The sequence below is a fragment of the Microbacterium sp. EB106-03-03-XG65 genome (assembly GCF_058791955.1).
Genome location: NZ_JBYTEB010000001.1, coordinates 1,159,632 through 1,385,863 on the forward strand (window position 1 = coordinate 1,159,632; position 226,232 = coordinate 1,385,863).

At 67.3% G+C, this 226,232-nt stretch carries 219 protein-coding genes, 4 tRNA genes and 1 pseudogene (2 of these 224 cut by a window edge); 147 read left to right on the forward strand and 77 right to left on the reverse strand.

The window, feature by feature from the left end; translation table 11 throughout:
* The 4 genes from AC3WS6_RS05420 to AC3WS6_RS05435 all read left to right on the forward strand — a co-directional run.
* A protein-coding gene (locus tag AC3WS6_RS05420) for a carbohydrate ABC transporter permease (RefSeq protein WP_492500042.1) crosses the window boundary here: on the forward strand, positions 1-883 show its 3' portion. Its footprint begins 44 nt before the window's first position; only the last 883 of its 927 coding nucleotides appear in the window; the start codon falls outside the window, past its left edge; its stop codon occupies positions 881-883.
* A 110-nt stretch (positions 884-993) separates the two neighbouring features.
* Complete coding sequence (locus AC3WS6_RS05425) at positions 994-2,034, forward strand: aldo/keto reductase (protein WP_492500043.1); 1,041 nt, start codon at positions 994-996, stop codon at positions 2,032-2,034.
* Positions 2,035-2,132: 98 nt separating this feature from the next.
* The gene (locus AC3WS6_RS05430) at positions 2,133-2,786 is read left to right on the forward strand and encodes a GntR family transcriptional regulator (RefSeq protein WP_492500044.1); all 654 of its coding nucleotides are present in this window, start codon (positions 2,133-2,135) and stop codon (positions 2,784-2,786) included.
* A gap of 82 nt (positions 2,787-2,868) precedes the next feature.
* A complete protein-coding gene (locus tag AC3WS6_RS05435; protein ID WP_492500045.1) occupies positions 2,869-3,843 on the forward strand; it encodes an NAD-dependent epimerase/dehydratase family protein in 975 nt (324 codons plus the stop codon).
* 244 nt (positions 3,844-4,087) lie between these two features.
* On the opposite strand, the gene AC3WS6_RS05440 is transcribed toward AC3WS6_RS05435, so the two are convergent.
* From AC3WS6_RS05440 to AC3WS6_RS05450, 3 genes are read right to left on the reverse strand one after another with little or no spacing between them, the layout of a single operon-like run.
* Positions 4,088-4,483, reverse strand: coding sequence for a VOC family protein (locus tag AC3WS6_RS05440; protein WP_492500046.1), 396 nt, complete (start codon positions 4,481-4,483; stop codon positions 4,088-4,090).
* A gap of 39 nt (positions 4,484-4,522) precedes the next feature.
* Positions 4,523-5,458, reverse strand: a complete 936-nt coding sequence (locus AC3WS6_RS05445) for an NAD(P)-dependent oxidoreductase (RefSeq protein ID WP_492500047.1) — start codon at positions 5,456-5,458, stop codon at positions 4,523-4,525.
* Positions 5,459-5,480: 22 nt separating this feature from the next.
* Complete coding sequence (locus AC3WS6_RS05450; protein ID WP_492500048.1) at positions 5,481-6,461, reverse strand: LacI family DNA-binding transcriptional regulator; 981 nt, start codon at positions 6,459-6,461, stop codon at positions 5,481-5,483.
* Between the two features lie 100 nt (positions 6,462-6,561).
* On the opposite strand from AC3WS6_RS05450, the gene AC3WS6_RS05455 reads away from it, so the two are divergent.
* The 3 genes from AC3WS6_RS05455 to AC3WS6_RS05465 are packed head-to-tail and all read left to right on the forward strand — an operon-like array spanning position 6,562 to position 9,475.
* Positions 6,562-7,692 carry a Gfo/Idh/MocA family protein gene (locus tag AC3WS6_RS05455; protein ID WP_492500049.1) on the forward strand — a complete coding sequence of 377 codons (1,131 nt, stop codon included), beginning with the start codon at positions 6,562-6,564 and terminating at the stop codon, positions 7,690-7,692.
* Positions 7,689-8,417, forward strand: coding sequence for a cupin domain-containing protein (locus AC3WS6_RS05460; RefSeq protein WP_492500050.1), 729 nt, complete (start codon positions 7,689-7,691; stop codon positions 8,415-8,417). The genes AC3WS6_RS05455 and AC3WS6_RS05460 overlap by 4 nt, the downstream gene beginning before the upstream one ends.
* On the forward strand, positions 8,414-9,475 hold the full coding sequence (locus tag AC3WS6_RS05465; protein WP_492500051.1) for a Gfo/Idh/MocA family protein: 1,062 nt from the start codon (positions 8,414-8,416) through the stop codon (positions 9,473-9,475). Before AC3WS6_RS05460 ends, AC3WS6_RS05465 begins: the two co-directional genes overlap by 4 nt.
* 172 nt (positions 9,476-9,647) lie before the next feature.
* Here AC3WS6_RS05465 and xylB read toward each other — a convergent pair whose 3' ends face one another.
* Positions 9,648-10,934, reverse strand: coding sequence for a xylulokinase (gene xylB, locus AC3WS6_RS05470; RefSeq protein ID WP_492500052.1), 1,287 nt, complete (start codon positions 10,932-10,934; stop codon positions 9,648-9,650).
* Positions 10,935-10,939: 5 nt separating this feature from the next.
* Positions 10,940-12,127: a xylose isomerase gene (gene xylA, locus AC3WS6_RS05475; RefSeq protein WP_492500053.1), complete on the reverse strand. Its 1,188-nt coding sequence runs from the start codon at positions 12,125-12,127 to the stop codon at positions 10,940-10,942.
* An 86-nt stretch (positions 12,128-12,213) separates the two neighbouring features.
* On the opposite strand from xylA, the gene AC3WS6_RS05480 reads away from it, so the two are divergent.
* The 4 genes from AC3WS6_RS05480 (at position 12,214) to AC3WS6_RS05495 (ending at position 15,905) form a co-directional block, all read left to right on the forward strand.
* A complete protein-coding gene (locus tag AC3WS6_RS05480; protein WP_492500054.1) occupies positions 12,214-13,401 on the forward strand; it encodes an ROK family transcriptional regulator in 1,188 nt (395 codons plus the stop codon).
* A gap of 70 nt (positions 13,402-13,471) precedes the next feature.
* Positions 13,472-14,332, forward strand: a complete 861-nt coding sequence (locus AC3WS6_RS05485; protein WP_492500055.1) for an AraC family transcriptional regulator — start codon at positions 13,472-13,474, stop codon at positions 14,330-14,332.
* A gap of 79 nt (positions 14,333-14,411) precedes the next feature.
* A complete protein-coding gene (locus tag AC3WS6_RS05490; protein ID WP_492500056.1) occupies positions 14,412-15,044 on the forward strand; it encodes a GyrI-like domain-containing protein in 633 nt (210 codons plus the stop codon).
* A gap of 60 nt (positions 15,045-15,104) precedes the next feature.
* Positions 15,105-15,905 carry a DUF1206 domain-containing protein gene (locus AC3WS6_RS05495; RefSeq protein ID WP_492500057.1) on the forward strand — a complete coding sequence of 267 codons (801 nt, stop codon included), beginning with the start codon at positions 15,105-15,107 and terminating at the stop codon, positions 15,903-15,905.
* A gap of 9 nt (positions 15,906-15,914) precedes the next feature.
* On the opposite strand, the gene AC3WS6_RS05500 is transcribed toward AC3WS6_RS05495, so the two are convergent.
* A complete protein-coding gene (locus AC3WS6_RS05500; RefSeq protein ID WP_492500058.1) occupies positions 15,915-16,562 on the reverse strand; it encodes a LysE family translocator in 648 nt (215 codons plus the stop codon).
* 205 nt (positions 16,563-16,767) lie between these two features.
* Between AC3WS6_RS05500 and AC3WS6_RS05505 the strand changes: the two genes are divergently transcribed.
* The 5 genes from AC3WS6_RS05505 to AC3WS6_RS05525 all read left to right on the forward strand — a co-directional run bounded on the left by AC3WS6_RS05505 (position 16,768) and on the right by AC3WS6_RS05525 (position 23,227).
* Positions 16,768-19,281, forward strand: coding sequence for a prealbumin-like fold domain-containing protein (locus AC3WS6_RS05505; RefSeq protein ID WP_492500059.1), 2,514 nt, complete (start codon positions 16,768-16,770; stop codon positions 19,279-19,281).
* Positions 19,282-19,345: 64 nt separating this feature from the next.
* Entirely contained in the window at positions 19,346-20,827 is a 1,482-nt protein-coding gene (locus tag AC3WS6_RS05510) for a SpaH/EbpB family LPXTG-anchored major pilin (protein WP_492500060.1), read from the forward strand.
* A gap of 129 nt (positions 20,828-20,956) precedes the next feature.
* Complete coding sequence (locus AC3WS6_RS05515; protein ID WP_492500061.1) at positions 20,957-21,916, forward strand: class C sortase; 960 nt, start codon at positions 20,957-20,959, stop codon at positions 21,914-21,916.
* Entirely contained in the window at positions 21,913-22,536 is a 624-nt protein-coding gene (locus AC3WS6_RS05520) for a hypothetical protein (protein WP_492500062.1), read from the forward strand. The genes AC3WS6_RS05515 and AC3WS6_RS05520 overlap by 4 nt, the downstream gene beginning before the upstream one ends.
* Positions 22,537-22,606: 70 nt before the next feature.
* The gene (locus tag AC3WS6_RS05525; RefSeq protein WP_492500063.1) at positions 22,607-23,227 is read left to right on the forward strand and encodes an RNA polymerase sigma factor; all 621 of its coding nucleotides are present in this window, start codon (positions 22,607-22,609) and stop codon (positions 23,225-23,227) included.
* A gap of 30 nt (positions 23,228-23,257) precedes the next feature.
* On the opposite strand, the gene AC3WS6_RS05530 is transcribed toward AC3WS6_RS05525, so the two are convergent.
* On the reverse strand, positions 23,258-24,853 hold the full coding sequence (locus AC3WS6_RS05530) for a PucR family transcriptional regulator (protein ID WP_492500064.1): 1,596 nt from the start codon (positions 24,851-24,853) through the stop codon (positions 23,258-23,260).
* Positions 24,854-25,028: 175 nt separating this feature from the next.
* On the opposite strand from AC3WS6_RS05530, the gene AC3WS6_RS05535 reads away from it, so the two are divergent.
* The 14 genes from AC3WS6_RS05535 (at position 25,029) to AC3WS6_RS05600 (ending at position 37,031) form a co-directional block, all read left to right on the forward strand.
* Positions 25,029-25,961, forward strand: coding sequence for a transporter substrate-binding domain-containing protein (locus tag AC3WS6_RS05535; RefSeq protein ID WP_492500065.1), 933 nt, complete (start codon positions 25,029-25,031; stop codon positions 25,959-25,961).
* Between the two features lie 5 nt (positions 25,962-25,966).
* Positions 25,967-26,890, forward strand: coding sequence for an amino acid ABC transporter permease (locus AC3WS6_RS05540; protein ID WP_492500066.1), 924 nt, complete (start codon positions 25,967-25,969; stop codon positions 26,888-26,890).
* Positions 26,887-27,654 carry an amino acid ABC transporter ATP-binding protein gene (locus tag AC3WS6_RS05545; RefSeq protein WP_492500067.1) on the forward strand — a complete coding sequence of 256 codons (768 nt, stop codon included), beginning with the start codon at positions 26,887-26,889 and terminating at the stop codon, positions 27,652-27,654. Before AC3WS6_RS05540 ends, AC3WS6_RS05545 begins: the two co-directional genes overlap by 4 nt.
* Before the next feature lie 29 nt (positions 27,655-27,683).
* Complete coding sequence (locus tag AC3WS6_RS05550; protein ID WP_492500068.1) at positions 27,684-28,850, forward strand: alpha-hydroxy acid oxidase; 1,167 nt, start codon at positions 27,684-27,686, stop codon at positions 28,848-28,850.
* Complete coding sequence (locus AC3WS6_RS05555; protein ID WP_492500069.1) at positions 28,847-30,805, forward strand: sigma-70 family RNA polymerase sigma factor; 1,959 nt, start codon at positions 28,847-28,849, stop codon at positions 30,803-30,805. Before AC3WS6_RS05550 ends, AC3WS6_RS05555 begins: the two co-directional genes overlap by 4 nt.
* Positions 30,806-30,858: 53 nt before the next feature.
* Positions 30,859-32,181, forward strand: a complete 1,323-nt coding sequence (locus AC3WS6_RS05560) for an aminotransferase class V-fold PLP-dependent enzyme (RefSeq protein ID WP_492500070.1) — start codon at positions 30,859-30,861, stop codon at positions 32,179-32,181.
* On the forward strand, positions 32,178-32,612 hold the full coding sequence (gene sufU, locus AC3WS6_RS05565; protein ID WP_492500071.1) for a Fe-S cluster assembly sulfur transfer protein SufU: 435 nt from the start codon (positions 32,178-32,180) through the stop codon (positions 32,610-32,612). Before AC3WS6_RS05560 ends, sufU begins: the two co-directional genes overlap by 4 nt.
* Before the next feature lie 48 nt (positions 32,613-32,660).
* On the forward strand, positions 32,661-33,611 hold the full coding sequence (locus AC3WS6_RS05570; protein ID WP_492500072.1) for a GNAT family N-acetyltransferase: 951 nt from the start codon (positions 32,661-32,663) through the stop codon (positions 33,609-33,611).
* Between the two features lie 47 nt (positions 33,612-33,658).
* Complete coding sequence (locus AC3WS6_RS05575; RefSeq protein ID WP_492500073.1) at positions 33,659-34,300, forward strand: NADPH-dependent F420 reductase; 642 nt, start codon at positions 33,659-33,661, stop codon at positions 34,298-34,300.
* Positions 34,301-34,369: 69 nt separating this feature from the next.
* Complete coding sequence (locus AC3WS6_RS05580; protein WP_492500074.1) at positions 34,370-35,017, forward strand: GntR family transcriptional regulator; 648 nt, start codon at positions 34,370-34,372, stop codon at positions 35,015-35,017.
* A 126-nt stretch (positions 35,018-35,143) separates the two neighbouring features.
* Positions 35,144-35,389 carry a hypothetical protein gene (locus AC3WS6_RS05585; RefSeq protein ID WP_492500075.1) on the forward strand — a complete coding sequence of 82 codons (246 nt, stop codon included), beginning with the start codon at positions 35,144-35,146 and terminating at the stop codon, positions 35,387-35,389.
* Positions 35,390-35,399: 10 nt separating this feature from the next.
* The gene (locus AC3WS6_RS05590) at positions 35,400-36,263 is read left to right on the forward strand and encodes a hypothetical protein (RefSeq protein ID WP_492500076.1); all 864 of its coding nucleotides are present in this window, start codon (positions 35,400-35,402) and stop codon (positions 36,261-36,263) included.
* 50 nt (positions 36,264-36,313) lie between these two features.
* On the forward strand, positions 36,314-36,892 hold the full coding sequence (locus AC3WS6_RS05595) for an asparagine synthase (protein ID WP_492500077.1): 579 nt from the start codon (positions 36,314-36,316) through the stop codon (positions 36,890-36,892).
* 66 nt (positions 36,893-36,958) lie between these two features.
* Positions 36,959-37,031, forward strand: a tRNA-Arg gene (locus AC3WS6_RS05600).
* Positions 37,032-37,192: 161 nt separating this feature from the next.
* On the opposite strand, the gene AC3WS6_RS05605 is transcribed toward AC3WS6_RS05600, so the two are convergent.
* A complete protein-coding gene (locus tag AC3WS6_RS05605; RefSeq protein ID WP_492500078.1) occupies positions 37,193-38,239 on the reverse strand; it encodes a LacI family DNA-binding transcriptional regulator in 1,047 nt (348 codons plus the stop codon).
* Between the two features lie 168 nt (positions 38,240-38,407).
* Here AC3WS6_RS05605 and AC3WS6_RS05610 point away from each other — a divergent pair, with 168 nt between their 5' ends.
* The 5 genes from AC3WS6_RS05610 (at position 38,408) to AC3WS6_RS05630 (ending at position 45,260) form a co-directional block, all read left to right on the forward strand.
* Positions 38,408-39,733 (forward strand): ABC transporter substrate-binding protein, encoded by a 1,326-nt coding sequence (locus tag AC3WS6_RS05610; protein ID WP_492500079.1) that lies wholly within the window; start codon positions 38,408-38,410, stop codon positions 39,731-39,733.
* A gap of 63 nt (positions 39,734-39,796) precedes the next feature.
* A complete protein-coding gene (locus tag AC3WS6_RS05615; protein WP_053098799.1) occupies positions 39,797-40,681 on the forward strand; it encodes a carbohydrate ABC transporter permease in 885 nt (294 codons plus the stop codon).
* Positions 40,682-40,685: 4 nt separating this feature from the next.
* On the forward strand, positions 40,686-41,591 hold the full coding sequence (locus AC3WS6_RS05620) for a carbohydrate ABC transporter permease (RefSeq protein WP_492500080.1): 906 nt from the start codon (positions 40,686-40,688) through the stop codon (positions 41,589-41,591).
* 1 nt (position 41,592) lies between these two features.
* Positions 41,593-44,217 carry a family 78 glycoside hydrolase catalytic domain gene (locus AC3WS6_RS05625; RefSeq protein WP_492500081.1) on the forward strand — a complete coding sequence of 875 codons (2,625 nt, stop codon included), beginning with the start codon at positions 41,593-41,595 and terminating at the stop codon, positions 44,215-44,217.
* Positions 44,214-45,260, forward strand: coding sequence for a family 43 glycosylhydrolase (locus tag AC3WS6_RS05630; RefSeq protein WP_492500082.1), 1,047 nt, complete (start codon positions 44,214-44,216; stop codon positions 45,258-45,260). Before AC3WS6_RS05625 ends, AC3WS6_RS05630 begins: the two co-directional genes overlap by 4 nt.
* A 6-nt stretch (positions 45,261-45,266) precedes the next feature.
* Here AC3WS6_RS05630 and AC3WS6_RS05635 read toward each other — a convergent pair whose 3' ends face one another.
* Positions 45,267-46,199 (reverse strand): LysR family transcriptional regulator, encoded by a 933-nt coding sequence (locus tag AC3WS6_RS05635; RefSeq protein ID WP_492500083.1) that lies wholly within the window; start codon positions 46,197-46,199, stop codon positions 45,267-45,269.
* Between the two features lie 71 nt (positions 46,200-46,270).
* On the opposite strand from AC3WS6_RS05635, the gene AC3WS6_RS05640 reads away from it, so the two are divergent.
* Positions 46,271-48,001: an L-aspartate oxidase gene (locus tag AC3WS6_RS05640; protein WP_492500084.1), complete on the forward strand. Its 1,731-nt coding sequence runs from the start codon at positions 46,271-46,273 to the stop codon at positions 47,999-48,001.
* Positions 48,002-48,078: 77 nt separating this feature from the next.
* Here AC3WS6_RS05640 and AC3WS6_RS05645 read toward each other — a convergent pair whose 3' ends face one another.
* A complete protein-coding gene (locus AC3WS6_RS05645) occupies positions 48,079-48,396 on the reverse strand; it encodes a hypothetical protein (protein ID WP_492500085.1) in 318 nt (105 codons plus the stop codon).
* Between the two features lie 121 nt (positions 48,397-48,517).
* Here AC3WS6_RS05645 and AC3WS6_RS05650 point away from each other — a divergent pair, with 121 nt between their 5' ends.
* The 4 genes from AC3WS6_RS05650 to AC3WS6_RS05665 are packed head-to-tail and all read left to right on the forward strand — an operon-like array spanning position 48,518 to position 52,361.
* The gene (locus tag AC3WS6_RS05650) at positions 48,518-50,014 is read left to right on the forward strand and encodes an L-serine ammonia-lyase, iron-sulfur-dependent, subunit alpha (protein ID WP_492500086.1); all 1,497 of its coding nucleotides are present in this window, start codon (positions 48,518-48,520) and stop codon (positions 50,012-50,014) included.
* Positions 50,015-50,063: 49 nt separating this feature from the next.
* Positions 50,064-50,816 (forward strand): AAA family ATPase, encoded by a 753-nt coding sequence (locus tag AC3WS6_RS05655; RefSeq protein ID WP_492500087.1) that lies wholly within the window; start codon positions 50,064-50,066, stop codon positions 50,814-50,816.
* A 37-nt stretch (positions 50,817-50,853) separates the two neighbouring features.
* Positions 50,854-51,630, forward strand: a complete 777-nt coding sequence (locus AC3WS6_RS05660) for an ABC transporter ATP-binding protein (protein ID WP_492500088.1) — start codon at positions 50,854-50,856, stop codon at positions 51,628-51,630.
* A complete protein-coding gene (locus AC3WS6_RS05665) occupies positions 51,627-52,361 on the forward strand; it encodes an ABC transporter permease (RefSeq protein WP_492500089.1) in 735 nt (244 codons plus the stop codon). The genes AC3WS6_RS05660 and AC3WS6_RS05665 overlap by 4 nt, the downstream gene beginning before the upstream one ends.
* Before the next feature lie 43 nt (positions 52,362-52,404).
* On the opposite strand, the gene hrpB is transcribed toward AC3WS6_RS05665, so the two are convergent.
* The 10 genes from hrpB to AC3WS6_RS05715 form a co-directional block, all read right to left on the reverse strand.
* Positions 52,405-54,957, reverse strand: coding sequence for an ATP-dependent helicase HrpB (gene hrpB / locus AC3WS6_RS05670; RefSeq protein ID WP_492500090.1), 2,553 nt, complete (start codon positions 54,955-54,957; stop codon positions 52,405-52,407).
* A 100-nt stretch (positions 54,958-55,057) separates the two neighbouring features.
* Positions 55,058-56,659, reverse strand: a complete 1,602-nt coding sequence (locus AC3WS6_RS05675) for an SPFH domain-containing protein (protein WP_492500091.1) — start codon at positions 56,657-56,659, stop codon at positions 55,058-55,060.
* A 107-nt stretch (positions 56,660-56,766) separates the two neighbouring features.
* Positions 56,767-57,195, reverse strand: a complete 429-nt coding sequence (locus AC3WS6_RS05680) for a MarR family winged helix-turn-helix transcriptional regulator (protein ID WP_492500092.1) — start codon at positions 57,193-57,195, stop codon at positions 56,767-56,769.
* 459 nt (positions 57,196-57,654) lie between these two features.
* Complete coding sequence (locus AC3WS6_RS05685) at positions 57,655-58,521, reverse strand: WD40/YVTN/BNR-like repeat-containing protein (RefSeq protein WP_082586637.1); 867 nt, start codon at positions 58,519-58,521, stop codon at positions 57,655-57,657.
* A gap of 60 nt (positions 58,522-58,581) precedes the next feature.
* Positions 58,582-59,181 (reverse strand): DUF305 domain-containing protein, encoded by a 600-nt coding sequence (locus AC3WS6_RS05690; RefSeq protein WP_492500093.1) that lies wholly within the window; start codon positions 59,179-59,181, stop codon positions 58,582-58,584.
* A gap of 82 nt (positions 59,182-59,263) precedes the next feature.
* Entirely contained in the window at positions 59,264-59,725 is a 462-nt protein-coding gene (locus AC3WS6_RS05695; protein ID WP_230100905.1) for a DUF6153 family protein, read from the reverse strand.
* A 51-nt stretch (positions 59,726-59,776) separates the two neighbouring features.
* Complete coding sequence (locus tag AC3WS6_RS05700) at positions 59,777-61,897, reverse strand: heavy metal translocating P-type ATPase (protein WP_492500094.1); 2,121 nt, start codon at positions 61,895-61,897, stop codon at positions 59,777-59,779.
* A 55-nt stretch (positions 61,898-61,952) separates the two neighbouring features.
* On the reverse strand, positions 61,953-62,282 hold the full coding sequence (locus AC3WS6_RS05705; RefSeq protein ID WP_056313443.1) for a heavy-metal-associated domain-containing protein: 330 nt from the start codon (positions 62,280-62,282) through the stop codon (positions 61,953-61,955).
* Between the two features lie 31 nt (positions 62,283-62,313).
* Positions 62,314-62,595, reverse strand: a complete 282-nt coding sequence (locus tag AC3WS6_RS05710) for a metal-sensitive transcriptional regulator (protein ID WP_261606742.1) — start codon at positions 62,593-62,595, stop codon at positions 62,314-62,316.
* A 516-nt stretch (positions 62,596-63,111) separates the two neighbouring features.
* On the reverse strand, positions 63,112-64,161 hold the full coding sequence (locus AC3WS6_RS05715) for an ABC transporter permease (protein ID WP_492500095.1): 1,050 nt from the start codon (positions 64,159-64,161) through the stop codon (positions 63,112-63,114).
* Between the two features lie 191 nt (positions 64,162-64,352).
* Here AC3WS6_RS05715 and AC3WS6_RS05720 point away from each other — a divergent pair, with 191 nt between their 5' ends.
* A complete protein-coding gene (locus tag AC3WS6_RS05720) occupies positions 64,353-64,967 on the forward strand; it encodes a TetR/AcrR family transcriptional regulator (RefSeq protein ID WP_492500096.1) in 615 nt (204 codons plus the stop codon).
* A 305-nt stretch (positions 64,968-65,272) separates the two neighbouring features.
* Here AC3WS6_RS05720 and AC3WS6_RS05725 read toward each other — a convergent pair whose 3' ends face one another.
* Positions 65,273-65,890: a VanZ family protein gene (locus tag AC3WS6_RS05725; protein WP_492500097.1), complete on the reverse strand. Its 618-nt coding sequence runs from the start codon at positions 65,888-65,890 to the stop codon at positions 65,273-65,275.
* A gap of 126 nt (positions 65,891-66,016) precedes the next feature.
* Between AC3WS6_RS05725 and AC3WS6_RS05730 the strand changes: the two genes are divergently transcribed.
* From AC3WS6_RS05730 to AC3WS6_RS05750, 5 genes are all read left to right on the forward strand, one after another.
* On the forward strand, positions 66,017-67,600 hold the full coding sequence (locus tag AC3WS6_RS05730; protein ID WP_492500098.1) for an SLC13 family permease: 1,584 nt from the start codon (positions 66,017-66,019) through the stop codon (positions 67,598-67,600).
* Between the two features lie 147 nt (positions 67,601-67,747).
* A complete protein-coding gene (locus AC3WS6_RS05735; RefSeq protein ID WP_492500099.1) occupies positions 67,748-68,707 on the forward strand; it encodes an ABC transporter substrate-binding protein in 960 nt (319 codons plus the stop codon).
* A 7-nt stretch (positions 68,708-68,714) separates the two neighbouring features.
* Positions 68,715-69,824: a FecCD family ABC transporter permease gene (locus AC3WS6_RS05740; RefSeq protein ID WP_492500100.1), complete on the forward strand. Its 1,110-nt coding sequence runs from the start codon at positions 68,715-68,717 to the stop codon at positions 69,822-69,824.
* A 4-nt stretch (positions 69,825-69,828) separates the two neighbouring features.
* Positions 69,829-70,878, forward strand: a complete 1,050-nt coding sequence (locus AC3WS6_RS05745; protein WP_492500101.1) for a FecCD family ABC transporter permease — start codon at positions 69,829-69,831, stop codon at positions 70,876-70,878.
* Positions 70,878-71,666 carry an ABC transporter ATP-binding protein gene (locus AC3WS6_RS05750; RefSeq protein WP_492500102.1) on the forward strand — a complete coding sequence of 263 codons (789 nt, stop codon included), beginning with the start codon at positions 70,878-70,880 and terminating at the stop codon, positions 71,664-71,666. Before AC3WS6_RS05745 ends, AC3WS6_RS05750 begins: the two co-directional genes overlap by 1 nt.
* Before the next feature lie 29 nt (positions 71,667-71,695).
* On the opposite strand, the gene AC3WS6_RS05755 is transcribed toward AC3WS6_RS05750, so the two are convergent.
* The gene (locus AC3WS6_RS05755; protein ID WP_492500103.1) at positions 71,696-72,028 is read right to left on the reverse strand and encodes a DUF7882 family protein; all 333 of its coding nucleotides are present in this window, start codon (positions 72,026-72,028) and stop codon (positions 71,696-71,698) included.
* A gap of 182 nt (positions 72,029-72,210) precedes the next feature.
* On the opposite strand from AC3WS6_RS05755, the gene AC3WS6_RS05760 reads away from it, so the two are divergent.
* The 3 genes from AC3WS6_RS05760 to AC3WS6_RS05770 all read left to right on the forward strand — a co-directional run bounded on the left by AC3WS6_RS05760 (position 72,211) and on the right by AC3WS6_RS05770 (position 74,362).
* Positions 72,211-72,555, forward strand: coding sequence for a DUF7882 family protein (locus tag AC3WS6_RS05760; protein WP_492500104.1), 345 nt, complete (start codon positions 72,211-72,213; stop codon positions 72,553-72,555).
* Positions 72,556-72,565: 10 nt separating this feature from the next.
* On the forward strand, positions 72,566-72,844 hold the full coding sequence (locus AC3WS6_RS05765; RefSeq protein WP_492500105.1) for a hypothetical protein: 279 nt from the start codon (positions 72,566-72,568) through the stop codon (positions 72,842-72,844).
* A gap of 279 nt (positions 72,845-73,123) precedes the next feature.
* A complete protein-coding gene (locus tag AC3WS6_RS05770; RefSeq protein ID WP_492500106.1) occupies positions 73,124-74,362 on the forward strand; it encodes an Ig-like domain-containing protein in 1,239 nt (412 codons plus the stop codon).
* Positions 74,363-74,453: 91 nt separating this feature from the next.
* On the opposite strand, the gene AC3WS6_RS05775 is transcribed toward AC3WS6_RS05770, so the two are convergent.
* Positions 74,454-74,990 (reverse strand): small multidrug efflux protein, encoded by a 537-nt coding sequence (locus AC3WS6_RS05775; protein ID WP_492500107.1) that lies wholly within the window; start codon positions 74,988-74,990, stop codon positions 74,454-74,456.
* Between the two features lie 154 nt (positions 74,991-75,144).
* Here AC3WS6_RS05775 and AC3WS6_RS05780 point away from each other — a divergent pair, with 154 nt between their 5' ends.
* Together AC3WS6_RS05780 and AC3WS6_RS05785 are read left to right on the forward strand one after the other, a co-directional pair.
* Positions 75,145-76,365 (forward strand): sensor histidine kinase, encoded by a 1,221-nt coding sequence (locus tag AC3WS6_RS05780; RefSeq protein WP_492500108.1) that lies wholly within the window; start codon positions 75,145-75,147, stop codon positions 76,363-76,365.
* On the forward strand, positions 76,362-76,964 hold the full coding sequence (locus AC3WS6_RS05785; protein WP_492500109.1) for a response regulator: 603 nt from the start codon (positions 76,362-76,364) through the stop codon (positions 76,962-76,964). The genes AC3WS6_RS05780 and AC3WS6_RS05785 overlap by 4 nt, the downstream gene beginning before the upstream one ends.
* Positions 76,965-77,181: 217 nt before the next feature.
* Here AC3WS6_RS05785 and AC3WS6_RS05790 read toward each other — a convergent pair whose 3' ends face one another.
* Positions 77,182-77,856, reverse strand: a complete 675-nt coding sequence (locus AC3WS6_RS05790; RefSeq protein WP_492500110.1) for a cation efflux transmembrane domain-containing protein — start codon at positions 77,854-77,856, stop codon at positions 77,182-77,184.
* Complete coding sequence (locus AC3WS6_RS05795; protein ID WP_492500111.1) at positions 77,856-78,188, reverse strand: ArsR/SmtB family transcription factor; 333 nt, start codon at positions 78,186-78,188, stop codon at positions 77,856-77,858. Before AC3WS6_RS05795 ends, AC3WS6_RS05790 begins: the two co-directional genes overlap by 1 nt.
* Before the next feature lie 143 nt (positions 78,189-78,331).
* Here AC3WS6_RS05795 and AC3WS6_RS05800 point away from each other — a divergent pair, with 143 nt between their 5' ends.
* Positions 78,332-78,811 (forward strand): GNAT family N-acetyltransferase, encoded by a 480-nt coding sequence (locus AC3WS6_RS05800; protein WP_492500112.1) that lies wholly within the window; start codon positions 78,332-78,334, stop codon positions 78,809-78,811.
* Between the two features lie 4 nt (positions 78,812-78,815).
* Here AC3WS6_RS05800 and treZ read toward each other — a convergent pair whose 3' ends face one another.
* From treZ to AC3WS6_RS05820, 4 genes are read right to left on the reverse strand one after another with little or no spacing between them, the layout of a single operon-like run.
* Positions 78,816-80,573, reverse strand: a complete 1,758-nt coding sequence (gene treZ, locus AC3WS6_RS05805; protein ID WP_492500113.1) for a malto-oligosyltrehalose trehalohydrolase — start codon at positions 80,571-80,573, stop codon at positions 78,816-78,818.
* Positions 80,570-82,918: a malto-oligosyltrehalose synthase gene (gene treY / locus AC3WS6_RS05810; RefSeq protein WP_492500114.1), complete on the reverse strand. Its 2,349-nt coding sequence runs from the start codon at positions 82,916-82,918 to the stop codon at positions 80,570-80,572. Before treY ends, treZ begins: the two co-directional genes overlap by 4 nt.
* A complete protein-coding gene (gene glgX / locus AC3WS6_RS05815; protein WP_492500115.1) occupies positions 82,915-85,125 on the reverse strand; it encodes a glycogen debranching protein GlgX in 2,211 nt (736 codons plus the stop codon). The genes treY and glgX overlap by 4 nt, the downstream gene beginning before the upstream one ends.
* Complete coding sequence (locus tag AC3WS6_RS05820) at positions 85,122-85,406, reverse strand: hypothetical protein (RefSeq protein ID WP_492500116.1); 285 nt, start codon at positions 85,404-85,406, stop codon at positions 85,122-85,124. The genes glgX and AC3WS6_RS05820 overlap by 4 nt, the downstream gene beginning before the upstream one ends.
* 211 nt (positions 85,407-85,617) lie before the next feature.
* Here AC3WS6_RS05820 and thrC point away from each other — a divergent pair, with 211 nt between their 5' ends.
* Complete coding sequence (thrC, locus tag AC3WS6_RS05825) at positions 85,618-87,021, forward strand: threonine synthase (RefSeq protein WP_492500117.1); 1,404 nt, start codon at positions 85,618-85,620, stop codon at positions 87,019-87,021.
* 88 nt (positions 87,022-87,109) lie between these two features.
* Here thrC and AC3WS6_RS05830 read toward each other — a convergent pair whose 3' ends face one another.
* The 3 genes from AC3WS6_RS05830 to AC3WS6_RS05840 form a co-directional block, all read right to left on the reverse strand.
* Positions 87,110-87,520 carry a VOC family protein gene (locus AC3WS6_RS05830; RefSeq protein WP_492500118.1) on the reverse strand — a complete coding sequence of 137 codons (411 nt, stop codon included), beginning with the start codon at positions 87,518-87,520 and terminating at the stop codon, positions 87,110-87,112.
* Positions 87,521-87,637: 117 nt separating this feature from the next.
* Positions 87,638-87,904 (reverse strand): thioredoxin family protein, encoded by a 267-nt coding sequence (locus tag AC3WS6_RS05835; RefSeq protein WP_492500119.1) that lies wholly within the window; start codon positions 87,902-87,904, stop codon positions 87,638-87,640.
* A gap of 64 nt (positions 87,905-87,968) precedes the next feature.
* Positions 87,969-88,979, reverse strand: a complete 1,011-nt coding sequence (locus tag AC3WS6_RS05840) for an FUSC family protein (RefSeq protein ID WP_492500120.1) — start codon at positions 88,977-88,979, stop codon at positions 87,969-87,971.
* 77 nt (positions 88,980-89,056) lie between these two features.
* Between AC3WS6_RS05840 and AC3WS6_RS05845 the strand changes: the two genes are divergently transcribed.
* Positions 89,057-90,400 (forward strand): M20/M25/M40 family metallo-hydrolase, encoded by a 1,344-nt coding sequence (locus AC3WS6_RS05845; RefSeq protein ID WP_492501451.1) that lies wholly within the window; start codon positions 89,057-89,059, stop codon positions 90,398-90,400.
* 58 nt (positions 90,401-90,458) lie between these two features.
* Positions 90,459-91,913 carry an MFS transporter gene (locus tag AC3WS6_RS05850; protein WP_492500121.1) on the forward strand — a complete coding sequence of 485 codons (1,455 nt, stop codon included), beginning with the start codon at positions 90,459-90,461 and terminating at the stop codon, positions 91,911-91,913.
* A gap of 32 nt (positions 91,914-91,945) precedes the next feature.
* Here AC3WS6_RS05850 and AC3WS6_RS05855 read toward each other — a convergent pair whose 3' ends face one another.
* Both AC3WS6_RS05855 and AC3WS6_RS05860 read right to left on the reverse strand, forming a co-directional pair.
* On the reverse strand, positions 91,946-92,350 hold the full coding sequence (locus AC3WS6_RS05855; RefSeq protein ID WP_492500122.1) for a VOC family protein: 405 nt from the start codon (positions 92,348-92,350) through the stop codon (positions 91,946-91,948).
* 32 nt (positions 92,351-92,382) lie between these two features.
* Entirely contained in the window at positions 92,383-93,150 is a 768-nt protein-coding gene (locus tag AC3WS6_RS05860) for a siderophore-interacting protein (RefSeq protein ID WP_492500123.1), read from the reverse strand.
* 102 nt (positions 93,151-93,252) lie between these two features.
* Here AC3WS6_RS05860 and AC3WS6_RS05865 point away from each other — a divergent pair, with 102 nt between their 5' ends.
* The 4 genes from AC3WS6_RS05865 to AC3WS6_RS05880 are packed head-to-tail and all read left to right on the forward strand — an operon-like array spanning position 93,253 to position 97,062.
* Positions 93,253-94,245, forward strand: coding sequence for a siderophore ABC transporter substrate-binding protein (locus AC3WS6_RS05865; RefSeq protein WP_492500124.1), 993 nt, complete (start codon positions 93,253-93,255; stop codon positions 94,243-94,245).
* A 54-nt stretch (positions 94,246-94,299) separates the two neighbouring features.
* Positions 94,300-95,286: an ABC transporter permease gene (locus AC3WS6_RS05870; protein WP_492500125.1), complete on the forward strand. Its 987-nt coding sequence runs from the start codon at positions 94,300-94,302 to the stop codon at positions 95,284-95,286.
* Positions 95,279-96,310 (forward strand): iron chelate uptake ABC transporter family permease subunit, encoded by a 1,032-nt coding sequence (locus AC3WS6_RS05875; RefSeq protein ID WP_492500126.1) that lies wholly within the window; start codon positions 95,279-95,281, stop codon positions 96,308-96,310. Before AC3WS6_RS05870 ends, AC3WS6_RS05875 begins: the two co-directional genes overlap by 8 nt.
* Positions 96,307-97,062, forward strand: coding sequence for an iron ABC transporter ATP-binding protein (locus AC3WS6_RS05880; RefSeq protein ID WP_492500127.1), 756 nt, complete (start codon positions 96,307-96,309; stop codon positions 97,060-97,062). The genes AC3WS6_RS05875 and AC3WS6_RS05880 overlap by 4 nt, the downstream gene beginning before the upstream one ends.
* A 40-nt stretch (positions 97,063-97,102) precedes the next feature.
* Here AC3WS6_RS05880 and AC3WS6_RS05885 read toward each other — a convergent pair whose 3' ends face one another.
* From AC3WS6_RS05885 to AC3WS6_RS05895, 3 genes are read right to left on the reverse strand one after another with little or no spacing between them, the layout of a single operon-like run.
* The gene (locus AC3WS6_RS05885) at positions 97,103-97,300 is read right to left on the reverse strand and encodes a hypothetical protein (protein WP_056375672.1); all 198 of its coding nucleotides are present in this window, start codon (positions 97,298-97,300) and stop codon (positions 97,103-97,105) included.
* A gap of 33 nt (positions 97,301-97,333) precedes the next feature.
* Positions 97,334-98,293, reverse strand: a complete 960-nt coding sequence (locus AC3WS6_RS05890) for a DNA-3-methyladenine glycosylase family protein (RefSeq protein WP_492500128.1) — start codon at positions 98,291-98,293, stop codon at positions 97,334-97,336.
* A 34-nt stretch (positions 98,294-98,327) separates the two neighbouring features.
* Positions 98,328-99,032: a winged helix-turn-helix domain-containing protein gene (locus tag AC3WS6_RS05895; protein ID WP_492500129.1), complete on the reverse strand. Its 705-nt coding sequence runs from the start codon at positions 99,030-99,032 to the stop codon at positions 98,328-98,330.
* A gap of 328 nt (positions 99,033-99,360) precedes the next feature.
* On the opposite strand from AC3WS6_RS05895, the gene AC3WS6_RS05900 reads away from it, so the two are divergent.
* The 4 genes from AC3WS6_RS05900 to AC3WS6_RS05915 all read left to right on the forward strand — a co-directional run bounded on the left by AC3WS6_RS05900 (position 99,361) and on the right by AC3WS6_RS05915 (position 104,674).
* Positions 99,361-99,669 carry a GNAT family N-acetyltransferase gene (locus tag AC3WS6_RS05900; RefSeq protein ID WP_492500130.1) on the forward strand — a complete coding sequence of 103 codons (309 nt, stop codon included), beginning with the start codon at positions 99,361-99,363 and terminating at the stop codon, positions 99,667-99,669.
* 53 nt (positions 99,670-99,722) lie between these two features.
* Positions 99,723-100,187 carry a DIP1984 family protein gene (locus AC3WS6_RS05905; protein WP_492500131.1) on the forward strand — a complete coding sequence of 155 codons (465 nt, stop codon included), beginning with the start codon at positions 99,723-99,725 and terminating at the stop codon, positions 100,185-100,187.
* A 263-nt stretch (positions 100,188-100,450) separates the two neighbouring features.
* Entirely contained in the window at positions 100,451-101,605 is a 1,155-nt protein-coding gene (locus tag AC3WS6_RS05910) for an exonuclease SbcCD subunit D (RefSeq protein ID WP_492500132.1), read from the forward strand.
* A gap of 93 nt (positions 101,606-101,698) precedes the next feature.
* Entirely contained in the window at positions 101,699-104,674 is a 2,976-nt protein-coding gene (locus AC3WS6_RS05915; protein WP_492500133.1) for an AAA family ATPase, read from the forward strand.
* A gap of 47 nt (positions 104,675-104,721) precedes the next feature.
* Here the strand turns inward: AC3WS6_RS05915 and AC3WS6_RS05920 are convergent, their stop codons facing one another.
* The gene (locus AC3WS6_RS05920) at positions 104,722-105,279 is read right to left on the reverse strand and encodes a phosphorylase family protein (RefSeq protein WP_492500134.1); all 558 of its coding nucleotides are present in this window, start codon (positions 105,277-105,279) and stop codon (positions 104,722-104,724) included.
* Positions 105,280-105,391: 112 nt separating this feature from the next.
* Between AC3WS6_RS05920 and nadE the strand changes: the two genes are divergently transcribed.
* Together nadE and AC3WS6_RS05930 are read left to right on the forward strand one after the other, a co-directional pair.
* Entirely contained in the window at positions 105,392-106,210 is an 819-nt protein-coding gene (gene nadE / locus AC3WS6_RS05925; protein ID WP_492500135.1) for an NAD(+) synthase, read from the forward strand.
* Positions 106,211-106,277: 67 nt separating this feature from the next.
* The gene (locus tag AC3WS6_RS05930) at positions 106,278-109,748 is read left to right on the forward strand and encodes a TM0106 family RecB-like putative nuclease (RefSeq protein ID WP_492500136.1); all 3,471 of its coding nucleotides are present in this window, start codon (positions 106,278-106,280) and stop codon (positions 109,746-109,748) included.
* Between the two features lie 53 nt (positions 109,749-109,801).
* On the opposite strand, the gene upp is transcribed toward AC3WS6_RS05930, so the two are convergent.
* Complete coding sequence (gene upp, locus AC3WS6_RS05935) at positions 109,802-110,434, reverse strand: uracil phosphoribosyltransferase (RefSeq protein WP_492500137.1); 633 nt, start codon at positions 110,432-110,434, stop codon at positions 109,802-109,804.
* A gap of 92 nt (positions 110,435-110,526) precedes the next feature.
* Here upp and tadA point away from each other — a divergent pair, with 92 nt between their 5' ends.
* Complete coding sequence (gene tadA, locus AC3WS6_RS05940) at positions 110,527-110,982, forward strand: tRNA adenosine(34) deaminase TadA (protein ID WP_492500138.1); 456 nt, start codon at positions 110,527-110,529, stop codon at positions 110,980-110,982.
* 19 nt (positions 110,983-111,001) lie between these two features.
* On the opposite strand, the gene AC3WS6_RS05945 is transcribed toward tadA, so the two are convergent.
* Positions 111,002-111,973, reverse strand: coding sequence for a cation diffusion facilitator family transporter (locus AC3WS6_RS05945; protein WP_492500139.1), 972 nt, complete (start codon positions 111,971-111,973; stop codon positions 111,002-111,004).
* 60 nt (positions 111,974-112,033) lie between these two features.
* Here AC3WS6_RS05945 and proC point away from each other — a divergent pair, with 60 nt between their 5' ends.
* Complete coding sequence (proC, locus tag AC3WS6_RS05950) at positions 112,034-112,873, forward strand: pyrroline-5-carboxylate reductase (protein ID WP_492500140.1); 840 nt, start codon at positions 112,034-112,036, stop codon at positions 112,871-112,873.
* 1 nt (position 112,874) lies between these two features.
* Complete coding sequence (locus AC3WS6_RS05955; RefSeq protein ID WP_492500141.1) at positions 112,875-113,162, forward strand: DUF1905 domain-containing protein; 288 nt, start codon at positions 112,875-112,877, stop codon at positions 113,160-113,162.
* A 213-nt stretch (positions 113,163-113,375) separates the two neighbouring features.
* On the opposite strand, the gene AC3WS6_RS05960 is transcribed toward AC3WS6_RS05955, so the two are convergent.
* Positions 113,376-114,047 carry a potassium channel family protein gene (locus AC3WS6_RS05960; protein ID WP_047520565.1) on the reverse strand — a complete coding sequence of 224 codons (672 nt, stop codon included), beginning with the start codon at positions 114,045-114,047 and terminating at the stop codon, positions 113,376-113,378.
* On the reverse strand, positions 114,040-115,470 hold the full coding sequence (locus AC3WS6_RS05965) for a TrkH family potassium uptake protein (RefSeq protein WP_492500142.1): 1,431 nt from the start codon (positions 115,468-115,470) through the stop codon (positions 114,040-114,042). Before AC3WS6_RS05965 ends, AC3WS6_RS05960 begins: the two co-directional genes overlap by 8 nt.
* 101 nt (positions 115,471-115,571) lie before the next feature.
* Between AC3WS6_RS05965 and AC3WS6_RS05970 the strand changes: the two genes are divergently transcribed.
* From AC3WS6_RS05970 to AC3WS6_RS06010, 9 genes are all read left to right on the forward strand, one after another.
* Positions 115,572-115,988: an ArsR/SmtB family transcription factor gene (locus AC3WS6_RS05970; RefSeq protein WP_492500143.1), complete on the forward strand. Its 417-nt coding sequence runs from the start codon at positions 115,572-115,574 to the stop codon at positions 115,986-115,988.
* A 284-nt stretch (positions 115,989-116,272) separates the two neighbouring features.
* Positions 116,273-116,464: a helix-turn-helix domain-containing protein gene (locus AC3WS6_RS05975; protein ID WP_053098849.1), complete on the forward strand. Its 192-nt coding sequence runs from the start codon at positions 116,273-116,275 to the stop codon at positions 116,462-116,464.
* Between the two features lie 146 nt (positions 116,465-116,610).
* Entirely contained in the window at positions 116,611-116,709 is a 99-nt protein-coding gene (locus tag AC3WS6_RS05980; RefSeq protein ID WP_003792170.1) for a 30S ribosomal protein bS22, read from the forward strand.
* A gap of 81 nt (positions 116,710-116,790) precedes the next feature.
* Entirely contained in the window at positions 116,791-117,093 is a 303-nt protein-coding gene (locus tag AC3WS6_RS05985; protein WP_492500144.1) for a rhodanese-like domain-containing protein, read from the forward strand.
* Positions 117,090-117,380, forward strand: coding sequence for a glutaredoxin family protein (locus AC3WS6_RS05990; protein WP_492500145.1), 291 nt, complete (start codon positions 117,090-117,092; stop codon positions 117,378-117,380). The genes AC3WS6_RS05985 and AC3WS6_RS05990 overlap by 4 nt, the downstream gene beginning before the upstream one ends.
* Complete coding sequence (locus tag AC3WS6_RS05995; RefSeq protein WP_492500146.1) at positions 117,377-117,676, forward strand: Dabb family protein; 300 nt, start codon at positions 117,377-117,379, stop codon at positions 117,674-117,676. The genes AC3WS6_RS05990 and AC3WS6_RS05995 overlap by 4 nt, the downstream gene beginning before the upstream one ends.
* A gap of 150 nt (positions 117,677-117,826) precedes the next feature.
* Positions 117,827-118,642 (forward strand): transporter substrate-binding domain-containing protein, encoded by an 816-nt coding sequence (locus AC3WS6_RS06000; protein ID WP_492500147.1) that lies wholly within the window; start codon positions 117,827-117,829, stop codon positions 118,640-118,642.
* A gap of 34 nt (positions 118,643-118,676) precedes the next feature.
* Entirely contained in the window at positions 118,677-119,474 is a 798-nt protein-coding gene (locus AC3WS6_RS06005) for an amino acid ABC transporter permease (protein ID WP_492500149.1), read from the forward strand.
* On the forward strand, positions 119,471-120,226 hold the full coding sequence (locus tag AC3WS6_RS06010) for an amino acid ABC transporter ATP-binding protein (protein ID WP_492500150.1): 756 nt from the start codon (positions 119,471-119,473) through the stop codon (positions 120,224-120,226). The genes AC3WS6_RS06005 and AC3WS6_RS06010 overlap by 4 nt, the downstream gene beginning before the upstream one ends.
* 88 nt (positions 120,227-120,314) lie before the next feature.
* Here AC3WS6_RS06010 and AC3WS6_RS06015 read toward each other — a convergent pair whose 3' ends face one another.
* The 5 genes from AC3WS6_RS06015 to AC3WS6_RS06035 all read right to left on the reverse strand — a co-directional run bounded on the left by AC3WS6_RS06015 (position 120,315) and on the right by AC3WS6_RS06035 (position 124,535).
* Entirely contained in the window at positions 120,315-120,494 is a 180-nt protein-coding gene (locus tag AC3WS6_RS06015) for a YegP family protein (RefSeq protein ID WP_492500151.1), read from the reverse strand.
* 87 nt (positions 120,495-120,581) lie between these two features.
* Positions 120,582-121,661, reverse strand: coding sequence for an ABC transporter ATP-binding protein (locus AC3WS6_RS06020; protein WP_492500152.1), 1,080 nt, complete (start codon positions 121,659-121,661; stop codon positions 120,582-120,584).
* A complete protein-coding gene (locus tag AC3WS6_RS06025; protein ID WP_492500153.1) occupies positions 121,658-122,452 on the reverse strand; it encodes an ABC transporter permease in 795 nt (264 codons plus the stop codon). Before AC3WS6_RS06025 ends, AC3WS6_RS06020 begins: the two co-directional genes overlap by 4 nt.
* The gene (locus AC3WS6_RS06030) at positions 122,449-123,399 is read right to left on the reverse strand and encodes an ABC transporter permease (protein ID WP_492500154.1); all 951 of its coding nucleotides are present in this window, start codon (positions 123,397-123,399) and stop codon (positions 122,449-122,451) included. The genes AC3WS6_RS06025 and AC3WS6_RS06030 overlap by 4 nt, the downstream gene beginning before the upstream one ends.
* Positions 123,396-124,535 (reverse strand): ABC transporter substrate-binding protein, encoded by a 1,140-nt coding sequence (locus AC3WS6_RS06035; protein ID WP_492500155.1) that lies wholly within the window; start codon positions 124,533-124,535, stop codon positions 123,396-123,398. The genes AC3WS6_RS06030 and AC3WS6_RS06035 overlap by 4 nt, the downstream gene beginning before the upstream one ends.
* Positions 124,536-124,704: 169 nt before the next feature.
* Between AC3WS6_RS06035 and AC3WS6_RS06040 the strand changes: the two genes are divergently transcribed.
* On the forward strand, positions 124,705-125,535 hold the full coding sequence (locus AC3WS6_RS06040; RefSeq protein ID WP_492500156.1) for a sulfite exporter TauE/SafE family protein: 831 nt from the start codon (positions 124,705-124,707) through the stop codon (positions 125,533-125,535).
* A 310-nt stretch (positions 125,536-125,845) separates the two neighbouring features.
* Here the strand turns inward: AC3WS6_RS06040 and aspS are convergent, their stop codons facing one another.
* The gene (gene aspS / locus AC3WS6_RS06045) at positions 125,846-127,627 is read right to left on the reverse strand and encodes an aspartate--tRNA ligase (RefSeq protein WP_492500157.1); all 1,782 of its coding nucleotides are present in this window, start codon (positions 127,625-127,627) and stop codon (positions 125,846-125,848) included.
* 129 nt (positions 127,628-127,756) lie between these two features.
* Here aspS and AC3WS6_RS06050 point away from each other — a divergent pair, with 129 nt between their 5' ends.
* Complete coding sequence (locus AC3WS6_RS06050) at positions 127,757-128,131, forward strand: DUF5684 domain-containing protein (RefSeq protein WP_492500158.1); 375 nt, start codon at positions 127,757-127,759, stop codon at positions 128,129-128,131.
* Between the two features lies 1 nt (position 128,132).
* Positions 128,133-128,762, forward strand: coding sequence for a histidine phosphatase family protein (locus AC3WS6_RS06055; protein WP_492500159.1), 630 nt, complete (start codon positions 128,133-128,135; stop codon positions 128,760-128,762).
* Between the two features lie 75 nt (positions 128,763-128,837).
* Here AC3WS6_RS06055 and AC3WS6_RS06060 read toward each other — a convergent pair whose 3' ends face one another.
* Positions 128,838-129,737, reverse strand: a complete 900-nt coding sequence (locus tag AC3WS6_RS06060) for an NAD(P)/FAD-dependent oxidoreductase (RefSeq protein WP_492500160.1) — start codon at positions 129,735-129,737, stop codon at positions 128,838-128,840.
* Between the two features lie 58 nt (positions 129,738-129,795).
* Between AC3WS6_RS06060 and AC3WS6_RS06065 the strand changes: the two genes are divergently transcribed.
* The 5 genes from AC3WS6_RS06065 to ccsB all read left to right on the forward strand — a co-directional run bounded on the left by AC3WS6_RS06065 (position 129,796) and on the right by ccsB (position 134,621).
* Positions 129,796-130,200, forward strand: coding sequence for a MerR family transcriptional regulator (locus AC3WS6_RS06065; protein ID WP_492500161.1), 405 nt, complete (start codon positions 129,796-129,798; stop codon positions 130,198-130,200).
* 200 nt (positions 130,201-130,400) lie between these two features.
* Positions 130,401-131,054: a TlpA family protein disulfide reductase gene (locus tag AC3WS6_RS06070; RefSeq protein WP_492500162.1), complete on the forward strand. Its 654-nt coding sequence runs from the start codon at positions 130,401-130,403 to the stop codon at positions 131,052-131,054.
* Positions 131,055-131,070: 16 nt separating this feature from the next.
* A complete protein-coding gene (locus AC3WS6_RS06075) occupies positions 131,071-131,847 on the forward strand; it encodes a cytochrome c biogenesis CcdA family protein (protein ID WP_492500163.1) in 777 nt (258 codons plus the stop codon).
* A 28-nt stretch (positions 131,848-131,875) separates the two neighbouring features.
* Complete coding sequence (resB, locus tag AC3WS6_RS06080) at positions 131,876-133,630, forward strand: cytochrome c biogenesis protein ResB (protein WP_492500164.1); 1,755 nt, start codon at positions 131,876-131,878, stop codon at positions 133,628-133,630.
* 4 nt (positions 133,631-133,634) lie between these two features.
* Positions 133,635-134,621 (forward strand): c-type cytochrome biogenesis protein CcsB, encoded by a 987-nt coding sequence (gene ccsB, locus AC3WS6_RS06085; protein WP_492500165.1) that lies wholly within the window; start codon positions 133,635-133,637, stop codon positions 134,619-134,621.
* Between the two features lie 15 nt (positions 134,622-134,636).
* Here ccsB and AC3WS6_RS06090 read toward each other — a convergent pair whose 3' ends face one another.
* The 3 genes from AC3WS6_RS06090 to AC3WS6_RS06100 all read right to left on the reverse strand — a co-directional run bounded on the left by AC3WS6_RS06090 (position 134,637) and on the right by AC3WS6_RS06100 (position 140,046).
* Positions 134,637-135,218, reverse strand: coding sequence for a 2'-5' RNA ligase family protein (locus tag AC3WS6_RS06090; protein ID WP_492500166.1), 582 nt, complete (start codon positions 135,216-135,218; stop codon positions 134,637-134,639).
* Between the two features lie 74 nt (positions 135,219-135,292).
* Positions 135,293-137,263, reverse strand: coding sequence for a YhgE/Pip domain-containing protein (locus AC3WS6_RS06095; RefSeq protein WP_492500168.1), 1,971 nt, complete (start codon positions 137,261-137,263; stop codon positions 135,293-135,295).
* Positions 137,260-140,046, reverse strand: coding sequence for an efflux RND transporter permease subunit (locus AC3WS6_RS06100; protein WP_492500169.1), 2,787 nt, complete (start codon positions 140,044-140,046; stop codon positions 137,260-137,262). The genes AC3WS6_RS06095 and AC3WS6_RS06100 overlap by 4 nt, the downstream gene beginning before the upstream one ends.
* A gap of 142 nt (positions 140,047-140,188) precedes the next feature.
* Between AC3WS6_RS06100 and AC3WS6_RS06105 the strand changes: the two genes are divergently transcribed.
* Complete coding sequence (locus tag AC3WS6_RS06105) at positions 140,189-140,812, forward strand: TetR/AcrR family transcriptional regulator (RefSeq protein WP_492500170.1); 624 nt, start codon at positions 140,189-140,191, stop codon at positions 140,810-140,812.
* 9 nt (positions 140,813-140,821) lie between these two features.
* Here the strand turns inward: AC3WS6_RS06105 and AC3WS6_RS06110 are convergent, their stop codons facing one another.
* Positions 140,822-141,799: an o-succinylbenzoate synthase gene (locus AC3WS6_RS06110; RefSeq protein WP_492500171.1), complete on the reverse strand. Its 978-nt coding sequence runs from the start codon at positions 141,797-141,799 to the stop codon at positions 140,822-140,824.
* A 120-nt stretch (positions 141,800-141,919) separates the two neighbouring features.
* Between AC3WS6_RS06110 and AC3WS6_RS06115 the strand changes: the two genes are divergently transcribed.
* The 11 genes from AC3WS6_RS06115 to AC3WS6_RS06165 all read left to right on the forward strand — a co-directional run bounded on the left by AC3WS6_RS06115 (position 141,920) and on the right by AC3WS6_RS06165 (position 151,747).
* Complete coding sequence (locus tag AC3WS6_RS06115) at positions 141,920-142,252, forward strand: PadR family transcriptional regulator (protein ID WP_492500172.1); 333 nt, start codon at positions 141,920-141,922, stop codon at positions 142,250-142,252.
* A gap of 1 nt (position 142,253) precedes the next feature.
* Entirely contained in the window at positions 142,254-143,213 is a 960-nt protein-coding gene (locus AC3WS6_RS06120) for a permease prefix domain 1-containing protein (protein WP_492500173.1), read from the forward strand.
* 79 nt (positions 143,214-143,292) lie between these two features.
* Positions 143,293-144,204: a 1,4-dihydroxy-2-naphthoyl-CoA synthase gene (locus tag AC3WS6_RS06125; RefSeq protein ID WP_492500174.1), complete on the forward strand. Its 912-nt coding sequence runs from the start codon at positions 143,293-143,295 to the stop codon at positions 144,202-144,204.
* A gap of 33 nt (positions 144,205-144,237) precedes the next feature.
* Entirely contained in the window at positions 144,238-145,398 is a 1,161-nt protein-coding gene (locus AC3WS6_RS06130) for an AMP-binding protein (protein WP_492500175.1), read from the forward strand.
* Positions 145,399-145,432: 34 nt separating this feature from the next.
* Positions 145,433-146,224 (forward strand): class I SAM-dependent methyltransferase, encoded by a 792-nt coding sequence (locus AC3WS6_RS06135; protein WP_492500176.1) that lies wholly within the window; start codon positions 145,433-145,435, stop codon positions 146,222-146,224.
* A gap of 64 nt (positions 146,225-146,288) precedes the next feature.
* Positions 146,289-147,464 (forward strand): ATP-binding protein, encoded by a 1,176-nt coding sequence (locus tag AC3WS6_RS06140; protein ID WP_492500177.1) that lies wholly within the window; start codon positions 146,289-146,291, stop codon positions 147,462-147,464.
* Positions 147,461-148,096 (forward strand): response regulator, encoded by a 636-nt coding sequence (locus AC3WS6_RS06145; RefSeq protein WP_201469008.1) that lies wholly within the window; start codon positions 147,461-147,463, stop codon positions 148,094-148,096. The genes AC3WS6_RS06140 and AC3WS6_RS06145 overlap by 4 nt, the downstream gene beginning before the upstream one ends.
* A 94-nt stretch (positions 148,097-148,190) precedes the next feature.
* Positions 148,191-148,952, forward strand: coding sequence for an ABC transporter ATP-binding protein (locus AC3WS6_RS06150; protein ID WP_492500178.1), 762 nt, complete (start codon positions 148,191-148,193; stop codon positions 148,950-148,952).
* The gene (locus AC3WS6_RS06155) at positions 148,949-150,421 is read left to right on the forward strand and encodes an ABC transporter permease (protein WP_492500179.1); all 1,473 of its coding nucleotides are present in this window, start codon (positions 148,949-148,951) and stop codon (positions 150,419-150,421) included. Before AC3WS6_RS06150 ends, AC3WS6_RS06155 begins: the two co-directional genes overlap by 4 nt.
* Before the next feature lie 67 nt (positions 150,422-150,488).
* On the forward strand, positions 150,489-151,145 hold the full coding sequence (locus AC3WS6_RS06160) for a 2-phosphosulfolactate phosphatase (protein WP_492500180.1): 657 nt from the start codon (positions 150,489-150,491) through the stop codon (positions 151,143-151,145).
* Positions 151,146-151,222: 77 nt separating this feature from the next.
* Complete coding sequence (locus AC3WS6_RS06165) at positions 151,223-151,747, forward strand: DUF3054 domain-containing protein (protein WP_492500181.1); 525 nt, start codon at positions 151,223-151,225, stop codon at positions 151,745-151,747.
* Between the two features lie 5 nt (positions 151,748-151,752).
* On the opposite strand, the gene AC3WS6_RS06170 is transcribed toward AC3WS6_RS06165, so the two are convergent.
* The 3 genes from AC3WS6_RS06170 to AC3WS6_RS06180 all read right to left on the reverse strand — a co-directional run bounded on the left by AC3WS6_RS06170 (position 151,753) and on the right by AC3WS6_RS06180 (position 153,779).
* Positions 151,753-152,241, reverse strand: coding sequence for a SprT-like domain-containing protein (locus AC3WS6_RS06170; RefSeq protein WP_492500182.1), 489 nt, complete (start codon positions 152,239-152,241; stop codon positions 151,753-151,755).
* Positions 152,242-152,287: 46 nt separating this feature from the next.
* Positions 152,288-152,815: a hypothetical protein gene (locus AC3WS6_RS06175; protein ID WP_492500183.1), complete on the reverse strand. Its 528-nt coding sequence runs from the start codon at positions 152,813-152,815 to the stop codon at positions 152,288-152,290.
* 103 nt (positions 152,816-152,918) lie between these two features.
* Positions 152,919-153,779 (reverse strand): spermidine synthase, encoded by an 861-nt coding sequence (locus AC3WS6_RS06180; RefSeq protein WP_492500184.1) that lies wholly within the window; start codon positions 153,777-153,779, stop codon positions 152,919-152,921.
* A gap of 181 nt (positions 153,780-153,960) precedes the next feature.
* On the opposite strand from AC3WS6_RS06180, the gene AC3WS6_RS06185 reads away from it, so the two are divergent.
* Genes AC3WS6_RS06185 through AC3WS6_RS06205 form a run of 5 tightly spaced genes read left to right on the forward strand, consistent with a single transcriptional unit; the run spans position 153,961 to position 159,482 of the window.
* Complete coding sequence (locus AC3WS6_RS06185; RefSeq protein WP_492500185.1) at positions 153,961-155,253, forward strand: sugar ABC transporter substrate-binding protein; 1,293 nt, start codon at positions 153,961-153,963, stop codon at positions 155,251-155,253.
* A gap of 14 nt (positions 155,254-155,267) precedes the next feature.
* Positions 155,268-156,245, forward strand: coding sequence for a carbohydrate ABC transporter permease (locus tag AC3WS6_RS06190; RefSeq protein ID WP_492500186.1), 978 nt, complete (start codon positions 155,268-155,270; stop codon positions 156,243-156,245).
* Entirely contained in the window at positions 156,242-157,075 is an 834-nt protein-coding gene (locus AC3WS6_RS06195; protein WP_492500187.1) for a carbohydrate ABC transporter permease, read from the forward strand. The genes AC3WS6_RS06190 and AC3WS6_RS06195 overlap by 4 nt, the downstream gene beginning before the upstream one ends.
* On the forward strand, positions 157,072-158,595 hold the full coding sequence (locus AC3WS6_RS06200) for a glycoside hydrolase family 3 protein (RefSeq protein WP_492500188.1): 1,524 nt from the start codon (positions 157,072-157,074) through the stop codon (positions 158,593-158,595). Before AC3WS6_RS06195 ends, AC3WS6_RS06200 begins: the two co-directional genes overlap by 4 nt.
* Positions 158,596-158,609: 14 nt before the next feature.
* The gene (locus tag AC3WS6_RS06205) at positions 158,610-159,482 is read left to right on the forward strand and encodes a MurR/RpiR family transcriptional regulator (protein ID WP_492500189.1); all 873 of its coding nucleotides are present in this window, start codon (positions 158,610-158,612) and stop codon (positions 159,480-159,482) included.
* A 44-nt stretch (positions 159,483-159,526) separates the two neighbouring features.
* Here AC3WS6_RS06205 and AC3WS6_RS06210 read toward each other — a convergent pair whose 3' ends face one another.
* A complete protein-coding gene (locus AC3WS6_RS06210) occupies positions 159,527-160,447 on the reverse strand; it encodes a sugar kinase (RefSeq protein ID WP_492500190.1) in 921 nt (306 codons plus the stop codon).
* Positions 160,448-160,612: 165 nt separating this feature from the next.
* Between AC3WS6_RS06210 and AC3WS6_RS06215 the strand changes: the two genes are divergently transcribed.
* From AC3WS6_RS06215 to rpoC, 6 genes are all read left to right on the forward strand, one after another.
* On the forward strand, positions 160,613-162,286 hold the full coding sequence (locus AC3WS6_RS06215) for an ABC transporter substrate-binding protein (RefSeq protein ID WP_492500191.1): 1,674 nt from the start codon (positions 160,613-160,615) through the stop codon (positions 162,284-162,286).
* An 85-nt stretch (positions 162,287-162,371) separates the two neighbouring features.
* Positions 162,372-163,376, forward strand: coding sequence for an ABC transporter permease (locus AC3WS6_RS06220; protein ID WP_201469023.1), 1,005 nt, complete (start codon positions 162,372-162,374; stop codon positions 163,374-163,376).
* A 34-nt stretch (positions 163,377-163,410) separates the two neighbouring features.
* The gene (locus AC3WS6_RS06225; protein ID WP_492500192.1) at positions 163,411-164,376 is read left to right on the forward strand and encodes an ABC transporter permease; all 966 of its coding nucleotides are present in this window, start codon (positions 163,411-163,413) and stop codon (positions 164,374-164,376) included.
* The gene (locus tag AC3WS6_RS06230) at positions 164,373-166,067 is read left to right on the forward strand and encodes an ABC transporter ATP-binding protein (protein ID WP_492500193.1); all 1,695 of its coding nucleotides are present in this window, start codon (positions 164,373-164,375) and stop codon (positions 166,065-166,067) included. The genes AC3WS6_RS06225 and AC3WS6_RS06230 overlap by 4 nt, the downstream gene beginning before the upstream one ends.
* A 219-nt stretch (positions 166,068-166,286) precedes the next feature.
* Positions 166,287-169,787, forward strand: a complete 3,501-nt coding sequence (gene rpoB / locus AC3WS6_RS06235; RefSeq protein ID WP_492500194.1) for a DNA-directed RNA polymerase subunit beta — start codon at positions 166,287-166,289, stop codon at positions 169,785-169,787.
* Between the two features lie 85 nt (positions 169,788-169,872).
* Complete coding sequence (rpoC, locus tag AC3WS6_RS06240) at positions 169,873-173,748, forward strand: DNA-directed RNA polymerase subunit beta' (RefSeq protein ID WP_492500195.1); 3,876 nt, start codon at positions 169,873-169,875, stop codon at positions 173,746-173,748.
* 137 nt (positions 173,749-173,885) lie between these two features.
* Here rpoC and AC3WS6_RS06245 read toward each other — a convergent pair whose 3' ends face one another.
* Positions 173,886-174,473, reverse strand: coding sequence for a hypothetical protein (locus AC3WS6_RS06245; RefSeq protein WP_492500196.1), 588 nt, complete (start codon positions 174,471-174,473; stop codon positions 173,886-173,888).
* Between the two features lie 99 nt (positions 174,474-174,572).
* On the opposite strand from AC3WS6_RS06245, the gene AC3WS6_RS06250 reads away from it, so the two are divergent.
* Positions 174,573-175,490: a carbohydrate kinase family protein gene (locus AC3WS6_RS06250; protein ID WP_492500197.1), complete on the forward strand. Its 918-nt coding sequence runs from the start codon at positions 174,573-174,575 to the stop codon at positions 175,488-175,490.
* Positions 175,491-175,576: 86 nt separating this feature from the next.
* Positions 175,577-175,661: transfer RNA gene (locus tag AC3WS6_RS06255), tRNA-Tyr, on the forward strand.
* Positions 175,662-176,076: 415 nt separating this feature from the next.
* Here the strand turns inward: AC3WS6_RS06255 and AC3WS6_RS06260 are convergent.
* Entirely contained in the window at positions 176,077-177,825 is a 1,749-nt protein-coding gene (locus tag AC3WS6_RS06260; protein WP_492500198.1) for an RNA/DNA-binding domain-containing protein, read from the reverse strand.
* A 1,399-nt stretch (positions 177,826-179,224) separates the two neighbouring features.
* Between AC3WS6_RS06260 and AC3WS6_RS06265 the strand changes: the two genes are divergently transcribed.
* The 7 genes from AC3WS6_RS06265 to AC3WS6_RS06295 all read left to right on the forward strand — a co-directional run bounded on the left by AC3WS6_RS06265 (position 179,225) and on the right by AC3WS6_RS06295 (position 188,823).
* On the forward strand, positions 179,225-181,969 hold the full coding sequence (locus AC3WS6_RS06265; protein ID WP_492500199.1) for an AAA family ATPase: 2,745 nt from the start codon (positions 179,225-179,227) through the stop codon (positions 181,967-181,969).
* A 346-nt stretch (positions 181,970-182,315) separates the two neighbouring features.
* Complete coding sequence (locus tag AC3WS6_RS06270; protein WP_492500200.1) at positions 182,316-184,109, forward strand: DUF7380 domain-containing protein; 1,794 nt, start codon at positions 182,316-182,318, stop codon at positions 184,107-184,109.
* A 343-nt stretch (positions 184,110-184,452) separates the two neighbouring features.
* Positions 184,453-185,946 (forward strand): hypothetical protein, encoded by a 1,494-nt coding sequence (locus tag AC3WS6_RS06275; protein ID WP_492500201.1) that lies wholly within the window; start codon positions 184,453-184,455, stop codon positions 185,944-185,946.
* A gap of 139 nt (positions 185,947-186,085) precedes the next feature.
* Entirely contained in the window at positions 186,086-186,355 is a 270-nt protein-coding gene (locus AC3WS6_RS06280; protein WP_492500202.1) for a hypothetical protein, read from the forward strand.
* The gene (locus AC3WS6_RS06285; RefSeq protein ID WP_492500203.1) at positions 186,355-186,984 is read left to right on the forward strand and encodes a hypothetical protein; all 630 of its coding nucleotides are present in this window, start codon (positions 186,355-186,357) and stop codon (positions 186,982-186,984) included. The genes AC3WS6_RS06280 and AC3WS6_RS06285 overlap by 1 nt, the downstream gene beginning before the upstream one ends.
* Before the next feature lie 106 nt (positions 186,985-187,090).
* Complete coding sequence (locus AC3WS6_RS06290) at positions 187,091-187,861, forward strand: helix-turn-helix domain-containing protein (RefSeq protein ID WP_492500204.1); 771 nt, start codon at positions 187,091-187,093, stop codon at positions 187,859-187,861.
* Positions 187,858-188,823, forward strand: a complete 966-nt coding sequence (locus tag AC3WS6_RS06295; RefSeq protein ID WP_492500205.1) for a hypothetical protein — start codon at positions 187,858-187,860, stop codon at positions 188,821-188,823. The genes AC3WS6_RS06290 and AC3WS6_RS06295 overlap by 4 nt, the downstream gene beginning before the upstream one ends.
* Before the next feature lie 229 nt (positions 188,824-189,052).
* On the opposite strand, the gene AC3WS6_RS06300 is transcribed toward AC3WS6_RS06295, so the two are convergent.
* Positions 189,053-189,463 (reverse strand): hypothetical protein, encoded by a 411-nt coding sequence (locus AC3WS6_RS06300; RefSeq protein WP_492500206.1) that lies wholly within the window; start codon positions 189,461-189,463, stop codon positions 189,053-189,055.
* A gap of 83 nt (positions 189,464-189,546) precedes the next feature.
* Here AC3WS6_RS06300 and AC3WS6_RS06305 point away from each other — a divergent pair, with 83 nt between their 5' ends.
* Together AC3WS6_RS06305 and AC3WS6_RS06310 are read left to right on the forward strand one after the other, a co-directional pair.
* A complete protein-coding gene (locus AC3WS6_RS06305) occupies positions 189,547-189,999 on the forward strand; it encodes a helix-turn-helix domain-containing protein (RefSeq protein WP_492501452.1) in 453 nt (150 codons plus the stop codon).
* Between the two features lie 83 nt (positions 190,000-190,082).
* Complete coding sequence (locus tag AC3WS6_RS06310; protein ID WP_492500207.1) at positions 190,083-190,634, forward strand: hypothetical protein; 552 nt, start codon at positions 190,083-190,085, stop codon at positions 190,632-190,634.
* Positions 190,635-190,894: 260 nt separating this feature from the next.
* Here the strand turns inward: AC3WS6_RS06310 and AC3WS6_RS06315 are convergent, their stop codons facing one another.
* The 3 genes from AC3WS6_RS06315 to AC3WS6_RS06325 form a co-directional block, all read right to left on the reverse strand.
* The gene (locus tag AC3WS6_RS06315; protein WP_492500208.1) at positions 190,895-191,440 is read right to left on the reverse strand and encodes a hypothetical protein; all 546 of its coding nucleotides are present in this window, start codon (positions 191,438-191,440) and stop codon (positions 190,895-190,897) included.
* Between the two features lie 11 nt (positions 191,441-191,451).
* Positions 191,452-191,769: a YegP family protein gene (locus AC3WS6_RS06320; protein ID WP_492500209.1), complete on the reverse strand. Its 318-nt coding sequence runs from the start codon at positions 191,767-191,769 to the stop codon at positions 191,452-191,454.
* A 338-nt stretch (positions 191,770-192,107) separates the two neighbouring features.
* Complete coding sequence (locus AC3WS6_RS06325) at positions 192,108-192,551, reverse strand: TetR family transcriptional regulator (protein ID WP_492501453.1); 444 nt, start codon at positions 192,549-192,551, stop codon at positions 192,108-192,110.
* 354 nt (positions 192,552-192,905) lie between these two features.
* Here AC3WS6_RS06325 and AC3WS6_RS06330 point away from each other — a divergent pair, with 354 nt between their 5' ends.
* Together AC3WS6_RS06330 and AC3WS6_RS06335 are read left to right on the forward strand one after the other, a co-directional pair.
* Positions 192,906-193,601 (forward strand): hypothetical protein, encoded by a 696-nt coding sequence (locus AC3WS6_RS06330; RefSeq protein ID WP_492500210.1) that lies wholly within the window; start codon positions 192,906-192,908, stop codon positions 193,599-193,601.
* Between the two features lie 61 nt (positions 193,602-193,662).
* The gene (locus tag AC3WS6_RS06335; RefSeq protein WP_492500211.1) at positions 193,663-194,049 is read left to right on the forward strand and encodes a hypothetical protein; all 387 of its coding nucleotides are present in this window, start codon (positions 193,663-193,665) and stop codon (positions 194,047-194,049) included.
* Positions 194,050-194,136: 87 nt separating this feature from the next.
* Here AC3WS6_RS06335 and AC3WS6_RS06340 read toward each other — a convergent pair whose 3' ends face one another.
* Positions 194,137-194,451 (reverse strand): hypothetical protein, encoded by a 315-nt coding sequence (locus AC3WS6_RS06340; protein ID WP_492500212.1) that lies wholly within the window; start codon positions 194,449-194,451, stop codon positions 194,137-194,139.
* 106 nt (positions 194,452-194,557) lie between these two features.
* On the opposite strand from AC3WS6_RS06340, the gene AC3WS6_RS06345 reads away from it, so the two are divergent.
* Positions 194,558-194,779, forward strand: a complete 222-nt coding sequence (locus tag AC3WS6_RS06345; protein ID WP_492500213.1) for a hypothetical protein — start codon at positions 194,558-194,560, stop codon at positions 194,777-194,779.
* Positions 194,780-194,856: 77 nt separating this feature from the next.
* Here AC3WS6_RS06345 and AC3WS6_RS06350 read toward each other — a convergent pair whose 3' ends face one another.
* The 4 genes from AC3WS6_RS06350 to AC3WS6_RS06365 all read right to left on the reverse strand — a co-directional run bounded on the left by AC3WS6_RS06350 (position 194,857) and on the right by AC3WS6_RS06365 (position 199,031).
* The gene (locus AC3WS6_RS06350; protein WP_492500214.1) at positions 194,857-195,150 is read right to left on the reverse strand and encodes a hypothetical protein; all 294 of its coding nucleotides are present in this window, start codon (positions 195,148-195,150) and stop codon (positions 194,857-194,859) included.
* An 86-nt stretch (positions 195,151-195,236) separates the two neighbouring features.
* A complete protein-coding gene (locus AC3WS6_RS06355; protein ID WP_492500215.1) occupies positions 195,237-196,064 on the reverse strand; it encodes a metallophosphoesterase family protein in 828 nt (275 codons plus the stop codon).
* A 226-nt stretch (positions 196,065-196,290) separates the two neighbouring features.
* Entirely contained in the window at positions 196,291-198,135 is a 1,845-nt protein-coding gene (locus tag AC3WS6_RS06360; RefSeq protein ID WP_492500216.1) for a hypothetical protein, read from the reverse strand.
* Positions 198,132-199,031 carry a hypothetical protein gene (locus AC3WS6_RS06365; protein ID WP_492500217.1) on the reverse strand — a complete coding sequence of 300 codons (900 nt, stop codon included), beginning with the start codon at positions 199,029-199,031 and terminating at the stop codon, positions 198,132-198,134. Before AC3WS6_RS06365 ends, AC3WS6_RS06360 begins: the two co-directional genes overlap by 4 nt.
* 90 nt (positions 199,032-199,121) lie before the next feature.
* On the opposite strand from AC3WS6_RS06365, the pseudogene AC3WS6_RS06370 reads away from it, so the two are divergent.
* Positions 199,122-199,355: pseudogene (locus AC3WS6_RS06370) on the forward strand (hypothetical protein); the annotation flags it as partial.
* A 121-nt stretch (positions 199,356-199,476) separates the two neighbouring features.
* On the opposite strand, the gene AC3WS6_RS06375 reads toward AC3WS6_RS06370, so the two are convergent.
* Entirely contained in the window at positions 199,477-200,364 is an 888-nt protein-coding gene (locus tag AC3WS6_RS06375) for a site-specific integrase (protein ID WP_492501500.1), read from the reverse strand.
* A 513-nt stretch (positions 200,365-200,877) separates the two neighbouring features.
* On the opposite strand from AC3WS6_RS06375, the gene AC3WS6_RS06380 reads away from it, so the two are divergent.
* The 3 genes from AC3WS6_RS06380 to AC3WS6_RS06390 all read left to right on the forward strand — a co-directional run bounded on the left by AC3WS6_RS06380 (position 200,878) and on the right by AC3WS6_RS06390 (position 202,549).
* Positions 200,878-201,144, forward strand: coding sequence for a hypothetical protein (locus AC3WS6_RS06380; protein ID WP_492500218.1), 267 nt, complete (start codon positions 200,878-200,880; stop codon positions 201,142-201,144).
* A 15-nt stretch (positions 201,145-201,159) separates the two neighbouring features.
* Positions 201,160-202,023 (forward strand): FHA domain-containing protein, encoded by an 864-nt coding sequence (locus AC3WS6_RS06385; RefSeq protein ID WP_492500219.1) that lies wholly within the window; start codon positions 201,160-201,162, stop codon positions 202,021-202,023.
* A 142-nt stretch (positions 202,024-202,165) separates the two neighbouring features.
* Positions 202,166-202,549 (forward strand): hypothetical protein, encoded by a 384-nt coding sequence (locus AC3WS6_RS06390; RefSeq protein WP_492500220.1) that lies wholly within the window; start codon positions 202,166-202,168, stop codon positions 202,547-202,549.
* A 10-nt stretch (positions 202,550-202,559) separates the two neighbouring features.
* On the opposite strand, the gene AC3WS6_RS06395 is transcribed toward AC3WS6_RS06390, so the two are convergent.
* Genes AC3WS6_RS06395 through AC3WS6_RS06405 form a run of 3 tightly spaced genes read right to left on the reverse strand, consistent with a single transcriptional unit; the run spans position 202,560 to position 204,970 of the window.
* A complete protein-coding gene (locus AC3WS6_RS06395) occupies positions 202,560-203,003 on the reverse strand; it encodes a hypothetical protein (protein WP_492500221.1) in 444 nt (147 codons plus the stop codon).
* A 31-nt stretch (positions 203,004-203,034) separates the two neighbouring features.
* Positions 203,035-203,550: a gluconokinase gene (locus AC3WS6_RS06400; protein ID WP_492500222.1), complete on the reverse strand. Its 516-nt coding sequence runs from the start codon at positions 203,548-203,550 to the stop codon at positions 203,035-203,037.
* 10 nt (positions 203,551-203,560) lie between these two features.
* The gene (locus tag AC3WS6_RS06405; protein WP_492500223.1) at positions 203,561-204,970 is read right to left on the reverse strand and encodes a GntP family permease; all 1,410 of its coding nucleotides are present in this window, start codon (positions 204,968-204,970) and stop codon (positions 203,561-203,563) included.
* Between the two features lie 136 nt (positions 204,971-205,106).
* On the opposite strand from AC3WS6_RS06405, the gene AC3WS6_RS06410 reads away from it, so the two are divergent.
* The 8 genes from AC3WS6_RS06410 (at position 205,107) to AC3WS6_RS06445 (ending at position 210,765) form a co-directional block, all read left to right on the forward strand.
* Complete coding sequence (locus AC3WS6_RS06410) at positions 205,107-205,814, forward strand: FadR/GntR family transcriptional regulator (RefSeq protein ID WP_492500224.1); 708 nt, start codon at positions 205,107-205,109, stop codon at positions 205,812-205,814.
* A gap of 9 nt (positions 205,815-205,823) precedes the next feature.
* On the forward strand, positions 205,824-206,324 hold the full coding sequence (locus AC3WS6_RS06415) for an FBP domain-containing protein (protein ID WP_492500225.1): 501 nt from the start codon (positions 205,824-205,826) through the stop codon (positions 206,322-206,324).
* Between the two features lie 36 nt (positions 206,325-206,360).
* A complete protein-coding gene (locus AC3WS6_RS06420) occupies positions 206,361-207,158 on the forward strand; it encodes an enoyl-CoA hydratase/isomerase family protein (protein WP_492500226.1) in 798 nt (265 codons plus the stop codon).
* A gap of 133 nt (positions 207,159-207,291) precedes the next feature.
* On the forward strand, positions 207,292-208,323 hold the full coding sequence (locus tag AC3WS6_RS06425; RefSeq protein ID WP_492500227.1) for a hypothetical protein: 1,032 nt from the start codon (positions 207,292-207,294) through the stop codon (positions 208,321-208,323).
* Positions 208,320-209,147: an inositol monophosphatase family protein gene (locus AC3WS6_RS06430; protein ID WP_492500228.1), complete on the forward strand. Its 828-nt coding sequence runs from the start codon at positions 208,320-208,322 to the stop codon at positions 209,145-209,147. The genes AC3WS6_RS06425 and AC3WS6_RS06430 overlap by 4 nt, the downstream gene beginning before the upstream one ends.
* Before the next feature lie 119 nt (positions 209,148-209,266).
* Complete coding sequence (locus AC3WS6_RS06435) at positions 209,267-210,517, forward strand: M23 family metallopeptidase (RefSeq protein ID WP_492500229.1); 1,251 nt, start codon at positions 209,267-209,269, stop codon at positions 210,515-210,517.
* Between the two features lie 68 nt (positions 210,518-210,585).
* Positions 210,586-210,657, forward strand: a tRNA-Thr gene (locus tag AC3WS6_RS06440).
* A gap of 34 nt (positions 210,658-210,691) precedes the next feature.
* Positions 210,692-210,765 (forward strand) — tRNA-Met (locus AC3WS6_RS06445).
* A 175-nt stretch (positions 210,766-210,940) separates the two neighbouring features.
* Here AC3WS6_RS06445 and AC3WS6_RS06450 read toward each other — a convergent pair.
* Positions 210,941-212,389, reverse strand: a complete 1,449-nt coding sequence (locus tag AC3WS6_RS06450; protein ID WP_492500230.1) for a hypothetical protein — start codon at positions 212,387-212,389, stop codon at positions 210,941-210,943.
* A 170-nt stretch (positions 212,390-212,559) separates the two neighbouring features.
* Between AC3WS6_RS06450 and AC3WS6_RS06455 the strand changes: the two genes are divergently transcribed.
* Positions 212,560-213,591, forward strand: a complete 1,032-nt coding sequence (locus AC3WS6_RS06455; RefSeq protein ID WP_492500231.1) for a hypothetical protein — start codon at positions 212,560-212,562, stop codon at positions 213,589-213,591.
* 114 nt (positions 213,592-213,705) lie between these two features.
* Positions 213,706-213,888, forward strand: coding sequence for a hypothetical protein (locus tag AC3WS6_RS06460; RefSeq protein ID WP_492500232.1), 183 nt, complete (start codon positions 213,706-213,708; stop codon positions 213,886-213,888).
* A 66-nt stretch (positions 213,889-213,954) separates the two neighbouring features.
* On the opposite strand, the gene AC3WS6_RS06465 is transcribed toward AC3WS6_RS06460, so the two are convergent.
* Together AC3WS6_RS06465 and AC3WS6_RS06470 are read right to left on the reverse strand one after the other, a co-directional pair.
* A complete protein-coding gene (locus tag AC3WS6_RS06465) occupies positions 213,955-215,628 on the reverse strand; it encodes an MDR family MFS transporter (RefSeq protein WP_492500233.1) in 1,674 nt (557 codons plus the stop codon).
* Positions 215,629-216,240, reverse strand: coding sequence for a TetR/AcrR family transcriptional regulator (locus AC3WS6_RS06470; RefSeq protein WP_492500234.1), 612 nt, complete (start codon positions 216,238-216,240; stop codon positions 215,629-215,631).
* A 154-nt stretch (positions 216,241-216,394) separates the two neighbouring features.
* On the opposite strand from AC3WS6_RS06470, the gene AC3WS6_RS06475 reads away from it, so the two are divergent.
* The 4 genes from AC3WS6_RS06475 (at position 216,395) to AC3WS6_RS06490 (ending at position 218,519) form a co-directional block, all read left to right on the forward strand.
* Complete coding sequence (locus AC3WS6_RS06475; protein WP_492500235.1) at positions 216,395-216,859, forward strand: Asp23/Gls24 family envelope stress response protein; 465 nt, start codon at positions 216,395-216,397, stop codon at positions 216,857-216,859.
* A gap of 123 nt (positions 216,860-216,982) precedes the next feature.
* Positions 216,983-217,549: an RNA polymerase sigma factor gene (locus tag AC3WS6_RS06480; protein ID WP_492500236.1), complete on the forward strand. Its 567-nt coding sequence runs from the start codon at positions 216,983-216,985 to the stop codon at positions 217,547-217,549.
* Complete coding sequence (locus tag AC3WS6_RS06485; RefSeq protein ID WP_492500237.1) at positions 217,546-218,169, forward strand: Asp23/Gls24 family envelope stress response protein; 624 nt, start codon at positions 217,546-217,548, stop codon at positions 218,167-218,169. The genes AC3WS6_RS06480 and AC3WS6_RS06485 overlap by 4 nt, the downstream gene beginning before the upstream one ends.
* A complete protein-coding gene (locus tag AC3WS6_RS06490; RefSeq protein ID WP_492500238.1) occupies positions 218,166-218,519 on the forward strand; it encodes a hypothetical protein in 354 nt (117 codons plus the stop codon). Before AC3WS6_RS06485 ends, AC3WS6_RS06490 begins: the two co-directional genes overlap by 4 nt.
* An 82-nt stretch (positions 218,520-218,601) precedes the next feature.
* On the opposite strand, the gene AC3WS6_RS06495 is transcribed toward AC3WS6_RS06490, so the two are convergent.
* A complete protein-coding gene (locus AC3WS6_RS06495; protein WP_492500239.1) occupies positions 218,602-219,447 on the reverse strand; it encodes an SDR family oxidoreductase in 846 nt (281 codons plus the stop codon).
* A gap of 94 nt (positions 219,448-219,541) precedes the next feature.
* Here AC3WS6_RS06495 and AC3WS6_RS06500 point away from each other — a divergent pair, with 94 nt between their 5' ends.
* The 7 genes from AC3WS6_RS06500 (at position 219,542) to glmM (ending at position 225,899) form a co-directional block, all read left to right on the forward strand.
* Complete coding sequence (locus AC3WS6_RS06500) at positions 219,542-219,907, forward strand: winged helix-turn-helix transcriptional regulator (RefSeq protein WP_201469055.1); 366 nt, start codon at positions 219,542-219,544, stop codon at positions 219,905-219,907.
* 98 nt (positions 219,908-220,005) lie between these two features.
* The gene (locus AC3WS6_RS06505; protein ID WP_492500240.1) at positions 220,006-221,547 is read left to right on the forward strand and encodes an APC family permease; all 1,542 of its coding nucleotides are present in this window, start codon (positions 220,006-220,008) and stop codon (positions 221,545-221,547) included.
* Positions 221,548-221,588: 41 nt separating this feature from the next.
* Entirely contained in the window at positions 221,589-222,437 is an 849-nt protein-coding gene (gene truA, locus AC3WS6_RS06510; RefSeq protein ID WP_492500241.1) for a tRNA pseudouridine(38-40) synthase TruA, read from the forward strand.
* 286 nt (positions 222,438-222,723) lie between these two features.
* Positions 222,724-223,392, forward strand: coding sequence for an endonuclease/exonuclease/phosphatase family protein (locus tag AC3WS6_RS06515; RefSeq protein ID WP_492500242.1), 669 nt, complete (start codon positions 222,724-222,726; stop codon positions 223,390-223,392).
* Between the two features lie 174 nt (positions 223,393-223,566).
* Complete coding sequence (rplM, locus tag AC3WS6_RS06520) at positions 223,567-224,013, forward strand: 50S ribosomal protein L13 (RefSeq protein ID WP_210097189.1); 447 nt, start codon at positions 223,567-223,569, stop codon at positions 224,011-224,013.
* Between the two features lie 27 nt (positions 224,014-224,040).
* Positions 224,041-224,526 carry a 30S ribosomal protein S9 gene (gene rpsI / locus AC3WS6_RS06525; protein WP_201469061.1) on the forward strand — a complete coding sequence of 162 codons (486 nt, stop codon included), beginning with the start codon at positions 224,041-224,043 and terminating at the stop codon, positions 224,524-224,526.
* 14 nt (positions 224,527-224,540) lie between these two features.
* Positions 224,541-225,899 (forward strand): phosphoglucosamine mutase, encoded by a 1,359-nt coding sequence (gene glmM / locus AC3WS6_RS06530; protein WP_492500243.1) that lies wholly within the window; start codon positions 224,541-224,543, stop codon positions 225,897-225,899.
* A 125-nt stretch (positions 225,900-226,024) separates the two neighbouring features.
* On the opposite strand, the gene AC3WS6_RS06535 is transcribed toward glmM, so the two are convergent.
* On the reverse strand, positions 226,025-226,232 hold the final stretch of the coding sequence (locus AC3WS6_RS06535) for a Ppx/GppA phosphatase family protein (protein WP_492500244.1). Its footprint extends 722 nt past the window's final position; 208 of the gene's 930 nt are visible here — the last part of the coding sequence; its start codon lies off the right edge, out of view; the stop codon is at positions 226,025-226,027.

Genomic DNA, 226,232 nt, shown 5'->3' on the forward strand with positions numbered 1-226,232 from the left:
CCGCGCGCTCGTCGTACCCCGCAAGCGCCGCCTCGGCGCGAGCAGGAGCGGCGATGACTCCGACACCCGACGCACCAACTGGTGGGCCACCGCGCTCATCGCGGTGTGCTCGCTCACCGTGATCGTGCCGCTGTATCTCGCGGTCGCCGTCGCACTGAAGACACCCGACCAGCTCGCCTCGGGCACCGGGTTCGAGCTCCCCTGGCCGATCAATTGGGGCAACTTCGCCGTCGCGTGGGAGCGCACCGATTTCCCGCAAGCGCTGCTCAACACGGCGATCATCACGGTGGGTTCGGTCGTCTTCACCCTGCTGACCAGCTCGCTCGTGGCCTACGCCCTCGCACGCAACCTGCACCGGCCGTTCTTCAAGGGCGTGTTCTACTACCTGCTGGCAGCACTCTTCATCCCGTTCCCGATCATCATGCTGCCGCTCGTCAAGCAGACGGCGCTCCTCGGGCTCGACACGCCTGCGGGCATGATCATCCTCTACACGATCTACGGTCTGAGCCTGAACATCTTCATCTACACGGCCTTCATCCGTTCGATCCCGATCGAGCTCGAAGAAGCGGCGCGGATGGACGGAGCCTCGACCTTCCGGGTGTTCCGGCAGATCATCTTCCCGCTGCTCATGCCGATGAACGCCACGGTCGGCATCCTGACGTGCGTGTGGGCCTGGAACGACTTCATCATGCCGCTCGTGGTGCTGACCTCGCCGTCGGATCGGACGCTGTCGCTCGCGCAGTACGTGTTCCAGGGGCAGTACAACACCGACTACACCGTGGCGTTCGCGTCGTACCTGATGGCGATGGCGCCCCTGATCATCGTGTACATCTTCTCTCAGCGCTGGGTCATCTCCGGTGTGATGCGCGGATCGATCAAGTAGCGTTCGTGGCGTGTGAGGCGAGCCCGGATCCGCTGTGCGGGTCAGGGCTCGTCGCGCAAGAGAAAGCGCTATCCTGAGAGCCTTCCCCTCCCCGCATAGGAGCATCCCTCATGCCCATCGCCGCTGATGACCCCCGCCTGACCACCCCCTATGAGGCCGCTTCCACGCGCTACAGCGATGTGCCGTTCCAGCGCGCGGGCGCCAGCGGCGTGCAGCTGCCCAAGGTGTCGTTGGGGCTCTGGCAGAACTTCGGTCGCGATCGCTCGTTCGACAGTCAGCGCGAGATCGTGCTGCACGCGTTCGACCGCGGTGTCGTGCACATCGACCTCGCCAACAACTACGGCCCGCCCTACGGTTCCGCCGAGTCGACCTTCGGCGCGGTGCTCGACAGCGGCCTCGCCCGGTACCGCGATGAGCTGTTCGTCACGACCAAGGCGGGCTACGACATGTGGCCCGGTCCGTTCGGCGACGGCGGATCGCGCAAGTACCTCACACGTTCGCTCGAGCAGAGTCTGCGACGCATGAACACCGACTACGTCGACGTGTTCTACTCGCACCGCCCCGACCCCGAGACCCCGCTGGAGGAGACGGTGACGGCGCTCGCCGACATCGTGCGCAGCGGCAAGGCGCTGTATGTGGGCATCTCGAACTATCCTGCCGAGCTCGCGCGTCGCGCCTACGAGCTGCTCGCCGCTCAGGGCGTCACGCTTCTGCTGCATCAGCCCCGCTACTCGCTGTTCGATCGCACTCCCGAGGCCGAGCTGTTCCCCGCGCTGCGCGAGCTCGAAGTCGGAAGCGCCGTGTTCTCGCCGCTGGCTCAGGGCCTGCTCACCGGGAAGTACATCGACGGCGACGTCCCGGCCGACTCCCGCGCGGCGAACAGTCACTTCCTCAACGGGTCCGCGCTCACCGACAGCTACCTCGAGCGCATCCGCGGCATCGACCGCGTCGCCAAGGAAGCCGGTCTCTCGATCCCGCAGCTCGCCATCGCCTGGGTGCTGCGCGACTCCGTCGTGACCTCGGCGATCATCGGCGCCTCGCGCACGGGCCAGGTCGACGATGCCGTCGCCGCGAGTCAGGTCGTGCTCTCGGTCGACGTCATCGCCGCCCTCGAGGAGTTCGGGGCGAGCCCCGGCGCGGCGGTCGTCTGACCTTTCTTCGCGCGCCGCGTCATAGTTCGGGTGGCGGCGCGTCTGTTCAGTGGAGGCATCGATGATCGGGTGCCTCGGGAACTGAACGAGGAGTACCGATGACCATCGCCCAGGCGGAGCCCCGCGCGCACCAGCGGATTCATCGCAGCTCACTCCCGCTGCCCGAACTGGCCTTCCACCACATCCTCGCGGCCATCCTCAGCGGCGAGTACCAGCCCGGCGAGAGACTGAACACCGCGCGATTCGCCGACGAGCTGCACATGTCGCTCAACCCGATCCGCGAAGCGATCATCCGGCTGCGAGACATCGGTCTCGTCGAGGTGACACCCGCCCGCTACACGAAGGTGGCGGACTTCACCGCCACCCGGGCCCGCGCCGCCATCGGCTATGCGGGGATGCTCGTCGGCGTAGCGCTCAGGACGACCATGTCCACGGCGACCGAGGGTGCGCTCGCTCACCTCGAGGGCTGCGTCGAAGCGATCGACGCGGCCGAGGGGCGGGCGGGTCGCAATCGCGCGGTGGTCGAGTTCCTCTCTGCGGTGGCCGACCTCATCGACCACCCTCGACAGGCCATGCACCTCATCGAGACCACGATCCTGGCCCAGTGCGCGCTGCAGTCCTCCGAGGTCGCCGCCGACGAATCCGGTCCGACGCCGTCGTGGGGTGCGGGCGACGTGGCCCGGGGCCTGCGCGCGGGCGACCCCGACGCCACCGAGAAGGCCGTGCGCACGCTGTTCGAGAATCTCGCCTAGTCCGAGGCTCCGCGCAGGGAAACCGCGCCCTGAGACGGGTACGCCGCGCCCGCGGTGTGGTGCCCTCGGTAGAGTCGAGGGCATGACTGCGACGACGGTGTTGTTCATCGGTGGAACGGGGATCATCTCCTCTGCGGCGAGCGCGCTCGCCGCATCTCGGGGCATGGAGGTCACCCTCCTGAATCGAGGGCAGTCACGGCGGGCCCCCGCCGAGGGCGTCGAGGTGCTCACGGCAGACGTGTCGGATGCCGATGCGGTCGATGCGGCCCTCGGCGGTCGCGAGTTCGACGTGGTCGCCGACATGATCGCGTTCACGCCCGAGCAGGTGCAGCGCGACATCGACCGCTTCGAGGGGCGCACGGGGCAGTACGTGTTCATCAGCTCGGCATCCGCCTATCAGAAGCCGGTCGCGCGCCTGCCGATCACGGAGTCCACTCCGCTGCGCAACCCGTACTGGCAATACTCGCGCGACAAGATCGCGTGCGAAGACCTCCTCACCGCCGCGTATCGCGACCGCGCCTTTCCGGTGACCGTGCTGCGGCCGTCGCACACCTACGACAAGTGGACGATCCCCGCTTTCGGGGGGTGGACGGCGATCGACCGCATCCGCCGAGGTGAGGAGATCATCGTCCATGGCGACGGCACCTCGCTGTGGACCCTGACCCACTCGAGCGACTTCGCAGTGGGTTTCGCGGGCCTGCTCGGCAACCCGCTGGCCTACGGCGACACCTTCCAGATCACGAGCGACTTCGTCTACACCTGGAACGAGATCTACTCGATCCTCGGGCGGGCCGCGGGCGCGGAGCCGAAGATCCGGTATGCCACGAGTGCCGCGATCGAGGCGGCCGCGCCCGAGCGCGCGGGGCAGCTGCGCGGAGACATGGCGCACTCGGTGGTCTTCGACAACACGAAGATCCGCCGCATCGTGCCGGACTTCGCGCCGGTGATGCCCCTGCACACCGCGGCGCGGGAGATCATCGAGTGGCACGATGCGAACCCCGAGCTGCAGCGGGTCGACCCCGCCATGAACGCCCTGTTCGATCGCCTTCTCGCCTGACGTCTGCCACGGCGCCGGTGGTCGAGCGCGCACCATGTGCCCGGTCTCGCGCGACCACGGGGCCGTCGTGCGAGACCTCGGCCGATGCACGAGACCTACGTCGTGCGCGTGGGTTTCGTGTGGGGACGCCGGTCTCGTTGCTGCGCCGACGGGGTTTGATGCGAGACCCCGTCCGGTTCACGAGACCTACGTCGTGCGCGTGGGTTTCGTGTGGGGACGCCGGTCTCGCAAGCCGCCCGGCGGCTCAGGCGGCGGACATCACCGCGAGCACGTTGCCGGCGGGGTCGCGGAACCACGCGATGTCTGGCCCGCGATCAGGGCCGCCGCGCAGGATGCCCTTGTCGTCGGTGGCGAACTCGCTGTCGTCGTAGATCTTCGTGACGACGCCGCGGCTGTTCAGCTCACCGACGGCGGCGTCGATGTCGTCCACCGGGAAGTTGAGGATCGTGAAGCTCGCGGGCTCATGGTTCGGCTTGGCGTAGACGAGAATCGACCCGCCGTCGGGCAGGCGGATGTCGAGGAAGCCCATGGCGTTGGTGGTGACGTCCATGCCGAGGGTGTCGGCGTAGAAGGAGCGGGCGGAGTCGATGTCGTCGACGCTGAACCCGCTGAACGCGTGTGTGGTCTGGAAGGCGGTCATGCCCTCAGCATGCGCCGGTCGCGACGGGGTGTCCAGACCCTACGGGCGTACCTGATTCACGAGTTCGTCGTCGGCGGCCAGTCGCGCCAGGTTCTCGTCGATCAGACGCGCGGCGCCGGCCGGTCTGTTCCCGGCGACGTGCGGCGTGATCAGAAGGTTCGGCGCATCCCAGAGCGGGTCGGATGCCGGCAGCGGCTCTGCCTTCGTGACATCGATCGCGGCGGCGCGCAGCCGGCCCGACTCGAGCGCGCCGATCAGCGATTCCTCGTCGACGGTCGCGCCGCGGCCGACGTTCACGAACACGGCGCCGGGCTTCACCGCGTCGAAGACCGCGGAATCGAACAGGTCGGTCGTCGCATCGGTCGCGGGAAGGATCGACACCAGCACGTCGGTGTCGGCGAGCACGCTCGTCGCGTCGGCATCCGCGTGCACGGGATAGCCCGATCGGGTCCCCGCCGTGCGTGCGATGCCCTGCACGTCGGCGCCGAGCGCGGTGAGCAGGGGCGCGAGGGTCGACGCGATCGACCCGAAGCCCCAGATCGTCACCCGAGCGCCGGTGAGCGTGTACGCACGCTTCGAGTCGGGCGCGCTCTGCACGTCGTTGAAGTCGTGGTCCCACCGGCGCTCGAGCTGCGCGTCTCGCAGTCGATCGAGGCGACGCACCGCGCCGAGGATGAGAGCGAGCGCGTGCTCGGCGACCGGACCGTCGTGCAGCGACCGGCCCGAGCAGATGCGCACATCGTCGGCGAAGCCGGCGTTCAGCACCACATCGGCGCCCGCGGCGAGCGCCTGCACGAGACGGAGTCGGGGGAGCACGCGCGCAGCATCCTGCAGCCTCGACGAGGAGTTGTGCCACACGACCAGCACTTCGGCGTCGCGGTGCTCGGCAGGGATGTCGGCGTCGATGTCATAGACGACGACGTCGACATCGGCCGTCACCGGCAGGTCGATGGTGTTCGGGATCAGGATCTTCATTCGTACCTCCGCCTCCATGCTGTCACTGCGGCGGCTCGGTCGACTCGCGCCACACGACGGTGAGCAGATCGTCGGGCCGCAGAGGCTCATCGCCGCCCCGCACGGCCGCGATGAGCCGGTGCATCGAGTAGGCGCCGAGGCGCTCCCTGTCCTGCGCCACGCTCGTCAGCGACGGCACGAGAAAAGCGCTCTGATGATGATCGTCCCAGCCCGTGACGGCGACCTCGTCAGGCAGCTTCCATCCCCGTCGGGTCGCGGCTCGGATCGCGCCGGTGGCGATCAGATCGTTCGCCGCGATGACGGCGAGCGGAGGAGCATCCTGGGGGAGAGCGGCGATCGCGGCTTCGCCGGCCGCTCCGCTCCAATCGCCCTCGGTCACGCCGAGCGACTCGAGCCCGAGCCGCTCGATGGTCGCGAGATACGCCTCGCGACGCGCTCGCGCGGAGGGGAAGTCCTCGGCGCCCGCCAGGTGGATGAAGCGACGGTGCCCCCGCGCGACGAGGTGCTCGATCATCTCGGTGATCGGGCGCGCGTCGGTGAACGCGCCGGTCATGTGCATCGCGTCGTCGAACTCGCCGACGGAGAGCACGACCGGCCCCCCACTGCTGTCGACCGCGGGGAGCGGCGTGAAGGCGAGCACGCCCTCGTACTGCCCCGACCCCACGACCTCGGCCAGCCGTTCTCCGAGGGCTGCCGGATCTTCCGGCAGGCTCACCACTTCGACCACGTACCCCTCGTCGCGAGCGGCGGTGATCGCGCCCGACAGCAGGGTCAGCGGGTTCATGGTCGCGATCGGCACCACGACCGCGAGGCGGCCGGTGCGCTGCGTCCGCATCGAACGGGCGGCGAGGTTCGGGCGGTAGTGGAGTTCGGATGCTGCTCGCAAGACCTTCTCGCGGGTGGCCTCGGAGATGCCCGATCGCCCCGTGAACACGAACGAGACGGTCGACTGCGACACCCCGGCGCGATGCGCGACGTCATGGCTCGTCGGGCGTTTCTCCATGTCGTCCGTCCTTTCGGGGCTTGACGCGATCCAGATCCTTCTCGATATTATCTACTACGTCTTAGTAATACGTAGTAGAACCTCATCGAGGAGGCACAGGATGCTCAGGATCGGGATCATCGGCACCGGCGGCATCGCCGACGCGCACATCAGCGGATACCTCGCGTTCGAGGGGGAGTGCGAGATCGCCGCGCTGGCAGACGTGGTGCCGGGCAAGGCCGGAGAGAAGGCGCGGGCCTTCGGCCTCGACGGCGTCGCGGCGTTCGACGACCCGCTGGCGATGATCACGTCGGGCCTGGTCGACATGGTGAGCATCGCGACGCCCCCGTCGACGCATGCGTCCCTGGCCATCGCCGCGCTGGATGCGGGCGTGCACGTGCTGGTCGAGAAGCCGATGGCGCCGTCCCTCGAGGAGTGCGATGCGATGCTCGCCGCTCAGCAGCGCTCGGGCAGGGTGCTGTCGGTCGTCGCGCAGAACCGCTTTCGCGATGACATGGCGACCCTCAAAGACATCATGGACTCGGGGCTGCTCGGCACCATCTCGCACGTGCGCGTCGATTCCGCGTGGTGGCGCGGCCTGCCGTACTACGACCTCTGGTGGCGTGGCACGTGGGAGAAGGAGGGCGGCGGCTGCACGCTCAATCACGCCATCCACCACATCGATCTGCTGCTGTGGCTGCTCGGCAGCCCGACCGAGGTCACCGCGATGCTCGCCAACGCCCAGCACGACAACGCCGAGGTCGAGGATCTCTCGGTCGCGATCCTGCGCTACGACCGCGGGCTCGCGCAGCTGACCAGCTCGGTCGTGCACCACGGTCAGGAGCAGGCGATCGTGATCCAGGGAGCTGCGGCGCGGGTGTCCCAGCCTTTCTCGGTCGTCGCCGAACGATCACGCGTCGACGGGTTCCCCGAAGAGGGTGGTGACCCCGACGCGGTGGCGCGGATCGAGAAGCTCGTCGCCGCACGCACCCCTCTCGTGCACCTGGGCCACGAGGGCCAGATCGGCGATGTGCTCGGTGCGATCCGCGAGGGCAGGCCGCCGATCGCGGACGGTCTCGACGGTCGCAACGCGGTCGAGGTGGTCACCGCGATCTACGAGGCGGGTTTCGAGAGGCGGTTCGTCGGGCTGCCAATCACGGCATCCGATCCGTACTACCGTGCAGGGCAGCTCGTCGCCGACGCCCCGCACTTCTTCGAGAAGACGGCCTCGCTGGTCGAGGCGGCCTCATGAGCGCGTCATCGTTCCCCGGAGGCACCTCGCTCTCGTTCCTCGATGTCTACACGGATGCGGCTCCGGACGGCGTCTGCGGCGGCAGCCCGCACATGCACCTCGTGTCGACCGAGGCGTATGTCGTCGTCTCGGGAACGGGATCGCTGCAGACGATCGACGCCGCCGGCTTTCGCGAGACGCCGCTCGCGCCGGGGGCGGTCGTGTGGTTCACGCCCGGCACCGTCCACCGCGCGGTGAACCACGGCGATCTGCGGGTCGTGGTGCTCATGAGCAATGCGGGGCTGCCCGAGGCGGGGGATGCCGTGATGACCTTTCCCGCAGAGGTCGTGGCCGACCCGACGGCCTATGCCGCCGCCGCGTCGCTCGGAGACGAGAGTGCACGCGCCCAGCGCGCCTCGGCCCGTCGCGATCTCGCGGTGGCGGGGTTCGAGTTGCTGCGCGATGCCGTCACGGCCGGCGACCTGGCTGTTCTCGACGCGTTCCATGCTGCGGCCGGAGCACTCGTGCGCGACCGCGCGGCAGCCTGGGGCAACCTGATCGAGAACGGCCCGCTCGCGCAGGCCCGGCAGTCGCTCGCGCTCGCCGAAGCGGTGGCATCCGGTTCGATTCGGCATCTGGCCGACGCCCGCGTGCACCAGGCCGTACCCTCGGTGGGGGAGCGCGGATTCGGCATGTGCGGACGTCTTCGCACCTACGACCTGAACCACGAGGAGATCGACGCATGACCCGCACCTACACGTTCGACGCACTGCCCGAGCCGGTGGTCGGTCCGGGTGAGTTCGTGTTCGCGGCCATCGGGCTCGATCACGGACACATCTTCGGGATGGTCGAGCAGCTGATCGAGGCCGGGGCGACGCTCACGCTCGTCTACGACGCCGACCCCGCGAAGGTCGCGAGCTTCGTCGAGCGGTTCCCGCAGGCCCGCGCGGCGGCGAGCGAGCAGGCGGTGCTCGACGATCCCGACGTGCGGCTCGTTGCGAGTGCGTCGATCGCCAACCAACGGGCACCTCTCGGGGTGCGCGTGCTCGAGGCGGGCAAGGACTTCTTCGCCGACAAGCCCGCGATCACCACGATGGACGACCTCGCCGCGGCCCGCGCGGCGGTCGAGCGCACCGGTCAGAAGTTCGCCGTCTACTACGGCGAGCGCGTGCACTCGGAGGCGGCGATCCTGGCGGGGCAGCTGATCGATCAGGGCGCGATCGGCACCGTGCTGCAGGTCGCGTCGTTCGGTCCTCACCGCATCGGCGACGGGCGCCCGGACTGGTTCTACGATCCCGAGCAGTACGGCGGCATCATCTGCGACATCGGCAGCCACAACTTCGAGCAGATGCTGTACTACACGGGTGCGACGCACGGTGAGATCGTGAGCTCGACGGTCGCCAACTACGCGCACCGCGACACTCCGGGGCTGCAGGATTTCGGCGACGCCCATGTGGTGCTCGACAACGGGACGACCGGATACGTGCGGGTGGACTGGTTCACCCCCGCGGGGCTCGACGTGTTCGGCGACGGGCGCACGGTGCTGCTCGGCACCGACGGCTACATCGAGCTGCGCAAGTACACCGACATCACGACCGAGAACGGCGGGGGGCAGGTGCTGTTGGTCAACCACGAGGGTCAGTTCCGCTTCGACGCGACGGGCCGGACGGGCTTCCCGTTCTTCGGTCAGCTGATCCGCGACTGCCTCGATCGCACCGAACACGCGATGACCCAGTCGCACGCCTTCGCCGCGGCGGAGTTGAGCGTCATCGCGCAGCGCGACGCCAGGGTGCTGGCCGGCTGACGGCATCCGTCAGCGGCATCCGGCATCCGTCAGCGGCATCCGGCGCCAGGCATCCGGCACCAGGCACCCGTTCGGGAGGAGATCTCCGTCTCCGGAGGACGGATGCCGGGAATTCGTCCTCCTCAGACGGAGATCTCCTCTTCGCGGGGTGAGCGTACGCGCGCCGGCTGCCTCAGCCGACCAGCTGAGCCGCCTGTCGCGCAGCGCCCAGCGCGACGTACTCGCCGGGCTCGGGCACCTCGACCGGAAGGCCGAGGATCTCGGGTGCGGTTCGGCGCACTGCTTCCGACTGCGCTCCGCCGCCGATCAGCAGAGCTCGCTCGAGCGGGATGCCGAGGTCGCGCAGCGCATCCAGCCCTGCGCCGAGCCCCGTGAGCATGCCCTCCACGGCGGCGCGGGCCAGGTTCTCCCGCGTGGTCGACGCGAGCGTCATCCCTGACAGGGATGCCGTGGCGTCCGGAAGATTCGGCGTGCGCTCGCCCTCGAAGTAGGGGACGAGAGTGAGTCCTCCAGCGCCAGGACCGGCCGCGAGGGCGAGGTCGCTGAACTCGGCGTGCGTCACACCGAGCAGTGCTGCGGTGACATCGACCACACGAGCTGCGTTCAACGTCGCGACGAGCGGCAGGAAGTTGCCCGAGGCGTCGGCGAAGCCCGCCACGGTTCCGCTCGTGTCGCTCAGCGGTGATGTGCTGATCGCGCAGACCGTGCCGGAGGTGCCGATCGACACCACCACATCGCCCGGTGCGGCCCCGAGCCCGAGCGCGGCTGCCGCGTTGTCTCCGGCGCCGGCGCCGACGCGGCGACCACCCGCATCCGTCACCGACTCGTCGTGTGCCAGCACGCGAGGGAGGATCGCGTCGTGACCGAGCGCCGCGACGAGCAGCTCGCGGTCGTACTCGCCCGTCGAGGGATTCCAGTATCCGGTGCCCGAGGCGTCGGACCGGTCGGTGACCAGCTCGTCGAGTACGGGATTGTCCGGTCCGAATCCGCGCAGCCGCCAGGTGAGCCAGTCGTGCGGCAGAGCGACCGCGGCCACGCGAGCGGCGTTCTCGGGCTCGTGATCGCGCAGCCAGCGCAGCTTCGTGATCGTGAAGGATGCGACGGGCACGAGCCCGGTGCGCGTCGCCAGAGCGGATGCGCCGAATTCGTCGATCAGGTCGCGGGCCGCCCCGGCCGACCGTGTGTCGTTCCACAGCAGTGCGTCGCGGATGACCCTGCCCGACTCGTCGAGCACCACCATGCCGTGCTGCTGGCCGCCGATCGACCACGCCGCGATGTCGTCGAGCGACCCCGCCTCCGTGATCGCGGTGTTCAGTGCCTGCCACCAGGCTTCGGGGTCGACCGATGTCCCGTCAGGGTGCGACGCGCGACCGGAGCGGACGACCGCTCCGGTCGACGTGTCGACCACGACCGCCTTGCACGACTGGGTCGACGAGTCGACCCCGAGAACCAGCGGCATGACGATCAGCGAGCGCCGAGCAGGTGCTCGGTGGCGAGCTGCTGCAGCCGGACGAAGCCGAATCCCTTGCCGCCGAAGTAGGAGTTCGCGTCGAAGTCCTCGTATGCCGAGCGATCGGCGAGGAAGTCGTCGTACGTCTCACCCGGGTTCAGCGTGGGCGTCGAGAGCTCGTCGACGCGGGCGGCGGCGAGCGCCTCCTGCACCTCGGGGTCGGCGCGGAACGCCGCTGCGCGCTCCTTGAGCAGCAGGTAGGTGCGCATGTTCGCGGCAGCGGAGTCCCAGACGCCGGTCTCGTCCTCCGTGCGGCTCGGCTTGTAGTCGAAGTGACGCGGGCCGTCGTAGGCGGGCACTCCACCGGGGCCGCCGTTCTCGAGCAGGTCGACGAGCGAGAAGGCGTTGTGCAGGTCGCCGTGTCCGAAGACGAGGTCCTGGTCGTACTTGATGCCGCGCTGACCGTTGAGGTCGATGTGGAAGAGCTTGCCGTGGAACAGCGCCTGTGCGATGCCCGCGGTGAAGTTGAGTCCCGCCATCTGCTCGTGGCCGACCTCGGGGTTCACGCCGACGAGCTCGGGACGCTCGAGCGAGTCGATGAAGGCGATCGCGTGGCCGAGGGTCGGCAGCAGGATGTCGCCGCGCGGCTCGTTGGGCTTCGGCTCGATCGCGAAGCGGATGTCGTAGCCCTTGTCGGTGACGTAGTCGCCGAGCAGGTTCACGGCCTCGCGGTAGCGCTCGAGCGCCTGGCGGATGTCCTTCGCGGAGTCGTACTCGGCGCCCTCGCGGCCACCCCACATGACGAACGTCTTCGCGCCCAGCTCAGCGCCGAGGTCGAGCTGACGGAAGACCTTGCGCAGCGCGTAGCGGCGCACGTCGCGGTCGTTCGAGGTGAAGCCGCCGTCCTTGAAGATTGGGGCGCTGAACAGGTTGGTGGTCACCATCGGCACGACGAGGCCGGTGTCGGAGAGCGCACCCTTCAGGCGGTCGATCTGGGTCTGGCGCTCGGCGTCCGTCGAGCCGAAGGCGAACAGATCGTCGTCGTGGAAGGTGAGGCCGTAGGCGCCGAGCTCGGCGAGCTTCTCGACGGCGTGCACCACGTCGAGCGCCGGGCGAGTGGGGCCTCCGAACGGGTCGGCGCCGTTGTATCCGACGGTCCAGAGGCCGAAGGAGAACTTGTCGTCACGGGTGGGAGTGGTCATGGCTGCTCCTGTGCAGGTCATCGGATAAGTTGTGATTGACAACATATCTCATGACAGGGAGTGCGTCCACCCCCTACAGTGAAGGGATGTCGACACAGCCGAGCCCCGCGCTGGGCACCCGTCCGCACAATCTCGCCCGGATCCTTCGGCTCGTGCACGAGAACGGCGGCCAGTCCAGGGCCGCGCTGACAGAGCAGACAGGGTTGAACCGCTCGACCATCGCCGATCTGGTCGCGGAACTGGTCAGACGCGGGCTCGTCGACGAGCGTGTGCCCGACGTTCCTGGCCGTGTCGGGCGCCCCTCGCCCGTGGTGACGGCATCGGCGCAGTTCGTCGCGATCGCGGTGAACCCCGAGGTCGATGCGATCGAGATCGCGGCGGTGGGCCTCGACCGCAGCATCCTCGTGCGCGAACGCCTTGCCAACGATCACCTGCCTACGCCTGAATCCGTCGCCGAGGTGGTCGCCGCGCGCATCGCCGCGTGGCACGACGGGCCTCTGGCCGCAGCGCGGGTCGAGGCCGTCGGCATCGCGGTCCCCGGTCTCGTGCGCGCGTCGGACGGAGTCGTGCGCAACGCGCCGCACCTGGGATGGATCGACGTGCCGCTCGCTCGACTGGTGCAGACGGCCACCGGATCGCCGACGGTCGTCGGCAACGACGCCACCCTGGGGGCGATCGCCGAACACCGCTACGGCGCGGGTCGGGGCATCGACGACATCGTCTACCTCAACGGCGGCGCCTCAGGAATCGGCGGGGGACTGATCATCCGGGGCGCACCGGTCGCCGGCGCCGGGGGGTACGCCGGCGAGTTCGGTCAGAATCGGCCGCGCATCTCGGCCGATGACGATCGCCGCACTGCAGACGGCGTGCTCGAATCCGAGGTCAGCCGCACGTTGCTGCTCGACGCCGTGGGCCTCGAGACCGCTGACGACGAGACACTCGATTCCGAACTGTCGACCTCCGACTCGGCCGCCGTGGCCGCCGAGGTCACCAGGCAGGCGCATGTGCTGGCGAGTGCCCTGGCGAACGCGGTGAACGTGCTGAACCCCTCTCTCGTCGTGCTCGGGGGATTCCTGGCCACGATCGCCGAGCTGCGTGGGGAGCAGATCGACGATGACGTGCGGGCGCTCGCGATGGCCGAGAGCGCCGAACGGCTGGAGATACGCCCGGCTGCACTCGGGGCCGATCGACTGCTCATCGGGGCTGCGGAACTGGCTTTCGCCGACGTTCTCGCCGATCCCGGGGGAGCAGAGCCGCTGGCCGTGCCGGCCTGATCGCTTCCGACCGGGAAAGTCGGGTCCGAGCGGCCCGTGCATCGCACGATGGTGAGGAAAGGAGGACCTCATGATCGGAATGCTCAACGCCCTGGTCGACCTCGTGGAGACGGCGCCCGACGATCTCGATGTCGACGCCTTCGCGCGTCGACACGGCACCACGGAGTATCACGTGCGGCGGATGTTCTCGTCGCTGGCCGGCATGCCGCTGTCGGACTACGTGCGTCGCCGCAGGATGACGCTCGCGGGGGCGGAGCTCGCCGCCGGTGCGCCGAACCTGCTCGACGTCGCGGTGCGCCACGGCTACAGCTCGACGGAGGCATTCGGACGCGCGTTCCGCGCTGTGCACGGCATCGGCCCGGTGGACGCACGCCGAGACGGGGGCCCTCTCCGCACACAACCCACGCTCCGGTTCCGCCTGAGCGTCGAAGGGAGCACCCCGATGGACGTCACCATCACCACCACCCCCGAGCTCGAGCTCGTCGGTCACGCGGTCCGCGTGCCGCTGATCCATGAGGGGGTCAATCCGCACATCCAGCAGCACATCGCCTCGATCCCTCCCGAGGAGCACATCAGGCTGAAGCAACTGAGCGACGCCGAGCCGCCGGGCATGCTCGCGGTCACAGGCGACATCGCGCCGGATGCTCCCGAGGGGACGGAGCTGACCTACCTGCATGGTGTGTCCGTGCGTCCGGGCACCCCCGTGCCCGACGATCTCGACGCGATGCACGTCGATGCGGGAGCGTGGGCGGTGTTCGCCGCATCGGGTCCGTTCCCCGAGACGCTGCAGAATCTGTGGGCGGCGACGGCGACCGAGTGGTTCCCGTCGAACCCCTGGCGGCTGCGTCCGGGCCCCTCGATCGTGCGGTACCTCGAGTTCTCGGGCACGCACGCGTCATGCGAGCTCTGGCTCGCGATCGAACCGGCCTGATCGCGCCGACGACCGTGCGAGACTGTGGCCACGGCTCCGCCTTCACGCGGGCCGTGGTCACAGAGCGAGAGGACCGCGCATGGCGCTCGACCCCAAGAAGACGCTCGACGCGTATAAGGCCAGATGGGGCCAGTTCCGCCTCATCGAGGTCCCCGCGATGCAGTATCTGATGATCGACGGCGCGGGCGATCCGAATACCGCACCGGAATACGGCGAGGCCGTATCCGCGCTGTTCCCCGTCGCATACTCGCTCAAGTTCGCGAGCAGAGAGCGACTCGGCATCGATACGGTGGTCATGCCCCTCGAAGGTATGTGGCACGCGCCCGACATGCAGGCCTTCACGACGCATCGTGACAAGTCGGCATGGCTGTGGACGCTGATGATCATGGTGCCCGATCACGTCACGACTGACATGTTCACCGCGACCGTCGAGTCGGTCGCCGTGAAGCTCGCCGCCAAGCGACAGCCGACCGCCGCGCTCCACGAGCTGCGTCTCGACACGCTCGACGAAGGTCTCTGCGTGCAGACCCTGCACGTCGGCTCGTACGACGACGAGGCTCCCGTGCTCGACGACATGCATCACAGGTTCATCCCCGAGAACGGGCTGCGCATGACCGGTCGGCATCACGAGATCTACCTCAGCGACGTCCGGCGGGTGGATGCGGCCAAGCTGCGCACGATCCTGCGGCAGCCGGTGGAGCGGATCGGCTGAGCCCGAGCACGTCGCGGCACGCTGCCGCGAACGGACCCGGGCGAGAGATATTCTGCTGGGATGGGCACTCCGAAAGACGTCGCGCGAACGGCGCAGCGCTCCGACGGCTTCCGCCGTACGGCTCGTGCCGGATTCGTGGTCGTCGGCCTCGTGCACATCATCATCGGGGCGATCGCGGTCTCGATCGCCACGGGCGGCGGCGGGGATGCCGATCAAGACGGTGCCATGGAGGTGATCCGAGCGACTCCCGTCGGCGGACTGCTTCTCGGCGCGGTCGCTGCGGCACTCATCGCGCTGGCCGTGTGGGAGGTCGCCAGCGGACTCCTGTCGGCGAGTGACGACGACGCACGTCGCTGGGGAGTGCGGCTCAAGATGCTGGGCATCGCCGCCGCGTACCTCGTGATCGCCGGGCTGGCACTGGTGTTCGCGTTCGGAGGCAGCATCGAGTCCGAGCAGACGATGCAGACGCTCAGCGCGATGGCACTCGCGATCCCCGGCGGAAACGTGCTGCTCATCATCGTCGGCCTCAGCGTCGCAGGGGTCGGGGTGGGCTTCTTCGTGATCGGCCTCACGCGCGGGTTCGAGAAGACGATGGAGGTGCCGGACGGCCCCTCGCGCGTCTGGATCGTCGCTCTCGGTGCGGTCGGATATCTGGCCAAGGGCATCGCGATCGCGGTCACAGGTCTGCTGTTCGTCATCGCAGCCTGGACTCAGGATCCCGACAGGGCCTCGGGCCTCGACGGCGCGCTCCGCAGCATCACGGACCTGCCGTTCGGCGAGCCGCTGCTGTGGCTCGTCGGGGTCGGACTCGCGATCTACGGCCTCTTCTCGATGGTCCGCGCTCGCTTCGCGCGGATGTGACGCTGAGCCTCAGCCGTCAGCGGGCTTCTCGCTCCACAGCAGCAGGAACGCGCCGAGGCCGATCATGAGTCCGCCGCCCGTGGCGCTCAACGTCTCGAGGCGGCGGGGCGAGCGTCCGAACCACTCGCGAGCAGAGCTCGCCAGCAGCACCCACAGGGCATCGCAGGCGACCCCGATGGCGACGACGATCGCGCCGAGCACGAACAGCTGCATCGGCACCGCCCCGGCCGCGAGATCCACGAACTGAGGCAGGATCGCGAGGAAGAACGCGAGCGACTTGGGGTTCGTGACGCCCACGACGAACCCCTCGCCGAGCAGCCGCGCCCCTGATCGTCGAGGCGCCGAGCCGGATGTCGTCGCCACAGCATCCTTGCGGTGCCTGATCGCCCGGATTCCGAGGAAGATCAGGTATCCGGCGCCGAGCACCTTGACGACCGTGAAGAGCACGACCGACTGGGCCACGATCGTGCCGACCCCCAGAGACACGGCGACGACCAGCACGACCGAGCCGAGCGCCGTGCCCAGGATGCTGAGGAACCCGCCGAGCGTGCCCAGCGACATGGCCCTGCCGATCGTGAAGAGCACCGTGGGGCCGGGGATCGCGACCATGACGAATGCCGCGACCAGGAACGTGGCGAGGACCTCGGCATCAGGCATGGTGCGAGCCTAGGGCACCCCTATCACGTCTCTGCGAAAAAGATTCTCGCCCCGACCGTCATAAAACCTTCACGACATGGTCTGGGTGTGTGACGGGCCGCCTCTGCGGCCCCGCACTGGGGAATTTCATAGCACTGGGCAGCGCACGCCTCTCCTCGTCGCGTTGCCCGCGGCAGGCGGAGGGCCTGCCGGGATAGGGACACTCATGAGCCTGCGCTCACACACTGACACGGCGTCACGAGCCGTCGCGCCTCGACGCCGCGCTCTCACACGTCTGTGCGGCATCCTGGCGGTCGCCGGCGTCCTGATCGCCGGAGGCACCCTCGCACCGAACTCGGGTATCACCGCGGCGGCGACGGTTCCCGGCACCCCTGGAGTCACGCAGCCCGGCACCCCGGTCTACACCGAGAACTTCTCGAATCAGAACGCCTCGCTCGTCGCGCTCCCGATCACGACCTATGTCGGTGGCGCGGCGGCTGCGAACTCGACCTACACGGCGGCGACGCAGTACACGCCCGCGGGCAACCAGTGCAACGGCTGGATCATGAGTCCGGCCACCCCGGCTGCTCCCGTCACAGATCTCGGCTGCCTGAACAACGTGAGCACGACCTGGACGACGCTGCAGCAGATGGCCGCTGCTCTCGGTGTCGCGCAGGGGCAGACCACCGCGCAGGCTGCGACCAACCAGGTCCTGACCTCGTACACGAACGCCACCAACGGCGCGATCGCCGCCGGCAACCAGTTCCGCACGGTCAACACGATCCCGGCCGTCGCCGGTCACTACTACGCCGTCTCGGCGTACTTCGCCGCGGTCAACTGCCCGGCGGCCGGAGGCGCGAATCAGCCGAAGGAGACCTTCAGCCTGCTCGTCAACGGCTCGCCGATCACGCTGAGCACGGGGCTCAACCCGTGCACGAACAACACCGACTGGGCGACCCAGACGGCGAAGCTGCAGTCCGCCGCCTACCAGGTCCCGGTCGGCACGACCGCGAACCTCGGTCTGCAGCTCTACAACGCGACCGCCACCGGCGCGGGCAACGACGTCGCCTTCGACCTTCCGCAGATCGTCGACGTCACACCTCAGCTCGACAAGGCCTTCAGCCCGACGCTGATCCTCAACGGCGCGACGTCGAAGATGACGCTGACCATCACGAACACGAGCGACCTGATGGCGAAGAACGACTGGTTCATCACCGACGCCCTTCCGGCGAACCTCAAGATCGCGGCCGCGCCGAACGTCGGTGGCACCTGCATCCAGCGCACGGGTGCGGCATACTCCGTCACGGCTCCGGCCGGCGGCACGACGGTCTCGGTCACGGGCGGCGATCTCGCACTGGGACAGGCGTCATGCACCGTCACGGTCGACGTGACCTCCACGGTGAACGGCACGTACATCAACGGGCCCGCCAACATCACGACGAACCTGAACCCCCCGTCCAACGCCACCCTCGAGGTCATCCAGCCCTCGATCGATCTGGTCAAGACCATCACCGCAGTGAACGGTGTGGCGGTGACGAGCGACACGGATCCCGACAAGGTGTACTCGAAGGTCGGCGACGTCATCTCCTACAGCTTCGTGGCGACGAACACCACGCCGAAGGCGCCGACCAACACCGTGGTGAACACCACGCTCACGAACGTGACGATCACGGAGGACGCGTTCTCGGGAATCGGCGACATGAGCACGCTCACGTGCGACAAGCCCGCCCCGGTGTCGCTCGCGAGCGGAGCGAAGCTGACCTGCACCGCGACGTACGTGGTGCAGCAGGGCGATCTCGACAATGCTCCGCTGACGAACGTGGCCCGCGCGACCGGAACACCGACCACGGGACCGAACGTCACCGACACGGATGATGAGATCATCCCTGCGGTCTGGACCCCGGCGATCGTGCTCGACAAGACCGCCTCGGTGGTCGACGTCGACCAAGACGGCGTGACCGGGCTCGGAGACCACATCCTGTACGAGTTCGACGTCACCAACACGGGCAACGTCACGATCGCGAACGTCGCGGTCGTCGACGACCTGCTGACGCAATCGAACATCACGGTCACCTGCACGCCGACCTCGATCGCTCCGACCAAGATCGCGCACTGCGTCGCAGATGCCCCGTACGTGATCACCCAGCCCGATGTCGACGCGAAGATCGTGATCAACACCGCGTTCTCGACGGGGACAGATCCCGACGGCGGCCCCGTGCAGTCGAACGAAGACAGCACGCAGACTCCCATCGAGCCCTTCCGCATCCCGCTGCAGATCGAGAAGATCGGCGAATCGTCGGCGAACGACTGGGTGCGCATGGAGGGCTCGTCCTTCGCCGTGCTCGAAGACGTCGACGGTGTGCCGGGAGACGCGCTTCCCTTCACCATCGCCGATATCGAACTCGGTCTCTTCCAGATCGACAGCATCCCGGCGGGCACCTACTGGCTCAGCGAGCTGACGGCGCCCGACGGCTTCAGCCTGCTGGCAGAGCCCGTGCAGTTCACCATCAACTCCGACCGCACGGTCAGCGTCGTCGCCGGAGGCGACGAGGCTGTGACCGCGGCGGGCCAGATCATCACGGTGCGCGACGTGCCGGCGATGCTCCTGCCGACCACCGGGGGGACGGGTGCGCTGCCGTACATCCTCGCCGGTTCCCTGACCGTCGTCGCGGCGGGCGGGTGGGCCCTGATGGTCCGCCGACGTCAGTCCCGCGCCGATGTGCATGACCCGCAGATCTGATCTGCATCCCGAACAGCAACACCAGAACCACCGGGGAGACCCGGTTCACCGAGAGAGAGACACAGTGAACACCACCTTCGAGCGACGCGCCTCCCGCGTTGCGGCAGGCCTGCTCGTCGCAGGCGTCGCCGCCCTGACCCTCGCGGCTCCCGCGAGCGCAGCCACTCCCAACCTCGTCGACCCGAATGCCGTCGGCTCGCTCACGATCCACAAGTTCGTGGCTCCCGAGACGCCGACCGGACTGCCGAACGACGGTACCGAGCAGAACGTGGCGCTCGACCCGCTCGCGGGTGTCGGCTTCACGGTCTACAAGGTCGACACGATCGACCTCACGACCAACCAGGGCTGGGTCGATGCGAGCGACCTCGCCGACCTCGGGCCCGACAGCGTCGCCGAGATCACGGCCGCGGGCTACACCGCGAGCGCCGTCGGCGGCGAGACCCTCACCGACGCGAACGGCGAGGTCTCTCTGGCCGGCCTCGATCTGGGCCTCTACTTCGTCGTCGAGACCGCGCCGCTGGCGGGCTCCACGGGCGTCGCGCCGTTCCTGGTCACGGTGCCGCTCACCGACCCGGCGAATGACGACAACTGGCTGTACGACGTCCACGTCTATCCGAAGAACGCTCTGACCGAGGTGACCAAGACGGTCGAGGACTCCGAAGACGTCAAGCTCGGCGACGAGATCGACTTCACCATCACGGGTGACATCCCCAACGTGGCCGTCATCGACGGGTACAAGATCGTCGACACGCTCGACGCCAAGCTCGACTACGTCTCGGCGGCTGTGACGCTCGTCGACGGCACGCCTCTCGCCGCTTCCGACTACACCGTCGCATACGACGCCGCCACCCGCGCCGTCACGGTCGAGTTCACCGGATCGGGTCTCGCGCTGCTCGCCGCTCACCCCGCCACCGAGGTCCAGGTCGTCCTGACCGCCACGGTCAACGCGGTCGGCGAGATCGCCAACACCGCGGTCCTCTACCCGAATGCCGGTTCGTACACGGTTCTGCCCGGTGAGCCCGGCGGACCCACCGAGACCCCCGAGGTCATCACCAAGTGGGGCGACCTCACGGTCGAGAAGACCGACAAGGCCGGTGCGCCGCTCACCGGCGCGGTGTTCTCGGTCTACCCGACGCAGCAGGATGCTGTCGACGGCACCAACGCGATCACCCTGGGTGGCGCGACCGAGTTCGCCGTGGCCGCTGACGGCACCGTGACCCTGTCGGGTCTGCGCTACTCCGACTGGGCCGACAACGCCACGGTCGCCCCGGGCGAAGAGGGATACCAGACGTACTGGCTCGCCGAGATCGTCGCTCCTGACGGCTACGAGCTGCTCGCGGCTCCGATCGAGTTCACCATCACGGCCGCCACCACCGCCGTGGGCGTCGACCTCGAGGTCGTCAACGTGCCGTCCAACGCCGGGTTCACCCTGCCGATGACCGGTGGCGCCGGAACGACCCTGTTCCTCGCCGGTGGCGCGATGCTGCTCGGTGGAGCAGTCCTGCTCGCCGTCCGCAACCGCCGCAAGGTGAACGCAGAGGCGTAACGAAGACCGGCCGTGCGGGGGAGGTGTCGAGACCTTCCCCCGCACGGTCCATTCGTCTCGGCGCTCCGCCGAGACGAATCCAGATTTCCGCACGACCACCTTCCCCTCGACTCGCACAGAGAGCCCGTCATGACCGTTATGGATTCACCGGTACCGGATGCCCCCGCCCGGTCGCGAGCCCGCACCGCGCGAGGCCAGTGGGGCTGGAGACAGACGATCATCGTGCTGATCGCGACCATCGGGATCAGCGTGCTCGTCTACCCGACCGCCGCGTCCTGGTTCTCGGCCTGGAGTCACGACACCGACGTCGACGGCTACGTGTCATCCGTCGAGCAGCTTCCGGGGGATGAGCTCGCCGAGATGCTCGAGGGGGCCGAGGCCTACAACCAGAATCTGCCCAGCGGCCCGCTCCGAGACCCCTACGCCCTGGGCGCCGACGGTCAGCAGACGGCGATCGGCGAAGGCACCGACGCCTACTTCGACACGCTCGCGCCCGAGGGCACTGAAGCCATGGCACGCGTGCGCATCCCCTCGATCCACACCGACCTTCCGATCTTCCACGGCACGAGCGAAGAAGTGCTCGCCCGGGGCGTCGGCCACCTCTACGGATCCTCTCTGCCTGTGGGTGGACCGGGCACGCACTCGGTGCTCACCGGTCACAACGGATTCGTACAGGCCACTCTCTTCGACGACATCGATGAACTGGTCGAGGGCGACCTCATCATCGTGACGACGCTCGGTGAAGACCTGTACTACGAAGTCGACAACATCGAGACCGTCCTCCCGAACGACACCGAGTCGCTGCGGCAGGTGCCGGGCCGGGACTACCTGACCCTGGTCACGTGCACGCCGACGGGTGTCAACACACATCGACTCCTCGTTCGCGCCGAGCGGGTCGACGCTCCGGCCGATGCCGCCGCCGTCACGACGATCGCCGATGCGACCGACCCCGCAGGGTTCCCGTGGTGGGCGCTCCTCGTGGTCGGAGTGCCCGCCCTCACGGCGGTCCTCGTGATGCCGCGCCGACGTCGGCGCCGCGATCCGATCTCCACTGAGCCCGCGGGGTCGACGGAGCCGACCACGCCATGACGACGCCGGTGCTCTCGACGTCGACCGACGACGCCTCGCACGACGAGCGCGTCCGGTCGACGGAACCGTCGGCCGAGCGGTCCACCCGCACGCCGCCCGGAAGACGTGGCCGCTCGGGTCTGCTGATCGCCAGTATCGCGCTGGTGGTCCTCGGCATGAGCGCCCTCGTCGCGTCGACGGTCGCACCGGATGCTGTGGATCGAGTGACCGGCACCGTCAAGGTCGCCGTGCAGAAGCAGTTCCAGCAGGTCTTCGCACCGGATGAACTCCCGCACATCACGCTCGGGGGAGAGGGCGGCATCGCGCAGCTCGATGAGTGCGACGGGAGGTTCACCGAGATGATCAGCTATCGCCTCGATGGGGTTCCTCCGCTGTTCGCCGCACACAACAACTGCGGCGGAGACATCATCCTCGGCTGGGAACTCGGGCAGCGGGTGAGGGTCACGGGCTCCGACATCGTCTACGAAGTGGTCGAGGAGCGGCACACGCCGAAGTGGTCGAACGTCGATGTGCTCGTGGGCATGTCCGGGGAGTTCATGGTGCAGACCTGTTTCTACGGCGAGAACCGCATGCGCTTCCTCGCGCTGGCGCCGGTCGAGTCGGCGCAGCCGGTCGGCTGACGTCCATGGATTCTCCGGGGGGCCTCCGCTGATCGTCACGATTCGCGGCCGTGAGGGTCTTGTAAGCAGGATGAACGACACGCCACTCTTCGACTGCCCGACGCCCGAGCGCGAGCGGGTGATGCCGACCGACGAAGAGATCATCGAGGCGGTGCGAGTGGGCGATACCCGGCACTTCGCCCTGCTGTGGGCCCGTCATGCCGATGCTGCGCGATGCGCGGCGGCGTCTCTGGCACCGGCGATCGATACCGAAGACCTCGTGAGCGAGGCCTTCGTGACGATCCTCCGGATCACGCGCTCGGGCGGTGGTCCGAGTGATGCCTTCCGCCCGTACCTCGTCGCCACCGTGCGCAACACCGCGGCCCGGTGGGCGCGATGGCACGACGTGCTGCCTCTCGACGACCTCTCCGAGGAAGAACTCGCGCAGGGCGAGCTGGACCCGATCGAACGGGTCTGGGAGCGATCCGTCGTCGTCGCAGCCCTCCTGACGCTGTCGCCGCGTCATCGGACCCTCCTCTGGTATCTGAACGTCGAGGGCATGAAGCCGCGCGAGCTCGCGCCGCTCATGGGGATGACTCCGAACGCCGTCTCGGTTCTGGCGTTCCGTGCGCGAGACGGTTTCCGCAGAGCGTGGCTCCACGGTCAGCTCGACGGCGTCCCGACCCGGGAGTGGACGAACGCGGTCCCGTGACGAGCACGCCCGTTGTGGCGTGCCCGTCTCTCAGATCATGCGGTGCGCGGCAGACGAGAGGCGCAGCCACAGCCACAGCCGGGTGTCGGGGGAGTCCAAGTCGATGCCCAACTCGGTGCGCACGACGTCGAGTCGGTAGCGCACGGTGTTCTGGTGCACGTGCAGGGCCGTCGCCGTCTCGCGCACGCTCCCGAAGAGGTCGAGATACGTGCGCAGCGTGCGCGACAGATCCGTGCCGTGCGCGGCGTCGTGATCGGCGAGGATCCCGGCGGCGTCGCCGAGGGCGGCATCCATGCCGGTGATGAGGTCGGTCACCTGCAGGATGGCCAGCCGATCGCGCATCTCCGCGAACGTCGCGAGGCGGGTCGTGCGTGTCCGCTCGTCACCGCGCTGCGCGTCCATGAGGGCGCCCACCGCCGCGCTGGCCTCGCGGTGCGACCTCGCGATGCCGGCGAAATCGTGGGCGAGGCTGCCGATCCCGGCGAGCAGCGCGGCGTCGGTGCGGATGACCGAATGAGCGAAGGTCTGCACTCGAGATGTCACGGTGCCGGGGATCAGCGTCACCGCTTGAGTGCCGATGACAGCGCTGTGCGAGCCGGGGAACGCGGCGCTCGAGACACTGATCGCGAGGTGCAGCAAGCGGTGGATGCCTCGCACGGCCTCGACCTCGTCGAAGGTGTCGACGCGGAAGCAGACGATCGTGCACCCGGCCTCGGGGCGTATCAGCAACTGCGATGCCGCGCTCCGGGCGTGGCGATCGTCGTCGAGCAGTGTGCGGAGCAGCCGTGAGCTGCGCTGATCACGATCGGCTGCATCCTCACGAGCGCGCAGCAGGTGCTGCGCGGCGATCGGTTCCATCTCTTCGAGGAGAGTCTGCGTCCTGGCAGCGAGCGCCGGATCGACCTGGATCACCCAGATCGATCCGAGGAGTTCGCTGGAGGCGCGCACGGCGATCCCGACCCGACCGAACTGGTCGGTGTCGGAGGGGAAGTGCCGCGATGTCGGCGCACGCAGCAGGCTCTGGTAGTCGGCGTCTCGCGAGATCGGCACCTCCTCCTGGAGCATGAGCGTCGTGCGGCGGCGGACGTCGTCGATGGGCTGATCCGCATGCGTCGAATAGCCCACGACCTGCCCCGAGGCATCCACGACGCTCGCGGCGCCCTCGGTGAGGGTCGCCAAGGCATTCGCGAGACCGAAGAGATCGCCCAGCCGCACGCCCGTCATGTGGCCGACCGAGTGCGCGCTGAGGAGCGACCGGAGCACGGTGGCGAGCTGAGCCCAGTCCGCGTCGAGATGGCTGAGCACCGGGATGCTCGAGCCGGCACGGTCGACCGTCGCGCGTCCGTCGGCGCTCGGGGGTCGCCGGACGATCAGTGCCGCCGCTCCGCCCGTTTCGAGGGCCGCCGCGAGCGCCCCGACGTCGTCACGGGGCACTCCCGCCGCCAGCACGATGTGGTCGCGATAGTCGGTGAGGAGAGTGCCGGAGTCGTAGAAATCCACGCCCGTGTACGTGCGCGCGTGGGCCGTCGAATCAGCTGTCAGCGGGGTCAGGATCCCGTCGGAAACGGTCAACGCATCGTGGAGTGTCGGAATACTGCTATTTCGCACCTCGGGTACTGAATCCATGGACAGTCCTCCATCTAGAGTCGTCAACTGCCATAGGAATCTACATATCGGTTATACCGGTGTCCCGCAAGACTGGAAGGACGAGGGCGACGGGGCACCTCGTGGGAATTCGATCCGATGTTCTCGCACGCCGCCCAGATGGATTCCGGGCATCGCCGCCTCGACGGGACCCCACATGAACACCTCACCGCATTCCCCACTGCACTCCGCACGACGCTCAATACTGCGCGGATCGGCTTCGGTCGTCGGCGCCGCCATGCTCGTCCTCCTTCTCACCGCGTGCTCGGCGCAGGCCGACGTCTCGTCATCCGCGATCGACGAACCCACCATGGATGTCGTGCCCGAGGCGGTGGCCCTGCTGCCGGACGACCTGCAGGGGGGCGGCACGCTGCGTGTCGCGATCCCGACGAATGAGCCGCCGACGCAGTTCTTCCGCGAGGGCACGCAGGAGATGACGGGGATCAACCCCGACATCGCTCGTCTGCTGGCCGGTGCGCTGGGCCTCGATCTCGACATCGAGGTCACCACCTTCGAGACGATCATTCCCGGTATGAGCGCCGGCCGTTACGACCTGACGGTCTCGTCGATGACGCCGACGGAGGAACGTATGCAGCAGCTCGACTTCGTCGACTACGTGCAGATGGGCAGTGCCCTCGCGGTGCCTGCGGGCAACCCGCGCGGCATCGGCTTCGACGCCCTGTGCGGCAAGCGGGTCGCGGTGCTCAAGGGGTCGTACCAGCTGACCGCGAACGTCCCCGACCTCGACGCCGCCTGCAAGGATGCGGGGGAGGCGCCGCTCGACGTCCTGCAGTTCCAGGACACTCGTCAGGCCATCTCCGCGCTCCTGAGCGATCGGGCCGACGTCGTGTACGCCGATTCGCCGATCCTCGGTCACGCGGTGTCCCAGGATCCCGAGCTCGAGGTCGGGGACGAGAACGACTTCGCGCCGGTCGCGGTCGGCATCCCGCATGACGCGGGCACACTCGACGCGATCGCCGCCGCGCTCTCCGCGGTGATCGCGTCGCCCGAATACCAGGACGTGCTCGCAGAGTACGGACTCGAGTCGATGGCCATCACCGAGGCTCGCGTCAACGCGCCTCAGGGGTGACAGTCATGGAGAACTCGACGACGACCGCGGGCCCCGGTACCGGGCTCCAGCAGACGCTCACCTCTCTCGAGGTCCACAAACGCCGTCAGGTCGGCATCCTGGCCGGGGGAGTGCTCCTCGGCGTCGCCGTCGCCCTCTTCCTCGCCGATGTCGCCACGAATCCGCGTTTCGGCTGGCCCGTCGTGGCCGCGTACATGTTCGATCCCCAGGTGCTGCAGGGAATGCTGCTCACCCTCGTGCTGACCGTCGTCTCGATGACGGCGGGAATCGCGCTCGGTGTCGTCCTGGCCATCATGCGCGTGTCGGGGAACCCCGTGTTCGCAGGCGTGAGCGGTGTGTACGTCTGGTTCTTCCGTGGCACCCCGCTGCTCGTGCAGCTGATCTTCTGGTACAACATCGCGGCCCTGTATCCCGTCATCGCGCTCGGCCTGCCCTTCGGGGGACCGAGCATCGTGCTGGGGTCGGCGAATGTGCTCATCACCCCGCTGGGAGCGGCGCTTCTCGGGCTCTCGCTGAATGAGGCCGCGTACATGGCCGAGATCATCCGCAGCGGCATCTCGTCGGTCGATGAAGGGCAGCTCGACGCAGGGCGGGCGCTGGGCATGACCCGATCGAAGCTCTTGCGCCGAGTGATCCTGCCGCAGGCGATGCGCGTCGTGATCCCACCCACCGGCAACCAGGTCATATCCATGCTCAAGGGCACGTCGCTCGTGAGCGTGCTGGCGATCTCCGACCTGCTGTACGCGGTGCAGTCGATCTACTCCCTCAACTACGAGGTGATCCCCCTGCTGCTCGTGGCCTGCATCTGGTATCTGGTGCTGACGACCGTGCTCAGCGTCGTGCAGTCGCGCCTCGAGGAGCGATACGGGCGCGGGTTCGGTCCGCGGCGGAAGGTGCGCCTCACGAAGGCGAAGGAGCGCGTCGCATGACCGCGAACATGGTCGAGATCCGCGGAGTGCGGAAGTCGTTCGGCAACACCCCCGTGCTGACCGACGTGTCGCTGGCGGTGCCGACGGGGTCGGTGACCTGCCTGATCGGTCCGAGCGGATCGGGCAAGACCACGCTTCTGCGCTGCGTGAACCGCCTCGAGACGGTCGACGCGGGCATCATCCTCGTCGATGGCGAACTGGTCGGGGCGACCCGCCACCGCGGCCGGCTGATCGAGGCCAGGGAATCGGCGATCGCCCGTACGCGGCGACACACCGGCATGGTGTTCCAGCGGTTCAATCTCTTCCCGCACCGCACGGTGGTCGAGAACGTGATCGAGGGGCCCACCCAGGTGCTCGGGCGCCCGCGGTTCGATGCGATCGACGAGGCCATGGTGCTTCTGGATCGCGTCGGACTGGCTGACAAGGCCCTCGCGTACCCGCAGGAGCTGTCCGGCGGCCAGCAGCAACGCATCGCGATCGCGAGGGCTCTGGCGATGAAGCCGAAGCTCATGCTGTTCGACGAGCCGACCTCGGCTCTCGACCCTGAACTCGTGGGCGAGGTGCTCTCGGTCATGCGGGGCCTCGCCGTCGAGGGGATGACCATGATGGTCGTCACTCACGAGCTCGGCTTCGCGCGAGAGGTCAGCGATCAGGTCGTGTTCATGGCCGGCGGCGTGGTCGTCGAGAGCGGCTCGCCCGAAGAGATCCTCACCCGCCCCCAGCACGATCGCACGCAGGCGTTCCTCTCCAGGATCCTGCCGTGAGTCCCCACACCCACACAGGAGAGTGCGCCATGCGCGACATCCACAGCATCGATGACCTCAGGCGTCGCGCCAAGCGGCGGCTGCCGGCCATGGTGTACGACTTCATCGAAGGAGGAGCTCTGGACGAGCTCACCCTGCGCCGAAACCGCGAGGCGCTCGAGGCCCAGCTGCTCCCCCAGCGGGTTCTCGTCGACACCTCGCAGCGCCACGCGACGGCGAGCATCCTCGGAACCCGACTCGACCTTCCCCTGGTCGTCTCCCCGATGGGTCTTCTGACGGTATGCCACCCCGACGCCGACGTGGCCATCGCGCGGGCAGCCGCGATCGCGGGAAGTGTCTTCGTGCACAGCCCGTGGTCCGGCTGCTCGCTCGAAGAAGTGGCCGATGCGGCCCCCGGGCGCGTCTGGTCGCAGATCGCGTTCTGGAACGATGCGTCCGAGACCGAGCGCCACATCGACCGCGCCGAGGCCCTGCACATCGACACCCTCGTCGTGGCGGGAGACGTCGCCGTCTCGAGCAAGCGGGACCGCGATCTGCGGCACGGCTCCGGGATGCCCCCGAGGCCGCCGCTGCGCGACGTCATCGACACCGTCTGTCACCCGGGATGGGTTCTGCGGTGGTTGCTCGGCCGTCGCATGACGTGGGGGTCGTATCGCATCGACGGTCGGGCCATCCGCATGCGCGAGATGGATGGGTGGATGGAACGGAACTCGAACCCGTCGGCGAGCTGGGACGACATCGCGCGTCTGCGCAGCCGGTGGAAGGGGAATCTCGTCGTGAAGGGCGTGATGACCCAGGCGGATGCACGGCTCGCGATCGATCACGGGGTGGACGGCATCTTCGTCTCGAACCACGGGGGGCGGCAGTTCGACGGACAGATCGCCACGATCGAGGCTCTTCCCTCGGTCGTCGACGCGATCGACGGCCGCGCCGCCGTGATCATGGACGGCGGCATCCGCCGCGGGAGCGACATCGCCAAAGCGCTGTCGCTCGGGGCCGACGCGACTGCGGCCGGACGACCGTTCGCGCTCGGACTGGCAGCGGGAGGGCAGCGAGGTGCCGAACGCGCGTTCGAGCTGCTGCACGATGAGCTGTTGACGGTCATGGGCTTCCTCGGCGCATCTCGCGTGGAGGCCCTCCCCGAATCGATGTGCGCATCGCACGACCTGCGCGACGGCATCGAGGTGGCATCGTGAGTGCCGCGCTCACGCGGTCGTCGTGGCACGTCGACGCCGATCTCAGCGACAACGACCTGGTCGCGGCGACGCGTGCGGGCGACAGCAACGCCTACGGCGTGCTCTGGGATCGGCATTCGCCGGCGGCTCTGCGTGCCGCGCGGGCGATCACGAGCTCGATCGACCCGGAGGACCTCGTCAGCGAGGCCTTCGCGAAGACGTTCAGCGCGATCAAGAACGGCGGCGGGCCGACCGACGCCTTCCGTCCCTATCTCTTCGCCGCCGTGCGCAGCGCGGCGGCGACCTGGGGCGGACGCCAGAAGGACATCGCACTCGAGTACATCGACGAGCTTCCGGTCGACGGTGGCGAGGACTCGCTCGACACTCTGTCGGACAGGGCGCTGCTGACCACCGCGTTCAAGGATCTGCCCGAGCGCTGGCGCACTCTGCTGTGGTACCTCGAGGTCGAGGGGATGAAGCCGCGCGAGATCGCGCCGCTCATGGGGCTCAGTCCCAACGCGGTGTCCGTGTTGGCTGCTCGCGCACGCGAGGGTTTCAAGACGGCCTGGTTGCAGGCGCACATCGCTGAGCCCGAGCGTGATGCCGAGTGCCGCTGGGCGTGCGAGCGGATCGTCGCGCAGGGGAGACGGCGTCACGTCGGCCGGGCAGACAGGGCGCGCTTCGACGCGCACCTCGAACAGTGTCGCCGGTGCACCATCGCGAGCATCGAGATCACCGAAGCGTCGTCGAAGCTGCGCGCCGTGCTGCTTCCGCTGATCATCGGAGGGCCGGCGGCTGCGGCGTACTCGGTGGGCCTGCCGACACCGGCATCCGCGTCGGTGGGGATACCCAGGCACCTTGCGCCCCTCTTCGTCGCCGCGGGCGCCATCCTCGTCGTCGGAACCGGGACGGTCGCGTTCGCAGGTCAGCTCTTTCCCGGTGTCCCCTCGGAGTCCGTCGCGTCGGCACCGGCTTCGGTCATCGTCGATTCGCCGGCTGCGATCGCGGATCCGAGCGATGGCGCCGCCGAGACCCCGACGCCGCTCATCGTGCCACCGTCGCCGCAGACGAGATCGGAGGCCGTCCCCGACCACGAGTCCGACGACGCCGAGCCGTCGGTCCCCGAAGACTCGGCCGGGCCGATCGACTCGCCGTCGAACGAGACGATGGCGCCGCGCCCGACAGCTCCGTCGGGGCCGACGGCCCCTTCGAGCGCGCCGCAGGAGGAACGGCCCGCAGCGCCTCGGGCAACGCCTGTGCCCCCGGTCGTCGAGCCGACTGTGCCCCCGGTCGTGGAGCCGAGTGTGCCTCCCGTGGAGCCGACTGTGCCTCCCGTGGAGCCGAGTGTGCCTCCGGTGGAGCCGAGTGCGCCTCCGGTCGTGGAGCCGACGGTGCCTCCGGTGGTCGAACCCGCCGACCGTCCGCTGACGGTCTCGTGGGTGCTGCCGCAGCCGGCGACCGTCGCGCCTGACGTCACCGGCACCGGAACCCCTGGCGGTGAGATCGAGATCCTCGACGAGAGCGGCGGCGTGATCGGCTCGACCGTCGTCGCTGACGACGGAACCTTCACCGCGACGATCGACCCCTCGATGCTTCATCAGGGGCTCATGATCACGGTGAGGCACACCTCGCGGATCACCGGCACGCAGACCGTGAGCGACTCGCTGGGACCGATCGTGTTCGAGGTGCCCACGGTGCTGGGTGCAGGGTCGGAACGCGTCGTGCATCGCACCGACATCGATCTGGACGGCGCGAGCGACGATGTGCAGCTGGCTGTGCACGGAATATCCGGCGCGTCGATCCTCATGGCCGTCGACGGGGATCAGCTCCCTGCGGCAGTGCTCGTCGACGGGATGCACATCGAGGACGTTCTCGACCTGCGCCCCGGTCTGCACCGCATCACGCTGCGCTACGTGGACCCGGCCTCCGGAGATCTCGGACCGGAAGTCGTCGAGCGCGTCCTCGTTCGTCCGTGACCGTCGAGAGCAGGGGCGACCCGGCCGCTCGCGGCAGATGAGAAGCTAGAAGGATGAGTACTTCGCCCGAAGCAGATGTCATCGCCGCGCCGAGCGGCCGTCCGCTGACGGAGGCCGAGGTGCTCCGACTCCGCGAGGACTTCCCGATTCTGCGCTCCGAGGTGCACGGCCATCCGCTCGCATATCTCGACTCGGGCGCGACCTCGCAGCGCCCCCTCGCCGTGCTCGATGCGGAACGAGAGTTCGCGACCACCCTCAATGCCGCCGTGCACCGTGGCGCCCACACTCTCGCGGCCGAGGCCACCGAGGTGTTCGAGGACGCCAGGGCGTCTGTGGCTCGCTTCATCGGCGCCGACGAGGGGGAGGTCGTGTGGACGTCGAACGCGACCGAGGCGCTCAACCTGATCGCCTACTCGATCTCCAACGCGTCACTCGGCCGTGGGGGAGCAGCCGCCGAGCGGTTCCGTCTGCGGGAGGGCGACGAGATCGTCACGACCGAGATGGAGCACCACGCGAATCTCATCCCGTGGCAGGAGCTCGCCGCCCGCACCGGTGCGTCGCTGAAGGTGATCCCGGTCGACGATGACGGCGCGCTGCGGCTCGATGCCGCCGCCGAGATCATCGGCGAACGCACGAAGCTCGTGGCGTTCACTCATGTGTCCAACGTGCTGGGCGTCATCAACCCCGTCGATCAGCTGGTCGCGGCAGCCCGCGCGGTCGGAGCGCTCGTCGTGCTCGACGCGTGTCAGTCGGCACCTCACCTGCCGCTCGACGTGCGGGCGCTCGACGTCGACTTCGCGGTGATCTCGGGACACAAGATGCTCGGGCCCACGGGTATCGGCGCCCTCTACGGCCGTCGAGAACTGCTCGAAGCGCTGCCCCCCTTCCTCACGGGCGGCTCGATGATCACGACCGTGACCACGACCGCAGCCGAGTACCTGCCGCCGCCGCAGCGCTTCGAAGCCGGCACCCAGCGGGTGTCGCAGGCCGTCGCGCTCGCCGCGGCGATCGACTACCTCTCCGACGTGGGGATGCCGCGCATCGCCGCGCACGAGGCCGAGCTCGGTCGACACCTCGTCGATGGGCTGACCGCGATCGAGGGTGTGCGCGTGCTCGGCTCGGGCATCGCGCTTCCGCGTGTGGGCCTCGCGAGCTTCGACGTCGAGGGCATCCACTCCCACGATGTCGGCCAGTTCCTCGACGACCGCGGCATCGCCGTGCGCGTCGGCCATCACTGCGCGCAGCCGCTGCATCGCAGACTCGGGATCATCTCGTCCACCCGCGCGAGCACCTATCTCTACACCACCCGAGCCGAGGTGGATGCCGTGATCGACGGCGTCTCCCGGGCCATCGACTTCTTCCGGAGGGGCGCATGAGCGACCTGCAGGGCCTGTATCAGGAACTGATCCTCGACCACTCCCGCACACCGCACGCATACGGACTGCGCGGCGAGATCGCCGCGCAGTCGCATCAGGTGAACCCGACCTGCGGTGACGAGGTGACGGTGCAGGTGCATCGCCACGATGACGGCTCGATCGAGGCTCTCGCATGGGAGGGGCACGGCTGCGCCATCTCGCAGGCGTCGGCGTCTCTTCTCGCCGAGCTCGCCGAAGGCCTCACCGTCGATGAGCTCGAGATCCGCATCGCCGCCTTCCGTGAGGCGATGCGGTCGAGGGGCAAGATCGAACCCGACGAGGAGCTGCTCGGCGATGTCGCAGCACTCGGCGGCGTCTCGCGCTATGTGGCACGCGTCAAGTGCGCGATGCTCGCCTGGGTCGCGGTGGAAGACGCGCTGCAGAAGTCCTGAGGCGGGGGCCGCTCGGCGCACGCCGACGCTGCGGTGCAGGATGGGAGCATGTCCGTGCAGCTGATCCCTCTCGATGACGACCGCTTCGACGAATGGCGCGACGCGACCAGGACGCGTCTCATCCGGTTGCGGCAGGAGTCGGGAATCCTGCTGGGCGCCGATGCGGTCGCCGACGCCGATGCGTTCCTCGACCAGCTGCTCCCCGAGGGGCGTGCCACCGAGACGTCGAGCATCGTTCGCCTCGACGACGGCGGTCATGAGATCGGCACGCTCTGGATGATGGCGGCCGGAGACATCCTGCATCTCGTGGATCTGGCTCTCGTCGACGCGCTCGAGCAGCGGGTGCGGGACGACCTGTTCGATGCGATCGCGACGATGGCTCGCACACACGGCATCGAGCGCCTGCGGGCGTCGCTGTACTCGTCGGACACCGCCGGCCATGCGTTCGTCGACGGCCGGGGCTTCGACTGCGCGTCGATCCGGATGCTGCTCGAGCCTCTGCCGGCGCGGGATTCGACCGTCGCCGCGGTCGAGCTGAAGTCCATGACGCAGGAGCGGTTCGTGGCGTTCGCCGCAGCATCCGAGGCGGCCTTCGCCGATGACCTCGTCGCGTCGGGCCGCTACGCGCCGCAGGAGGCGCGCGCGGAGTCGCGCCGGCAGATGGCGCTCGAGCTGCCCGACGGCCTCGATTCCCCGGGGCAGGAGTTGTTCACCGCACACGTCGACGACGCCGAGGTCGGAGTCCTCTGGATCGGGCTCCGTGAGCGCGACGGCCGTCGGCATGTGTTCATCCTCGATATCGAGGTGGGGGCCGAGCATCGACGCCGAGGATACGGACGCGCCATGATGCTCGCGACCGAGCATGAGGCGCGCAGGCTCGGCGCGGAGTCGATCGGCCTGCACGTGTTCGGGTTCAACGACGGCGCGATCCGGCTCTACGAAGGGCTCGGGTATCGACGTGTCGAGGAGCGCTTCGTGCTCGACGTCGCGTCGCGGTGACGCGCCGTCGGCGGGAATAGTCGTGCGGCGGTGATGTTGGCCTCGATATGACAACTCTCGGAATCATCGGAGCAGGACACATCGGCAGCCAGGTCGCGCGCGTCGCGGTGAAGAACGGCTATGACGTCGTGATCGCGAACTCTCGCGGGCCGGAGACACTCACCGATCTGGTCGCTGAGCTGGGTCCGCGGGCCACGGCGGCGACGGCGGTCGAGGCGGCGGAGGCCGGCGACGCCGTGGTGGTCACGGTGCCGCTCGGCAAGATCGACGAGCTGCCCGTCGAGCAGCTCGCGGGCAAGATCGTGCTCGACACGAACAACTACTACTTCGAGCGCGACGGTCACATCGAGGCTCTGGACAAGGGCGAGACGACGACGTCCGAGCTGCTGCAGAAGCAGCTCCCCACCTCGCGCATCGCCAAGGCCTTCAACCACATCTTCGCGGCCGACATCACGACCGACGGTGCGCCGGCGGGAACACCGAACCGTCGCGCCCTCGCCACCGCGGGCGATGACGCCGAGGCGGTCGAGTTCGTCACGCGTTTCTACGACGAGGCCGGCTTCGACACCGTCAACGTCGGGCCGCTGAGCGAGTCGTGGCGGGTCGAGCGCGATCGCCCCGCATACGTGGTGCGTCAGAACGCCGCGGAGCTCGAGGCGAACCTCGCGATCGCGAACCGTCTGCCCTGACACGTCGGCCTGGTGCAGAGGCGGGATACCAAACTTGTCCCGCCTCTGCCCGGGTGAGAGAATCCCGGTATGGCGGATGTGGGGGCTGCCGGCGAACTCGAGTCGGTGCGGGTGACGCGCATTCTGCGCGACGACATCATCCTCGGGCGTCGGGCCCCGGGATCGCGTCTGGTGGAACGCGACATCGCCGCCGAGCTCGACGTGTCACGGCTTCCCGTGCGCGAGGCGATCAGGGCCCTCGTCGGCGAAGGGATCGTGATCGCGCGACCCCGCACCTGGGCCGTCGTCCGGGAGTTCACTCCCCGCGACCTCCAGAACTTCGGCGAGGTCCGCGAGGCGATCGAGACTCTCATCTTCGTCTTCGCCGCGCAACGGCACTCCGAGGAGGGGCTCGCGCTGTTGCGATCCGCATATGAGCGGGAACTCGTCGCAGCACGCGCCGGAGATTTCGATGGCGCGCGCATCGCCGCGGCGGAGTTCCACGAGATCGCGGCCGACCTCGCGGGCAACGAGATGCTGAGCGAGCTGATCGGCGTCTTCGTCACCCGGTTGAGATGGCTCTTCGGACAGCACGACGACCTTCCCGCGATGGCCGACGAGCATCGGGTGATCCTCGAGGCGGTGGCCGCTCGCGACGAGGACACCCTGCGCGTGCTGATCCCTCGTCACCTCGCGAGCGGGCAGGCGGCGGCGCAGAGTCGTCTCGCCGGATACTGACGCGACCGCGAAGGCCGGGGATCGCCGGGATCGAGTAGACCGTCGTCGGGTAGCAGACTCCCGTCTGCGCAGCTATATTGACCCTACGGAATCGTTCCGGACGTACGTCTTCATCTGGGGAGCGATATGCGTGGTGTCGCTGTGTTCTTCGGGGGGCTGCTGGTCATCGGCGGAGCGGTGCTCGTCGCGGTCGCAGACCAGCAGCGGGTCGACGCTCTCGATGACGCGCGTGCTGCGGTCGTCGAAGCCAGAGAGAACCTCGATGCCGCTCGAGAGGTGAACCTCGTGCTCGCGGGGACACTCACGGATCTGCGCTCTCGTATCTCTGAGCAGGACGCTCAGCTGTCGGACGAGACCGGGTTCCTGCAGTGAGGTGCGCTGCGTGATCCGACGGATCGTGTCGGTCGCGGTGGTCGCTGCCCTGCTCCTCGCGGGAGGCGCCGTGAGTCGTGCGGCCGCTCTGGACTCCGAGCGCGCGGCGGTGATCGCCGAACTCCGGGCGCTGACGCAGGCCACCGGCGAGACTCTCATGCGCACGGACCACCTCGAGGGGTCGATCTCGATCGCCGAGAGGGAGACCGCCGAGCGTGCGGCGGTTCTCGAGGTGCGACCCGCCTTTCTCGCCGAGATCGCGGCGTTCGATGCTGCGGCCGCGGGCGCGGACGGCAAACTCGACACGTCGGCGCATCGGGCGGCCGTGCTCTCGGCGCAGCAGGTGGTGCTGGCCGAACGGCGGGACCCCGCGACCGTCTCGGCGGCGACTGCCACCGTCGACGCCCTGACCGACCGGCTCGGCGAAGAGATCGCCACCTGGCAGGCATCGCAGTACGCGAGTGCTCCCGGCCCGGCCTGGTCATCGAGCGGTCCCGACGGGTACGCCCGCGTGCGGGCCGCGCTCGATCGCGTGGGCGGGCAGGGCGTGGGGCTGTACGAATCCGCGTCCTGCGCCGGTGGAACCGCCCCTGCGTGCGCCAACAGCGACGGGTACATCAAGTACCGCGCCGACATCACGGAGTGGAGCGCAGACCGTCTCCAGTGGGCGATGGCGCACGAGCTGGCGCACATCTACCAGTTCCGCGTGTGGGGTGCGCTGACCTCATCGGGCGCTTACGGATCGATGTTCGGCGGCGACCCCGAGTTCCTCGCGAACTGCATGGCCGTCGTGCGCGGTTTCCCGGGAGCGGTCGGCTGCGACGCCGATCAGCAGCAGTGGGCGTCGGGAATCTGGGTCGGCTCCGTCGGGTGACCCGCAGCATCCGGGAGCGGAACGGGTACGCTCGAATCAAGGAGGTTGCGGTGGGACGAACTGCGGATGCCATCGCGGAAGGCGTCGCGATCGCGACCGCTGCCGCGCGCCTCGCCGTGAAGAATCACATCCTGATCGGCACGATCGCCGAGAACGGCATCTTCGACACGGACAAGTACATCGCCGATGCCCGTGAGGCGCTGCGAGCGATGGCCGAGGAGTCGGAAGAGGTCGAGCGCAACCTCGTCGCGCTGCGCAAGCGGGCGCGAGGGCGCCACTCGGACCCGTCGGGCACGCACGACTATCGCGATCGCGACGTGCGCAACCTCCGGCGGCGCGCCAAGCAGTCGCACGGCGTCGCCACGAAGCTGCGCGAGATGATGGACGACGACGCGGCGCTGCGCAGGATCGTCGAGGAGGCTCGGACGGGCGCCTGGGCGGACGTGCGGCACAACCTCGATCGCCGCCTTCGCGTCGAGGGCATGCGCCCCGACCAGGATCCCGACTACGACCGCATGCGCGAGGCTCGGATGCAGGCTCTGAGGCTCGTCGATCTGCAGGCGCTGTCATCGCGTCAGCGTGCGAAGGCCAAGCGCAACGCGAAGGCTGACGAGGAGTCCGACGAGTGAGGCGTCGATTCGCATTCGCGGAGAGACTGTTATAGGCTGTTCCACGGCCCGCTGAGCGGTCCAGGAGCGCCCGTAGCTCAATGGATAGAGCATCTGACTACGGATCAGAAGGTTAGGGGTTCGAGTCCCTTCGGGCGCACATCACAAGAGATCCCCGTCGCATACGCGACGGGGATTTCTGCATGTCGGGGGAGTGCGCGACAGCATCCGGCGCTTGCAGCGAAGGAGAACTCGCGCAGCGAAGGAGTGCATTCGGCATCGCCTCCTGAGATACGGGAGATGTCCTTCGCAGTGAGCGGGTCAGTCCCGGCGCCACATCTCGCCGAGGGTGGACGTGCGGGGAAGCAGGCGAGGCTCGAGGACCACCGTGCGTGAGGGGGCGATCGGGTGTGCGATGCGCTCGAGCAGCAGGTCGGCGGCGACGGCGCCCATCTCCTCACCCGGCTGACTCACCGTGCTGATCGGGATGGCGCTCTCGGACGCGAAGTGGTTGTTGTCGTAGCCGGTGATGGCGATGTCGCCGGGTACCGAGAATCCCGGCACCTCGTTGAGGATCTGGATGAGGCCGATGGCCACGAGATCGGATGCCGCGACGATCGCGTCGTAGGCGCCCGCACCGCGGGCGAGGATCTGCCGTCCGGCATCCCGTCCGTGCCTGATGTTCACGCCTCGCGTCTCGAGGATCTCGATGCGCGCGTCGGGGTGCGCGGCGGTCGCCTGCTCGGCGCCCTCCCAGCGCTGGTTGACGGCCGTGAGGAAACGCGGACCGCCTACGAAGAGAACTCGTCGGCGCCCGAGCGCGATCAGGTGCGATGCGGCGAGCGCCCCGCCGTGGCGCTCGTCGACGGTGACCCCCGGGTACGCGAGAGACGGGGACTCGAAGTTCACCAGCACGGTCGGAGTGGTGCGGTTCTCGGGGTGCGGCGACTTCGCGAGCGCCGTGTCGAGAGGGGCGAGGATGATGCCGGCCACGCGCGAACGGTCGAGCAGCTCGAGGTTGTGCACCTCGCGATCGGGGTCGACGTCCGAGTTGACGATCAGCACGTCCATCTTGTGGCGCCGCAGCGCTCTCTCGGCGCCGCGCGCGATGTCGACGAAGAAGGAGTTGCCGAGGTCGGCCAGCACCAGGCCGACCGAGGTGCTGTTTCCCGCGGCGAGAGAGCGCGCAGCATCGTTGCGGACGAATCCGAGCTCGGCGATGGATGACAGCACCTTGCGACGGGTCGCCTCTCGCACCTTCTCGGGATTGTTGAGGGTGTTGGACACAGTGCCGAGGGCGACTCCCGCGTGAGCGGCGACGTCCGCCATGCTGGGCTTCGAGCGCCCGGGCGGGGGAGTGTCGGTCACGTCTTCCTCCTCGGCATCGTCGCCATGACCTGGCTCTTCAACTCTAGAGCATCACTATTCGTGAAGCGCTTCATTTGTGATGCGTAAATCTCTTGACAATGCCTTTTTTTCTATGGCATGGTGTGAATGAAGCGCTTCAAAAGAGGCGTCGCTCTTCAAGGAGGAACAGTGACCACAGCAATGAGGCGCGCCCGTCGCCTGGCCCCCGCAATCGCGCTCATCGGCGTCGGCGCTCTCGCGCTCTCCGCCTGCTCCGGCGGCTCCGGAGGATCGGGCTCCGAGTCCGGCGCCGGTTCCGGCGAATTCACCTATCTCGGCCAGACCGAGAACACCACGATCATCAGCACCCTCGAGACCCTCGCCGGCGACCAGTGCAAGGCTGCGGCCGACGCGGCGCCGCTGACGTCCGATGACATCTCGGGCACGCAGTGGGACCAGCAGCTCCAGCTGCTCGCGAGTCAGGACGGTCTGTCGGACATGCAGATGGCTGCCGGCACCCCCGCGCTCATGTCGGAGTTCATCGACGGGGGCAAGGTTCTCGACCTCTCCCAGGCACTCGACGACCTGGGCGTCTCCGACCGGCTGCTGCCCGCGGCTGAATCGACGGTCAAGGCGCTCTATGGTGACGGTGCCCTGTACGCGCTGCCGACCGAATTCAACATCGAGGGGTTCTGGTACAACAAGGAGCTTCTCGAGAAGAACGACATCGAGGTGCCCGAGGCGTGGGACGACCTCGTCGATGCCGCAGCCACGCTCAAGGACGCCGGCGTCCAGCCGTTCGCCACCGCGGGCAAGGACGGCTGGCCCGTCACCCGCCTCGTCGGCGACTACATCTTCCGCACGCTCGGCCCCGACGCACTCCAGAAGGTCGCGGACGGCGATGCGAAGCTGACGGACCCCGAATACGTCGCCGCCGCAGACGCGGTCGCTGAACTCGGCAAGGCCGGATACTTCGGTGACGCCGTCGGCTCGATCGACTACAACGCCTCGATGAACCTGTTCCTCAGCGGGAAAGCCGCCTTCTACTACATGGGCAGCTGGGCGCTGGCGAACTTCAACGACGAGGAGCAGAACCAGATCGGGGTCGACAACGTCGGCTTCGCGCGCTTCCCCGCAGTCGAGGGCGGCGAGGGCAGCATCGACCAGATCCCGGCCAACGTCGGCATCCCGGTGATGTTCGCCGAGAAGAACTACGACGATGAAGCGGCCGCGTGGCTGAAGTGCATCGCTGAGGGCTACGGCGACACGGCGCTGAACGAGAGCGGTGTCGTCTCGGGCTTCGTGGTCGACAACCCTCCCGCCGATCTGCCCTCCACGACGCAGACCGTGCAGGACGAGATCGCGAACGCTCCGTCGAGCGTGCTCTGGTTCGAGGCGCTCTTCACCCCGAAGGCGACCGGCATCAGCCAGAACAACGGTGCAGGTCTCGCCAACGGCAGCCTCTCCGGCGAAGAGTTCATGACGCTCGTCCAGGCCGCCAACGACGAAGGCTGATCCACTCTCGGGGCGGGCATCCGCCCGCCCCGAGACCGTCCTCGTCGCATCAGGAGATCCACCATGCACAAAGTCCTCGGTGACAAGCGCGCCATCTTCGTCCTGCTCGGACCCGCGCTGCTCGTCTACTCCCTCGTCATGCTCGTCCCGATCGTGTGGTCGCTGTTCTACACGGTGCAGGACGGCAACCCCATCACGGGCTTCACCTTCAACGGGTTCGACAACTTCACCAAGTTCTTCCAGGACCCCGCCGCCTGGGACGCGATCTTCTTCACCCTGAAGTACGCGCTCATCCTCACCGCCCTGCAGGTGATCGTGGGCTATCTGCTCTCTCTGATGTACGTCTTCTGGCTGCGCAAGGGATCGGGGATCATCCGCACGATCGTGTTCTTCCCCGTGGTGCTCCCCACGGTGGCGGTCGCGCTGCTGTTCCAGCGACTGTTCGAGGCCGCGCCGACCGTCGGACCGGTGAACTCGTTCCTCGGGATCCTCGGCGGGCAGAACCTCGACTGGTTCGGCACTCCTGATGCCTCCTTCTGGGTGATCATCGCGATGGACCTCTGGCGGTCGATGGGCTTCTATGCCGTGCTGCTGTACGCCGGACTCGTCGACATCCCTGACGAGCTCATCGAATCGGCGCGCATCGACGGGGCATCCGGCTGGAAGCTCATCCGCACGATCGTCCTGCCGCTGTCGCTGCCCGTGCTGCTGTCATCGATCATCTTCAGCATCAACGGCACGCTGAAGGTCTTCGACACGGTCGTGGCGCTGACCAACGGCGGACCCGGCAACGCGACCACGCCGCTGACCCTGTACATGTTCCGCACCTCGTTCGCCTACGGCGACTACGGGTACGGGAGCACGATCGCCCTCATGCTGACGATCCTGTGCCTGCTGTTCACGGTCTTCATCTTCCGCTCCACCCGCCGCGATCTGACGAAGGACTGAACCAGTGAGTGCGACAACCGCCATCGTCACGGGCACCCCGCTGCCCACCCGCCGCGACGTCGATCCGAACCGTCGAGGCGCCAGAGACTTCTTCCGACGGCTGCCGATCCGGCTGCTCATCGCCGTGCTGCTCATCGTCGAGGTCTATCCGATCCTGTGGATGCTGCTCGGGTCGTTCAAGACGCAGAACGAGTTCCTCAACGAGCCGTTCTGGGCTCTGCCGCAGTCGTGGGACATCGTCAACTACATCGAGGTGTTCACCACCGGCGAGTTCGGCAAGTACATCGTCAACAGCGTCGTCGCAGTGTTCCCGTCGCTGGCGATCATCCTGGTCTTCGGCACCGCAGCCGGCTTCGCGCTCGAGGTCATGGTCTGGAAGGGGCGCGGCACGGTGCTGCTGCTCTTCCTCGCGGGCATCATGGTGCCTGCGCAGATGATCCTGCTGCCGCTGTTCACGATCTACTTCCGCACGAACATGACCGGCACGCTGTGGCCGCTCATCATCACCTACGTGGCGCTGGGGATGCCGTTGACCGTGTTCATGATGGCGACCTTCTTCCGCTCGGTGCCTCGGGAGATCTTCGAGGCGTCGACACTCGACGGCGCATCCATCTTCCGTTCGTTCTTCTCGATCGGCCTCCCGCTGGTCAAGAACGCCCTGTTCACGATCGGCCTCGTGCAGTTCTTCTTCCTCTGGAACGACCTGCTCATCGCCCTGACGTTCACCAACAGCAGCGACCTGCGCACGATCCAGGTCGGACTGCTCAACTTCACCGGAGAGTACGGAGCGGTGCAGTACGGGCCGACCTTCGCCGCGATCTCGGTCAACGTGCTCGGGACGCTGCTCATCTACGTGTTCCTCAACCAGCAGGTCATGAAGGGCCTGACCGCAGGATCGGTGAAGGGCTGACATGACGAACATCATCGAGATCTGGCTGGAGAACAGGCGCGGAGGCAAGACCCTCGGGATCGGAGAGGCCGAGCCACGGATCTCCTTCGTGGCGGATGCCCCGGCATCCGCGTTCGAGCTGGAGTTCACCCCCGACCGTGGTGATGCGCAGACCGCGCGGGTCACGACGACCCAGCTCATCGCGTGGCCGTTCGCACCCCTGGCTCCGCGAGACGGAGGTGAACTGCGTATCCGCGCCTCGGACGCCGAATCCTGGAGCGAATCGATGAGGATCGAGGCCGGTCTCGGCGATGACTGGCGGATGGACTTCGTGTCGCCGTCGATCGCAGCGGATCGTGGGGCTCCTCGTCCGGCATATCTGATGCGGGCCGTCGTCGCCGAGGGCGCTCTGCCCGAGGGCATCGTCCGTGCTCGGGTGTACTCGACGGCTCATGGCGTGTATGAGCTCGAGGTCAACGGAGAGCGCATCGGTGACGACCTGCTGGCTCCCGGCTGGACGAGCTACAGCCACCGGCTCCGCTATCAGACGCACGATGTGACGGCGGCTCTGCGCCGCGGTGAGAACGTGCTCGGCGCCTGGCTGGCCGACGGCTGGTACCGCGGACACATCGGGTTCGACGGCGGCGTCTGGGACATCTACGGCTCGGATGTCGCCCTGCTCCTGCAGCTCGAGGTCACCACGGCCGACGGCACGAGGCATCACGTCCCCCTCGACTGGAGCGCAGCACCGTCGCCGATCACGTCGGTCGGGCTGTATGAGGGCGAGATGTTCGACGCCCGACTCGCTCAGCGCGGCTGGTCCGCGCCCGGGTTCGACGCCTCGGGCTGGACTGCGGCCACCGCATTGCCCCGATCCGATTTCCCTGCGGAGATCGAACCGCCCACAGCGCTGCCTGTGCAGGAGACCGACACCCTTCGGCCGGTCACGATCACACGCCGGCCGAGCGGACGCATCCGTCTCGACTTCGGCCAGAACATCTCGGGTGTCCTGCGCATCAGGGTCAGCGGAGATGCCGGGCACACCGTGACGCTTCATCACGCCGAGGTGATCGAGAACGGCGAGCTCGGCACCAGACCGCTGCGCGCGGCGACGTCGGTCGACACGTACACGGCCGCGGGGACCGGCGAGGAAATCTACACCCCGCGCTTCACGATCCACGGCTTCCAGTACGCCGAACTCGAGAACTGGCCGGGAGAGCTGCGGGACGGCGATGTCGAGGCCGTGGTGATCCACACGGGCATGCGTCGCACGGGCTGGTTCGAGTCCTCGAACGGGGGACTGGACCGACTGCACTCCAACGTCGTCTGGAGCATGCGCGACAACTTCGTCGATCTGCCCACCGACTGCCCGCAGCGCGACGAGCGGGTGGGGTGGACCGGCGACATCCAGGTCTTCGCGCCGACCGCGCTTCGGCTGTTCGCGGCCCACGGCACCCTCACCGGCTGGCTGCGCGACCTCGCTTTCGAGCAGGCCGATCAGGGGCACGTGCCCAACTTCGTGCCGTGGGTCGAGTGCGGTTTCCCGAACTTCCCGACCGCGGCCTGGGGCGATGCGGCCGTGATCGTCCCGTGGGAGATGTATCGCAACGACGGTGACCTGCGCATCCTCGCCGACCAGTATGCGAGCATGCGCGCGTGGGTCGACCTCGTCGACGGCCTCACCGGGCACTCGGGGCTGTGGAACACCGGCTTTCAGCTGGGCGACTGGCTCGACCCGATGGCACCGCCTGAGGACCCCGGCAAGTCGCACACCGACAAGTACCTGGTGGCGACGGCCTATCACGTGCGCACGGCTCGAATCCTTGCTGACACGGCGGCGCTGCTCGGTGAGGAATCGGATGCCGCGCACTACCGCGTGGTGGCCGACCGCGCGGCGCGTGCCTTCCAGAACGAGTTCCTCAGCGACACCGGTCGAGTGGTCAGCGACACCCCGACCTCGATCGCCGTCGCGCTCGTCTTCGACCTGTTCGAGAACGAGGATCAGGTGCGGCGAGCCGGTGCCCGGCTGCAGGAGCTGGTCGGAGCGGGCGGGTTCCACATCTCGACGGGTTTCGTCGGCACCCCGATCATCTGCGATGCGCTGGTGCGCGCCGGAAGCATGGACTATGCGTATCACCTGCTGCTCCAGGATGAGCTTCCGTCGTGGCTGTATCCGGTCAGCATGGGTGCGACGACGATCTGGGAGCGGTGGGACAGCATGCTGCCAGACGGATCGATCAACCCCGGCGACATGACATCGTTCAACCACTACGCGCTGGGGGCCGTCGCAGATTTCCTCCACCGCGCGGTCGCCGGGCTGGCGGCCGATGCGCCGGGCTGGGAGCGCATCCGCTTCGAGCCGCGGCCCGGTGGAGGTCTCGACCACGCGAGTGCCCGGTACGACAGTGTCCGCGGTGTCGCGTCGATCTCGTGGCAGCGCGACCGCGAGAAGCTGTCCGTCGAACTCGAGGTGCCTGCGGCGTCCACGGGCATCCTGGTGCTGCCGGGGTCTCAGGAGCAGATTCCCGTCGGCCCTGGGCGACACTCGTTCACCACCACTTTCCGGTCTGCCGACGACGACCCCGAGCGCCCGTTCTTCGGCTGGCGCCGACCCGAACCCGTCCTCGAGAATGAGGGAGCAGCATGACCCAGCAGCACATCCGACCGGGTCAGGTATGGCTCGACACGAAGGGCGAGCGCATCCATGCGCATGGCGGATCCGTCCTCACGGTCGACGGCGTGCACTACTGGTACGGCGAGAACAAGGAGTTCTCCACTCCGGGGAGCGGCATCTGGCACTGGGGAGTGCGGTGCTACTCGTCGACCGATCTCGTCAACTGGGACGACCGGGGCGTCATCATCCCGCCCGTCGAGGATGACGAGTCTTCGCCGCTGCATCCGGCGCAGGGCCTCGATCGCCCGCACATCATCTTCAACGCCGAGACCGGCAAGTTCGTGTGCTGGGTGAAGGTGATGACGAAGGGATCGGTGCAACGCTCGACGGTGCTCACCGCCGACAGCATCCTCGGGCCGTACGAGATCCAGCGGACCTGGCTGCGCCCGCTGGACATGAGCGCCGGCGACTTCGATCTGGTCGTGGATCCGCATGACGGAAAGGGGTACTACTACTTCGAGCGCGTGCACTCCGAGATGATCTGCGCCGATCTCACCAGCGACTACACCGACGTCACCGGGTACTACTCGACGCACTTCCCGCAGCCGCAGCCGCCGTTCGTGCGGGAGGCGCCGGCGCACTTCCAGAGGGGCGGCCTGCACTATCTGCTGACCTCCGGGACCACCGGGTACTACCCGAACCCCTCGGAATCAGCGGTCTCACGCAGCTATCACGGCCCGTTCGAGATTCTCGGCGACCTGCAGCCCGAAGACGAGTCGCGCACGTCGTTCCACTCGCAAATCTCCTCGGTGTTCCGTCACCCGGGCAAGAAGGACCTCTACATCGCGATAGCCGACCGTTGGCTCCCGCGTTATCTGGACCATGGCGATCGCGCGCGTCAGGCGTTCATCGAGCACTTCGCGCCGGGCAAGGACGGCGATGAGCCGATGGAGGAGTTCGCCTACGTCGACACCTCGATCGCCGACTACGTCTGGCTGCCGATCCGATTCGACGGCGACCGGCCGATCATCGACTGGCGCGAGGAGTGGTCGCCCGACGAATACGAAGACGCCTGAGCCTGATCAGTCGAGCAGGCTCGTGATCGCGGGGTCCCGCTGCGCATATCCTGCGGCGGTCGCGAGGATCACGTCGCGCATCGCGGCGACGGCCACCGCAGGAGTCACGTCCGCGCGGTGCGCGAGGCTCACGGTGCGCCGCATCATCGGATGCGTGAGTCGCACTGAGCGCAGCGCGGGCTGATCGAAGAGCACCATCGCAGGAACGACCGCGACACCGACTCCGCGTTCGACGAAGCGGAGCAGAGCATCCATCTCCGCGCCCTCGAGGACGTGGTTCGGGGTGATGCCCGCCGAGCGGAACGCGGCGTCGGTGGTGGCGCGCAGCTCATAGGTCTCGTCGAGGGCGATCAGCGGGAGCGTGGCGAGATGCTCGAGCCCGATCGCCGGAGTGATCGCGACCGGAGGCTGGGATGCCGCCGACACGACCACCAGCTCCTCGGTGAGCAGAGGCATGCGGGTGAGGCTGAATCCCGAAGGAGGGGGCCCCGTCGATTCGGTGATCAGCGCGATGTCGACGGCCCCGACCGCGAGCTGATCAACCAGCAGCCTCGAGCCGCTCTCATCGAGGTGCAGGTCGACGCCGGGGTGAGCAGCGTGGAAGTCGCTGATCGCTTCTGCCACGAGACTGATGCAGAGCGTGGGTGGTGCACCGAGCCGGACGCGGCCCCGACGGAGTCCCGCGAGCTCGCCCATCTCGTCACGGATCGCCTCGGCCTCGGCGAGCATCCGCTGCGCGCGGGGGAGCAGGGCCTCACCCGCGGAGGTGAGGGCGATGTGGCCGCGGGCGCGATGGAACAGCTCGGCGCCCAGCTCGCGCTCGAGTGTGGAGATCTGACGACTCAGTGACGGCTGGGCCAGATGCAGGTACTCGGAGGCGCGGGTGAAGTGGCCGAGGCGGGCGACCTCGACGAACCCGCGGAGCTGCTCGAGGTTCATACCTGCAGTCTATCGATACCAGTAGAACAATGCATTGGAGTTATTAGGTCGCCCTAACTAGCGTGAAATGCATGAGTACTCGCGAACGTCAGATCTCCACCACGGTCCTGGTCATCGGGACCGGCGGTTCCGGGCTGCGCGCGGCGATCGAGGTCGCCGAGCACGGCATCGACGTCCTCGCCGTCGGCAAGCGCCCCCGACAGGATGCCCACACCTCTCTCGCGGCCGGTGGGATCAACGCCGCCCTCGGCACGATGGACGAAGCCGACAGCTGGCAGCAGCACGCGGCCGACACCATCAAGGAGAGCTACCTGCTGGCCAACCCCCACACGGTCGAGATCGTCACGCAGGGCGCCGAGCGCGGCATCCGGGACCTCGAGCGCTGGGGCATGGACTTCGCCCGCGAAGACGATGGCCGCATCTCACAGCGCTTCTTCGGCGCGCACACCTTCCGCCGCACCGCTTTCGCCGGGGACTACACCGGCCTGGAGATCCAGCGCACGCTCGTGGCCAAGGCCGAGCAGCTCGACGTGCCGATCCTCGACCACGTGTACATCACGCGCCTGCTCGTGCGCGACAACGTCGTGTTCGGTGCCTATGGCTTCGACCAGGCCGACGGCACGCGCTACCTGATCCACGCGGATGCCGTGATCCTCGCAGCCGGCGGACACAACCGCATCTGGCGCCGCACCTCGTCGCGCCGCGACGAGAACACGGGCGACTCGTTCCGGCTCGCGGTCGAGGCCGGTGCCCGTCTGCGAGACCCCGAGCTCGTGCAGTTCCACCCGTCGGGAATCATCGAGCCCGAGAACGCGGCAGGCACTCTCATCTCCGAGGCGGCCCGCGGCGAAGGCGGCATCCTGCGCAACGCCCTCGGCGAGCGGTTCATGTCGAAGTACGACCCCGAGCGCATGGAGCTCTCGACCCGCGACCGCGTGGCGCTCGCCGCGTACACCGAGATCGCCGAGGGCCGTGGCACCGAGAACGGCGGCGTCTGGCTCGATGTGTCGCATCTGCCGCGCGAGACGATCATGACCCGTCTGCCCCGCGTCTACCAGACGATGATGGAGCTGCAGATGCTCGACATCACGACCGATCCGATCGAGATCGCCCCGACCGCGCACTATTCGATGGGTGGCGTGTGGGTGCGTCCCGACGATCACCAGACCGACGTCGACGGACTCTACGCGATCGGCGAGGCCTCGAGCGGTCTGCACGGAGCCAACCGTCTCGGCGGCAACTCGCTGATCGAGCTGCTCGTCTACGGCCGCATCGTCGGACAGGCCGCGATGGCGCACGCGGCGGGACTCGATGCGCAGCGCCGGTCGGCGGAAGCCGTGGCGCAAGCCCGCACCGAGATCGACGATCTTCTCGCCGCCGACGGTCGCGAGAACGTGCGGGCTCTGCAGCGAGCCATCCGCAACACCATGACCCAGCACGCGGGAGTCGTGCGGTCGGAGGAGGGGCTGCGGGCGGGACTCGCCGACCTCGACATGATCGAGGGGCGCATGGAGGACATCGGCATCCACCCCGACATCGCCGGCTTCCAGGATCTGGCGCACGCGTTCGATCTCAAGGCCTCGGCACTGGCCGCGCGCGCGACGCTCGAGGCGGCTCTCGAGCGTCGCGAGACGCGCGGATGCCACAACCGCAGCGACTACCCCGACACCGACCCCACGCTGCAGGTCAACCTCGTGTGGTCGCCGACCGGCGGAGTGACGCATGAGCCGATCCCCGAGATTCCGGCCGAGATCGCCGAGCTGATGCGCGAGGTCGACACCGAGGGCAAGCTCGTCGAGTAGCCGCGCCACGAACCCGCTCCCGTCGCAGGGTGCGTCGCGACGGGAGCGACCGGGTGGCCGAGCGAGGTAGGAGTCGCTCAGTCGCCTTCGTCGGTCTCCGGACCGTCGATGACCCCGATCCCGACCGCCTCATGGTCGGGCTCGGGGTCATTTCGTGTGGGAGCCTTCGGCTCTTCGGAGGGCTCCTTCTCGGTGCTGGGCTCTTCGAGCTCGTCGTCGCTGGGGACCTCAGAGGCGTCCGCGTCTTCGGGGGACTCCGCCTCTGCAGGCGTGTCGGCGGTGTTCGACGGATCCTTGAACTCTCCGGCATCGCCGGACGAAGGCGTGGGGGTGGGGGTCTGCGCCTCGGGGTCGAGGTCGGACGTCGGGTCCTGCTCGGGTGTGCTGTTCGTCATGATCATCCCTTTCGCATCGAGTGCATTCCCCAGCATCCGGCACCTCGGCCGCTGCGAGAAGGGCCTTGACGAGGGCCGGCGGATCGTCTGCTTCCGCATCCCGACGACGTAGGCTGAGACGGTGACAGCGTACGTCTCGGCCTTCGATCTCTTCTCCATCGGAGTGGGCCCCTCGAGTTCCCACACGGTCGGACCGATGCGGGCCGCTCTCGATTTCGCCCGCCGCCTGCGCTCGTCCGGACTGCTCGATCGTGTCGCGCGCATCGGGTGCACGCTGTACGGCTCCCTCGGAGCCACCGGAATCGGCCACGGAACGCCGGATGCGGTCGTCGCAGGGCTTCGCGGCCTCGCCCCCGAAACGTGTGACCCCGCTGAGGTGCGCGCGGCCTGGACCGACCTCCGCGACGGCGCCACGGTGCGCGTCGACGGCGTGCACGAGATCCCGTTCAGCAAGGCCGACATCGTGTTCGCCCCCCGCACCCGGCTGCCCGGGCACCCGAACGCCATGACGATCACCGCGTGGGATGTCGAAGGCGCGGTCGTCGCAGAGGAGACCTACTACTCGGTCGGCGGCGGGTTCATCCGTCGCGACGGCGAGGATGCGAAGCTCGCGTCGCATCCGCTGCCGTACTCGTATGCCGACGCGGCGTCGTTGCTCGCACTCTGCGACGAGCACGGACTGTCGATTGCCGAGGTCGCGCGACTGAATGAGACCGCACAGCGCCCGGAAGACGAGGTCGCCGCCGGACTCGATGCGATCTGGGATGCCATGGCCGCATGCGTCGAGAACGGACTGCACTCAGACGGAGTGCTCCCGGGGATGCTCAAGGTCAAGAGGCGTGCGAGCATGATCCGCGCCCAGCTCGAGGACGCGGAGGCGGGCGGTCATCGCGAGCTGCCGGGAGAGTGGCTCGGCGCCTTCGCGCTCGCCGTCAACGAAGAGAACGCGGCGGGTGGGCGAGTCGTCACGGCGCCCACCAACGGCGCGGCCGGCATCCTCCCGGCCGTCGCGATGTACTGGTGGCGGTTCCTGGCCGACTCCGGTCTCGGTGCGGGCAATGCCGTGACACCCTACGGAGAGCTGGTCGGCAGCGCGCTGCTCGGGTTCGGCGCCGAGGCGTCGCTCGTCGCGGTCGGAGCGATGGAAGACCCCGGACTGGTCGCCGACGCGAACCGGCGTCGCGGCATCCGGCGGTTCCTGCTCACCGCCACCGCACTGGGCTCGCTGTTCAAGGCGAACGCCTCGATCTCGGGTGCCGAGGGGGGATGCCAGGCCGAGGTCGGCTCGGCCTGCGCGATGGCGGCCGGAGGGCTGACTGCCGTCATGGGTGGCACCAATCGGCAGATCGAGAACGCGGCCGAGATCGCGATGGAGCACCACCTCGGTCTCACCTGCGACCCCATCGGCGGGCTCGTGCAGATCCCGTGCATCGAGCGCAACGCGATCGCCGCGTCGACCGCCGTGACGGCGGCTCGCCTGGCCCTCCGCGGCGACGGCAACCACTACGTCTCCCTGGACGCCGTCGTCGAGACGATGCGTCAGACCGGCATAGACATGTCGACCAAGTACAAGGAGACCAGCGAGGGCGGTCTGGCGGTCAATGTCATCGAGTGCTGAGCCGAGAGGGCGTCGGTGGTTGCGGATAGCCTCCGCTGAGGAGGAGCGCATGGAATCGATCTGGACCCCGGGCAGTCGCAGGCGTCGGGAGCAGCCGATCGTCGCGGTGCGCGCGAACGACGATGCGCCCGAGATGGGAAGGGTGTGGCCGACGACGATCCCCGCGGTCGCGCAGGTGCTGCGAGAGGGCATCGACCTGGCGCCGGGAGTCACGTTTCTGGTCGGCGAGAACGGCAGCGGCAAGTCGACGATCGTCGAGGGTATCGCGATCGCCTACGGTCTCTCGCCCGAAGGCGGGTCGCGAAACGCCAGGCACACCACTCGAGCGAGCGAGTCGCCGCTGTCGGAGTGGCTGCAGTTGCAGCGCGGGGTGGGAGCCAATCGTTGGGGCTTCTTCCTGCGCGCCGAGACGATGCACTCGTTCTACACGTACCTCGAAGAGAACCCCTCCGCGAGCGGCGACGTGTCGTTCCACGAGATGAGTCACGGTGAATCCTTCCTCGCGCTTCTCGACAGCCGATTCGACGAACCGGGTTTCTACTGTCTCGACGAGCCCGAGGCCGCACTCTCGTTCCAGTCGACGCTCACCCTCATCGCGGTGCTGCAGCGCATCGTCGATGAGGGCGGACAGGTGCTGTGCGCCACGCACTCCCCGGTGCTCGCCGCACTGCCGGGCGCGCGCATCCTCGAAGTGGGGGAGTGGGGCATCCGCCCTGCCGAGTGGAACGACCTCGAGATCGTGAACCACTGGCGGTCGTTTCTGCAGGACCCGCCTCGTTACCTGCGACACCTGCTCGACTAGGGGTCGCCGGCGAGCCCGCCCGGGCAGATAATCAAGCATGACGAACAGCCCGGCCGTCGAGATCTCGGGACTCCGCGTGCGACGGGGGAAGACGCGGGTCTTCGACGGAGTCGACCTGACGATTCCGCGGGGCGAGATCACGGGGCTGCTGGGGCCTTCGGGATGCGGCAAGACGACGCTGATGCGCTCGATCGTGGGTGTGCAGCGCATCGCCGCCGGCACCGTGTCGGTGCTGGGCGAACCGGGGGGATCGCCGCGGCTGCGTCATCGCGTGGCGTACGGCACGCAGGGAGCCGCGGTGTACGGCGACCTCACCGTGCGTCAGAACCTGTCGTATCTGGCGGCTGTGCTCAAGGCGCCGAAGGGCGACGTCGACCGGGTCATCGACGAGGTGGGTCTGGGTGCGCAGTCCGGGCAGCTGGTCGACTCGCTCAGCGGTGGTCAGGCGACGCGCATCTCGCTGGGGATGGCCCTGATCGGATCGCCCGAGCTGATCGTCCTCGATGAACCGACCGTCGGACTCGACCCCGTGCTGAGGGTGGACCTGTGGAACCTGTTCCGCAGCCTCGCCGAGCGCGGAGTCACCATGATCGTCTCGAGTCACGTGATGGACGAGGCGCTGCGATGCGATCGGCTCGTGCTGATGCGGAGCGGGCGGATCATCGCCGACACGGATCCCGCAGGACTCCTCGCCGATACGGCGACGACGGACCCCGAGTCGGCATTCCTCGCCCTGATCGAGCGGGACGGCAGACGGCCCGATGACCCGATGCCGCGGAGCACACGGCGCGCGCGGCGGGAGGCCTCGGAATGAACGGGCGACGGATGCTTGCCACCGCCGCACGAGTGCTCGCCCAGCTGCGGCACGATCCGCGTTCGATCGCGCTGATGCTGATCGCTCCGAGTCTGCTCGTCGGGCTCTTCGCCTGGCTGTTCAGCGATCAGGACGGCGTGTTCGATCAGTTCGGCGGACCGATCCTCGCGCTGTTCCCGTTCATCGTGATGTTTCTGATCACCTCCATCACGACGCTGCGCGAGCGGCGCTCGGGCACTCTCGAACGCCTGATGACCACGCCGCTCGGCAAGGCCGACTTCATCGTGGGCTATGCCCTGGCCTTCGGCGTGATGGCGGTGCTGCAGGCGGTCATCACCGTGTCGTTCGCGGTCGGGGTCTGCGGGCTCGACGTCGAAGGGCAGCTCTGGCAGCTCGGACTCGTCGCCGTGGTCGACGCGCTGCTCGGCACGGCTCTCGGCCTGCTCGCGAGCGCGTTCGCGCAGACCGAGTTCCAGGCGGTGCAGTTCATGCCGCTGCTCGTCTTCCCGCAGATCATCCTCGGCGGCCTCTTCATGCCGCGCGACCAGATGCCCGATGTGCTCTCCGCGATCTCGGACTGGCTGCCGCTGAGCCACGCGATCGACACGATCAATGCCGTCACGGCGGGCGACGAGGGATGGGACGTCTACGGCCCTCTGCTCGTGGTCGCGGCCTTCGGGGTCGGCGCGCTCGTGCTCGCGTCGCTGACTCTGCGACGTCGCACGCGGTGAGGCAAGGCGCGATGTGGCCGGATGCGATGTGGCCGTGCCAGCCTCAGCGCGCGGCGCGGTTCTTGGTGTGCTTCGTGGGCACGGCCGCCCAGGGGTCTTCCGGCCACGGATGCTTCGGGTAGCGCCCGCGCATCTCGGCGCGCACCTGCGCGTAGGGACCCGACCAGAACGAGGCGAGGTCATCGGTGACGGCGAGCGGGCGCCCCGCGGGCGACAGCAGATGGAACAGCACCGGCACACGTCCGTCGACCAGACGCGGGGTGGCGGCCCAGCCGAAGCACTCCTGCAGCTTGACGGCGACGACCGGTCGTCCGCTCGCATCATCATGCGCCGGATAGTCGATGCGCACCCGGGAGCCGGTAGGAACCTCGAGACGCTCCGGAGCCAGCTCGTCAAGACGCGAGGCCTCGGGCCACGGCAGCAGACGACGCAGCGCCGACGACAGATCGATGCGACCGGCCGGGGCGCCGCCGGCGAGAGCGTCGAGCTCAGGAGCCAGCCACCCGTCGAGGCTCTCGAGCAGCCCGACATCGGACACATCGGGCCACGGGCCGCCGAGCTCGCGCTGCAGCAGCGCCAGCCGCCGTCGCAGACCCGTGGCGGTGTCAGACCAGCGGAACACCCCGAGACCGTCGCGTCGGAGCGCGCGACGCACGGCGTCACGGCCCTCGTCGACCGATGCACGCACGGGCGCTGACGAGCGCAGGATCGCCCCGATCCGGCGCTCGCGGCGTGCCTGCACGCGTCCGCCGACGAACTCGGCCTCGACGCGGTCGGTCATCAGGTGGCTTGCGGCGTTCTCGATCTGCGTCTCGGTCACGACGGCCCCGGCGCGGATGATCGCCCCCGACCCTGCAGCAGCTCGCCCTGAGGCACGCGCGACGTCGGCCACCGCAAGCCATTCGACAGCCGCGAGTGGGCCCCGCACTGCTGCCCGGGTGCCGGAGGCGAGCAGGAACGTCGCACCCTCTGCCGAACGTTCGGCACGGCGGGCGATGCGCTCCGGAAAGGCCAGGGCGACGACGAACCCGACGCCGTCGAGATCCGAGCGGATGCCCGGGGTCGCGGGCATCATGCGCTCGAGGCGGTCTGCATCGCTACGCCAACGGCGGGCTTCCGGTGTCCGTCCGCCTCTCAGCGAGACGAGCGCCTTCGCGATGTCGGCGTCGGCGATGCGGGTATCGCCGCCCAGCAGTGCGACGACCTCGGCCGCCAACCGCGTGCCGACCGCTCGGGCGCCATCGCGAAGTGCGCGAGCCAGCCGCGGGTCGGTCGGGATGCGGGCCAGCGCTCGACCCTCCGTAGTCGCTCGACCGTGGTCGTCGATCGCTCCGAGACCGCTCAGCACGGAGACGGCATCCGACAGGGAGTCCGCGGGCAGCGGATCGATCATGCGCAGGCCGGCCCCGCCGGGCGCTCCCCAGCAGGCGAGCAGCAGGGCGGCATCGGCGAGGTCGCTCACCGCGATCTCGGGCACCGCGCGCGCGGGCGCGGCAGCGTAGGTCCTCTCGTCGACGCAGCGGATGACCGCCCCTGGTCCCTGACGCGCGGCACGTCCGGCGCGCTGTACGCAGGAGGAGCGGGGAGCCGCGGTGGTCACGAGCCCCGTCATGCCGCGGGCTGCGTCGCGCTGCGGATGCCGCGCCAGGCAACTGTCGACGACGAGTCGCACGCCGGGCACCGTCAGCGACGACTCCGCGAGCGAGGTCGTCACGATGATGCGCGCGGGCTCGTGCGTCCGACGCCCGCGGATCACCGCATCCTGCTCGGCCGCCGGGACCTGGCCGTGCAGCTCGCGCACGTCGAAAGCCCCGCCGGTGTCGCGGATGCGACGGGCGATCTCCGCCACCTCGCGGGCACCGGGTGCGAACACCAGCACGTCGGCCGCGGGGTCTGCGCGCGTGAGGTCCAGGGCGGCGGATGCGGCGGTGGCGGCGACATGGTCGAGGAACGCCCAGGTGACTCCGCGCTCATCGAGACGCGGTGCAGCGCTCGGCGCCCAGCTCTCGGTGAGGGGGAAGGCGGGCACGTCGTGCTCGACGATGGGCGCAGGGTCGTCTTCCGTGCCGATCACGGCCGCGATGCGGGCAGCGTCGAGCGTCGCAGACATCGCGACGAGCACGAGATCATCCCGCAGCTCGCGCACTTCGGAGAGCAGCCCGATCAGCAGGTCGGTCTCGAGCGCGCGCTCGTGCACCTCGTCGATGATCACGGCATCGACCCCGTCGAGTCCCGGGTCATCGAGCATCCGGCGCAGCAGCACCCCTGCGGTGACGAACTCGACTCGGGTGTCGGGGCCCGCCGACCGCTCGCCGCGCACCGTGAAGCCCACGCGGGTGCCGACGGGAGTGCCGTCGAGCTGGGCGAGTCGCCGTGCCGCTGCGCGCGCAGCGACGCGACGGGGCTGGGTCACGATGACGCGACCCGTGGAGCGCGATGCGAGCAGCGGCGGCACGAGCGTCGTCTTGCCGGTGCCGGGAGGCGCGCTCACCACCACAGAGCCATGTGCGTCGAGTGCGTCGTCGAGGTCGTCGAGCGCTGCCGCGAACGAGAGTCCTTCGCCCAGGGCGGCGAGGTCGAACGCGGTGGACGGCACGGTTCCAGTCTGCCGGAACGGCCGGGCGACGTCTGCCGGGAAGCCCCGGACACAGCGGATGCCGCGACCTGTCCGGCCGCGGCATCCGCTGTTCTGGTGACTACTCCGCTGCAGGAGCCGGCGCGGCGGCGGGCGGCGGGGGAGTGGTGGGGTTCGGCTGACGGGTCGGAGCCGGAGCGGATGCTGCGGCCACTCCCTCGCCGATGCCACGACCGACGGCCTGGCCCTGGATGATCGACGCGAGGTCGAGTCCCGTGGCCGAGCTGACGCTGTCGAACACCGACTTCAGCGCCTTCGCGCTGTCGGCGCCGACGACGTTCGATGCGCCGTCGTCGCCGGAACCGCCGATGATCGACACGTTGCCGATCGCGGCATAGCCCTTCGAGAACTCGGCCATGATCGACGGGAGCACATCGAGCACGCGCTGCGACAGGAATGCATCCTGGTTGGAGGCGATGGCCTTCGCCTCGGCCTCGACCGCGGCAGCTCGCGCTTCACCCTCGGCGCGGATGGCGTCGGCCTCGGCGTTCGCACGCAGGCGACGAGCCTCGGACTCGGCCTCGGCCTGGGCGCGCAGCGCGTCGGCTTCACCGGTCGCACGGGCGATCGCGGCTGCGGCCTCACCGTCGGCCTTGGCCTTGTCGGCCTGTGCCTGCTGCTCGGCGATGCGGGTGCGGGCCTCGGCCTGCTTGACCTGCTCGATCGCGCCGGCCTCGGCCGCACGCTCACGCGTGTAGAGCTCGGCCTGTGCACGCGTCTCGGCCTCGTATCGCTGCGCGTCGGCGACGCGCTTGACGTCGGCGTCGAGCTGGGCCTGACGGTTCTCTGCCTGCTGCTGCAGAACGGCCTGCTGAGCCTGTTCGCGGGCGAGGTTCTCGGCCTGCTCGGCCTCGGCGCGAGCCCGACCGATGCCGGCGTTGGCGTTGGCGGTGTTGGTGTCGAGAGCCGTCTGCTCGACCAGGTTGGCTTCCTGGTTGGCGATGTTCTTCTGGTTGATCGCACGGTCGGCGTTCGTCTGCGAGATCTCGGCCGACTGACGCTTCGCCTGGATCTCGGGAGCACCCAGCGACTGGATGTAGCCGACCTTGTCGGTGATGCCCTTGATCTGGAACGAGTCGAGGATCAGACCCTGCTCGGCGAGCTCCTGCGAGACGTCGGCGGCGATCTGGTCGGAGAACTTCTTGCGCTCACGCATGAGCTCGACGACCGACAGCGTCGCGACGATGCCGCGGAGCGCACCTTCGAGCTGCTCGGTGGTGAACTGCTCGATCGCCTTGTCCTGTGAGGCGAAACGCTCTGCCGCACGGCGCACGAGGATGGGGTCGGATCCGATCTTGACGATGGCGACGCCGTCGACGTTGAGCGTGACGCTGTCGAGGGACTGAGCCTCGGCGTTGAGCGACACCTGACGCGAACGCAATGAGATGATCTCGTGGCGCTGCGTGATCGGGTTGACCAGGGACTTGCCGTTCACGATGACCGTGACGGGCGACTCCGACATCTCGTCTCGTGTCGAGCCGTCTGCCGAGATGACAGCACGCTGCACCTTCTGCTTGCGTCCCGAGATGACGAGCGCCTCATCGGCGCGAGCCACCTTGATCCAGCTGCGTGCGAACAGCAACAGGATGAGCAGAACGACGACGGCGACCGCGACGGCGATTCCGACGATGACGAGGATGCCGACGATTCCGGCGATCTCCATGAATGACCTCCCTGGTTCCCCCCGAGGGGGTGGTCTGACGTTCCCGCGCGAAAATGCGGCAACTCCGCTCCACCCTGCCAGAAATCAGGGGAGTGCGTCGGGATCGGTCAGCGCCCGCGGAGCTTTTCTGCCAGGTCGCGGAGCGTCGTCAACTCGGCGTCGTCGAGCACCGACATCCGCTCGGCGATCGAGCGACCGTGCACCATCGCGAGAGTGCGGAACTGCCGCGCGCCCGCCTCGGTCGCGGTGATCAGGGAACCGCGACCGTCCTCGGGATCGGGCGCCTTGTCGACGAGCCCGCGCGACACCATGCGGTCGACGAGACGAGAGACGCTCGGCTGGCTGATGAGCATGTTCGACGTGACGTCGCGAAGGCGCGCGGTCATCCCCGGCGAGCGGGTGACGGTGAGCAGCACGTCGTACTCGGCCTGAGCGATATCGCTGCCCTCGAAGTCGGCGTTCATCTGAGTGAACAGCTCGTGCTGTGCGCGGAACAGGCTCTCCCATGTCTCGAGGGCGAGCTTGCGATCGGTCATGGAGAACAGCGTACTGGCAACAGTAAAGGGCCGGTCGGAGAGGCTCCCGACCGGCCCTTGTCCCTTGCACCAAGAGTGTCCTGCAATCACATGCGGTGTATGCCACAGCAAACATTCACCGTGCGATCACTCTATAACGGCGAGGTAACGAATGCAACGGTTTGATCACGGAATTCTTGGATGGTGTGTGCGCATGTCCAATCTCACGAGGAGTGTCGGAGTCTCAAGAAACTGTCGAGGCGTCTCACGGAGGTGTCGGAATCTCACGACGCACATCGGACGAAGCGCACTCGGTCAGTGGCGATGGCTGAGCCTGCCGAAAACGATCGTTTGCGGCAGCAGCAGTTAGTCGGCGCTTGAGGCGTGCCGCTATGGTTCGCCGAAACCTCGTATCGGCAGACAGTTTCGGCGTGTAGCGGGACAGGTGAGCGTCTTTCGCTGGAGATATCGTCCTCTCGTTTACTTGGCTATTGCCGCCAGGCCGCTGTCATCGAAGACCAAGATGTCACCGTCATTCGTGGTCGCGAGCGCTTGCGCGGAGCCATGAGTGACGCCGGCTGGAACCCACTCGGCTTTGGATCCTGTGCTGGCCCAGATCTGTCCGCCGCGACCGACACCGACAAGCCGTTTGCCGTCAGGTGACACGGCGAGTAGATAGAGCGCAGGCGCCTCGTTCAGAGGTGTAAAAGTGGTGCCCTCATCAGTGCTGATTTGCACCCCGTCTGGGGTGGCGGCGATCAGTTGCCCTTCACTGTCGATGACGAGGCTGAACGCCAGAATTTCTCCGACCGCCGACCAGGTCTCACCGAGGTCGTCAGTGCGGAGGAGCTCCGCAGAGTCCGAGGCGATCCCGTAGAGGGTGTCGTTCTTCCCGACGGCAAGCACGTGGAAGTCTTTCTCGTCGGTGAATGAGACAGGCGTCCAAGATCTGGCGCTGTCGTCGCTCCGGATGATTCCGAGGTTGGGGGAGCCGAGTTCTGGGGCCGTGGTCGGTCCGGGATGCCCGGACGCGAGGAGAGCATCACCGACAGTGATGAGGCCCATTGCGTCGAAGTCGGTCGTCTCGATACGCGAGCCGACCTCCCCATCCGGTGTGGCCGTGTAGATCCCGTCATGGGCACCCAGGAGGTATCCGTCCTCGGAGGGGTTAGGCACGATCGCGTGGACGTGGCTGATGGACGCGGCGTGGTCGTGCCCGGTGGTGGGCTCGGCGGGTGCCGCGCAGCCGGCCAGCACAATGCTGGCCGCGATCGTTGTGGAGAGCGTGAGTGCCGCTCGGTGTCGCTGTCGAAAAGTGGGCAACGTGAGCTTCTTGAGGGTTCGCATGATGGTGTGCGCAACAGATCACGAGGTGGGGTGCGGGAGCCCCGCACCCCACCCCGGGGATCACAGAGTTGCGAGGATCTCCTTCATGGTGGCGATCTCGTCGGTTTGCGTGTCGATGATCGTTTCAGCGAGTGCGATGGCGTCGCTGTTTTGACCGTTGTCGACTTCGTCCTGCGCCATGTCGACAGCGCCCTCGTGGTGCTGGATCATCTGCTCGAGGAACAGACGGCCAGCATCGGGACCGGTGGCATCTTCGAGGGCCTGCATGTCTTCTTCGGACATCATGCCGCTGCCGTGATCCATGCCCTCCATGCTGTCCATATCCGCGCCCCAGTCTTCGAGCCACTGGTCCATTGTCTGGATCTCCGGCTCCTGAGCGGCCTTGATCTCTTCCGCGAGGGCGACGACCCGCTCATCGACGCCGTCTTTGCTGAGAACGACATCGGACATCTCGATGGCCTGTGCGTGGTGCTCCTTCATCATGCTGGCGAACATGATGTCGGCGTCGTTCGCGTCCGCTGTTTCGGCGGGTGCGGACGAGCTGCCGCCGTGGTCCATACCTTCCATGCCGTTGCCGGAACCGGTGTTTCCGGCGCAGCCCGTGAGGGCAAGAAGGGCAGTGAGGGTGAGTGCGGCGATCGCCGCGGGTCGAATCTTCATGAGTGTTCTCCAAGGGTCGGTGATGGGGCCCGGCTGCTGCCGGTGCCAGGGGTGCGTGCCCGCAGAGCGGGCTAGCGCGTTATCACGTGCGACTGATGCAGAGAACCGTGAGAGAGGGGGGTGGCGGAAGGGCGTGGGCACGGGCGGGCCAGCGCATGGTCGCGGCCGTAAGTATTGCGATCAGTGTCGCGTGCCGCCAGCCGAGCCCGATCCGCCCGAGCAGGATCGTGGCGACTAGGAGCGCGAGAACGCACGCCATCCACGTCATTGGGTCCCCGCCCCCGCACGTCGCGCATCCCGCATCCGCCGTCGGTGAGTCCGGCACGGCGGCGGCTGCGGACGTGTCGTGGTGATGGGCAGATACATCGGCCTGGGTGCTGACAGCGACGGTGTCGTGGTGGCCGGCAGTTGTCGCGTGCGAGTTGAAGGAGTGCATCGCCAGCAGACCCGCGATGACGCCCACCGCGACCGCGAGGACGGCCAAGACGGTATGGGTGAGCGTGCGCGGTCCCCGCACCTGTTGTGCGACGTTGATCAGCGACATACTCACCTCCCGTTCTCCTCAGCCTACGTCCGTCACCCTGACCGTTTCTTGCTACTTACCCGCTACTGCGTCCGGGCGGAGATCCAGCCGGCGCAGCAGCTGCGCGTTGAGCGCGACGACGATGGTCGACAGGGACATCAGCACGGCCCCCACGGACATCGGGAGCACGAACCCGATGGGGGCGAGCACGCCGGCCGCGAGCGGGACGGAGAGCAGGTTGTAGCCAGCGGCCCACCAGAGGTTCTGCTTCATCTTCCGGTAGCTGGCCCGTGACAGTTCGATCACCGACAGCACCGACCGAGGGTCGTCGCTGGCGAGGATGACCCCGGCCGAGGCGATCGCGACGTCCGTTCCCGCGCCGATCGCGATACCGACATCCGCCTGCGCGAGCGCGGGGGCGTCGTTCACGCCGTCTCCGACCATCGCGACATTGCGGCCCTCGCCCTGCAGTTCATTCACCTTCGAGGCCTTGTCCTCCGGCCGCACCCCGGCGAAGTACCGGTCGATACCCAGCTCGCCCGCCACGGAGGCGGCCACCGCGTCGGCATCACCGGTGATCATGACGACTTGCACACCCCGCTCGTGGAGGGCCTCGACGGCATGACGCGACTCTGAGCGGATCTCATCCGCCAATCGCAGTGCGCCCGCGACCTGACCGTCGACGAGGACGTGGAGGATGATCGCACCCTCATTGCGCCACTCATCGGCAACCGCCAGCTCCTGGGCGTTCTCCTGCTCGAGCATGTACGGCCCACCGACCTGCACGATGTGCCCATCGACACGCGCACGGACCCCAACCGCCGGCGAGGACTCGAAGTCGGACGAGGCAGGGACCGTGAGGTTCTTCTCCTTCGCCGCGTTGACGATCGCGCGAGCGAGCGGGTGCTCAGAGTCGGCTTCCGCGGCAGCGGCCCAGGCCAACAGCTGGTCAGAATCGGTGCCGGACACGGGGTCGATCGCGGTGACGGCGGGGGTGCCCTTGGTGAGAGTGCCGGTCTTGTCGAACAAGACGGTGTCGACGGTGCGCATACTCTCCAACGCGAGACGATCCTTGATCAGCACACCCCCACGAGCCGCCCGCTCCGTCGCGATCGACACAACGAGCGGGATCGCCAGGCCCAGAGCGTGCGGGCACGCGATCACCAGCACGGTGATCGTGCGGATCACCGCGGCGTCGGGCATGCCGACAACCGTCCAGACGATCGCGGTGATCGCGGCAGCGCCGAGCGCGAACCAGAACAACCACCCGGCAGCTTTGTCAGCGAGCCGTTGCGCCCGCGACGACGAGCTCTGCGCCTCGGTCACCAGCTTCTGGATACCTGCGAGAGCCGTGTCCTCGCCGATCGCGGTGATCTCCACCCGCACACCGGAGTCGGTCGCGACGGTGCCGGCGATGACCTGGTCGCCGTCGCTGCGGCGCACGGGCCGGGATTCTCCGGTGATCATCGACTCGTCCATGCTGGCCGAGCCCTGCACGATCCGCCCGTCTGCGGGGACCCGCCCGCCCGGGCGCACCACCACCACGTCACCCACCAGCAGATCAGACGGGGCAACCGTGACGGTTGTATCGCCCTCGATCTTTTCCGCCTCGTCAGGCAGCAACGCAGCCAAGGAATCCAACGCTGAGGTCGTCTGCGCGAGGGAACGCATCTCGATCCAGTGACCGAGCAGCATGATCACGATCAGCAGGGCCAGCTCCCACCAGAAGTCCAGTTCGTGGTGCAGCAGGCCCAGGCTCGCGCCCCATGATGCGAGGAACGCGACCGTGATCGCGAGAGCGATCAGCAGCATCATGCCGGGCTTGCGGGCCCGGAGTTCGCTCACCGCACCGGTGAGGAACGGCGCCCCGCCCCACACATACATGACCGTTCCGAGAACCGGGGACACCCAACCGACCCACGCAGCGTCCGGCAGCGGGTATCCGAGCAGCATCGAGAACATCATCGAAAACCCGACGACCGGAACCGCAAGGACCAGCATGATCCAGAACAACCGCCGGAACTGGCCCACATGATCACCGTGCCCACCATGTCCGCCGTGCCCACCATGGCCGCCATGTTCTGGCGAAGCGTCGTGATCGTGGCTCATCGCCGCGTGGTCATGCTCCGTTGTCGGCGCCGCGCCGTGGTTCTCGTGTGCGGCGCGATGGCTGTGTTCGTCATGCTGGCTCATCGGAACTCCTTGCTCAGATGCGCCCGGTTGAGCCCGGGTGCAGACGGTTAGCGACTCAGGCCTGGCTGGTCGCGAGGGTATACCCGGCCTCTTCGACCGCAGCCCTCACAGCAGCAGGATCGACCGGTGCTGCGCTGTGGATAGTCACGCGGGAGGTGCCGCCGGCGTTCAGGTCGACGTCGACGGACTCGACACCGTCCACAGCCGCCAGTTCCTTACTGACGCTCGATACGCAATGCGAGCACGTCATCCCCGCAACCAAAACCTCTTCGGAGGACGAAGATGAGGCCGCAGCAGGTGCGGACGCCTCGGTGTTCGATGGGACGGCGCAGCACGCGCAGCCTGCGTTCGCGTCCTTTAGGCCGAGTTCAATGCGATCAGTCATCGTGTGCTCCTTCAATAGACAGATGTGGCGGTCATGAACGGACCAGACGGGCAATGGCCTCGTTAGCCTCGCGGACCTTCTCTGCCGCAACCTCGCCACCCTCGGCGCTGGCCTCGGCCACGCAATGACTTAGATGATCGCTCAGCAGCGACAACGCCACCGTTTCGAGCGCTCTCGTCGCTGCAGATACCTGCGTGAGGATGTCGATGCAGTACTTGTCTTCGTCGACCATCCGTGCGATTCCTCGCACCTGACCTTCGACGCGACTCAACCGCTTAGCGAGATCTGCCTTGCCGTCGCTGTACCCGTTCATGGTTAAAAGATACCCCCTGGGGGTATCTAACTCAAGGTCGGTTCGCGCATTCCCGCGTGACTCGGTCCTTCTGGCGGTGCGAGCCCGACGAGAACTTGATGCGCCTGCCGCAAACGATCGTTTACGGCGGGGTGACTCGTGCACCTCCGAACAGGGGTCCAGAAACGTGCGCCGTAAGAGGGTTTCGGCAGACGTTTTCGGGGTGAATCGACTTGCGTCCCCATACCGAGGCTATTGGCGGGATCGCGCCCAGCGGGGAGCTTTCTCGGGTCGGGGTCCGACGCCGATGATCGCTGCGGGGATTGCAGTGAGCCAGGGGAGGCGTCGGATGATGTTGATCATCCCCTGCGGGGGTTCGATCGTCCGTTCAGCACGGGGCCGATCAGCGCGGAGTGCATGATGCGCCCCGGCGGGTCCACCGCCCACGACCGCGCACGTGGTTCACTCCTCGGATACTGAGGTGTCGTTCGTTGTTGCGGACATGGGCGGGGTCCTTTCGACTGGTGGTGCGCGAGGTTAGACAGCGAGGGCGGGCGCTTCGGTGCGGGTGGACTCAACCTTGCGTGAGCGGTAGTGGCCGGCGATGGTGAGGATGACGCCGAGGGCTGCCCAGCCGATGAGGATCCACCATTGCGCGCTGGCGTCGGCATCCGGGAAGTAGCTCACGGTGCGGATCAGCGAGTTCGAGGCGCCGGGGACGAAGAACTGTCCGATGATTCCCCACGGTTCGGGCAGGAACTGCCACGGCGTCGCGGCCGCTGACAGCGGGTTGCCGACGAACATCGTGAGAACGGCGGCGATGCCGATTCCCGCCCGCCCGAGCAGTGACGTGCATCCGACGATGAACGCCGCGGTCGCGGTGATCGACAAGCTGATCGCCAGCGCGTTGAGCCAGAAGTCGCCCGGGATGTACTCGAACCAAGAGTGGAGGACGAGCGTCAATACGAGCCCGACGCCCGCCCCGAACCCGATCAGCGCGACAAGACGGCGGATCGCACCGGACACGCCCAGTGCGATGAGGACACCACCGAGCATGCCACCGATGGTGAGCGGGAACGATGCCGCAGCGAGTCCGGTGCCGGTCGGATCACTGTCAGAGAGCGGCACGACCGGGGTGACCTTGACGACCGCTGTTGTCGGGTCGCCACCTGCCGCGGTGACGGCCTGGGTGAGCTGCGCCTGGAGCTGCGCGGCAACCTGGCTGAGCATCTGCGTGGCCACGGCGCTGCCTGCGGGAGCGGTGAGTACTTCGGGGGCGGTGCCGGGGGTTTCGGCGAGGATGATCGCGCCATACGTTTCACGCTGCTCGATCTGAGAAACCGCGTCATCTCGGTCGTCTGCTTCAACGAAGTCGAAGGTGTCGGGAGCCTTCTCGGCGAGAGCGTCCTCCAGCGTGGACACCGTCGCAGCGGGACCACTGATACTGACGGGCAGATGCTGCGGTGTGCTCGTCTTGGCTGGCCACAGGAAAGCGAGCACAACGATACCTACGACGATGGAGCCGAGAACTCCGATCAGGATGGCGCGCGGCCAACCGGTGCGGGGCGTAACGCTGGATGTGGACATGACGGTGTGACTCCTAGCTCAAGGGATTGCGATGGCGCAGTGGAGTCGAAGGACTCGCGTTCGAGAGGTCGTCCCCGACTCGCGGGCTGCCTTACGAGATGTCTCAGCGCCTTATATCCTCAAGTGTAGAATTCCTCAAGTGTAGAAGTCAACACCGATCTAGAATCGATGAGCGAGACACGGGAGAAGCAATGGCGATCGACACGAACGGCAAGACAGGCCGACGGCCGGGCACCGGTTCCAGCAGGCAAGCGATCCTCGACGCCGCCCGCGATCAGTTCATCCGGCACGGCTTCAAGGGCGCGACCGTGCGAGCGATCGCCGGTCAGGCTGGCGCGGACCCCAACCTCATCCGACACTTCTTCGGAGATAAGGACGGGCTCTTCGCGGCGGCCATGGAGCTGCCGCCCGAGGCCACGTCCACGATCTTTGCGGTCTTCGATTACCCCGTCGAGGATTGGGGTGAGCGGCTGACCCGCGCGTATCTAACGGTCTGGGAGGACTCCACGACGGCCGCACCCCTCCGCGCGATCCTCGTCTCAGCATTCACGAATGAACAGGCACTCGAGCGCCTGCGTTCATTCCTCGTCTCCACCGCCCTGGAACCGGCAACCCGAAAGCTCAACACCAGCAACCCCGGGCTGCGCCTCACCGTCTCCATGAGCCACCTCATAGGAATCGCCCTCACCCGCTACATCCTGCAAGCACCGCCGATCCGTGAACAGAGCATCGATGACCTCGCAGCCCTCGTCGGACCCACGATCCAGCGGTACCTCACTGGACCACTACCCGGTCAGGCCTCATAAACGCCAATGTCAGCGGGGCGACGGTCTCCGGCGGCCCCGCCTGCGACGCAATTGCTACACGCCGAAAACGATCGCTTCCGGCGGCCACTCTCAGGCCACCGGCCGACCCCACGACACGCCAGCCGCGCGCCGACCGAAAACCCCTGCCGGAACCTGCCGCGCCGAAACCGTCCGCTCGACGTTTAAGGCAGGACGGGATGAAACACAGAAGACAGTCGCGGTTGGGGCGTTCGGTATCTTTCGAGTCTCCGGTGGAGCGGTCTTATCTGTCGGAGCTCGATCAGTGGCCGACTGTGGTCGGAGTGTCAAGCACCGGCGGACTTGTCACCGCGCAGTGACGAGTGACCGTTGCCCCCTGCCCGTTCGCGTCTGGCGTCGTGCCACCGGAACCGGTTCACGAGTGGTGAGAGTGTCGGTGTTCGCGAGATCAGGAGGAAGAGGAGGTATCCGAGGAGGCCTCCTGTGACGTTCCACAGGAAGTCGTTGATGTCGGCGATGTGACCGCCGTTGAAGAAGTCGTCCGCGGCGAGTTGGGCCAGTTCGATTCCGGCGCTGACGCCGGCTGCCGTCGCGAGGATCTTCCACCAGGTCGGGCGGCGCTGGAGCAGGGGGATGAGTATTCCGAGCGGGAGGAAGACGGCGATGTTCATCACTGCGTCTTCGACCTCGTAGTCATAGAACGGGATCAGCGCGAGGTGCGGCACGTAGGGTTCTCCGCTGCGCGCGGGGAACAGGTAGATCGGGAAGACGGTGTTGGCGAAGATGCCCGCGGCGTAGACCGCTACCGCGGCTGCAACCAAGACGCGGGGCCATGTGAGGGGCGCTCGCTTGCGGAGAACGAGGAGCAGAACGATGAAGACCACCACGCCCAGCGGAATCGCTACGGGAAGGACGGCGACTTTCCCGAAAGGGCCTGAAAGCATCAGACGAGCCTAGTCGCAACCCCGTGCAGAAGCCGCCGGAGGCGCCGCGGCGAAGGGAATGAGAGGATTCCTGTGCGACAGCTCCCGCCGCCGCTTCATCGCGCACCCCACGACCGGAGACCCACGATGGACCCCGAGATCATCACCTTCGTCATTCTGGGTGCCGCGGTCATCGCGTTCGTCTCGAACCGCATCCCGATGGTCATCGTCGCGATGGCCGTGCCGATCGCCCTATGGGCGACGGGCGTCCTCTCACTGGGGGCGGCGTTCGCCGGGTTCGGCGACCCCATCGTCCTCTTCATCGTCGCCCTGTTCATCGTCAGCGAGGCGCTGGATGCCACGGGCGTGACGTCATGGGTCGGGCGACAGCTGATGCGTCGCGCGGGCAAAAGTCGCTCGCGGCTGCTGCTGATCGTCTGCCTGCTCGCCGCCGTGCTGTCGGCGGTCATCAGCATCAACGGCGCCGTGGCCGCTCTGCTCCCCATCGTGGTGCTCGTCGCTGTGCGTGCGGGCATCGTGCCGTCTCGGATGCTGTTGCCTCTGGCGTTCGCGGCAGGAGCGGGGTCGCTCCTCACGCTCACCGGCACGCCCGTCAACATCCTCGTGTCCCAGGCCGCCGTAGAAGCCGGCGGCCGTGCGTTCGGGTACTTCGAGTTCGCGATCGTCGGCATCCCGGTGGTCGTGCTGACGGTGATCCTCGTGATCTCGCTGGGAGACCGGCTTCTCCCCGAGCGTGTTCCCGACCGGCTCGAGGAGCCCGCCGACCCGAGCCATGACGCCGCCGCCTGGCGGGAGACGTATGACGTGGCGCTCGACACCGGCAGTCTCTTCACGGTGGGGGAGGGTGTCGCCGAGGTGCTCATCGGGCCGCGGTCGAGCCTGATCGGACGTGTGGTCTCGCCGGGGATGACCACGCGGCAGGAGGATCTCGTGATCCTCGCGCTGCGGCACGGCAGCCGGCCGGGTGATGTGGGCGGAAAGGCGACCGGTGCCCTCACCCTGCAGGCCGGGGACTCGGTGCTCGTTCAGGGGCCGTGGGAGGCGCTGCATCGCTACACGGACTCGCCCGACGTCATCCCGGTGAGCTCGCCGCAGCAGATGCAGCGCACGGTGCCTCTGGGGCGCGGAGCCCGACGGGCGCTCGTGATCCTCGGGGTGACGGTGGTGCTGCTCGCCACTGGGGTCGTTCCACCGGTCATCGCAGGACTCCTCGCCGCCGGGGCCCTCATCGTGACGCGCGTGCTCACCGTGACGCAGACGTTCTCGGCGATCTCGTGGCCGACCGTCACGCTCATCGCGGGCATGATCCCGCTGTCTTCCGCGTTCGTCTCCACCGGTGCGGCCGATCTCGTCGGCGATGCCGTTCTCCAGCTCGTCGGGAACACCTCGCCGTACCTCGCGCTGCTCGTCATCTGCGTCGCGTCGGTGATCCTCGGGCAGTTCATCTCGAACGTCGCGACCGTGCTGGTCATCGCGCCGATCGCCGTGTCCGTCGCATCGAGCATGGGCGTCAGCGTGCAGCCGTTCATGATGGCGCTCACGGTGGTGGGAGCCGCCGCTTTCCTGACGCCGATCGCGACGCCGGTCAATCTCATGGTCATGCAGCCCGCGGGCTACCGGTTCGGCGACTACTGGCGTCTGGGTCTCCCTCTCGTGCTGGTCTATGTCGCCGTCGCGGTGCTCTACGTCCCCGCGGTCTGGCCGTTCTGAGCGGTCTCTGACGAAACGTGGCGGTGTCGGCCGCCCACGGAAAGGCGTCGGACGCGGCGACATGCGACCTTCGACTTAGGATTACCTATCCTAACCTCAATCTTGCTACGGTCGAAGGAATCCCCTTCACCGACAGATTGGTTCCTCGTGCTCCGCCGCGCCTCTCTCGTCGCCCTCGTGGCGACGTCCGCCCTGCTGCTCGCCTCCTGTGCCTCGACGGAAGGAGCGACTGAACAGAGCATCGACAGCGACGCCGCCGTCACCCTCACGCATCCTTCGCTCGACGGGCTCGAGATCGACTTCGACACCCAGCCGCAGGACATCGTGATGGACTGCTACGCCTACAGCTCGCTGCACGAGTACGACATCGAGCCCGTGGCGCTGTTCGGGTACGAATGCGACAACCCCTTCGTGATGGGGGATGCCGACATCTCCGACATCCCGGTCGTCGGCAAGGACGGCGAGATCGACGTCGAGAAACTGGCCGAACTGCGCCCCGATGTGATCGTCGGGCAGGGCACGGCAGACGGATGGCAGTGGTTCGACGAGGAGGTCAACGCGCAGCTCACGCGCGTCGCCCCGTTCGTCCCCCTGCCGAGCAGCGAGACGATCGACGGTCGGATCGCCGACACTCGTGAGATCGCCGCGTTCTTCGGCGCCGACGTGGCCTCCGAGGCCATCGTCCGCTCGGACGCCGACCTCGAGGAGGCGAAGCAGGCGTTCTCGGCCGCCATCGCCGGTGCCGATCTCGACATCATGCTGACCAGCCCGACGAAGGAGATGCTCTACACGGGCGTCGGATTCGCCCAGGCGGAGATGCTCGAGGAGCTCGGTGCCACGATCGTGGGCGCCGAGGCGCCGGCCACGGGCAACCCGTGGGGACAGGTCGCGTGGGAGGACGCCTCGACCTTCGGCGCCGACATCCTGCTCGTCGAGGGCTACGACGACGACTTCTCCTTCAGCGCAGAGCTCTGGGACGCGCTGCCTCCGGTGCAGTCCGAGCAGCTCGGAGCGTGGAGCTCGAAGGGCGCGATGACCGCGTCGACCTATGCGGCTTGGCTGAACGACCTGACCACGCTCGTCTCCTCCTCGACCAAGGTCGCCTGACGTCCTGATGCACGTGCAGTCCGTCTCATCCGGGTCCGCCTCGAACACCTCCGTGTCCGAGGCGGATCCGCGCACCCCCGGCGACCGCCCCTCGGCGGCACGCTCGCGTGCGACCCGCTCGCACGATCGGCGCAGATGGATCGGCCTGATCGTGCTGGCTGTCGCGTGCGCCGTCGCGCTCGCCGCCAGCCTGCTGGTCGGCTCCCGACTCATCGCCCCCGCAGACGTGCTGCACTTTCTCGTCCATCCCGATCCCGACGACGCGATCTCGCAGACGATCTGGTTCTCGCGCGTCCCGCGCACCGTGCTCGTTCTCGTCGCGGGGGCCGCGCTCGGAGTCGCGGGAGCCCTGATGCAGGCGGTCACGCGGAATCCGATGACCGACCCCGGCATCCTGGGCGTCAACGCCGGGGCGTCGCTCGCGGTGGTCGTCGGACTCGCGCTCTTCGGCGTGACCGACATCTCGCAGTACATGTGGTGGTCCTTCGCGGGCGCGATGATCACCTCGGTGCTCGTGTTCGTGATCGGCAACACGGGCTCGGCGCGCGGCAATCCGGTGCGGATGACGCTGTCGGGCGTCGCACTGGGCGCGGTGCTGTCCGGCTTCACCTCGGCGGTGCTGCTGTCGAACTCCGAGCTCCTGCAGCGGCTGCGGGGCTGGTCGGCCGGCACGACGGCCTCGCAGCCGCTGGAGGCGACACTCGCGATCGTCCCCGTCATCGCGGCCGGCCTCCTGATCGCCCTCCTCAGCTCCCGCTCGCTCGACGTGCTGTCGCTGGGCGAGGCGTCGGCGGTGGCGATGGGGGCGCATCCGCAGCGCATCCGGCTCGTCGCCCTCGTCGCCATCGCACTGCTCGCGGGCGGCGCGACTGCGGCCGCGGGGCCCATCGGCTTCCTGGGCCTGCTCGCCCCTCATCTCGCGCGTATGATCGTCGGCCCGCACCAGGGGTGGATCATGGCCTACTCGGTGCTGATCGCGCCCACGGTCATGGGATTCGCCGACGTTCTCGGCCGCATCATCACCGCGGGCGAGGTGCCGGTGGGAATCGTGACCGCGTTCATCGGCGCCCCCGTGCTGATCTACATGGTCCGCCGCTACCGGGTGTCGGAGGTATGACGCCGTGACATCGCTCGACTTCGGCAGGCGGGTCCTCCGCCTCGGCCCCCGCACGCACCCGCTCCTTCTGGTCGACGCGCGCTCGCTCGCGATCTGCGTCGGGATCTGGGCCGCGATCGCGACGCTCGCCGTCTACGCGCTGTGCACGGGATCCGCGCAGATCACCCCGGCCGAGGCACTGGCAACCCTCGTCGGCGGAGGAGACGCCTACACGACCATGGTCGTGATCGAGTGGCGCGCCCCGCGAATCCTCATGGCCGTCCTTCTGGGCACCTGCCTCGCCCTCAGCGGCGCGATCTTCCAGAATCTGACCGGCAATCCGCTCGGATCTCCCGACGTCATCGGTTTCCAGACCGGGTCGTACACGGGCGCCCTCGTGGTGATGCTGATCCTCGGCGGTGGATCGGCGGAGACCATGGTCGGCGCCCTCGCCGGGGGTGTGGCGACCGCTTTCCTGGTCTTCTTCCTCTCGTCGAAACGCGGGTCCGTTCGCGGCGTGCGTCTGATCATCGTCGGCATCGCGGTGAGTGCGATGCTCGCATCGGTGAACGTCTGGATCCTCCTCACGGCGACCGTCGAGGATGCGATCATGGCGGGGCTCTGGGGGGCTGGCAACCTGTCGGGCGTCTCCTGGGGGAGTTTCGCGACCGCTTTCGTCGGCTCGGTGCTCTTCATCGTCGCGGCGACTGCGCTGAGCCGGCCGATGCGGATCATGCAGGTCGGGATGCCCTTCGCGACCGCGCTCGGACAGAACGTGCGGTTGGTGCAGGTCCTCGCGATCGTGGTCGGCGTCGGCCTCACGGCGCTCGCCACCGCGACCGTCGGCCCGATCTCGTTCATCGCGCTCGCCGCGCCGCAGATCGCTCGACGCATCGTGCGTTCCGACGGGCTCGCCTTGGGCCCCACGGCTGCCGTCGGATCCTTGCTGCTGCTCCTCGCCGACATCGTGGCGCAGCGGATCCATCCCGATTCACCCCTGCCGGTGGGCATCGTCACGGTGTCGATCGGTGGACTGTACTTCCTATGGCTGCTCCTGCGAGAGGGAAAGAAGTGATGAACCGATTGACGGTCGACGGCGCGGCCCTGGGCTATGCCGACAACCTGGTGTGCGAAGACGTGTCCGTGGAGATACCCGACGGTGCGTTCACGGTGATCGTGGGACCGAACGCCTGCGGCAAGTCGACACTGCTGAAGAGTCTCACGCGGCTGCTCCCGCCCTCGCGCGGGCGAGTGCTGCTCGACGGACACAGCGTGCACGGGCTGCCGACCAAGCAGCTCGCTCGCGAGATCGGGCTGCTGCCGCAGGGGCCGGTCGCACCCGACGGGATCCGCGTCGTCGATCTCGTCACGCGCGGGCGCTATCCGCATCAGCGACTGTTCGCTCCGTGGTCGCCCGAAGACGAGTCGGCCGTGGGGGCCGCGATGGACGCCACGGGCATCCGGCATCTCTCGGGGCGGCTCGTCGATGAGCTCTCCGGCGGGCAGCGCCAGCGCGTGTGGATGGCCGTGGCACTCGCCCAGCAGACGCCGATCCTGCTGCTCGACGAACCCACCACCTATCTCGATGTCAGCCACCAGATCGAGCTTCTCGAACTGTGCCGCTCGCTCAACCGGCAGCGGGGCAACACTCTCGTCGCCGTGCTGCACGACCTGAATCAGGCCGCGCGCTACGCCGACCACATCATCGCGATGAAGGACGGGGAGGTCGTCGCGACCGGCACGCCCGCTTCGGTGATCACCGAGGCGCTGGTCTCGAGCGTCTTCGGCGTCGACGCACGGGTGATCCCGGATCCTGAGTCGGGCAGCCCGCTCGTGGTGCCGCGCTGGCCGCACGCTGCGTGAGCGCTCCGCACCGCCGGGGGAAGCCGCTCTCAGTCGAGCTGATCGCCGCCGAGGTCGGGAGCATCCTCGACCTCGTCGACGAGACTGATGCCGCCCGATGAACTCGCTGTCATCATGAGCTCCTGCACCCACCGGGCATTGATCGGGGGGCTGGCCGGATCGTCGAACACGAACCGCAGCGGAATCGACGGCTGCAGCCAGATCGTGGATCGGCCGCGCGCCTCGCCCTCGGGGTGCGTCCACGACAGGGTGAAGCTCTCCTGGCGCCGGAGCTTCGTCGCGATCGCCACTTTCAGGTGCGCCAGCGCGCGGTCCTCGATGCGGATAGGGTCGTCGGCGGCACCGTAGAAGAGCATTCCCATATACCGAGGGTATCCACGACCGGTGTGACGCAGGGCGCATGAACTCTTCGCGTCTCGGACGCGATCGGATCCACACGGCTCGCACACATCCGCGACGTGACACTCTGGGACCACCCCACACCGCGATTCCCCGGATCGCCCCTACGGCACGGGTTCCGTGGGGGGAAACAGAGGAGTCCCTCATGGGCCGATTCATCTACGAAGGTGGCCAGAAGGTCGAGATCGAGGACCGTGCGCTCACGCACCTGCAGCTCGTGATCACCGCCAAGCTGAGGCGCGGCGAGCCGTTCTCGTTCTCGTGGCGTGAGGATTCGAGCGTGGGTGGAGGGCGCACGACCGTCTGGATCCACGCGGGCAGCGCACTGGTCTTCAAGTACTTCGGCAGTCGGCAGCCCGCGATCAACCGCGCGTGGGTCGATGCGCTCGCCTTCACCGCCAACTCGCCGTCGGGCCTCCACGTGACGCCCGAGCCCGCGGAAGGCACGACGGTCGAGCCCACGGGCGAGCGCCAGCGCGTGACCTCGTAGGCTGGGGGGCATGCTCATCGCCCTCATCCGCCCCGTCGAGAGCAGCACCGTCGACGTCATCGGCAGCACGCTCGAAGACGTGCACGACCAGCTCATGGCGCAGCAGAAGCCGGGGTTCGTTCTCGCCTCGGCGCCCGTGCGGATGCTGAAGGGCGAGGCGAAGATCGAGTCCACCGGCACGTTCTGGCGGGTCGACGGGGTGCAAGAGATCCAGGCCGACGACATGGCGACTCTCGAGGCGAAGGTGCCTGAGGGCTGGCGGATGCTTTCGGTACGCAGCACGGACTGAGCCTGCCGGGTGCTGCCGCGCGGGGGCTCCCCGGGCAGTCCTGGAGGTGGTCCTGCACGGCCGTCCTCACCTGCAGTTCTGGAATACCAGTGTTATAGACCGGTGACGGCGTCACTTCGGTCGGATTGTCTGTTCTCTTAGTAAGCGTCGCGACTGGGTGCGACGTGAATCGGACTGGGGAAGACGATGACCGGGGAAAATGGTGTTCTGCGCGCTCTCAGGCGCGCAACCGACGACAGTTCAGGGCGTGGCCCGCACCGATCGGGTGCATTCCGACTCTTGGCTGCGCTCTTCGGCATGGCGCTGGCCCTCACCGGGGCACTGGGCGCGACGCTCCCGGCTGCGGCCGCGCCGACGGTGACCTATCCGGACGCCATCACCGGCCTGCAGCTCAGCACCGCGAGCGGCAGCGGAGCGCTCGGGCAGTGGGAGAGGGTCCGCATCTCGGGCGCATGGTCTGTTCCCGACGGGGCGAAGGCGGGAGAGACGTTCGGCATGACTCTGCCCGCCGAGTTCAGCCGCGAGGCGGCAGGCTCGTTCACTCTCGCCGACCCCGCGACCGGGGTCATGCTGGCCGACTGTGTCGTCGCGGCGGGGCACGGTCCCGACGTCGTGTGCACACTCACGTCGGCTGTTGCAGGACTCGAAGACGTCGGCGGCACGTTCTGGATGCAGGCGCAGGCCTCGTCGTCGACGACGAGCGAGACGGTGACCTTCGATCTGGGCGACACGATCGAGGTCGTCGATCTTCCCGGTGAAGGAGGCATCGGTCCGGAGAAGACGACGGAGAGCGCGCAGCCATACAAATACGGTGGCGAGACGGCGACGGAGGGTCGGCTTCGCTGGACGGTCGGGATACCGAGCGAACACGTCGACGGCGGCGGTTTCACCGTCGTCGACACGCTCGACGCCGGCCTCGCCCACCACCGGTACACGGGGGAGCTGCACCTCAAGCAGCGCGTCGTGCAAGACGGCGTTCTGATCGGCGACTGGGTGCCCGTCGACGGCGAACGGTATGAGGCGGTCTTCGCCGATGACGGTCTCTCGTTCCGTCTCGCGGCGAGTGGGTTGCCGACGAGCGGGTTCGCATACGAGCTCGTCTACTTCACGAAGGCCGAGGCCCCCGTGCTCGCGGGAGATGTGTTCGGCAACCGGGCCGTCGTCGACACGACCGAGCTGACGGCTACCCATACCGTCACGGAGACCGGTGGGGGCGACGGGAGCGGCGTCACGCCGACGCCCACGCCGACTCCGACTCCGACTCCGACTCCGACTCCTAAGCCGACGCCGACTCCGACTGCTCCGGCCCCCGTTCCGTTCGAGACGCCCGAGCCGACCCTGACCGCGTCACCGTCGCCAGCGCCGAGCACGACTCCCGTCCCACCCGAGGCCGGGGCGCTGGCGCTCACGGGTGGGAGCGCCGGTATGGCGCTTCCGGTCGCCGGATTGCTGCTGCTCGGAGGGGCGGTCGCGGCCGCGATCGCTGCCAAGCGCCGGACGGATGCGTCGCGGCGCTGACGCCGACACACGAGAGAGCGGCAGTCGTCGGGGCCATGCCCCGGCGACTGCCGCTCTCGTCTGTCGCGCAGACAGCTCGCGCTGCGCCCGATCAGCGGATCGCGGAGATCGCGCTGCCGATGATCACGGCGACCACGGTGGTCCATCCGATGATCGCGACGGCCTGCCAGATCAGAATGCGCACCTTGCCCACCCCCGACGCGGCGAGCATGGTCGCGGTGAAGTGCGTGGGCAGGAGCAGCGGGCCGAGCAGGCTCACGCCGGGCACCCCGTAGCGCTCGAATGCACGCTGGAACTTCTCGCGCCGCGCAGACCCGCGCGGCGCGGCCTCCGGCTCGACCACCGGCGCGGAGCCGCCGCCGGCCAGCGCCGCCTGACGCGTGCGTGCGCGATTGACGATCGCCGAGCGCGCGCCCGAACTGGCGATGACGAGGATCGCGACGCACAGGAAGTTTCCGATGATGGCCGCGATCGCGGCGATGACCGGATTGATGCCGCCGATGATGCCGATCGCGACCGCGCCCTCGCCTTCGATGAACGGGATCGCCCCCGCGAGGGCGACGATGAGCGGCTGCACCAGGTCGGGGACCTGGGCGACGATTTCTTGGAAGCTCTCGACGAGATTCATGATGTTCTCCTGCGGGTCGCTGCGGCGGAGTCTCCGACGCGATGAATCCAGTCCACCGTGTCGCGACTCGTGCCGGCAGTGTCGACCCGTCACTCGTTTCCGGGTCGTTCGCACGTCGCATCCGTGACTTCTGTCACGCCCGTATCGTGGGGGTATGCGCAGTCCCTCCCGAGTCCCCGGCGCGGCCGGCGATCTCTCGCCCGGCGCACGACAGCTCGCACGCGGTGTCACCGCGACGTGGTGGTACACCTTCGTCGGCGTGGCTTCTCTCGAGCTCTTCCTCGTATTCGTCTGGTTGCTGCGCGTGCTCGCCGAACCGGTGAACGACTCCGTGGCACTCGTCGTCGGCATCGGCGGGCTGATCTGGTGGCTGTCGACCCTGCCGTTGCTGGTCGACTACCGCGGTCGGCTCGACGCAGAATCGGGCATCCCGTGGGCCCGGATCGCCGGACCTGTGATCGTCGCGGTCGTGTACGGCGCGGTGGCGGGGATGCTCACCGACAGCCTGCTGCTCGCAGCCATGCCGATCGCGCAGTCGATCGCGCTGCTCGACTGGCCGCGAGGTGTGCGCTACCGAGTCGTTCTCCTGTTCACCGCGCTCATGCTGGTGCTCGCCTTCGTCGACGGCGCGCGCGGCGCGACCTCCGCGGCGCCGGAGATCTGGGGTCTCTCGCTCTACGCGCTGCTGATGCCTTCGTTGACGGTGAGCTCGCTGTGGTGGTGGGACGTTCTGGTCACTCTCGACCGGGCTCGGGCCTCTGAGGCCCGGCTGGCCGCGACGCAGGAGCGTCTGCGGGTCGCGACCGATGTGCACGACCTCCAGGGGCACCACCTGCAGGTCGTCGCTCTGCAGCTCGAGCTGGCGGAGAGACTCATGCCGCGCGACCCTGACGCGGCCCTGGAGCAGCTGCGGCTCGCGCGCGGCAGTGTCGACGATGCCATGCAGGGCACGCGTGACCTGGCGACGCGATTCCGCTCGATTCCCCTGGCCGACGAAGTCGCGAATGCCCGCGACCTCCTGCAGGCGGCGGGCCTCGAGGTCGACGCCACGATCGCTGCGGATGCCGATTTGGCGCCCTCGAACGCGCTCGGACCGGTGATCCGTGAGACGACGACCAATGTGCTCCGTCATGGTGCGGGGCGACGTGCGGGCCTGGCGCTCACCAGGGTCGCGGCGGGGTGGCGTTTCGAGATCGTCAACGATGCAGAGCATCCGCTGGCGGGCGATCGCACCGGCTCGGGTCTCGACGGGGTGCGACGCAGGATCACCGAAGCGGGCGGAACGCTCGAGATCAGGGACGACGATGGCGAATTCGGCGTGGTCGTGACCGTGCCCGCGCGTGAGACGGCATCGAACGATGAGGAGGCGCCGTGATCCGCGTGCTGCTCGCTGACGACGAGGCGATGATCAGGTCTGCTCTCGCGGCTCTGCTGCGCCTGGAGCCCGACATAGAGGTCGTCGCCGAGTGCGAAGACGGTGAGCGAGCCGTGAGCGAAGCGCTCCGGTTGAAGCCGGACGTCTGCCTTCTCGATCTCGAGATGCCAGGACTCGACGGCGTCGAGGTCGCGGAGCGACTCCATCGCGCGATCTCCACCCGCTGCGTGGTCGTCACGCGCCATGCGCGGCCCGGCGTGCTGCGTCGGGCACTGGCCTCAGGCGTCTCCGGGTTCCTGCCGAAGTCTCGCGGCGCCGATCAGGTCGCCGAAGTCATCCGGCGCGTCGCGGCGGGTGCGCGCTACGTGGACCCCGAGATCGCGGCTGATGCACTCAGCGACGAACGAGCGCCGCTGACCGATCGTGAACTCGATGTGCTGCGCGCCGGTCGACGTGGCGAGACCACGGGGCAGATCGCGCGAGCACTGTCTCTCGCGCCGGGAACGGTGCGCAACCATATCTCTGCGGTCCTCGCGAAACTGGCGGTCGGAACGCGCCAGCAAGCGGTGCTGCTCGCGGAAGAGCGCGGCTGGATCTGACCCGCTTCTGGTCGCGCTCGCCGCACGCGAGGGGAAGAAAGGCGGGTGGAGCCGTGGGAGAGGGCTCCACCCGCGAACCGCGCGGGATGGGGAGTTGCGCGGCCCAGACGTGACGCGAGCCTTGTTCCCCCGTGCTCGCAGTGCGTCTCACCCTTCAAGACCCCGCGCACGAGAAATGATGACGCACCCTCACGAAAAACATGCAGGATGCGATGAATCAGTCGTGGTCGTGGTCGTGGTCGTGACCGGGGTCTTCCTCGAGCAGCATGCCGACAGATGTCGCGCACGCATCGCCCTTCCATGCCTCGAGCCCTTCGCGGACCGCGAACGCGGCGATCACCAAGCCGGCGACCGCGTCGGCCCACCACCACCCGAACAGCGAGTTGAGGGCGAGGCCCGCGAGCACGGCGGCGGAGAGATACGTGCAGATGAGCGTCTGCTTCGAGTCGGCGACCGCAGTCGCCGATCCGACCTCCTGGCCTGCTCTGCGCTCGGCCAGCGACAGGAACGGCATCACGATCACACTCACGGCCGTCAGGATGAGTCCGACAGAGCTGTGCTGGGGATGTTCGCCGGTGAACAGCGCGATGCCCGATGACGCGGTGACATACGCGGCCAGAGCGAAGAAGGCGACCGCGATCACGCGGAGAGTCGGCTTCTCCCAGCGCTCCGGGTCTCTGCGCGAGAACTGCCAGGCGACTGCCGCCGCCGACAGCACTTCGATGCTCGAGTCGAGTCCGAAGCCGATGAGCGCGGCTGACGATGCCGCTGCGCCCGCGGCGAGAGCCACCACGGCCTCGATCAGGTTGTACACGATGGTGACGCCGACGATGACACGGATGCGACGGTGAAGAACGTCTCGCCGCGCGGAAGAGATGGCGGGGGAGCGCATCAGCAGGTGCACCCTTCGCCGTCACAGCACGTCGGATCGACGATCAGGGTGACCCGCATCAGCATGTCGAGCGCGGGTGCGAGGTGTCGATCGGCGAGCTCGTACCGCGTGCGCCGCCCTTCGGGCACGCCGACGACGAGTCCGCAGCCGCGCAGGCACGCGAGGTGATTGGAGAGGGCCTGCCGGCTGACGTCGAGGGCGTCAGCGAGGTCGGAGGGATAGGCGGGTGAATCTCGGAGGGCGAGCAGAATGGCGGCGCGGGTGGGGTCGGACAGCGCATGCCCGAGACGTGCCACGGCTGCGGTGTGCGTGAGGGATGCGGAGAGCGTCACTCGCCCAGAATACAGAAAACGCTGAATTCAGTAAATCGTGAACAGATGCGGTCGTGGGTGCCCGCAACACCCCGGAAACCTCGGATGGATACCGTGAGAGGCACGTGAGAGGCACGTGAGCCGAGCGGAGGAGTCGACGGAGCATGGTGGTCACGGTCGAGCAGGTCGAGTGGATGCACGACGACGCAGCGCGGCTGCGGATGGCGCAGCGTGCAGAACTCGATGCCCGTTATGGAAGCGATGACCACGAACCCGGCATCATCCCGACCGCCGCAGATGTTCCGGTCTTCCTGATCGCGCGAAACCAGAGCGGTGAGGCCGTGGTCTGCGGTGGTCTGCGTCCGCTCGATGCCGGAGTGCTCGGTGAGCACGTCGCCGAGATCAAGCGCATGTATGCGGCACCCACGAGCCGAGGCACGGGTGCCGCGGTCGCGGTGCTGAGAGCTCTCGAGGTCGAGGCGCAGCTCCTCGGCATCCGGCGCCTGGTTCTCGAGACCGGCACCGCCCAGCCCGATGCCGTGCGCTTCTATGAGCGTGAGGGGTACACGCCGATCCCACTCTTCGGGCACTACATCGGCAGCGACTTGTCTCTGTGTTTCGCACGAGACCTGCCGGGCGACTGACTCCTCAGCTCTCGCGGGTCACGATGACGGCCGACTCGGGCGCGAGCGTGATGCTCCCAGGCTCCATTCGACCGCCGGAGGTCTCGAGGAGGATCACGGCGGCATCGTCGACGTCGAATTCGAACGGCGTCGCTGTCAGGTTCACGAGCACCGACGTCAGACCACGGTCGATCCGGAACGCCCGCGCCTCGGGCGCCGCATCCGGTGTGAGCAGATGGGCGCGCGTGCGCGTCTGATCGGGGTCTGCGAGATCGGGGCTCTGTCGGCGCAGCGCGATGAGCCGACGGTACAGGTCGAGCAGCGCGGCGTGGGCCGGTGCTGTGCGCTCGCTCCAGTCGAGATGCGAGCGCTCGAACGTGTCAGGATCCTGCGGATCGGGAACCTTCGCCGGGTCCCAGCCCATCTTCGCGAACTCGCCGATGCGGCCCTCCGCCGTGGCCCGGGCCAGCTCGGGCTCAGGGTGCGAGGTGAAGAACTGCCAGGGCGTCGACGCGCCCCATTCCTCACCCATGAACAGCATCGGAGTGCCCGGCGCTGTGAGCGTGAGCACGGCGGCCACCGCCAGACGCTCGGGCGTGAGCGAGTGCGTGAGGCGATCGCCGGCGGCTCTGTTGCCGATCTGGTCGTGGTCCTGCGCGAAGGTGACGAGTCGCCATGCCGGCACCTCGGCGGGCAGCGGGTGACCGTGCGTCCGTCCTCGGAACGACGAGAACGTGCCGTCGTGGAAGAATCCGTGCTCCGAGACCTTGACGAGGGCATCGGGCGCGGCGAAGTCGGCGTAGTACCCCTCGGTCTCCCCGGTCAGAGCGACGTGGGCGGCGTGGTGCCAGTCATCAGACCACTGCGCCGTCAGGCCGTAGCCCCCAGCTTCCCGGGGAAGGATCAGCGTGGGATCGTTGAGGTCGGACTCGGCGATCAGGGTGAGCGGCCGATCGAGCTGCGCCGAGAGAGCGTCGACCCGCTCTGACAGCTCGTGCAGGATGTGGGGCGCCCGCGAGTCCTGCAGAGCGTGCACTGCATCCAGACGCAGACCGTCGACGTGGAGATCGCGCAGCCACATCAGGGCGTTCTCGATGATGTACTCGCGCACCGCCGGCTCGTCGAGGTTCACGGACTCGCCCCAGGAGGTGTGCTCACCGTCGCGCAGATAGGGCCCGAACTCGGGCAGGTAGTTGCCGCTCGGACCCAGGTGGTTGTACACCACGTCCTGAATGACCGCGAGGCCGCGCTGATGGGCCGCGTCGACGAGGCGCTGGTAGGCGGCCGGCCCGCCGTAGGCTTCGTGCACCGCGTACCAGAGCACCCCGTCATAGCCCCAGTTCCAGGTTCCGCTGAAGGCATTCACCGGCAGCAGTTCGATGTGCGTGATCCCGAGCTCGACCAGATGATCGAGCCGCCCGATCAGAGCGTCGAGGGTGCCGTCGGCGGTGAAGGTGCCGACGTGAAGCTCGTAGATCACCGCTCCCGCGAGCTGGCGCCCGGTCCAGTGCTCATCGGTCCACTCGAAGTGAGAGGCGTCGAACACCGCCGACGGCCCGTGCACACCGCGAGGCTGACGTCGCGAGCGCGGATCTGGTCGCAGGTCGTCGCCGCCGTCGAGCAGGAAGCCATAGCGCTCGCCGTCCGTCATCGCGACGACCGCGCTCCACCATCCGTCGCCGCGAGTCGCCGGGGCGAGGTCGTGCTCCGAGATCACCACGCCCGCGGGCGTCAGTCGTCTCAGGCGCACGCTCTTCGCGCGCGGTGCCCAGACAGAGATCATCGCTCCTCCACCAGCAGCGCGACCGGGTAGGTGTCGAGCAGGTCTGCCAGCAGCAGCGGTCCTCCGCCGAAGCGTCGGCCCGTGAGGGCATCCGTGGCCGGAAGATCGCGTCGCATCAGCAGGGTGTCTCCCCAGCCTCCCCGACGGGCCAGCGTGATCGGCAGCCGCGTGGCGACGGCGGTGACTCCACCGCGGTCCATCGCGATCGCGTGATCGAGCGCCTCACCCGTCACGACCCCGGCCCGGTAGCCCTGGAAGAGGTCGGGATGGTCGCGCCGGAGCCGCAGCGTGCGCGACGTGACGAGCATCTTGGCGCGTCCGGAATCGTCGATCTCGGGCAGGATGCCGCGTGCTGCATCCTCGTCGAGCCGATGCAGCATGTCGGATCGCGCCGCGAAGTCGACGGGCCGGCGATTGTCGGGATCGACCAGGGAGTGGTCCCACAGCTCGGTGCCCTGGTAGACGTCGGGCACCCCGGGAGCGGCGAGCTGCAGCAGCTTCGCCGACAGCGAGTTGACCCGTCCGGGCGCGATGATCTCGCTCACGAACCGTTCGATGACCTCGCGTGCCGGGCCGTTCGCCGCGTCGGCGATGGCGATGACTCCCTGCTCGAAATCGGTGTCGGGATGCTGCCATCCCGTCGACTCCGCTGCCTCCCGCGCCGCTTTCAGCCCGTACTCCCGGAGCCGCTCGGACGAGATCGGCCAGGCCCCGACCGCCGCCTGCCAGAGCAGAGCGTCGAGGGGTCCGTGACCGGTCGTCGCGATGCCGCGAAGCTCGCTCAGCACGTCGGACCAGCGATCCGGGATCTCGGCGAGCACCGAAAGGCGAGCGCGGACGTCTTCCGAACGCTTCGTGTCGTGCGTCGACAGTGCGGTCATCGAGTGCGGCCAGGCGGCGTGTCGTGTCTGCTGAGCCGCGTGGAACGCGTCGACCGGCAGCGAGGCGATCGAGGGGTCGCCTCCGACCTCGGTCAGAGTGCCCAACCTGGTGAAGCGATAGAACGCCGTGTCCTCCACGCCTTTGGCCATCACGGCACCGGTCACCTGCGGGAAGCGCGCCGACACTTCAAGGCTCGTGTCCAGAAGCAGGGGAGTGAGAAGGCCGATCGCCTCGGCCAGATCGGGGCGTCGGCGTGCCGCGTCCTCGACCGCATGCAGCACATGCTCGCGGCCGGCCGGCAGGTATGCGCGGTAGACGGGGAAGCTCGCGATGATCTCTGTAAGCGCGTCTTCGGCGTCGACCACACCGAAAGGCAGAGAACGCACGAGTCGTCGCACCTCGGACTGCAGCAGCTCGTCGGCGACCATTCGCTTGGTCGTGATGATGAGGTCGTGCCAGGCCTGTGCGGGGGGCAGAGACGTCTCGGCGCGCAGCTGCTCGTCGAGACGGTCGAGCTCGCCGACACCGGCGCCGTCGATCAGGACCCGGTCGATCTCGACGAGCGCGTCGTACCCGGTGGTGCCGTCGGTGCGCCACCACGAGGGCAGCTCCTCACCGGGTTCGAGGATCTTCTCGACCAGGGTGTACGCGGCGCCGGTCGCATCCGCGAGGTGTTCGAGGTAGGCGCCGGGGTCGGCCAGCCCGTCGGGATGGTCGACCCTCAGGCCGTCGGCGAGGCCTGCTGTGATCCACCGGACGATCTCGCGATGCGATTCCTCGAACACGTCGGGGAGCTCGACGCGGATGCCGGCGAGCTCCGAGACGGCGAAGAAGCGGCGGTAGTCGAGGTCGGTGTTCTGGTCTTCCCAGAAACGCAGCTCGTAGTGCTGGGCATCGAGCAGCGCGGGCAGATCGGCGGCGAGCTCGCCCGAGCCCGGAGCGAGGGGCAGCACATGCTCGAAGTAGCTCAGCGTCCCATCCGGCGCGTCGTCGGCGGGCGTCGTGTCGATCGAGATCTCTCCGGCGGCGATCACCTCGCCGAGAGGAGATCCGAGAATCGGCAGCCGTACCCGCCCCTCGGACACCCGTCTGTCGATGTCGAAGGCCACCGCGTGCCGCGATGCTCGTCCCAGTCGCAGAGTGTCCCACCACCACGGATTGGCGCGTGGCAGGGCGACGCCGACGTGATTCGGGACGATGTCGACGAGGATGCCGAGGCCGGCGTCACGCGCCGCGGCCGAGAAGCGCTCAAGTCCCTCGGATCCTCCCCGGGACTCGTCGACCCGCGAGTGATCGACCACGTCGTAGCCGTGATCGGACCCGGGCACCGCGGCGAGCAACGGCGAGAGATACGCCCACGAGGCCCCGAGCTCGGCCAGGTACGGGGTGACCTCTGCGGCGTCGTCGAGCGTGAACCCGGATCGGATCTGGAGTCGGTACGTCGAGCGGGGGCGGTGGGTCATCGAGGAAGCTCCGGGCTGGGCGCCGGTGCAGGGAGCTCTGCGCGCTCGGTCTGGATCCGCAGCGACGCCTCCACCGAGTCATCCGTGGGCACGTCGGCCCGATCGACTTCGCGGAGGACGAGCAGCGAGTGGGCCTCGAGCGTCACAGGCGCTCCCGCATCGAGCGGGGTGCCGCCGGCCCGATCCGAGGCAGTGTCGATCGCCACGTCCCACGCGCGTCCGAGCCTCTGATCCGGCAGCACGGCCTCGATCGCCTCGGTGCCGCTGTGGAAGTAGATGAGGAAGTTCTGATCCGAGACGGGCTGACCGCGGCGATCCTTCTCGCGGATCCCCTGACCGTTGAGGAACATGCCGATCGCGAGGCCGAAGCCCGAATCCCAGTCCTCCGGTTCCATCCGGCGACCGTCCGGCCGCAGCCAGACGACATCCGGCACCCGCTCTCCGTCTTCCGATCGCACGGGGCGCCCGTCGAAGAAGCGGCTGCGCCGGAAGGTCGGATGCGCGCGGCGCAGCCGCGCTACGGCAGCGGTGAACTCGACCAGGGGGCGATCCGCAGCATCCCAGTCGACCCAGGTGATCTCGTTGTCCTGCGCATAGCCGTTGTTGTTGCCGCCCTGGGTGCGACCGAGCTCGTCTCCGTGCGCGATCATCGGCACACCCTGTGAGAGCAGCAGCGTGGCGAGGAAGTTCCGCTGCTGACGGGCTCGGATGCGGTTGATCGACTCGTCGTCGGTCGGCCCCTCGACGCCCTGGTTGGAGGAGCGGTTGTGAGACTCCCCGTCGTTGTTGTCCTCGCCGTTCGCCTCGTTGTGCTTCTCGTTGTACGACACGAGGTCTCGCAGCGTGAAGCCGTCGTGCGCCGTCACGAAGTTGATCGACGCGACGGGGCGTCGACCGGAGTGCTCGTAGAGATCGGCCGAGCCGGTCAGGCGCGAAGCGAACTCGCCGAGTGCCTGCGGTTCGCCGCGCCAGAAGTCGCGCACCGTGTCGCGGTACTTGCCGTTCCACTCGGTCCATTGCGGAGGGAAGTTGCCGACCTGGTAGCCGCCGGGGCCGACGTCCCAGGGCTCAGCGATGAGCTTCACCTGCGAGACGATCGGATCCTGCTGCACGAGTTCGAAGAACGCTGCGAGCCGGTCGACGTCGTAGAACTCCCTCGCGAGAGTCGAGGCGAGGTCGAAGCGGAAGCCGTCGACGTGCATCTCGGTGACCCAGTAGCGCAGCGAGTCCATGATCAGCTGCAGCGCGTGCGGATTGCCGGCGTTGAGGCTGTTGCCCGTGCCGGTGTAGTCGGTGTAGTACCGACGGTCCTCTTCGAGCCGGTAGTACGCCTCGTTGTCGATGCCGCGCATCGAGAGCATCGGGCCCATGTGGTTGCCCTCTGCGGTGTGGTTGTAGACCACGTCGAGGATGACCTCGATGCCGGCCGCGTGCAGCGCACGCACCATGGCCTTGAACTCCTGCACCTGCTGGCCGTGCTGTCCGCTCGATGCGTAGTCGTTGTGAGGAGCGAAGAACGCGAGGGTGTTGTAGCCCCAGTAGTTCGTCAGCCCCTTCTCGAGAAGAGTCGAGTCGTACACGAACTGGTGCACCGGCATCAGCTCGATCGCAGTGACGCCCAGGTGCACGAGGTGATCGATGATCGACGGATGCGCGATCGCGGCGTAGGTTCCGCGCAGCTCCTCCGGAACGTCCGGATGCCGTTCGGTGAGGCCCTTCACGTGGGCCTCATAGATGACGGTCTGCGCATACGGCGTCTTGGGAAGGCGATCGCCCGCCCACTCGAAGAACGGGTTGATGACCACGCCCTTGACCATCGTCGCCGCAGAGTCCTCGTCGTTGCGGGAGTCGGGGTCGCCGAAGTCGTATCCGAAGAGCGGCTGCCCCCAGTCGATACGACCGGCCACCGACTTCGCGTACGGGTCGAGCAGAAGCTTGTTCGGGTTGAACCGCTGGCCCTGGGCCGGATCGTAGGGACCGTGCACCCGGTAGCCGTAGAGCTGCCCGGGCTGCACCGACGGCAGATAGCCGTGCCACACGAACGCATCGACCTCTTCGAGGGTCACGCGTTCTTCGTTGCCGTCATCGTCGAAGAGGCACAGCTCGACCTTCTCGGCGCCCTCGCTGAACAGAGCGAAGTTCGTGCCCTGACCATCGAAGGTCGCACCGAGCGGATAGGGGGAACCGGGCCAGACGTCGTGGCTCACTGAGCGCGCCGAGTCGCGGCGGCACGGTGCAGCACGGTCTTCACGGCGTTATGGAAGTCATGCACTTGAGCGATCTCCTCGGAGTGGGGGTACGGGTGTCCGACGTAGCAGACGAACACCGGATGCACGTGTTCGACGTAGCCTACGGGGCCGTCGTGAAGCACGACGTAGCGTTCGAGGTCGACGCGCTCGTAGAGAGGCTCGTCGGGCGTGCGCTCGGTCTGGGGAGCCTGGCCGTCTACGGGCAGTCGGTCATGCGCGGCATGGGTCTTCGCACTCATGATGGCTCTCGATTCTGTTGGTGATGCTCACGCTACGACCGAGCAGAATTCCGCGATATCCCATTGCCAGGTCGACGATCACGCGCTATGTCGCGAGACGCGGGCGCCGTCCACTCGGGGAGGGGGCGTGGTTCCAGGCCCCGGGTGACATCACCGCTCGACCACCTGCGACAATGGAAGTCCCGTGCCGATTCCGATCTGAGGAGCACCCGTGCAGTACATCTCCACCCGAGGCGGCATGCAACCGCTGCCGTACTGCGAGACGCTGCTCGAAGGACTCGCGCCCGACGGTGGACTGGCGGTGCCCGAGACCATGCCCACGGTCGACGGCGAGACGCTCGAGCGCTGGCGTGCCCTGACGTACCCCCAGCTCGCGACCGAGGTGCTCGGGCTGTTCGCGACCGACATCCCGCGTGTCGACCTCGCGCGCATGACCGCCGCAGCCTATGAGCCGTTCCCCGAAGCGGTCGTGCCGCTGCGAGCGATCGGCGACGACCTCACGCTCGTCGGTCTCTCCGAGGGACCCACGCTGGCCTTCAAGGACATGGCTATGCAGTTCCTCGGCCAGGTCGTCGAATACGCCCTGGAGCGCAAGGGATCCGTGCTCAACATCCTCGGGGCCACGTCGGGTGACACCGGGTCGGCTGCCGAGCATGCGCTGCGCGGCAAAGACCGCATCTCGGTGTTCATGCTCTCCCCGAAGGGACGCATGAGCGCGTTCCAGCGCGCGCAGATGTTCTCGCTCGACGACGAGAACGTGCACAACATCGTCATCGACGGCGTCTTCGACGACTGCCAGAACCTCGTCAAGGCGCTCGCCGGAGACCTGGACTTCAAGCGTGCTCAGAACCTCGGTGCCGTCAACTCGATCAACCTCGCCCGCATCACCGCGCAGGTCGTGTACTACTTCTGGGCATGGCTGAGGGCGACGGACGCCGGGGGATGGACTGAGGTGTCGTTCACCGTTCCGTCCGGCAACTTCGGCAACATCCTCTCCGGTTTCTTCGCGAAGCAGATGGGTCTGCCCATCCGTCGCCTCGTGCTCGCCGCGAACGAGAACAACGTTCTCGACGAGTTCTTCCGCACCGGTGTGTACCGCCCCCGCAGCGCCGCGCAGACGCTCGCCACCTCGAGCCCGTCGATGGACATCTCGAAGGCATCGAACCTCGAGCGCTTCATCTTCGAGCTCGTCGGTCGCGACGCGGCTCGCGTCGTGAGCGCCTGGCAGGACCTCGACACCCAGGGGCACTTCGACTTCACCTCGGATCTCGCTCGCTTCGTCGAAGAATTCGGAATCGTCAGCGGCACGTCGACGCACGACGATCGCATCGCGACCATCAGGTCGGTCTACGAGGCCACGGGCGACGTCATCGACCCGCATACCGCCGACGGCGTCAAGGTCGCCCGCGAGTACCTCGAGCCCGGAGTGCCGATGCTGGTGCTCGAGACGGCGAAACCGCAGAAGTTCGCGGAGACGATCAGCGAGGCGATCGGCGTCGAGCTCGACTACTCGCCCGAACTGCGCGAGATGCTCGATGCTCCGCAGCACACGACCGAGATGGCAGACGACGAGCACGAGCTGCGCGCGTTCATCGAGGCTCACGCGCTGCGCTGACTCCTCGGGCGTACTGCCCGGGCCGAGACCTCTTCCCGCGGACGCACGCACGAGGGGTCTTCGTGTGCCGCGCGTCAGCGTGAACGACTCATTCGGGGTCGCCGTGCAGCATCCACGGCACGCCGAAACGATCGACGAGCATGCCGAAGGTGCCGCCCCAGGGTGGCGTGTCGAGCGGCATCGTGATCGCGGCTCCCTCGGACAGCGCGTCCCACACCTGCTGCGTCTTCTGCGGCGAGTTGCCGCTGAGTGAGACGGAGAACCCCTGCGGCGGCTCGAACGGGATGCCGTCGGGTGTGTCGGATGCCATCAGCACGAGCCCGTCGGGCGTCGTGAGCTGTGCGTGCATCACGAGGTGATTCTGCTCGGGATTCTGCACCATGTCGGGGAACTCACCGAAGACGTTGATCTCGAGCTCGCCGCCGAGCACACTCTGGTAGAACTCCATCGCCTGCCGCGCTTCCGTGCGGAACGAGAGGTACGGATTGAGATTCGCCATGACTGCCCCCAGCGCTGTCGTGCGTGGCCGCCGTCGGCCCCGCTGCGGCTCATTCTGCGCCGGGCTTCGGACATTGGCAAGAGCGTGGTCGACGCGCCGTCAGGGGCTGCGCGACCCTCAGTCCGGAAGAGCCTTCACAGCGGCTGTGAGAACCTGAGGAACCGTCGGCACTCCTTCGGCGCGGAAGACCTCTGCTCCCGAGTCGTCGCGGATGATGACGGTGGGCGTGGAGCGGATGTCGAGATGCTCGGCGATATCGGGATCCCTCGCGACATCGATCTCGGTGACGGTCGCATCAGGAAGGTAGCGCACCGCATCCGCCACGACCGAGCGGGTGCGTGAACACGCTCCGCAGAACGCGGACGTGACCAGCGTCAGTTCCATCGCTCTCCTCTCGGCTCTCGGAGTGCAACCCGCCGCATGTCCCTCGTGTTCCCGAGATCGACGGTCACGAAGACGGCGCCGCGGCGCGCGGATGAAGCAGGCCCGACATCGCTCCGAGCGCGGCCCCGACGATGGTGTCGACGATGCGCTCCCACGCGACATCCAACGAACCGATGTCTCCCGTCGCCGCGCCCGTCAGGAGCAGCACCAGGGGAGTGATGAAGACGAGGGCGAGGGCGTAATGCCGCACGACGACGAGCTCGATCGTGAACTGCAGTGCCCCGAGCAGCAGGGCGAGCCACAGTCCGGAGGGATGAAGCAGCGCGAGCAGTGCGTAGACGCCGGCGCCGACCACGGTGCCGAGCATGCGGTGGAGCCCGCGCTGCACGGCGGCGCGGCGTGCGGCGGCGACGCCGATCACCGCGACGGCCGAGCCCACGATCCAGTACGTGCGTGTGGGGTCGATCACGAGACCCAGCAGAACGCCGATGACAGCGACGACTGCAACCCGGATGACCAGCATCCGGGAGTCTGCCGTGAAGGCAGGACCGGGCAGCAGCTCGCGCAGCGGTCGTGCCGCCTGCGACCGCGCGCGGGGGAGTGCGAGCGGGGCCATGGCGACGAGATAGGAGAACACGCACCCGGCCGCCAGCGCCGTGATGTACACCAGCGGGTCGAGGGGAGAGCTCGCCACGACGTGCGCGGACAGACCGAAGACGAGCACGAAGAACAGTGGGCCGGGCGGTCCGAGCCGGAACCCGAAGGCCAGGGCCGCGCTGACGACCGCGACCAGCACGACGCCGATGCTCACGAGCCATGCGTCGGCGGAGACGGCGACTCCGAGAGCGGCGCTGATGATCAGTCCGACCGCGACGAAGGGCAGGATCCTGGCGCGGTCGATGACCGGAGCCGTGCCGGCGAAGAGCACGGTGAACGCACCCGACGCCGCGACATAGCCGAGCGAGGGCTGACCGATCACGGTCATGACGGCGATCGGCACGGCGATGCCCAGGGCTGCCTGGGTGGCGAGGTGCCAGCGCGGACCGCGCTTGGGTGCCAGGGCGAACAGGCTCATCCGTCAATTCTCTCGCGATGTCGGACGGCAGCATGACCGGCATCCGCCCGCAGTGCACGGACCGGCCCGGCGATACGATGGCCGACGTGACAGAACCTCGTCCGGGAATAGCGGACCGCCTCTCGCAGATGATCCAACTGCCGACGGTCTCCGCTGAGCTCGAGGAGCGAGGCCCCGAGCCGTTCGAGCACTTCGTCGCGCTGATCGCAGAGCTGTATCCCCTCGTGCATGAGAACCTCGCGCTCGAGCGGCACACCGACTTCGGGCTCCTCTTCCGGTGGACGGGCAGGGCGGCCGATACCGAGGGTCCGCTCGTGCTCATGGCCCACTACGACGTCGTCCCCGTCGACGAGAGCGACGCCTGGACGCACCCGCCCTTCGCGGGGGTCATCTCCGACGGACTGGTCTACGGGCGCGGCGCTCTCGATGACAAGGGTCCGCTGATCGTCGTGCTCGAGGCGGTCGAGAACCTGCTCGGAGACGGATTCGTCCCCGCGCGCGATGTCTATCTCTCGTTCGGCGGCAACGAGGAGACCTTCGGACGTGCGGCCGAGGAGATCGCGCGGGTGCTCCGCGAGCGCGGGATCACGCCGTGGCTGGTGGTCGACGAGGGCGGCGCTGTCGTCGATGCGCCGCTGCCCTTCGTGCCGGGACGCGCAGCCATGATCGGGGTCGGCGAGAAGGGCGTCATGACGCTCACGCTCTCGGCGCGCGGCGACGGCGGGCATGCCTCCGCGCCGCCTTCTCTCACGGCGGTGCGGAGGGTCGCGAGGGCCGTCGATCGCCTCGGTCCCAGAACCTTCCGGCCACGACCGTCGAAGGCGATCGGGCGGATGCTGTCGCAGCTCGGCACGCGCACCCCGGGGCCAGCGGGGCTGCTGCTGCGTCTGCTCGGTTCCCTCCCGCTGCTCACCGGTCAGGTGTTCGCCGCGCTGGGTGGCGAGCCGGCCGCGCTCGTGCGCACGACCGTCGCTCCCACGATGCAGTCGGGAGGCACGGCGGCGAATGTGCTCCCTTCGCAGGCGTCGGCGACCGTCAACCTGCGGATCGCGCTCGGCGAGACGACGCAGCAGACCGTGCTGCGCGTGCGTCGGCGCATCCGGGATCCGCTCGTCACGGTCACCGTCGAGGAGGCGAGCGAACCGTCTCCGGAATCGGCCACCGACAACGCCCAGTTCGCGCTGCTCGCCGAAGCGCTCGCAGTGTCGCATCCGGGGGTCCCCGCGGTGCCGTACGTGATGATGGCAGCGACCGACTCGCGCCACTTCCACCGCTTCGCGCCGGCGGTCTATCGCTTCGCCCCGCTCGACATGTCGAACGCGCAGCGGGCGTCGATCCACGGTGTCGACGAGAACGTCGAGGTCGCTGCACTCGAGCGCGGAGAGCGGTTCCATCGCGCCCTCCTCGAGCGGCTAGGGTGATCTCACCCCTCCGCGGACGCCTCGGCGCCCCACCCAGCCCTTTCACCGAGGAGCCGCGATGACGCGCACCCGCACTCTGGGAACCCTGGCGACGGTCGTCGGCTTCCTCGCGTTCGTCGAGTTCACGAGCGGCGTCCTGCAGGGCTACTACACGCCCATGCTCACCGACATCGCGCGGCACCTCGGCATCCACGACGCTGACGTCAACTGGCTCGAGGGCACGCAGCTCATGCTCTCGGCTCTGGTGGTGCCGGCTTTCGCGAAGCTCGGCGACATGGTCGGACACAAGCGGATGCTGCTGATCTCGACGGCGCTCACCGCCGCCGCGGCGCTGGTCCTGCCGTTCACCGACTCGTTCCCCGTGTTCCTGATCGGGTGGACGCTGATGGGCTTCTACGTCGTCTGGCTGCCGCTCGAGATCGCGCTGATCTGGTCACGCTCCCGCCGTATGGAGGGGCGCTCATCGATCACTGCCAAGGCCGCGGGTCTGCTGGTCGCCGCGCTCGAAGGCGGAGCGATCATCGGGGCGCTCGGCGGCGGAGCGCTGATCGATGTGCTGCCGCTGACGGTCGTACTCCTCATCCCCGCCGTGCTCATCGTGGTGTGCTTCTTCGTGATCCTGTTCGGGGTCGAGGAGTCCCCGGATCCGACCGGCGGCGTGTTCGACACTGTGGGCGTCGTGCTCATCTCGATGGCGCTGATCTGCTTCACGGGCGGCCTCAGCCTGCTGCGTCTCGAGGGTGGGCTCGGCAATCCCTGGTCATGGGCCGTCGTCGTGCTCGGCCTCGTGCTCGTCATCCCGTTCGTGCTCTGGGAGCTGCGCTGCGACGACCCGCTGATCGACGTGCGCATGTTCCGGTCGCCGGCGCTCGGCCCGGTCTTCCTCACCGCGGGCCTGTTCGGGGTGAGCGTGCTGGGTGCTCAGGCGCCGCTGTCGACGTTCGCCCGCACCGACCCCGGCGTCTACGGCTATGGACTCGGCACCACCGGCTTCGCGACCTCCCTGATCATCGGCCTGTACCTGATCGCGATGATCGCGGGTGCGCTGGTGTTCCCGCTGATCGCCCGGCTCCTCACCCCGCGCCTCACGCTCATGGTCGCGTCGCTGCTCGTCGGCATCGGGTTCCTGCTGTTCCTGCCGTTCCACGATTCGTACCTGCAGGTGGTGACCAACATGGTCGTCGTGGGGCTCGGGTCGGGGGCTCTGGTGGCCGCGCTTCCCGCGGCGGCGGCATCGGCGGCTCCGGCGACCCAGACGGGCGTCGCGACGGGGCTGACGAACTCGGTCAAGACGGTGGGCGGCGCGATCGCCTCGTGTGTCTTCGGGATCGCGCTCCTGAACGGAATGAGCGGAGCGGTCGAGGGCACGGCGGGATCCTTCGCCGGGTACATCACCGTGTGGGTCGTCTGCGGTGTGACCGCGCTGGTCGCCGCCGCCATCCTCGTGTTCGTCCCGAAGACGGCCTTCACCGACCGGGCGGATGCTGAAGCGGTCGCCGCGCCGATCGTCTGATCCGCGAGCTCACCCGCTGAAGCGACCGCGCTTCACTCCGACTCCCGCGGCGGGTTGTACATGAACTCGATCCGAATGCCGTCTGCGTCCTCCACGAACGAGGCGTAGTAGCGATCCGAGTACCGCGGATACTCCTTGGGCTCTCGCACGGCCGACCATCCCGCATCCCGTGCGATGGAATGAAGGCGGTCGACCTCCTCTCGTGTGGGCACTGCGAACGCGATGTGCTGCCATCCGACGCGACCATGACGGTGGGGGCCGGATTCCTCGTCCCAGGCGTAGAGGATGATCTCGGTCTCTTCGCCGTTGTGCCACGAGATCGAGTGGTCGTCCTCGCCGCCGCTCGCGTATCCGAGTGCGGTCAGCACGGGATGGAACTGCGCCCGGCCCCTTTCGAGGTCGTCGACAGTGATGCCCAGATGATCCAGAAGAGCCATGCGCCCAGTCTCGCAGCAGGCTCCCGGTCGCACTAGTGCGGTGCGTGATACTCGGTCTCGCCGCGCTTCCAGTAGCCCTTGACCACCGCTTTCGCGGCGTCGACGCCCCAGCGCTCGAGCAGTGCGCGCCCCGGCTTGACGATGGACTGCTCGGCTGCGATGAAGACGAACGGGTCGATGCCGACCGCATCGTCGACGGTCAGCCCGTCGAGGAGGGCGACGAGTGCGGAACCCGCGGGGGCGTCTCCCCGCGAGAGCCACTCGACCTCGACCGGAGCCTCGATCTCGACCTTCCGGTCCGGCGACGCCGTCTCGATCACGATGCGCGCGGGCGATCCGGCGGGGATCAGAGAGGCGAAGCGTCGGATCGCGGGGATCGCCGTCTCGTCGCCGACCAGCACCCACGAGTCCGGGCTGCCTGCGATCACGGCAGATCCTCGCGGCCCACCCACCCCGATCGTCGATCCCAGCGGCGCAGTGGCTGCCCATCGTGCGGCGGTGCCCGCGTCGCCGTGCACAGCGAACTCGACGTCGAGCCAGTCCGCACCCCACGCCACGGGCGTGTACTCGCGACTCGGCGCCGCACGCATCTCCTCGACGGTGCCGACGGGCCCGGAGGGGAAGAACAGGCGCATGTGGTCGTCGGCCCCGGGGGAGTCGAACCCCTCGAGGTCGCTGCCGGTCAGACGCACCCGCACGAAGTCGTGCGCGAGCCACTGCCGGGCTGTGAGAGCCACGGTGCGGAAGCGCAGATCGAGGGCGCGACGCTCGATCGAGAAGCCGGATTTCGTATCGCTCATAAAGTAAGGCTAACCTATCTTCGAGCAAGGTTAGGTAAGCCTAATCCGCCGATCCCGCGCCCACTTCGAGCGCCCTCCACACAGCAGAACAGGAGTCTCTCCATGTCCATGCCCCGAGTCCTCACCGCCGCAAGCGTCGGCGTCGTCGGCCTTCTCGCGCTCACAGGCTGCTCCACCGCGGCCGAAGCCGAACCCGAGCAGACGGAGGCGGCAGCGGCGTCCGTCACGATCGAGGACAACACCGGCGAGCACGAGATCGCCACGCCTCCCGCATCCGTCGTCGCGCTCGACAATCGCACATTCCAGACCCTCTCCGACTGGGGGATCGAGCTCTCAGCCGGAGCGGTCGCGCTCATGCCCGACACCGTGTCGTACCTCGACGACGAGGCGATCGTCGACATCGGTCTGCACAGCGAGCCGGACCTCGAGGCGATCGTCGCGGTCGAACCCGACCTCATCATCAGCGGTCAGCGTTTCACTCAGCACAACGCAGCCATCGCCGAACTGGTCCCCGACGCCACGATCATCGATCTCGAGCCGCGCGAGGGGGAGCCCTTCGACGAGGAGCTCAAGCGCCAGACCACCACGCTCGGCGAGATCTTCGGCATGCAGAGCGAAGCGCAGGCGCTGGTCGACGACTTCGACGCCGCCGTCGAGCGAGCGAAGGCCGCGTACGACGACGCCGACACCGTCATGGCCGTGAACACCTCGGGCGGCGAGATCGGCTATCTCGCGCCGACCGTGGGACGCTCGCTCGGACCGATCTACGACATCCTCGGCCTGACCCCGGCACTCGAGGTGGACGACGCCTCCGATGACCACCAGGGTGATGACATCTCGGTCGAGGCGATCGCCGCCTCGAACCCCGACTGGCTCCTCGTGCTCGACCGCGATGCGGTCTTCGCCGCGGAGACGCCCGACTACGTGCAGGCCTCCGAGATCCTCGAGAACTCCGAGGCGCTCGCCGGCGTCACCGCGGTCGCCGACGAGCAGATCGTCTACATGCCCACCGACACCTACCTGAACGAGGGCATCCAGACCTACACGACGTTCTTGAACGACCTCGCCGACGCGCTCGAGGCTGCGCAGAAGTAAGGCCGACCGGCGGCACCCGCTTCGTGGCGGGTGCCGCCGTCGAGCGTACGAACCGTGACCCGCACCGCTCTTGCCGAGACGCCCCGCGCCACCGGGCGTCTCTTCGACGTGAAGCTGCTCTTCGGCACCCTCGTCGTCGCCGCACTCCTCGTCGTCTCGCTGTTCACCGGGGTCTACGACGTCGCGGGAGCAGCCGACGGCGCGCAGATGTTCCAGATCACCCGCATCCCGCGCACCATCGCCCTCGTCCTCGCGGGCGCCGCCACGGCGATGGCCGGACTCGTGATGCAGCTGCTCACCCAGAACCGCTTCGTCGAGCCGACCACCACCGGCACGACCGAGTGGGCGGGCCTCGGGCTGCTGACCGTGATGGTCCTGGTGCCGAACCCCTCGATACCGCTGCGCATGACCGGTGCGATCGTCGCCGCCTTCATCGGCACGATGGTCTTCTTCGCGTTCCTCCGCCGGGTCTCGCTCACCTCCTCGCTGATCGTGCCGATCGTCGGCATCATGCTCGGAGCGGTCGTGGGCGCCGCGTCGACATACTTCGCTCTCGCCACCGACTCCCTGCAGGCCATCGGAGTCTGGTTCGCGGGCAGCTTCACCTCGGTGCTGAGGGGACAGTACGAGATGCTCTGGATCGTGGCGGTGGTCGGCGTCGTCGTCTTCTTGGTCGCCGACCGCCTCACGATCGCCGGTCTGGGTGAAGAGATCGCGACGAACGTCGGGGTGAACTACAACAGGGTGATCCTGCTCGGCACCGCACTCATCGCGATCACGACCGGTGTCGTCACCGTGGTCGTCGGCAATCTGCCGTTCCTCGGACTCATCGTGCCGAACATCGTCTCGATGGTGCGCGGCGACGACCTGCGCAGCAATCTGCCCTGGGTATGCCTGCTCGGCATCGCGATCGTCACCGTCTGCGACATCATCGGGAGAACGATCATCATGCCGTTCGAAGTGCCGGTGTCGCTGATCCTGGGCGTGGTCGGCGCGGTCGTGTTCATCCTCCTGCTCCTGAGGCAGCGTCGTCGTGCCTGAGGCGACGGCAGCGCAGGTCGTTGCGCGCACGTCTGGATCATTCGCGACGCACCGTGCTCGACGCCGCTACGTGATCGTGCTCGGCGCCCTCATCGCGCTCTCAGCGACCTTCGCCTTCGGCCTGCTCGCATGGGACAACCCGATGCCGCTCGGGTCTGCAGGCTTCTGGCGCATCGCCAAGCTCCGCGTCACCAACGTGACGGTGATGGCCGTGGTGGCCCTCGCGCAGGCCATCGCGACCGTGAGCTTCCAGACCGTCACCAACAATCGCATCATCACCCCGTCGATCATGGGGTTCGAGTCGCTGTATCGCGTGGTCCAGACGACCACGGTGTATCTCTTCGGGGTCGCCGGGCTCGTCGCGATCCAGGGCGTGTGGCAGTTCGGCCTCCAGGTGGCGATCATGGTGGCCCTCGCGATGGCTCTGTACGGATGGCTGCTCTCCGGACGCTACGGGAACCTGCACATCATGCTTCTCGTGGGGATCATCATCGGCGGCGGGCTGGGCGCGATCTCGACGTTCATGCAGCGGCTGCTCACCCCCAGCGAGTTCGACGTTCTCGCCGCACGGCTGTTCGGCAACGTCTCCAACGCCGACGCGTCGTATCTGCCTCTCGCGATCCCGCTGTGTCTCTCGGCATCCGCGCTGCTGTGGGTGAGGTCACGCAGGTTGAATCTCCTGGCGCTGGGCCCCGACGTCTCCCGATCCCTCGGCCTCGACCACCGGCGCGAGCTCTACATCGTGCTCTTCCTCGTGGCGGTGCTGATGGCGACATCGACAGCGCTGGTCGGCCCGATGACCTTCCTCGGCTTCCTGGTCGCGACTCTCGCCTACCAGTTCGCCGACACGCACGACCACCGGCTCATCTTCCCCGTCGCGGTGCTCACCGCGTTCACGATCCTCGCGGGTGCCTACTTCGTCATGAAGAACGTCTTCTACGCGCAGGGCATGGTGTCGATCCTCATCGAGCTGGTCGGAGGCACCGTGTTCCTCGTCGTCATCCTCAGAAAGGGCAGGCTGTGATCACACTCGACGGCGTTCGCCGCGACTACAGCAGCGAGGTCGCGATCGGCCCGGTCGATCTCGAGATCCCCGCGGGAGGCATCACCGCTCTGATCGGTCCGAACGGGGCGGGCAAGTCGACGCTGCTCACCATGATCGGTCGACTCGGCGGCATGGATGCCGGAGCCATCGAGATCGCCGGGTACGACGTGGCATCGACGAAATCGAAGGACCTCGCGAAGATCGTCTCGGTGCTGCGCCAGGAGAACCACTTCGTCACGCGTCTCACGGTGCGCCAGCTCGTCGGGTTCGGACGCTTCCCCCACTCTCGCGGCAGACTGAACAGAGCCGACGAGGAGATCATCAGCAGGGCGATCGACTTCCTCGATCTCGGCGAACTCGAGGGACGCTATCTCGACGAGCTCTCGGGCGGTCAGCGGCAGCGGGCGTACGTCGCGATGGTCCTCGCCCAGGACACGGAGTTCGTGCTGCTCGACGAGCCGCTCAACAACCTCGACATGAAGCACGCGGTGCAGATGATGCAGCACCTGCGCCGCGCCTCCGACGAGCTGGGGCGCACGATCGTGATCGTGCTGCATGACATCAACTTCGCGGGGCACTACGCCGATCACATCTGCGCGATGAAGGAGGGTGAGGTCGTGGAGTTCGGGTCGCCTCGCGAGATCATGACCGATGAGGTTCTGACCCGCGTGTTCGACACCCCGGTTCAGGTCGTCGACGGGCCGTCGGGACCCCTGGCGGTGTACTACTGACGAGGCGGGAGCACCCTGCCGCGCACGGGGGGCGTCGGACTCAGAGCTCGACGCCGTGGTCTTCGTCGTTCACGCCGGCATTGCGCCCGCGGCGCGACTCGTACCCGATGAACCAGCCGAGCCACACGATGGCGGCCAGCAGGATGCCGAGCCAGACGTTCTGGAAGATCAGACCGATCACGACACCGAGGATGAGCAGTCCTGCGGTGACGGAGAAGCGGAGCGCGTTGCGGGACATGCGTTCAGCCTAGAGGCCGGGGCCCCCGGAGCGTCAGCGATTCCGGTGATCCTCGGGGGACAGCCGTGGCCCGCGTCGAGCCTCGCTGATGCCGCTCGCGAAGATGAGTCGGATCACCCGCTGCCGGTGCCCTGCCCACGGCGCGAGCAGCTCGAGCATCCCGGCGTCGTCGGTGCGGTGACCCGCGAGCACGTGGCCGACCTCATGAGCCAGGTGATAATCCCCGACGCTCACGGCGTCGGGGTCTCCGAGGGCGCGGATACGAGTCTCGGCAGATGTCCAGACGCCGATGCCGGGGAGGCTCGTGAGCACCCGATCGCGGTCTTCGCCCGTCTCGGCCCCGAGCAGCGCTCGGGAGATGCTCGCGCCCCGGGCCGCCGCGCGCACGATCGTCTTCGACTGCGGAGGCTGCACGCCGGCGCGGTGCCACTCCCACGAGGGGATCGACTGCCACCGGTCGCTGGGCGGAGCTGCGTACATGGGGCGTGGTGTGGGCCCGGGCGCGCGCTCGCCGTGGGCGGTGACGAGCAGGCGCCAGGCGCGGAAGGCCTCGAGACCGGTGACCTTCTGCTCGAGGATCGCGCACGCCAGCGCGTCGAAGACCTCGCCGGTCTGCGCCATGCGGATTCCCGGTGAGCGCCGTGCGACCTCGGCGATGAGCGGATGCAGTGCAGGATCGAATCCGCTCGGGTCGTCGTCGGCACCGCACAGGGCAGGGAGGCGGTCGAGCGCCTCGTCTGCGCCGGGGCCCCATGCCGTGGCACGGATCTCGTCACCTGTCGAGCGGAGGGCGAGAGTCGCCGGCCCCTGAGGTGTGCGCAGTGCGCGCCAGATCACTGCTCCGTCGAACACCATCGTCGGATCTCCGGGGCCGCGGCGGAGCATGCCCACCGTGCGGCGCAGATCGAGCGGGTGCGGCGGGCGGTAGACGGCTTCACGCACGCTGGTCGACGGCGTTGCTCCGGCAACCTCGTCATCAGCGGTCAGTGTCATACCCCCACGGTACGCCGCAGGTCTGACACCGGCCTCAGAAGCGGTCGGGCGACGGAGTTCCGTGACCGTAGCGGATGACGACGTCGGCGTGCCTGTCGAAGCGGTAGCCGATGCCGCGCACCGTGCGCACGATGTCTTCGTAGCGGCCGAGCTTGGCGCGCAGTCGACGCACGTGCACGTCGATGGTGCGCTCGCCCGGCGTCTCGTCATCCTGTGCCTGCCACAGGGCGGACACCAGCTCGCTGCGCTCGATCGTGCGGCCCTCTCGCAGGACGAGGTACTGCAGCAGCTCGAACTCCTTGTAGGTGAACGCGGCGGAGTCGCCGTCGATCAGCACGCGCTTGCGAGATATGTCGACGACCACGCCGCCCTCTTCGTCGACGGTCTCCTCTTCGGCCGCCGCCTTGGTGCGGGCGATGGCTCCGGGCTCCTGCAGGGCGAGGCGGACGACGTCGAGATCCCGACCTCCCGAGCCGTGAGGTGCGAGTGCGACGGTGGCATGCGTCTCGGCGCCGGGGGCGAGTTCGGCGAGAGTGCGACGAAGAGCGTCGACGAGCAGGGGCAGGCTCACGCCGGCTTCGGCGGCCTTGATCTCGTCGAGTCCGACGTAGAGAGCGAAGCCCCGCGGGGACCGCACCGCGGGAAGGTCGGCGGCGAGCGGTGCCTCCTCGGTCCGTGCGGGAGCGGGGCGGACGGTCGTGGCGACGGAGGGACGCTCGAGAAGAGTGGTGTTCGACATGATGATGAAGTCCTCAGGACGTGAGCCGGATGACGGCTCTGATGCGTTGCATGAATGACCGGGCGAGCCGGGAAGCGAACACGGGGTGGGTGCTCGGAGACCAGTCCTCGCAGATCGCGAGAAGTCAGGTCAGACGGAGTGGCTGTTCGTTCAGCGACACATTCGGCAACACATGCCAACGCGACCGGGCATCATCATCCCGGCAGTCCTGTTCGCCTCCTGGGCGGACAAAGGGCTTGCGTTGGTAGTCATGGGGGGATTATGTCCCAAGATGTCCGGGCGTGTCAAAACGGCCCGACCCGCAGGGCGGGCGCGTAACGTGGTGCCCGTGAGTACATCGTCATCGACATCCGGGTTCACCCTGACCGATGAGAAGGACGCCTCGCGGTACACGCTGACGCGAGACGGACAGCTCGTCAGTGTGCTCGACTACCGCGACGACGGACGGACCATCGCCCTGACGAGAGCCTTCACGGTGCCGACTTTCCGGGGTCACGGCTATGCCGGAGCGGTCGTCGAAGGTGCCGTCGCCGACATCGAGGCACGAGGAGACCGCAAGGTCGACGCGGTCTGCTGGTATGTCGCCGACTGGTTCGCCGCCCACCCCGATCACGCCCCGCTGCTGCGCTCACGCTGATCTCGGAGCGTGTGACGCCGTGTTACGCGGCTGCGCTCTGCGAGGATGAAGAGATGAAACTCGCCGAAGCCCTCACCGCCCGTGCAGATCTGCAGCGCCGCATCGAGCAGCTCCGTGTGCGGATCACGGCGAACGCGCGCTATCAGGAGGGGGAGGAGCCGGCCGAAGACGCCGCCGCCCTGCTTCTCGAGGCCGAGGCCGACCTCGCGCGGCTCAGGGATCTGATCCGTCGCATCAACGCGACAAACTCTCGTCTCGATCTGGCGGCGGACGGCACCATGACCGATGCGCTCGCCGCGCGCGACGTGCTGCGACTCCAGCACTCGCTGCTCGTGGATGCAGCAGCCGCCGCCTCGGGGGCAGCGACCGTGTTCCGACAGATGCGGTCCGAGCTCAGGCAGCTGGCTGCGCTGCCCGTGGCAGATCTCAGAGCCAGGGCTGACGCGACGGCGAAGGAGCTGCGCGAACTCGACAACCGGATCCAGCAGGCGAACTGGACGCACGATCTGGGGGAGTAGAGCGGAAGTCGGTAGTCACGCCGAAGCGGACACAACCCCCGCCGGAGGGGCAATTCCGGCCCTGTCGGGCAGAGGGCAGCCCAGATTCGCATCGCGCAGCCCCGCATCCCACACAGGTGACCGCGCATGAGCACGGTGCATCACCACGTGTCGATCGACGTGACGAGGGTGGGTCAGGGGACCTTCCGCTCTTCTCCTCGGTATCTCCCCGTCGAGCGGCACGCCTCGGACCGAATGTCCGTGGTGGTTCGTAGCGTGTGAACATGCGAATCCTGCACACCTCCGACTGGCACATCGGCCGCACCTTCCATGGCAACTCCACCATGGGCGCGCTGGCCGAGGTGCTCGAGGCGCTCACCGAGCAGGTCCGCGAGAACTCGGTCGACGTCGTCGTCGTCGCCGGCGACGTGTTCGACTCCGCCACGCCTGCGGCCGGCGCCTACACGCTCCTGGGCGACGCGCTGGTCGCGCTGCACGGCACAGGCGCCCGGGTGATCGTCACGAGCGGCAACCACGACTCCGCTGCGCGCCTCGGATTCCAGGCGCGCCTGCTGCGCGAGGGCATCCACGTGCTCACGGATCCTCTCGCGATCGGTGCGCCCGTCACGGTGGCGGATGAGCACGGGCCTGTGCATTTCTTCGGCATCCCTTATCTCGAACCGGCGATCGTCCGGCAGCATTGGCCCGAAGCGGAACTCCGCACTCAGGCGCAGACGCTCGCGCACGCCATGGAGCTCGTCCGTGACGGGATGCGCAAGAACCCCGGTCGTTCCGTGGCGATCGCGCACTGCTTCGCCGCGGGAGTCGATGCCACGATCGGCCTCGAGCGAGAGGTCCGGCAGGGCGGGCTCGACGTGGTGCCGCTCGCGGTCTTCGACGGTCCCGACTACGTCGCGCTCGGACACATCCACGGCCGTCAGCAGATCAGTGAGCGTGTGCGGTACTCGGGAGCACCTCTGCACTACAGCTTCGGCGAGCAGAACAAGCCGCGCGGATCCTGGCTCGTCGACCTCGATGCGACCGGCCTGGCATCGGTCGCGTGGCTCGAACTGCCCGTGCCGCGAAGGCTCGTGACTCTCACCGGGCCACTCGACGAGATTCTCTCGGCCGAGAACGTCGCGGCGCATGCACAGGACTGGGTGTGCGCGGTCTACACCGATCCGCTGGCCCAGACCGAGCCCATGCGACGCCTCCGCGAGCAGTACCCGTACTGCGCCATGGTGCAGCATCAGCCCGACGAGGTGGCAGAGGCTGTCGAGCGTTCGTACGTGCAGCGGCTCCGCGGTGCGGTCACTGATTCGGAGCGCATCGAGGCGTTCCTCGAGCACGTCCGCTCCGGCCACGGCCCGAGCGAGCGCGAGGGCGAACTCATCCGCGAGGTCCTCGACGATCGCGTGCGTTCCGAGGCGCTGGTCTGATCCGCCGATGATTCGACGTCGACCTCTGATCGCCCCGACTCGTCCTCCGGCGAACGGATACGAAGCCGTCCATCCGGCGGATGAGCGCCCCTGATGAGGCTGCACAGATTGGAAGTCGAGGGCTTCGGTCCGTTCCGCGAGCGTCAGCTCGTCGATTTCGACGCGTTCGCCGACGACGGGATCTTCCTGATCGCCGGCCGCACCGGAGCGGGCAAGTCGAGCATCCTCGACGCCGTGTGCTTCGGACTCTACGGCGGCGTCCCGCGATACGAGGGCGGAGAGAAGCGGCTGCGAAGCGACCACTCCGGTCCCGACGACATCACCGAAGTCATCGTGGAGTTCAGCACCCCGGCCGGGCGATATCGCGTGCGACGATCCCCCGACTACGAGCGCCCGAAGAAACGCGGCGGCGGAACGACCGTACAGCCCGCCGCCGTGCAGCTCGACGTGCTCGTCGATGATCGATGGATCGGTCTCGCCGCGAAGGAGCGCGAAGCCGCGCACGAGCTCGACGAGATACTTCAGCTCAGCAGGGAGCAGTTCCTCCAGGTGATCCTGCTCGCGCAGAATCGGTTCTCCGAGTTCCTGCTCGCGGGCAGCCGTGAACGCCAGTCCCTGTTGCGGCGCCTCTTCGGCACCGAGCGCTTCGAAGACGTGCAGGCGCGGTTCGAGGAGCGCCGCCGAGCGGCCGAGCATGCGCTCGGCGCTCGACTCGCCACGGTGACCGCGCGCCTCGATGAGGCGGAGCGTCTTGTCGACAGCGCCTCGCTCGGCCCCGATCCGACCGACGACGACACGCAGGCATCGGGAGAATCCGCCGACGCCCGTCTCGCCGCACTCGGGCGAGCTCGGGCACGAGCACGCTATCGCGCCGAGCGTCGCGATGCCGAGCGGATCGAGGCGAAGGAGAGATCGGTCGCCGCTGACGATCGTCTGGCGGCGATACGCGACGATCGGCGGGCGCAGGCCGAACGCGACAGGGCGAGGCGCGCGCTCGAAGCGCTCGAAGCCGAGGCGCCGGAGATCGCCCGAGCCCGCTCTGAGCTCGACGACGCGCGCGCCGCAGAGGTGCTGCGCGCGCCGATCGCTGCGGCGGCGAAGGCACGGTCGCTGCTCGACGCGGCGCTCGACGCCGAGGTGCGAGCTCGTGACGCATGGCGCGAAGTCGGTCCCGAGGTCGAGGATCTCGAGCAGTGGGTGGAGGACGAGACGAAGGCGACCGGCGCGTGGCAGCGTGCAGCGGTGCTCGAGCGCTCGTCGGCCGACCGCGAGCGTGAGCGCGAATCCGCCGAGGAGGCCGTGCGCGTCGCGACCGAACGACTTGCGGCGGGCGAGCGCGAACGAGAGGCGCTTCCCGAGCGCCGCGACGAGCTGAGCGCCGAACGCGACGCCGCACGTCGTGTGGCCGACAGATCCGCTGATCTCGCCGCGGCACGCGGCGCTGCGGCCGCGCGTCTCGAGGCCGCACGAGACATGGCGCGTCTCGACGCCGAGCGCGAGGCTGCAGACCATGTGCTCGCCGCGCGCAGTGCGGCGCTCGCCGAGGCCCAGGCGGTGCTCGCTGATCTGCGCACACGACGGCTCGACGGGTTCTCCGGTGAGCTGGCAACGGGGCTCGTCGCAGGTCGACCGTGCCCGGTGTGCGGCTCCTGCGAGCATCCCTCTCCCGCCGAGCACGCGGACCCGGTCTCGGCCGACGATGTCGACTCCGCCGAGTCCGATCGCGACCGTGCCGCCACGCAGGAGCGCGAGGCGTCTGAGCGTGCTTCCGCGCTGAGGGCGGCGCTCGCCGTGGCCGAGTCCCGCGCCGAGGGGCAGACGATCGAGATCGCCTCCGACGAGCTGAGCCGCGCAGAGGAAGAGCTCACGCAGAGCGTCGCTGCCGCTGAGCGGTGCACGCAGCTCGATGAGCTCCTCGACGACCTCGCCGTGAGACTGCGCCGTCTCGACGACGAGCGCGAGGGCGACGCGGCGATGCTCGCGACGGCTCGCGAATCGGCGGCCGTGATCGCGCAGAGGATCGCCGACGCGGACTCGGCGATCGAAGAGGCCCGTGGACCGTTCGCATCGGTCGCCGAACGTCTGACACAGGTCACGGCGCAGATCCGGACGGCCTCGCGTGCTGTCGAGGCCTCAGCTGAGCGTGTCCGCAGATCCGCCGCAGCGGCCGAGGCGAGGGATGCCCTCGACGCCGCACTTCAGGCATCGGCATTCGACGACGTCGCAGCCGTCGAGAGCGCGCTGCGGTCCTCGGCCGTGCAGGCGTCGCTCGAGGGCCGTATCACGCAGCATGCGGTCGAGCGCGAGAAGGAACGGTCCATCCTGCTTCCGCTCGAGCTGCGCACGCTGCCCGAGGAGCCCATCGACGTGGCTCCGGCGGAAGCTGCGTCACAGGTCGCGCGCGAGCAGTGGTCGCAGGCCGTCGACGAAGCGAGTCGTGCGACCGCGGTGGCCGAGCAGCTCGTCGGCCTCATCGAGGCGGCCGCCGACGAGAACGAGCGGATCACCGAAGCGCTGTCGGACTTCGAGATCCTCCGCGGACTGGCCGATGCTCTCGCAGGGCGCGGGGCCAACACCCACAAGATGACGCTGGAGACCTTCGTCCTCGCCGCCGAGCTCGAGGAGATCGTCGATGCGGCGAATCGTCGACTCGGCGACATGTCCACGGGGAGGTACCAGCTCCGTCACTCCGATGCCCTGGCCGCGCGCGGAGCAGCATCCGGTCTCGGGATCGTGGTCTTCGACGCCTTCACAGGTCAGACTCGGCCCGCACAATCGCTCTCCGGGGGTGAGACCTTCCTCAGCTCCCTCGCGCTGGCACTCGGCCTCGCCGAGGTCGTCACGGCACGAGCGGGAGGAATCCGTCTCGACACGCTGTTCATCGACGAAGGGTTCGGCTCTCTCGACGGCGACACGCTCGATGTGGCGATGCGCACACTCGACGAGCTCCGACAGGGAGGCCGCACGGTCGGCGTGATCAGCCACGTCGAAGCCATGCAGGAGCAGATACCGGCACAACTCCGGGTGCGTGCCACCTCAGAGGGACCGAGCATCATCGAATCCCGCTGAGGAGTGTTCCCGTCGCCGCGGGTACGGCGTGCAGTCGTCCTCCGAGGTCAGACGCCGTACTCCCGTCGGATCACTTCACGCAGCTGCACACTGCACCGGGCGATCGCCTCGCGGAAGTCCACGAGCGCGCCGTCCTCGGCCCTGTCCGAGATGGCGCGGAAAGCGCGGATCGGCACTCCGAACTGCTCGGCGACCCAGATGTACGCGTAGGTCTCCATGTCGACCAGCCCCGCGCCTGACGGGCGGATGACGGCTGTGATACCGGCATCGCCGACGAAGCTGTCGCCGGTCGCGATCAGCACGCCCTCGCGGCCGGTCGAGACCCGCGCGGGCAGCGAGACGTGCTGGCCTGCGACTCCGTCGAGGTCGAACACGTCGTGCTGCAGTGCACTGCCGATCTCGTGCACGGTCGCGTCGAGTTCAGGGTCGATGCCGCCCGCGGTGCCGACCACGACCACCTCGGAGTACTCCTTGGCGTCGAGCGCGCGGGTGAGGGCGAAAACGGCCTGCATCTTGCCTTCGCCGGTCACGAGCTGGTCGAACCCCTCGAGCTCTTCCGGGAATGCGGCGAGTTCAGAGGCCATGGCGGCGACGAGAAGTTTCACTCCGCCATCCTCTCAGGTGCATCGACCACCGCGAAGTCACGTGCGTGCGAGCGACGTCATCTCGATGTAACACTGGGGGAGGATACTGACGTCGGTAGACCGGAGGAAGCACATGACCCTGCAGCAGCAGATCTCTGAAGCGCTCGGAGTGAAGTCCGAGATCGATCCCGAGCTCGAGGTGGAGCGCCGGGTGCAGTTCCTCGTCGACTACTTGCGCACCACGGGCGCCAAGGGCTTCGTGCTCGGCATCTCGGGCGGGCAGGACTCCACGCTCGCCGGGCGCCTCGCACAGCTCGCCGTCGAGCGGCTCCGGGCCGAGGGCGACGAGGCGAAGTTCCTCGCGGTGCGGCTCCCGTACCGGGTGCAGAAGGACGCGGCCGACGCTCAGGCGGCGCTCGAGTTCATCGAGCCCGATGCCTCGGTCGAGGTCAACATCCAGAACGGCGTGGACGGCGTCGAAGAAGACATCGAGTTCGCGGTCACAAGCGACATCAGCGATTTCAACCGCGGCAACATCAAGGCGCGCGTGCGGATGGTGACGCAATACGCCCTCGCCGGGCACGACGGGTTCCTCGTGATCGGCACCGACCACGCCGCCGAGGCTGTCACGGGTTTCTACACGAAGTTCGGCGACGGGGCAGCCGACATCCTTCCGCTCTCGGGGCTCACGAAGCGCCAGGGGCGCTCGCTGCTGCTTCTGCTCGGTGCGCCCGACCAGCTCGCCTACAAGGTGCCGACCGCCGATCTGCTCGACGGGCAGCCCGGTCGCGCCGACGAGGATGAACTCGGACTCACCTACGAGCAGATCGACGACTTCCTCGAGGGGCGTCAGGTCGACCCCGAGGTCGCGGGTCGCATCGAGTCGCGGTATCTCGCCACACAGCACAAGCGGAATCTGCCCGTCACGCCCGAAGACACCTGGTGGCGGTGACGCCCGTCTGAGCGCCCGTGTCGGAGGCCGCGGCTAGTGTCGAAGCATCCGAGAGAACGGGAGCATCGTGCGGATCGACACTCAGGCGCAGCGCGTCATCTGGAGCGCGAGCGACCTCAAGGCGGCCGCCGAATGCGAGTTCGCGTGGTGCCGCGCGATCGACGCCAAGCTCGGTCGTGTCCCCGCGGTCGACGAGCCCGAAGACGCGACTCTCGCACGGGCAGCCCTGCTCGGTGACGTGCACGAGCAGAACGTGCTCGCGCGATATGTCCATGAGCTCGGCCCTGATCGTGTGCACCTCGTCGACAAGGTCTCGTCCGTCGACGCAGGGGCGCTCGCGGCGGCGGTCGACGAGACGGTGCGTGCGCTCGGGTCCGAGGCTGTCGTCGTCTTCCAGGCGGCGTTCTCGACGCCCGAGTTCGTCGGGTTCGCGGACTTCCTGAAGCGCGATGACGACGGCCGGTGGCGTGTGCAGGACTCGAAGCTCGCTCGCAAGGCTCGAGTCACCGCCCTCATGCAGCTCGCGGCATATGTCGACCAACTCGATCGTCTGGGCATTCCCCGATCCGACGAGGTCGACCTGATTCTCGGCGACGGCACGCTGAGCACGCACTCCGTCCACGACCTTCTCCCGCTGTTCCACGTGCGACGTGCGCGCTTGCGTTCACTCATCGCCGATCGCCGGGTCGCCGAGGCGGCGGCAGGCGAGCCGCTTGCCTGGGGCGACGATCGGGGTGACCTCGAGGTGGTGGCATGCGGACGCTGCGCCACGTGCGAGGAGCAGGTGATCGCGCACCGCGACCTGCTGATGGTCGCACGCATGCGTCCCGTCCAACGAGCGCGGCTGAGGGCAGCGGGGATCGAGACCATCGATGCTCTGGCTGAGGCTTCCGCAGCCCCTGCCGGCATGAACACCGACACGTTCGAGACACTGCGCGCCCAGGCACGGCTGCAGATCCGGGCGGATGCCGACGGCGCGCCGACGTACGACGTGCACTATGCGCCCGGCATCCACGCGCTCCCGGTGCCGAGCCACGGAGACATCTTCTTCGATTTCGAAGGCGATCCGCTCTACACCGAGCCCGCGCCCGACGGACAGGCGCATTGGGGGATCGACTACCTCTTCGGATGGGTCGACAACGCCGATCAGTACTCCGCGATCTGGGCGCACGACTTCGCGGCGGAGCGCGAAGCATTCGAGAGGTTCCTGGACTTCGTGAAGGTGCGTCGCGCCGCTCATCCGGGCATGCACATCTACCACTACGCCCCGTACGAGACCTCGCACCTCGTGGCGATGGCCGCTCGGCACGGCGTTCGCGAGGGCGAGATCGATCGACTGCTGCGCGAAGGCGTGTTCGTCGACCTCTACCCGCTGGTCCTGCGCACCGTGCGGGTCGGAACCCGGTCGTACTCGATCAAGAAGCTCGAGCCTCTGTACATGGGGGAAGACGTGCGCACGAGCGACGTGCAGAAGGGCGACGACTCGATCGTGCAGTACGTCGCCGCGCGCGAGCTCGCGGCCGCGGGCGAGAAGGCCGAGGCCGACGCCGTGTTCGCCGACCTCGCCGACTACAACCGCTACGACTGCGTCTCCACCCGGCGGCTTCGCAACTGGCTCATCGAGATCGCGAAGAAGGAGGGCGTGAACCCCGCCCCGCCCGACGAAGCCGACGAGGTGATCTACGAGCCGTCACCGCGATCGGTGTCGCTGCTCGCCGACGCAGAACACGCGGTCGCTGCGGGTGAAGACGGTCAGGTGCATCGCATCGCGGCAGCGGCGATCGACTACTTCCCGCGCGAGGCCAAGAGCTTCTGGGTCTCGCACTTCCAGCGTCTGCGCGAACCGGTCACGATGTGGGAGGGGACGCGCGACGTCGTGCGCGTCGACCGCGCCTCCTCGAGCGTGCAGCGCGAATGGAGTGTCGCTGAAGGCCGCAGAGTGATGTCGCGAGACATCGAAATCCGCGGCGAGGTGTCTCCCGGCACGACGCTGGGTGCCGGATCCCAGCCGTTCGCTCTGTACTCCGTGCCGGCTCCTTTCGACACAGAGGCCCCGTCACGAGCAGTGCACGTCCCCCACACGGTCACCGTCGCCGAGGTGCTCGAAGACGGCTATCTGGTCACCGAGACGGCGATCCAGGGGCAGACCTGGGATGAGCTCCCCGTCGCCCTCACGCCGGCGGCCCCGCCACGGGTCGTCTCGCTGCAGGGAGCGATCGATGAATGGGCAGACTCCGTTCATGCCGCCGCACCGGGCTTCCCGCGCGACGCGGCCACCGACATCCTCCGCCGGATCCCTCCGCGCACACTGTCCGGCGGTCCGCTGCCCGAGCAGGGTGACGATGTGATCGACGCGATCGTCCGAGGCGTGCGCGATCTCGACCGCAGTTACCTCGCGGTGCAGGGCCCCCCTGGCACCGGCAAGACCTACACGGGCTCGCAGGTGATCGCCCGGCTGGTGAACGAGCACGGATTCCGGATCGGCGTCGTGGCGCAGTCGCACGCGATCATCGAGAACCTGCTCGAGCGGGTGGTCGCCGATGGCGTGCCGGCGAGCCAGGTCGGCAAGGCCCCGAAGGACCCTTCCAGCGAGCCCGGTTACACGGTGATTCCCAAGAACGGCATGGCATCGTTCCTCGGCGAGCATGCCGAGCACGGAGCGGTCGTCGGCGGCACCGCGTGGGACTTCAGCAACACCGCCCGTGTGGAGCGCGAGGGACTCGATCTTCTCGTGGTCGACGAGGCGGGGCAGTTCTCGCTCGCGTCCACGATCGCCGTGGCGGCCGGAGCGAAGAACCTGCTGCTGCTCGGTGATCCGCAGCAGCTTCCTCAAGTCAGCCAGGGCGCGCACCCCGAGCCGGTCGACACCTCGGCGCTGGGATGGGTGATGGACGGCGACGCGGTGATCAGGCCCGACTACGGCTATTTCCTCGCGAAGTCGTGGCGCATGCATCCGTCCGTCGCCGCCCCGGTCTCGCAGCTCGCATACGCGGGTCAGCTCGCGTCCGCTCCGGGAACCGAGTTGCGATCGATCGACGGCGTCGACGCAGGGCTCCACGTCGCCCCACTGCGGCACCGGGGCAATGCCACGGAGTCGCCCGAAGAGGCGGCTGAGGTGGTGGCGCTGGTGCGCAGCCTCGTCGGACGCACGTTCACCGACAACGATTCAGAGGCGACGGCGCGTCCGCTCGCGCAGAACGACATCATCGTCGTCGCACCCTACAACGCTCAGCGGCAGACCGTTCATGATGCGCTCACCTCGGCCGGCTTCCCCGATGTCCCGGTCGGCACGGTCGACAACTTCCAGGGAAAGGAGGCGGTGGTGTCGATCACGACGCTCGCCGCGTCGAGCGGTCGCGACGCTCCCCGCGGCCCGGAGTTCCTGCTTCTGCAGAATCGGCTCAACGTGGCGATCTCGCGCGCGCAGGTCGCGGCGTATCTGATCTACTCGCCGGCGCTGCTCGACGATCTCCCTCGCACGCCCGAGGGGGTGGCGAGACTCAGCGCTTTCGCACGACTCGTGGGCGTCAGCGGCTGAGAGCACCGGCGACGGAGCGCGCCCGAGCGGCGCGACCCTCGCTGTGGTCGGGCTCAGACGGTGCCGTACAACCGATCGCCGGCGTCACCGAGTCCGGGAACGATGTAGCCCTTCTCGTTCAGGCGCTCATCGAGGGCGCCGAGCACGATCGTCACGTCGCGGTCTCCGACCAGGGCTTCGATCGCGGTGAGACCCTCGGGCGTGCCCAGCAGGCAGATCGCCGTGACGTCTTTCGCTCCTCGGTCGAACAGGAACTGGATCGCCGCGGCGAGGGAACCGCCGGTCGCGAGCATCGGATCGATCGCGAAGCACTGGCGGTCACTCAGATCGTCGGGAAGACGCTCTGCGTAGGTGGTCGGCTCGAAGGTCTCTTCGTCACGGACCATTCCGAGGAAACCCACCTCGGCGGTGGGCAGAAGCTTGACGAGCCCCTCGAGCATGCCCAGACCCGCGCGCAGGATCGGCACCACGATGGGGCGGGGCTCCGAGATCTTCACTCCCATCGTCGTGGTCACCGGAGTGGTGATCTCGACCGGGCTGACCTTCACGTTGCGGGTCGCCTCGTACGCGAGCAGGGTGACCAGCTCTTCTGTGAGCTGGCGGAAGACGGGGGAGGGGGTGCGATGGTCGCGCAGGACCGAGAGCTTATGGGTGACGAGAGGGTGGTCGGCGACGTGGACACGCATGTGTACAGGCTAATGCGCCCGAAGCTCCCGCACGACATCGGATGCACGGTGCGACCCGGCTGCGGAGTGATGCGCTGTCGTAGGCTCGACCCATGACCGCCGCCGACCTGATCGCGATGCGACGCGCTCTCGAGCTCGCGTCCGAGGCCGCGGCGGCGTCAGAGATCCCGGTCGGAGCGGTCGTGCTCGATGCTGACGGTCGGATCCTCGCCGAGGGGCGCAACAACCGCGAGGAGACGCACGATCCGACGGCACACGCCGAGGTCGAGGCCCTGCGCGCCGCCGCAGCATCCCTCGGTTCGTGGAACCTCGAGGGACACACGCTGGTCGTGACGCTCGAACCCTGCGTCATGTGTGCCGGGGCGATCCTGCAGTCCCGGATCGGGAGAGTGGTCTTCGGAGCCTGGGACGACAAGGCGGGCGCCGCCGGCTCGAAGTACGACGTGCTGCGCGATCGCCGGCTGCCCTATCGCGCCGAAGTCATCGGCGGAATCGAGGCGGATGCCTCCACGGTGCTGCTGCGCGAGTTCTTCGAGCAGCGCCGCTGAGCCCGACGAGCGGCTCGTCTCAGTCCGACGACTTGAGTACGAAGACGTCTGTCGAGGGCTCGGGATCGAGCGACGGCCGATACACGTCGGGCTCGATGTAGATGACCCGGGCGATCGGCAGCGCCTCGCGGATGCGCGCCTCGATCGCGTCGATGTCGTCGGCTGCCTCCCGTAGCGGCTTGTCGGCGCTCAGGGCGATCTTCGCCGCCACCATGAGCTCATCCGGGCCGAGGTAGAGCGTCTTCATGTGGATGATCTTCTCGATCTCATCGCCCGCGTTGATCGCGTCGACGATGCGGTCGTGGTCGGCGACGGTCGCGCCCTCGCCCACCAGCAGGCTCTTCGTCTCGATACCGAGAACGATCGCGATCAGGACCAGGAGAATGCCGATCATCAGCGTGCCGAGCGCGTCGAAGACGGGGTTCCCCGTGATCACGGTGAGGCCCACGCCCAACAGCGCGAAGGTGAGACCGGCAAGAGCGCCGGTGTCCTCCAGCAGCACGACGGGCAGTTCCGGTGCTTTCGCGCGCCGCACGAACGACACCCAGGACTGGTCCTTCGCGCGCACCAGATTGCTCTCTTTGACTGCGGTGCGCAGTGAGAACGACTCGAGTCCGATCGCGATGACGAGCACGACGATCGGCAGCCACCACCACGTCTTGTCGAGCTCGTGAGGGTGAGTGAGTTTGTCGATGGCCTCGTAGATGGCGAAGAGGCCGCCGACGGAGAAGAGGATGATCGAGACGACGAACGCATACACGTAGCGCTCGCGGCCGTAGCCGAACGGATGCGCGCGATCGGCCTCGCGCTTCGCCTTGCGTCCGCCCAGCATGAGAAGCAGCTGGTTGCCGGAGTCGGCGACCGAGTGGATCGCCTCGGCCAGCATCGACGCCGAGCCTGAGAGCGCCCACGCGACGAACTTCGCCAACGCGATGCCGAGGTTCGCCAGGAATGCCGCGATGATCGCCTTGCTGCCGCCCGATGCACTCATGCGACGAGTCTAGATCGGGTCTCCCGCTGACACAGGGTGCGCCCGCCGTAGGATGACGACATGGCTGATTCTCTTCCCTCGCTGGCGTTTCTCGGTGCAGGTTCCATGGGAGGCGCGATCCTCCGAGGTGTGGTCGCATCCGGCATCCGGGTCGACGACGGGATCACGGCCACGAACCGCACGCCTGAGAAGGCCGCTGCATTCGCGGACCTCGACGGCGTCACGAGTGTCGCGCTGTCCGAGAACGCCGAGGGCAACGCTGAGGCGGCGGCGAAGGCTCGAATCGTCCTGGTCGGCGTGAAGCCCGCCATGGTGCCCGACCTGCTGCGCGAGATCGCGCCTCATCTCGCTCACGACGCCATCGTGGTGAGCCTCGCCGCCGGGGTCACCCTGCAGACCTTCGCCGACAACCTCGGCGCCGACGTGCGCGTCATCCGCTCGATGCCGAACACCCCCGCGACTGTCGGCAAGGGCGTCACGGGTCTCGCAACAGGTGGCGCGGCGACCGCCGACGATCTGGCGCTCGTGCGCCGCCTCTTCGAGACCGTCGGTGCGGTGATCGAGGTTCCGGAGTCGAAGATCGACGCGTTGTCGACCATCTCGGGGTCCGGCCCCGCCTACGTGTATCTCCTGATCGAGGAGCTCACCAAGGCCGCCGTCGGCCTGGGATTCGACGAGGCGGACGCGCGGCTCATGGTCGAGCAGACCTTCATCGGGTCCACTGCGCTGCTCGACGCCTCCGGAGACGAGCCCTCCGAGCTCCGTCGCCGCGTGACCAGTCCGAAGGGCACGACCGAGCGTGCCGTCGCCGTGCTGCAGGGGGCGCACCTCGATCGCACCTTCGCGGACGCCGCGGATGCCGCCCTCGCGCGAGCCCGAGAGCTCGCCGCCGGAGCGTGACATGCAGCTGCGGTTCTCGGGTGAGATCTGGTTCTGGCGCGGTCCCGCGCCGTTCCACTTCGTCACCGTGCCGCCGGCCGAGAGCGAGATGATCAGCGAGGTCGCGAGCGTTGTCACGTACGGGTGGGGCATGATCCCCGCGTCCGTGACGATCGGACGCACCACCGTGACGACGGCGCTGTGGCCGAAGAACGGGGGCTACATCGTCCCGATCAAGAAGACGCTGCAGGACCGAGAAGCAGTCACGGTCGACGACCTCGTCGAGATCACCCTCAGCATCGATGCCTGAGCCGCGACCATCCGCACACCGCGCGCTGACCGCATCCTGAGAGGGCGCTGGCAGCCCGCTGACCGTGTCGTCGATCGTGTCGTCGACCGCGTCGGATCCGGTCGACCGCGCGAGATGCGGAGGGAAGTCGACAGGGTGACCGCTTCTCGAGCGCTTTGCCGCGTCTCAGCGGTTCCGAGCCCAGCCGTTCCCAGCCCGGGACGCGGTCCCTGGTCAGCGGTCGAGGGCGGCGAACCGCTCGATGTCGCTGTTGGTGCCCGACACGATGATGAGGTCGTGGTTGGTGACGATGGTGTTCGCCTCGGCGTAGCGGAACGGCTTCCCCGGGCTCTTCACTCCGACGACGGTGACCTTGTACTTGCTCCGAACGCCCGACTCGTTGAGCCCGACGCCGCGGATGAACTTCGGCGGGTACATCTTCGCCAGCACGAAGTCGTCGTCGAAGCGGATGAAGTCCAGCATCCGGCCCGAGACGAGGTGCGCGACACGTTCGCCGGCTTCGCGCTCGGGGTAGATGACGTGGTTGGCGCCGACGCGCGCGAGGATCTTTCCGTGGGACTGCGAGACGGCCTTCGCCCAGATCTGCGGCACCTTGAGATCGACCAGGTTCGCGGTGATCAGCACCGACGCCTCGATGGACGAGCCGACGGCGACGACCGCCACCTGAAAGTCCTGCGCGCCGATCTGACGCAGGGCGTCGATGTTCTTGGCGTCGGCCTGCACCGTGTGCGTGACCCGGTCGGACCACTTCTGCACGAGCTCGAGGTTGTCATCGATCGCGAGGACCTCACGGTCCAGGCGGTCGAGTTCGCCGGCGCATGCGGCACCGAACCGGCCGAGGCCGATGACGAGGACGGGCGCGTCGCCCCGGAGGACTTCAACCAACGATCGGCCTTTCCACGGGCAGTGAGTAGTACTGCGTTCGCGATGTCGCGGCGACGGCCGCGGCGAGAGTCACTGTACCAACGCGGCCCATGAAGATGGTCACCGCGAGGACGTACGATCCTGCGTCGGGGAGCTCGGCGGTGAGGCCTGTCGACAGGCCCACGGTCGCGAAGGCGGAGATGACGTCGAAGAGCACATGACTGATGTCCGCCTTCGTGATCTGAGCGATGATGATGGTCGACAGGGCGACGATCGTCGCCCCCCATGCGACGACGCTCAGGGCGACCCGCTGCACGTCGCTGGGGATGCGGCGGCCGAAGGCCTCGACCGACTGCCGGCCCTTCGCCTCCGACCACACGGCGATCGCGAGCACGGCGAGAGTGGTCACCTTGATTCCGCCGGCGGTGGAGGCGGAGCCGCCGCCGACGAACATCAGCATGCTCGCGGCGAGCAGCGATGAGCCGTTCAGATCGTCCATCTCGATCACGTTGAAGCCGCCCGAGCGGGTCATCGCCGAGAGGAAGAACGCCTGGAAGGTCGTGTCGGCGGCATCCATCGACCCGAAGGTCTTGGGGTTCGCGTACTCGAGGATGAGGAACACCGCCGCACCCAGGACGAACAGGAGCACCGTCGTGACGAGCGTGAGCTTGGTGTGCAGCGACCACTTCTTCACGTGCCACACGTGCTTCGCGAGCGTGTAGATCACCGGGAAGCCGATGCTGCCGAGGAACACGCCGACCATCAGCAGAGAGAGCACGAGGTAGTCGTCGGCGAAGACGGCCACTCCGCCGTCGTTGGGGGCGAATCCGGTGTTCGTGAAGGCCATCGCCGCGAAGTACGGCGCCTCCCAGAGGGCCGCGATCGGTTCGACGCCCGCCATCACGAGTGCAGGGTAGAGGAGTATCGCGAGCGCGCCCTCGATGATCAGCGCCGAGAGGGCGACCGTCGTGAGCAGCTGACCGACCTCGCCCAGCCGCACGGTCTGGCTCTCGTTCACGACTCCGCCGTGGGCGCGCATCGGGTTGGTGTCGCCGGCGGCCATGAGCTTGGCGCGGAGTCCGAGCCGCTTCGAGATCAGCATTCCCATGAGCGACGCCAGCGTCAGCACACCGAGAGCGCCGATGTTGACGCCGATGAAGATGAGGACGTGACCGAACGGAGACCAGTGGTTCGCCATGTCGACGGTGGCCAGACCCGTCACGCAGATGGTCGACACCGCGGTGAAGAGCGCGTCGGACAGGGGGGTCACGGTTCCCGTCGCAGACGCGATGGGCAGTGACAACAGCACAGTGAACACGAGGATGAGCAGTGCGAAGATCACGATCGCGAAGCGGGACGGCGACGAGGTGATGAGGTGCTTGCCCCACGACGCCGCGCTCTCCAGTCGCTGTCGAGGTGACGACGCCGAAGCGAGGCCCGACATCGTGTCCCCTTTCGCTAGACCTCCGCATGAGCGCGGCCGCCCGACATGGTCGCCGAGCCTTCGTCATGGTACTCCGTGCCGGGGACGACTACCCTGATCTCATGACCGACATCTTCGACGTGATTGCAGACGGCACGAGGCGCGACATCCTCCAGCTCCTCCTGCGCCGCACGTCGGAAGGCGACGCCGGCACGAGCGTGAGCCATATCGTCGCTGACCTCGGCATCAGCCAGCCCACGGTCTCCAAGCATCTGAAGGTGTTGCGCGAGGCTGAGCTCGTGAGTGTCCGGGAAGACGGGCAGCGACGTTTCTACAGCCTCGCGGTCGAGCCTCTCGCAGCCGTCGACGACTGGCTCGTGCCGTTCCTGATGGACGCGTACGGCGATGATGCACCCGACGTCGACTACCCGGGTCTCCCGCTTCCCGACGGCGCCGCGCACGCTGCGGAGGTCGTCGGCCGGGCGGCGGCATCGGCGAAGCACGTGGTGGCGAACGCCCTCAAGCGCCTCGGCGCCTGACCTCGTCTCGCACTTCGCCCCCGGCGACAGGGGGGCATGTCGTCGGGGGCGAGGCTGCGGGCCCCAGCCCGCGAGGACTCGGATGGTGCCATCGTGAGTCCCGACTTCAGCCTCTCAGAGCAGTCTGGACGCAACCGGCATGCCTCCTATGACTCCGCTGGGATCAGCCCTTCGCGTCTCGGCGGCTGGTCGCGATGACCTCACAGATCACACGAGTCACATGGGTTTACACGCGTCCCAGATTCCCCATAGAGTGTGCTCAAATCCAGAAAGGGGTACGTGGGATGCCCGAGGTTCCAGATGTCCGGTTCCTTACGGTGGCTGAGGTCGCCGAACTCATGCGCGTGTCGAAGATGACGGTGTATCGGATGGTGCACGCAGGTGAGCTGCCGGCCATCCGCTTCGGACGCAGCTTCCGAGTGCCGGAGTCCGCTGTGGCGGAGGCGCTCCAGCGCCCCATCGCCGACGTCGGCTAGCGCTGTCGCGCGAGCGTCTCGCCCGTCGCAGACACGGTGACAGCGAGGCCCGTTCGATTTGCTAGACTGATCCGAGGCATTTTTCCGTGCCCGTACCCGGGTGTCGTCTCCGTGCGACGCCCAGCCACTGACTTAGTGAGGTTTCCGTGGGTTCTGTCATCAAGAAGCGCCGCAAGCGCATGGCGAAGAAGAAGCACCGCAAGTTGCTTCGTAAGACTCGCCACCAGCGCCGCAACAAGAAGTAAGCGGCCAGACACGAGCGCCTGTCTCCGGACGGGCGCTTTGTGTCTCTGCCCCCGGTTCGCCACAGTCGCAGGAGCACACGCATGAAGTCGATCACCGTCACCGAGCTCGCCGAGCGCTCGAACACCCCGCTCATCGATGTGCGCGAGGTCCACGAGTTCGCTGCAGGTCACGTTCCGGGAGCCGTCAACATCCCGATGTCCGAGATCGGCAACCGGCTGGAAGAGCTTCCGTCCGAATCCTTCGACGTCATCTGCCAGGCGGGCGGCCGATCGGCGCGTGTCGTCGAGGCGCTCGAGTCGCGCGGCTACGACGCGACCAACGTCGAAGGCGGCACGGGGGAGTGGATCGCGCAGGGGGGCTCTGTCGAGGTGCCTTCGGCGTGACCACGCTGACCCTGATCGGCAAGCCCGACTGCCATCTGTGCGACGTCGCATCAGAGATCATCGACGCGGTGGTCGCCGAGCTGCCGGATGCCGCTGCGGAGCGCATCGAGATCGTCGAGGCGTCGATCCAGGATGATCCTGCACTTTATGAGCTGTGGTGGGAGAAGATCCCGGTCGTGCTGATCGACGGCAAGCTCCACGCGCACTGGCGCCTCTCGGCGGACCGGTTGCGCGAATCGCTCGAAGAAGCCGTCCAGGAGGACGCGCGGGGGAAGGACCCACGATGATCCGTCATGTCGTCAGCTGGAAGCTCGCCGCCGAAGACGCGGGGCAGCGTGCAGAGCACGCCGCCGAGGTCGCTCGCCGGTTGAACGAGCTCGACGGCGTCGTGCCGCAGCTGCGTTCGATCTCCGCCGGCGCCAACGTGGCCTATCCCGATTCCAACTGGGATGTGACGCTCGTCGCGGACTTCGATTCGATCGCGGCGCTCGAGGAGTATCAGGTGCATCCCGCGCACGAAGAGGTCGTCGAGTACGTGCGCTCGGTGGTCGCGTCACGCGTAGCAGTGGACTTCGAGATCTGACCGCGTAACACGGCCGTCATATTCGGTCACACTTGCAACACAAATGTGATCCGCAGAGGCCGGGTGCGCGCATGTCGGAGTCTGCGGTGCATGTTTAGATGTTCTCCTACCCGTCCGTGGGAACCACACCCTCGTCCTTCAGGAGCTGACATGCAGCGTCGCAACATCATCGCCGGGATCGCGCTTGCCGCGACCGCCACCCTCGCCCTCGCCGGATGCGCGACCGGAGCGGGCGGAGACGGATCCGGTGAGTCGGCGGCGGGCGACGAGTACGGCCTGATCGAGGCGGGAACGCTCACGGTCTGCTCTGACATCCCCTACGCTCCGTTCGAGTTCGAGGGCGGCGACAACGGCACCGGATACACGGGCTTCGACATCGACCTGCTCGACGCGATCGCGAAGGAGCTCGACCTCAAGCTCGCCGTGCAGGACGTGGGCTTCGACGCACTGCAGTCGGGGACCACGCTCGCGGCCGGCCAGTGCGACATCGGCGCCTCGGCGATGACGATCACCGACGAGCGCAAGGCGAACATCGACTTCTCCGAGCCGTACTACGACTCGCTGCAGTCGCTGCTGGTGCGCACGGATTCGGGCATCGAGTCGATCGACGACCTCTCGGGCAAGAACGTCGGAGTCCAGCAGGGCACCACGGGCGAGGCGTACGCCACCGAGAACGCCACGGGCGCCGAGCTCGTCCAGTACCCGTCGGACGGCGAGCTGTGGCCCGCGATGCAGGCCGGCCAGATCGACGCGATCCTGCAGGACCAGCCCGTCAACCTCGAGCACGAGAAGGCCGACAGCGCCTACAAGATCGTCGAGGAGTACGAGACGGGTGAGTCCTACGGTTTCGCGTACGCGAAGGGCGAGAAGGATGCTCTCCGTGAGGCGATCGACGGCGCGCTGCAGGATCTGCGTGACAGCGGCGACTACCAGACGATCTACGACACGTACTTCACCGCGAAGTAATCGGCGAGCGACGTAGGACAGGGAGTCCTTGACAATGGCGTTGAGGCGCACCACCAAGAGCAAGCTGTACAGATACTCCGTCTATGTGGTGCTGATCGCGGTCGCCGTCTGGCTGATCGTCAGCACCGACTGGGCGCGTATCGCGCAGCTGTACTTCAATCCCGAGATCGCCGCGCAGATGCTCCCGGGCATCATCACGACGGCGCTCGTGAACACACTGTGGTTCACCGCGGTGGCGTTCGCGGGCGGCCTGCTGCTCGGCGTCGTGCTGGCGCTGCTGAAGCTGTCGAGCATCGGACCCTTCCGATGGATCGCGACGGCGTGGATCGAGTTGTTCCGCGGGCTTCCCGCGATCCTCACGATCTTCGCCATCGCCTTCATCCTGCCGATCGGGCTCGGCGTGCCGGGAACGAAGCTCGGCGGGCCCGTCGTGCTCGGCCTGATCGGTCTGATCCTGGTCGCATCGGCCTACATGGCCGAGACGATCCGCGCCGGCATCCAAGCCGTGCCGAAGGGGCAGACCGAGGCTGCACGTTCTCTCGGCATGTCGCCCATGAAGACGACGTTCTGGATCGTGGTGCCGCAGGGCTTCCGGATCATCATCCCTCCGCTCACCAACGAGTTCGTGCTGCTGCTGAAGGACACATCGCTGCTCTTCGTGGCGGGATCCTTCATCTGGTCGAAGGAGCTCACCAACTTCGCTCGTGACGCGAGCACGCAGAACGCGAACGGAACGCCGCTGATCATGGCGGCGATCCTCTACCTGATCGTGACGATCCCCCTCACGCGCTTCAGTGCGTACCTGGAACGAAGGATGTCGAGGCAGCGATGATCACCGATCTGATTGACGTCCACGCGCCCGCGATCGACCTGCAGGGGCTTGTGAAGAGCTTCGGCGACAACGAAGTGCTCAAGGGCATCGACCTCACCGTCAGCGCCGGAGAGGTCGTCTGCATCATCGGTCCTTCGGGCTCAGGCAAGTCGACCCTGCTGCGCTCGGTGAACCTGCTCGAGGAGCCGACCGGGGGCAAGGTGCTCATCGAGGGGATCGACATCACCGATCCCGATGTCGACATCGACCGGGTGCGCACGCGCATCGGCATGGTCTTCCAGAGCTTCAACCTCTTCCCCCACCTCGACGTGATGGGCAACCTCATGATCGCGCAGCAGCGGGTGAAGAAGCGCTCGAAGGCCGAGGCCGAGCGGGTCGCGAAAGAGATGCTCGGTCGCGTGGGTCTCGCGGAGAAGGCGGACGCCTATCCCGGGCACCTCTCGGGTGGTCAGCAGCAGCGCGTCGCGATCGCGCGAGCGCTGTGCATGAACCCCGACATGATGCTGTTCGACGAGCCGACGTCTGCGCTCGACCCCGAACTGGTCGGCGAGGTGCTGCAGGTCATGCGCTCGCTCGCCGACGAGGGCATGACGATGCTCGTCGTGACGCATGAGATGGGCTTCGCCCGCGAGGTGGGGTCGCGTCTGATCTTCATGGACGGCGGACACATCGTCGAAGAGGGCGATCCGCGCGAGGTGCTGGCGAACCCGCAGCATCCGCGGACGCAGGATTTCCTCGCACGAGTGCTCTGAGCGTCGGTCATACGAGCCGTTCTCCAGAAAGACCCCCTTCCGCTGAGCCAGCGGGAGGGGGTCTCTGTATGAGCTGTGGAGGAGGGGGTCAGTCGAGTTCGACGACGGTCGCTCCGGGGGCGTTGTTCTGGACCGACTCGATGCCGTTCTTCGCGGCCGACCGCGTCGTATAGCTCTCGCTCGACGCGATGACCTCGCCGTTGCCGGCCTTGAGTCGGAACCGGTGACCACCGGAACTGTCGGTGTACAGCTCGAACTTGCCTGCCATGAGGTGTCCTTTCTCGACGGTGAGGGAGAACCGTGCCCTCGCGCATCACGGTATCTCGGAGTACTGCGCCAGCGATAGAGTGCCGGTTCAGCCGCGAGGATGCACCGCCACGGGCTCGGGGGCGACGGCGATCCGCACGCGATCGCCGAAGGCCGGGTGGATGCCGGGCGCGTGCTGCAGACGCACCAGCTCACCCGACTCGGTGCGCACGAGCGTGCGGCGCATGCTGCCGAGGAACGTGCTCTCCTGTACGAGCGCGTCGGTCGCGGCATCCGCCTCGGAGGCGAAGTGCACGTTCTCAGGCCGGAGGTAGACGTCGACGGGCCCGTCGGCGGGCGCCTGCAGGGGAAGGCGCTGGCCCCACACCATGACGTGGTCGCCCTCGGCGACGCCCGAGACGACGCTCGAGAGCCCGACGAAGGCGGCGACGCCCGCCGTGGACGGCGTCGTGTAGAGCTGCTCCGGGGTGCCGATCTGCTCGATGGTCCCTGCGTTCATCACGGCGATCCGGTCGGACACGGCGAGTGCCTCCTCCTGGTCGTGGGTCACGAAGACGGTCGTGATTCCCAGGCGCAGCTGGATGCGGCGGATCTCGTCGCGCAGCTGCACGCGTACCTTCGCGTCGAGTGCCGAGAGAGGCTCGTCGAGCAGCAGCACCTTCGGCTCGGTGACCAGAGCGCGGGCGAGTGCGACGCGCTGCTGCTGTCCGCCCGACAGCTGGTGGGGGAAGCGGTCGGCGAAGTCGGAGAGCCCGACGAGCGCGAGGGCGTCGAGTGCGCGTTTCGCCGCCTCGGACTTGCCCACGCCACGACGGCGCAGACCGAAAGCGGTGTTCTCCGCGACGCGCAGGTGCGGGAAGAGCGAGTAGGACTGAAAGACCATGCCGATGTCGCGCTTGTTCGTCGGCACTCGCGAGACATCGTTGCCGCCGAGCAGCACTGCACCGCGATCGAGGCCTTCGAGTCCGGCGAGCACGCGAAGCAGCGTGGTCTTGCCGCAGCCCGAGGGCCCGAGCAACGAGACGAACTCGCCGGGTGCGATGTCGAGGTCGACACCGTGTAGCACGGTGTTGCCCGAGTAGCTCTTCACGATGGCCTGCAGCTGCACGCGCGTTCCCTCGCCCGCCTCGGCGAGCAGCATGTTGTCGGCGGTCTGGGGGAGTGTCATGAGCGGGCCTTTCCGGTGCCGCGGGCGACGCGGCCGATGACGAGAAGCAGGAGGAAGACGAACAGGAGCGCCAGCAGGGTGAAGATCGCCGGGGCGTACGGGTCCTGCTTCTGAACGACGACCATGGCGGTCTGGAACACCTGGCGGTTCAGGAGCGAGGCGATGGTGAACTCGCCGAGCACGACCGCGATCGAGATCAGCGAGGCCGCGAGCAGGCCCTGGCGCAGATTCGGAGCGAGTACCTTCAGTACAACAGTCGGCCAGCTGGCGCCGAGCGATCGGGCGGCCTCGGCGAGCGTGCGCAGATCTGCCGCATCGATCGACGCCTGGATCGATCGGTATGCGAACGGCAGCACCGTGATGCCGTAGGCGAAGGCCAGCGTCCACGTGCCGGTTCCGAGGGAGCGGCCGATCTGCAGGTAGATCGGTGCGAGCCCGACCACGAGCACGATGGCGGGGATCGAGATCGGCAGCAGTACGGCGAACTCGAAGATCGGTTTGAGCTTCGCGAAGCGCAGGTTCACCAGGATCATGGTCGGTGCGAGCAGCAGGAGCACGATCGCGACGGTCACGACCGCGAGGACCAGGGAGTTGCCCAGGCCCATCCAGATCGGCCTGATCGCCGCCGACTTCGCGGGATCGAAGAGCGCGGCCCACCGCTCGAGGCCGAGACTGCCGTCGGTCTGGCGCAGCGTGTAGAGCAGGGTCGAGACGAGCGGGATCGCGAAGAATGCGCCGACGACCACGCCGATGATCCAGCGGGTCGCGAGTGACGGGCCGAGACGGTTCATGACTGCCACCTCGCTGCCCGACGCTGGATGAGCGAGTACAGGGCCATCACGACTCCCACGATCACGATCATGCCGAGAGCCAGTGCTCCGGCGAGGTTCTCACGGCCGAGAAGGGTCTCGCTCGTGAGGGCGGCGCGGATCTGCAGCGGCACGATCTGCGAACCCTGGCTGGCGAGGGCGGCGGCGGTGGCGTACGACGAGAAGGCGTTCGCGAAGAGCAGCAGGAGGCTCGCGAGGAACGAGGGCGCGAGCACGGGGACGCCGATGCGCAGCCAGAGGCTCGCGCGCGTGCCGCCGAGCGTGAGGTTCGCCTCGGCCCACTGCGGCTTGAGGGCTGCGAGGGCGGGCATGAAGGTGATCACCATGAGCGGGATCTGGAAGTAGATGTAGGGGAGGATGAGCCCGGGAAGCTCGTAGAGCCAGGTGCCGTTCGCGAAGATGTCGATTCCGAAGGCGTCCTGGAGGAACAGCTTGAGGACGCCCTGGATGCCGATCGTCGCGATGAAGGCGAAGGCGAGCATCACTCCGCCGAACTGGGCGAGGACACCGGCCGCAGCATCCACGGTCGAGCGCACTGCGCCGTCCGGATTCATGCCGAGCAGGGCATAGCAGACCAGTGCGCCGACGATCGCGCCGACGACGGCGGTCAGCAGCGACAGGCCGGCGGAGTTGGCGAAGGTCGTCAGGACGACGGGGTCCGCGACGGCCGACAGGTTCGACCAGGTGAACGACCCGTCCTTCGTGAAGAAGCCGGAGCCGATCGCGAGGATCGTCGGCACGGCGAGGAAGAGCAGCACATATGCCGCGAACGGTACGAGGCCGAGCCACGCGACGGACGGCGCGGAGCGCTGGGCCCGCGACGAGGTCGCAGGCCCAGCGCTGTGCGCTGCGGGGGAGACGGGGGCGGATGCCGTGGCATCCGCCCCCGCTGCGGTCACAGTCGTCACTGGACCGCCGCGGCCCACTTCTCGCCGAGCAGGGTGCCGGCGTTCGTCGACTGCTCCTCGGTCGGGACGACCGTCTCGCCCGGCACCTCGGGAAGAGCCGCAGCCAGGTCGGCGTCGATCGTCTCGGCCTCGGTCATGGCCTCCATGCGAGCCGGGCGGGCGCCGCCCTTGAGCCAGAGGTTCTGCACCTCGTCGCTGTAGAGGAACTCCTGCCACAGCCGCGCGGCCGCCGGGTTCGGAGCATCCTTGTTGATCGCCTGGTTGTAGTAGCCCGCGTACCCGGTGCCGTCGAGGACGACGACCTTCCAGTCTTTGTTGTCGGAGGCGTGCGCCGCGTTCAGGTAGTCCCAGTCGAAGACGACGGGGGTCTCGCCGCTCGCGACGGTCGCAGTGGTGACGTCGACCTTGAGCAGGTTGCCGGCCTTCTGCAGCTGGGAGAAGAAGTCGATGCCCGGCTGGAAGTCGTCGAGCGTGCCATCGGACTGCACGGTTGCGAGTCCCACGGCGGCGAAGGCCGCTCCGGCCTGCGTCGGGTCGCCGTTGATGGCGACGGCGCCCTTGTAGGCGGCATCCTTCAGGTCGTCGAGCGACGCGGGCGCATCGAACTTCGAGGAGTCATAGCCGATCGACATGTATCCGCCGTAGTCGCCGACGAAGAGGCCGGTCGGCTCCTTGAGGGCATCCGGGATATCGTCCCACGTCTGCACCTGGTACGGCGCGAAGACATCGGTGTTCTGCAGCGCGACGGTCAGACCCAGGTCGAACACGTCGGGTGCCGTGTCGAGGCCCTCGTTGGTCTTGGCGGCCTGGATCTCTTCGGCGCTCGAGACGTCGGGGGAGGCCTCGTTGATCGTGATCTCGGGGTACTTCTCGGCGAAGAGATCGAGGATCTCGCCGTAGTTGGCCCAGTCACGCGGAAGCGCGATGACGTTGAGCTGGCCCTCGGCCTTCGCGGCCTCTTCGAGGTCGGAGAAGGAACCGAAGTCCTCGACCGAGGTCGCGGATGCGGCGTCGACAGCGTCGCTGCCTGCGGCCGGGGTCTCCGCGCCGGTGGCGCAGGCGGTGAGACCCAGCGCGGCGGTCGTGAACAGGGCGATGCCGGCGCCGATTCGTGCGCGGCGGTGGAAGTTGGTCATCAGGGTCCTCTCGGTGCCCGGCGCTGTGAGCCGGATTCGGGTTGCGAGAGGACACTATGAGCCGAGGGTTGCCGATGATCGCGGCTCGGGTGAACGACAGGTGTCGAAGGTGTGACGGGTCGGACTGCAGTGGCGTTCGAGGTGCCGCGTGGTCTGACATCCTGGACGGATGGACATCGGCAGTGTGCTCGGGCTCGAGCAGCTCACCTGGGGCACGCTGATACTCGTCGTCGTCGCGGCGTTCGCCGCCGGGTGGATCGATGCGGTGGTGGGAGGGGGCGGTCTGCTGCAGCTCCCCGCCCTGCTGCTGATCCCCGGGATCTCGCCGATCCAGGCTCTCGCGACCAACAAGCTCGCCTCCGTGTTCGGCACGGCCACGAGCAGCGTCACCTACTACCGACGTGCGAAACCCGATATCCGCACGGCTCTGCCGATGGCCGCGATCGCCCTGATCGGATCGTTCGGGGGAGCTGCCGTCGCTACTGTTCTGCCGGCCGCCGCCTTCAAGCCGATCATCGTGGTCGCGCTGCTCGCCGTCGCGCTCTTCACCGCCTTCCGCCCGCAGATGGGCGCCGCGACGCGGCTGCGCTTCAGCGGGCACAAGCACCACATCATGGCGGGTCTCTCAGGGCTCGTGATCGGCTTCTACGACGGTCTGATCGGGCCGGGCACCGGCACGTTCCTGGTGATCTCGCTCGTCGCGCTGCTCGGCTACGACTTCCTGCAGGCGAGCGCGAAGGCGAAGATCGTCAACCTGGCCACGAACACCGGCGCCCTGCTTCTCTTCATCCCGCACGGAGCCGTGCTGTGGCTGCTCGGCGGCATCCTCGCGGTCGCGAACGTCGCCGGCAGCTACCTCGGCTCGCGCATGGCGATCTCGAAGGGGACGACCTTCATCCGGGTCGTCTTCCTCGTCGTGGTGGTCGCGCTGATCGCGAAGCTCGGCGTCGACGTGTGGAACGAGAACATCGTTCCGGCGCTCGCACAGTTCGGTCGTTGAGCGAGGTCGGCGCGGCGGCGTTTCGTCTCAGTCGACGTCGTCGTCTTCGCTCAACGAACGGCGGCGGTGGGAGACCGTTCTTGCGCAGTTCGGTCGTTGAGCGAGGTCGGCGCGGCGGCGTTTCGTCTCAGTCGACTTCGTCGTCTTCGCTCAACGAACGGCGGCGGTGGGAGAAGGTTCTTTCGCAGTTCGGTCGTTGAGCGAGGCCGGCGGAGCCGCCCGAGACGAAACGCGGCGAGGCGCTCTGCACACCTCACCGCGTTTCTTCTCGGTGCTCCGGCCCTCGCTCAACGACCGAGGGCCGAACTAGTCAGGCTTCGTCGTCCTCGGGCTCGAAGTCCACGCCGGCCTCGGCGCGCTGCTCCGGGGTGATGGGAGCAGGGGCCGCCGTGAGTGGGTCGAAGCCGTTGCCGGACTTCGGGAACGCGATGACATCGCGGATCGACTCGGTCTTCGACAGGTGCTGCAGCACGCGGTCCATGCCGAGCGCGATTCCACCGTGCGGCGGGGCGCCGAACTTGAACGCGTCGAGCAGGAACCCGAACTGCTCCTGCGCGACCTCGTCGCTGATGCCCATGACCTCGAACACACGCTTCTGCACGTCTTCGCGGTGGATGCGGATCGATCCGCCGCCGAGCTCCGAGCCGTTGCACACGATGTCGTATGCATAGGCGAGAGCCGAACCGGGGTCGGTGTCGAACGTGTCCTGGAACTCCGGCTTCGGGCCGGTGAACGCGTGGTGCACGGCGGTCCAGGCTCCCGCGCCGACGGCGACGTCACCGGATGCCACGGCATCCGCTGCCGGCTCGAACATCGGAGCGTCGACGACCCACGTGAAGGCGAACTCGTCGGGGTTCAGGAACCCGAGACGACGGCCGATCTCGACGCGCGCGGCGCCGAGGAGTGCACGGCTCTCCTTCGTCGAGCCTGCGGCGAAGAACACGCAGTCACCGGCAGAGGCCCCCACGAACTCGGCGAGACCCGCCTGCTCGGATTCGGAGAGGTTCTTGGCGGCAGGGCCGCCGAGAGAGCCGTCTTCGTTGAACAGCACGTATGCGAGGCCACGGGCGCCGCGCTGCTTCGCCCAGTCCTGCCACGCGTCGAGCTGCTTGCGGGGCTGGCTCGCGCCCCCGGGCATGACGACCGCGCCGACGTACTCGGCCTGGAACACCCGGAACGGGGTCTCCGCGAAGTACTCGGTCGCCTCGACCAGCTCGAGTCCGAAGCGCAGGTCGGGCTTGTCGGAGCCGTACTTGGCCATCGCCTCGGCGTAGGTCATGCGGGGCAGCGGGGTCTGCACGTCGACGCCGATGGTCTTCCACATCGCGACGATGAGCGACTCCATCAGCGTGATGACGTCTTCCTGGTCGACGAAGCTCATCTCGATGTCGAGCTGCGTGAACTCCGGCTGGCGGTCGGCGCGGAAGTCCTCGTCGCGGTAGCAGCGGGCGATCTGGTAGTACTTCTCGACGCCGCCGACCATGAGCAGCTGCTTGAACAGCTGAGGCGACTGCGGCAGTGCGTACCAGCTGCCCGGGTGCAGGCGAGCGGGCACGACGAAGTCGCGGGCGCCCTCCGGGGTCGAACGGGTGAGGGTCGGGGTCTCGACCTCCGTGAAGTCCTCGCCGTGCAGCACGTCACGGACGGCCTTGTACACGTTCGAGCGCAGACGCAGAGCGGATGCGGCGGCCGGTCGACGCAGGTCGAGATAGCGGTACTTGAGACGTGCCTCCTCGCCGACCGTCTCGGTGTCGGCGACAGCCGTGGAGACCTGGAACGGCAGGGGAGCGGACTCGTTCAGCACCTCGACGTCGGTCGCGATGAGCTCGATCTCGCCGGTCGGCAGGTTGGGGTTCGCGTTGCCGTCGGGGCGACGCGACACCTCGCCGGTGACCTTGAGGACGAACTCGTTGCGCAGCGGGTGTGCGATCTCTTCATCGCGGATGACGACCTGCGCGATGCCCGATGCATCCCGAAGATCGATGAACGCGACTCCTCCGTGATCACGACGGCGATCGACCCAACCCGAGAGGGTGACGGTCTGACCGATATGCTCGGCTCGCAGTGAGCCTGCCGAGTGGGTGCGAAGCACGGAGGATTCCTCCTGATCTGGGAAATGATGAACCCGCCCATTCTACGGGGGCGGTGTCGCCTCCTCTGCCGGTGGCATACCGGTCAGTAGGATCGCCACGACAGCCGCTCGACCAGCGAAAGGGTCACCATGGACAACAACGGCATCTCGGATCTCTACGCCCAGATCTTCTCCGGCACGACGGGGCTCATCGCCCTCGTCTTCTACATCCTCGTCGCCGTCGGCCTGTGGAAGGTGTTCACGAAGGCCGGATACCCCGGCATCCTCGCGATCATTCCCATCGTGAATGTGGTGTTCCTCGTCAAGATCGCCGGGATGTCCGGCTGGCTCGCGCTGCTCTACCTCATCCCGATCGTCGGGTTCGTCTTCGGGATCATCGTGGCGGTGAGACTGGGCGAGCGGTTCGGCAAGGGCGGGCTCTTCTCCTTCTTCCTGCTCTTCGTCTTCCCCTACATCGGGTACCTGATCCTGGGCTTCGGCGACTCCCGCTACCGCGCGCTCTGACATGGTGGCGTCTCGACTGCATCTCGTCCGTCATGGTGAGGTCCACAATCCGAAGCGCGTGCTGTACGGGCGGTTGCCGGATTACCACCTGAGCAAGGCCGGAACGCGCATGGCGCAGGCTGCCGCAGACCACATCGCCTCTCTCGAGCGGCCGGTCACGGCGCTCTACTCGTCGCCGTTGGAGCGAGCGCAGGAGTCGGCGGAGCCGTTCGCGACGCGGTTCGGACTCGTTCCCGAGATCGATATCCGCCTGATCGAACCGACCAACGTGTTCGAGGGCACGCAGATGCGTCGCTCGCTGATGAACCCGCTCAAATGGTGGCACCTGCGCCAGCCGTCGCTGCCGAGCTGGGGCGAGCCGTACGCGTCGATCGCCGAGCGGATGCTGGGCATGATGGCCGAGGCCTGGCGATCGGTCGACGGCGGCGACCTGGTGATGGTGTCGCACCAGGCGCCGATCTGGATCACCCATCTGCGGGTGGCGGGACTGCCGCTGCGGCACGACCCGCGCACCCGTCGCTGCGCGCTGTCGAGCGTCACCTCGTTCGAGCTCGTCGGTGATGTCTGGCGTGAAGTCGCCTACGCCGAGCCGGCGCCGACCGGCGACGCGGTCGACGTGGGCGCGGTCTGACAGCATCCGCCTTCGAATAGCGCACCTGGCAGATTCGGTGCCCCGAGACCTGCCAAGTGCGCTATTCGAAAGGCGTCAGTGGATCGCCAGCGACTGGATGACTCCGACCGCGGCCATCTGGCCGGCAGCAGCGGCGAGCAGCACTGCGGCCATCGGGCCAGGCAGAGACGCGCGGTGGGCGAGGTCTCCCGCCGCGAAGACCCCTGGTCGCGAGGTACGGCCGAAGTCGTCGATCTCGATGGATCCCGAAGGCAGCAGGTGCAGACCGAGCTGATCGGCGAAAGGCGCGCGATGGCGGGGGACACCGGCCGCCACGAACACACCCGCGACGGGGTGTTCCTCGACCGAGGTCACGATCCGCACCTCCTCTCCCTCCGGACTCACGGATGCGACGGGCGCGGCGCTGACACGTGCCCCGCGGGACTCGAGGGCGCTCACCTCCTCGGGCGTGAAGTGCTCGTCGACGGGGAGGACCGTGATGTCCGCGACGATCGGGCCGAGGAGCCCGATCAGATGCTCGGCTCGAGCAGCAGGACCCAGGATGCCGATCGAGCGCCCGGCATGCTCGTGGCCGTCGCAGAACGGGCAGTTGAAGGCCTTGATTCCCCATAGCTCCTGAAGACCCGGAACAGGAGGGAGGTCGTCGGCGACCCCGGTCGCGAGGATCACGTGATGTCCCGCCACGGTGCCGCCGTCCACGAGGCGGACCGTGAAGCCGCGGTCGTCTGCCGTGACGGTCTGCGCACCGAGATCTCGGATCTCGACGTCGGAGTACTCGGCGAGCTGGGCCCTGGCCGTGGTCCGGAACTCGGCGGGCGGTGTGCCGTCGTTCGCGATGACGTTGTGCATGTGCAGGACTGTGCCGTTGCGGTACTCCCCGGAGTCGAGCAGCAGAGTGCTCCGGTGCATCCGTCCGAGCGTCAGTGCCGCCTGCAGGCCGGCGGGGCCTGCGCCGATGATGATCGCGTCGTACATGTGGGGTCCTTCCGTGGGGGCGCTTGCGTTCGTGCTCAGTCTGTGACTTCATGTCAACATGAAGTCAAGCGCGCACAGCCAGTGGTCCGTGGGGGAGGTCGCGGCACGATTCGATCTGCCCACCAACGTGCTGAGGCACTGGGAGACCGTGGGGCTGCTCGATCCGGCTCGTGACGCCGCCGATCGGCGCCGCTACGGACAGGACGACATCGTGCGCATCGCCGTCATCCGGCGCAGCAAGGCTGCGGGGATGACGCTCGACCAGATCGCCGTGCTGCTCGACGAGAGCAGCGCGGGGCGTCATGAGGTGCTGCAACAGCACCTCGACGACCTCGACCGGCGCATGGAGGATATGCGCCGCTCACGGGAGATGACGGAGCATGCGATGGGGTGCCGCTCTCATGACATCGCGACGTGTCCGCGCTTCCGCGCGAGCGTGGACGACGTGCTCGCGCGGCTCTGAGCCGTTTCGTCTCGGGCGGCTTCGCCGTCCTCGCTCAACGACCGGGGGGGGGTTGCTTCGCCGTCCTCGCTCAACGACCGGGGTGGGGTTGCTTCGCCGTCCTCGCTCGACGACCGGGAAGGGCTGCTTCGCCGTCCTCGCTCAACGACCGGTGAAGCGCATCCGGCTCACCCATAGGAACCCCGCGTAAAATCGATGCCGTGCCACGCGTCTCGACGATTCGTCCGAACCGCAGCGGCCGCTCCTCCCGCACACGGCTTCCTCGCCGCGCGGTCGGTGTCGCGCTCGCCGCGGTGTTCGCCATCGGTCTGAGCGCCTGCGCTCCGGATGCGGTGAGCGATTCCTTCCTCTCCGGTGAGAACACGGGGTACGTCGCCGCCGACGGCGCGATCGTCGAGATCCCCGTCGCCGACCGAGACGCTCCGGTCGGCGAGTTCGGCGGGGTCACCGAGAACGGCGAGGAGTTCAGCAGCTCTGAGCTCGAGGGCAAGGTCACGGTCGTGAACTTCTGGTACGCGGGCTGCGCTCCGTGCCGCCTCGAAGCGGAAGCGCTCGAGGGCGTGTGGCAGGAGCACGCGGGCGACGAGGTGGCGTTCCTGGGCGTGAACACCCGCGATCAGGCCGACACCGCCAAGGCCTTCTCCGCAGAATTCGGCGTGACCTACCCGAGCCTGATCGATGTCGACACGGCCGAGGCGAAGCTCGCCTTCTCGTCGTCGGTGCCCATTCAGGCCACGCCGACCACACTCGTGCTCGACAAGCAAGGCCGAGTCGCCGCCCGCATCATCGGGCCGATCGACGGCACGTCGATCCTCTCGACGCTCGTCAAGGACGCGCTCGCGGAGGACTCGTGAGCCTCCCGGGAGCTGCATGAACCCCGGGGCCATCATCGACTCGGGCGCACTGTGGCTCGCGATCCCGGTGGCGATGCTCGCCGGGCTCATCTCGTTCCTCTCGCCGTGCGTGCTGCCTCTGGTCCCCGGTTACCTCGGGTTCCTCGGGGGAGCGGTCGCGCCTCGACGGGAGAGGACGGTGAACGGCGGAGGCGTCGCGACGGTCGAAGCGCCTGCTCGCGGCCGACTCGTGCTCGGAGTGCTCCTCTTCATCCTCGGCTTCAGCCTCGTCTTCGTCTCGCTGACGGCACTCGGCGGCATCGCGAACGTGTTCTTCCTGCAATGGGGTGAGCTGATCACTCGCATCCTCGGTGGCGTGATCATCCTGATGGGGCTGGTCTTTCTGGGCGCCTTCGGATTCGCCCAGCGCGAGTTCCGGTTCCACGTCGACCCGAAGCTCGGCGTCATCGGAGCCCCGCTGCTCGGTGTTGCGCTCGGCATCGGCTGGGCGCCCTGCCTCGGCCCGACGCTGACCGCGATCTTCGCCCTCTCGTTCAATCAGGGCGACCCGGTGCGGGCCGGATTCCTCGGCCTCGCATACTCGCTCGGCCTCGGCATCCCGTTCCTGCTCGTCGCCCTCGGGTTCAGGTGGGCCACGAGGACTGTCGGATTCCTGCGTCGGCACATCCGCGTGGTGAACATCATCGGCGGAGTGCTGCTGATCGCACTCGGCGTGCTGATGGTGACCGGGCTCTGGACCGACATCATGTCGCGACTGACGGCGGTGATCGGCAGTGTCCTCCTCCCGTTCTGATCAGAAGAAGACGCATCGGAAGGATGACGTGAGCAGCACAACCGAGAGTTCGAGCGATCCGCTCCGGCCGTCAGATCACGTCGACGGCGAGGAGTCGATCTCCCAGCCCCGTCTCGGCTTCGTCGGATGGCTGCGCTGGGGCTGGCGGCAGCTGACGTCGATGCGCACGGCGCTGATCCTGCTGCTGGTGCTCGCAATCGCCGCGATTCCCGGCTCGATCTTTCCCCAGCGCATGGCCGATCCCAACGGCGTCACCCAGTGGGAGCGCGACAATCCCGACCTCTTCCCGATCCTCGACGGCCTGAAGCTCTTCGACGTCTATCTGTCGCCCTGGTTCTCGGCGATCTACCTCCTGCTGTTCGCCTCGCTCGTGGGCTGCGTGATCCCCCGCATCAAGCACCATGCCAAGGCGCTCCGCGCTCGGCCTCCGCGCACCCCTGCGCGGCTCAAGAGACTCGCCGACTACCGGGCGGTCGACAGGGCGTCCGTCGACCCGAAGGCGGATGCCGCGGCATCCATCGACATCGCCGCGAAGCAGCTCAAGGCGCTCGGCTACCGCGTCGAACGCTACGACTCCGGTCGCACGTATTCGGCGTCCGCCGAGCGCGGGTACTGGCGCGAGACCGGCAACCTGCTGTTCCACCTCGCCCTGGTGGGAGTGCTCATCACGATCGGCGTCGGCGGCGGATTCGCCTATACGGGCCAGCGGGTGCTGGTCGAGGGGGAGACGTTCGCGAACACCCTGCTCGACTACGACTCGATGAATCGCGGTCGCTTCGTCGCCGACGACGCCCTCGCCCCGTACTCGATGCGTCTCGACAGCTTCGACGTCACGTATCAGCCGTTCGGAGAGCCGGGTTCGGGCCAGGCCGGCGACTTCTCGGCCAACGTCACCGTGCAGGAGAACGGCGAAGAGCGCACCGGCGCTGTCAAGGTGAATGAGCCGCTCGCGGTCGCAGACGACGATGTGTTCCTGCTCGGCAACGGATACGCGCCGACGATCACGGTGCGAGACCCCGAGGGCGAGGTCGTGTTCACGAACAGCACCCCGTTCCTGCCGCAGGACAACAACATGACCTCTCTCGGGGTGATCAAGGTTCCCGACGGCCTCGCCGAGCAGGTGGGCCTGGTCGGCTTCTTCTACCCGACGACCGGAGTGCTCGAGAGCGGCGCCTTCTTCTCGGCCTACGGAGACCTCACGAACCCGACTCTGACGCTCGACGTCTACACGGGCGACCTCGGCATCAACGAGGGAGTGCCCCGCTCGGTGTACGTGCTCGACACCACCGGTATGACCAAGGTGACAGGTCGTTCGACCGATCTCGAGTCCATCGAACTCGCCCCCGGTCAGACGGCGGACCTGCCGAACGGTCTCGGCACCGTGACGTTCGACGACGAGTCTCCCGCCGGCGCCACCGACCTCTCCGAGTCGGTCAAGCGATTCGCGTCGCTGCAGATCCATCGCGACGAGTCCGGAGTCTGGGTGCTCGGGTTCGCTCTCCTCGCTCTGGGCGGCCTCATGCTCGCGCTGTTCGTGCCGCGCCGTCGCGTCTGGGTCAAGGCGACAGAGGCGGACGGCGCCGTCGCGTTCGAGTACGCGGGGCTTGCGCGCGGCGAGGATCCGACTCTCGCGGCGGCCGTCGACGACCTCGTCGCGGGGCACGCCCGACTGCTCGACGAGTCGCGAGTGACCCGGGCGATCGACGAGCCGGACGAACTCGACCACGACCTCGATCGCGAATCCACCACGGACGCCGTGTCCGACAGCCCGAAAGTAGACTGACATCATGTTCGATCTCGAAGTGATCTCGCCCGTCCTGCTGTGGACGGCGATCGCGATCTATGCGGCGGCCTTCGTGGCCTACGCCTTCGATCTCGCCCGCCGATCGCAGCTGTCGGCGGACGCGGCGAGCGTTCGGGAGTTCGAGCTCGTCGGCGCAGGCACCGGATCCCCGGCGGCGAAGGGCGGCAAGGGTGCAGCGGCATCCGGGGCCGTCGACGCTCCGCAGCGATTCGTGATGGCGCGCATCGGAACCTCTCTCACCGTCCTCGCCTTCCTCTTCCAGCTCGGCGCCACGCTCACCCGCGGTTTCGCCGCCGGCCGAGTGCCGTGGGCCAACCTCTACGAGTTCGCGATGATGGGCACGCTGCTGATCGTCGCGGTGTTCCTCGTGGTGCTGACGCGCATCGATCTGCGCTTCCTCGGCACGTTCATCACGGGTCTGGTCGTCGTGCTGCTGGGTCTCGCGGCGACGAACTTCTACGTCGACGTCTCGCCGTTGATGGACCCGCTGAAGAGCGTATGGCTCGTGATCCACGTGTTCGTGGCGTCGCTCGGCACCGCGTTCTTCGCACTCGCGTTCTCGCTGTCCGTCATCCAACTCATGCAGTCGCGCCGCGAGCGCCTGATCTCCGAGGGCGCGGAGAAGACCGGGCCCGGTTTCCTGCGCACCTTCCCCGGGGCTGAGCGACTCGAGAGCATGGCGTACCGCTTCACGATCATCGGGTTCATCCTCTGGACGTTCACGCTCATCGCCGGGTCTATCTGGGCGTACTACGCGTGGAGCCGCTTCTGGGGCTTCGACGTCAAGGAGACCTGGACGTTCGTGATCTGGGTGCTCTACGCCGGATACATCCACGCACGCGCGACGCGCGGCTGGCGCGGAAACCCGTCCGCATGGCTCGCGATCGTCGGATTCTCCGCCGTGATCTTCAACTTCACGATCGTCAACGTCTTCTTCAAGGGTCTGCACGCCTACTCCGGCCTGAGCTGAGCGCCAGAGCCCGTCTCAGCTGAGTGAGCGCGGTCCCACGGGGATGACCTCGGAGTGCTCCGCGCCGTCTTCGTACCAGACGAGCTCGACGTCGCTGATGGTCTCGGCCGGGCGCGAACCGAGCGAGCGCCGCGACTTGTGCGACAACTCCGTCCATGCCGCGGGGGCGAGCGTCTGCGCATAGATCACCGACAGGTGGAACGTCCAGTCGTCCGTGCTGCGCTCGTCGAGTCGTCGGAAGTCGGTCGCCTCGAGCGCGTCGCTGAGCGTCGAGTAGGCCGACACGAGGGATGCGGTGCGTCGCAGCCGCAGGATCACGACCTGCCAGGGGGCGGGGAACACGTCGACGGCCTCCGCGACGACCTCGATCGGTCGCTGCGACACCGCCCAATCGCGGATGAGAGCGAGCAGTTCCTCGCGACGCTCGGGCTCTTCGAATGCGCGCAGGGTGACGTGCCCGGTGTGCGGGTGCGGAGCATCCATGCGACCCAGCGCCGACCGCTGCTCGGCCCGGTACACGTCCGACACGGCCCTCGTGGGTCGCAGCACGAGGTACTGCTGTCCCTCGAGAGACTCGAGCTGGGCGGGAGAGGTCATGAAGGGGCGACGCATTCTCTGATCGTACGTGCGCGGGCACACGTACGAAGACCGAGCGATCTCGGTGGGGCGGTTCACGCCGCCGCGAGGGCCCCCTGCACAGAGGTGGTGCGCCGCAGGGCCACCGCGACCGTGGTCGCGACGAGCGACAGCACGCCCCAGACGGTGAGGGCCGCGGCGGCACCTCCGTTCGCGGCGATCAGTCCGGCGAAGGCCGGCGCTGTCGGAAGCGCAGCCCCGAGGTCGCCGAGCCAGCCCGGCACGGTAGAGATGAGGCCGGTCGCGACGGCGAGAACACCCACGAGCGCGCTGATCCATCGGCCCACTCCGCCGAGCACCGCGACGAGCGCCTGGTTCACTGCCGCGAAGGCGATGCCGGCGAGCACTGCGGTGCCGGCGAATGCCCACCAGGCGCCCGCGTCGTACTCCGCCACGAACTGCACGATGAGCGAGACCAGCAGCCCCTGACCCGCTCCGATCAGGGCAGCCGGCAGAAGAGAGCGCAGTGCGAGACCCGCCGACGAGCGTCGAGAGGTCAGCGTGCGCGCCGTGTGGGCACGCATCACCAGGAACGAGGCGAGTCCCCCGAACCACAACACCACGGCCGTGAGCAGCGGGATCGCCGTCGGACCGAAGATCGTCGTGGCGTCGGCGCCCTCCGATGCGACCGGATCCGCGATCACCGATGCCAGCGACGTCGATTCGGAGTCGCTGAACGAGGGCAGCGATTCGGATGCCGTGCGCAATCCGCCCGCGAGGTCGCCCGTCCCGGTCGCCAGGGTGTCGAGGCCGGTGACGAGTTCCGTGCCGCCCGAGGCCAACTGGGTCGCCCCGTCCGACAGCTGGCCGGCGCCGGACGCGAGTGCGCGTGCGCCCGACGCCGAGGCCACGAGGCCGTCGGTCGCCAGCTGGTTCAGACCGTCGGCGAGCGTCGTGGCGCCCGCACCGGCCTCGCCCAACTGGATAGACAGAGTGCTGAACGAGCCCGGCAGGCCAGCGACGCTCGGGGCCACGTTCGTCAGGTAGCCCGACGCCGTGCCCGCCGAGGTGGCGGCGGTGACCGCGTCCCCGGCGGCGGCCGCGAGCTGCGCGCAGAGTTCTCCGGATGCGGCGGGATCGGGATCGCAGGTGGCTGCCAACCCGCCCAGGGTCTGCGCCAGCGCGGCGGTCTGCGAGGCGGCATCCGAGGCTGCTCCCGTGCCGGTCTGGATGGCGCCCACCAACTGCGTCACGCCCGCGGCGTTGTCCTGCAGCGCGGTGGCACCGTTCGTGAGTCCCAGCCCGATCTGCGACGCGCCCGCCGCCGCCTCCCGCGTCTTGGCGGTCAGGGTGTCGAGCCCCTCGGCGAGGGAGGATGCGCCGGTTCCGAGCTCGGCTGCTCCTGATGCGAGCTGCGTGGCTCCGTCGGGAATCGCCTGAGCGCCGGTCGCCGCATCGCGCGCACCGGTCGCGAGTCGATCCGCGCCGTCGGCGGCCTCGCCGATCTGATCGCCGATGGTCGTGAACCCGACCAGGATGTTCTCCGTGGTGGCTTCCGAGAGCATGGTGCCGAGCGTCGACGCCGCGACGTTCGCGATCTGGCTCGTGATGAGGTCGTCGGCCACGAGGCCGTCGTCGGGCGTGGTGACCTCGATGGTCGCCTGTTCGGCATCGCCGCCGCCGTCTGAGATCGCCTGTCCCGCCGACGTCGCGGCCGAAGAGAACTCCTCGGGGATCGTGATCACGGCCTGATACGAGCCGTCGGCCAGACCGTCCTTCGCGTCCTGCTCGTTCGAGATCACCCAGGTGAGGTTCGAGTCCAACTCGTCAGAGCCCTCGACGAGCCCGGAGGCGAGCTGACGCCCGAGCGGAGTGAGCTGACCGTCGATCTCGACGGGCTCATCGAGGTTGACGATCGCGGCGGTCATGGAGTCCAGCCGCTCGGTCGGGTTCTGCAGCGCCGCCACCAGGATGCCGCCCACGGCGGCTGGCAGCAGCAGCACTCCGAGGATCGTCAGCCAGGTGATCGGCTTGCGCGAGCGAGCGCGTTCGATGGGGAGGGTCATGCTGTCACCTCGGTCGATTCGGGGGATTCCTGAGGGGTGCGCGGCTCCCGGTGCGCGGCGGGTTCGTCGACGTCGATCGTGTCGCCGACGCCGCGTCCGGCATCCGTCAGCACGTCGCGGGCGACGGACGGGTCGAGAGTCGTCATCAGCACCGCAGTCGTGGCAGGTGCGTCGCGCAGACGCGCGGCGAGCTGATCACGCTCGGGGCGCGAGAGCCGATCGACGCCGTCGATCACGACGAGGGCGGGAGCGCCCCGGAGCGCCTCGGGGAGGTCGGTCGAGAGGCCTCCCGCATCCGCGGCCATGACCGCCCCGACGTGCGCTCGCACCCATGCCGTGCGACCCGGCAGGAGATGCCCCGCGACGCGCAGACGCCCGCCTTCGGGGGGCACGCGTCCCGCGATCGTCAGCGCCAGCGCGCGGAGTGCCCCGGCGGACGATCCGGTGAGCACTGCGGTGGAGCCGGGTTCGACCCGCAGGTGAAGCCCCTGCACACGGGTGTCGGCGATCGAGAGCTCGTCGGCGGCGACCACGGAGTCGTCGCCCGGCCACTCGGCGAGATGGCGTTCGCGCTCGACGGCCTCTCCCTCGATGTCGACGCGGGGGAGGATCCGCTCGAGCCACGCGGGGATCTCCCATGCGCGCTCACCGAGGATCGCCATGAGCGCGGGGATCAGCGTCATGCGCACGAGGAACGCGTCGATGGCGATTCCCGCGGCGAGGCCCAGCGCGATCGGCTTGAGCGAGGAGTCGCCCTCGGGGACGAACGCGACGAACACCGCGAACATGATGAGCCCGGCCGCCGTGACCACCTTGGCCGACCCCGTGAAGCCGCTGCGCACGGCGCGCAGTGCGGCTGCTCGTCGCGTCGCACGGTCGCCGCTCTTCCTGTCGGGGTCGTGCACGAAGTCCTCCCGCATCCTCGAGACGAGGAACACCTGGTAGTCCATCGCGAGGCCGAACAGCACTCCCATGAGGATGATCGGCATGAAGCTGATGATCGGTCCGACCTTCGCGACATGCAGAGCGTCGGCGAACCACCCCCACTCGAACACCGCTCCGACGATGCCGAACCCGGCGATGATCGAGAGCAGGTAGCCGAGAGCAGCCGTGATCGGGACCCAGAGCGAGCGGAAGACGATCGTCAGGAGGATCAGCGAGAGGCCGATCACGAAGATCCCGAAGGGCAGCAGCGCGTTGCCCAGCTGATCGGAGATGTCGATGCCGACGGCCGTGAACCCGGTGACCTTGAGATCGATGCCGAACTCGTCGAGCCACTCGTCGTGGTGCGACCGGAGATCGCGCACCAGCTCGGCCGTGGCCGGGTCATCCGGGGCCGTCTCGGGGATGATCTGCACGATCCCGGTGTCGGCGGTCTCGTTCGGTGTCGCCAGTGCGACCTCTTTGACGCCGGGGATCTTCGCGACCTCGTCACCGAGGTCTTCCATCAGTCCCAGGGGGTCGGTCGAGGTGACGATCGTGCCGGTCAGGATGAGCGGGCCGTTGAACCCTGCGCCGAACTCCTCGGCGACGAGGTCGTAGCTCTGCCGCGCTTCGTTGTCCTTCGGCAGCACGCCCGCGTTCGGCAGTGCGAGATCGAGGCTCAGAGCCGGAACGGCGACGATGCCGAGCCCGAGCACGACGGCCACCGAGACGAGGATCGGCCGCGTGGTGACGCCTGTCACCCAGCGGTCGCTGAACGGACGGCGGGCCGCGGGTGCGGGCTTTCCGTCCTTCGCCTTCGGTGCCCTGCGTGGGCGGCCCACGACCCTGCCCTTCATGAAGCCGAGCAGCGCCGGCGTGAGCGTCACCGCGATGGCGACGGCGACGGCGACGGCGGCGGACGCCGCGATGCCCATCGTGGTGAGGAAGGGGATGCCGGCGAACCCGAGGCCGATGAGAGCGATCAGCACGGTCACTCCGGCGAACACCACGGCCGACCCGGCGGTGCCGACCGCGCGCGCCGTCGACTCCTCGGGCTCGACACCGTCACGCACCTGATCCTGGTGTCGGGCCATGATGAACAGCGCGTAGTCGATGCCGACGGCGAGGCCGAGCATGAGTGCGAGGAGGGGAGTCGTCGATGAGACCGTGGCGAACGCCGTCGCCGCGAAGATCCCAGCCATCGAGATGCCGACGCCGAGCACGGCGGTGAGCAGCGGCAGGCCGGCCACGACGAACGACCGGAAGGTCACGATCAGCACGAGCAAGGCGATGAGCAGGCCGACCGCCTCGGTCAGCGTGACGCCCGGGATCGAGGTCGCGAAGAGCTCGCCACCCAGTGATGTCTGCGATCCGGCGGGGAGCTCGGCGGCGAGGTCGGAGACGACGTTGCGCAGCTCGTCCTGGGTCGCCTCTGACACGTCGGTCGACTGGCCGTCGAACTGCAGGCGGATGATGCCCGCGGTCTCCTCGTCGTTGATCATCCCGCTGACCATCTCGTCGTAGGGCGAAGTGGCCGAGAGCACGGAGTCGTCGAGGTCGGCGAGCTCGTCGACCGCATCCTCGATTCCGGTGCGATACGAGTCGTCCGTGATCGAGTCGCCGTCGGCCGCGACGACGATGATCTGCGCACTGGTTCCGCTGACTGCCGGGAACGAGCGGTTGAGCTGCTCCAGTCCCGCCTGGGATTCGGTTCCGGGGATGGAGAACGAGTTGTCGGTGCCCGCTCCGAGCGTCAGCGCTCCGGCGCCGGCGATGCCGAGCACGAGGATCCACGAGAAGAGGACGCGCCACGGATGCCGGTAGGACCAACGGCCGAGCGAGGACAGGAGTGTGGACACGGGTCTCCTCAGGGAATGCCGATTTGAATACACAGGTGTATCCAATACATAGATGTATCGTAGGGTGATCCGAGCCCCCGAGTCTGTGTGCGGGGTGTGAGAATGTCAGCCGGACTCAAGAACCGAGTGGAAAGGCGTATCGATGACGACATCCGCCACGCGCAGTCGCGAGAACACCCGAGTCAGGCTTCTCGACGCTGCGGCGCAGGTCTTCGCCGAAGTCGGACTCGAGGGTGCATCCGTCGAGGCGGTGTGCGAGAGAGCAGGGTTCACCCGCGGCGCCTTCTACTCGAACTTCGACTCGAAGGACGAGCTGTTCCTGATGCTGGCCGGCAGCGTCGCCGAGCAGCGGGTGAGCGCCGTGCGGGATCGTGTCGACGAGATCGCCGCCGAGGGCGGACTCAACGCAGGGTGCGACCCGGTGGAGCTGGTGCAGCGGATCATGGATGCCGGGGGCGACGACCGCCTCGGCGTGATGCTCATGAGCGAGATCCGCATCCGTGCGCTGCGCGACGAGCAGTTCGGTGCGGCCTACCTGCTGCAGGAGCGCGAGATGGTGTCGAGCATCGCGACCATCATCACCGACATCGTGGCGGTGGGTTCTCTCGAACTCAAGGTGCCGGCCGACCAGGCGGCCCGCATGCTCATGATCATCTGGGAGGGCATGACCGTTCGGGGTGCCATGGCCGGCCATGACTCCGATCAGCTGAGGCACTCCGGCGGCGAGGAACTGGGCAGGCTCGTGCAGCTGCTGCTCGCGGAATGACCTGAGGCGTCAGCGCGCGTCGAGCGCGGCATAGCACCGCGCAAGGCGATCGAGCCACCAGTCGCGGCGGTCGTCCGCTGCGGCGAGGCGTGTCAGTGCGGCGGGGTCAGGTGTCACTCGCGCAGACGGGATCGATCCGTCGACCGGGCGCAGATCGGCGACGTCATCCAGGAACAGCGATGCGGTGCCCAGACCGCAGTCATGCGCGAGAGTCGGCAGCGCGGCGGCGAGTGCGGCGCCCTGCGAGAGGCCGATCGCCGTGTCCAGCGCGCTGGACACCACCACGGGGAGGCCCGCGGCGGTGATGATCTGCAGCGCGTGGGTGATGCCCCCGAGCGGCTGCGCCTTGACCACCAGCAGATCGGCGGCTCGCTCGCGGGCCACGGCCAGCGGATCGGTCGACTTGCGGATGCTCTCGTCGGCCGCCACCGGGATGCCCATGTACTTCACGCGGGTGCGCAGCTCGGCCAGTTCCGGGACTGTCGCGCACGGCTGTTCGACGTACTCGAGGTCGAACTCGTTGAGAGCGTGCACGGCGTGTTCGGCCTCGTCGATGTTCCATGCGCCATTGGCATCGACGCGTATGCGCCCCTCCGGGCCCATGGCCTCTCGCACGGCTCTCACGCGCGCGACGTCGTCGGCGAGGGTCTGCCCCGGCTCTGCGACCTTGACCTTGGCCGTGCGGCATCCGGCGAAGCGTGCCAGCAGACCTGCCGCCTCGGCTGCGGGGATGGCCGGGATGGTGGCATTCACCTGAATCCGCTCGCGCAGGGGCTCGGGTTGCGGATGCCAGGCGAAGTCGATCGCCGCGCGGAGCCAGGTGGCCGACTCGGAATCGTCGTATTCGATGAACGGGGAGAACTCCGCCCAGCCCTCGGGCCCCTCGAAGAGAAGCGCCTCTCGGGTGTCTACGCCACGGAATCGGGTGTGCATCGGAAGCGAGACGACAGTGGCTGAGCCGAGCAGTTCTGTGAGCGGAGGGAGCATGTGCTCATTCTGCTCCGTGCCGGAGGTTCCACGGTGCCCGCCGTGCCGAGAGCGTCGCCTGTGTGAGACCGTCTGACGTGTGATTGACAATAGTGTGTGACACACAGTAATGTGGTCGACATGAACGAGACCCTCGACACGCATCTGCAGGAACTGCGCCGCGGCACCGTGGTACTGGCGTGCCTGCAGCTGCTGCGCACCGCGGGGTACGGCTACGGGCTGCTCGAAGACCTCGAGCGCCGCGGCTTCGCCACCGACGCGAACACGCTGTACCCGCTGCTGCGACGGCTCGAGAAGCAGGAGTACCTGACGAGCGAGTGGAACACCGACGAGGCTCGGCCCCGCAAGTTCTACCGCACATCGGAAGCCGGAATCCGGCTGGCCGACACCCTGACCGAAGAATGGCGCTCCCTCACGACGTCGATCGCCACCCTCACAGCCGAGGAGAACTGACATGCCCACGACAGCCACGCTCACCGAGCGCTACATCAGCGCCACGATCCGCAGCCTCGCACCCGAGGCGCAGAACGACGTTCGCGCAGAGCTCGAAGCGTCGATCGCCGACGCCATCGACGCGAGGCTCGAACAGGGGGAGGCCCTTGCCGAGGCCGAGCGGGCCGTGCTCACCGAGCTGGGCGACCCGGGTGCGCTCGCCGCGGGCTACGCCGATCGCCCCCTGCACCTCATCGGCCCGAAGTACTACCTCGCGTGGTGGCGACTGCTGCGGCTGCTGCTGTGGATCGTACCGATCTGCGCCTTCAGCGGAGTCGTGATCGGTCAGCTCATCGAGGGTGCGCCTACCGGCGGCATCGTCGGATCGGCGGTCGTGGCGGCGCTGACCTCGATCGTCCACGTCGGGTTCTGGGTGACTCTGGTCTTCGTGATGCTCGAACGCACCGGAGCCGACACGGGGGTGCGATGGAACGTCGATCAGCTCCCCGAGCCGACGCCGAACGGCACAGGGCTCGCCGATGCCATCGCATCGATCGCATTCGTGGTGCTCGCAGCGGGAGCGGTGTTCTGGGATCCCCTGCTCGGGTTCTTCCCCACCGGCGGCGAGCCGATCGCCGTGCTGCACCCGGACCTCTGGCCGTGGGGCATCGCCACGCTGCTCGCGCTGCTCGTCGCGGAGGCCATGCTGGCGGTGGTCGTCTATGCCCAGCGGCGATGGACGTTCGCGACGGCGGTGGTGAACACGGTCCTCGCGGTGATCTTCGCCGCCTGGGCGCTCACGCTGCTCGTGCGAGGTCAGCTGATCAACCCGGAGTTCCTCTCCTTCGTGTTCACCGACAACGGTGTGACCGACGAGACCATGCGCATCCTCGCGGTCGTCGCCGGCTTCTGCCTCGTCGCCTTCCCGCTCTGGGACATCATCGACGGCTGGATCAAGACGGCGCGCGCTCGCCGCCGCTGATCACCGGACCCAGACGGCGTCGCCTCCTCAGGGCGACGCCGTCCGGGTCTGCAACCCGGGCGGGAATAGGCTGGATGCCGTGACCAGCGCTTTCGTCTCAGACCTGTTCGACCCCGACGAATGGGTGCTCGCGCCCGGTGCCGAGGACTACACCGACATCACGGCACACGTGAGCACCGACGGCGGAGTCGCGCGCATCGCGTTCAACCGCCCCGAGGTGCGCAACGCCTTCCGCCCGCACACCGTCGACGAGCTCTACCGGGCCCTCGACGACGCGCGCCAGAACCCGCGCATCGGCGCCGTGCTGCTCACCGGCAACGGACCGAGCCCGAAAGACGGCGGGTGGGCGTTCTGCTCGGGCGGTGACCAGCGCATCCGCGGACGCGACGGGTACAAGTACTCCGACGACGAGACGACCGTGCACGATCCGGCGCGAGCCGGCCGTCTGCACATCCTCGAGGTGCAGCGACTCATCCGCTTCATGCCCAAGGTCGTCATCGCGGTCGTACCGGGATGGGCGGCCGGCGGCGGGCATTCGCTGCACGTGGTGTGCGACCTCTCGATCGCCTCCGCGGAAGAGGCGCGGTTCAAGCAGACCGACGCCGATGTCGGCAGCTTCGACGCGGGTTACGGATCGGCGTACATGGCGCGGCAGACCGGGCAGAAGTTCGCCCGTGAGGTCTTCTTCCTCGCCGAGGAGTACTCGGCGCAGCGCGCGTACGAAGCCGGAGCTGTCAACCGGGTCGTGCCCCACGCCGAGCTCGAGCGCGAGGCGCTGAAGATGGCGCGTACCGTGCTCACGAAGTCTCCGACGGCGATCAGGATGCTGAAGTTCGCGTTCAACGCCGTCGACGACGGGCTCGTGGGGCAGCAGGTGTTCGCGGGCGAGGCCACGCGTCTCGCCTACGGCACCGACGAAGCCGTCGAGGGACGCGACTCGTTCCTCGAGAAGAGGGACGCGGACTGGACGTCTTTCCCTTGGCACTACTGAGCCCCTGACAGCATCGAGCGGATCGAGACGGACATGGTCGCACTGCGGTCGACGGATGCCGAGAATCCGACCGAGCTCCGCCAGGCGTTGGCGCGCGCCCTCGATGGCGGCCCGGCACTCGGGTTCGGCATGCTCGGGGACGCGCCGAGCCACGTCCCCGACGGCACCGCGGTCGTCATCGCGACGTCCGGATCCAGCGGCATCCCGAAACGCGTCGTGCTGAGCGGGGAGGCGCTCCGCGCCAGCGCGAATGCGACCGTCGAGAGGATCGGCCGCGGTCGCTGGCTTCTCGCGTTGCCCGCCGGGTACGTCGCCGGCCTGCAGGTCATCGTCCGGTCGCTCGTCGCCGGGACGCATCCGGTGGCCCTGAGCGGTCGGTTCTCGCCCGCGTCATTCGCAGACGCCACACTCTCGATGCTCCGCCCCGAGCCCGGGGGATCCGGCTCGATTCCCGAGCTGTACTCCTCTCTCGTCCCCGCTCAGCTGTCGACGCTGCTCGATGCGGCCGATGACGCACCGGTCAGGGCCGCGCTGAAGTCCTACCGCGCGATCCTCGTGGGGGGTCAGGCACTGCCCGAGCCGCTTCGCGACAGGGCGGCAGACCTCGGTGTGCGCCTGGTGCGCACCTACGGGTCCACCGAGACGAGCGGCGGCTGCGTCTATGACGGCGTGCCGCTCGACACGGTCGCGGTGCGCACTGTCGGCGGCGAGCTGAGAGTGGCGGGGCCGATGCTCGCCGACGGCTATCTGGGTGACGGCGAGCTCACGGCGAAGAACTTCTCCCGCGACGAACACGGCATCCGGTGGTATCACACGGGCGATCTCGGCATGGTGGAGGACGGTCTCGTACGCGTGCACGGACGCGCCGACAACGTGATCGTGTCGGGCGGCATCAACATCTCGCTCGATCGCGTCGAGAGTCTGATCCGTCGAGTCCCCGGCCTCACCGGCGCCGTCGTGGTGGGCGTGCCCGACGAGCGATGGGGAGAGGCCTCGGTGATCGTGGCGGCGCGCGGAGAGACACTCCGACGCAGCGAGGCCGAGCAGCTCGCGCATGCGCGCGACATCGTCGCCGACGCGCTCGGTGCGCACGCGCGACCGTCGCGACTGATCATGGTCGACGCGCTCGAGGTCCTGACCTCGGGCAAGCCCGACCGCGAGGCGATCCGTCGCGCGGTCGTCGAGCTGCACTGAACGGGCGCCCACCGGCCGCCTGCCAGACTGAGGCATGGCCATCTACACCCACGGGCATCACGAAACCGTCCTCCGATCCCACAGCAGCCGCGACATCTCGAACTCCGCCGAGTACCTCCGGCCGCACCTGGCCGAGACCACGCGCCTTCTCGATGTGGGAGCCGGGCCCGGAAGCATCACGGTCGACTTCGCGGCCCACGTCGCACACGTCACGGCCACCGAGATCGATCAGACCGCGCTGTCGCTGTCGCGTGACCTCGCTGCGAGCAGGAGCCTCGACAACGTCGACTTCTCGGTCGAGGACGTGCACGCGATGAGCTTCGCCGACGACAGCTTCGACGTCGTGCACGCGCATCAGGTGCTGCAGCACGTCGCCGATCCCGTTCAGGCGCTCCGAGAGATGCGACGCGTCGCGGTGCCCGGAGGTGTGGTCGCGGCGCGAGACGCCGACTACGCCGGATTCATCTGGTTCCCGATGCTGCCCGAGCTCGACAGGTGGCTGGATCTCTACCGACGCGCCGCGCGTGCGAACGGGGGCGAGCCGGATGCCGGGCGGCGACTGCTGGCGTGGGCGCGCGCTGCGGGGTTCGACGACATCACGGCGACGACCTCCACCTGGACCTACGCGACCCCCGAGGATCGCTCCTGGTGGGGCGGCATGTGGGCCGACCGCATCCTGGAATCGGCCCTCGCGCGGCAGCTGGTCGACAGCGCGATGGCCACCCCCGATGACCTGCGGCAGATCAGTGACGCCTGGAAGCGCTGGGCCGATGACGGCGACGGCTGGTACCTCGTGCCGCACGGCGAGATCATCGCGCGCGCCTGAGCCGCGGCGTGGATACATCTCCAGGCGGATGCGTGGCACTCGACGCGCCGCGTAGCGTGGGGGAGTGATCCGCCCGCTCTCTCGCACGGCGCTCGTGCTCGACATCGTCGGCGCGGCGCTGCTCTTCGTCATCCTCACCCCGTTCTCGATCGCGTTCTACGGCCCGGGCGCAGGAAACGTCGAGGTGCCGAGCGCGAGCATCGTGGCGATCGTGGTGGCCGGTGTGCTGATGTTCGGCGGCGTCGCGGTCGGCCGGCTCGCTCCGGGATTGGCCCTGGGGGCCGCCTGGCTCGGCGCCTTCGTGCAGATGCTCGCGGGGCAGGGGCCTCTGCCCATCGATGTCGCCATCCTGCTGGTGCTGTACGCGACCGCCGCATGGGGTTCGCGCGTGGTCCTGTGGTGGGGGTTCGGCTCGGCGCTCTTCGGCGCCTTGATCGCCGCCGCGTACATGGTCATCGTCACCGGCGTCGCATCCGGTGCCAGCGGCTGGGAACAGCTGACCTCAGGAACGCTGCTCCTCGTGGTCTCCGTTCTCGCGCTCGGTTTCGCGTGGGTGTGCGGTCTGCTGTGGCGGGTCGTGCTGCGGGCGCGGCGAACCCGGTCGGCCCAGTTGCAGGCGGAATCGCTGGCGGCGGAAGAGCAGGAGCGGGTACGGATCGCGCGCGACATGCACGACATCGTGGCGCACTCGCTCGCCGTGGTGATCGCGCAGGCCGACGGGGCGCGCTATGCGGCCGCGACGCAGCCCGAGATGACGGGCGATGCGCTGGCGACGATCGCGCAGACCGCGCGCGCGGCGCTGAGCGATGTCCGCCTGCTGCTCACCCAGCTGCGACACCGTCAGGGAGATGGTCCGCAGCCGACGCTCGCCGACCTCGAGACGCTGTTCGCCCAGGTGCGTCAGGCGGGGATCGAGCCCCGCATCACCGTCGATCCGACGCCTCCCGGAGAACCCCCGGGGGCGATCCAGCTCGCGGTGTACCGGATTCTGCAGGAGGCGCTGACGAACGCGATCCGGCACGGCGACGGTGCGGTGGACGTGCGCCTCGCCTGGCTGCCCGATCGGGTCGACCTGCAGGTGCGCAACACCGTGCGCGCGGGCGACGCGCAGATCGGCGGAGGGCATGGGGTGATCGGCATGCGCGAACGAGCCCAGCTCGTGGGCGGTAGCCTGCTGGCAGAGCGTGATGGCGTGCAGTTCGTCGTCACCGCCTCGCTGCCGATCGGAGAGACTGCATGATCAGGGTCGTACTGGTCGACGATCAGGCGCTCTTCCGCGCCGGGATCCGGATGCTGGTCGCCTCGCAACCCGACCTCGATGTCGTGGGCGAGGCGGGCGACGGTCGTGAGGCGGTGTCGCTCGTGCGCTCGGTCCGCCCCGACGTCGTCCTGATGGACATCCGCATGCCGGTGATGGACGGACTCGCGGCGACCGCCGAGATCCTCTCGCAACCGGATCCGCCCCGCATCGTGATGCTCACGACCTTCGATCTCGACGAGGCCGCGGCCAGGGCCATCCGCCAGGGTGCAAGCGGGTTCCTGCTCAAGGACGCGGACCCGGAGTTCCTGCTGGCGGCGATCCGCACGGTGCACGCCGGATCGAGCGTGATCGCCGCGTCGGCGACCCGCGAGCTCTTCCAGCACTTCGCCGAGGCCCCGAAGCCCGCTCCCGCACAGTTCTCCACGCTCACGGAGCGCGAGCGCGAGATCTTCGCGCTCGCAGCACGGGGCCTGTCGAACAGCGAGATCGCGGCACGGGAGTACCTCAGTGAGGCGACGGTCAAGACGCACATCAGTCGAATCCTCACCAAGCTCTCGCTCCGGGACCGGGTGCAGCTCGTCGTGTTCGCGTTCGAGCACGGCCTCGCCTGAGTCGCGAGCACGCGTGCAGATCATCCTTGCGATGTAGGCGCATGAGTCGCATGGGCGACGCCGGGTGCCGCCTGCGAGAAATAGCGTCGTCGACATGCAGATCACGACCAGCGACCTCGGGCTCGCAGCCCGCGTGCAGCACCTCAGCAAGACCTACGGCACCGGAGAAGGCGCCGTCCGCGCTCTCGACGACGTCAGCGTCGGCATCCGACGCGGCCAGTTCACCGCCATCATGGGCCCCTCGGGTTCGGGCAAGTCCACGCTCATGCACATCATGGCGGGCCTGGACACCCCGTCGGACGGACGCGCCTGGATCGGCGACACCGAGATCACCGGCCTCGGCGACCTCGACCTGACGATCCTGCGTCGACGCCGCGTGGGATTCATCTTCCAGGCCTTCAACCTCGTGCCCACCCTCACGGCGATGGGCAACATCCTGCTGCCCTTCGAGCTCGACGGAAGACGCCCGAGTGCGATCGAGAAGGCGCGCATCGACGGCCTCGTCGAGACCCTGGGACTCGGCGCACGGCTGCAGCACCGCCCGCATCAGCTGTCGGGCGGGCAGCAGCAGCGGGTCGCGATCGCGCGTGCGCTCGCCACGGCACCAGACCTGGTGTTCGCCGACGAGCCGACGGGAAACCTCGACTCGACGTCGGGACGCGAGGTTCTTCAGCTCCTCGCGACCGCGAGCCGCGAGCACGGGCAGTCCATCGCGATGGTCACGCATGACGCGATCGCAGCGAGTCACGCCGACCGGGTGTTGTTCCTCGGCGACGGTCGACTCGTCGCCGACCACCCGCGTCAGACCGCGGAGGAGATCTCGGCGTACATGCTCGCGGCGGAGGTGGCGGCGTGAGCGCGGTGGTGCAGGATGCGGTTCGCACAGTCGTGCCGCAGAGCGCATCGACGGGCCCGCGTTCCGCCTGGCTCCGCGAACGGGGGATGGGAGCGAGCATCCTCGTCGCCGCGCTGTCGGCCGCCTTCGGCGTGGTACTCGTCGAAGTGACCGCATACCTCGGCGCGGTGCTGCAGGCGGACCCGTTCATCGGCGACAGCGAGAGCCTCGCTCTGGTCGTCGGCCTGCTGTCCGTGCTGCTCACGGCGGTCGCGATGTACGTCGCAGCGATCGTGACGGCCAACACGTTCTCGACGATCGTCGCGGGCCGCACGCGCAGGATCGCGCTGATGCGTCTGATCGGCGCGACTGCTCGGTCGCAGCGTGCCGAAGTGGGGAGGCAGGGGCTCATCATCGGTCTCATCGGGGCCGCCACCGGGGTGCTCGCGGGACTTGTGCTCTCGGCGATCGGCGTGCAGATCGGGTCGACGTGGGTCGCGCATCAGCCGTCCGACTTCTCTCTCGCGCAGCCGGCGCTCGCCCTGCCCGCCGCCGGCGTCGCGCTCACGACCTGGGCGGCGGCATGGGTCGGGTCGAGGCGAGTGCTCGCGGTCACGCCGCTGCAGGCGATCGGCGGATCGGTCGAGCGGACGCACGACGAGGTCTCACGTCCCGGACGCCACGTCGGAGCGTGGGTGCTTCTCATCACGGGATCGGTGCTGCTCGCCGGAGGCGTGGTCCTCGGGCTGCTGCATCCGCTCGGCGTCGTCGTGGCGTTCTTCGGAGGGCTCCTGTCGTTCACCGGCCTCGCGCTCGGTGCCGTGCTCTTCATGCCGCCGGTGCTGCGCCTGGTCGGGCGCCTCTTCGGCTCCAGCGCGACGGCACGATTGGCCGCCGAGAATGCGCTGCGGTACCCGGAACGATCGTCGCGCATGGCGATCGGCGTCGTCATGGGGGTCACGCTCGTGACGATGTTCGCCGTGGCCCTCGAGTCGGTCAAGCAGATGCTCATCGGGCAGTCCGAGGGATCCATCCCTGAGGAGTTCTTCGCTCCGTTCGACGCGTTCGCCTCGATCATGATGCTGCTCGTCGCCGTCTCGGCCGTGATCGCGGCCGTGGGCCTGGTCAATCTGCTCACGATCGGTGTCGTGCAGCGTCGCCGCGAACTCGGGCTGCTGCGGTCGATCGGGCTGTCGAACCGGCAGGTGCGCCGCATGGTGCTGCTGGAGGCGACGCACATCACCGTCACGGCGACCGTCACGGGGCTCGTGCTCGGTGTCGTCTACGGATGGGTCGCGGCGCAGTCGCTGCTCGGATCGACGCCGACGCTGCCCGACTTCGAGCCGGCCGGGCTCGTGGCGCCGCACGTCCCCTGGCTGCCCGTCGTGATCATCGTCGTCGCCACAGCCGTGCTGACACTGGTCGCGGCTGCAGCACCGACCCGCCTCGCCACTCGCGTGGCACCGGTCGAGGCGCTCGCGGCGGACTGACGAACAGTGCGGTCCCGTCGACGTCATGCGTCGGCGGGACCACGATCGTGCGTCATAAGCTGGACGGATGCCGTCTGCGTTCGACCAGTCCACGTATCAGGTGCGTCTCGAGTGGGGCGTCGACGGGCTCGTCCGGCTCGCCCCGGCTGACATCGTCGTGGTCGTCGACGTCCTGCGGTTCTCATCGACCGTGGCCGATGCCGTGGCGGGCGGTTCCGGGGTGTCGCTCGACGGTGCGGCGCAGTGGTCGCGTAACGGTGCGGCCGTGGCGGCAGCGGTGAAGGATGCGACCGTGCTGCTGGGTGGTCTCCGCAACGCCGGCGCTGTGGCGCGCGCAGTCGTCGCTCTGCAGAATCGGCGTCAGGCCCGCACCTCGGTCGCGATCATCGCCGCCGGTGAGGTCGACGGCACGGGGGCTGCGCGCTTCGCGGTCGAAGATCATCTCGGAGCCGGCGCCGTGATCGCTGCGTTGACCGACCTCGGCATCGATCACACCTCGCCCGATGCCGCCGTCGCGGCCGAGGGGTTCCGGGCGCTCCGCAGAGCACTCCGGCACATGGTCAGCGCGAGCGGATCTGCGCGCGAGATCGCCGAGGGGGTGCCGGGCACCGCGAGGATGGTCGAGGCCGGCGTCGAGCCGACGTCGTCCGCCGCGGCCGCCGAGGTCGATGCCGTCGATGCGGTGCCGATCCTGCGCGACGGGATATTCGTCGCGTTCGACTAGCCGAAGGCTCACCGCGCAGCGGGGGACAGGCCGGGTGTTCTCCGCGCGTTGTCGCTGTCAGGCCGTAGAGTCGGGGCATGCGGTACGTCCCTGCTCTTCTCCTCGATGCGATCTTCGTGCTCGTGTTCGCCGCGATCGGTCGCGCATCGCACGATGAGAACCCCGCCGGCTTCCTCATCACGGCGTGGCCTTTCCTCGTCGCGCTCGTGCTCGGTCACCTCGTCGCCGCCCTTCTGCCCGGTCGTCCGCGTCGCCCGTGGGCGCTTGCGTGGGGTGCCGTGGTCTGGGTCGTGACCGTCGCGGGCGGCATGCTGCTCCGCATCGTCACCGGTGACACGGCGCAGATCGCGTTCATCATCGTCGCGACGATCACGCTCGGCGTCCTGCTGATCGGCTGGCGTGCCGCGGCTGCACTGTTGCGACGCCGTCGCGGCGGTGGCTCATCCGCTGCCGAGACCGACGGGCCGGGTGGTGACCAGGACCTCCCGACCGATGACGGGTCGGAGTTCGAGGACCCGGAGATCACGGAGTCCGAGCGAGACCCGTCTCTCCGACGCGACGGGGAGCGCGGCAGGGGATCGCACACCGACCCTCGTCCGTGAGACGCTCAGCGCGACATCTGCGCGGCTGACCGGGTATCGGCCGTGATCTCGCGCCGTGTCCAGGAGAATTGGTATCGAGCGTCGAATGCGCGAGAGCAGCGCGCACACGACGTCGGCCGCGCCGGACGCCGGTGCCGATACGTGACATGGCCCGACGGGCACGTGCCGACCCACGGAGCGAGCTCGACCGCAGTCTCGCCGTGATGAGTCGTCCCTCCCACATACCCGAGGTCGCGGGCCACTCTCTTCCAGGTCGGGCCGTGGGCTGCGGTATGCCCCGCGAGCGCGTGCGCGACCTCGTGCAGCAGCACCTGGTGGATCTCGTCGTCGTCGAATCGAGCGGCGAGGTATCGCGAGACGGTGATGCGTTTCTTCGTGTAGTCGCACTGACCCGCACGTCGCTTCGCGTGATCGAAGTCGAAGGACCAGCTGTCGTCGAGGTGCAGTGCGATCAGTGCTTCGCCCCAGACCCGTACCCGGTCAAGTTCCGCCATGCGCTCAGGCTAGGCCATGCCGCCGACATCGCGCGGCATCACGGTGTCAGCCGACGGCGAGAGAAGCGGGGCGATGGCGCTCCGCGGCCTCGATCGCGAGCAGCACGGTCTCGAGCTCACTGTCGGCGGCACCCGCTTCGCGGCGCAGGAAGAGCGACTGCTTGAAGCTCTCGCGCGCGGTCTCGTAGTCGCCCGCCTCGTAGGCGTTCTTGCCGTGGTGCTGGTACGCGAAGGCTGCGATCGACAGCCACCGCTGGCCCTCGGCCTCCGACGCACAGGTCGCGAGCTCCTGCTCCGCCGCGGCGTGGGCGCCGCGATACTGCAGCACCGTCGCGTGCAGCACCCGCGCACGCAGCACATCTCGTCGGGTGCCCGCCATGCGGGCCTGACGCACCGTCGTGTCGGCGAGCGCGAGAGCCTCATCGAGGCGTCCGAGCACCTTCAGCAGCCATACCCGCTCGAGCAGGGACGGGAGGCTGCGCTGTTGCTCGATCTCCTCGAGTCTCGTCGCACATTCATCGAGATCGACCAGCTCGCGAAGACTCTCCCGGTCGTATCCTCGGATGAAACTCATTGCTCTCCTTCCGCAGCGTCCCCTCGACCAGTCTGCCCCGAGACGGCCCGCTTCCGGGGTCGGCACGCCCCGGGCGCGTGCATCCGGACAGCACTCGCGCGAGTCAGCGCAGAAAGAGCGACTCGTCGGGACGCGGAGACGCGACGGCGTCCTGATCGGTGACGACCCGCGCGCCCTGCACGAACGCCGTGACCTCGGCGCCCTGGGCGATCTTGGCCGGATGGGGTCCCGCGGCGAGCATCCTGGGAAGCCATTCCGACGGCAGTGGCGCGACGGAGGCGGCGATCACGAGGTTGCCGAATCGCCTTCCCTTCAACACCTGGGCGTCGGCGAGGACTCCGATCTCGGGCAGCACCTCGGCGACCGTCGCGACCTGTCGGCGGGCGAAAGCCAGCCCCGGTCCGTCTGCGACGTTGACGAGCAGCACCCCTGCCGGTCCGAGCAGCTCGGCGACCTCGCGGTAGAACTCGACGCTGGTCAGGTGTGCCGGGGTCTGAGCGCCGGAGAAGACGTCGGACACGACCAGGTCGCACGCACCGACCACGCCGGGCGGCAGCCGTCGGACACCCTCGCGGGCGTCGCCGATGCGAAGCCGGATGGCGGCGCCGCGGGGGAGTGGCAGGTGCTCGCGCACCAGGGCCACGAGCGGCGACTCGAGCTCGATCACCTGCTGGCGCGAGCCGGGTCGGGAGGCCTCTATATAGCGGGGGATCGTCAGCGCGCCGGCGCCCAGGTGCACGGCGGTGAGCGGCCCTGCGGGCAGCTGGTCGATCACCGCACCCATGCGCGCGATGTACTCGAAGTGAAGGTGGGTAGGATCATCCAGGTCGACGTGCGACTGGGGGGTGCCGTCGACGACCAGCTCGTAGCCGCTCGTGAACTCGGAGGGGATGACGCGGGCCTCTCCGCCGTGGTCGAGCCGGGTGTGAGGGTGCTCGGCGTCGCGAGCTCTGGTCCGTCCCATCCCTCGAGAATACGCGGCTCTCGAAGCTCCGGGAACGGCACCGACAGGGCGTCGGGCGAGCGATGTTACGGGCGAGTGACGTTTCGGAGAATAACTTGCAGGGAATTAGTTAGTGATGAATACTTTTTCCTAACCGGGTGGGTTCCCGAAGCCACCAGGACGTTCAAAGAGGAGATCCCTGATGCATAAGCGCATTCTTCCGGTCGTGGCGCTCGGCGCTGTGGCCACCCTTGGCCTGGCGGCCTGCGCCGGTGGCGCGACCGACGGCGGCGGGTCCGCAGACGGAGAGGGGCAGAAGCTCACCGTCTGGATCATGAAGGGCACCAACCCCGATGCGACCGCGTTCTACGACGAGGTGTCTGCGGCGTTCGAGGACGAGACCGGGGCGACCGTCAAGATCGAGGAGATCCAGTGGGCCGATGCCCACGATCGCTTCGTGACGTCGATCGCCGGCGGCACGACGCCCGACATCGCCGAGACCGGCACCACCTGGACCGCAGAGTTCGCGGACGCCGGTGCCCTCGAGCCTCTCGACGAGTTCGTCGATGCCGAAGACGGCCTGCGTGACGACCTCGTCGAGGGCCTCGCGGTCGCCGGCACTTACGAAGACGAGCTGTACGGAATGCCCTGGTACGCCGGTGTCCGCTCGATCGTCTACCGCACCGACGTGTTCGAGGAGCTCGGTCTCGAGGCTCCGAAGACGTGGGACGACATCGTCACCGCCGGCGAGGCCATCAAGGCTGCCAAGCCCGACATGCTGCCCTTCCCTGTGGCAGGCGACGCCGAGTTCCAGGTCTACCCCTGGGTCTGGGGCGCAGGCGGCGAGGTCGCGACGCTCGACGGCAAGGAGTGGACGAGCGAACTCGACAGCGAGGAGTCGCAGGCCGGCATCGAGTTCTACACCGGGCTCGCGACCGAGCACGGATTCTCGTCCGCCGGTGCGACGACGTGGAAGGAGACGGACCTGCGCGACTCGTTCACGCAGGGCAACGTCGCCATGATGCTGTCCGGCTCCTGGACGCCGAAGGCTCTGATCGAGGCGAATCCCGACCTCGAGGGCAAGATCGGCGCGGCCGTGATCCCCGGTGAGGATGGCGGCATCGCTCCGTCCGTGCTCGGCGGCTCGCACCTGTCGGTGTTCAACACCACGAAGAACCCCGACCTCGCATGGGAGTTCGTCAAGCTCATGACCACGGGCGAGTTCGCCGAGAAGTGGGCAGACGAGACCGGGTACTTCCCGGGTGTCCAGTCGGCGATGGAAGAGGCGCTCGCCTCGACCGACCCGCTGGTGGCGCCGTTCGCTCAGCAGATGGTCGAAGGCGGAGCATCCGTGCCGGTGACCCCCAACTTCGGCGCCGTGCAGGCCAAGAAGACGACCAACTCGATGATCCAGGCGATCCTCAGCGGACAGAAGGACGTCGCCACAGCGACGAAGGACGCCGCTGCTGAGATGACCGACCTGCTCAACCAGTAAGGCTGTATCACTCCATGTCGATGGTGCAAGCGCCACTGCCGGTCACGAAGGCGGAGCCCTCCTCCGCCTCCGTGGCCGGCGGCCGGCCGCAGAAGCGGGGCCCCTCGCTGATCACGGCCCGTCCCTGGCTCCTCCTCGCCCCGGGCCTGGTCATCCTCGCGGTGCTCATGCTCTGGCCGCTCATCCAGGTGGTCATCTATTCGCTGCAGGACTACGGGCTGCGCGAGATCAACACCGGTGAGAGCAACTGGATCGGCGTCGACAACTACGTCGAGGCGCTCACCAACCCGACGCTCTGGAGCGTCGTGCTGCCCAACACCGTCGGCTTCGCCGCGGTCGCGGTGTTCGTGACGGTGACGGTCGGCACGCTCGTCGCGCTGCTCCTCGCACGGCTCGGCACCGTGTGGCGCACCATCGTCTCGAGCTGCATCATGGTCGCCTGGGCGATGCCCGCGGTGACCGGCACCTACGTCTGGACGTTCATCTTCGATGCCGACCGCGGCATCTTCAACACGGTTCTGCGCGACCTCGGACTCATGGACGATCCGGTGAACTGGTTCACGAACCAGTGGTCGTTCTACGCGATCGTCCTCCTCAACGTCGTGCACCACGGCTTCCCGTTCGTCGCGATCACCGTGCTCGCAGGCCTGCTCGGCGTCTCGAAGGAGATGCTCGAGGCCGCGGCTCTCGACGGCGCGAATGCGTGGACGCGTTTCTGGAAGATCATCTTCCCCACCCTCAAGCCCGTGTTCTCGGTCGTCATCATCCTGTCGACGATCTGGGACTTCAAGGTCTTCGCGCAGGTCTACCTGATGCCCGGTGGAGGTGGTGGCAACCGATCGGTGCTCAACCTCGGCGTCTGGTCGTACGTCGAATCCTTCGGACAGAACCGCTACGGATTCGGCGCTGCGCTCGCCGTGCTGCTCACTCTCGTGCTGATCGGCATCACGATCGTGTACATCCGCTCCCTCATGAAGGAGGACGAGCTGTGAATCCCCGCCCGTCTGTCATGTCGCGCGTCGGCACCGGCATCGCGATCGCCGCGGTCCTCATCTTCACGCTGTTCCCCGTGTACTGGATGGTCTCCAGCGCGTTCGATGCCAAGGCGTCGAGCGGCGGGCAGTCGCTGCTGCCTCAGGAGTTCACCTTCGACAACTTCGCCTTCGTCCTCACCGACGGCGGCTTCGGCACGTATCTGCGCAACTCGGCGATCGTCGCTCTGGTGACGGTGCTCGTCAGCGCCCTGGTGTGCCTGCTCGCAGCGGTCGCTGTCGCGCGCTTCCGCTTCAAGTTCCGCACCACGATCCTCATGATGATCCTCATCGTCCAGATGGTGCCGCTCGAGGCCCTCGTCATCCCGCTCTTCCTGCAGGTCAAGAGTCTCGGACTGCTCAACAGCATCCTGGGTCTCATGGTCGTGTACGTCGCGCTGTCGCTCGCCTTCGGCATCTGGATGCTGCGCGGATTCGTCGCGGCCGTCCCGGTGGAGCTCGAAGAGGCCGCCTACATCGACGGCGCGAGCTGGTGGCGCATGTTCCGTTCGATCCTGCTTCCGCTCGTGATGCCGGGTCTCGTCGCCACGAGCATCTTCAGCTTCATCACGGCGTGGAACGAGTTCATCTTCGCCATGACGATCCTCGGCAGTGCCACCGACCAGTACACGGTGTCGATCGGCCTCAAGTCGTTCTTCGGCCTGCACTCCAACGACTGGGGCAGCATCATGGCTGCGTCGACGATCATCACCATCCCGGTGATGGTGTTCTTCGTGATCGTGCAGCGTCGGTTGTCGGCCGGAATGGTCGCAGGCGCGGTGAAGGGATGACCGACGAACTCGAGCGGCTCGCGCACGGTGTGCTCTGGCCGGGGTTCTACGGCACCGAGGCGCCGCCATGGCTCCTCGACGCGCTGCGAGACGGGCTCGCGGGCGTCGTGTACTTCGGCCAGAACGTGGGCGACGGGCTCCCGGCGCTGAGCGCTCAGATCCTGGCCGCGAATCCCGCGGCCCTCCTCGGCATCGACGAGGAGGGCGGCAGCGTCACACGCCTCGAGTCGGGCACCGGGTCGACCCTTCCGGGTGCCGCACAGCTGGGTCTCGTGGACGACCTGTCGGCCACCGAGGCCGTCGGCGCCGAGCTCGCGCGGCGCGTGCGCGCGATGGGCGGCAACGTCGTGCTCGGACCGGTCGCCGACGTCAACACCGATCCGCGCAACCCGGTGATCGGTGTGCGTTCGTTCGGCAGCGATGAGCACCTGGTCGCGCGGCACGTGATCGCGGAGGTGACGGGGCTGCAGCGTTCCGGCGTCGCCGCCTGCGTCAAGCATTTCCCGGGACATGGCGACACCCATGTGGACTCGCACCACGCGCTGCCCGAGATAACCCTCGACATCGACGAGTTCGAGCGTGTGCACCTCGAGCCCTTCCGCGCGGCGGTCGCGGCGGGAGTCGACACGATCATGACGGCTCACATCGTGGTGCCCGCGTGGGGAGCGGAGCCTGCCACGCTGAACCCGCGGATTCTCGGCATGCTGCGGGAGTGGGGGTTCGAGGGCGTCATCGTCACCGATGCCCTCGACATGGCAGCGATCCGAGAGACCGTGGGTATCGGCGCAGGGGCTGCTCGAGCGCTCGCGGCCGGGGCGGATCTGCTCTGCATCGGAAACCCCACGAACCCGGGGCGGGAGACCCGGCCCGATCAGGACCGGCGAGACTTCATCGCCGCGCGCGACGGGATCGTCGAGGCCCTTCGTGACGGCTCGCTCTCCCGCGAACGGGTCGAGGAGGCTGCGGGGCGGGTCGCCCGTCTGTCGCAGACGCTGCTCGCGCGGTCGGGCTCTCGCGACGAACGCGCACCGGATGCTCCGTACTCCGCGCACGAGGTCGTGCGCCGTGCCGTCCGGGGGGCACAAGGGGCAGCCGCGGCGCTCGCCGTGCTCGACGCTCGGCGTCGAGCGTCGCTCGCCGTCGACAGCGCCGCCTCGTACGTCGCCGAAGCTCTTGCCGGTGATGGTCTCATCTCCCGCCTCGATGTCTCACGGGCTCCGATGGCCGAGCAGGATGCCGCGCTCGACGAGGTGATCGCGGCAGACGGCGTGACCGTCGTGCTCGTCGATCGACCCGGTGCCGACGACGCGCAGCGCGCGGTCATCGACCGCGTGGCGGAGCGCGATCCCGACGCCGTGGTCGTCAACGTCGGACTCCCGCCGCAGCGCCCTCTCACGCTCCCGGTCGTCGAGGTGGGGGCGGCGAGCCGAATCGGTGCCGAAGTCGCGCGGGAGAGGCTCAGCGGAGCATACCCCCGCGGCGCCGGTTCATCATGGGGTGATGTCGCCGACGGCGTTTGAGGCAGGATGGCACCGTGGACGCTGATGTTCTTGCACTGGTACGCCGCGCCGTACCGCGCTTGAGCGCGGCGGAGGCCAAGGTCGCGGAGACCATCCTCGGCGACCCCACACTGGTCGTGGACCTTGCGATCAACGACCTGGCGCGGGTCTGCAGCACATCCCTGTCGACGGTCGCCCGTTTCGCGCAGTCACTGGGGTTCAGCGGGTATCGGGAGCTCCGGGTGGCGGTCGCCCGCACCGTCACCCTCGCGCAGGCGCAGCAGGCCCGCTTCGGACTCGACACCACCGCGATCAGTCCGGACGACGAGCCGGCGGCGATCGCCGCGAAGCTCGCCGCGCAAGAGATCGACGCGATCGAGAAGACCGCGCGCGGCCTCGACGCATCTGCGCTCGACCGCGTGGCGCTCGCGCTGGTCGCGGCACGCCACATCGATCTGTTCGGACAGGCGGCATCCTCCCTCACCGCTCAGGATCTGCAGCAGAAGCTCGCGCGTATCGGATGCTCGGTCGCGCATTCCGCCGATCCGCACCTCGCGGTGACCACCGCATCGCTGCGCTCATCGGAAGACGTCGCGATCGGCTTCTCGCACGGAGGCGAGACGACCGAGGTGATACGGGCGATCGAGGTGTCACGTGACGCGGGAGCACTGTCCGTGGCCATCACGAGCGCAGGGGACTCGACCCTGGCGCTCGCGGCTGATGTCGCCCTGCTGACCCACGCGCACGAGTCGCCCTTCCGAATGGCGGCGATGTCGAGTCGCATCGCCCAGCTCGCGCTCGTCGACATCCTGTTCGTCCGCGTCGTGCAGCACCGCGGCGAGCCCGTATCGCTGCCCCTGCAGCTCACGCACGACGCCGCCGCGCCGCGCCGTCGGCCGCCCCGGTGAGCGGCAGCCCCGAAACGTCGCCGGCGTGACGAGGCGACGTCGGTTCAGTCGACGTGATCGCGAGTGCTGGTGAGCGCTCGCGTGGCGATGCGATGTGCGCGCGCGAGGCTTCCCGTGAGCGAGAGTCCGCTCAGGATCCCAGCAAGGAATCCGGCCGCGAACGCGTCCCCCGCGCCGATCGTCTCGACCACAGGCACATCGAGCGCTGAGCTCTGCGTCCGGTCCGAGCCGTCGTACGCGGTCGCTCCGCTCGCGTCGGTGACGACGAGGTACTGCGGTTCGGGAAGCAGAGCGCGGACGCCGTCGGGATCCGAGACGCCGAACACGGCGTGCGCGTCCGAGGCGGTGCAGAACACCACGTCGGCGCGGTGCGCGTATCCGGCGATCACCTCGCGGCCCTGGTCTTCGCGACCTCGCCACAGCGCCGGACGCCAGTTGACGTCGAAGCTCAGGAGCCGCGAAGCACGGGGGAGGGCGAAGACCGCATCCTGCGCCGCGTGCGCAGTCGCTGAGAGCGCCGGAGTGATGCCCGACGTGTGCACGAGAGCGGCGCCCTCGATCAGCCGTGCGACCGTCTCGTCGGCGATCATCGCGGGAGACATCGCCGCCGCAGCGGAGCCGCGGCGGTAGTAGTGCATCCGGGCGTCGACGGCGCCGTCTGCGAGCGGTGTCAGCTCCTTCACGTAGATGCCCGTGGGCGCCTCGGGATCCGTCTGGATCGCCGAGTCGTCCACACCGTGTCGGCGCAGCTCGGCCCGCAGGAATCGCCCGAATCCGTCATCTCCGACTCGTGACACCACGGTGGCCGCGATGCCCGCCGACACCAGGGCGACAGCGGTATTCCATTCGGCGCCTGCGAGGGAGCGGCGGAAGGTCCGGCTGTCCTCGAGTGGACCGGCGACCGTCGGCACGAGGGAGACCAGTCCTTCGCCGACGCACACGACGAGTGGGGATGTGTCGGGCACGATCTGGACACTACCGGATCGCGTTCGAGGAAGCATCCGATACCGGAATGCAACATGGAGATGTTTCGTATACGGCCGCCCACTGGGTAGTTTCGAGGAATCACCGTCCGGACCCGAAGGCGTCTCCGGATCGCGCACAGCAGCGCTCGACAGGAAGGTCACACAATGCACCACACAGTCATGCGTCGGCGAGGTCTCCTCGCCGTATCCGGAGCGGCACTCGCCGCGCTGGTCCTCTCCGGTTGCGTCGCCAGCGAGCGCGGCGACGACGGCGCCGAGGGTTCAGGCGACGTCGACGGCACGTTCGTGTTCGCCGCGTCGTCCGACCCGGCCAGCCTCGACCCGGCATTCGCGCAGGACGGCGAGAGCTTCCGCGTCTCGCGGCAGATCTTCGAGGGACTCGTGGGCACGGAGCCCGGAACGGCAGACCCGGCGCCGCTGCTGGCCGAGTCGTGGGAATCGTCGGAAGACGGCATGAGCCACACGTTCACGCTGAAGGAGGACGTCACCTTCCACGACGGCACTCCGTTCAACGCCGAGGCCGTGTGCGCCAACTTCGACCGCTGGTACAACTGGACCGGCCTGGCGGCCTCTGAGGCCTTCGGCTACTACTACAACAAGCTCTTCAAGGGCTACGCCGACAGCCCGGCCGATGCGGTGTACAAGTCCTGCACGCCCGACGGGGACTACTCCGTCACGATCGACCTGAACAAGCCGTTCGCAGGCTTCGTCGCGTCGCTCTCGCTGCCGTCGTTCGGAATGCAGAGCCCGTCGGCGCTGTCGGAGTTCGGTGCAGACGAGGTCAGCGGCTCCGCCGAGGCGCCCGTGCTCTCGGAGTATGCGATGGGGCACCCGGTCGGCACCGGGCCCTTCCAGTTCGACGAGTGGGCACCGGGCGAGCAGGTCTCACTCAAGGCCTACGCGGACTACTGGGGCGACAAGGGTCAGATCGACGAGATCATCTTCCGCACGATCGATGACCCCACGGCACGCCGCCAGGCTCTCGAGTCGGGGTCGATCGACGGGTACGACCTCGTCGGACCGGCCGACACCAAGGCACTCGAGGACGACGGCTTCACCATGGTCTCGCGTCCTCCCTTCACGATCCTCTACCTCGCGTTCAACCAGGCGCTGCCCGAGCTGCAGGACCCCAAGGTCCGTGAGGCGCTGTCGTACGCCGTCGACAAGGACGCCCTGATCAGTCAGGTGCTCCCCGAGGGAACCGAGAAGGCCATCGAGTTCGTGCCCGACACCGTCAACGGCTACAACCCCGACGTCACGACCTACGACTACGACCCCGAGAAGGCCAAGTCGCTCCTCGCTGAGGCCGGCTACACCGAGGCCAACCCGCTGAAGCTCGACTTCAACTACCCGGTCAACGTGTCGCGTCCGTACATGCCGGACCCCGAGCAGATCTTCACCGTGCTCTCGTCGCAGCTCGCCGAGGTGGGCGTCGAGACGACTCCCGTGTCGGAGGAGTGGGTCGAGTACCTCGACCGCACCACGGGGACCCCGGATCACGGCATCCACCTGCTCGGCTGGACCGGTGACTACAACGACACCGACAACTTCGTCGGCGTCTTCTTCGGTCAGCAGAGCTCCGAGTGGGGCTTCGACAACCCGGAGCTGTTCCAGAAGCTGAACGAGGCACGCGGCGTCTCCAACCTCGAGGACCAGACGGCCCTGTACGAGGAGATCAACGAGATGGTCGCGCAGTTCGTCCCGGGTGTGCCTCTCGCACACCCGGCGCCGACCCTGGCCTTCGACCCGCGCGTCGAGAGCTACCCCGCCAGCCCGGTGAACGACGAGGTCTTCACCGACATCGTCCTGACCGAGTAGGTCCGACCGCCTGAGACGCCTCCCGGGCCCCCGCGCACAGCGCGGGGGCCCGGGAACGGCCTCGCCTCTGATCAACGGAGACCTCTTGCTGCGCACCATCGGCAGACGACTGCTGTTCCTCATCCCCACTCTGATCGGCCTCAGCATCCTGCTGTTCGCCTGGGTCAGGGCCCTGCCCGGCGGCCCTGCCGTCGCTCTTCTCGGTGAGAAGGCGACGCCGGAGGCCATCGCCAGGGTCAACGAACTCTACGGCTTCAACAAGCCCCTCATCGAGCAGTACTTCATCTGGGTCGGACGCCTCCTCCAGGGCGACTTCGGCACCTCGATCCAGACCAACCGCCCCGTCACCGAGGAGTTCTTCCGGCGCTTCCCCGCGACCATCGAACTGAGCGTCCTCGCGCTCATCTTCGCGGTCGGCATCGGCATACCGCTCGGATACTGGGCGGCTCGCCGCCACGGCAAGTTCACCGACCACGCGTCGGTGGTCCTGAGCCTGATCGGCATCACGATCCCGGTGTTCTTCCTCGCCTTCATCCTGAAATACGTCTTCGCGGTACAGCTGGGCTGGCTGCCCTCGGACGGCAGACAGAATCCACGGATAGACGCCACGCATCCGACCGGCTTCTATGTGTGGGACGGAATCATCACGGGTGAGTTCGACGCCTCGTGGGACGCGCTCATGCACCTCGTGCTCCCCGCGCTCGCGCTCGGCACGATCCCGCTCGCGATCATCGTGCGCATCACGAGGGCCAGCGTGCTCGAGGTGCAGAATGCCGACTACGTGCGCACCGGCCGGGCGAAGGGCGTCGGATCCTCGACGCTGCGGAGCCGCTTCATCCTGCGGAACGCGATGCTGCCGGTGATCACGACGATCGGTCTGCAGACCGGACTCCTGATCTCGGGCGCGGTGCTCACCGAGACCGTCTTCGCGTTCCCCGGCATCGGATCGTTCCTCGCGAGGGCGATCTTCACCCGGGACTTCCCCGTGCTGCAGGGGTTCATCATCTTCATCGCGATCGCCTACGCGCTGATCAACCTGGCGGTCGACGTGTCGTACAGCTTCATCGACCCGAGAGTGCGGGTGCAGTGATGCCCCGGCTCATTCTCCGAAAGGGGGTGGCGTCATGACCATCTCGCTCCCACCCGCACAGGGCCCATCGGCGGCGAGCGGCGAGGTCGTCGACACCGTCGCCGTCGGCCAGGCAGGCCTCAGAGAAGGACCCGGCGGGTTCTGGCACGACGTCTTCCGTCGTCTGCGCCGCAACCCCACCGCCTGGATCGGCGCGGGCATCGTCCTGCTGTTCGTCCTGGTGTCGGTGCTCGCTCCCGTTCTGGCGCCCTATCCCGAGACGGCACTGCCCGGCGCGAAGTACATCACGCCGACGCACATCCCGGGCCCCGGCGAGCTGCCGGAATTCCCGCTCGGACTCGACCGCTTCGGTGGCGACGTGCTCTCCAAGCTCATCTGGGGTGCGCAGGCGTCACTGCTGATCGGCGTCATCTCGACCGCTCTCGGCCTCGTCGGAGGCATGATCCTCGGGCTCCTCGCCGGCACCTTCGGCGGGTGGGTCGACACGCTCATCATGCGCATCGTCGACATCATCCTGTCGGTGCCGAACCTGCTGCTGGCGGTGTCGATCGCCGCGATCCTGGGCCAGACGCCTTTCGCGGTGATGATCGCCATCGGAGCATCGCAGGTGCCGATCTTCGCCCGCCTCCTGCGCGCGTCGATGCTGCAGCAGCGGTCGAGCGACTACGTGCTCTCGGCGCAGACCCTGGGTCTGGGCCGCGGGCAGATCACCATGTCGCACGTGCTGCCCAACGCGATCGGGCCCGTCATCGTGCAGGGAACCCTGACGCTCGCCACCGCGGTCATCGACGCGGCGGCGCTGTCGTTCCTCGGACTCGGCGGCGGTCGCCCCGAGACGGCCGAGTGGGGGCGCATGCTGACCTACGCGCAGGCGGAGCTCGCCATCGCGCCGTGGCTGGCATTCCTGCCCGGTATCTGCATCGCGGTCACCGCGCTCGGCTTCACCCTGTTCGGTGAGGCCCTTCGCGAGGCCATGGACCCGAGGACGAGAGCACGATGAACGCTGCGAAAGAGACACAGGTGACAGACGCACCGCTGCTGTCGGTCGAAGGGCTCGCGGTCGACTTCGCCACGATGGACGGCGTCGTGCACGCCGTCGAGGGAGTCGATCTCGAGATCGCGCCGGGTCAGACCGTCGCGATCGTGGGGGAGTCGGGCTCGGGGAAGTCGACCACAGCGATGGCCATCATCGGTCTCCTCGCCGGTGGTGGACGCGTGGCTGCGGGCAGCATCCGCCTCGACGGCCGAGAGATCGCGCATGCGCCCGAGAACGAACTGCGGATGATCCGAGGTCGCGACATCGGGCTCGTGCCGCAGGACCCCATGTCGAACCTGAACCCGGTCGCCAAGATCGGCACGCAGGTGGCCGAGACCCTGCTCGCGCACGGTCTCGCGAACAGGCAGAACGTGCAGGAGAAGGTGGTCGAGGCTCTCACCGCCGCCGGCCTTCCCGATCCCGAGCGGCGCGCGAAGCAGTATCCGCACGAGTTCTCCGGGGGCATGCGTCAGCGCGCGTTGATCGCGATCGGGCTGGCGTGCAAGCCGCGCCTGCTGATCGCAGACGAGCCGACCAGTGCGCTCGACGTGACCGTGCAGCAGACGATCCTCGACCAGATCGGCGCGATGACGCGCGAGCTCGGCACCGCGGTGCTGCTCATCACGCACGACCTGGGGCTCGCCGCAGAGCGGGCCGAGCGCGTCATCGTGATGCACAGGGGCAAGGTGGTCGAGCAGGGGCCGGCGAAGCAGATCCTCGAGTCGCCGCAGCACCCGTACACGCAGTCCCTGGTGAAGGCGGCGCCCTCGGTCGCGGCGGCGCGACTGCGTCCCGAGGCGTTCCACGCCGAGGGGCGACCGTCCGATCCGCGAGATGCCGCGCCCGCGGAGCTGACCGTTCCATCCGCCGACAACATCGTCGAGATCGAGAACCTGACCAAGGTGTATCCCGTTCGCGGGCAGAAGGACGACTTCGTCGCGGTCAACGACGTGTCTCTGGCCATCCCGCGCGGTGAGACGGTCGCGATCGTGGGCGAGTCGGGGTCGGGCAAGACGACGACGGCGCGGATGCTCTTGAAGATCATCGAGCCGACGAGCGGGCTGATCCGCTACGAGGGCAAGGACGTCGCCTCGCTCGATCGGGCCGAGACGCGCAACTTCCGTCAGAAGGTGCAGCCGATCTTCCAGGACCCGTACTCGAGCCTGAACCCGATGTTCACGATCGAACGTCTCATCTCCGAGCCGCTCGACTTCTACAAGCGCGGAAGCAGTGCCGATCGACGCAAGCGAGTGCGGCAGCTCCTCGACGACGTCGCGCTGCCGTCGTCGATGCTGCGCCGGTATCCGTCCGAGCTGTCGGGAGGGCAGCGGCAGCGTGTCGCGATCGCCAGGGCGCTGGCTCTCTCGCCCGAGCTGATCGTGTGCGATGAGCCCGTCTCCGCGCTGGATGTGCTCGTGCAGGATCAGATCCTGACGCTGCTCGGCGACCTGCAGCGCGAGTACGGCCTCAGCTACCTCTTCATCTCGCACGACCTCGCGGTGGTGCGCCTCATCAGCGACTACGTGTGCGTGATGAAGGACGGAGCTCTGGTCGAGGCCGCGTCGTCGGAGGAGATCTTCACGAATCCGCGAGACCCGTACACCAGGCGCCTGCTGGCCTCGATCCCCGGGAACGAACTCAACATCGCCTCCTGAGCATCCTTCGCTCGACCTTCTTCGGACGCCAATACCGCAGCGTCCGAAGAAGGTCAAGGATTGAACTTGCCATGTCGCATATTCGCGTCTATAGTTGGTAGTTGCGCTCACTTCTCCGTGCCCTCATATGGTGGTCGGCATCTCGTTGAGCATGAGCGCACACTCCACCTGACGACAAAGGAATCGAGAAGCCCTGCGGGGCTCACGGAGGTTATTCCCTTGGCTGCTGCTCCCAACGCATCCACATCCACCACCACCAAGAACGGACGCGGAGCATCCCGCCTCTCGTTCGCGAAGATCTCCGACACGCTGACGGTCCCTGACCTTCTCGCTCTGCAGACCGAATCCTTCGGTTGGCTCGTCGGAAACGACGACTGGAAGGCCCGTGTCGCCGAGGCGAACGCCGCCGGCCGGACCGACGTGAACCAGGTCTCCGGACTCGGCGAGATCTTCGAGGAGATCTCTCCGATCGAGGACCTCGGCGAGACCATGCAGCTCTCGTTCACGAACCCCTACCTCGAGCCGGAGAAGTACTCGATCGAGGAGTGCAAGGAGCGTGGCAAGACCTACGCCGCTCCGCTGTACGTCGAGGCCGAGTTCATGAACCACCTCACCGGTGAGATCAAGACTCAGACGGTCTTCATGGGCGACTTCCCGCTGCAGACCGACAAGGGAACGTTCATCATCAACGGCTCCGAGCGCGTCGTCGTCTCGCAGCTGGTGCGTTCGCCCGGCGTCTACTTCGACAAGACCCCCGACAAGACGTCCGACAAGGACATCGTCTCGGCGCGCGTCATCCCGAGCCGTGGCGCATGGCTCGAGTTCGAGATCGACAAGCGCGACCAGGTCGGTGTGCGTATCGACCGCAAGCGCAAGCAGTCCGTCACCGTCTTCCTCAAGGCGCTCGGTCTGACGAGCGAGCAGATCCTCGCCGAGTTCGCAGGCTTCCCCTCGATCGAGGAGACGCTGGCGAAGGACACCATCGTCACCAAGGAAGATGCGCTCCGCGACATCTACCGCAAGCTGCGTCCGGGCGAGCAGGTGGCCGCAGAGGCTGCCCGCGCGCTCCTCGACAACTTCTACTTCAACCCGAAGCGCTATGACCTCGCCAAGGTCGGTCGTTACAAGATCAACCACAAGCTGGGTCTCGACGCGGCACTGACCGACTCGGTCCTGACCGTCGACGACATCGTCGCGACGATCAAGTACCTCGTCCGTCTGCACGCCGGTGTCGACACGTTCGACGGCATCCGCTCGGGCAAGCAGGCCGAGATCCGCATCGCGACGGATGACATCGACAACTTCGGCAACCGTCGCATCCGCGCCGTGGGCGAGCTCATCCAGAACCAGGTCCGCACCGGACTCTCCCGCATGGAGCGCGTGGTTCGCGAGCGCATGACCACGCAGGACATCGAGGCGATCACGCCGCAGACCCTGATCAACGTGCGCCCCGTCGTCGCCGCGATCAAGGAGTTCTTCGGAACGTCGCAGCTGTCGCAGTTCATGGATCAGAACAACCCGCTCGCGGGTCTGACCAACAAGCGCCGCCTCTCGGCCCTCGGCCCCGGTGGTCTGAGCCGCGACCGCGCAGGCGTCGAGGTCCGTGACGTCCACCCGTCGCACTACGGTCGCATGTGCCCCATCGAGACGCCTGAAGGCCCGAACATCGGTCTGATCGGTGCTCTCGCGACCTTCGCGCGCATCAACTCGTTCGGTTTCATCGAGACCCCGTACCGCAAGGTCGAGGGTGGCGTCGTCACCGAGCACATCGACTACCTGACGGCTTCTGAGGAGGTCGACTTCAACATCGCGCAGGCCAACGCCCCGCTCGATGCCAAGGGTCGCTTCCGTGAGAGCCACGTCCTCGCCCGTCCGAAGGGCGGTAGCGGTGAGGTGGACCTCTTCCTCCCCGAGGAGATCGGCTACATCGATGTCTCGCCGCGCCAGATGGTGTCGGTCGCGACCTCGCTCGTGCCCTTCCTCGAGCACGACGACGCACAGCGCGCACTCATGGGTGCCAACATGCAGCGTCAGGCTGTGCCGCTGCTGCGCAGCGACTCGCCGCTCGTGGGAACCGGTATGGAGGGCTACACGGCCATCGACGCCGGCGACGTGCTCACGGCTGAGAAGCCGGGTGTCGTCACCGAGGTCTCCGCAGACCGCGTCACCGTCATGCTCGACGAGGGTGGAACGCAGGACTACCACCTGCGCAAGTTCGACCGCTCGAACCAGGGCACGTCGTACAACCAGAAGGTCGTCGTCAACGAGGGCGACCGCGTCGAGGTCGGAGAGGTCATCGCGGATGGCCCCGCCACCGAGAACGGCGAGCTGGCCCTCGGAAAGAACCTCCTCGTCGCGTTCATGACGTGGGAAGGCTACAACTTCGAGGACGCGATCATCCTGAGCCAGGACCTGGTGAAGGACGACACCCTCTCCTCGATCCACATCGAGGAGTACGAGGTCGACGCGCGCGACACGAAGCTGGGCAAGGAGGAGATCACCCGTGATCTCCCCAACGTCAGCCCCGAGCTGCTCAAGGACCTCGACGAGCGCGGCATCATCCGCATCGGTGCCGAGGTCCGCCCCGGCGACATCCTGGTCGGAAAGGTCACGCCGAAGGGCGAGACCGAGCTCTCGGCCGAGGAGCGTCTGCTCCGCGCGATCTTCAACGAGAAGAGCCGCGAGGTCCGTGACACCTCTCTGAAGGTGCCCCACGGTGAGCAGGGCACGATCATCGCCGTCAAGGAGTTCAACGCCGAAGACGGCGATGACGAGCTCGGCTCCGGTGTGAACCGTCGCGTCGTGGTCTACATCGCCCAGAAGCGCAAGATCACCGAGGGTGACAAGCTCGCCGGCCGTCACGGCAACAAGGGTGTCATCGCCAAGATCCTTCCGATCGAGGACATGCCGTTCCTCGCGGACGGAACCCCGGTCGACATCGTGCTGAACCCGCTCGGAATCCCCGGTCGAATGAACTTCGGTCAGGTGCTCGAGACTCACCTCGGGTGGATCGCGAAGCAGGGCTGGAAGGTCGAGGGAACCCCCGAGTGGGCTGCGAAGCTCCCGAAGGATGCTTTCGAGGCCGCTCCCGGCACCAAGGTCGCCACTCCGGTGTTCGACGGCGCGAGCGAGGAGGAGATCTCCGGTCTCCTCGACGCGACCACCCCGACCCGCGACGGTGTGCGCCTGATCGACTCGACCGGAAAGACGCAGCTGTTCGACGGCCGCTCCGGCGAGCCGTTCCCGGCGCCGATCTCGGTGGGCTACATGTACATCCTGAAGCTGCACCACCTGGTCGACGACAAGATCCACGCGCGTTCGACCGGTCCGTACTCGATGATCACCCAGCAGCCGCTCGGTGGTAAGGCGCAGTTCGGTGGCCAGCGATTCGGTGAGATGGAGGTGTGGGCCCTCGAGGCCTACGGCGCCGCATACGCGCTCCAGGAGCTCCTCACGATCAAGTCCGACGACATCCTCGGCCGCGTCAAGGTGTACGAGGCCATCGTCAAGGGCGAGAACATCCAGGAGCCCGGCATCCCCGAGTCCTTCAAGGTGCTCATGAAGGAGATGCAGTCGCTCTGCCTGAACGTCGAGGTCCTCTCGGCAGACGGCACGCTCGTCAACCTGCGTGACACCGACGACGAGGCCTTCCGCGCTGCGGAGGAGCTCGGCATCAACATCTCCAGCCGCTTCGAGGCCGCCTCGATCGACGAGATCTAAGGTGCAGGCCGCCGACTGAGCATCACGCCCGGTCGGCGGCCCACCTCCCCGATTTCTTCAGAAGAATTCCTACACAGGAGAATTTGTGCTCGAGTCAAACACTTTCGATGAGCTTCGCATCGGTCTCGCGACCGCGGACCACATCCGCGCCTGGTCGTACGGCGAAGTCAAGAAGCCTGAAACCATCAACTACCGCACCCTGAAGCCGGAGAAGGACGGTCTCTTCGGAGAGCAGATCTTCGGCCCGTCCCGCGACTGGGAGTGCGCCTGCGGCAAGTACAAGCGTGTCCGCTTCAAGGGCATCGTCTGCGAGCGCTGCGGCGTCGAGGTCACCAAGTCCTCGGTCCGTCGTGAGCGCATGGGTCACATCGAGCTCGCCGCTCCGGTCACCCACATCTGGTACTTCAAGGGCGTGCCCTCGCGTCTCGGCTACCTGCTCGACATGGCGCCGAAGGACCTCGAGAAGGTCATCTACTTCGCCGCCTACATGGTCATCTCGGTCGACGAGGATGCTCGTCACCGCGACCTGGGCACGCAGGAGAACAACATCCGTCTCGAGCTGAAGACGCTCGGAGACCGTCGCGACGCGAAGATCGCCGAGCGCCTGGCTCGCCTGGAAGAGGAGCTCGCTTCTCTCGAGGCCGAGGGTGCCAAGGCCGACGCGAAGAAGAAGGTCAAGGACGCCGCCGAGAAGGAGATGTCGCTCATCCGCAAGGGTGCCGACGAGGCGATCGCCAAGCTCGAGCGCGTGTGGGAAGACTTCCGCACGCTCGAGGTCGGCGCACTGCGTCCCGAGGACGACGTCTTCCACGAGCTGCAGGACCGTTTCGGTCAGTACTTCGAGGCCTACATGGGCGCCGAGTCGATCCAGCGTCGCCTCGCGGCGTTCGACCTGGCCAGCGAGGCCGAGAGCCTGCGTCTGCAGATCTCCGAGGGCAAGGGCCAGCGCAAGATCCGTGCGATCAAGCGTCTCAAGGTCGTCAGCTCGTTCCTCGAGACCGGCATGAGCCCGGCCGCGATGGTCCTCGACGTCGTTCCGGTGATCCCGCCGGAGCTGCGCCCGATGGTGCAGCTCGACGGTGGCCGCTTCGCGACCTCTGACCTCAACGACCTCTACCGTCGTGTGATCAACCGCAACAACCGTCTTCGTCGTCTGATCGACCTCGGTGCCCCTGAGATCATCGTCAACAACGAGAAGCGGATGCTGCAGGAGGCCGTCGACGCGCTGTTCGACAACGGTCGTCGTGGTCGCCCCGTCACCGGTACCGGCAACCGCGCCCTGAAGTCCCTCAGCGACATGCTGAAGGGTAAGCAGGGTCGATTCCGCCAGAACCTGCTCGGCAAGCGCGTCGACTACTCGGGCCGTTCGGTCATCATCGTCGGACCGCAGCTGAAGCTGCACCAGTGCGGTCTGCCCAAGCAGATGGCTCTGGAGCTCTTCAAGCCGTTCGTCATCAAGCGCCTGATCGACCTCGGTCACTCGCAGAACATCAAGGCAGCGAAGCGCGCTGTCGAGCGCACCCGTCCCGAGGTCTGGGACGTGCTCGAGGAGATCATCCGCGAGCGTCCGGTGCTGCTCAACCGTGCACCCACCCTGCACCGCCTCGGCATCCAGGCCTTCGAGCCTCAGCTCGTCGAGGGCAAGGCCATCCAGCTGCACCCGCTCGTCTGCGCGGCGTTCAACGCCGACTTCGACGGTGACCAGATGGCTGTGCACCTGCCGCTGTCGGTCGAGGCTCAGGCCGAGGCCCGCGTGCTGATGCTCGCGTCGAACAACATCCTGAAGCCGTCCGACGGACGCCCTGTCACCCTGCCTTCGCAGGACATGATCATCGGTCTGCACCACCTGACCACGGTCAAGGAGGGCGCAGCCGGTGAGGGTCGTGCATTCGGTTCGGTGGGCGAGGCGATCCTGGCGAAGGACGAGGGAACCCTCGACCTGCAGGCCAAGGTCCGCATCCGCATCCCGGGTCTGACGTTCCTCGAGGGCGAAGCTCCCGAGGGATACGAGCGCCACGGTCTCGTCGACGCGTCGCTCGGTCAGGCGATCTTCAACGACACGCTTCCCAAGGGATACCCGTTCGTCCGCGAGCAGGCTGACAAGAACAAGCTGTCGCAGATCGTCAACAAGCTGGCCGAGGAGTACCCCAAGGTCGAGACGGCTGCGTCGCTCGACCGCATCAAGGACGCCGGTTTCTACTGGGCCACGCGCTCGGGTGTGACTGTCGCTCTGAGCGACATCCTCACGCCTCCGAACAAGGCCGAGATCGTCGCGGGCTACGAGAAGCAGGCCGCGAAGGTCCAGTCCCAGTACGAGAAGGGCCTCACGACCGACGTCGAGCGTCGTCAGGAGCTCATCAAGATCTGGACCGAGGCGACCGACGAGGTTCAGGCCGCGATGCGGGCGAACTTCCCCGAAGACAACACCATCAACCGCATGGTGTCGTCGGGTGCTCGTGGTAACTGGCTGCAGATCCGGAACATCGCCGGTATGCGTGGTCTGGTGAACAACCCCAAGGGTGAGATCATCCCGCGTCCGATCATCTCCTCGTACCGCGAGGGCCTGTCGGTGGCGGAGTACTTCATCGCGACGCACGGTACCCGTAAGGGTCTGGCCGACACCGCTCTGCGTACCGCCGACTCGGGTTACCTGACCCGTCGTCTGGTGGATGTCTCGCAGGACGTCATCATCCGCGAAGACGACTGTGGCACGTCGAAGGGCCTCGAGCTCCCGATCGCCGCTCCGAACTCGCAGGGTGAGCTCGTGCGCGACGCGAACGTCGAGAACTCGGTGTTCGCTCGCACGCTGGCCTCCGACGTGGTCGACAGCAAGGGCGAGGTCGTCGCCTCTGCCGGAGACGATGTGGGTGACGTCCTCATCGACAAGCTCGTCGGTCTCGGTGTCGAGAGCATCAAGGTGCGCTCGGTCCTGACCTGCGACTCCGCCGTCGGTGTCTGCGCTCAGTGCTACGGTCGTTCGCTGGCGACGGGTAAGACCGTCGACATCGGAGAGGCCGTCGGCATCATCGCTGCACAGTCGATCGGTGAGCCCGGTACCCAGCTGACGATGCGTACGTTCCACACCGGTGGTTCGGCCTCGGCAGATGACATCACGCAGGGTCTGCCCCGTGTGCAGGAGCTCTTCGAGGCTCGTACCCCGAAGGCGGCATCGCCGATCGCCGAGGCCGATGGCCGCATCACGATCGACGAGACCGACAAGGCCAAGAAGGTCATCCTGACGCCCGACAACGGTGACGAGGAAGTGATCTACCCGGTCCTGAAGCGTGCGACGCTTCTGGTCGAGGACGGTCAGCACGTCACGGTCGGTCAGCCTCTCCTGGTCGGCACGCTCGACCCCAAGGAGGTCATGCGTGTCATGGGTGCCCGCGAGGTGCAGCGTTACCTCGTCGGCGGCGTCCAGGGCGTCTACCGTTCGCAGGGTGTGCCGATCCACGACAAGCACATCGAGGTCATCGTCCGTCAGATGCTCCGCAAGGTCACCGTCGTCGATCACGCCGACACGACCCTGCTCCCGGGTGAGATGGTCGACCTCAAGCGTTACCAGGCGATCAACCGCGAGGCTGTGGCAGAGGGCAAGCGCCCCGCGTCGGGCCGTCCGGAGCTGATGGGTATCACGAAGGCGTCGCTTGCGACCGAGTCGTGGCTGTCGGCAGCGTCGTTCCAGGAGACGACCCGCGTGCTCACGCAGGCCGCCATGGAGGGCAAGCGCGACCCGCTGGTCGGTCTCAAGGAGAACGTCATCATCGGAAAGCTCATCCCCGCCGGAACCGGTCTCTCGAAGTACCGCGACGTCACGGTCGAGGCGACGGAAGAAGCCAAGAGCGAGCGTTACCCGAACCGGATCTTCGCATCCGACGGTGCGTACGCCGACGGTGACTTCGGTTACGTCGACTTCGACGCGTTCTCGACGGACGACATCACGCCGGGTACGTACAACTGATCCGCTTGCGGGTCAAGATTGAGCGAGCACGCGCGTAGCGCGAGCGAGTCGAAAAACTGACGTACTGAGTGAGAAGGCCCCGGGCGATTCGCCCGGGGCCTTCTTCGTGCCCGGCGTGTGACCGCGGACGCGGCGGATCAGTCGAAGAGATTGGCGATGATGCTCGAGGTGTATCCGGTCGGCGCGAGGTTCGAATACCGCGTGTCGATGAGGATGTCGTCGCGCCAGAACAACGTGCGCCCATCGGTCACGGGGTACTGCTCGTTGGGCCAGGTCTTCTCGCATCGGGTGCCGTCATCCGGCGTGAAGCACGTGAAGCCCTCGGTCGTCACGAGCGCGTTCAGCATGTCGAGCGCGGGGCCGCGGTTCATGAGCGAGATCGTGGTGACGAGGGTGGTGGTGTCGGCGCGCGGATCGCGCCAGATGCAGGTCAGAGTGCCGTCGTCCCCGACGCCGGACGGGCCGACGCTCGGATCATTGAGCGGGATGCCGTCGAGCTGCACGAGCACGTCCTCGGAGAGGATCGCCCGGCAGTCGGTCGGCAGAGCGATCGGCGTCGACGTCGGGGTGGGGGAGGGCGTCGGTGTCGACGTCTCGTCGGGAGTCGTGCTCGACGACGGCTCGGGGCTGGCGCTCGTGTCCCCTCCGTCTGCGGCGCCTCCGCAGCCCGCGAGCAGGACGATCAGGCCGAGAGCGGCAGCTGCCGAGACGAGTCGCGCGTTCATGCGCTCACCGTAGCGCTGGTGCAGCGGCTCGCGACGGAGGCGGGCCGGATGCCGTCCGTCCCGGTCGCGGGTAATGTCGGCGGGGTGAGCGAAGAAACCATGCCTGACTCCGCGTCCGTCGTCGTCATCGGAGACGCCCTGATCGACGAGATCCGCGACAGCGCCGGGGTGCGCGAACTCGTCGGGGGAGCGGCGCTCAACGTCGCAGTGGGACTGCGCCGACTCGGAGTGCCCACGACCCTGATCGCGATGGTCGGCGACGACGAGGCCGGCGACCACATCAGGGAGTATCTCGACGATCACGGCGTCACGCTCGTCGGATCGCCCGCGCCGCAGGGCTCGTCGCGCGCGATCGTTCAGAGGGGGCCCGACGGCGAGCCGACCTATGTCTTCAATGAGGCGGCGCAACGGCGCAGCATCCGGTTCGCAGGCGCGGCGACGACGGCGATCGAACAAGCCGGGCTGGTCGTGATCAGCTGCTTCCCCTTCGACGTGCCGAGCGAGGTCGAGGCGCTCGGCCAGGCGACTCGAGGCGCTCGCCTGGCCATCGACCCCAATCCGAGGTCGGGGATGCTCAGCGACCGAGGGGAGTTCGTCCGCGGCTTCGAGCAGATCGCCGCGAACGCCGCGATCGTCAAGGTCGGAGCGGATGACGCCTCGCTGCTGTACGACGGCGACCTCGACGCATTGCGCGCTCGCCTGCGGGAAGCCGGTGCGGGAGCGGTGCTCGCCACGGCGGGAGCAGCGGGAGCTGTCCTCGAGACGGATGCGGGTACCTTTTCCGCGCCGATCTCGACACTTCCCGGACGCATCGTGGACACCGTGGGGGCCGGAGACGCGACCCTCGCGGCCGTCGCTGCCGGCCTCGTCCTGGACGCACCGACAGAAGCCGAGGAATGGCGGTCGCTGCTGGATCGGGCCATGGACGTGGCTGCCGCGACCTGCCGCGCGGAGGGCGGGCTCCTGCGCACGCCGGAGTCGCTCGCAGACGCTGATCGCGGCGTGTTCGGCAGCTGATCGCTCGATTTCTCACGCCCGCCCTCGGCAGGTATGATTATCTATCGTGCCCCCGGTTGGCTGTCGAAGTCGGACGGGTGCGCTCTGGCGAGTTACCCAAGCGGCCAAAGGGATCTGACTGTAAATCAGACTGCATTGCATTCGGGGGTTCGAATCCCTCACTCGCCACCATGGGGTATTCCCGTAACTCAGGAGTTTCGTTCCCGTATCTCGGAATCCCAGGTCAAACGAAGAAAGCCGCCGGAATCTCGGCGGCTTTCTTCGTTCTCTACTGAAAATGGCGCCTCAGCGACGTGGTGGAGAGCGGCGGCGAGGGATCTTCGTGGGTTTCGCTCCGGGGCCGGACCAGGTTGTCCGCCAGGCGAACCAGATGGTTCCTCCGCGACGGGTGCCGGCTGCGTCCTCGGGGCCAGTGCGTGGAACTCGATGCTTCAATCAGCAACTTCGAGTAGCGCGCACCAACCAACCTCCCGGCCTTCGCGTCAGATCTGCCGGAGTCGACCCCGGACCAAGACGCCGCCCGTGCATGTTTCAGCTCGGATGGCGGGCCTGCTCATAATGAGAGGTAGTCAGCTGTTCGTTGTTGCTAAGAGTCGTTCGACTTCTTTCCACGGGGTCTGTGCTCCGGGAACTTGGGTCCGGGGCCATACCGAACCGCCGTGCCGCGGCTCTGAGCGGAGATTCTGACAAGCAGCTCACGTCCCACCAGGTCTTGGAGCATGTACCGGGCTGCGAACGTGTCTACGTCAAAGATGCGCTGGATGGTTGCGTTGTTGATGTGCTTGTACTCCCGCACGTGGTCGATGACCTTCCGGTCACTATCCGTGCGCGAGCGGACTTGGTAGCCCAGGGCATTGCCCAGAGCGGCAACTGCCCAACCGGCGAGCCGATAGTCGGGGTGAGCGCGACGAACCGTTCGCTGAGTCGGCTCGATGATGGGGTCCTCCTCTGCTGCGATGCGACGTAGGACGGCTTCAGCTGCGTCGGTATGCCGTTGTACCTGGGGGGCTAGCGTCACCGCGTTGATGCTGCGTTTCCGTGTCAGCGCCAGCACGATGAGTAGAGCATCTGTGTCCCGTTGAGTGGCCTGGGGGAGCGCGCCAATGAACTTCGCGAGGCGTTGGTTGGAGCGGCCGCCGCTGAGCTCGACGATAGTTTCAGGTTCCGTGCTTTCCGTTACTGAGACGATGGGAACATCGCGACCACTTCGGATCATTTCCCGATACATCCGGTCGATTCCCTGACCCCATCGCTCCGCGAGGCCAAGGGACCGGAAGGCCTCAGCTAGGACCCGGAAGCGCGGCTTCGGGGGATGAGTGATGATGTTCGCGGGGGAGACGCCGGTGACGAGTGGTCCTGGAGACCGGACAATCATTCGCTCTGCGCTGTGCTCGACGTAGACAGGTCGTTGCTCGCGGTGGTCGCCGTGAGCGAACGCGTTTGCGACAGCTTCTCGGACCGCGGCAGTGGGGAAGTCTTCGATCTGGATCTGCTGCCCGTTGGGAAGGTTCAGGGGGACCGACGTGCCTCGTGCCTCGATTGATGTGGTGAGCTCCACGTAAGCACGCAGAAGAGCTCCGTTCCAGCGGCGTCCGGCTCGCACTTCGCCTCCGAGAGTATCGCGGTATTGGTACACCGCGATCTCGTGGTCGCTGTCTCCAACTAGGAGCAGTGAGCCGGCATTGTTCAGCTGCTCGCTGCTATCGGACAGGCCCAGAGCGCCGACGAGGTCTCTGAGCGGGGCGTCGCTCAACCGGACGATGCTTTCTCCGGGCGCTCTTTCCGCCAAGCCGCGCAGCATGGCCTCGGTTGATCCGGCGATATCGCTGATGCTGTGAGTGCTCACGGCGGCGCTCCAGTCGAGGCCGCGACGTTCGTCATGTATCCGGCTGATATCAGCGCTGGACAGCGGAATGCACTGGTCTTGGAACCGGCGGGTTGGTGCCTTTTTCCTGGCGATGTGCACGTCTAAGCCTTCAGCGACGTCAACAGCGAGCAAGCGAGTGTTCTCGAACGTGACTTCAGCGACTCGGACATCGAGCGGAGGCTGCGTCATCTCATAAATCCGCCGGCGGAGGTGATCTGCGTCGATACTGGTGCCGACGAACGCGTCGGGCCCAGCCTGCCTGTCTGCGACGCCCAGCACCACGAGACCACCCGACGCGTTGGCGAAGCAGATGGCGGCATCGGCGATGTCATTGATGGTGTCCGGTTCTGACTTCTGTGGGCGCTTGAAGTCCAGGCCGTCATGCTCCAGATCGTCTGCGACTGCGACCGCATCCCAGATCTGCCGAAGCTCGTCTTCGAGTGGGGTCCTTTGCTCAACCTTTGACATAGGCGACAGTGTTGCACCTCTATCAAAGAACTGTCAAACGATGAGGTTTTCTGGGCCAGCCTTTCGGCAAGCTGTGCGGTCAACGAACTTGTGGGGCGTATGGGGCGGGCCGGGCCCCGAGTTCAGTCTCCTTGCGCGCTTCGCCGCGTGGCTGGGGTCATCGATCTGGAGCGGGCGGCGCAGGTCTCCACCACCAGTGGACGCAGCTCCCCGGTGACTGGTTGTCGTAGCGTGCGTTCCCCGCTGGCAGCGCACGCACCGGAAACTGCAGCTGCCGCGAGAGACATGTCGACGGAACACCCCAGAATGTTCGACGTACGCGCTTCCCAGTTTTCTATTGACATGCTCTCGCCGAGTCGTAACGGCAGGGGCCGGCAACTGGAAATCCCGTCGAGTACTGAATTAGTGCTCAGTACCACGCCAGGACGCGTTGTTCGTCTCCGTCAGGGTGCTCGTCGAGCGCCGGAACATATGTGATGTCGGCGCCCTCATCAGGTTGTGGCATGGTCCATTCGTCAAGGTCGGGGCCTTCAACCGCCTCAGGCTGCGGATTAGGGTCAGGGGGCTGCGGCCCTCCAAACGGATGTGTCGCTCGGAAGTCGACCTCCACCGCTGCGAACAAGTGGCAGAGTCGTTCTGCGCCAGCGATGGCCCCGAGGTGTGCATCGTCGGCGGGGATGGACGCGTAGTCGCCGTTCACAAGTAGAGGGTTCGCGTGGATGTACGCGTTCAGGTCGTCTGCGGAGATGCACCATGCCCAGTGGTTGAACCACGGCTGTAGCCGGGCCTCTGCGGGGGCGCCAGCTACGTGCGCTTGCCGTCCCGCCCACCGGCGGTGGTAGACCGGCCCTGCGGTCTGAGATGGGTTCGAGCACGCCAAGCAGCGGCCGTTTACGTCGGCGTCTGCGGCGCAGTAGCGAAGCCAGGGAGCCATGTCGTTCGCTGGTCGCGCGGGAAGAAGGTAGATGAGCTGCTGTCTTCCCGCGGCGAGATAGTTGTGCAACTGCGACACCCGCACTTGCACTATCCAGGGTGCTGTATCCGTAGCTCGGTAGACGGTCTTGCATTCGAACTCGAAGTACCGGTGACTTGTGCGAATCTCATGGTCAACTGTTCCCGGACCCCGATTGTTGTGAGGAGACCAGATCGTCGCCGTAGGCGCGACCGCGAGGAACTCGAAGGCGAACAGGGAGTCGATTGTTCTTTCGGGAATGAGTACCGGCATGAGGTCAGTCTGGCGCACGCTTTTCGGGAGGGTGGAATTGAGTGCGGTTGGGGTGTGTAGTCACCCCTGTCAGCTCGTGCAGTGCATGCGACTCACTCGCGAGATCACGTGTCGGTATCCATTACCCGGTCCAGTATTTCGGTCCGCTAGCGTGGGATCACATCGGGGGAGAGCATGAGCACTATAGACGAGCAGATTCGAGAAGCAGACGAGAACATTGTGCGAAACATCGCCGTTCTCAAGGACAAGCGGGATCTTCTGTCGCAGAACATCCTTGCGCAGCTGCGGAATCTGGTCGAAGGGCTCACCGTCCTCGCGCATATCAAAGATGGGTCACGCACGTTCCGGCAGAGCGACGTCGGGGAGGCGCTCGACATGGTGCGCGCGGATGCTCGACTGAACGTTCTCAGTCGGTTCCACCACCGGCTTCAGGGGAGCGCCTCGCACTACACCCTGGCCGGCGACCCGTCCGAACGCCTGATGCTGAAGTACTACGAGTACCTCGTCCGAGTTCGCGACATCGCCGAAAAGCGCTTGTCGCGTGCAGTGCTCGGCAACCTCGAAGACTTTCCGCTCGATCTCGACGAGTCCCTCGCTGAGTACTACGAGAAGATCGCCGAACGCATTCAGCATCCGATGAACGCCGCGAAGTCGAAGACGGACGTCTACTACGTCCACAGCTCGAGGCCGTTCTTCGTCCGTGGTCGCATCTTCTACGAGGTCACCTTCTCCGTCGCCCACAATCGCGCCAGCAAGTTCGACCGGCACATCGGGTTCACTGACATCGATCTCACCGATAAGTACGCCGCTCGCCTGGACCTCGTACACGACTCCATCGAGGTGATGGGGCAGCACATGCCTGTCGCGCTCATTCGTGCATGGAGCGTGTCTATCCGCGGCTGCGAGTTTGACAATCTCCGCAAGATCCTCTTCGGGCCGCAGACAGAGCATGTTCGCCCGAGCCAGAACGAGCACCGCAACTTGATGCGTCACCTCACCGACACGCGGTCGAACCTTCTGGACATCGCGGACATGCCCCAGGACACGTATCAGCGGTTTCGCGCAGCCATGCTCAGCGACGCCAAGCGCTCTCCTCTCATCTTCACCATGCTCGATGAAGCGCGTCGCATCATCCGCCGTGCGGGTCCCGGATCGAACCTGCTCCGGTTTCTGCTGCTGCGGATGTACAACAACCTCATCCGCGACCAGTACGCCACCGCGCGTTGCTCCCCGCTGGCCGGCATGTTCGTCACTCATTCCTGCCGACCGTTCGACACCATGCCGTTTTGCACCTTTCCGGCGAAGCATAAGGCGAGCTTCGGCGACCTTGCCGAGGCGCTGGACTCGTCGACTCGTCGCCATGAGATTCTCGCTCGACGGATCAAGACGAACGTCGAGGTTCACGGTCGCATCTACACTCCGGACGGGGAACTGGATGGGTTCGGCGACCTGGACGCGCTCGTGAAGCGTCACAACGAACTACTCCCGCCGAACAATTCTCGTCACGCGCCGCGGGCCCTCGTGCACGCAAACGGGCATGTCTTCATCAAAGGCTACGAGGACGACACGGTAGAGATCGTGCAGGCGCTACAAGCCATTGCCGCCGAAGGGGTCGATGACTACTCCGACGACGTTGACGACTGGATCGCCAACAACCCCGGCGAGTTCGACGACCCACTTAAGGCAGAGGCCCTCAAAGGTCTCTTCGTGCACTCGCAGGTGGCGCTCGTCTATGGTGCGGCGGGCACGGGGAAGTCTCGGATGGTGGACCACATCGCCCGCTATTTCGATGCGAACCGCAAGCTCTTCCTCGCCCACACGAACCCTGCTGTGGAGAATCTCCGCCGCAGGGTGAGCGCGTCGAACTCAGAGTTCGGCACGATCCACAAGCACGTGGGCGGGTGGACCCAAGGCGGTCATTACGACGTCCTCGTCATCGACGAGTGCAGCAACGTCAGCAACGCCGACCTGCTGGAGGTCCTCCGCGTCAGCTCCTTCGACCTCCTCGTTCTCGTCGGTGACGTCTACCAGATTGAGGCCATCGAGTTCGGCAACTGGTTCTCCAGCATTCGGTCCTACCTGCCCACCACGTCAGTGTTCGAGCTCACGACCCCTTGGCGGACCAAGGAACCGGAGCTGCTGACGTTGTGGGATCGTGTGCGGAACCTGGACGAGCGCATTGAAGAGTCGTTGTCCACGAGCCGATACTCGGCGGTGCTCGGGGAGACGCTATTCACGCCTCGGCAGGACGACGAGATCATTCTCTGCATCAACTACGACGGTCTCTACGGCATCAACAACGTCAACCGGTTCCTGCAGGTGAGCAACCCGCAACCTCCTGTCGTCCGTCGCGGTGCGACCTTCAAGGTCGGGGACCCAGTGCTCTTCAATGAGACCAACCGGTGGCGGAAGATCATTCACAACAACCTGAAAGGCACCATCAAAGCCATCTCGGAGACGCCAGGCAAGGTGACGTTCGATGTGGAGATTGACCGCGAAGTTGAGTCGATGGACGTGTGGGGGACCGACCTCATCCACGTCGAAGGATCCACCATCCGATTCGACGTCTTTGAGATGGTGGACGCTGACGAAGACGACGACACATCGGTGACCATCGTGCCGTTCCAGATCGCCTACGCGGTCTCGTTCCACAAAGCTCAGGGGCTCGAGTTCGACTCGGTCAAGGTCGTCATCACGGACGCCAACGAAGACCGTGTCTCTCACGCGATGTTTTACACGGCCATCACTCGCGCCCGCCGGGACCTGCAGGTGTACTGGACGCCGGAGACGCAGGCTCGGATCCTCGACCGCCTCGTGCCCCGCGAAAACTTGAAAGACGAGTCTCTGCTCCGAACTCGGTGCGGCCTGGTGCCCGTGACGAAACGTCCGAAAATGCCGAGAGCGCGCACCGCGGTCTGATTTCGCTCGACGGTGTTGGAGTGCTTCACGCCGTTGCGCAAACGTGGATCAGTGGTGCCGCATTCGCAATTGCCCACCTGTGACTTCTTAACCCCGCCAACTGCGGTGGGGCACGATGGCCGCTTGCGCTGCCACAAGGATGCCTGCGGCGGGAATCGCAGCCCAACTCGTCTCGTCGATGTTCGCGTACCGGTCGGCGACGATCTACCCGAGCGCCAAGTTCTGATGTAGGAGTGCTTGCTGAGGTCGCGGTCATGGCCCTGTGCGATGCGTGTCGCCTACGCGCGGCCCGCTTCCCCGCGTTCGTCGGTTTGAACTCGCCTCCTTCCTCCGCCACGATGAACGCGTGAGCCACACCGAAACAGACGACCGGTGGGTCCGAGCTTTGCGCGGCGCCCTCACGAGACCGGCGGAGATGCTGACCGTCGATGAGCAGGTTGTCGCCGATGTTCTCGCGATACTCGACGGATGCTATCTGCGGCCTGACGATTGGCAGACACCGTACGGTCCAACGTTCACACTCGGGAACAAGCGCTCGAAGGTGCCCGACGACCTCTCCCCAGACGAGCTGGCCATCCTTCGAGCGATTGCTCCGCGCCTTCCGGACCGCCGCCTGCGCATCCAGGCATTGGACATCGTTGCTTTCCGTTCGACCGGCGGGGATCGATTCACCGGGTACCTCGCGATGGTGACGGCGGTCGCTGATGGCTTGGAAGATCTCGAACTCAACCGGGACAACGTCAACCAGTGTGAACGAGCCATCGTCGTAGCGCTGCACTTCCAAGGCGCAGTGGGCAAGCAGGGGCAGCGCATCGAGAACGTCCTTCTCGCTCGTCTGCTGAGCTCCGACGACGGCACCGAGTGCATCACCATCTCTGACCTGTTCTTGGACCACAGTCGAGCGCGGGGGAGTGCGAGCGATATCGCACTGCATCTTCGGCAGCTAGCAGGGGACGCCGACGGCGGTGTGGCACGAACCCTGCGTGAGGCGGCCGCACACTGGCACGACCTCGCGGGGAACATGGACGCTGCGTTCGATGACGTTGCGTGGGTGGTCGAAAGCCTCATCGGCGAGGCGAACGGGTTGCTGGCCAGTGAAAGGCAGGATGCACCCCTGCACGCGTCCGACGCACTGGAGCGGGCATTCGCGACGCTACGCACCATCCCTAAGCCTGAGCGTGCGGCGCGAGGTCTGACAGGAGCGGACGAGAGGATCAAGGCCAGCATCGACGCGGCGACTGCTCTCGCGCAGCGTGTGCTCACTCTGGTGCGGGAAGAGGAGACAGACCTCACCGACCAAGCCAACAATGTTCGTGACGTCGTGCGGGGTCGGAAGATCGAGGAGGCCGTGCACATCTTGCTCCGGCCGCTCGAACTCGCCGACTACGACACCATCAGAACGGCTGCAGCAGCCGCTGTGCAGGACAGCGTCGCAAGCTTGTTCCCCACCATCCATTTCGCCGCGGACGGACGAATCGCCGCACGCACGAATCAGACCTCGGGCGAGGAAGAGTACGGCGTCCCCGGACACGTGTGGAGCTTGATGATGGACGTTTATGAGCGCCGCGTGAACTTGCTGGTCACCGGGCGCATCATCCCCGCCTGGCAGGTGATGAGCACCGAACACAAGCTGCGCGTCAACGATTTCCATGCTCTCACCCGGCGCAGCCCCATCGTTCCTCGAGGCCGGGCGTACTCCATCGCCCAGGCGCTCGCCTACGGATACAACGGTGACTTCTTCACTGCCGCTCAGCTGCTCGCTCCTCAGGTCGAAAACCTCGTTCGCGTGCACCTCGCGAATGCCGGCGTGCGGACACGTTCGCATGACGGTGGGGTGCAGAACGAGATCGGACTGTCCTCACTGATGGAGCGCGAAGAAGCCTCCGCGGTCTTCGGCGCGGACCTTGCGTTCGAGATTCGTGCGCTTTTCTGCAGCGCGCTGGGACCGAATCTTCGGAACGAGTACGCTCACGGGCTCGTCAATGACCGAGGCCGCAGTGCCCCCGCCGCGGTGTACGCGTGGTGGCTGGTGTGGAAGTTCGTTGACCTCCACTTCGTCAACGCATTCCACAATCTGGATTCGGCTGACGCCCGCGAACCGTCCGGTCCGACAGTGGACGCGGAATCGCCCTCGCCGTAGGTGGTGTCAGGCCCCGATACGGTGGACACGTGACAGTCCAGACCACCTTCTGCACGAGCGTGCACGCCCGCCTCTGCACGCTGTTCGTGCGCGCCAGCAGGTAGACGCAAGCATCATGTGGGAGTTCAGACGCCGTCGAACGGCAGTGCACGCAGCGATTCTGGGCGACAGCGCCATCTATTTCGCTCATACCGTGCCGACAGCGAAGCCCATCAAGCTCGGGAAGGCGACGAAGGCGCTGCTGGACGCCGAGCTCGCGTTGAGTGCGTCCTGGCCCACCGATGACGCACCTCGGCTTCCTCCGTCGCTTGCACAGTCGGAGAAGAGCATCGAACGTCTGCGCGTGAACCGCGACTGGGCCGCGTCCGTCACCGACTGGCGGTCGCTCGTACGTGAGAGCATCGCTCACCCCGTCACCGCAGTTCGTGTCTTCCGTGACATTCGGAGTTCCCGCGCGGAGGCGAGCGCGCCGGAAGACGATACTCCTCTGGACACACTTTTCGAAGAGGCGGAGAAGTCCTTGGTCGAATTGCAGGCCATCAGCGTGGTGGAGCGCCAGATGGACGAGGACCTCTTCTGGAGCGAAACCGAGGACAAGGATGCGTATGTGCGGTTTACCCTGTACGGCACCGCTCATACCGTCCGTATTGGCGAGAAGACCCTGAATATCTCTCTCGAGCCTCGCGTTCTCCTGCATCGCGACGGCGTCGTTCAGGTGAACGTCCGTGTTGTCCTCCCGGCTGGATGCACCCCGGAACAGGTTATTGCGGCGTCGTTCCTTTCCCAGCCGCTGTTCACGCAGTCGCGGATCCCGGAGGTGTACGCGAGCCGGGACACCCCGTGGATCGGGGGCGAGTGGGACAAGGACTCGGATGCCACGGTTCGGGTGCGGGTGTTCGCCGATGAAGAAGAACCCGGCACCATCACGGACTGGTTGAACGTCGTGACCGGTCGGGTGCTTCGCGTCATCGACGCACGCCAAGGCGGACCGATGTACACGTATCCGATGATCCTGACTCAGGCGGGCGACTGCTGTGACGACTGGGCGGAGCGCCATGATGCCGACATCGTGCACCTCGCCGTGCGCTCCGTGCCCCGCCCAGGCGAGAGGCTCACGTTGAGCGCGGGACGCGACCTCAGCATCCACAGCGGCACCAGAGTTCACGCGACGGCCGGGTCGATGGTGAAGCTCGCGCTGGGACCGTGGGAGTCGGGTCTCGGGGATCTCAGGCACACCCTTCTGTACGAGCGAGTCGGTCTGGCGTACGTGCGATTGCGGGCACTGGAACGGCGACTAGGCGACTTTCAGACTCGAGGTCGGGAGATCCTGCGAACCTACCGTGCGGTGCAGGCGGTCGAGCGAGAAGTACGCGGAGCACAGCACCGGTCGGGGACCACCCGTGACATCGCGTCCTATGTCTTCGACGACCTGCGCGTGCCTGCAACGCTCACCTCGATCCGCGAGGCGACGGGCATGCTGTCAGAGCGAGCGGCCACTCGAGCGAGCCTGCGTGCGGCGAGGGCCGCGAACCGCTTCGCGGCACTCGGTGTCGTCATCGCGGGCATTGCTGCGATACCCAGTCTTCCCGCCATCCTCGAACTCATTGAACAGCAGCGAGCCAGTGATCCCGAGGGAGGAGTGTGGGCTGTGGTGCAGACCCTCGCCACGTCACCTCTGTTGCTATCAGCGCTGGTACTCGGGGCTGTCGCCGTGTACGGGGTGTGGTTTGTCATCAAGGTGACGGTCATCGTTGTCCGCACCCTGTGGAGCGTGCGTAAGCGGGGGTATCCATCCCAGGTGCGCGGATACGAGATCACTTTGGACGAGTCCGCCTAGAGCAGGGTGGAGGGGCAGCTGACAGTTGCGAGGACGCCCCTGTCGTAGCAACGCTCGGAGGGTCTCGGAATGTCGGAGGTGGCGCCTACAGTGAGACGCGAATGAGGGTCGTCACGTTTACGGATCTGGGGGTTACGGCATGAGCAGTTTCAACTTCGATGAAGAGGCGTTCAAGCGCATCGCGCAGGACGCGGTCCGGAAGGTGGCAGCACAACAGACCGCGGACCTTGAGCAGCTACGTGAGCAGTACACCGGGCAACCGCTCGATGTGATTCGTCCCGCGCTGCAACAGTTGTTCGCCGGATATGACGGCAGCATCTCGGAACCGGAGTTGACCGAGTGGGCACAGCTCATCCATGACGGTACGAGGATTGAGATGAACGCCGACGACATCGACTGGAACAGCTGATGGCGACCGAGCTTGACCCGAATCTGCACGCCCATCGGTTCCTCTACGTCCCGTGGACACAGGGGGTGGATTCGTTCTCTGTAGGGGAGGCGCTCGGGCAGCATCTCGCCAATCATTTTGCGCGTCGCCCGACCGTCGTCGCCGCGACCCGGGCGAGTGCCAGTGCCCGCCGCTATCTCTCCAAGCAGAACACCGTGACCGAACGTTCTGGCTTCGTCCCTGATGACACGGTCGTCATCGTCTGGTGTCCAACCAGAAAGGTCATGCAGAAGGTCGTCTCGGACAAGAACATCGTGTTGCTGGTCGAGGCCCCCTCCACCAGTTTCGACGCGTGGGCGCGGCTTGTGGGGGCGTACAACGTCTTCACTCAAAACGTCATGGACGCGGGGCTCACCGAGAGTGCGCGTGAGGCGCTCAAGGGCATCGTGTGGGAGGGCTACAACGGCTGGCACGACGAGATTGCAGAGACCCTCACCCTGGTTCACCTGCGGGCGCTCGACGATGCCGGGCTCTACGACCGGGCGCTCGTCGTGCAATATGCGGAGATGGAGGAACGCTTCCACAGCATCGGCAGGTTGGCGAAGCTGCTCGACCGGTTCGAGAAGTCGCGGCTTCCGGTGGCGAGGTAGTTCGGCCGTCTCGCGCTGCCGCGAGTGATTGCCCGGCGATCCGCGTCACCGCAGGCTGCGTACCGCGCATGAAAGCGGTAGACTTGCGTATACGCAAGGAGGAGCCATGGACGCGGCAACCATTGTCAAGCGCATCCGCGCAACAGACGGTTTGTCGCGTGCTGACCTCGCTCGCCTCGCCGATGTGTCCGCTTCCACCGTCGGGCGAATCGAGAACGGGAAGCTGGATCCGACCTGGGGCACCCTGCAGAAAATGCTCGAGGCCACAGGCATGGTTCTCGCGGGCAAGACTGTCGTGTCCGCCGGGGATGCCACAGCCGTCTCGTCCGCCCGGGCGATACTGGAGGGCAAACTCGATGCCGCCTCGCCCCGCTGGCGTAGTTCATGGGCGCGAGCGGGCTGGACAACAGCGTCAATGACGCCGGAGACTGTGCTCGGTCTGGCTGTACTAGCGGGGAATGCGGCGAAATTCTCCCGACGGTCACGGCAGCCCCTCTACGTCGAGCTGCCGGATCAACGCCAATGGCAGGATCTTCCCCGAGCGCTGGCCGCCGCAGGTTTCGACTACGCCATCTCCGGTCTTGTGGCGACAACCCCTGGCCGCGCCACGGCTCCGGCATCGTCCCCCATCATCTACGTGACGAACCCGCGGCATGTAGTTGAACAGCTCGGACTCGTCGAGACGGCTCCTCTGCGGGGAACGATGCTCGTGTCACCCGTCGCCGGCGAAATGGAGGGCGTGGAGACCGAAGGCGGGTTGAGGTTTGTCAGCCGTGCTCAGGCAATGCTGGACGCGTTTGCCTCCGGCGGCCGCCAACCCGAGAAAGCGGAAGCTGTCGCCCTCACGTGGCCCGAGCAAGAGGACGTGCCGGCATGAGTACCGATGCCCACGGAAACGTGCACCGTCCAGCAGGCCAAGACGGGGCTGGGCAGTTGACGCGAAAGCCGGTCAGTGAACCGGAGATCTCACTTCCCATCTTCGACAGTGCTCGTTACGACCCGGAGATCGTCCGCAGCAGGCGTCTTCTCATCGACGTCATCACCGCTTTGTCCGAGCACCAAGAAGCGCTCACGGTTCTCGGGGCCCACGGAGTCATTGAGATGACACAAGGGGTTCCCGATGTCCCACCGGACGACTCGACCCGCGACGGTGACCTCGGCGTAACTCCGAGTCTGCTGATGCCCCTTCCTCGTCTCGGCGAGGTGATGGAGTCTCTGGGGTTTGAGCAGGAATACGGGGATCGTCCCGGGATCTGGTCTCCTGTTTCGCAGCGGCACCTCAACATTCACCAACGGGACACCGTCGACCTTATTGCGCCCTTCGCAGTCTCCTACCCGGAGGGCACAAAGAAGCCTCGGCGCGGCGCTCGTGTGGGCGACCATGGGAAGAACTCCGTGTCCGCGACACCGGGAACGGAACTCACCACCATTGACCGACGACTGGTCGAGTTGCGCTCGTTCGATGACCGGCCCAGCGTGCAGGCGTACGTCGCCGCGCCCGCCGCGCTTCTGTGCGCGAAGGCGTACAAGCTACATGACCGAATGGACGCCGCCGAGCTTGCTCGAAACTCAGAAAGGCTGCGCCCGAAAGACTTCGCTGATGTCTACCGGCTCATGCTGGCGACCGAACCGGAAGACGCTGCGGACGTCTTCGCTCGGGGGACGGCGACCGAACGTATCGGTGAAGCAGTCGCTGCGGGTCTGGGGTACCTCATCGAAGTGCTCTCCGATGAGGACTACGTCGCCTCGCAAGTGGCGGATGCGTGGCAAGACGTATCCAGAGAGACTGAGTTCGCCGAGTTCGTCGCATCGTGGCGCGACCGGTTCGCGGCGCGGTGACCACCGCACGTTCGTCGGGTCTATGCAAGCCAGCCAGTACCGGATGGCGTTTTGCGCGGAGTCAGGACTGATAGACCACCACGCGCACACTGACTCGCCGATCTCGTCGAAAGCCTGGACCCGAATGGCTGACGCGCGCCACTCGGGCTTGTAGCCGGCGAACCAACGTCACACCGTCAAGTTGAATCGGTTCCCCACGCGCCGAACGGCGGATGGGCGATCTGCGTACTCATGCCGGTGCGGCGAACACCTCCGCGTACGCGTCGAACCGGAACCCGTCCTGGACGAACTGCCCGTCGTTGAAAAGGCCGTGCCCATCCCAAGTGAGCGTGATGCTCCACTGGTCAGATTCCTCGGGGATCTGCGCTTCATTCAACTGCTGCAGCAGATCGCGGACGACGATAGCGAGGATCCGCTCCACGGCGTCCGTCGTTGATGTCGAGTCCGGAGTCGGGTAGTAGGACTTGGACGAGGGCACGAAGATCGTATGGCCGGGGACTGTGCTCAGTGGACTGCCTCGCAGGCGCTGTCTGATCTTTCCCGGATAGAGCTGGTCAAGTTGCTCGCGGAGGGCGAGGCCGATCTGGACGCTGACGTCGCTGACGTAGTCGTCGGGGCGAACGCGCTGGGTACTAGTCATGGTGGTGCATCCTTCGTGGTGAGGTGTCGGGTGTTCCCGATAACTCGCCCATGCGCGGTCTCAGACGGAGGATGGTCTGGAGGATGGGCTGTCATCGCTCTCCTCACCGGGGGCGTCACGACACGAGCTGTGTAAAGAGGTGCTGCATAGATGACCATGCGCTTGTCGTTGACACCGGATACTCGAGTGGCGACGGCGTTTTGACATTACGCAGTTGGACATGTCCAATAGGCCTGGTGCATAGGGTGTGTTTCGGTGGGCCGGGTGCGCATGCTGGACAGGTGTGGAACGAGGAAAGCGCAAGCCGCCTAGGGGGCACTCTTCGGCAGCTGAGGACCGCGAGGGGCCTCTCTCAGGAGTCCCTCGCTTACCAAGCGGGGATTACGAAGAATCAGCTGCAACTGATTGAGTCGGGGCGCGCCTCGGGCCGCAAGGACGAGGTCGGGCCGTCGAACCCCCGGATGGCGACTCTCAGCGGGCTCGCCGGCGTCCTGGGCCTGTCTATCGCGGAACTGTTCACCGACGCCAAGCTTTAGCCGCGACTCATCTGCCAGCACGCGAGCCAGGAATCGATGACCGCGACTCTATGCGGTGCGGCCCCCGTGCACGAGGATGAGGTGTGACCAACTCGACACCGCCGCACCGCAGCTTTCTCTCGCGGCTGGGGATCGGTACGGCCATCGTCGGCGCCGTGGTTGCCGTCGTCATCGGGTGGACCGGGGTGGGGGACTGGCGTCCATTCTGTGGGCTGACAGCCACATGCACTGAACCAGCCGCGAACCTTCCTATCGAACTGTCCCCCGACAGCCCAGTCTCGGTCATGTGGACGGGCGACGGGGATCGCGTGAAGGCATCCTGGGACGCGGTCGATGATGACTCGCTCGACCATTACGTCGTCAACATCATTGCCCTGTACCCCGAGTCATTTCGCGTTGACGCCGGATATCGGATGGGGGAGGAGCGTGACACGACTCGAGAGGTGAACCCGGCGTCCGACTCGGTGCACCGCTTCGAATCGAACGGCGACCCCCTGACCGTCACCGCGGACCAGACCTGGCAGCTGTGCGTGACTGCCTATCGTGCCATCCCGGAGGGTGCCTACATCGAGGAATACGAAGTCGAAGGGAGCGAGCGTTGCTCCGATTCCTTCGTCCTTCCGACCGGGCGGTGAGCCGACCTGGCTGAGGGGCGACTCCGCTGGGGAACCCGCGCCGTGACACCGCATCGATGTTGCTCCACACGGCGGCCACCTGCTACTGATTCATCAGAGCGAGTACCTCAGCTCTATCAGTCCGCGACTGTCGTCGGTCAACGAAACGTTCACGCACACGATGTCGGCCTTGCGCATCAACTCCGCAGAGGTGAGACACAGGACGCGGCGCTGGCGAGCGCCGAGCACGCTCCTTCATCCCCGTACGCGAGGTGCCCCCTTCACGCGGACACGTTCTCCAGCAAGCTGCGAAAGAGAGTGCGCATATTCAGAGCCCGCGCGGCCCCGCTGTTGCGGTCGGCGAACAGGGTGAGTGGTTCCTCGCGGCCGCGGAGCGTGAGCTCGACAATCATCGGTCCGGGCCAGCGTGATGCGCTGTTTCCGAGCACTCCGTATGGTTCGCGGACGGATACCGACCGAATGTCGGCGCGGGACGTCACGACCGTGCGTGACTGATCTTTCGGTCGGTGCGTGAAGGTCTCCGCCTCGATGATTCGTCGCCCTCCGATGACACACACTGTCGCACGATGAGCGTCGTGTTCGTCGCTCTCGGCGTCCTCGATGAAGGTCACGAAACAGGCCTCGATGGTGTCGTTGTCGGTGACAAGGACCAGTTCTGACAGCAGACGCGAGTACCACCCCGGTGCGGGCTGACCGAACATCATGTCGTCGAGAACGTCGGAAATCTCCGGTTGGCTGCTCACCCAGTCGTGGAGCTCAGCGGCTCGACTCTTCTCCGAGTCGTCCATCGTCTCCGGGAATGTCACACCCATACCCGTTACAGACCCGTCGCAGAGCTGGCGCCGGTGCGGACGTTCTCCGCCGCCCTCTCAGCGTTCCACTTAGAGTCGAACGACTCGCCGGACGCGGCGACCTTGTCGCTTCCCCGCCATGCTCGCCACCGGTACACGCCCGCGCCATCCGCCCACACCTCAAAGCGAGCAGTAAGCGCGCCCGCTTTGAACGCGCGCGCGGCCCTGTCGGCATTCGAGAGGCTGGCGAACGTTTCGCCCGCCCACGCGACCATCTGACCGTTCGAGCTGTGCAACCACCAGGACGGCTCACTATTGGTCGTCGTCGTGACCGTGAACTGCATGTCGTGCCCCAACTTCGTTGTCGTGCGGGCGATGACTAGCGGGCGCTAGTTCGTCGAACTGATCCTCCCAAACGATTCCCGATGCGTCCAGCATCGAAGGCGGTCCTGCGGCTCACCACTCGCGGGAGGTGCTGTTCCAGCGTCCATTCTGATCCCAGAACCCGAACGGGGTCGTGGGCTTCTCGAGGTCGGGTTCCACGCGAAGATGCCATTCGCGATGCACCTCCCGGTTGCCTTTTGCGATGAGCGCTCCGCAGTGACTGCATTCTCGTGACTCTGCTTCCATGGGGCGATGGTAGCGAGTGGAACGGACGGATGGGTCCGTCCGCGCCCCCGCACTAGCCGCTGAACGCCAGCCTCTCGAAGCGTTCGGCGATGCGTGCGTACCCGGCGGTGTTCGGGTGCAGATCGTCGGGAAGGTCGCCGGCATCCTCGGCGCCGAACAGAGCCAGCCCGTCGATGAGCGCGATGTTCTGGTCGCCGTCTGCCTGGCGAACCGTCACCACGTTGCCGAGGAGTTCGCGCGAATCAGAGCGATGCTCCTGGTCGCCGGAAAAGGATTCGACACTCGTGCGGATGGCGGCGAGTTGTTCGGCGACCATCTCGCCGAGCACGTCGATGATGAGCGTGTCCATCGAGTCGAAGTTCGAGTAGAACGCCCCGCGGGTGTATCCCGCGCGGTGAACGACGTCGACGACGGACGTCCCACCGACACCGAGTTCGGCGAACGCTGAGCGAGAGGCGCTCAACAAGTTGTGACGGGTGGTCCTACGCGTTCTCATCGCTGTCACGACCCCCACTGTACGACTTGAACCCGCCTTCTGCCCGCGCCCCACCGCCGGACGAGCCGGAGGTATCGGCATACACTGTGGGTGCGTCCTTCGGAACGATGCAGCGGACACTGACCGAGTGCGGCGCCACCAGAGGGCGAACGCGGTCAAACCCTCGCCGTCGGAGCGAATCCTGACGATGATGGAGACACCGCCGGGGAGAACGGACCTTGCATGACGGATCGCGCTCCGGTTGCTGCGGGCTTGCTCTTGAACCGAAAGACCGGACAGTGCGGCGTGTGTGGTGAGAGCCGAGCGCTCACCAAGACGCACGTCCCTCCTCAGGCGGCGGGGAACAACGGTCCCGTGGAACGAGCCGATGTGTTGAACTGGCATCCTCGAGGAATCGTCGCCGGTCCGTGGCGTATCGGTGGCATGTGGGTGCGCGGGCTGTGCGGGGAGTGCAACTCGTTCGCGGGCGGGCGGTACGACGAGGCTTACGGTGACTTCGCGACCCGCTTGCGGGAGTGGCTGCAGGTCGGCACGCGGATTGCGTTGCCTTCCACCCAGCCAATTCTTCTCGCTCCCGGTCGCACAAGCCGGGCCATTCTCTCCGGAATGCTCGGCATCAGCCCGCACATCCGCGTGCTGCACCCGACTCTCGCCGACCAGATGTATAGAGGCGGACCTGTCACCTTGCCGGGCGGACTGAGCCTGCGGGTGGCGATCTACGCGGGCAAGGCGGCGATGCTCGCCGGCCCCATGCTAACCGGGCTGCTGGACGGCTCGAGCGGCGCCATCAACACCCTTGCCACAGTCACATTCCGTCCTCTGTCCTGGGCGCTGGTGACGACAGACTCGGATGGCATCCTCGCCGGGCGCGGGTGGGTTGATGCCACCGACTGGCTCCGATATGAGGACGACAGGGAATCTCATGATCTGCGCTGGCTGGCACCTCGCGGCCTTCCGGTCGTCGACACCATCCTCCACGCTCCATCGGATGACGATATGCAGCTGTACTCGAAAGAGATCGCGCCCATGATGCGAGGACGCATTCCCTGAGCGGCGCTACACAAGGCTCCAGCAGTGCGGCACGCGGCGTCGCTTTCGCTACGGTGGTTTGGTGATCCCTCTCGATTTCTCCAGCACCGTTGATACTGAGTCGGCGCCCGACGGCCTCATCCCCCAGATGGTCGACATGCCGACCAGCCTCCCAATCAGCGGTGCGAGCTTCCGATTCGAGCAGTGGAAGCTCGCCGATGGTCAGATCTACGTCATCGTGCGTGGAGCCGAGGAGGGAGCGGACCTCGCTGAGTCCGCGGACGCGCTTGAGGAATTCGTTCATTACCGCTGGGGTGCTGATGTTCTCATCATTGAGGACTGGCGCTACGAGGACCCGCGATATCGGCAGCGTACTGAGGATGGCGGTCGCGAAGAGATTGACGCCATGGCGCTGAAGCTGCGCGGCCTCATCTTGGAGAAATTCCTCCCGAACCGCGGGCGAGCCTGAGGCGACTTCTCGCTCGCTGGCCGAGTGCTCGCTGCGCGGCAGCTCGTTCGATGACTTCAGCGAGCCGATCTCTGGCGGCAGGTGCCGCTAGCCCTCGTCAACGGTTACCGCATTGCCCCACACCCAGCACCGGAATGTTTGGTCGCCTGCCCGGAACTCGATGCCTGCGGCCAACGGTGTCGACCGCGCGAGCTTCGCATCGACCCGCACCGCTTCAGGGCCGAAGCGCACCCAGGCGCGGACCGCGCGATACGGCTGCGGATAGATGGTGACCGGCTGTTCTCGGAGCGCGAGCTCGCGGTCGGTCAGCGTTTGGAGGGTGCCGGCGCGCGCTGCGGTGAGGATCGCTTGATGCTGGGAGCGCATGTCGTAATGGGCCGCGAGGCGCTTGCTCGTGCCCATGCCGGCTCCCTTCTCCGGCCCTGTGACAACGGTAGCAAGATTCGAAGATATGTTCTATCCTCGACTCATGCGACCGGCTCCCGCTCATCTACCTGCGACTATATGGATGGTCAACGACGTCCCGTCGCGAATGGTCTTCGCGGGGCGTCGGTGGAAGGTTACTGACACACCCACGCGTCTCAGAGACTCGATCTGGTCAGCGGTGCCGGAGTCGGACCGAGGGTTGTACGGATGGCGGTTCCAGGGCACGGATGGCGAGGGCCACTCCCTGGTGTTCGACGTCTTCTGGGGTGAGGACGGCTGGCATGTGCACCGCAGCTACGAGTGATGACTCTGTCGCAGCCACGCGTATAAACCCTGACGAGCCCCACTCGGAAAGCCTCGCATGTGGCATCGCTCGTCGCGTCACGAACGCCAGGATCCTGCCGCGTGGCGGGCCTCAAGGAGCACATCCTCGAGTTCGCCGGCGGCGAGCTGTTCGATGGCGCTCGGCAGCTCGCCGCCGTCCTCATCGTCGAGTCGCGTGTTCAGCCATTGCGCCCATGTCCACCTCCCGCGCGTCCCGGTGTTCAGGACCGGAAGCACTTGAGGAAGCCCTTCCACCAGGCGTCCGTCTCGAACCTGGAACGCCGGGTAGAGCAACACATTGTCATCGGTCAGCAGCTCGAGAACCCTGAGTGACGAAGCTGCTTCGGACACCTCGTTCTCCGTCCACCCGAGAGCGCGCGCCAGGGAGGCGCGCGTGTAACACGGCCCGATGATGTCCGCCCACGGACTTCTGCCGGTCATCGCCCTGCCGCTTCCCGGACCTGGCGGAGCGATGGCGTTTCGATGCGCAGCGTGCGCATGTCGAGGATCCCGAGGTTGCCCTGTTGCCCGTCCTGGCCGAGGCTCGCGACACGTAGCCCGTTCTCGGTCTGACCGCCTCCTGGTGCGTGCATGTGACCGTGAATCAGGAGCTCCGGGTACACGATGTTCCACACCTTGGCGACGCGCGCACGGGATGTGGCTGAGTCCCGGATGGCGTCATCCGGGAATCCCATCGGGTTGGTTCGCAGGATCTCCTGTACCGCGCGGACCGGGGTGCCCGCCGGCGGCTCGTGGGTGAGCATGAGGTCTGCAGGACCGCCAGCGATGGCCGCCTTCACGTGCTCGCTGGTGATCTCTTCGTCCTTCCACCAGCTGATGCCTTCCTGCCGCCATGCCCTATCGACGGACACTGCGCCGCCGAGGGACAGCACGGAGCGGCCGCCAATGGTGAGTCGCGCGGGCCTGGGTAAGAGCCAGGTGATGTCCGAGATACGCACGGCCGCCCCGGGATGAGCGTTGAAAAGTGGGGTGGCCTGGTCCCAGCGGTCATGGTTGCCCATCGTCACGTAGATGCGCTCGATGCCTGTTCCGTCGAGAGCCTCGTCGGTGGTATCGGGATCCATCGCCCAATCGCCGAGTTGCAACATGGTGCTGACCTCCGGCGCGAGCGTGTGCGTTGCCCTGGCGACGATGTCCAGCCACCGGAAGTTGCCGTGGATGTCGCCGACTACCGCGACGCGTCGATCTGGCAGCGAGATCTCCTGGGCTACTTCACGTGCCCTAAACGGCGGGGTGGTCCACATGGATACCTGTATACAGGGCCTTTTAGAAAACGTCTAGAAGGGAATACGCCGCGACACCCGGCGCGGCGGACTTTGTGGGCGTGCTGCGAGAGACGCTTATCCCGGGTGCGCGACTCGCGACCGATGGCGTCGCAGGATCTCGAAGTCTCTGCGTGTGTCTCCTGCGCGACCGCCGCCGGGCTGACGTCCTTCGCCCCTGGTGTGGAGAGACCAGGGGCGAAGGACGTCAGCTGAGCAAGCCGTAGCGAGCGCGACGCCCCGCGGGCATGCCGCGGTCCTTCTTCGTGCGCTTCACCGGGGTAGTGCGTGTGGTGCGCTTATGACGCTTGCGTGGCTCGATGGCAGGCCTCTCGGCGTCGTAGTCCTCAGCCAGCCACTTGTAGATGACGCGACCGTTCTGAGCGAGGACGCCGAGGATGGCGAGGAACCCCTGCCCGGTGGTGCCGCGCAGGCGCCGGTTCGTCGAGTCGTGCAGGCTGTTGTCGGCGTGCTTGAGGCCGTTGTTGTATGACTCGACGGTCTGCCGGCCGTAGGTGTGCACTTCCTCCCACTCCGGGGACCCGTACCGGTAGTGCTGCTGATACTTCGCGCCGACATCGAGGCTGAATGTCACCGAGTTGCTGTTGGTGCAGATGGCGCCCGGTGCCTTCGGGGTCTCGAGTACGGGCAGTGGGACCGCACCCTTCGGCAGGTCGGAGGGCTGGTTTGGCTTCAGGGGACATTCAAGGCTGCGGCCCCGTCCCATCGCAGGGCACGTCTTGGTGACGGTGTTCTTCTCGTAGTCAGTGTCCTTCGTGCGAAGCTCCCACTTCGTGCGCTCCTTGATGAGCACGTCACGCTCGGCACGGTAGACGGCCTCGCGCGCTTCCCGGTCGCTCTTCGACAGCGTCTTATCTTCCTTGTCCGCCGCGACTTTCCGGTTGTAGTTGAGCATCACGTTGCGCTGAGGGGTCGGGGTCATCGGGCACATCAGCTGCCCCTCCACCATGTGGGCGCCGTGCGCTTCGGCCTGGATAGTGCCCTCACCCTTCACTGCTCGGCTCTCCGGCTTCGGGTACCGCATGGTGAGCATCGCTCCGGCCGCGCGGAGCGGCTTCTGGAGCATCTCCGGGTTCGCGCCCGGCAGGTAGGCCTGGTCTGCGGAGACATGACCCAGGCCATGACCCCATGCGAGGACGTCGTCGAAGATTTCGCGAGCGCACTGGTTGTAGTCCACCGACGGCACGTGAAAGTTGAAGCCGACGACGATGTGCGGGACGGCCTCGCGGTGCCCGGGGTCGTTCGAGACGAGCACTGCGAGCTCGCATTCATACCCGTACCCCTTCTTTCCGATGGCCTTGTCTGCCGTGCCGTCCCAGCTATCACGCTGGTCATAGGTACGCACGTACATTCCGGCGTCGAAGTCGAGCGGAATCTTCTGGGTGTCGAGGCGTCTCTCCTGCTTCTCGTTCGACATGCCGCGGCTGGGAGCCGCCAGGAACGTAGCGTCGATGGAGAGGCTGAGCTTATGGGTCTTCGCACTCTCCGGGAGCGAGTCGTACTGGGCGTGCAGGAGGTCGTTCGTGAATCGGAAGAATCGCTGTCGCTTCGCTTCGAGTTCGTCGGCGTGCTCATTGCGGTGTGCGGTGATGGCCTCGAGCTCGCCTTTCAAGAGAGCGCGCTGGCGAGTCAGTCGCTCCTCCCTCGGCTTACTACGAGCACCCTTGCGCTCGAGCATGGGCTTGTAGTCGAAGACTTCGAGGAGTCGGTTGGTGGCACGCTCCACCCGGTTCTGCATGTCTTCGTAGGGGGTAGTCATGAAGGACTCGGGCACGCCCATGATGTCTGCGGCCTCGGGGCTCAGGCGCTCGCTGAGTACCTCGGCAACGCGGGTTCCGAACAGCGGCTGCTGCTCGAAGGCCACGACGAGCCAGGCGATGAACACAGCGCGCGGGCCCAGGGACGGCGGCCGACCGCCCTTGTAGGTCTGGTCTTCCTTGTCCCAGGCCTTGACCTTCTCCATGACGTCGGAGTTGTCTACGACGTCAGCGGCCCAACGGACGATGTTCAGTGGAACGAGGTGCGAGGTCATCGTGCCACCTCCGTTGAGAGGCGAAGACTGCTCGTTCGGGTGTGGGCGGGGGTGCGCTTGATGAACGGCAGCAGGCGGCGCAGAACGTCCGGGCTTGTCAGCCCCGCGGCGTCGAGGAAGTCAGGAAGCGGAGTTCCTGCCTCTACATGGGCCAGCATCCAGGTTGCGCGCATCCGCTGAGGGGAAGGCCGCAGTCCAGGCAGGGACGTGATGAGGGTCTTCAGTGACATGCTGTCGCGGGCGGTGTATCCGCGTCCGATGAGGTAGTGGTTCGTGTCGCCCCTGGCAATAGTCGCCAGTTCGTCGTGCCAGGAGGTGAGTACGGGAACGAGTCGGGTATCGGTGCCCACGCCGAGCATGCCGTCATCCAGTACCTTCACATCGGCGACCCGTGCCCGCATCATCTCGGACGCGGTGAGCCCGCACCCGAGGCCGAGGGCGGCGATGGTCGTCGCGTTCCTCCGGGACTCTTCGTGCGACTGCCACGCGGTCCATCGACGGATTTCGCCCTGCTCCTCGCTGGTGTAGGGAGTCTGAGGCGTTGAGTTGGTGGACACGTCGCGCGCCTCGGGTCCAGCGGGCAGGCCTGCGATGACGCGGAGGCGCTTGCGCTCCCGTTCGGCGAGGAACCCGGCCACCTCCGTGGCGCGGTAGGAGGTGTAGGCGTCGATGACGTCCGCGCGCAGGATGCTCGCGGTCAGGTCGCCAAGACCGAGGGTGAAGACCCAGTCGGCAAAGCCGGTGAGGGTCATCAGGCCGTGGTGGATGTCGTCGCGCGTGCGCCCCTCGGTATAGTGGGAGCGCACGGTTTCCACGACGAACGGCTTCAGTACGTTCCAGATGTCGGACGGGATGTGCGGGGTGTAGGTCTCAAGGACTTCTTCTGCGTTGTTCACTACCTCCTCATGCACGGTGCGCGACTGTAATGTGAACGGGACTACACAACGGCGCTTCTGTGCGCCAGGTGACACCTGATTGGCCCCCAGATGGACTTTCGCTACCCGCCGTCGAACTTCACGCCGAATTACGTCGAGTTTGGTGACCACCGATTCGACCCTTGGTCGGGACCGGATGACCCCGACGCTGAGTCCCGGGCCGCGAGGGTTCAGGACCAGGTCGCGCGCTTCGTTCGTCGGCACCTGAAGCTGCAGGGGATCACGCAGAAAGAGTTCGCGGCGCGCATCGGACTCGACCGACCGAAGGTGAGCCGGCTCCTCACGGGCGCCATGTGGGCCAGCCTCACAGACCTCGAACTGATGCTCGGCGAGTGCGGTGCGACCCTCACCTCCGTTGCGCTGGCCATCGGCGACGGCAGCCATCAGTCACCGCGGGTCCAGAAGATCATCGCTTCGTACCTTCATGAAGCTCTGGCGAAGGTGGAGGGAGAAATCGCTCGTACCGAACTAGAGCATCCATCGACTTCAACCCCGCCGCTGCCAACAGGTCTTGCATCGGGGTTCCGTTAGCCAACTGATCTACGAGCCACGTGGCTCGCATCCGTTGAGTAGTCAGATGCACGGTGAGGCCCATTGACCTGTCGATGAACGTCTTCACGATGTTCTTGTGCCATGAGACGCCCGGCCGAAACAGAGGCTGAGATGGATCCGTCGCCGTCGCCGTCGTCAAGAGCTCGAGCAGATCAGCGCGCCACTCTTCCATGACGGGTACGACCCGGTCGGGCAGAGTGACCGCCATCGCGCCCTCGTGGACATCGACCGCACGAACCGACACGAGATCGCGGGACGCCAGGCCCGCACCGAAGCCGAGGGCGATAAGCGCGCGAGCCGAACGGCCGTTGACGCCGTCCTGGACCTCAGCCCACCGGATCGCTGCACAGATCTCGTCCTCTGAGTACGGCGTCGCCGGAGATGCAGCAGCTAAAGGCGGAAGCGGCGGCGGAACGGGGATGACGCCCAGCACCTCCCCGGCTCTGAGTAACAGTGACCGACGTCGGCCTTTCGACGCACTCTTACTGGTGTCCATCACCGCGACGGCCGCTGCGACTACGTCCCGGCGAAAGATGGCATCACGTGTCATCGGGATGCCGGCAACGTTCACGCACCAGTCCACGTGCCTGGCAATGGCGCTAAGTGTCGACGCGGGGGAGTAGGTCAGCTTCTCCGAAAGGTCCGCCGCCACTTCCAGGACGAAGTTCCGGATCTCCGACCACGCATCTTCGGGCAGATCCGGTTCGTATCTCTGAGGGTCTACTTCCTGCCTTCGCGTCATCGCGTCCCTTGAGCCTCGTCGGTGAATCCAATTGGTGTCGCTGACTTCGAGGCAGAAACGTAACACGTTAAATAAGGCCGCGTATATAGGGCCAATTCAAATTGGTTTTGAGGCCCGCCGGGCGTCGTGCGATCTGGGCCAACTTCGCCGACCGAGGGCGACGTTGCCGTCGAGCCCGCGGCGTCCCAAGTTCCGCGTTATTCCGGGGATCTCGAGGCAAGGATGCTGCCCGCCGCGTACATCCTCGATGACGACGAAAGGAATAGCGATGGGAATTGAAAGGAAAGTGGGGAGAACACTGCCGCTGGCGCCCGCGGAAACTCAAGGCAAAACGAGATACGGGAAAAGCCCACCATCGCGAACATAACGAACGCCCCCGACATACTCGGGGGCGTTCTGCTTTTCCGGCAGCCAGTCGCCTTTTCTTGGGCTCCGTTCAAATACCCGTGGACACAGGATTCATTCGAGCGCATACTCATTTCACAGGACATGGTTTCAGCAAAGGAGCACACCATGAGCGATCAGCATGAACCCGCCGAGCTCTTCTCCTCGCCCTCCGGTCCAGACGGCGCATCGATCACCGACTGGACGGATCTCGGGCGGGAGATGTGGGCGTATCTCACCGGACGCGGCGCGGCCGTGAACTACACCTTCGACGACATGACCGTCGAAGTGCCGCGTGACATAGGCCCTGATGCACCGCGCGCGACGTGGAAGTTCAACGGCACCCTGCGGGTCACGACGAGCGACAGCGCCTCCAGCGGCGCGGACTCGGTCTAGGCGAAGGCGACTCCGATGATCCGCCTCGACATCGATCTGCGCGTCGAGCAGAACGACGGGGATGACAGCGCACCCACGCGATTCGACGTCAGAGCGTCGGGCAGCGAGATCGTCGTGACTCTCGCAGACACCGCAGGTCTCGGAGGAATGAGCCGTCACGATCTCGCGCAGCTCGCCCCGCTCGCCGACGGCCTCGCCCGGCGAGGAATCCGGGTGCGCGTCGATGGTCCCAGGGGCACCCTCGTGCAGTTCGGCGACGTGAAGTCCGGTCCGGTCGGTCGTGTGATCGCGGGCTCGCCGCACATCAGACTCGGACACCTGACGACGCTCCTCTCCGAGTTGCAGCACTCCGACCGGGGGAGTGGCATCCGCCTCCCGGCGCCTCCACCGACGCCATTGCCGTTGGTCCCCGTGCTCGCCAGGCGTGTGCGTCGACGCGTGACGACGACGCACTACATCCCCGGTTCCGGCCGGCCGCGGCTGATCTTCGCGGTCGGCGCGAGTGACTGGAATCGCAGCAGGCCGCGCGAGTTCGACCTTCTGCCTGGTCGCACCGTGATCGGCTCCGGTCCCGATGCCGATCTGAGGCTGGAGGGGCTGGAAGCGCGGCATGCGGAGATCCGGCACAACGGCGACGACGAATACGTCCTGTACTCCTTCGCCCCGACCGGCGGTGGTCGGCCCAACCTGCCCCACAGCTCCGACGACGCCCGGATCCTGCGAACCGGCTCGCGCATCGAGATCGGGCAGTGGCGGCTCGCCTACTACCGCGAGGAGTTCGCCGACCACGGTCGTCCGTTCGGCGGTCGTCAAGGCGGCGAGTACGAGTTCCAGAAGCAGCAGCCGATCCGCCCCTACGGATCGGGAGAACTCGGGTGACCTCGTCGGCACCACCGCAGTGAGTCTTCGCGGTCGAAAAACCCACAGCCCTGGAGCACTGAAGGTGCTCCAGGGCGTTCGACGTCTGACGCACGAAACGGGCAGTATTGGTCAGGCGGGCGAGAACTGCTGAGGGGGCGCTGTGGACGACGAACAACGCGCTGCGCTCCGCACTGGCCTGCGCAGCGCGCTGACCTACTACGTGTGCCTGCTGCCGCTGGGTGCAGTGGGGGCGATCTTCTTCCTCCTGGCCGGAAGCGTCACGGTCGATGCGCACGACGAACTGCGTCACGCGACCTTCGGGTGGCCGTTCGGCTGGGTGACGCAGGATCTGACTCGCTACGAGCCGGTCGCGTACCCGGCGACGATCGACTTCGAGTATCAGCGGGCGTGGCACGATCCGATCGAGACCTCGTACAACCTGTGGCTCTTCGCTGCGAACAGCGCGATCGTGGGGGCGATCCTCACGGTGATGCTGCTGATCGGCCTCGGCATCCTGCGAGCTCGGCGGGCTCTGCGGGAGTAGCTCGAGGGCGTCAGGGCAGGATCTCGATCTCCGCAGAGGGATAGTGGCAGTCCGCGGTCGCGGCAACGGCCTCGCAGTCGCGATCCGGCACGAGCATCAGCATCGCCGCTCCCGAGACGCTCGACGGCAGATCGACCGAGACCGTGGTCTCGCCGATCTCGAAGCGCGTTCCGGTGGGGGTATCGCCGACGGCGGTGCGCACGACCAGTTCTCCCGTCCACTGCTCGTCGACGAGGCAACCGGAGGGGGCGATCGACACGGCCACGGCGTCTCCGGCGTGCGGACGGTGATCGTCCGCCGTCAACATCAGGCCGATGTCCTCACACGCGCTCGCAGGAGCAGACACGGTGCTCTTCGGTTCGGATGCCTCCGGAGCGGCGCAGCCCGCGAGCCCTGCGCCGAGCAGAAGCGCCGCAAGCAGCGGCAGAAGGGGGCGACGCACTGAGATCCTCATGACTGTCAGTGTCATGAGTCGCAGGATCGTCTCAGTACGCGGAGTGCAGTCGCAACCGCGTCGCGATCTCCGCCGCCTGCGCCTGCGGCGAGAGTGCGATGTCGATCGTGATGCTCTTCTCGTCGTCTCCGAGGGGTTCGAGCGTCGCGAACTGCGAGTCCAGAAGCGTCGCGGGCATGAAGTGGCCCTGTCGGCGCAGCATCCGATCGAGGATCAGCTCGCGCTCGCCACTGAAATGCACGAAGGTGACCGCCTCGCGACGTAGCACGTCTCGGTAGCTGCGCTTCAGCGCGGAGCACGTGACGATACCGGGTTCTCCGGCCGCGATCCGCTCGTCTATCCACTCGGCGATGCGGTCGAGCCAGGGCCAGCGGTCATCGTCGTTCAGCGCATGTCCTGCCGCCATCTTGGCGACGTTCGCCTCGGGATGCAGGTCATCGCCCTCTTCGAAGCTCCATCCCAGGCGACCGGCGAGCATCGCGGCGATCGTGGACTTGCCGGTGCTGGCGACGCCCATGAAGACGAGAACGGGTGAAGTGGTGGTCATCATGAGAGCCTCAGACGAAGATGCTCAGGACGAGGACACCGGCGAGACCCGTGACCGAGATGAGGCATTCGAGTACAGTCCATGACTTCAGAGTCTGCGGGATGCTGAGGCCGAAGTACTCCTTGATGAGCCAGAATCCCGCGTCGTTGACGTGCGAGAGGAACACCGAGCCCGAGCCGATCGCGAGAACGAGCAGCGCGACCATCGGCGAGTCCAGCGTCTCGGTGAGGGGCTGGAGGATGCCCGCCGCAGTGATCGTGGCGACCGTGGCGGAGCCTGTCGCGATGCGGATCACGACGGCGACGAGCCAGGCGAGCACGAGCACAGAGACCGACGAACCCGAAACGAACTCGGCGATGACCCCGCCGATGCCGGTGTCGACGAGCACCTGCTTGAATCCGCCGCCGGCACCGACGATCAAGAGGATCCCTGCGATCGGGCCGAGCGAGGATCCCACGATGTCGTTGATCTTCGTGCGGTCGAAACCTGCACCGCGGCCGAGGATGAAGAAGCCGGCGAGCACGGCGATGAGAAGCGCGATCACGGGGGTGCCGAGGAAGTCGAGTGCGAGCTTCCACGGGGCATCCGACCCCGCAGCCGCGATGTCGGCGATCGCCTTGGCGAGCATCAGGAACACCGGGAGCAGGATGCTGATGAGAGTCGCGATGAACGAGGGGCGACGCTTCTGCACCTCGCCCTCGTCTTCCTCGGTCACGAAGAGCTCGGGAACCGGGACGTCGACCCAGCGTGCGGCGAAGCGGGCGAACAGCGGTCCGGAGATGATGACTGCGGGGATCGCGACGATCACGCCGAAGGCGAGAGTGAGACCGAGGTTGGCGCCGAGGGCGTCGATCGCGGCGAGCGGGCCGGGGTGCGGGGGCACGAGTCCGTGCATGGCAGAGAGTCCGGCGAGAGTGGGCATCGCGATGCGCATGAGCGGCTGCCCGGAGCGTCGGGCGACGAGGATGATCACCGGCACGAGGAGCACGAGCCCGACCTCGAAGAACATGGGGAGGCCGATGACGGCGCCGATCAGGCCCATGACCCAGGGCAGCGAGCGGGCGCTCGCACGACTCACGAGGGTGTCGACGATGCGGTCGGCGCCGCCGGAGTCCGCCAGGAGCTTGCCGTAGATCGCGCCGAGCGCGATCAGGATGCCGACGCCTCCCATGGTCGATCCGAAACCGGCGGAGAAGCTCGTGACCGCCGCCGTGATGTCCATCCCGGCGATGGCGCCCGTGGCGAGGGCGCCGATCGTGAGAGAGAGGAACGGGTGCAGCTTGACCCAGGTGATGAGGACGATGATCACCGCGATGCCGATCACGGCGGCGGCGATCAGCTGGCCGGCGGGGCGGTCGACGGTCACGGTGTCGCCGACGGCCGTCATGAGAGAGGGCGCGGCGGGGGTGAAGAGTGCCATGAGCTTCCTTGATCCAGGCGGGATGTCTGCCTTATGCCGTACATAATAAGCACGTTCCGTATCACATGTGCAACATAACCTCGATCACGGGGTCTGAGGTGTCATCAGATAGCCGGCGTGCGGGCATACTCGTCATATGAACGCCCCCAACGTCGCAGGCAGCGTGCACGGGTCACTCGTCGACGAGCTCGGTCGTGCGATCGTCGACGGTCGCCATCGGCCGGGTTCTCGGATGCTGACCGTCGAGTTGGCGCAGGAGCGCGGCGTCTCGCGATCGGCCGCGCGCGAGGCAGTGCGCGTGCTCGAGTCGTTCGGGCTGGTCTGGGTGCGGCGCAAGTCGGGGGTAGAGGTGCGACCGCGTGCGGACTGGAATGTGTACGCGGCCGAGGTGATCGCATGGCGTCTGGCGGGACCCGGCCGCGATGAGCAGCTGCGAGAGCTCAGCCAACTGCGATCCGTGATCGAACCCCTCGCCGCTCAGCTCGCCGCGGTAACGGCGACATCGCAGCAGAAGGTCGATCTCGTCTCCCTCGTGGTGGAGATGGGTCAGGAAGAACATGAGGCGGATCGCGAGCGCTATCTGACGGCCGACATCCGGTTCCACCGTCTTCTGCTCGACGCGTCAGGCAACGGCATGCTCGCAGCCCTCGGCGGCACGGTCGAGGCGGTGCTGCGCGGGCGCACCGTGCACGATCTCATGCCTCACGTCGCGAACCACAGCGCCGTCCAGTGGCATCGGGATGTCGCGTTCGCGGTCGCGAGCGGTGACGGGACAGCTGCTGCTGCCGCCATGCGCAACATCGTCTCCGAGGCGGATGAGGCCATGCAGCGGGCGGCTTCATAGACTGGAGAGATGCGAGCTCTCACCGAAGCGGAGGTCCGTGCATCCTTCGTGAACGCGGATGCCGATGAATTGCGGGTCATGGAGATGCCGCACGACTTCGTGCTGACCGATTGGGATTACCTGGACTTCTTCGCGTGGCGCGACCCGGGTGCAGGGCGCCGTGGCTATGTGCTCGTGCAGCACGAGGGGCACATCGCGGGAGTCGTGCTCCGAGCGTCCGACCCCGGTCGGGGGCGCTCGGGGATGTGCAACATCTGTCACACCATGCAGCCGGGCAACCAGGTCGCGCTGTTCGGCGCCCGCCGAGTCGGCGAGGCGGGAGAGCGCGGTGACTCGGTGGGAACCTATATGTGCGCAGACCTGTCGTGTCACGAGAACGTGCGCCTCGCACACCCGCTCGCCCCCAACGAGATCCGCTCGCCGGGACAGGTCGACTTCCGCCTCGACGGAACCCGCAGGCGCATGGAGGCGTTCGTCGGGCGGGTACGGGCGACGGCTGATCCCGACTAGCCTGGGACACTACGCCCTGCGCTCGAAGGAGAAGCCATGAGTGATGTCATCCTGTTCGGTGTCGAAGACGGGATGGCGCGACTCACGCTCAATCGCCCCGCGCGTCTCAACGCCTTCAATGCGGAGCTCGCGCACGCGTGGCGCGAAGCCACCCACGAGGCGACGACGCGGCCAGACGTCAAAGCCATCCTGATCGATGCCGCGGGCCCCGCGTTCTGCGCGGGAGGCGACGTGATCGACATGTCGACCACCATGGGGTCGGGCGCGGAGATCACCGCGCTCGCCGAAGTCATCAACGCCGGCATCCGTTCGCTCACCGAGTCATCGGTACCCGTGGTCGCAGCGGCTCACGGAACGACCGCGGGCGGCGGCCTCGGCATCCTGCTCAGCAGCGATTACGCCGTCGTCGGTGTTCGGTCGCGCCTGGGGAGCCTGTACGCGAATATCGGCCTGACCCCCGACCTGTCTGTTTCTGCACAGCTTTCGCGGGCGGTGGGCCAGCGTCGCGCGCTGCAGCTGGTGCTGCAGGACCGTCTGCTCACCGCCGAAGAGGCCGTCGAGTGGGGCCTCGTGGCCGAAGCCGTCGCCGGGGCGGACGGCTCGGAAGAGGCTGATCTGGTGCGCGCGCGAGCCGAGGAGGTCGCGCGATTCTGGCTCGCAGGTGCCGCGGATGCCTATGGTCACGCGAAGCGTCTGGTGCGTTCGCAGCCGGAGAGGACCTTCGTCGAGCAGCTCAGCGAGGAGGCCCGATCCATCGGCGCATCGCTGGAGACGCCCGACGCGCAGGCGCGGATCGCCGCTTTCGCGACGTCGGCGAGTCGCGCCGCACGCTGAAGCCCATCGGGTGGCGCGCCCTCGTGCTCGCTCCCGATCCGGTGACGCGCGTGCACAACAGGCGCCGACACCTCCGCAGCGGGGCGCTCGCATGCAAGGATGAAACGCAACGCCGCTTCACGAGAGGAACGCGATGTCCCAGCCGGAGATCGCCCAGCAGCCCCCGGCGCTGGTCGAGAAGAAGAACATGTCCCTGCTCATCCGCGGAGCGATCTGGATCGCGATCGGAGCCCTGATCGCCGCCGCGCTGGTCTGCGTCATCTGGGTGCTCATCGGCGACCAGGACGGCCTGATCGGCAGGGCGTTCCTGACGATCCTGCTGCTCGCCGCATTCGCCGGCATCGCGATCCTCGAGGCGGGCCTCGCACCGAACCGCCCCGACTGGCTGTCTCTTGCGAGCATGGTGAGCTGGATCGTCGCTCTGCTCGTCGGAGCCGTGAAGATCTGGCTTCCGGACGACACGTTCTCCTTCACAGCGGGCGAGCGGTTCTTCCAACTGCTGCTGGTGGTGGGAATCCTGCAACTGGCGCTCCTTCACGTGCGCCTGTTCACGCCGGCCGCTCAGCGTCACGTGACCACGTTCACCCGCATCATCTACATCGCGACGATCGTGTTCCTCGGGGCCCTCGTCGCCATGCTCGTGTTCTTCCTGACCTTCCCGCACACGTTCGAGTACGGCGAGCTGTATTGGCGCATCGTCGTGGCGCTCACGATCCTCGCGGCGGTGGGGACGACCCTGATCCCGCTGCTCAACGCGCTGTTCGCCCCGAAGAAGGCCCGGGTCGCTCAGCCCGCGCAGGCGTCCGCGCCCGCACTGCAGGCGTGGCCGACCTACGCCGATGCGGTCACGCCGCTGCCGGTGCTGCCGGACGGCTCTCCGGACTGGAACGCCTATTACACGGGCCGGCCGTCGACGCCGCAGCCGCCGGCAGCGCTCGCCGCCCCCGCAGCGATTCCGTTCCCCGTCGCCCCCGACCCCTCATCGAACGCGAACGGCCCCTCGGGCGGCCATTCCGTTCCGCAGGCCCCGCCCGTTCCCCAGGCTCCTCACGCGCAGCCCGCGCCGTCTGCGCCTCCGGCGCCGCCGGCACCGCCCGCGCCTCCCGTTCCACCGGCGACGCAGTCCCACACCGAGTACCCGCCGGCCCCGCGTCCTCCCCAGTGAGCACCGCGACGCAGCTGGCCGAGCTCGCCGCAGACATCGCGCGCGAAGCCGGCGACCTCGCCCGCGCCCGGCGTGACGAAGGCGTGCACCTCGCGGCGACCAAGTCCACCCTCGCCGACATCGTGACCGATGCCGACCGGGAGGTCGAAGACCTGATCCGCACGCGACTGCGCGAGTCGCGACCGGGTGACGGATTTCTCGGCGAGGAGTCGGATGCCGACCCCGGCACGACGGGGGTGACGTGGGTCGTGGATCCGATCGACGGCACCGTCAACTACGCGTACGGCATACCCGCTTACGCCGTCAGCATCGCCGCCGTCGAAGGTGACGCCCACCCCGACCGGTGGCAGGCGCTCGCCGCGGCCGTCTACGCGCCGGCTTCGGGCGAGATGTTCACCGCGGCGAGGGGAGCGGGCGCCTGGCTCGGCGACCGGCGCCTGGAGGTCTCGGTCGTGAGTCCTGCGGGCGCCCTCCTGGCGACGGGCTTCGGCTACGACCCGGCGACGCACGACGGTGACCTCGCGACGGTGCGCCGCGTGATGCCGATCGCTCGCGACCTGCGCAGGGCAGGCGCTGCCTCTCTCGACCTCGCCTACGTGGCGGCCGGACGCCTCGACGGATACTTCGAACGCGGACTCAAGCCCTGGGACTTCGCAGCGGGCGCCCTGCTCGTGAGTGAAGCGGGAGGCCGGGTCAGCAGACTCGACACCTCATCGCTGAGACCCATGCTCATCGCCGGTGGAACCGAGGTCCATGCCCGGCTCCTCGAACTTCTCGATATGAAACGTGACGATTTCATGGCATTCCCAGGTGGAGCAGGCTAGGGTTTATCCGATCGTTACTTTCACCGGCCCCGAATCGATGAAAGACACAAGCGCCCCCGAGCTTGACGCTTAACCCGAGAGAATCTGTTTTGCCCCTAGAGAATTCCCAGGCTGCCTCTGTGCCCACGCGCCGATCCAGTCGACCCCGCACCGCGGCCTACGAGGCCTCCGCAGCAGGAACAGCGGCAGTCATCCCCGAAGACTCCGCTGCTGTCTCCGAGGCTGCTGTCCCCGAGACGCCGCTCTCGCGCCGCGCGGCCCGCCAGCGTCTGAGCACGGCCGAGATCTTCGTGGCCGCCACGGCAGTGGCCGCAGCGAACGCCGACTCGTCAACGGATGAGGTCGTGCTCGTCACCGAGGTCGTGTCCGCTGAGGTCGCGGTCGAGGTCGAGGTCGAGGTCGCGCCCGCTGAGGTCGAGATCGACGCGGCGACGGCACATGCGGCGCCTCCGGCATCCGCACCCCTCGCGTCCGCATCCGTCGACTCCGATGGCGAGGATGCGTTCGAGTCGGCAGCACGTGCGTTCCGCTCTGTCGCGACGGGCAGCACTCCGGTCACCGAGACGCCGAAGATCGACCGCGACTCCACGGCATCCGAGTCGTCCACGCCTCACGTGGCCGTCGGTCGACGCACACCCCGCCGTTTCCTCGCTCTCGGCGCGACTGTCGGGGTCATGAGCCTCGCAGGCCTCCTCGCGGTCGGCATGACGCTCCCCGCCGAGGCCGTCGCCGCGGTCCAGGGCGGACAGAACCTCGCATCGACCTCGCTGGTCGCCTCGGCCGGGTCCGCATCGAAGGCGGCGTCGGACGGCGAGATCCAAGCATTCGTCACCTCGTCCGACGTGCAGAACGAATCGCTCGCCCGGTCGGACAGCTTCTCGACGGTCTCGCTCGTGCAGGTCGCGTCGGAAGAGGGCATCAACTACTCCAACGAAATCTTCACCAACGACACCGAAGCGGCCATCCAGTGGCCGTTCAAGGTCGGCGTGGGCATGAGCTCGGGATACGGCATGCGTTGGGGCCGGCTGCACGAGGGCATCGACTTCGTGCCCGGTGAAGGCGCTCCGATCCAGGCGATCGCCGACGGCGTGGTGCGCATCGCCACCGAGCAGGGCAACGCATACGGCGTGACCGTCTACATCGATCACGTGATCGACGGACAGGTCATCACGAGCCACTACTCGCACATGCAGTACGGCTCGCTGCAGGTCAAGGCCGGCGACAAGGTGAAGGTCGGCGACATCGTCGGTCACACCGGAAACACCGGCCGTTCCTACGGCGCGCACCTGCACTTCGAGATCATCATCAACGGCAGCACGATCGATCCGCTGCCGTGGTTGCGCGAGAACGCGGGTCGGACCTCGTACTGATCGGCTCGATTTCATGAGGACGCCATGGAGATGGTATTCTCGTGTGGTTGCCCCGCGAGGGGCAGCACGCCCCGATAGCTCAGTGGCAGAGCACTTCCATGGTAAGGAAGGGGTCGTCAGTTCAATCCTGACTCGGGGCTCACAGTGTTCGTATCTGCGATGCGGATACAGTGCGGCAGGGTAGCTCAGCTGGTCAGAGCGCACGACTCATAATCGTGAGGTCGCGGGTTCAAGCCCCGCTCCTGCTACAAGATATGGCTCCAGAATCCGGGTTTCTCGGTCTGGAGCCTTTCTCTTTCTCTGGGCACGGGCCGAACCACGATGACGGTTCAGCCCGCCACGCCGACCCGTCGGGCTTGCCCGGCTCTGAGACACGCTGAAGGCTGACCGCGCACCTCGTGGGCCGCGTCGCGCTGAGCGCCGCTACTCCATGAGCTGTCGGAGGTTTCCGCCGCCGGGGATGTATGACGGGGTGATGAGGTCTTCGTCCTGCCCGCCGTCGTGGGTGACGCCGGAGGCGATCTCGTCGGCAAGCGTCTGCAGTTGCGTGGCCGTGGATTCTTCGTACCCTTCGTAGTCCTGGATGGCGAGGTCGAGGTTGAGCGCCCCGTTCTCCAGGTCGAAGGCGAATTCCTGCAGAAGCGTGCTGGTCATCGTCGTGATCGAGATGACGGCGTTGCCGGGACCGTTCGTGCTCGAGCCGACTGCGTAGGGGCGTGTCGTGGTCTCAGCGAACAGAGTGCCCAACTGCACCACGGGGTCTGCCTGTCCGCGGGCGTGCTCGGCTGCATTCGGAATGTACGAGCGCGCCAGGTTGTAGGCGCGCGCCGGCTCGACGTGCAGGTCGGCGGCGGGGAGGAGGTCGTAGATCGGGGCGGGGCTCAGCATGAATGCGGCGGAGTTCGAGCGGACGGAGTCTGCCGTCTCGTTCAACGCCGTCCGCAGCGACGTCTCTTCCCGGTTGAGCGCGCGGGACAGCTCTTGCAGGCTCGAGGAGAGAGAGGAGAGGCCTGCCGAGACGTCAGAGAAACTGATGCTCTCCTCAGCGGCGGCGGCGGGCGGAGTGAGCTTGTCGGCGAGGCCCACGAGGATTCCCCCACCTGCGAGCACGAGCGCACTCGTTCCGCCCGAGGGTACGAACAGGGCGGCGCCGGCGATGGCCGCCCCGACGACCGCGAGCACGGCCTTCGGGTCGCCGCCGCCCCGACCGGAGAGAGCCTTGAAGGCGTCTACGTGCCCTTCGAGTCTTTCATCCAGGTCCTCTTTGGCCTTGAGGAGAACGTTCTGCTCAGCGAGGGCCGCCTGCTGGACCACCTCGACCATGGCAGTCAATCGGAGGGAACGGAGGCCGCCCTCGTCGATGTACCGAGTCTTGAAGTCATTGAGGGCCGGACTTGCGATGCAGTCCGATTCGTAGAACATGCGGCTCATGGCGGTGGCGAGGTCGCCCCCGACCGTCGTCACCGACGATGCCTCGTTCATCGTCGCGCCGCCGAGCTTCGAGATGATGGTTGCACACGCGGTGTCGACAGCGTCCATCGACGACGCCTCGGGAAGCTCTTCCCAGTCCAGGACCGATTCATCGATCGACGTGACGATCGTGTCCCAGCCCTCCTGGAGTTGAGAGCGGACGCCGTCGATCCGCTCTTCCGTGTCTGCGGGTTCTTCGGAGTACCCCAGTCCCCACACAGGGCTGGAGGTCACTGTGCAGGTGTATGGCCCGGACTCCGAAGGACGAGAGACCTCGTACTGCTCGGAAGACCCGTACGACGCAACGTACTTGTCGTCCAGCTGCGTGTAGATGTTCTCTGCCATCCACGCATCGATGGCGGCTCTCTTCATCCGGCCCGTGACATCTGCAAGACTGCCCATTCTCGTCCCCTCCGCCGACGCACGTCCCCTCCGGATCGCGCAGGTTTCCCGACAGCGTACCGAGAGCGCAGGGCGGAAGCGAGGGGTCGAGACTTCCCACCACCGTCCGGGTGACGCTCTAGTCTGAGGGAAAGAGCTCGATGAGGACCTGAAAGACAGGGATCGAACACGTGACGACAACTTCGACGACGGGCGATTCGGCGACGGTGCCAGCGGCACGGGGCAACCGACGCGTGTGGATCGCTCTCGGTGCGGCCGTGCTGGCGGTCGGGGGTTATCTCACCGCGGTGGCAGTGGTCTCCACCTCCAGCGATCCGTCGGATGTGGTGAGCTCGTACCTCGAGGCGATCTCTGACGGTGATGCTTCCGCGGCCGCGCAGATCGTCGACCCTTCCGCATCCGATACGGACGACGCGTACCTGACCGACGACGTCCTCGGTGCCGCCACCGCACGTATCGAGGTGGTGTCCGTCGTCACCACGGGGCGCGAGGGCGACACGGCCGAGGTCGAGGCAGTCATGGAGCTTGCTGCGCAGTCCTTCACCCACACGTTCACCGTGACCCGTGATGCGGGCGCGACATGGCTGCTGCAGCCGGGATGGCGACCCGATGAGCCGCTGACAGTCGAGGCGACCGTGTCAGTCTCGGATCGGATCTCCCTTGCCGGTGTGGAGCAGGTCGATCTCGCCGGGACCGAGCTCGAGCTGGCGGTGAGCCATGTCCCCGGAGTCTCTGCGGATTCGCGGTCTGAGCCGGTGCGGGTGTACCCCGCCGTCTACGATCTGACCGGCCCCGACCTGGGCATGTACTTCTCGATCGCGCCTGCGGAACTCGTGGGCCTCCCGCCGACGGCGACGGCCGAACTCGCGGTGGCCGCGACCGAGTCTCTGCAGAAGGCGCTCATCGACGCGGCGAACGTCCGCGCCGACGCCTGCGTCGAACCCGGAACCTCAGGGGATGCCGCGTGCCCTTCGATCCTGAGGCAACAGGACCCTTCGACCACCGGCGTCGTCCGGGCGCCATACGACGTCTCCTTCCGGACCGACCACCGATTCATGGTCAAGGTCGTCTTCTGGTATCCCGCCGAGGGGGCAGCCTCGTCGGGGACAGGAACGACCGACTACGCGACCGATCTCCTCGGCAGGTACACGATCGACGGCGACGACGTGACGGTCGAGTTCACCCCGTGGGACGACCTCTGACTTTTGCTCTGCGGCATGTGGGACAGTGATCGATGAGGTGTCAAGGGGGATGCTCGATCCGCTGGTCGACGGAAGGCTGATCGTACTTTCCCGCAACAGACGATCGGAGCGAACATGTCAGATCCCCAGGCAGCACCCGAAGAAGGCGCCGAGATCGACGCGACCGGAGTCGACGCCGACTTCGTGACGAACGACCCCGATCCCGAGGTCGACCCGGCGACTCCGGGGGAGGACCAGAAGGCCGCGGGCGACAACGCCGATCACCCCGACGAGCTCGAGGTCGAAGATCTTCCCTGATCCGAGGCGAGAGACGACGGGCCCGCTCCTCAGCGTGAGGAGCGGGCCCGTCGTGTGTCGACAGGGTCAGCGAGTGCTCGGCGGAGCTGTTCGCCGGTCGTCCGCGACATCGCCGCCGGCGGTCGGCACCGCGGTCTGCCCCGCACCGCGCTGCTCCGCCTCGAGCCGCTCGGCCTCCTCCCCGCTGATCGCCTCGCCCCGAGCGACGAGTCCGGCCTGGTCCGACAGCGGAATCTGCTTGAGGAAGAGCGAGAGCACCAGAGCGAGAGCGATGAAGGGCACCAGGAACCAGAAGACCGGCGCGAGAGCATCCGCGTAGGCCGTGACGATGCCGTCCCTGACCTCGTCCGGCAGCGAGTTCAACGTCGCGGGGTCGATCGTCGACGCCGCCTGCGAGGCGGCATCCGGTGATGCTCCTGCCTCAGCGAAGACGCCGAGCAGGTTCTCGGTCAGGCGGGTCGTGAAGATCGTGCCGAACACGGCGGTGCCGAGCGAGGCACCCACCTCTCGGAAGTAGTTGTTCGTGCTGGTGGCGGTGCCGATCTCGCCGGCGGGGACCGCGTTCTGCACGACCAGCACGACCACCTGCATGATGAGGCCGAGACCTGCACCGAAGACGAAGAGGAAGGCGCAGATCAGCCAGATCGGAGTGGTCGCCGACAGCGTCGTCATCGCGACCATCGCGATGCCCGTGAGGATCGTGCCGACGATCGGGTAGATCTTGTACTTCCCCGTCTTCGAGATCGCGATGCCCGAGAAGATCGACGTTCCGATCAGGCCGACCATCATCGGGATCATCAGCAGCCCGGATGCCGCGGCCGACGTGCCTGACGACATCTGCAGAAACGTCGGGACGAACCCGATCGCCGCGAACATCCCGATGCCGAGCACGAGACCGATCGCGGTCGCGTTGACGAAGATCGGATTGCGGAAGAGGCTCAGCGGGATGATCGGGTCCTGCACCTTGGCCTCGGTGATGACGAATGCGGTCGCGGCCACGATGAGCCCGGCTCCCCAGGCCCATGTGGCGAGCGAATCCCAGCCGAACTCCTTGTCGCCGCCGAAGTCGGTGAAGAAGATCAGACAGGTCGTCGCTATCGAGAGGAAGATCACGCCGAAGATGTCGATCGGCTTCTGGGCCTTCTTGCTGGGCAGCTTCAACGCGACGAGGGCGATGATGAAGGCGGCGATTCCCACCGGGATGTTGATGTAGAACGCCCACTGCCAGGTGAGGTGGTCGACGAAGAACCCGCCGAGCAGGGGGCCGGCGACGGCCGACAGACCGAAGACGGCGCCCAGGGGACCCATGTACTTGCCGCGCTCGTTCGCGGGCACGATGTCGGCGATGATCGCCTGCGACAGGATCATCAGACCGCCGCCGCCGAGACCCTGCAGTGCGCGGAAGATCACGAACATCCAGAAGTCGGTGGCGAAGGCGCAGCCGACGGAGGCGAGCGTGAACAGGGCGATCGCGACGAGGAAGAGGTTGCGTCTGCCCAGGACGTCACCGAACTTGCCGTAGATGGGCATGACGATGGTGGTCGCGAGCAGATAGGCCGTGGTGATCCAGACCTGGTGGTCGACGCCGCCGAGCTGTCCGACGATGGTCGGCATGGCGGTCGAGACGATCGTCTGGTCGAGGCTCGAGAGCAGCATGCCCGCTATCAGGGCGCTGAAGATGATCCAGATGCGGCGCTTCGTGAGCAGGAAGGGCGCATCCTTGGTGGCGGTGGCGGACATTCAGTGGGCTTTCTGTGATGGTGCGAACACGGTGCGAGCGATCTCGAGGCGTCGGCTGACGAGGTCGCTGAAGGAGTCGGTCGAGTGGTGGTGCAGCAGCTGGTCCATGCACAGGCGCACCAGGGCGCCGACAGTGTGGACCATGACCTCGGCGCGCAGCGCGGCATCGTCGCCTCCACCGCTTCGCTGGACGATGAGTTCGCCGTCGCGCCTCTCGTTCTTCGCGAGCTGCTCGAACGCGGCCTTGAGCAGTCGAGGCTCCTGCTCGATCACCGCGAAGAGCGCCGGCGCGTCCTCGAGGGGGTTGAAGAGATCGAATCGCGCGATCGTCAGTGCGATGAAGTCGTCGAGCAGGTCGCCGTCCTGTGCGACGAACTCCGCTTCGAGCGCTTCCTGCCGCGAGTCGATCGCAGCGAACCCGAACACGGCGTTCTCCTTGCTCTCGAAGTAGTTGAAGAACGTGCGCCGCGAGACGCCGACCGCAGCGCAGAGCTCCTCGATCGTGAAGCCCGCGAAACCGTGCTCCGTCGTCAACCGCCGTGCCTCGTCGGTGAGCGCGCGCGACGTGTCGCGCTTGCGCTGCTCTCGCAATGAATCTGCACTTTCACTCATGTAGTGCATTATTGCACTCTTGGCAACAGGGTGCATATTGGAGAGATTTTCAGGTGAATCTGTGACGATCTGGTTCCGGCATCCGTCTTAGTGGTGTCGCTGCACGGCGGCCGTCCCCGCAGGGGATCGGATCACACGGATGAAGGAGCACATGATGGCGAACGTCTCGAACGCACAGCAGCCCGAGGTCCAGGTCGCACCGGTCGGATCGACCGTGGCGTCGACAGGTGCGACGATCATCGAGAACGGCGTGGTCGCGAAGATCGCCGGCATCGCGGCTCGCGAGGTCGCTGGCGTCCATGCGCTCGGCGGGGGAGCCGCACGCGCGGTCGGAGCGATCCGCGACGCCCTCAACTCCACAGACCTCACCCAGGGCGTCAGCGTCGAGGTCGGTGAGACCCAGGTCGCTGTAGACGTGACGATCGTCGCCGAATACCCGGCGTCGCTGCAGAAGGTCGCGGACGATGTGCGCGCCGCCGTCTCCGTCGCGATGAGCGAGTACGTGGGCAAGCAGGCCGTCGAGGTCAACGTGACCATCAACGACGTCCACATCCCCTCCGATGACGCGTCGGACGACGTCGCCGCCGCCGCCGACTCCCCGGAGACGCGTGTCCTGTGAGCCGTCGAGATGCGAACGAGTGATCGGATCAGCATCTCGTGACCTCGTGATCGGGTCGATGATCCGATCCGATCGCGGGTCCGCTCCGAATCTATTCGGGGGAATGGAAAAGGGAGTCGACGCATGGCTGGGGAACGCTTTCGCTCTGCACTCGAGCAGGCCGACGATCGGATCGTCGCGGGGCGGGCGATGGATGGGGACGTCGCTGCATTCGCGGTGCTCGTGCGCAGGTACACGCCGATGATGCGCGCGTACACGCAGCGGATGCTGAACGCCTCGGCCGACGTCGACGACATCGTGCAAGAGACGTTCGTGACAGCGTGGCAGCGGTTCTCCGAACTCGACGACCCTTCGAAGGTCAGGAGCTGGCTGATGCGCATCGTGAGCCGCAAGGCGGTGGATCGCATCCGAGCACTGCGGCCGATGGTCGATGTCGACGATGTGGAGCAGGCAGCGCCGTCCCACGGGTCGCCGGCGCGGGTGGTGGAGGCCCGAGCGGGCATCGAGGCTCTGGGGGCCGCGTTGCAAGAGCTTCCGGCCGCCCAACGCGAGTGCTGGGTGCTCCGGGAGATGGGCGGGTACTCGTATGACGAGATCGCCGCCGAACTCGACATCTCGGTGTCGACGGCGCGTGGTCTTCTCGCGAGGGCCCGCAAGTTCATGATCGTGCGAATGGAGGCCTGGCGATGAGCGATGATCAGGCGACGCCCGACGTTCGTCAGCTCGGACTCGAGCCGGGCGATCTCGACGGGCACACACTCGAAGAACTCAGCGACTACCTCGAAGCGGGCAGGCTTCCCCTCGATCCGTCGATCGAGGGCTCTCCCGGGTGTCAACTCGCACTCGACGCGCTCGAGAGGCTCCGCGGCCTCGGCAGCCAGCTCATCGAGGCGGATGCCGCGGCGATGCCCGAGGTCGATGACAGTTGGGTCGATCGCATCCTCTCCGGCATCGCCCTGGACGCCCGCGCCGGGCGTCGGATCCCGTTCGCGGAGCCCGACCCTGTCGTCGACTTCGGCATCACCGAGGGGGCGGTGCGTGGACTCATCCGCTCGGCGGAGAACGCGGTGCCGGGCATCCTCGTCGGGCGGTCGACGCTCGACGGCGATGTGACGATCGTGGGCGAGCCGATCAGGATCGCCATCGAGGTCAATGCCGTCTACGGCGAATCCATCCCGCGGGCGGTCGACCGCCTGCGCGAAGAGGTCGCCGAGCGTCTGCGGCGCCAGACATCGCTCACGGTCGCGGCGATCGACGTCTCCGTGCGGGACATCCAGAGGGTCGGCAACGCGCCGGAGGAGGCATCATGACCACGACAGCCCTGCCCGGACTCGCCGAGCGGATCGAGGCCGCCGTGCTGGCGACGGCGGGCGTGCGCAGTGTCTACCGCGCGGGCTCGCTGATGTCGAACCTCGTCGGCGAGAGCGCCGTGGCGATCGGCATCAGCCGGGTGGACGAGCCTCTCGTCGCCGTCCGCTTCGCAGACGACGGGGTGGAGGTCGAGGCGTCGCTCGGCATCGAGTACTCCGCGAGTGCCGTCGAGCTGCTCAGAGACGCCCGCCGGGCCATCGGGAAGGTGCTGGCGGAGGACGGGCTGGGGCCCGTCGCAATCGTGCTCACGATCGCGTATGTCCACCCTCGGGAGGCATCGTCGGACTGAGTCCGCGTGAGCGCGCCGAGGCGCCGACCGTGGGGACGATCGGCGCCTCATGGGGCGTGACAGGCAGCGGGAGAAAGGCTGATCAGGCGATCGAGCGCAGGCCTTCTGCCAGAGGTGTCGTCGGTCGACCGATGAGGCGCGCGAGCGTGCCGTCGGTCTCGGAGAGAGCGCCCGCCGCGATGCCGGCGTCGAGAGCGACCACGAAGCCTGCCGTTCCGTCGTCGAGACCGGCCGCCTGCAATCCCGCGAACTGCTCGTCGGCACTCAGCGGCTGATAGGTCACGTCGCGACCCGTCACCTCGGCGATCGCTGCCGCGAGCTCTTCGTAGTTCCACGCGACGTCGCCGCCGAGCTCGTACACGCGGCCGATGTGGCCGTCTTCGAGCAGCACGGCCGCTGCGGCCTCGGCGAAGTCCTTGCGGCTGGCCGAGGCGACGCGTCCGTCACCTGCGCCGGATGCCAGCACACCGGTTTCGGCTGCGCGGGCGAGGTCGGCGGCGTAGTTCTCGGTGTACCAGTTGTTTCGCAGGATCACCGAAGGCAGGCCGGCGGCGACGATCGCCTCTTCGGTGGCCTTGTGCTCAGGGGCGAGGACGAGGTCGCTCGTCGTGGCCCGGGGGGCGCTGGTGTAGACGAACTTCGTCACGCCCGCGGCCTTCGCCGCGTCGATCACGGCCTGGTGCTGCGGCACGCGCTGACCGACCTCCGATCCCGAGATCAGAAGCACAGAGTCGGCTCCCTCGAGCGCCGTGGCGATCGAGGAGGGGTCCGTGTAGTCCAGCTGAGCGACCCGCACGCCCAGATCCTGTGCCTTGGCGGTATCGCGCGCGCCGGCGACGATCGACTGCGGGTCTGCCCCGCGCTCGAGGAGGCTGTCGATGACGAGGCGTCCGAGGCTGCCGGTCGAGCCGGTGACGAGGATGGTCATGGGGTGTCCTTTCGTAGGTGACATGAGCCACAACCGCGGCAGACTCGACGAACATTCCGCTGAGCGGGTACCCACTTTCAAGTAAGGTACCTACATGACGGTTAGTTATGCGCAGATCCGGGAGTCCACCCCGCAGATCTTCGAGCCCGGCTGCAGCACGAGAGTGATTCTCGACCACGTCATGAGCAAGTGGGGAGTGCTGGTGCTGTCGTCGCTGTCGGATGGCACGCGACGCTGGGGCGAGCTGCGTCGGGAAGTGGGCGGCATCAGCGAGAAGATGCTGGCCTCGACCCTGCGAACCCTCGCCGACGACGGCCTCGTGCTGCGCGAGTCATTCCCGTCGGTGCCGCCGCACGTCGAGTACAGCCTCACGCCGCTCGGGCGCGATCTGATGGAACGAATGCTGCCGCTCGTCGAGTGGGTCGCCGACCATGCCGACGGCATGATCGTCCGAGACTAGATCGACGGAATCGGTTGCTGTCGGGGACTGATCCCACGGATTCCGTCGATCAAAGAAAACGATTGACGCGATATACGCAGTAGCCGTATGTTCTGAGCATGTCAGCTACGACGCCGATCCATCTCGAACGCCCCGACGGCAAGGGGCTCGCCAGCGGTTCGTTGGGCCTGTGGGGATCCACCGTGATCGGCCTGGCATCCACCGCGCCGGTGTACTCGCTCGTCGCGACGCTCGGGTTCGTGGTGCTCGCCGTCGGAGCGCAGGCGCCGATCGCTTTCATCATCGCTTTCGTCCCGATGCTGCTGATCGCCTTCGCCTACCGTGAGCTGAACAACGCCGTACCCGACTGCGGCACCACGTTCACGTGGGGGACCAAGGCGTTCGGCCCCTGGGTGGGGTGGATGGGAGGCTGGGGCGTCGCGGTCGCGGGGATGGTCGTGCTCGCGAACCTCGCCCAGATCGCGTCGGTGTACTTCTGGTCGCTCATCGGATTCGACATCGAGAACAACGACTGGCGCATCATCGTGGTGGCGGTGCTCTTCATCGCGGCCATGACATGGGTGAGCTGGCGGGGCGTCGAGATCGGCGAGCGCATCCAGAACGTCCTGCTCGGCATCCAGTACCTTGCCCTCGCGATCTTCGTCGTGGCCGCCCTGTGGCAGTTCTTCGGCGGCACCGCTCCGAACCCCACGCCGTTCGATCTCGAGTGGCTCAATCCCTTCGGCTTCACCTCGTGGTCGGGCTTCACCGAGTCGATCCTGCTCGCTCTCTTCATCTATTGGGGTTGGGACACCTGCCTCGCCCTCAACGAGGAGACCAAAGACCCCAAGCGCATCCCCGGGCGCGCTGCACTGCTCACGACCGTCATCTTGCTGTTCACCTACGTGGGCGTCACGATCGCGGCCATGATGTACGCGGGTCTCGGCGACTCCGGCACGGGGCTCGGCAACGAGGCCAACGCCGACGACTTCTTCCTCGCGATCAAAGACGGGCTCCTCGGGCCCTTCGGTTGGGTGCTGGTCGTCGCCGTGATCATCTCGGCGGTCTCCTCGACGCAGACGACGATCCTTCCGACCGCCCGCGGCACGCTCGCGATGGGGGTCTACCGGGCGCTCCCCGCGAAGTTCAAAGAGGTGCACCCGACCTACAAGACGCCGTCGTTCTCGACGATCGTGATGGGGGTCGTCGCATCGGTCTACTACGTCGGCATGACCCTGATCAGCGACAACATCCTGCAGGACTCGATCCTGTCGCTGGGTCTCGCGATCGCGTTCTACTACGCGATCACCGGGTTCGCCTGCGTCTGGTACTTCCGAACGGACCTCACGCGGTCGGCGAGGGACTTCTTCTTCAAGGGCCTGTTCCCGCTGCTCGGCGGCCTCATGCTGACGGGAGCCTTCGTGCAGTCGGCGATCGACATGTGGGACGTGGACTACGGCTACACCGTGCTCTTCGGCATCGGCGGCACCTTCGTGATCGGCATCGGATCGCTCGCCTTCGGCCTGGTGCTGATGTTCCTCTGGTACCTGTTCCCGCGGTCGAAGCGGTTCTTCCGCGGCGAGAGCCTCAACCGCGAGACTCAGGTGATGGTGCCCGACGAGCCCGGCGACGTGATCCGCTCGATCGACGGCGGCATCTGACCCGAGCGGGATGGCGTACGTCGAAGCCCTAGGCTTTATCCGTGCGCATCCGGCTCGACATCGCCTACGACGGCACCCACTTCCGTGGGTGGGCGAAGCAGCCCACCCTGCGAACGGTGCAGGGGACTCTCGAGGCCGCGCTCGCGCGCATCGTCGGATCCGACGTGCAGTTCGTCGTCGCCGGGCGCACGGATGCCGGAGTGCATGCTCAGGGGCAGGTCGCGCACGTCGATCTCGACGACGACCAGTGGTCGCGCATCGAATCGCGTCAGGGCCGTACCCCTCAGGATCCGGCCGCATCCATCGCGAGGCGCATGCGCGGGGTCTTGGGTGCGTATCCCGATGCGACCGTGACGCGCAGCGCGATCGCCCCTGAAGGGTTCGACGCACGGTTCTCGGCTGTCTGGCGTCGCTACCGCTATCGGCTCGCCGACGAGGCGTCGGGGTACGACCCGGTCCGGCGACACGACACCACGACGCACCGCGGGGTGCTCGACGGCGAGGCGATGGATGCGGCGGCGCGCACCCTCATCGGCCTTCATGACTTCGCGGCCTATTGCAAGCCGCGCGACGAGGCGACGACCATCAGGACGCTGCTGGACTATCGCTGGTCGCGAGACGCCGACGGGGTTCTCATCGCTGAGGTGAAGGCCGATGCCTTCTGCCACAGCATGGTGCGAGCGCTGGTGGGAGCGTGCGCCGCGGTGGGAGAGGGCCGCCTCGCCGTCGACGACCTGACCGTCCTGCGCGACGCCCTCACGAGGACGAGCGAGTTCAAGGTGCTGGCCGCCCGGGGGCTGACGCTCACCGAGGTCGGGTACCCCGCCGACGAACTGCTCGCGACCCGAGCGGAGCAGACTCGCGCTCGCCGCGACAGCACGAGCGCGTGAAGCCGTCCGCGCCGGCTCTCGTGGCACGCGACGTCGCGACCCGCGCGAGGCGTTGATCTCGGTGCGATTCCATCCCAGCGGCTCCGTCCACCTCGCACGACACGGTTTCGGTCCTGGGGTCATCGGGATCCGCTGGGGGTATGACGAGTGACCGGGCGAGTCCGGATGCTCACGCGTCGCGGAGGATCCTCGCGGTCGTGCGTACGCTGAGGAGAAGGGCGTCGTTCACCGAAACGACCGGCCATTGACACCGGAATCCAAGCCGAACGCACTAGCGTGAGATGCGATGAAGGTCATCTCATACAACCTGCAGAAGCACCGGGCCGCGGGAGAACTCGCGGCCCTCACCTCCGCGCACGATCCCGACATCCTGTGCCTCCAGGAATGCGATGTCGCAGACCTGCCCGAGCGCGTCGGTGATCTCGCGCTCGCCGACGCCACGCAGGGCAACCGCCTCGGCTTGGCGCTGTACTACCGGCAGAGCGAGTTCCATCTGCACGAGGTGATCACGATCGGGCTGAAGAAGTCGCTTCACGATCGCATCGCGAAACCCGCGCACGAGCGCGTGCTCGGAGCACGCCTTCGAGACATCGACTCGGGGCGCGATTTCATCGCCGCATCCTTCCACGCGGCCCCGCTCACCGCGCTCAATTCGTTGCGGCGGCATCAGATCCGCGCGGCGCTCACCGAGCTCGCGACCCTGGGGGAGGGGCTGCCGCAGCTGATGGTCGGCGACTACAACTATCCGGTCTTCAAGGAGAACCTCGGGAAGACGGTCCGCGAGCACGGGTACGCGCTGACCATGAGCGACGACCACACCTACACGCGCTACCGGGTCTTCCGCGGTCACTACGACTTCGCGACGTCGGTCGGCTTCGAGATCCAGCGCGTGACGACTCTGCCGCAGGGGCTCAGCGATCATCGCCCCATCCTGGTCACGACGCGCTTCGACTGACCATCCGCCCCGGTTTTGGTTTGCAGCTCGGATGACGTAGGCTGTCTCTTTGGTACTCGACTGCCGAGTGCCACGAACGTGAGCCCTCCACTGGCGTGTTCCTCCCTGTAGGGAAGAACCACCCCGGAGTGGGATTCACGAACTTCTCCGTTCGAACAAGAAAGCAGCACTATCGTGACGCGCACTTACACCCCGAAGGCCGGCGAGGTCCAGCGTGACTGGGTCGTCATCGACGCCACTGACGTCGTTCTCGGCCGCCTGGCTTCGCACGCCGCTACGCTCCTGCGTGGCAAGCACAAGCCCACCTTCGCCAACCACATCGACTCGGGTGACTTCGTCATCATCGTGAACGCCGACAAGGTCGCGCTCACCGGTCAGAAGCTCCAGAAGAAGCTGGCTTACCGCCACTCGGGTTACCCGGGCGGCCTGAAGTCGGTCACCTACGCCGAGCTCATGGAGAAGAACCCGGTCCGTGCTGTCGAGAAGGCCATCCGTGGCATGCTCCCCAAGAACAGCATCGGCCGTCAGCAGCTGTCGAAGCTCAAGGTCTACGTCGGTGCAGAGCACCCGCACGCCGCTCAGCAGCCGAAGACGTACACCCTCGACCAGGTCGCCCAGTAAGCGCCGTAAAGACTTAAGGACATACTCGTGGCTGACATCCAGGACACCACCGAAACCCCCCAGAACTTCTCGACGTCGACTCCCGAGACCGAAGCAGTCGAGGCGGCTCCCCGCCCCGTGCTGAGCGTTCCGGGTGCCGCTGTCGGCCGTCGCAAGCAGGCCATCGCCCGCGTGCGCCTCGTCCCCGGCTCGGGAACGATCACGGTCAACGGCCGCACGCTCGAGGACTACTTCCCGAACAAGCTGCACCAGCAGCTGATCAACGACCCGTTCACGATCCTGAACCTCGCAGGTGGCTACGACGTCATCGCGCGCATCTCCGGCGGAGGCCCCTCGGGTCAGGCCGGCGCACTGCGTCTCGGAATCGCTCGTTCGCTCAACGGCATCGACGAGGAGAACAACCGCGCGACCCTGAAGAAGGCCGGCTTCCTCTCCCGTGACGCTCGCGTCAAGGAGCGCAAGAAGGCTGGACTCAAGAAGGCCCGTAAGGCGCCTCAGTACTCCAAGCGTTAAGGTCTACTGCTCCGATGCCGATCTTTGGCACGGACGGCGTGCGAGGGCTTGCCAATGGCATCCTCACCGCCGACCTCGCGCTCACCCTGGCCCAGGCGACTGCTGTCGTCCTGGGCCAGGGCCGTACTGCGGAGGCTCGCAAGGCCGAAGGCAAGCGCCTCACCGCAGTCGTGGCCCGCGACCCCCGCGTCTCCGGTCACTTCCTCACCGCCGCCGTGTCAGCAGGGCTGGCATCATCGGGTGTCGACGTGCTCGAAGCCGGAGTCATCCCGACGCCTGCCCTCGCCTTCCTCGTCGCCGATCGTGACGCCGACTTCGGCGTGATGATCTCGGCGTCGCACAACGCCGCCCCCGACAACGGGATCAAGATCTTCGCCCGGGGTGGAGTCAAGCTCCCCGACGTCGTCGAGCAGCGCATCGAAGCCGCGATGGCGGGGGAGAAGCTGCGTCCGACCGGTGCGGGTGTGGGCCGGATCATCCGGTTCTCAGATGCCGAAGACCGGTACGTCGTGCACCTGCTCGGGTCCTTGCCGAACCGCCTGAACGGCATCAAGGTCGTTCTCGACTGCGCGCACGGCGCCGCATCCGGAGTCTCTCCTGAGACCTTCCGCGACGCGGGAGCAGACGTGACGGTGATCGGCGCGGACCCCGACGGCTGGAACATCAACGACGGAGTCGGCTCGACACACCTCGACAACCTCGCCGAGGCCGTGGTCCGGCTCGGAGCCGATATCGGCATCGCGCACGACGGAGACGCCGACCGGTGCCTCGCCGTCGACGCTGAGGGCAACGTCATCGACGGCGATCAGATCATGGCGATCCTCGCTGTCTCGATGAAAGAGCGCGGTCACCTCACCGACGACACGCTCGTCGCGACCGTGATGAGCAATCTGGGTCTGCACGTGGCGATGCGCGAGCACGGCATCACCGTGCGTCAGACCGCAGTCGGCGACCGATACGTGCTCGAAGCCATGAACGAGGGCGGCTATGCCCTCGGCGGCGAGCAGTCCGGCCACGTGATCATGAGCGAGTACGCCACCACGGGCGACGGGCTTCTCACGGGCCTGCACCTGGTGGCCGAGATGGCGCGGCAGAACAAGACCATCGCCGAGCTGGCTTCGGTGATGACCGTCTACCCGCAGGTGCTGATCAATGTGCGCGACGTCGACAAGGACGCCGTCGACGCAGATCCCGTCGTGCAGGAGGCCGTGCGTTCGGTGGAAGCCGAACTCGGCGACACCGGTCGAGTGCTGCTGCGCAAGTCCGGCACTGAGCCTCTCGTGCGGGTCATGGTCGAAGCAGCGGATGTCGACTCCGTGCAGACGTACGCGGACCGCCTGGTCGACGTGGTTCGCGAGCGCCTCGCACTCTGAATCCTGCACCGACGCTCCCGTCGGCACCTCCGTCATCGCGTCGGCTCGCGATCGCGCAGGCCGCCACGGGAGCGTCGTCGTCTCTCCGGACGGCGAACCGGCTTTATCGGCCGGGCGATTCCGCGCTACCCGCCGAGCTGCTCGATGTACCGCAGCAGCACGCCCTCCCGGAGCGCCCAGGGCGACACCTCGAGCTCATCGACGCGGAGCGCCGTCATGGCCGTGTGCAGCGACACCGCCGCGGCGACGATCTGAAAGGTCCGGTCGGGCGTGATCCCGGGCAATTCCTGGCGTGCGGAGGCGGGAATGCGCGCGAGGCGCGGGATCCACGAT

Excerpts from the sequence above, each read along its gene's own strand:
- AC3WS6_RS05425 (WP_492500043.1), top strand. The coding sequence starts at position 994 with ATGCCCATCGCCGCTGATGACCCCCGCCTGACCACCCCCTATGAGGCC.
- AC3WS6_RS05430 (WP_492500044.1), top strand. The coding sequence starts at position 2,133 with ATGACCATCGCCCAGGCGGAGCCCCGCGCGCACCAGCGGATTCATCGC.
- AC3WS6_RS05435 (WP_492500045.1), top strand. The coding sequence starts at position 2,869 with ATGACTGCGACGACGGTGTTGTTCATCGGTGGAACGGGGATCATCTCC.
- AC3WS6_RS05440 (WP_492500046.1), bottom strand. The coding sequence starts at position 4,483 with ATGACCGCCTTCCAGACCACACACGCGTTCAGCGGGTTCAGCGTCGAC.
- AC3WS6_RS05445 (WP_492500047.1), bottom strand. The coding sequence starts at position 5,458 with ATGAAGATCCTGATCCCGAACACCATCGACCTGCCGGTGACGGCCGAT.
- AC3WS6_RS05450 (WP_492500048.1), bottom strand. The coding sequence starts at position 6,461 with ATGGAGAAACGCCCGACGAGCCATGACGTCGCGCATCGCGCCGGGGTG.
- AC3WS6_RS05455 (WP_492500049.1), top strand. The coding sequence starts at position 6,562 with ATGCTCAGGATCGGGATCATCGGCACCGGCGGCATCGCCGACGCGCAC.
- AC3WS6_RS05460 (WP_492500050.1), top strand. The coding sequence starts at position 7,689 with ATGAGCGCGTCATCGTTCCCCGGAGGCACCTCGCTCTCGTTCCTCGAT.
- AC3WS6_RS05465 (WP_492500051.1), top strand. The coding sequence starts at position 8,414 with ATGACCCGCACCTACACGTTCGACGCACTGCCCGAGCCGGTGGTCGGT.
- xylB (WP_492500052.1), bottom strand. The coding sequence starts at position 10,934 with ATGCCGCTGGTTCTCGGGGTCGACTCGTCGACCCAGTCGTGCAAGGCG.
- xylA (WP_492500053.1), bottom strand. The coding sequence starts at position 12,127 with ATGACCACTCCCACCCGTGACGACAAGTTCTCCTTCGGCCTCTGGACC.
- AC3WS6_RS05480 (WP_492500054.1), top strand. The coding sequence starts at position 12,214 with ATGTCGACACAGCCGAGCCCCGCGCTGGGCACCCGTCCGCACAATCTC.
- AC3WS6_RS05485 (WP_492500055.1), top strand. The coding sequence starts at position 13,472 with ATGATCGGAATGCTCAACGCCCTGGTCGACCTCGTGGAGACGGCGCCC.
- AC3WS6_RS05490 (WP_492500056.1), top strand. The coding sequence starts at position 14,412 with ATGGCGCTCGACCCCAAGAAGACGCTCGACGCGTATAAGGCCAGATGG.
- AC3WS6_RS05495 (WP_492500057.1), top strand. The coding sequence starts at position 15,105 with ATGGGCACTCCGAAAGACGTCGCGCGAACGGCGCAGCGCTCCGACGGC.
- AC3WS6_RS05500 (WP_492500058.1), bottom strand. The coding sequence starts at position 16,562 with ATGCCTGATGCCGAGGTCCTCGCCACGTTCCTGGTCGCGGCATTCGTC.
- AC3WS6_RS05505 (WP_492500059.1), top strand. The coding sequence starts at position 16,768 with ATGAGCCTGCGCTCACACACTGACACGGCGTCACGAGCCGTCGCGCCT.
- AC3WS6_RS05515 (WP_492500061.1), top strand. The coding sequence starts at position 20,957 with ATGACCGTTATGGATTCACCGGTACCGGATGCCCCCGCCCGGTCGCGA.
- AC3WS6_RS05520 (WP_492500062.1), top strand. The coding sequence starts at position 21,913 with ATGACGACGCCGGTGCTCTCGACGTCGACCGACGACGCCTCGCACGAC.
- AC3WS6_RS05525 (WP_492500063.1), top strand. The coding sequence starts at position 22,607 with ATGAACGACACGCCACTCTTCGACTGCCCGACGCCCGAGCGCGAGCGG.
- AC3WS6_RS05530 (WP_492500064.1), bottom strand. The coding sequence starts at position 24,853 with ATGGATTCAGTACCCGAGGTGCGAAATAGCAGTATTCCGACACTCCAC.
- AC3WS6_RS05535 (WP_492500065.1), top strand. The coding sequence starts at position 25,029 with ATGAACACCTCACCGCATTCCCCACTGCACTCCGCACGACGCTCAATA.
- AC3WS6_RS05540 (WP_492500066.1), top strand. The coding sequence starts at position 25,967 with ATGGAGAACTCGACGACGACCGCGGGCCCCGGTACCGGGCTCCAGCAG.
- AC3WS6_RS05545 (WP_492500067.1), top strand. The coding sequence starts at position 26,887 with ATGACCGCGAACATGGTCGAGATCCGCGGAGTGCGGAAGTCGTTCGGC.
- AC3WS6_RS05550 (WP_492500068.1), top strand. The coding sequence starts at position 27,684 with ATGCGCGACATCCACAGCATCGATGACCTCAGGCGTCGCGCCAAGCGG.
- AC3WS6_RS05560 (WP_492500070.1), top strand. The coding sequence starts at position 30,859 with ATGAGTACTTCGCCCGAAGCAGATGTCATCGCCGCGCCGAGCGGCCGT.
- sufU (WP_492500071.1), top strand. The coding sequence starts at position 32,178 with ATGAGCGACCTGCAGGGCCTGTATCAGGAACTGATCCTCGACCACTCC.
- AC3WS6_RS05570 (WP_492500072.1), top strand. The coding sequence starts at position 32,661 with ATGTCCGTGCAGCTGATCCCTCTCGATGACGACCGCTTCGACGAATGG.
- AC3WS6_RS05575 (WP_492500073.1), top strand. The coding sequence starts at position 33,659 with ATGACAACTCTCGGAATCATCGGAGCAGGACACATCGGCAGCCAGGTC.
- AC3WS6_RS05580 (WP_492500074.1), top strand. The coding sequence starts at position 34,370 with ATGGCGGATGTGGGGGCTGCCGGCGAACTCGAGTCGGTGCGGGTGACG.
- AC3WS6_RS05585 (WP_492500075.1), top strand. The coding sequence starts at position 35,144 with ATGCGTGGTGTCGCTGTGTTCTTCGGGGGGCTGCTGGTCATCGGCGGA.
- AC3WS6_RS05615 (WP_053098799.1), top strand. The coding sequence starts at position 39,797 with ATGCACAAAGTCCTCGGTGACAAGCGCGCCATCTTCGTCCTGCTCGGA.
- AC3WS6_RS05625 (WP_492500081.1), top strand. The coding sequence starts at position 41,593 with ATGACGAACATCATCGAGATCTGGCTGGAGAACAGGCGCGGAGGCAAG.
- AC3WS6_RS05630 (WP_492500082.1), top strand. The coding sequence starts at position 44,214 with ATGACCCAGCAGCACATCCGACCGGGTCAGGTATGGCTCGACACGAAG.
- AC3WS6_RS05635 (WP_492500083.1), bottom strand. The coding sequence starts at position 46,199 with ATGAACCTCGAGCAGCTCCGCGGGTTCGTCGAGGTCGCCCGCCTCGGC.
- AC3WS6_RS05640 (WP_492500084.1), top strand. The coding sequence starts at position 46,271 with ATGAGTACTCGCGAACGTCAGATCTCCACCACGGTCCTGGTCATCGGG.
- AC3WS6_RS05645 (WP_492500085.1), bottom strand. The coding sequence starts at position 48,396 with ATGACGAACAGCACACCCGAGCAGGACCCGACGTCCGACCTCGACCCC.
- AC3WS6_RS05655 (WP_492500087.1), top strand. The coding sequence starts at position 50,064 with ATGGAATCGATCTGGACCCCGGGCAGTCGCAGGCGTCGGGAGCAGCCG.
- AC3WS6_RS05660 (WP_492500088.1), top strand. The coding sequence starts at position 50,854 with ATGACGAACAGCCCGGCCGTCGAGATCTCGGGACTCCGCGTGCGACGG.
- AC3WS6_RS05665 (WP_492500089.1), top strand. The coding sequence starts at position 51,627 with ATGAACGGGCGACGGATGCTTGCCACCGCCGCACGAGTGCTCGCCCAG.
- AC3WS6_RS05675 (WP_492500091.1), bottom strand. The coding sequence starts at position 56,659 with ATGGAGATCGCCGGAATCGTCGGCATCCTCGTCATCGTCGGAATCGCC.
- AC3WS6_RS05680 (WP_492500092.1), bottom strand. The coding sequence starts at position 57,195 with ATGACCGATCGCAAGCTCGCCCTCGAGACATGGGAGAGCCTGTTCCGC.
- AC3WS6_RS05685 (WP_082586637.1), bottom strand. The coding sequence starts at position 58,521 with ATGCGAACCCTCAAGAAGCTCACGTTGCCCACTTTTCGACAGCGACAC.
- AC3WS6_RS05690 (WP_492500093.1), bottom strand. The coding sequence starts at position 59,181 with ATGAAGATTCGACCCGCGGCGATCGCCGCACTCACCCTCACTGCCCTT.
- AC3WS6_RS05695 (WP_230100905.1), bottom strand. The coding sequence starts at position 59,725 with ATGTCGCTGATCAACGTCGCACAACAGGTGCGGGGACCGCGCACGCTC.
- AC3WS6_RS05700 (WP_492500094.1), bottom strand. The coding sequence starts at position 61,897 with ATGAGCCAGCATGACGAACACAGCCATCGCGCCGCACACGAGAACCAC.
- AC3WS6_RS05705 (WP_056313443.1), bottom strand. The coding sequence starts at position 62,282 with ATGACTGATCGCATTGAACTCGGCCTAAAGGACGCGAACGCAGGCTGC.
- AC3WS6_RS05710 (WP_261606742.1), bottom strand. The coding sequence starts at position 62,595 with ATGAACGGGTACAGCGACGGCAAGGCAGATCTCGCTAAGCGGTTGAGT.
- AC3WS6_RS05715 (WP_492500095.1), bottom strand. The coding sequence starts at position 64,161 with ATGTCCACATCCAGCGTTACGCCCCGCACCGGTTGGCCGCGCGCCATC.
- AC3WS6_RS05720 (WP_492500096.1), top strand. The coding sequence starts at position 64,353 with ATGGCGATCGACACGAACGGCAAGACAGGCCGACGGCCGGGCACCGGT.
- AC3WS6_RS05725 (WP_492500097.1), bottom strand. The coding sequence starts at position 65,890 with ATGCTTTCAGGCCCTTTCGGGAAAGTCGCCGTCCTTCCCGTAGCGATT.
- AC3WS6_RS05730 (WP_492500098.1), top strand. The coding sequence starts at position 66,017 with ATGGACCCCGAGATCATCACCTTCGTCATTCTGGGTGCCGCGGTCATC.
- AC3WS6_RS05740 (WP_492500100.1), top strand. The coding sequence starts at position 68,715 with ATGCACGTGCAGTCCGTCTCATCCGGGTCCGCCTCGAACACCTCCGTG.
- AC3WS6_RS05750 (WP_492500102.1), top strand. The coding sequence starts at position 70,878 with ATGAACCGATTGACGGTCGACGGCGCGGCCCTGGGCTATGCCGACAAC.
- AC3WS6_RS05755 (WP_492500103.1), bottom strand. The coding sequence starts at position 72,028 with ATGGGAATGCTCTTCTACGGTGCCGCCGACGACCCTATCCGCATCGAG.
- AC3WS6_RS05760 (WP_492500104.1), top strand. The coding sequence starts at position 72,211 with ATGGGCCGATTCATCTACGAAGGTGGCCAGAAGGTCGAGATCGAGGAC.
- AC3WS6_RS05765 (WP_492500105.1), top strand. The coding sequence starts at position 72,566 with ATGCTCATCGCCCTCATCCGCCCCGTCGAGAGCAGCACCGTCGACGTC.
- AC3WS6_RS05775 (WP_492500107.1), bottom strand. The coding sequence starts at position 74,990 with ATGAATCTCGTCGAGAGCTTCCAAGAAATCGTCGCCCAGGTCCCCGAC.
- AC3WS6_RS05780 (WP_492500108.1), top strand. The coding sequence starts at position 75,145 with ATGCGCAGTCCCTCCCGAGTCCCCGGCGCGGCCGGCGATCTCTCGCCC.
- AC3WS6_RS05790 (WP_492500110.1), bottom strand. The coding sequence starts at position 77,856 with ATGCGCTCCCCCGCCATCTCTTCCGCGCGGCGAGACGTTCTTCACCGT.
- AC3WS6_RS05800 (WP_492500112.1), top strand. The coding sequence starts at position 78,332 with ATGGTGGTCACGGTCGAGCAGGTCGAGTGGATGCACGACGACGCAGCG.
- treZ (WP_492500113.1), bottom strand. The coding sequence starts at position 80,573 with ATGATCTCTGTCTGGGCACCGCGCGCGAAGAGCGTGCGCCTGAGACGA.
- treY (WP_492500114.1), bottom strand. The coding sequence starts at position 82,918 with ATGACCCACCGCCCCCGCTCGACGTACCGACTCCAGATCCGATCCGGG.
- AC3WS6_RS05820 (WP_492500116.1), bottom strand. The coding sequence starts at position 85,406 with ATGAGTGCGAAGACCCATGCCGCGCATGACCGACTGCCCGTAGACGGC.
- AC3WS6_RS05830 (WP_492500118.1), bottom strand. The coding sequence starts at position 87,520 with ATGGCGAATCTCAATCCGTACCTCTCGTTCCGCACGGAAGCGCGGCAG.
- AC3WS6_RS05835 (WP_492500119.1), bottom strand. The coding sequence starts at position 87,904 with ATGGAACTGACGCTGGTCACGTCCGCGTTCTGCGGAGCGTGTTCACGC.
- AC3WS6_RS05840 (WP_492500120.1), bottom strand. The coding sequence starts at position 88,979 with ATGAGCCTGTTCGCCCTGGCACCCAAGCGCGGTCCGCGCTGGCACCTC.
- AC3WS6_RS05845 (WP_492501451.1), top strand. The coding sequence starts at position 89,057 with ATGGCCGACGTGACAGAACCTCGTCCGGGAATAGCGGACCGCCTCTCG.
- AC3WS6_RS05850 (WP_492500121.1), top strand. The coding sequence starts at position 90,459 with ATGACGCGCACCCGCACTCTGGGAACCCTGGCGACGGTCGTCGGCTTC.
- AC3WS6_RS05855 (WP_492500122.1), bottom strand. The coding sequence starts at position 92,350 with ATGGCTCTTCTGGATCATCTGGGCATCACTGTCGACGACCTCGAAAGG.
- AC3WS6_RS05860 (WP_492500123.1), bottom strand. The coding sequence starts at position 93,150 with ATGAGCGATACGAAATCCGGCTTCTCGATCGAGCGTCGCGCCCTCGAT.
- AC3WS6_RS05865 (WP_492500124.1), top strand. The coding sequence starts at position 93,253 with ATGTCCATGCCCCGAGTCCTCACCGCCGCAAGCGTCGGCGTCGTCGGC.
- AC3WS6_RS05885 (WP_056375672.1), bottom strand. The coding sequence starts at position 97,300 with ATGTCCCGCAACGCGCTCCGCTTCTCCGTCACCGCAGGACTGCTCATC.
- AC3WS6_RS05890 (WP_492500128.1), bottom strand. The coding sequence starts at position 98,293 with ATGACACTGACCGCTGATGACGAGGTTGCCGGAGCAACGCCGTCGACC.
- AC3WS6_RS05895 (WP_492500129.1), bottom strand. The coding sequence starts at position 99,032 with ATGTCGAACACCACTCTTCTCGAGCGTCCCTCCGTCGCCACGACCGTC.
- AC3WS6_RS05905 (WP_492500131.1), top strand. The coding sequence starts at position 99,723 with ATGAAACTCGCCGAAGCCCTCACCGCCCGTGCAGATCTGCAGCGCCGC.
- AC3WS6_RS05910 (WP_492500132.1), top strand. The coding sequence starts at position 100,451 with ATGCGAATCCTGCACACCTCCGACTGGCACATCGGCCGCACCTTCCAT.
- AC3WS6_RS05915 (WP_492500133.1), top strand. The coding sequence starts at position 101,699 with ATGAGGCTGCACAGATTGGAAGTCGAGGGCTTCGGTCCGTTCCGCGAG.
- nadE (WP_492500135.1), top strand. The coding sequence starts at position 105,392 with ATGACCCTGCAGCAGCAGATCTCTGAAGCGCTCGGAGTGAAGTCCGAG.
- upp (WP_492500137.1), bottom strand. The coding sequence starts at position 110,434 with ATGCGTGTCCACGTCGCCGACCACCCTCTCGTCACCCATAAGCTCTCG.
- tadA (WP_492500138.1), top strand. The coding sequence starts at position 110,527 with ATGACCGCCGCCGACCTGATCGCGATGCGACGCGCTCTCGAGCTCGCG.
- AC3WS6_RS05945 (WP_492500139.1), bottom strand. The coding sequence starts at position 111,973 with ATGAGTGCATCGGGCGGCAGCAAGGCGATCATCGCGGCATTCCTGGCG.
- proC (WP_492500140.1), top strand. The coding sequence starts at position 112,034 with ATGGCTGATTCTCTTCCCTCGCTGGCGTTTCTCGGTGCAGGTTCCATG.
- AC3WS6_RS05955 (WP_492500141.1), top strand. The coding sequence starts at position 112,875 with ATGCAGCTGCGGTTCTCGGGTGAGATCTGGTTCTGGCGCGGTCCCGCG.
- AC3WS6_RS05965 (WP_492500142.1), bottom strand. The coding sequence starts at position 115,470 with ATGTCGGGCCTCGCTTCGGCGTCGTCACCTCGACAGCGACTGGAGAGC.
- AC3WS6_RS05970 (WP_492500143.1), top strand. The coding sequence starts at position 115,572 with ATGACCGACATCTTCGACGTGATTGCAGACGGCACGAGGCGCGACATC.
- AC3WS6_RS05975 (WP_053098849.1), top strand. The coding sequence starts at position 116,273 with ATGCCCGAGGTTCCAGATGTCCGGTTCCTTACGGTGGCTGAGGTCGCC.
- AC3WS6_RS05985 (WP_492500144.1), top strand. The coding sequence starts at position 116,791 with ATGAAGTCGATCACCGTCACCGAGCTCGCCGAGCGCTCGAACACCCCG.
- AC3WS6_RS05995 (WP_492500146.1), top strand. The coding sequence starts at position 117,377 with ATGATCCGTCATGTCGTCAGCTGGAAGCTCGCCGCCGAAGACGCGGGG.
- AC3WS6_RS06000 (WP_492500147.1), top strand. The coding sequence starts at position 117,827 with ATGCAGCGTCGCAACATCATCGCCGGGATCGCGCTTGCCGCGACCGCC.
- AC3WS6_RS06005 (WP_492500149.1), top strand. The coding sequence starts at position 118,677 with ATGGCGTTGAGGCGCACCACCAAGAGCAAGCTGTACAGATACTCCGTC.
- AC3WS6_RS06010 (WP_492500150.1), top strand. The coding sequence starts at position 119,471 with ATGATCACCGATCTGATTGACGTCCACGCGCCCGCGATCGACCTGCAG.
- AC3WS6_RS06015 (WP_492500151.1), bottom strand. The coding sequence starts at position 120,494 with ATGGCAGGCAAGTTCGAGCTGTACACCGACAGTTCCGGTGGTCACCGG.
- AC3WS6_RS06020 (WP_492500152.1), bottom strand. The coding sequence starts at position 121,661 with ATGACACTCCCCCAGACCGCCGACAACATGCTGCTCGCCGAGGCGGGC.
- AC3WS6_RS06025 (WP_492500153.1), bottom strand. The coding sequence starts at position 122,452 with ATGAACCGTCTCGGCCCGTCACTCGCGACCCGCTGGATCATCGGCGTG.
- AC3WS6_RS06035 (WP_492500155.1), bottom strand. The coding sequence starts at position 124,535 with ATGACCAACTTCCACCGCCGCGCACGAATCGGCGCCGGCATCGCCCTG.
- AC3WS6_RS06040 (WP_492500156.1), top strand. The coding sequence starts at position 124,705 with ATGGACATCGGCAGTGTGCTCGGGCTCGAGCAGCTCACCTGGGGCACG.
- AC3WS6_RS06050 (WP_492500158.1), top strand. The coding sequence starts at position 127,757 with ATGGACAACAACGGCATCTCGGATCTCTACGCCCAGATCTTCTCCGGC.
- AC3WS6_RS06055 (WP_492500159.1), top strand. The coding sequence starts at position 128,133 with ATGGTGGCGTCTCGACTGCATCTCGTCCGTCATGGTGAGGTCCACAAT.
- AC3WS6_RS06060 (WP_492500160.1), bottom strand. The coding sequence starts at position 129,737 with ATGTACGACGCGATCATCATCGGCGCAGGCCCCGCCGGCCTGCAGGCG.
- AC3WS6_RS06065 (WP_492500161.1), top strand. The coding sequence starts at position 129,796 with ATGAAGTCAAGCGCGCACAGCCAGTGGTCCGTGGGGGAGGTCGCGGCA.
- AC3WS6_RS06075 (WP_492500163.1), top strand. The coding sequence starts at position 131,071 with ATGAACCCCGGGGCCATCATCGACTCGGGCGCACTGTGGCTCGCGATC.
- ccsB (WP_492500165.1), top strand. The coding sequence starts at position 133,635 with ATGTTCGATCTCGAAGTGATCTCGCCCGTCCTGCTGTGGACGGCGATC.
- AC3WS6_RS06090 (WP_492500166.1), bottom strand. The coding sequence starts at position 135,218 with ATGACCTCTCCCGCCCAGCTCGAGTCTCTCGAGGGACAGCAGTACCTC.
- AC3WS6_RS06095 (WP_492500168.1), bottom strand. The coding sequence starts at position 137,263 with ATGACCCTCCCCATCGAACGCGCTCGCTCGCGCAAGCCGATCACCTGG.
- AC3WS6_RS06105 (WP_492500170.1), top strand. The coding sequence starts at position 140,189 with ATGACGACATCCGCCACGCGCAGTCGCGAGAACACCCGAGTCAGGCTT.
- AC3WS6_RS06110 (WP_492500171.1), bottom strand. The coding sequence starts at position 141,799 with ATGCTCCCTCCGCTCACAGAACTGCTCGGCTCAGCCACTGTCGTCTCG.
- AC3WS6_RS06115 (WP_492500172.1), top strand. The coding sequence starts at position 141,920 with ATGAACGAGACCCTCGACACGCATCTGCAGGAACTGCGCCGCGGCACC.
- AC3WS6_RS06120 (WP_492500173.1), top strand. The coding sequence starts at position 142,254 with ATGCCCACGACAGCCACGCTCACCGAGCGCTACATCAGCGCCACGATC.
- AC3WS6_RS06130 (WP_492500175.1), top strand. The coding sequence starts at position 144,238 with ATGGTCGCACTGCGGTCGACGGATGCCGAGAATCCGACCGAGCTCCGC.
- AC3WS6_RS06135 (WP_492500176.1), top strand. The coding sequence starts at position 145,433 with ATGGCCATCTACACCCACGGGCATCACGAAACCGTCCTCCGATCCCAC.
- AC3WS6_RS06145 (WP_201469008.1), top strand. The coding sequence starts at position 147,461 with ATGATCAGGGTCGTACTGGTCGACGATCAGGCGCTCTTCCGCGCCGGG.
- AC3WS6_RS06150 (WP_492500178.1), top strand. The coding sequence starts at position 148,191 with ATGCAGATCACGACCAGCGACCTCGGGCTCGCAGCCCGCGTGCAGCAC.
- AC3WS6_RS06160 (WP_492500180.1), top strand. The coding sequence starts at position 150,489 with ATGCCGTCTGCGTTCGACCAGTCCACGTATCAGGTGCGTCTCGAGTGG.
- AC3WS6_RS06165 (WP_492500181.1), top strand. The coding sequence starts at position 151,223 with ATGCGGTACGTCCCTGCTCTTCTCCTCGATGCGATCTTCGTGCTCGTG.
- AC3WS6_RS06170 (WP_492500182.1), bottom strand. The coding sequence starts at position 152,241 with ATGGCGGAACTTGACCGGGTACGGGTCTGGGGCGAAGCACTGATCGCA.
- AC3WS6_RS06175 (WP_492500183.1), bottom strand. The coding sequence starts at position 152,815 with ATGAGTTTCATCCGAGGATACGACCGGGAGAGTCTTCGCGAGCTGGTC.
- AC3WS6_RS06180 (WP_492500184.1), bottom strand. The coding sequence starts at position 153,779 with ATGGGACGGACCAGAGCTCGCGACGCCGAGCACCCTCACACCCGGCTC.
- AC3WS6_RS06185 (WP_492500185.1), top strand. The coding sequence starts at position 153,961 with ATGCATAAGCGCATTCTTCCGGTCGTGGCGCTCGGCGCTGTGGCCACC.
- AC3WS6_RS06190 (WP_492500186.1), top strand. The coding sequence starts at position 155,268 with ATGTCGATGGTGCAAGCGCCACTGCCGGTCACGAAGGCGGAGCCCTCC.
- AC3WS6_RS06200 (WP_492500188.1), top strand. The coding sequence starts at position 157,072 with ATGACCGACGAACTCGAGCGGCTCGCGCACGGTGTGCTCTGGCCGGGG.
- AC3WS6_RS06215 (WP_492500191.1), top strand. The coding sequence starts at position 160,613 with ATGCACCACACAGTCATGCGTCGGCGAGGTCTCCTCGCCGTATCCGGA.
- AC3WS6_RS06225 (WP_492500192.1), top strand. The coding sequence starts at position 163,411 with ATGACCATCTCGCTCCCACCCGCACAGGGCCCATCGGCGGCGAGCGGC.
- AC3WS6_RS06230 (WP_492500193.1), top strand. The coding sequence starts at position 164,373 with ATGAACGCTGCGAAAGAGACACAGGTGACAGACGCACCGCTGCTGTCG.
- AC3WS6_RS06245 (WP_492500196.1), bottom strand. The coding sequence starts at position 174,473 with ATGAACGCGCGACTCGTCTCGGCAGCTGCCGCTCTCGGCCTGATCGTC.
- AC3WS6_RS06250 (WP_492500197.1), top strand. The coding sequence starts at position 174,573 with ATGCCTGACTCCGCGTCCGTCGTCGTCATCGGAGACGCCCTGATCGAC.
- AC3WS6_RS06260 (WP_492500198.1), bottom strand. The coding sequence starts at position 177,825 with ATGTCAAAGGTTGAGCAAAGGACCCCACTCGAAGACGAGCTTCGGCAG.
- AC3WS6_RS06265 (WP_492500199.1), top strand. The coding sequence starts at position 179,225 with ATGAGCACTATAGACGAGCAGATTCGAGAAGCAGACGAGAACATTGTG.
- AC3WS6_RS06280 (WP_492500202.1), top strand. The coding sequence starts at position 186,086 with ATGAGCAGTTTCAACTTCGATGAAGAGGCGTTCAAGCGCATCGCGCAG.
- AC3WS6_RS06285 (WP_492500203.1), top strand. The coding sequence starts at position 186,355 with ATGGCGACCGAGCTTGACCCGAATCTGCACGCCCATCGGTTCCTCTAC.
- AC3WS6_RS06290 (WP_492500204.1), top strand. The coding sequence starts at position 187,091 with ATGGACGCGGCAACCATTGTCAAGCGCATCCGCGCAACAGACGGTTTG.
- AC3WS6_RS06295 (WP_492500205.1), top strand. The coding sequence starts at position 187,858 with ATGAGTACCGATGCCCACGGAAACGTGCACCGTCCAGCAGGCCAAGAC.
- AC3WS6_RS06300 (WP_492500206.1), bottom strand. The coding sequence starts at position 189,463 with ATGACTAGTACCCAGCGCGTTCGCCCCGACGACTACGTCAGCGACGTC.
- AC3WS6_RS06305 (WP_492501452.1), top strand. The coding sequence starts at position 189,547 with ATGGGCTGTCATCGCTCTCCTCACCGGGGGCGTCACGACACGAGCTGT.
- AC3WS6_RS06320 (WP_492500209.1), bottom strand. The coding sequence starts at position 191,769 with ATGCAGTTCACGGTCACGACGACGACCAATAGTGAGCCGTCCTGGTGG.
- AC3WS6_RS06325 (WP_492501453.1), bottom strand. The coding sequence starts at position 192,551 with ATGAGAACGCGTAGGACCACCCGTCACAACTTGTTGAGCGCCTCTCGC.
- AC3WS6_RS06340 (WP_492500212.1), bottom strand. The coding sequence starts at position 194,451 with ATGGGCACGAGCAAGCGCCTCGCGGCCCATTACGACATGCGCTCCCAG.
- AC3WS6_RS06345 (WP_492500213.1), top strand. The coding sequence starts at position 194,558 with ATGGTCAACGACGTCCCGTCGCGAATGGTCTTCGCGGGGCGTCGGTGG.
- AC3WS6_RS06355 (WP_492500215.1), bottom strand. The coding sequence starts at position 196,064 with ATGTGGACCACCCCGCCGTTTAGGGCACGTGAAGTAGCCCAGGAGATC.
- AC3WS6_RS06360 (WP_492500216.1), bottom strand. The coding sequence starts at position 198,135 with ATGACCTCGCACCTCGTTCCACTGAACATCGTCCGTTGGGCCGCTGAC.
- AC3WS6_RS06375 (WP_492501500.1), bottom strand. The coding sequence starts at position 200,364 with ATGACGCGAAGGCAGGAAGTAGACCCTCAGAGATACGAACCGGATCTG.
- AC3WS6_RS06380 (WP_492500218.1), top strand. The coding sequence starts at position 200,878 with ATGAGCGATCAGCATGAACCCGCCGAGCTCTTCTCCTCGCCCTCCGGT.
- AC3WS6_RS06385 (WP_492500219.1), top strand. The coding sequence starts at position 201,160 with ATGATCCGCCTCGACATCGATCTGCGCGTCGAGCAGAACGACGGGGAT.
- AC3WS6_RS06395 (WP_492500221.1), bottom strand. The coding sequence starts at position 203,003 with ATGAGGATCTCAGTGCGTCGCCCCCTTCTGCCGCTGCTTGCGGCGCTT.
- AC3WS6_RS06400 (WP_492500222.1), bottom strand. The coding sequence starts at position 203,550 with ATGACCACCACTTCACCCGTTCTCGTCTTCATGGGCGTCGCCAGCACC.
- AC3WS6_RS06405 (WP_492500223.1), bottom strand. The coding sequence starts at position 204,970 with ATGGCACTCTTCACCCCCGCCGCGCCCTCTCTCATGACGGCCGTCGGC.
- AC3WS6_RS06410 (WP_492500224.1), top strand. The coding sequence starts at position 205,107 with ATGAACGCCCCCAACGTCGCAGGCAGCGTGCACGGGTCACTCGTCGAC.
- AC3WS6_RS06415 (WP_492500225.1), top strand. The coding sequence starts at position 205,824 with ATGCGAGCTCTCACCGAAGCGGAGGTCCGTGCATCCTTCGTGAACGCG.
- AC3WS6_RS06420 (WP_492500226.1), top strand. The coding sequence starts at position 206,361 with ATGAGTGATGTCATCCTGTTCGGTGTCGAAGACGGGATGGCGCGACTC.
- AC3WS6_RS06425 (WP_492500227.1), top strand. The coding sequence starts at position 207,292 with ATGTCCCAGCCGGAGATCGCCCAGCAGCCCCCGGCGCTGGTCGAGAAG.
- AC3WS6_RS06450 (WP_492500230.1), bottom strand. The coding sequence starts at position 212,389 with ATGGGCAGTCTTGCAGATGTCACGGGCCGGATGAAGAGAGCCGCCATC.
- AC3WS6_RS06460 (WP_492500232.1), top strand. The coding sequence starts at position 213,706 with ATGTCAGATCCCCAGGCAGCACCCGAAGAAGGCGCCGAGATCGACGCG.
- AC3WS6_RS06465 (WP_492500233.1), bottom strand. The coding sequence starts at position 215,628 with ATGTCCGCCACCGCCACCAAGGATGCGCCCTTCCTGCTCACGAAGCGC.
- AC3WS6_RS06470 (WP_492500234.1), bottom strand. The coding sequence starts at position 216,240 with ATGAGTGAAAGTGCAGATTCATTGCGAGAGCAGCGCAAGCGCGACACG.
- AC3WS6_RS06475 (WP_492500235.1), top strand. The coding sequence starts at position 216,395 with ATGGCGAACGTCTCGAACGCACAGCAGCCCGAGGTCCAGGTCGCACCG.
- AC3WS6_RS06480 (WP_492500236.1), top strand. The coding sequence starts at position 216,983 with ATGGCTGGGGAACGCTTTCGCTCTGCACTCGAGCAGGCCGACGATCGG.
- AC3WS6_RS06485 (WP_492500237.1), top strand. The coding sequence starts at position 217,546 with ATGAGCGATGATCAGGCGACGCCCGACGTTCGTCAGCTCGGACTCGAG.
- AC3WS6_RS06490 (WP_492500238.1), top strand. The coding sequence starts at position 218,166 with ATGACCACGACAGCCCTGCCCGGACTCGCCGAGCGGATCGAGGCCGCC.
- AC3WS6_RS06495 (WP_492500239.1), bottom strand. The coding sequence starts at position 219,447 with ATGACCATCCTCGTCACCGGCTCGACCGGCAGCCTCGGACGCCTCGTC.
- AC3WS6_RS06500 (WP_201469055.1), top strand. The coding sequence starts at position 219,542 with ATGACGGTTAGTTATGCGCAGATCCGGGAGTCCACCCCGCAGATCTTC.
- AC3WS6_RS06505 (WP_492500240.1), top strand. The coding sequence starts at position 220,006 with ATGTCAGCTACGACGCCGATCCATCTCGAACGCCCCGACGGCAAGGGG.
- AC3WS6_RS06515 (WP_492500242.1), top strand. The coding sequence starts at position 222,724 with ATGAAGGTCATCTCATACAACCTGCAGAAGCACCGGGCCGCGGGAGAA.
- glmM (WP_492500243.1), top strand. The coding sequence starts at position 224,541 with ATGCCGATCTTTGGCACGGACGGCGTGCGAGGGCTTGCCAATGGCATC.